Source organism: Enterococcus phoeniculicola ATCC BAA-412 (assembly GCF_000407505.1).
Classification (GTDB): domain Bacteria; phylum Bacillota; class Bacilli; order Lactobacillales; family Enterococcaceae; genus Enterococcus_K; species Enterococcus_K phoeniculicola.
Map to the genome: position 1 here is coordinate 57,672 of NZ_ASWE01000001.1, position 230,686 is coordinate 288,357.

Below are 230,686 nucleotides of genomic sequence, written 5' to 3' on the forward strand. Positions count from 1 at the left end.
GGGGCTTAATGGGGTACGTTTTAAAGAGGCTTCCCATGGGTATAGATTTGCGGCAGAGGAAACACGTGCAGAGACGGCCACGCTGACAGGAAAAATTAGCGGAAGAAATCATCCATTTGTCGAGCATTTTCAGTTTGTTCAAAAACATGCCTCAAATGAAGTAGAGGCTCGCCAAACAATTCCTGCACCTGCACAATTTTATAAGGAATTAATTCGACCTGAGAATAAAGAAGAGGTTGCAGCGGTTTATGAAACAAAAGAATTATTGATAGAGGCAATTATCAAGGCTTATAAAGAAGTGATTTCTGAACTATACGATTCAGGATGCCGCTCGCTGCAGTTAGATGATTGTACATGGGGAATGCTTGTAGGAGGTTTGCCAGAAGGAGTTATCTTGGATGGACAGTCAGAAGATGAGACACGAACTCAGCTAAAAGAGGAGCTTTTGAATATCAATAATCAGGTAATTAGCGGGCTACCGAGTGATTTAGTTGTAACTACTCATGTGTGTCGCGGAAATTATCATTCAACCTGGTCGGCAGAGGGCGGATATGAGAAAGTGGCGGATCCTTTATTTAATAGAGAGAATGTCTCTGCTTATTATTTAGAATACGATTCTGAGCGCTCAGGTGGATTTGCTCCTTTAAGAAACGTCAGTGAAGAAAAATTGGTCGTTTTAGGACTCATTACCTCAAAATCAGGAAAATTAGAGGATCGTCAAGCAGTGATCGACCGTATTTATGAAGCCTCAAACTATATTCCATTAGATAGACTTGCTTTGAGTCCCCAGTGTGGTTTTGCTTCTACAGAAGAAGGAAATGTGTTAACCGAGGAGGAGCAGTGGGCAAAAATAGCATTTATTCGCTCTATCGCTGAAGAGGTGTGGTCTTGTTAAAAAAAGCAGTTTCTAATTAAAAAGAAAATTACTAGTAATCATATGATAAGTAAACGAGAAGATGGTCAGAGTCTCTCGTTTTTTTGTTAATGACTTTAGTCGGTTTCAATCGCTAAAGTGATTGAAACAAAAAAACCACGCGTACTGCGCGTGGAAGAAGTAGCTTTAGCGATAAAACTCCTTTCGATATACTAGATAAAGGCTACCAACCGTTATCAAATCGAAAGGAGTTTTTTTATGTCAAATGGCGATAAAAGTTTAGCACATACTCGATGGAATTGTAAGTATCATATTGTGTTTACGCCAAAATACAGACGAAAAGTCATTTATGGAAAGTTAAGACAAGATATTGGGAAAATATTGAGAAAACTGTGTGAAATGAAAGAGGTAGAGATTATCGAAGCCCATGCGATGCCAGATCATATTCATATGTTAGTAAGAATCCCGCCTAAACTGAGTGTATCAGGTTTTATGGGCTATTTAAAAGGGAGAAGTGCTGTAATTATCCATGAGCGTCATGGGAATCTGAAATATAACTATGGGAATCGATCGTTTTGGGCCAAAGGATATTACGTGAGTATTGTAGGATTAAATCAAAAAACAATTGCAAAATATATACGAGAACAAGAAGCAGAAGATCGAGTAAGAGATAGTATAAGTAAAAGAGAGTACAACGACCCATTTAGCAAATAAAGACTAGAAAAAAATAGAGAGATAGCGGTTGGCGGTCTCTTAAAAAAGCTCCCTTGAAGGGAGCAGCAAGTAGTGAGCCCTTCTAGGGCTATTTACTGATTTTATAATGAATATACGAACAAATTTTCGTATTTTTAGTGACGAGTTTTTTTTAAAATGGTATGATAAGGAGTAAAGTAGGGAGGATTCCATTTATGGTAAAGTTTATTCACGCAGCAGATTTACATTTAGATCGTTCATTTGAAGGTTTAGCAGGAATGAGTGTTGACAGCCAAATGGAATTTTTGGAAGTAAATCAAAAAGTCTTAGAAAATATTGTCGATGCAGCGATTCAACAGGAAGTCGATTGTCTGCTTTTTTCTGGAGACACCTTTCATCAGAGTCGTCCGTCATTGCGCACACAAAAACATTTCTTCGAGCAGATGTCTCGACTATCTGACAGGCAGATTCCTGTTTTTTTAATTTTTGGAAATCATGACTACTATCAAAGTGAACGATATTGGTTTGAATTTCCTGAAAATGTTTATTTATTTACCTCAGAAAAAGTTGAAACCCTCCAGTGGAAAACTCGTTTAGGTGAAACAATCGCAATCAGCGGATTTAGTTATACGAGTCCATGGATACAAACAGAAAAAATCAGGGAATTTCCCAATCGACATCAGGTAGATGTCCACCTAGGTATGTATCATGGTGAACTAGGTAAAACCGGGAATTATGCCCCGTTTCAATTATCTGAAATGAGACAAAAAGGCTATGAATACTGGGCATTAGGGCATATTCATGTACCTGTTGAGTTGAGTAATCAGCCGATGGTTATTTACCCAGGGACTCCCCAGGGACATACACAAAAGGAAGAACAGGTGGAAGGGGTTCTACTGATTGATATTCATCAAGGAACCATTGAAAAAAAAGTGATTTCAGTGGATGAAATTCAGTGGGTAACTAAAGAAGTCTCCCTAGCAAATAGCAGAACCAGACAAGAAGCATTAAAAGAAATAGAGAACGTTCAGCAGAATACAGTTGAGAAGCGACAATTAATTCGATTACGACTAACTAACTTCGAGCACTTAGGGAAAGATTTTCAGACAAGTGTTGAAAATCAGGAAATTGTTCACTATCTATTGGAAAATGTTCGACAAGAAACCTCAATTAAAGGAAGTATTTGGACGATTGAATTAACCTATGAACAAGAGAACGATAAAATAAAAATAGAAGCAAGTAAAGAATTAGCCGAGCAACTCTTTACATCTTACGAGGATACGGAAGAATTTCAGCAGATCTTATCTGAAATTTATGGTCATCCGATTGCACATCGACTGCTGTCTGAGACTCATGCGTTTCATCAAGAAGTCCTTCAAAAAGGACAGCAGCTAATCCATTCAGAGTTTACGATAGGAGGCACAGAGGAATGAAGCTTTTAAAAGCAGAAATTACAGCTTTTGGAAAATGGCGAAATCAAGTGTTTGATTTTGAACAGTCCAATCAGCTACTTTATGGAACGAATGAAGCTGGAAAATCGACGCTTTATCAGTTTATTCAAGCAATGTTATTTGGGTTTCCTACAAAAAATAAAAGAAAAAAAGATTATACCCCAAAAGATGGCGCTGCATTTGGCGGAAAGCTGTGGCTGGAAATACCTGTTCATGGCGTTATTGTCATTGAACGATTTCGTCAACAAAATAGAGGACAAGCAAAAGTGATGTTAGGAACACAGGTTGGAGATGAAAAGCTGCTTAAAAAGTTACTCTCACCGCTAAATCAGGAATTATTTCAGCAAGTGTTTACCTTTCAGCAAGAACAATTAACCGAACTCGATGCTTTAAAGGAAGAGGAGCTTCATGATTCACTCATCTCTTTAGGTATTTCAGGAAGTACAAGCTTATTTCAAAAAAAGCAGGAATATCTTACACAGGCACAGCGTATTTTTAAAAAGAAAGGACAAAAGCTCCCTTTAAATCACTTGCTGACAGAATGGCAACAGCTACAACAACAAATACAAAGAAAACAAGAACAAGAAGCAGAGTTTAGTGAATTAATACGGCAACAGCAGCAATTAGAAAAAGAATACGCAGAGATAAAAAAACTACTTGAAAAGGGCGAAGGAAAGCTAAGTAAGTTAAGACAACAACAATTAAATCTTCCCCTTTATAAGGAATGGAATCAGTTAAAAGCTTCATGGCAAGAGCCAACATTAACAGCCACACAAAAAGAACAGCTACGAGCCGTTTATCAACATCATCAACAATTAGCTAGTCAGTTAGAAGAGGTTGAACAGCAATTAGAAAAACACAGTGGAATGGATCAGCAGTCAGCGCGTTATTACTTTTATTTAGAAAATGAAGAAAAAATCAAAGAATTGCTGGAACAGCAGGTATCTGTTCACTTGTTAAGCGAAGAAAAAGTGCGACTAGCAAATGAATATCAAGAAAAAGAACTTCAACTGACTAGAATGGAGCAGCAGTGGCACTGGGATAGAAAGAGCCCGCCCATTGCTGTGGAACAAGATGTAGTGGATGCGTACATCCAGCAAATGAATCAAATAGAAGAATCTCGAATGCAAGGGCTTGTACGAAAAGAAATGCTTCAAGAACAACGAAATCAGGTGGAGAATGAAGTAAATCAGCTAGAAATGAATCATCCAGAAATGTTTCAAAAAGAGAAAGCGAAAAAAACTATCTCGCCTATTCCTTGGCTTATTTCACTTATTGGATTGATTGCAGGACTATTTTTTTCAGGACCTCTACGTTTTATATTTTTTATTCTCATGATTTTGGGTATTGGAGGAGGTCTGTATACTTTATTTGGAAGAAACAGACAGTCTCCGCAAAATGCAAAAGAGCAGTGGCAAGAAAAACTGAATCAATTGGATATTTATGAAGAAAAATTAGTGCAAGAGAATTCTCAGGAGCGGCTACTTGATGAACAACTTGAAAAACAAAATGAGCAAATTTCAGCGTATCTTAAAGCACATCGGCTCGGAAAACTGAATGACATCCAACTTATTAAAGAAAATGCGTATCAAATTACGCACTATGTGGAAATGATTCAGGTACAACAAAGAATCCACAAACGGGCATTAGCGCATCAGACGCAGTTAGATGAATTAGAAGCAGATTGTCAATTTTTAAAAGAATGGGTCCCTATTCAAGATAAATCATTAGCTGAAAAGATGCAGTTAATCAATCAGTTTGCTAAAGAGATGGAGCAGCTAAAATTTGCTCAGAGCTATCAGCAAAACACACTGCTACAGCAACAGATGAATCAATTACGTAGAAAACAAAAAGAAGTGTTGGCTGATCAAACGGATTTATTTAAAGCAACAGGAATTGCTTATTTATCTGAAATTCCTCCACGTTTGCAGCAAGAAGAAGAGAATCAGGCAAAGCAGAGGCGAATAGAAGAGCTGTCTCAAACAATTGGTCAGCTATTTGAAGAAGAGGGAACAGAAGAGACACTTATTGAGCAGCTAACAGCGATAACCGCATCACAAGAACAATTAAATGAAAGAAAAAATCAGCTTTCAGAGAAGCTGCAACGAAACAAGCTTCAAGTAGAAACGCTGCAAGCTGATGGAACGTTAGATCAGCTTTACCAATTAGAAAGTCAACAAAAGGCAACCCTTCTTTCTTTAGCTAGACAGTGGGGCGCACTAGAAGTAGCAGCCGCTTTTTTGGGGGATTTATCGACAGAGCTTTCAGAACGCCAACTGCCGCAATTACTGAAGCGCGCAGGTGAATATTTAGCCATTCTAACGAATAACCGATATCATCAATTAACCTTGGAGTCTGGAGTATTAGCTGTTGTGAGCCAACAACAGTCATTTTCTCTGTATGAACTATCTACAGGAACAAAAGATCAATTAATGATGGCTATTCGGTTTGCGTATCTATCTTTAGAAGGAGATCGGGCATTGTCACCAGTAATCATTGATGACGGCTGGTTACATTATGATCATCAAAGAAAGTATTGTTTGGCAAAGCTCTTATATGAATTTAGCAAAAAATATCAGGTGATTTGTTTTTCTTCCGACCAAGAAATGGTAAGCTATTATCAAGAGCTGAATCAACCAGTGATAAGAATAGGAGACTAACTATGAAAAAAATTCGTGAATTATCTGTGGATGATCAATTTGAAATGCTTGTACTAATAAAAAATGCAGATGTTCGTCTTGCAAAAAACAATAAGAAATTTATTGCTTTTACTTTCCAAGATACATCTGGGACTATTGACGGGAAATATTGGGGGGCTTCTGAAGAGGATATTGAGGCGTTTACAGCAGGAAAAGTAGTGTCACTTATTGGGAAAAGAGAAGTCTATCAAGGAAATCCGCAAGTGAAAATTTTGAATCTGCGCTTGCCTAATCCCGGAGAACCTGCTGAACCTACGTTATTTATGGAACGTGCCCCACTAAAAAAAGAAGAGATGGAAGAAGAAATCAGCAAAACGTTATTTGAAATAACGAATGCACACTGGAATCGAATTGTGCGCTATCTACTAACAAAATATCAAAAACAATTTTTTGATTACCCAGCAGCAAAAAGAAATCATCATGCGTTTGCTAGCGGACTTGCCTATCATACAATTACGATGCTCCGTTTAGGAAAAGCAATTGCGAAAGAATATCCTGAAATAAATCATTCTCTTCTTTATGCAGGAATTATTCTCCATGATTTAGGGAAAGTCATTGAGTTAACAGGACCAATGTCTACAGAGTATACGCTAGCTGGAAATTTAGTTGGGCATTTGGTGTTAGTGGATGAAGAAATCACAAAGGCATGTCTTGAACTGAAAATTGATGAGACCGCTGAGGATGTTGTTGTCTTGCGCCACATGGTACTTGCTCATCACGGATTGCTGGAGTATGGTTCACCTGTCCGACCAAGAATTATGGAAGCAGAAATTCTCCATCAAATTGACAACATGGACGCTTCTATGCAAATGATGTTGACGTCGATTCGTCAAACAACCCCTGGAGAATATACAGATCGAATTTTTGGAATGGACAATCGAAGTTTCTATGTGCCAAAAGAAATTTGAAAATAATTTTTTGCTCAAAAAGTGAAAGAAGCTAAAAATGGGCTTGGAAGGTTTAGTCTTTGAAAGTAAAATGGTTCTCAGCCTTCATTTTGACTAAAAGTCTGGTAGAAGCTGAACACTTTTCTTTCCAAATTTTATTGAGTAAAGAGATGAAGGTGGGACATAACTAATTAAGTTATTCCACACCTTTGTAAACTCTTAATAAACGGCGGGAACAGAAGCAACTCCTTCGAAAATAAGCTGAAATTCCCAAAGATTTGAGGAACAATCTTCGTGAATTCCTTCTTATTTCTCGGAGCTAAACACTTCTGTCCCGACCTTATTTTTTTGTAGAAATCTTTCTAAAGATGTTACTCAGAGTGCCACAAAAAATCTGAATTTCATCAATATCCCATGACGAAAAGCCTCAAAAAAGACCATCAAGCCGTAATTGCTTGATGGTCTTAGCTGTTTGTTGTGATTATTCAGCTGAAGAGCTTTCTTCAGTTTTGCTTGAATCAGTTGATTTTTCAGTTTCTGATTCTTTTGTACTACTTGATTCTTTAGTTTTTGATGAGCTTTCAGTTGTCTTACTTGAAGATTCGGTTGTGCTTGATTCTTTTGTTTCAGCAGCAGCTGTAAATTGTGACAAGATATCTTTAAATGCATCATCTTTGATTTTCACATTTGCTTTGATTAATTCTTCACCGATAGATTTTAAAACGAATTGTTGATCAGAAATTTGGGTTTTTGTTGCGATTTCTTTAATTTCTTTTTCATAAGGCTTCATGTCGTTGCCTTTTGCTTTGTTTTTAGTCATTTTTACAATGTAATAAGTTGATTGTCCAGTTGAGCTGTTTGTATACGTAAGAACATCAGAAACTTCACCATCTTTTAATTTGAAGGCTTCAGCAGCAACTGTTTGCGGAATATTTGTTGATTGAGAATCAAATTTGATTTTTCCGCCATCTTCTTTTGTCTTTGTATCAATTGATTTTTCTTTAGCAATTTTTGTGAAATCACCTTTATTATCTAATTCCTTTTTAATTGCATTTGCATCTTCTTCAGTAGAGGAAACAATCACTTGTGCTTCTACTTCTGGATGGAAAGATTCCCATGCTGCTTTTTTATCAGCATCCGTTAGTTTTACATGTGCACGTAGCGCAACATCAACGAGTTGTTGTTGTTTTAATAACGCACGGTAAGTTTTCTTTGTGTAACCAGATTGTGCTAGAGCAGATTCAAAGTTATCACCATATGTTTTTTCTTCTGCTTTGAATAATTCATCTACTTTTTTGTCCGTTACTTTCTCACCGTAAGACTTTTCTAACACTTCATTTAGAATTAAGTTTGTAAGAACAGTTTTACTTGATGCTTCTGGTTGAGATTTTGCTTCATTGTAAAAGTCTTCTACAGTAATAGTAGAACCTTTCATTGTTGCGATATCTTTGTTTGATCCATTTGAACATGCTGCTAGCATAAATACGCTTAATGCAGCTGCTATAGCTAAGGTTATTTTTTTCTTCATCTTGTTTTAGCACTCCTACTTATTTATATATTTATTTGCGATAATCACAAGTAATACTATACCACACTCTTTTTTATAAAAGAAATAGTGTGAGGGATAGTTTCAAATAAAATTCATAGTAAAAACATATTTTTTAAGGAAAACTTGCTTTTTTATAAATAAATGATTGAAAATGGACGAAATATATGCAAAAAGACATATCTTAAAAGTTGTAAAAAATTTCTCGAAAAGAGCTTTTAGAGGATTCTCACAGGAAATTTAAAAAATTGAGTACACGGAATAGTTAAAAAGAAAACTGAGTGGATAGCTACCTAAATATGGTAACTATCCCTCAGTTTTTCTTTTGATATTGGTTCCAAAAATACGATGTAATTCTTTTATTTTGGACGATTTAAATGAAATCGTTGGGTAGGGTTGTCTGATTCCTGAGTCTCAGAGAATTCGTCTGTAAGTTGAGTAAGTTCATCACTCAGCTTATCAATTTGCTCCTGAATTTTAGCAATTCGTGGTTCTGCTTGAAACTGGAAATTTTCAATGTCTTTTTCGATACCGCTTTGGAAAACAGGAAGTAGCTCTGCAGCAGTTTCCTTTGTTACAATCAACGCTTCCTTGAATTGAGCAAGACTTTCATTCACATCTAATGTTAAGTTTGTTGTTTCATCAATTTCAGAAATAATTTTTTCACGCGTTTTTTTCCCACTGTTAGGCGCAAATAAAAGACCTGCAGCAGCTCCAGTAAGACTACCAAAAAGGAGTCCCTTCATAAAGTTTTTAATCATTTGTTTCCACCTGCTTTGCAATAGTTTCCGCAATTTGTTTTAACTCATCACTTTGGTAATCTGCTTGGTGGTTACCAAAATGCATCGAGAAATCATCATTTTTGCTGTAACGCGGAATAAGATGTACATGTGAGTGGAATACAGACTGGTAAGCTAGTGCTTTATTGTTGTTCACCATATTCAATCCTTCCATTTCAGGAAAGGCCTTTTCGATTGCTTTGGCAATTTTAGGGATACGGGAAAAAAGATCAGAAGCAAGCTGTGCATCATAGTCAAATAAATCAGTTACGTGTGTTTTAGGAATCACAAGAGTATGCCCTTTTGTGACTTGTGAAATGTCTAAAAATGCATAAACAAGCTCATCCTCATATACTTTGTAGCTTGGAATTTCTTGATTAATAATCTTACAAAAAATACAATTTTCCATGAAGAACATCCTTTCGTAAATGACGCAAGTCAAAATTTCTTAATAAGGTAACTTTACCACAACTTGGAAAACTTGTAAGCGAAATGGACAGGGAAGTTAAAAAAGTATGAGATGATGGTAAAACAAGTGCATAGGTGGAAGGAAGAAATTTATTTTTGCTCAGAAAGCGCCAAAAAAATAGTAAGAAAGTCGATACGTAAGATGTTATAATAATCTTAATGAAAAACTGGAGGAACGAAAATGAGTTTGAAAATAGAACAGGTGACCGGTGGATATGGTCATATCCCAGTCTTAAAAGATATAAGCTTTGATGTAAACAATGGCGAAATGGTAGGTTTGATTGGATTAAATGGTGCTGGTAAGAGTACAACAATTAAAAATGTGATTGGTTTGCTAACACCTCAAAAAGGGAAAATTACTATTGATGGGCTTGGGCTAAAGACACAGCCTGAGGAGTATCGTAAAAAAATCGGGTATATTCCAGAAACTCCTTCCTTGTATGAAGAGTTGACGTTGAAGGAACATATTGAAGTAACAGCGATGGCTTATGATATTCCAATTGAAGTAGCATTTCAACGGGCAGAAAAATTGTTAAAAACATTTCGGTTAGAAAATAAGCTGGAGTGGTTTCCAGCCAATTTTTCTAAAGGAATGAAACAAAAAGTAATGGTTCTTTGTGCTTTTTTGATTGAGCCTAGCTTGTATATTATTGATGAACCATTTTTAGGTCTTGACCCGTTAGCAATCCATGCCTTGCTAGAATTAATGGATGAGATGCGTCGCGAAGGGGCCGCAATTCTTATGTCTACACATATTTTGGCGACGGCAGAGAAGTACTGTAATCGATTTGTTGTGTTGCACAATGGAGAAGTACGTGCACAAGGAACAATGGCTGAACTTCGCCAAGAATTTCAATTGCCTGATTCTTCGTTAGATGAAATCTATGTGGCATTAACAAAGGAGCAAGATGATGAGTGAGTTTTTTCAAAAACGCTTAGCACGTCATCAAAAGCACATGATGCGCTACATGCGATATGTTTTTAATGATCACTTTGTCTTAGTGTGTCTCTTCTTATTTGGTGGTGTCGGTTTTTACTACTCGAACCTTTTAAAAACTTTGCCTGAAGATTTTTTCTGGGGAAGTGGCATTGTTGCGTTTGTGTGGTTGCTAAGTCTGTACAGTGGCAGCTTTGTTACATTAGCTGAACCTGCAGATATGGTCTTTTTGCTTCCAAAAGAGAATAAAATGACAGACTATTTTAAACGCAGCTTTACTTATTCTTGTATTTTCCCGTTTGTGCTACTAGTCCTTGTCTGTGGTTTTTTAATGCCCCTGTTAGTGGTAGCGGGAGGCTTCCAATTTAGTGAATTCATCTGGTTTTTGTTGATGCTCTGGAGCTTAAAAATTAGTCAGCTTCATGTACAGCGTTATGGAATTTATCAAGTAACCAATGCAAAGAAAAAACAGAGTCAGATTCTTTGGCTACTGACAACTATTGTGATTCTTTTGGTGAGTGTCTATACGTTTTCTTGGGTAGGAACAGGGCTTGGGCTCCTTCAGGCAGTTTGTTTTTATATACTTTATTGGAAACGACTTTCTGTGGGACTAGACTGGGAAGAAATGGTGAAAAAAGAGCAAAATAGACTTCATCGTTTGTATCAGTTTATCAATTTATTTACAGATGTTCCTGAAATTACTGCAACGGTAAAACGAAGAAAGTATTTAGATGGTTTATTAAATAAACTCTCTATTCAACAAAAAAACACCTATTTATATTTGTATGTTCGGCGAATGGTACGTGGCTCAGAGTTTAGCGGGTTATATTTGAGACTGGTTTTTATTGGTAGTTTATTCTTATATTTTCTAAATTCATTCTGGTTTAGCGTAGGGCTGGGTAGTGTATTTCTTTATTTAATTGGTTTTCAGTTGATTCCTTTATACAATCAGTTTCACTACATGGTACTTACCCAGCTTTATCCAGTTCCAAAAGAGCAAAAAGGGCGAGCAATTCAATCGTTAATTGGTTTATTGCTTCTTGTAGCAGCAGTTATTTTTGGCTTATTTGCATGGATTGGTTTAAAAAACGTTCAACAGGCGGGAATGGCTGCGGGAATCTATCTTCTTGTTACACTTGCTTTTACAAAACTTTACGTTTCTTCTCGAATAAAAAAGATGGAAAACTAATATCTAGTGGCTCTTAGGTGGATTTCTTATTGGTTTCGGTGGAAATGGCAGGATATAGGCTTGACGGTGATGTTTTAGGACGATAGAATAGTAGATACTGCGAAAACTAGAAGACAGGAGACAGTACCGATGGAGTTTCAGTTGGACCAAGAGTGGCGAGTCCGCCCAATCAAAGGGGACACAGGAAAAACATATATAGGTATTCGCGACAATGACCGTGTGTTCATTAAACGCAATACGACCCCCATGCTGGCTGCTCTTTCTAGAGAAGGCATTACGCCAAAGCTTGTTTGGACGAAACGAACAGGCAATGGGGATACGTTAACCGCACAGGAGTGGATGGAAGGTAGAATTCTGACTCCTGATGAAATCGGTCGTCGAAATGATGTGATTGATGTGCTGTATCACCTTCACCATTCAGCGACATTAAAGACGATGATGGGACGAATTGGCGGGAAGATTGTTACGCCAGAGCTGATGTTGAAGGAGTATCAACAGCAAATGCCTGACGGGATTAAACAAAATAAATTTTTGGCATTAGTTTTACGCTACTTGATGAGGCAAATGCCTACGTATAAACAAGAGCTATATACAGTGGTTCATGGTGATGTGAATCACAGAAATTGGATGGTTTGTCAAAATTATCTTTACCTTGTTGACTGGGATTCGATTATGTTTGCAGATCCAGCAGTAGATATAGGTACGATTTTAGGTCACTATGTCCCTTTATCTAACTGGAGTCAATGGCTAGTGAGCTATGGTATTCGTTCTACTGATGAGACACTTGAGCGTATGCACTGGTATGCGGTGATGAATCTTTTACAGGAAGTTTCTCGTTTATACAAGAGAAATGACTTCAAGCGAATGAACGCTGAAATTCTGCAGCTGAAGCGAATTTTTAGTGGATAAATGGTTAAAGAAAACGAAATTTGGTTCATTGTGAAGGCAATAAATTGAAAAAAATAATAAAAATGAATGATGAGTATTCAGATAAGGCATTGCAGGCTTGGGGGAGTATTTGGTTCCCAAGCTTGTTCGCCTTTTACTGTAGAAAAATGAATAATTTTGAAAAGCGAGGAATAGAAATATGCGTGTAAGATATCGTCAAGGAGCAGATGAATTATTAGCTGCTTATCCCAATTATGTGGCACAAAATCCTGAAGAATGGAAAGGGCGCTGGCATGAACGATTTGGCAATCAAAATCCGATTCATATAGAAATAGGAACCGGAAAAGGACAATTTATTACGGAGATGGCAAAGGCTCATCCAGAAATTAATTATATTGGTGTAGAGATGCAAGTGAGTGTCGTTTCTATGGCACTTGACCGGCTGGTTGAAGCCAACATCTCTAATTTACAATTACTTCATGTGGATGGTTCAGCGTTAACCAATTATTTTGCCGATAATGAAGTGGATCAAATCTATTTAAACTTTTCTGATCCATGGCCTAAAACAAGACATGAGAAACGTCGCTTAACGTTTAAAACATTTTTAGCTACAGATGAACAGATTCTAAAGCCAAATGGAGAAATTCATTTTAAAACAGATAATCAAGGACTGTTTGAATATTCCCTAGCTAGCTTTTCTCAGTATGGAATGATTATACAAAAAGTCTGGTTAGACCTCCATCACAGCGATTACGAAGGAAATATTATGACAGAATATGAAGAAAAATTTTCTTCGCGTGGACAGCGAATCTACCGTGTAGAAGCACGTTTTCAGGATAAAACAAAAAAATAGATAATGAATCGATAAAGGGAAATAAGAAGAGGCTTGTTTTGTGACTAGATGTCTGGTGAATGAAACCAGACGTATATTGAAATTTATTTTTCTCTAATGACTGTGAATGTGGGCAATAATGGAGAAAATAAACAAAGAGAAGACTCTGAAGAATCAAAAATAGAAGACTGAAAATCGTAAAAGGATTTTTGGTCTTCTATTTTGTGCGTCTCAGAACGCAAGTCCCACACATTTTTTCTCTCATTAGTCCATTTGGTGCTTCTGTCTTCTGTACTGGAGCTTCTGTACGTGTCACTTTGTGTGTGAATAGCGTAGGTTCCTTTAATTGAATTGCTTCTACAATCTCGAGTGAAGCGATTTATTTCGTGGGAAGAAGATATAAGGATTCTTCTCCTACTAGTTGATAAATTGTTTTAAACTGTTCTTTATCGACAGCGCGATGTTTAAAGCCAAAGGGATCATTCACATAGACAAATTTTGAATCTACCCCAGTAATAACGACAGTATGGCAAAGAGGAGTCACTTGAACTTCTCCACTTGAAGTGTTCCATATGCGAAAATCGGAAGCTTGCGGAATCTGAAATTCAACGGTGGTTTGTACCCAGACCGGAATTTTTTTCTGGATGAGTTTTTCTAAATCCTTAAAAGATAAATGTTTCTCTGTCATTACAGTATACTCATCTTGAACAATTGTCTGCGCTACTTTAGCAATAGGCTCAACCGCAACGCCCATAGCATCAAACCCTCCTGAAATATCTCCAACAAATCCATCATGTGGATTCCCATATAGCTCGTTTGTAACCTTAACAGGAACATACTCTAGTAATTCAGCTAACTGGTTTTTGTTCGTTGCATAGCCATAATATCGCAGTAGCATTGATAAAGAAGTTATTTCACACCCATTACCAAGTGGCTGTCCTTCGTTTTGATTTTCTAAAGGCACATCAATAAACGCAGTTGCTACTTCTTTTGTTGGAGCTGCTACTTTCTTTGTTGAAGTTGTAAACGTTAGTGTATTGAATAAGGAGAGTGTTAGAATACTGCATAAAATTAGAGTAATAAAAAAAGAAAGAATTTTTTTATTTGCCAAACGATCGACTCCTTTCCATGAAATCTATCAAGTAAGCTTCAAATTTGTTATCTTGAAGCTTACTTGTCACATTCATTCTTTTATCATTTGGATAGAAGAATGATTTGGGCAACTATTGTCTAATATCATAAAAATTTAGATTAGGTTGGTTTAGATTCAAAAAGTTATCATAATAAAATACAGGTAAGAATAGTTTTGACAATTGATCTTGATCAACGAAGAAACCATAATGAATGGTTAATTTTTCTTTTGCTGAAATAGTTGGTAGATGATAAAAATGCGAGCCTTCTCCATGAGCATCTAAATAATCTACTTCACCTGTGTAAGCTGTCACTTCTTTATTTTCTGATACAGGGAACCAATTGCCATCTTTGTTCTCTAAAAGTTGTGGTGCATTCTGTAGCATTAGGTCAGAGATTGGTTGATTGCTGGGATTTTCAATTTCCGCTGTCACAAAAACAAATTTTGGTGTCATTTGTTGAGTGCTTTCTACTTTATCTATGGTGGTTTCTCCATTACCACGGGAGATTATTCGCTGATTAAAGGGAAGTAATTGCCCCTCTTTATTAACAAGCTGATTTTCTTTCAGAATTTCCAATGAGAAATCCTGAAACTTCTCTGTTTGGTAATCATGAATGGAATCAAAAACCTCCACAGAATTAATGGTATAGTTTATTTTTGTTTTAAATTCAGGATCATTTGGAATATTTATTGATACAGTATCTCCAATATGATGAATATTGGAACTATTAGCAGGTAGTCCTTCAACTTCAGGAGTAACTATTCCTGGTTCGTTCAGACGCTCTTTATAATCATTAAAATCAACTGTTGTTGAAGCCTCTTCTTTTGAGCTTTCTTTTAAGGATAAGTGACTTAAAATATTTGTTAAGTCCTCTTCTGGTACATCATTTCCGACATAAGCTTGCAGTACATACCCTTCTTTTTCAAATAGGACGAATACCTCTTTTGTAAAGCCCTCATTTTTTAGACTCGTTTTATTAACAATCAAAGTTCGATGATTATTAAAGGTTGCTTCTTGCGTATCTTCAGAATAGAGAACATCAAAATCAGCTGATGTTTGAACTTTCCATAAAAGAAAGGATAAACCACCTTTACTTAAGTTGTCTTTGTAAGAATATTTATCATCTGCATTTTTATCAGGAACCATATCATCGGGCAGGTAGTCTAACTTTAATTTGTAATAATTGTTGTTTGTTTCATTTGTTGACTGATTATCTACGGATAAGGTCACTTTATAGTCGTTTTGTTTCACAATCCATTGGTACAATTCGTTTGCAGCGTAAACAGTTGATGGAATAATAAACAATGCGGCAGCTGCGGCAAGAAACAGTTTCTTAGTAGAATATTTTTTTGTTTTTTTAGAAGATTTTTTCACTTTTTTTAATAACTCCTCTTTTCGTTTATTATAAGTATCTGAAAATTCATGTGTTTCTGTAGGCTCATCAAATGTTTTTAGTGCAATTCGCTCGGATATTTGTTTCAATTTTTTTTCTTCATTTGTTTGTTTAACCATCTTTAAGTTCTCCTTCCAAAATTTCTTTCACTTTTTTTTTCGCTCGTTCTAATTGTTTTTTTACAGTGTCTACTCGGATATTCATTAATTCTGCAGTTTCTTTACCAGATAGGCCATAATAAATTCGATACATAAAAACATTAAGATAGGAGTCTTTTAAGTTTGCTGTTACACGATTGAACTGCTCTTCTGAAATTAAGCTGTCAAAATAAATTTCTACGTTATTTACAGGCTCTTCATTTTTTGGAAATAAATTTTCTTTGTAATTCAGCTCTACTTTATTTTTTCTGTAATAATCAATTGCTCTATTTTTAGAGATGCGCAATATATACTTTTTACGTGTGAGAGAATCATAGGTTTTTAAAGTGGAAAGCTGTTCAAAAAGCTGCTCAAATACATCTTGGGTAATATCTTCAGCTTGCTGTTCATTATTTATGATTGAATAAGCTAAAAAATAAATTTTTTGTTCATATTCAAGATAAAGCTCTTCAAAAAAGTGTTCATTTGAAACATCTTTTATCATGGGAATATCCCTCCTTTCTATGTAGGTACACTCTATATGACGTTTCAGACAAGAAAAAGGTGACAGAATTTCAAAAAAAATTTGATTAATTGAAAAAAAGATTGTTGATCCAGGGAAGGAGCTATTTATGTTTTACCCTCTTCTATTGCTGATTTTTTTGTTCTGTTCTTGCTCGAAAGATAAGAATAGCAAAAAAATTTTTATAAATATATAGCTCCCAGTTAGTTGATTCCCTCTTTGCTTTACTGTGAATCTTGTTTCTATTAAAAAAGTTTTCATTGGAGAATAAAGGGTCGGGACAAACCCTTCTCAAAAATGAATAAGCATCTGCACTTTTTACGTAGAAGTTGAAAAGAGTTTTTCTATTTTTCCGAGATAACTGATTTTTTGCGTATGTAAAGAATGAGGAGGGAAACTATGGTTCAACAACTATCAGACGAAATCGTAGCTAGGGGAAAGAAAAAAAGAATTCAAGATGTGTATCTATTACCTAAAGGAGGGCAGTATCAAGTTATTTTTCGGAAAAATAACTATCGTAATGTTTATCAAATACTGGAGATAGAAATCGCGGAGCAGTTGATTAGCCGATTTAAGTATTTAGGTCAAATGGATGTTGGCGAAAAAAGGAAAGCGCAGCTAGGCGCATGTACGTATCTATTAAATGAAGAAATGCAACGAATAAGAATTTCTACTGTAGGAAATTATCAACAGCAAGAAAGTATGGTTCTTCGGTTCTTGTATCCATTTGAAAAGAATACGCTACTCTATTTTTTTCCTGAAGTTGTACAAGGCTTACAAATTAAAACAAATCGTAGAGGTCTTTATCTATTTGGGGGACCGGTAGGATCAGGAAAAACAACACTCATGTACACCTTAGCTAGAAAGCTGGGAATACAAGTGATTACAATTGAAGATCCTGTTGAGATTGAGGAGACGCAGTTTTTACAGCTGCAAATTAATCAAAAAATTAAACAGGACTATGAAACACTGATAAAGCTTTCTTTAAGGCATCATCCAGATATTCTCATTATTGGCGAGATTCGAGATCAGCAGACAGCGAAGGCTGCTATTCGTGCAGCACTGACCGGACATCGGGTTTACGCCACCATCCATGCTAAAAGTCTATTGGGTGTGAGAGAGCGCTTAGTGGAATTAGTCCAGTCTACAGAAGAAATTCAAAACAGTTTACAAGGGATTATTTATCAGCGTCTACTTACAGATGAGGCAGATGAATGTGTCAAAGGACTAGTCGCTTATCAGCTGGTTTCTAAAGAGTCAAAATCAGCATTTGATTGGAACACACAACTAAAGCGTCTATTTGAAGAAGGGAGAATTCATGAGGAGATATACGAACTGGAAAAAGAATAAGAAAAGTCAACAGCAGTTGTTTTTATTATTTTTTTCTGAGCTTCTTCAAAATGGGTTTAGTGTTCAAGAGGCATTAGGCTTTATAAAAAAAATGAATCAGTTTTCGGAATCTATGCTGACGAAATTCGAACAGCACCTTGTTGGAGGATGGAGTCTAGCAGATTGCTTTTTTGCTGCAGAGTTTAGTCCGCAGCAGGTGGTGCAGATTCAGCTTGCTCAAGTCCATGGAAATTTTACAGGAACACTCTATTCAATGGCGCAACAGATGAAATTGTTGGAAACACAGCGAAAAAATTTCTTTAAGCTATGTAGTTACCCCATACTTTTGCTTTTATTTATGGCGGGTGTACTTGTGGGAATGCGGCAGGTTCTTCTTCCTCAGCTGCTTTTATCTGGGATGGTGGATAAGCAACATCCAGGTATTCAATTTATTGAAAAAGGACCGACCTATTTTTTCCTTTTGCTATTAGGGGGTGGAGTCATCGTTATAGGATTTCGCGGATTCATGAGTCAACGAACCGCTCTTCAAAAAGCAATGGTCTATAGTCAAATCTGGGGAGTAGGAAGATTCTATAGAGCCTACCTCTCAGCCTACATTTCATTGGAATGGGGCAAGCTCTTTCAAGAAGGACTAGAACTAAAACAAATTATTGAATGTATGGCAGTAACTAAGAAGGGGAGTCTTATGCAGGAGCTAGCAATGGATCTTCAATCAGCACTTCAATTGGGGAAATCACTCTCTGGTCAATTAGAAGGTTATTCATTTTTCACAAAAGAAATGAGCCGGATTGTTTTACAAGGAGAGGTCAAAGGACGGCTAGGAGAAGAACTGCTTTTTTACAGTGAGTTTATGTGGAAAGAATTTTTCAAGAAAGTGGAGCGCGCCCTGCAATGGATTCAACCGCTTATTTTCTTATTCATTGCGCTATTAATCATTAGTATCTACGCTGCCATGCTGTTACCAATTTATGGAAATATGGAAGGAGTTTTATAAAATGAAAAATAAGAAAGCTTACTCAGGATTCACGTTAATAGAGATGCTGATTGTTTTGCTTATCATTAGTGTGCTGATTCTCTTGTTTGTCCCTAACTTATCAAAACATAAGGAAACAGTGAATGAAGAGAGCAATCAGGCAATTGTAAAGGTCGTAGAGACGCAGATGGAACTGTATTCTATTGAAAAGGACAGTGCGCTGCCTAATACGGAAACATTAGTAAAAGAAGGGTATATTACAGAAGATCAAAAAGAAAAATATGATGCTCTTCAAGGAGTAGCTCCGTGAGAAAGAAGGAAGCAAGGGGATTTACGTTGGTAGAATCACTTATTACTCTTTTCGTTGTCACAAGTTTCACCTTACTGCCTACATTATCGACTATTCGATTACAGGATAAGATTGAAATCGAACAATTCTTTGCCAGCTTAGAGAAGAGAATACTGGCTAGTCAACAGGCGGCTATTACAGGGATGCTTCCAAGTGAAATGCAGATAACGGATTCTTCCATTTATTTTCGGACGCTAGTTTCAACGGGAATTGATTGGTCGCTGTTAATAATTCCTAAAGAGTTGGTCTATACAGGGACAAGTAAGCTTGTTTTTTCAATGAATTCAGGAAATAACAGCAGCCTAAGTAAAATGAGTTTTTATTGGAAAGAAAAAAAGGAAACGATTAGCTATCAGTTTCAACTCGGGAGTGGTAGATATATTAAAAAAATCGAATAGAGGATACATTCTTTTGGAAGCATTACTTTCTTTTTTCTTATTTACAACGATTATTCTTTCTTTTTTATACACGCAGAGCATACTCGTACAAAGAGGGAAAGACCAAATGCGTATAATCGAAATGAATCGAGTGTTATATGAAGAAACACGTGATTATCGATTCTATAAAGGCGAAACCAACAGAGAAAAGACATTTTCTAGGAAGTATCAGATTAGTTTGACAGCTCAACCACATCAGGCAGCGCAAATCATTTCTGGAAAGGACCAAGTGAGCATTGAATCAACGAACGTATAAATCATTTTCTGGATTTACTCTTTTGGAATGTCTGATTGCTTTAATGATTTTAAGTACACTTTTTCTTTTTATTGGACAGTTTGTTCATATTACCCAAGTCATTCAGCAACAATTACAACGAACTAAGGAAAAAGAGTGGGAGGTTTTTTTGATTCAGTTGGAGTACGAGTTAAAGGATGATTACTTTGTAAAAGTCGCAGACAATACGCTTTATTTGAAAAGTGAGAGAGGAGAAGAGGTATTGATCCAGCCTTATCAAACGATGGTTAGAAAAAGAAAAAATGGCGGACATCAGCCAATGTTAACAGACGTTTCCTCATTTACATTGCGTAAAGAAAAAAAGCAGATTCAATTGGAGGTGGTATTTTTAAATGGCTATAAGCGGTGGGGACAATGGGAGATTCAGACAACAGCATAGGCATAGAGGAGGGATTTTTCTTTCTGTACTCTTGTTTTTTAGCCTGACGAGCTGTTTACTTCTTCTTGTCCTAGAGGATGAACGTTTGACAAGCGACTTTACGATACGAACAACGAATCTTTATCAGGCAAAGATTATGAAGGAACTATTTTTGATGGACTATTATTCAAAAGACAGTGAGCTTGCCTCAACGGGAAAACGCACGTACAACAAAGGGACATTGAGCTATGAAGAGTCAAATGAAAAAGTCATCATTATTGTGAAGATGAAAAATGGGTATTATCGTTTTGAAGAAAAAGTGATGGACAAAAAAGAATGAGCTTCGGAAATAGTCGAAATAGGCTAATCAACTTATAATTTCTGCTCTTTTTTGTAAAAAGATGTTATTGATCTTAGTAAGAGCACCCGATTTTCATAAAAGAGTTTCTCAATCATTTTTACTAGTGAAAGGGAATGATTTTTCCCACAGAACCTTCGTAAAATCTAGTATTTTTTGCTAGAATGATATATAGTAATGGTCATGTAGTCGTTACAGAAAACGGGGGAGAGAACATGGGTTTCTTTGGAAATATTGATTTTAATTCATTATCTGATACGGATCAGGCAATCTATCACTATATGAGTAGTAATGTAGAGAAAGTTCCTTATATGCGATTGAGGGATATTGCAAAAGAATCCCACACGTCTGCTTCTTCAGTGATGCGATTAATCCGTAAATTAGGTTATGAAAGCTATACTGAATTTCGCAGTCAGTTTAGTGTAGAATCTGTTGAAAGTGACCGATTTGATGATGCGTTAAATATATTAAGCAGAAATCATTTTCCTAGAAACATTGAAAGTAAGCTAAATCAGATTATTGAGAAGATTCAATATTGTGAGAATATCGTCTTTTTTGGGATTGGTGCCTCAGGTTCTATTTGTGAATATGCTGCTCGAAGGTTTGCATCGATTGGCTATAATAGTTATGCTCTGATTGATCCTACGTATCCAATTCTGTCAAAATTAAAAAATACAAGCGATAATATTTTGGTAACTTTATCTGTTTCCGGAATGACAAATGAGGTTGTTGAGATTGTGAATGGTTTTCGGAATAAGGATGATTTTACGACAGTTGCTATTACGGCTGATATTAATTCTACGCTTGCTAAAATGTCCGATTTTGTTTTAGATTATCACGTAGATATAAAGCGTGTAAAAAAACATGAAGACTTGACGAGTCAGATTCCATGCATCTTTTTAATTGAGCAGTTAGCGAATAGACTACAAGAGTGAAAACCTAAAAGAAAAAATATTTTAGCACCACGCTGGTACGACATGTACCAACGTGGTGTTTTTTTCTATTTGCTTACTGTTTAACCAGAGTGGCTGTAGAATATTGAAACCAAAAAAATCAGCCCCTATACTGTGAGTAACAACTAAACGAGGTGAACATGTAATGACTAAACAATTTCCAAAAGAGTTTTTATGGGACGGTGCAGTGGCAGCTCATCAAGTCGAAGGAGCATGGAATGAAGACGGAAAGGGCGTAAGCATTGCTGATGTGATGACTGCGGGAGCCAATGGTGTTGCTCGCAAAATTACAGAAGGGGTTCTTGAAGGAGAAAATTATCCGAATCATGAGGCGATAGATTTTTATCATCACTATAAAGAGGATATTCAACTATTTAAAGAACTAGGATTGAAAGCGTTTCGAACATCGATTAACTGGACAAGAATTTTTCCATTGGGCGATGAGAGTGAGCCAAATGAAGCAGGTCTTCAATTTTACGATGATTTGTTTGATGAATTATTAGCTAATGGAATCCAACCTGTTATTACGTTATCTCATTTTGAAATTCCTTATCATTTGTATGAAACATATGGAGGATTTAGAAATAAGCAAGTGATTGATTTCTTTGTTCATTATGCCCAAACGGTGATGACGAGATATAAAGACAAAGTGAAGTATTGGATGACCTTTAATGAAATAAATAATCAAGCGGACGGTCAGCATGACCTACACACATGGACAAATTCAGCTATTCGTTTTGAAGAAGGAGAGAATAAGGAAGAAATTACTTTCCAAGCAGGACTAAATGAATTAATAGCTAGTGCAAAAGTCGTGAAGCTAGGACATGAAATAAATCCAGATTTCCAAATCGGCTGTATGATGGCATACGTTCCTGTTTATCCGTATTCTTGCCGTCCTGAGGATTTAATGGCTTCTGTAAAAGTAATGAATCGTCGCTTCTTTTACTCTGATATTCATGTTCGTGGGAAAATTCCTTCTTATGCACGCAAGTATTGGCAGCAAAAAGGCTATACCATCGAAATATCTGAGAAAGAAGAGAGCGCATTACTAGAAGGAAAGGTTGATTACGTTGGGTTTAGTTACTATATGTCAGGTGCAGTGACTACATTAGAGGATGTTCAGGGAGAGCCTGTTCAAGAATACCCTGGTGCGAAAATGGTAAATAACCCATATGTAACCGCAAGTGATTGGGGCTGGCAGATTGATCCTGTGGGCTTACGTTATACCTTAAATATCATTTATGAACGTTACAATTTACCTATGTTTATCGTTGAAAATGGATTTGGCGCCTATGATAAGTTAGAGGATGGAAAAATTCATGATCCGTATCGAGTAGAGTATCTACAAAAACATATTGACCAAATGGCTTTAGCAGTGAATGTTGATGGTGTTGAATTATTAGGGTATACACCATGGGGAATTATTGATATTGTCAGTTTTGGAACAGGCGAAATGGAAAAACGTTACGGATTTATCTATGTGGATAAAGATAATCAAGGAAACGGGACATTAGCACGTAGAAAGAAAGATTCTTTTGAGTGGTATAAACAACTGATTAAGAATCAAACTGAGGAATAAAGATGAAAACTGAAGAACTGAAAAAATTATTATCAAGTTTAACCTTGGAAGAAAAAGTCGGCCAACTGGTGCAAGTGACTCCAGATTTTTTTGGGAATCAAGGCGAAGTGACCGGTCCTATGACTCAGTGGTCAATGGACGAAGAACAATTATATCAATTAGGTTCTGTTTTAGGGACGCATCGAGCAACAGAGGTGAGAAAGATTCAAGAGAATTATCTTGCTCACAGCAGGCATAAAATTCCGTTGTTGTTTATGGCAGATGTAATTCATGGGTATGAAACAATTTTTCCTATTCCTCTAGCTTTAGCCTCTTCTTTTGATTCAGAATTAATAGAAACTGTTGCACGGCATGCCGCAAAAGAAGCAGCGAAAGAAGGAGTTCATGTAACTTTCTCTCCAATGGCAGACTATGTAAAAGATCCACGCTGGGGGAGAGTCTTGGAAAGTAACGGTGAAGATCCGCGCCTATCAACTGCGTTAACGAAAGCGTATGTTCGTGGCTATCAAGGCGAGAACTTAAAAAATGAGTCACACGTAGCTGCGTGTGTAAAACATTTTATTGGTTATGGTGCAGCAGAGGGCGGCAGAGATTATAATACAGTAGATGTTTCAGACGTTGAGCTCTATCAAAATTACTTGCCAGCTTTTGAAGGCGCAATTTCAGAAGGCGTAAAAATGGTGATGACCTCCTTTAATAGTGTACATGGGGTACCTGTTACCGCAAATACTTCTTTAGTGCAAAATGTTTTGAGAGGAAAATTGGGCTTTCAAGGGCTTTTAATTTCTGACTGGGCGGCAATTGCGGAATTGAAGGCGCATCGAATAGCTGAAACATCAAAACAAGCAGCACAAAAAGCGTTTGAAACGTCGGTAGATATGGATATGATGACGGATTGCTATCTGAAAGAACTGGCAGCGATTGTAGAAGAAACGCAAGCAACAGAGGCGTTAGATGCGGCTGTTTGGCGTGTTTTATCCTTAAAAAATGAGTTAGGTTTGTTTGAAAATCCTTATCGTGGCTTGGATACGACTGTTGATTTGGAAGAGTTGACGAAAGCGTCCTATGAAGCGGCAGTTCGTTGCGCGGTTCTTTTGAAAAATGAAGGGGTTCTTCCCTTAAAAAAAGAAGAAAAAATTCTATTGGTAGGAACAAAAGCGGTGACAAGGGATGTATTAGGTGCTTGGTCATGGATTGGTGAGATGGAGGCTGCGAGTTCTTTATCAGAAGGTATGGGAAAAATCGTTTCAACACTTGAAATCCTTCCGATTACCGATGAAGTGCCAGACTGGCAGGCAATCGAAGAAGCAGCCAGCCGTGCAGATAAAGTGGTGATTGCTGTAGGAGAAACAAGTGAAGAAGCTGGAGAGGCAGCTAGCCGAACTGACTTGACGCTTCGTGAAATAGAACGAACAGTTATTCAAACCATTTATAAAAAGAATACAGAGAGTATTTTAGTGACGTTTAGCGGCAGACCGCTTGTATTAACAGACGTAGAACCAAAAGTAAAAGCAATTGTCTCTGCTTGGTTTTTAGGAAGTCAAACAGGAACAGCGTTAGCCTCATTGTTGAGTGGTGCGAGAAATTTCAGCGGGCATTTACCAATGAGTTATCCAAGAAGTGTCGGTCAGCTTCCTTATTCTTATCAAGAAATGTCTACCGGACGTCCAAAGACTGCAGAAAATGCAGATCAAAAGTATATTTCTCGCTATTTAGATGAAGAAAATGGTCCACTCTATCCATTTGGTCATGGACTTAGCTATAGTGAATTTGTTTATTCTGATTTAAGGCTTTCAAATAAGCAATTAACTAGAAATGAACAACTTACTTTATCGTTTACTGTCTCAAATCTATCTAATCAAGCAGGCTATACGTTGCCGCAAATTTATTTCCAAGATGCATTTACGCAAATCATTCGTCCGAAAAAAGAATTGCTTGCATGGCAGCCAGTATCTCTAGAGCCAGGTGAAACAAGGCAAGTCCAGTTTGTTGTTGAGGCAAAAGATTTTGCTTATGTGCATAGTGATTTGGCTCGAACAACAGATAAAGGTACATTTCATTTATTTTTAGGTACTAGTGCGGAAAAAGAACTTTCAACAGCTACCTTTGAGTACGTAGGATAGGTGTATCGGTGGTACAGGCTGTACCACCGTGACTGTTTTTTCAAAACGAAGAGTTGAGCAACCAGACTTGCTGTTAGATATTGTTTTTGAAAACGTTTTTATCTATACTTTGTCTATAAATTAAAAAGAATTCTTTTTTATTAACTGAAAATAAAAACGTTTTTATTTGGAGGGATTTCATGAAAGAGCGAGTAACGATCCGAGAGGTTGCACGAGAAGCCAATGTTTCCATTGCGACTGTCTCCAAAGCACTCAACGGGCTGGATGTAGTAACACCGAAAACCATAGAACGAGTGACGGAAGCCGCGAAAAAACTTCATTACACCCCAAATTTAATGGGAAAACAATTGAAAACAAAAACAACAAAGATGATTGGGCTTTATACTCATACCATAACGGGTCCGTACTTCAATACGTTGATTGAAGCAATTGTTGAAGAAGCTGGTAACTATCAATATGGGGTGAACGTACTTATTTCCTCGGATAAACAGATTCTTAGCTCTCACTTATTAGGAAATATGGTAGATGGATTTATCGGATTTGAAGAATTAATCGATGAAGAGTCATTGAGTACGATTCGTGCAGAGGGTGTGAAGGCTGTATTTGTTGATCGGAAAATCAATGACGGAAGCATTAGCAGTGTGGTCTTTGATTCTCAGAAAGCAGGTCGAATTGCTGCACAACATCTAATTGAAAATGGTCACACAAAAATTGGCTTTTTACCTGGACACCCTAATGTTTATGACAGTGATGAACGTTATCTAGGTTTTCAGGAAGTGATGGCTGAGCATCAACTGCCCATAAATCCCGACTGGACGATTACAGGCTTGTTTGAAGAAAAAGAGAGCTATGAAAATATCAAGAATTACTTATTGACGACCCCACGAGATAAATGGCCAACTGCATGGATTGCAGGAAATGATTTATCTGCTATTGGCGTCATAAAGGCAATTGATGAGCTAGGACTGAGCGTGCCAGAGGATTTCAGTGTAATAGGATTTGATGATATTGAACTGCTAGGTTATTTTAAGCCAAGTGTGACAACGATTCAAAATCCGATACAAGAACAAGGAAAACAAGCAGTAATTGAGTTGATGAAATTAATTAACAATCAAAAAAAAGGAGAAAGTAAGACCTTGGATTGTCAATTAGTGGTACGAGAAACAACTAAACGATTGAGTCGTTAGATATAAGTAAAGAAGGAAGCGAAAAGAAGGAGGAAAAAGGGTGGAAGCAAAGAACGCAAAAGCAGCCTCAACCAGTCGTTTTTCAAAATGGTGGAAAGACTTTGGTCATCAATGGCAGCTGCAAACCATGGCCATTCCCGGCATTATTTACATGATTATTTTTAGTTTTATCCCCATTTATGGCTTAGTGATTGCCTTTAAAAATTACACAGTCATAGACACAATAGATGGTGCACAGTGGGTTGGTTTAGAGAATTTTCGGATTATCATGGAGGATAAATATTTTTGGGAGTCCGTAATTAACACATTAGGCATTAGTGGATTGAAACTAGCCTTTGGATTTGTTCTGCCAATTATTATTGCGGTTATGATTTATGAACTAAGAGACAGCGTATTTAAACGAGTAATACAAACTATCTCTTATCTGCCCCATTTTTTATCTTGGATTATCTTAGGCGGAATGATCATTACCTGGTTTTCTTCTAATGGAATGATTAATGAATTATTGAATTTTATTGGAATTCAAACAAAACAAAATCATATGTTAGATGTCAGCAAGTACTGGTGGATTGCTTCACTGTCAGATGTGTGGAAAGAAGCAGGATGGGGAACAATTTTGTATCTGGCAACGATGTCTAAAATTGATCCTACCTATTATGAAGCAGCAAAAATGGATGGAGCCAGCAGACTTCGTCAAATCTGGAGTATCACTATTCCAATGATTCGAAACATTATTTCATTAAATCTGATTCTAAGTGTCAGCGGGTTGTTTAACTCAAATCTGGATCAAACATTAGTCTTAATGAATTCGCAAAATCAGCCAAAAGCAGAAGTCATCAACTCTTATGTTTATCGAGTAGGGTTAATGCAAGGTGATTTTTCTTATGCAACAGCTGTAGGATTGGGAATCTCGATTATCTCGGTGATTTTATTGGTCTTAACAAATATTATCACGAAAAAACTGAATGATAATCAATCAGTACTTTAAGGAGGGACACGATGAAAAAGAGCAGCTTATCATTAGCAAAACCAAAGAGTAATGTCGTTCAAGATAAAGACAGCAAGATTTTTAACTTTGTCAATATTTTATTATTGTTAGTATTTACCATTGTTATCATCGTCCCTGTTTGGAATATTGTTGCTTCTTCTTTTGCATCCAGTGATGCGCTAGCAAAAGGAGACTTTGTATTTTGGCCTTCAGAGATTGCAACAGATAATTATAGAAAAGTATTAGGTGATGCATCAATGTGGCAAGCATTACTTATCTCGATAGGAAAAACAGTGATTGGCGTTTTCGCACATACAGCCTTTTGTGCGATTATGGCTTACGCTTTATCTAAACGGAATTTGAAAGGTCGCGGACTGTATTCCACCATGGGAATTATTACAATGTTCTTTTCTGGGGGAATGATTCCTACTTATCTATTGATTAAATCATTAAATTTGTTAAATACGTTTTGGGTATATATTATCCCAGCCTTATTAAGTTACTATGATGTCATTATTTTGATGAATTTCTTTAGAGATGTTCCTACGTCTTTAGAGGAATCTGCCAAGATTGATGGTGCAAGTGATTGGGGCGTCTTTCTAAAAATATTTGTGCCATTATCTAAACCTGCTTTAGCAACGATTGCCCTATTTCATGGAGTGTGGCAATGGAATGATTTTATGACAACCAAGCTATATGTGACAGACAGAGCGCTTTATCCATTGCAGATGAAACTCTACGAAATTATCACGCAATCTCAGGCAGCATCTCAACAAGGCTTAAATGCAGCGGTCGAAATCAGCACAACATCTAAGGGGGTACAACTGGCAACAATTGTTGTCACGACCGTTCCAATTTTAATTATCTATCCATTGCTACAAAGACATTTTATCTCAGGTATGATGCTTGGGGCAGTAAAAGAATAGGAGGAGAAGGAAATGTTTAAGTTATCAAAAAAGAAAATTGTAGGGACACTCGCTTTGGCAAGTGTGATGTTATTAGGTGCTTGTGGAAATAACAAAGAGGCGTCAAAAGATAAAGAGGTAAGTTTACCATCTATTGAAGATCGCTATACACCAGATGCAAAAACGCCAGCTTGGCAATTAGATACGAAAAAGGAAACGACTAAATTAAAATGGTATGTTAATGCAGACTGGTGGAACACCGAATATGGAAAAGATATGGTAACAAAGAAAATCAAAGAAGATCTGAACATCGATATTGAATTTATTACAGGAGATGACACAAAGTTAAATACCTATTTTGCAGGGGGAGATATGCCGGACATCGTAACGATTTTTGATTCAAATTCTCAAGTTGCCCGTAAAGCAGACTCTTGGGCATTGCCACTACAAGATTTAGCAAAAACTTACGATCCTTATTTCAATGAAGTAACTCGTGAAGAAACGTTGAACTGGTATAAATTATCAGATGGAAAATCTTATGGCTACCCTGATTATTCAAATACACAAAGTGATTTTGATAGTGGGGACATCTTTGCACGAGATGCCTTCGTAATCAGAAAAGATGTGTATGAAGCAATTGGAAAACCAGACTTCACTACACCAGAAGGCTTTGCAGATGGCATGAGTAAAATTAAAGAGAAATATCCGGATTTAATTCCGTTTGGCTTCAATGATTTTGCAAAAGACGGCTCATCTAATGGCTCTATGGATGGTGTTGTACAAGATATGTTAGGTGTTCCTTATACAAAAGATGGAAAATATTATGACCGTAATTTAGACGAAGACTATATCAACTGGGTGAAGGCATTCCGTCAAGTACATGAAGATGGTAATATCTCTGATGACACGTTTACAGATGATGGGGATAAATTTAAAGAAAAACTTCAAACAGGTAAATATGCAACGGTCATGCTGGGTTCTTTTGTTAACCAGGGAATCCCATTGCAAACATTTAAAGCAAGCAATCCAGATGCTGAATATATTGCTATAGATGGAATTCAAAGTACTGTAGGAAACAAGCCAACGTTAACACAAGCAGGAATTTCAGGATGGATGATTAACTATATCGGTAAAGACTGTGCGGACCCTGCAAAAGCGATTCAACTATTCACGTATCTATTGAGTGATGAAGGAGAAATGCTGACAAACTTTGGTATTGAAGGGGAAACATATACTGTTGAAGCTGACAATAAAGTACAATGGACAGAGCAAGCAAGAAAAATTCAACAAGATGATCCTGAAAAATGGCAATTAGAGTATCGTATGGGTGAATTCATCCAGTTTGGTCATGACCGTTTCAAAGCGATGAATGACGCTTCTTATGTAGATGCTGTGAAACAAATGCAAGAATGGGGAGATGGTAAACTTACATCACAATTCCCAACAGAAAATATTGGTCCGGATGCTGGAACACAAGAAGCGCGTGCATTGAGCGCCATTCAAACGAATTGGAGTACAACCTTAGTGGGCATGCTTAGAGCAAAGGATGAAAAAGAATTAGATAGCTTGCTGGAAGACTACAAGAATTTCCAAAAAGATAATAAAATTGATGATGTAAACAAGGTTCGTAATGAAAAAATTGAAGAAAATAAGAAAAAATTAGGTTTGTAAGACGATTGAGTAGATAATAAAGGACAACAAATGAGGAGGCAGGAGTATGTCGAAAATTTTTAGTACAGAAGGAAAAATTTATAGTGGAATGGAAAGAATTTATCAAATTTTACTTTTGAATAGTATTTTTATCATCTCCTGCTTGCCTGTGGTGACGATTGGTGCGGCTTTGGCGAGCGCATATGGAACCGCCTATAAGATGATAGATCATAGTGAAGGTGTGCTGTATAAAGAATATTTACGGCAGCTAAAGCTAAATATGCTTCCGGCAACAAAACTATGGGTGTTGATACTAGCTGTTATCGGAGCAGGTTTTTGGACTTTTCCATACGTACAAAGCTTTATGGTGGGAAATAAAATTGCCTACTACCTTACAATGGTATTTATCACTTTTTTAGTACTGATGAGTCTCTATCTATTTCCATTGATTGCTCGATTTGATAATTCGTTGTCTGGAACGGTTGTAAATGCAATGATTTTGTCGCTTAAACATTTACCACAAAGCATTATTGTGTTTTTTATTACTATCGGAGGAGTCGTTATTGTACCAATCTATTTACCTAAATTATTATTTGTTTGGCTATTCACTGGTATCGGAACCGTTATTTTTATTAATGCCAACATTTTAATGAACGTTTTTAAGAAGTATGATATTACCGAAGAGAGAAGTTGAGAATATGTACGTAGGGTTTGATATAGGTGGAACAAATGTAAAATATGGGGTATTAGATGAAACAGGGACGATTTTAGAAAAAAAATCAATGCCCACAAATTATGACTTCTCTACGTTTGTCAGTGAATTACACGAGATTGTAGAGGGCTTCAAACAAACCTATTCAACAATTAAGGGAATTGGTATTAGCGCACCAGGAATTATTCAAAAAGATGGATTTATGTTAACGGCAGGAGCCATCAAACCATTTTATGGAATGAATATGAAGGTGGAGCTGGAAAGACTTACCGGTTTACCTGTAAGTATAGAAAATGATGCAAATGCAGCCGCAATTGCTGAACGCTGGATTGGAAACGCTAAAGGCATGGATAATTACCTTTGCATTGTTTTAGGAACGGGAATAGGTGGGGGAATAATCATTAATGGCGAGGTATTTCGTGGAAGTCATGGAATGGCAGGCGAATTTGGCTGGTGCCTTATTGATGAGATTCCTGTGACAGGAGATATTGAAGAAGTCTCCTTGAACAAAAAAGCTGCAACAGTAGGTGGTTTATGCTATCAATACAATTTAGCACAGAAAAAAAGAAATTCAGCGTCTGAAGATGTCTGGGATGCCAGAGAAATTATAAAAAGAGAAGCATCAGGTGAAGCGTTAGCCACCGAGATACTCTCTCGTTTTTTTACTGATTTATCTGTGGGACTGCTAAATTTAATTAGCTGCTTTGATCCTGAGGTTGTATTAATCGGAGGCGGAATTAGTTCTAATGAAACCTTCAACAAGCGACTTCAGGAACGTCTTTTTGAGTTGATTCAGCGACATGAATCCATTAATTATTTAAAAGAACAAACCATTGCGAAAGTGAGACCTGCGAAGCTTCAAAATGATGCAGGAATGATTGGGGCAGTCTACCAAATTCATCAACAGCTATTAAAGGAAAACTGACGCAAAAATGTGACAAGCTAGTAAAAGAAAAGATTTAACTTATTTGCGTAGCTTTCATTTTTAACATATTTCATGTGTAGCAGTTGTTGAGAACGAAGTGGAGACCTTCAATTCTTAAAGCGTTCCGCTTTTAGAGATTGATGAGAGCGAAACGAAGTGGAGATGAGTTTCTCCCTTACTGTTCAATAAAATTATAAGAGTGTGTGATATAACTTGGATAGTTATGTCCCACTCTTTTCTTTTTTTAGAACGTTAAAACAAACTTCTTTGTTCTTTGATTCACAAAGAAAAACACTGAAAAACAGCGAAATGGATTGAAATTTCTTGAAATATTCGTTAGAATTAAACAGGTATAAAAATTGTTATAGTTTGCTTTCTGAAATGAGGTGCAGGATGTTTCCTGAAAAAATTGAACAAGTCTTTACATTGAACGTGGAAGCTATCCAACTGCTTCAAAATGCACTGGATACTTCTTTTTTAGACGCGTATATTGAAAACGCTGAGAATTTGATTGACAATCATCAAGTGCGAGTAATTGATGGGCAGCCAGATAAACAGACGACCCAAAGATTGATGGAGATTTATCAGCAAATAAAAGAAACGCATCTAGAACCAGAAGAATGGCGAAAGTTAAGTCAGCTTTTACTCCTAAAAGGAAGTAAAGAAGAGCATTTGCAGCCGAATCATCAGTTAACACCCGATAGCATTGGTTATCTGTTTGTCTATCTGATTGAACAGTTATTTCCCGACAAAAAAGAACCTGTTGCATTATTAGATATTGCTTCTGGTATGGGGAATTTATTGCTGACGAGTGTCTTGAACTTACAGCTTGCCGAGTATGAAGCGTCAGGCATAGGTGTAGATATTGATGAGACATTACTATCTATTGCAGCTTCAACAAGTGAATTGGCTGAGGCAAAAGTTCAGTTCTTCCATCAAGATGGTTTGCAGGATTTATTGATTGAGCCAGTAGATGTAGCGATGAGCGACTTGCCTATTGGGTATTATCCAAATGATCAAAAAGCCGCTGAGTTTTTAACTGGTGCAAAAGAAGGACACAGCTACGCTCATCATTTATTAATGGAGCAAGCAATGAAATACGTGAAAGAATCAGGCTTTGGGCTATTTTTATTACCAACGAACTTTTTAGAAACAGAGCAAAGTGCGTATGTAAAAAAATGGATTACGAGTCAAGTCTATCTTCAAGGCATTATTCAATTGCCAGATGACCTCTTCAAAACCAAAGACTCACGAAAAAGTATCATCCTTCTTCAGAAAAAAGGAGAAGATGCAAAGCAAGTAGACGAAGTGCTACTGGCAAAAGTTGCCTCTTTAAAAGATACCGAAACAATAAAAGAATTCTTTAAGCAATTTGAAAACTGGAAAAACAAAAATTTGTAAATATAAATAAAGGGAGATTATTATGTCGAAAACAATTGCAATCAATGCAGGAAGTTCAAGTTTGAAATGGCAGCTATATCAAATGCCAGCTGAGGATGTTATCGCAAAAGGAATCGTTGAACGTATTGGTTTGAAGGATTCTATTTTTACAATCAAATATGGAGATGATCAAAAATTTGAACAAATTATTGACATTGATGACCATGAAATTGCTGTAAAAATGTTGCTAGATCAATTAATTGATTTAAAAATTCTAGGCTCTTATGATGAAATTACAGGTGTTGGTCACCGTGTAGTTGCAGGGGGAGAATACTTCAAGGATTCAACAGTTATTGAAGGCGATGTTTTAGAAAAAATTGAAGAATTAGCGGACTTAGCACCACTACACAATCCTGCAAATGCAATGGGAATCAAAGCATTCAAGAAAATTTTACCAGATATTATCAGCGTAGCTGTGTTTGATACAGCATTCCACACAACTATGCCAAAACATAATTTCTTATACAGCATTCCAACTGAATATTATGAAAAATTCTCTGCACGTAAATATGGTGCACATGGAACAAGCCATCAATATGTTTCACAACGTGCCGCGCAATTACTTGGACGTCCAATTGAAGAACTAAAAATCATCACTTGCCACTTAGGAAACGGTGCGTCAATTACAGCCGTTGATGGCGGAAAATCTGTGGATACATCAATGGGCTTCACACCATTAGCTGGTGTAACCATGGGGACTCGTTCTGGTGATATTGACCCTTCATTATTACCTTATTTAATGAAAAAATTGGGCCTAACTGATATTCAAGATATGATTAACATTCTAAACAAAGAATCTGGATTATTGGGTCTAACAGGTTTATCAAGTGATATGCGTGACCTTGAAGCAAATCTAGATAAACCAGAAGTTCAAACTGCATATGATGTATTTACTGACCGTATCCGTAAATATATCGGAAGTTACGTTACAGTAATGAATGGCGTAGATGCAATCGTCTTTACTGCTGGTATTGGTGAAAATGACGCACATGTACGTAGCGAAGTAATCAATAACATGTCTTGGTTTGGTTGTGAAATCGATCCTGAGAAAAATACTATACGTGGACAAGAAGTTGAGATTTCAACAGCTGACTCAAAAGTAAAAGTATTATTAATTCCTACAGATGAAGAGTTGGTTATCGCACGTGACGTAGAACGTTTACGTAAATAAAAAATTGATAAGGTTATATCACATGAAAAAAGAGAGCTTTAAGGCTGTCTTTTTTCTTTTACAAAAGTTTTTTGTCAGATGGTATTTTTTTAGATGATAGAGAGGAGAGATATTATGCAAGATTTATCTATTTTAATGGAACAGGGACTACTAAATGTCCGAACAAGTGCACTAGTAAAATGTGGAGAACACTATCTCATTCATAAAGAAGTGCAGGATGATTTTTGGTGTCTTGTTGGTGGACGAGTAAAATTTGGTGAGGACAGCTGGTTAGCTGTAAAACGAGAGTTTTTAGAAGAGCTGGACTATGAAATCGTGCAACCCCAAAATCTGATTTTTCACGTTGAACAATTTTTCTCTCATGAAAATATAAACTATCACGAATTAAACTATGGATACTTTATTGAACTCGACACACAGGAAATTGAGAGCCAAATACGACAGGAAGAAGGAAAAACATTTATTTACGAATGGAAGACAGCCGAAGAAATCCAAGAATTAACTTTATATCCTGAAATTGCAGCTGAGATGATTCACAACCAGAAATTTGAATTTCAGCATGTGATTTAAGTAAGAGAATAGGGCTGAATAAGATAAAAAGACGAAGGTGGGACATAACTAATGAAGTTATGTCCCACCTTCGTAAAATCTTAATAAAGGTTGGAGAAGCAACTCATCTCCGCTACGTTTCGCTCTCAACAATCTCTAAAAGCGGAACGTTTTAAGAATTGAAGGTCTCCACTGCGTTTGTCTCTCAACAACTTCTATAATAAGAAATTTCCCCACACATTATTCATTACCCATTGAATTAGATACCACAGGATAAATAATTATTTCTTAATTGAGTCTTTTCCATTACAAGATATGGCTAAAGTAGACCATCGAATAGATATTTGTATACCAGTAGTGAACTATTTTCTCGAGAACAATGGTTCATTACTGGTATTATTATGAAACAAGGTTCTATTAAAATAGAGCTTATAAAGTCATTATGCTATGGAGCGACTTTGTTCTATACTATTTTTTTAAGAAAGAATGAACCATCCCACTAAAAAATAGACTCCTAATAGTAAAAAATTAAGGATTAAAAACCATTTTACGAAGACTATTTTTATTTTTGGGTAATAAAGAGAAAAAATATTAAATCCTATTAAATTTGCTAAAGATGCAATCAAAGTGCCCAAGCCGCCTATATTGGTTCCCAATAATAGAGGATCTCCATTTCTGGAAAACGGAGCAAGCAAAATACTCGCCGGAACATTGCTGATCAGCTGACTGATTAATGCTGAACTTACATATGTGCTCATCTTAGTTTGGACAAGTTGCTCAATAAATGATTTTATCCATTGCGAATTAATTAAGTCTCCAACTATCAAAAAGAAACCTATAAAGGTTGCAAGTAAAGGGTAGTCTACTTCTGTTAATGTTTTTTTATCTATAAATAACAAGCAAGTTATACCAAATAAAACTAGTAATGGACTAGTAATAATATGTAAAACATAAGCAATCATAATTAAAAAAACGGTTGTGGTAATTATCAATTTTCCTGTTGAGCTATTCTTATGACTAGTTAATGTATCGTCAATGGACAATTCTTGATTACTAATAAATAAACATAAAATTGTCAGAAAAAGTAGAGATGGAATAAGTAAAGGAAATAATATTGAAAAAAATTCAATCAAAGTATATTTATAATATGAGAACAAGTAAATATTTTGTGGGTTTCCAAAAGGCATCATGGTGCTACCTAAATTGGCTGCGACTATCAATAAGATGGATCCAAGAATAGGGGAGGTCTTTTTTGGTATTCTTCTTATAATAGAAAGATAGATTGGCATTAATGTAATGATTGCTACGTCATTTGTGAGAAACATAGCTGAGAAAAAGGATAACAAGACCATATTAAGTGTAAGTTTTCTAACAGTTGAAGAATGTTTTGCTAGAAAATTGGCTACTCCATTGAGGACACCTAGATGTTCAAAACTTTTTATTGTACTCATTAGCCCAAACAGTGATAAAATCACTTTCATATCAATAAATTCGAATGTCCATCCCCAAATTATTCCGCAAAAAAAAGTAAGAATAGCTACTACTAAAAATACTTTGTCTTCAACAAATTTTTTTAAAATAGGCAAATATATTTCCTCTTTTCAATTAATCTTTTTTAACAAGTGTCCGTGATAATTTATTTTAAGTTAAACAGATCTAAAAAGATAGTTTTACTTTATGAATGCACATTTTTTTAACTACATTCGTGAGTTTAAAAAATTTTATATGAATGTAAGAGGTTGGTCTAACTAAAGGGGCTTTCTGTTGTAATTGACCGATTTCATTTAAACTAGTTAGTTAGAAGCTCATTGAACGTTACTAGAATTAGAACAGTGAATTACATTGAGGCCAAACAAATAAGCAACGAAAACCAACTGGATTTCGTTGCTTAAAGGCGCTAAATTTTACGCATCCACATCATTTTACTTAGAGCCATTATTCCTTGGTATCTTCGGGAATTTTATTTTCTAAATCTGTACGAACGACTAACACATCACAACTTGCATTTCGGATGACATATTCAGAGACAGATCCAATGAATAACCGTTCTACTGCGTTAAGCCCTGTTGCACCTAACATAATTAAGTCTACTTTATGATCTTCAGGAATTTCTTTTGCAATAATCGGTTTTGGTGAACCATATTCAATAACCTGTGTTAAATGTTTAACCCCATGATCTTTTGCGTATGTTTCATAGTCAGCTAAAGTTTGTTTGGCCATTTCGGTGGCTTGTTCAGCGAGCATTCCGTCAAAAGAAGAAACTGTTTGAAAAGCTCGAGTATCGATTACGTGAGCAAGCACCAATTCTGCATCATTTCGGTTTGCAACGTTTACGGCCTTTTTAAATGCCAATTCTGCTTCACTTGAACCATCTACGGCTACCATAATCTTTGTATATTGTTGTAACATACTACCCACTCCTTCTCAAATACCTGCTTATTTGTTTACACCTTAATTGTAAAGCAAAACGCAAAAAAAGAAAATCATTTCGCTAATTTGAAGAAGACATTTTTTGAGCGAATAAAATACTAAAAACTGCGGCAAGACTTAAAAGGGCAATTAAAAAAAGGAGTGCATAAACTCGGTCGTTTAGACTAGCAACAACAATGCCAACCACTCCGAGAAATAGATAAATATAACCAAATTGGGATAAAAAGGATTTGTTTTCTTCTTCATCAGGAATTAAAACTAAAAATACCTCTTGTTTTTTTAATAAATAAAATCCAACGATTAATAATAATAATGCCACAAGTCCAATTAAAATTTGAATCATTAAAGCTCCTCCATTTAATAGAAAAAAGCAACTTGCCCAAAAGCAAATTGCTTCATTCAAAAGAATGGGTAATATCCGTTAATGCCGTTACTCGTCCTGTAGTATTGATCCCGCAAATTCAAGCAGGTGGGTTCCACGGTCTAAGTATTGAACTACCAAATGAAAAGGCGTGTTACCAACTTTGACACAAGACAGATCCCAATATATCAATAAAAATGTTCGGTCAACACACAAAGAGGACAACTCGCACATCACAGATTTCCCATCTCTATAGTAGCACATGAAAATAAAAAGAGCAACGAGATTACCTCATAAAAAGAAAGCGTAATCATTAAAAATAAGAAATAGAAAAATTTTAAAAAACTAAAAAAATGAAAATAATTCGTTAGTTATCTGACTCAGTAAGTGGTGCAGTTTGTCGATTTTTCTTCTTCCATTCTTGAATTCGCTGATATTGCTGGCCAAGCGCCTGTTCATATTTTCCTGTCGATTTAGGTTTGTAGTAATGGGCATTTTTCAGTTTGTTTGGTAAATATTGCTGATTGACCCATGCATCTTCATACCCATGTGGATAGAGATAGCCAACCCCGCGATTTAACTCCTTTGCCCCTTTGTAATGGCTGTCACGTAAATGATCAGGTACATCTCCGGCTTTACCTATACGAATATCTGAGATGGCTTCATCTAGTGCGACATAAGCCGCATTCGATTTTGGTGATAAGCACAAATCGACGACAGTATCTGCCAGAGGAATTCTTGCCTCAGGGAGACCTAAGCGTTCGGCAGCAAGAACTGCATTCACCGTGCGTGCTGCAGCAGCAGGATTTGCAAGTCCAATATCTTCATAGCCGATGACCATGAGTCGGCGACAAATGATAGCCAAATCGCCTGCTTCAACTAGACGACCTAAATAATGAAGCGCTGCATCTACATCGCTTCCGCGAATCGATTTTTGAAAGGCAGAAATGACGTCGTAGTGAGCATCGCCATCTTTATCATGTGTGAGCGCTTTTCTTTGTACACATTCTTCAATTACTGAAAGAGTCAATAAAATGGTTCCTTCATCGTTTGCTGGTGTTGATTTGACTGCAAGCTCCAATCCGTTCAAAGCACTCCGCAAATCTCCATTGGTTGCTCGGGATAAATGAAGCAGTGCCTTTTCTTCTAATTGAACGGGGTACGTACCTAACCCTCTTTCTTTATCATGAAGGGCAGATTCGACTGCTTTTTTTATATCTTCTTCTGTTAAAGGCTTTACTTCAAAAATTTGTGTTCGACTTCTTATGGCTGGATTAATCGTAATGTAAGGATTTTCGGTTGTTGCACCAATCATGATAATCCGACCACTTTCTAAGTGCGGCAGTAAAAAATCTTGTTTTGTTTTATCGAGTCTGTGGACTTCATCTAATAGTAAAATTACTGTCCCGCTCATTTTTGCTTCTTCAGCAACAATTTGTAAATCTTTTTTTGTATCAGTTGCCGCATTTAACATGCGAAAGGCATATTGAGTAGAGCCAGCAATAGCACTAGCTATACTGGTTTTTCCAGTACCTGGAGGCCCATATAAAATCATAGATGAAAGCATGGAGGCTTCAACCATTCGGCGGATAATTTTTCCTTCTCCAACAAGATGCTGTTGGCCTACGACTTCGTCTAAGTTTCTAGGTCGCATACGGTAGGCTAAAGGCTGTTGCATAAAATCCCTCCCTTAATAAAAATCATTAGACTAAGTATAGCATGTTTCGTTAAAAAAAGAGGAAGTTTCAGCCTTACAACTAGAGTTTTCATGGCGTCTCTGTCAATAATTGTGTATGATAAGAGGGGTGAAGAATATGGAAGAAATGATTCAGTTTTTTGAAACAAAAACAACAGAAGAAATTGCAGAATACTTGTTAGGCATGTATTTAGTTCATGAAACATCTGATGGTCTTCTCGCGGGCTATATTGTTGATGCAGAGGCGTATCTAGGGCCAGATGATGAAGCTGCCCATAGCTTTGGGCTAAGAAAAACTCCTCGATTAGCAGCGATGTATCAGAAACCAGGAACGATTTATTTATACACGATGCACACACACTTACTGTTGAATATTGTGACCCAGCCTGAGGGCGTGCCACAAGGAGTGATGATTCGGGGGCTGCAGCCTGTTGAAGGAATAGAAAAAATGCAAGAAAACCGTGGAGGAAAAACGACAGCAGACATTAGTAATGGGCCAGGAAAATTAGTTGCTGCGTTAGGAATTACAAAGGATTCATATGGTCAATCTATTTTTGACAGCACACTGCATTTAGCGCCGGAAAAAAGAATTTATCCCAAGAAAATCGAGAGACTGCCTAGAATCGGTATCCCTAATAAAGGGATTTGGACGCAAAAACCATTACGCTATGTTGTCGCAGGAAATCCCTATATCTCTTTACAACGAAAAAATAAAATTGATGAAGTCAACTTTGGCTGGAGGACAGATAAATGAAAAAGCAAACAATGTTAACCTATTTAGATGAACGAATTAGTAAAAAAATAACGGAGTATGATGTTGCTATCGACTGGGATAAAGCAAACCATACAATTGAAGTCATTGTTCGTTTATTCGGAGAGAATAAGAGTCTGGTGGAAATTGATGATGCACAAGGAGTGGCATCTGAAGAAGAGATTATTGAATTTGAAGATGGCATTTTATTCTACAACCCGCAAAAATCAACAATTTCAGAGGAAGATTTTCTAGCAGTAATTCCTTACGAAGGAAAAAAAGGAATCAGCCGCGCAATGGTAGACGGATTCGTGGACTATTTAAATGAAGTATTGGACCAAGGACAAAGTGATTTGCTAGATTTTTTAGCAGATGACAGTGAAGAAGCAATTTTTGAATTAGTGTGGAAAAATGAAGACTTGCTGAAACATATGGAAGCTTATCAAGAAAAAGATGGGGACGAGTATTTATCATACCCCAGCTATTAAAGGAGAAAACAGATGAAGTGGAATGAAGTAAAAGTAGAGACTGCTAGTGAAGCAGTTGAAGCTGTTTCCAATATTATGATGGAAGCAGGAGCAAGCGGCGTTGCTATTGAAGATGCGCTGGATGTAGAGAATTTTAAAAGTGATGCATATGGTGAACTTCTCGACAAGGAGAATTTCACATATATAGAAGAAGGTGCCCTTGTTATGGCTTACTTTCCAGAAACTACCTTTTTACCAGAAATTTTACCTTTTATTAAAGACAGCATTTCGGCACTCCCAGAATTTGGGTTGGCAATTGGGAAAAATGAACTGACGGTAAGTGAAGTAGCAGAGAGTGATTGGGCGACAGCTTGGAAAAAATATTATCATCCAGTAAGAATTACTCGCTTTTTAACGATTGTTCCTAGTTGGGAAGCCTACGAACAACGTGATGAATTAGAAAAAATTATTACTTTGGATCCAGGGATGGCTTTTGGAACAGGGACACATCCAACCACTCGTTTAACGCTGCAAGCATTAGAAACCGTCTTGCGTGGCGGAGAAACTGTAGTAGATGTTGGAACAGGTTCAGGCGTGTTAAGTATCGCTAGCAAACATTTTGGGGCAAAAGATGTCTTTGCTTATGATTTAGATGAGGTTGCTGTAAGGGCAGCCAAAGAAAATATGGATATGAATCCTGTCGCAGCAGATGTAAATGTCGCTGCTAATGATTTATTACAAGGCATTGATTTGCAGGCGGATGTAATTGTTGCTAATATTTTGGCAGACATTATTTTATTGATGATACCAGACGCATGGCGCGTGTTAAAGCCAGAGGGAACACTAATTGTTTCTGGGATTATTGAAGAGAAAAAACAACTAGTCATTGATGCGATGGAACAACAAGGATTTGTCGTAGATCAAGTTTTCCAGCAAAAAGACTGGTATGCCATTGTGTTGAAAAAGTCTGAGGAAGTGTAATATGCAGCGATACTTTGTAGAGACAGACTATTCTGGAGAAACACTATTTGAAATTCAAGGAGAAAATTATCATCACATGGTTCGGGTGATGCGTATGAAGTCCGAGGACCAAGTATACCTTGTTTTTAAAAATCAGATAGCCGTGATTGCGGAAATCGCAGAAATTACAGAGGACACCGTTTTTTTAAACGAACGTCAAAAGGAAATCGGACAAAAAGAGCTGCCTAGTCATTTAACGATTGCAAGTGGCTATCCTAAAGGGGATAAGCTGGAGTGGATTGTGCAAAAAGGAACAGAATTAGGTGCCCATGAATTTATTGGTTTCCCAGCAGATGCCTCTGTAGTGAAATGGGACGGAAAAAAACTCAGTAAGAAACAGCAACGGCTGGAAAAGATTGCTAAAGAAGCTGCCGAACAATCCCATAGACACGTTGCGCCAACGATTCAATTATTTGAACAAAAACAAGACTTTTATCACTATATAAAAGAATTCGATGTTCTGCTGGTTGCTTATGAAGAATCAGCAAAAAAAGGGGAACAATCCAACTTGTCAAAAGCACTTCAAGAAATACCAAAAGGAAGCCGAGTACTGGCTATTTTTGGACCAGAAGGAGGACTTTCTCCAAAGGAAATTTCAATATTTGAGCAAAGAGATGCGATTGTCTGTGGGCTGGGACCAAGAATTTTGCGAACAGAAACAGCGCCGTTATATTTACTAAGTGCAGCAAGCTACCAGTGGGAAATGCTGTAAGTAAAAAATAAGAAAAAACATACTAAGATTAGTGGGGAATGTATTTCATCGAATACATTCCCCACTAATTTCTATTTCTATTGGACAGAAGCAGTTGGCTCTGAGAATGTGCATCATCGAAAGTGAAACGATTTTAGAATTGAAGGCTTCGGAAATAGGCTAAACACTTCTTTCCCAATCTCAATCTTTTTTGTTACAGTTTGAAGGATGTGCTCGAGAAAAAAAGTGACATAGAGGACAAGGAGTTGATTGATTTTTCTTTTTTACTTTTTAAATTTTTTCTCCTGATATAGAATGGATGGATTTAATAGAGAAATCAATTTTTTTATTTATCTTAAAAGAATCGTTGAACTTCTTCATATTTAGGTTTGATAGAATTGAAAAATCATGTAATTCTTTGTATAATGAGAACAATCATCATTTAATAAAGAAACTGAAAATTGACTGTTTCAATTTTTAGAGTGGACATAAACTGGGACATGAAATTCAAGGAATGATGTCTCAGCTTATTTCGTTTATAAGGAGGGATGTAAGCCATGCCGAAAGAAAAAATATTAACAGGACCGGGTGTTATGGGGATTGTTGCTCAATATATGGGCCCAACCCACGTAGCTTTTGTCCAAAAAGCTTGTGATTATGCGACTCAGGCTCATGAAGGGCAAGTCCGTAAATCGGGGGAGCCATATATTATTCATCCTATCCAAGTTGCAGGGATTCTTGCTGAATTGAGAATGGATCCTCATACAGTGGCTACAGGATTTTTACATGATGTAGTTGAAGATACTGATGTTACCCTAGAAGACTTGGCAGAAGTCTTTGGAAAAGATGTTGCCATGCTAGTAGATGGCGTGACAAAACTAGGGAAAATTAAATACAAATCTCACGAAGAGCAATTAGCAGAGAATCATCGTAAAATGCTGTTAGCTATGGCACAGGATTTACGGGTCATCATGGTGAAACTTGCTGACCGTCTACACAACATGCGTACGTTAAAACATTTACGTGAGGATAAACAGCGTAGAATTGCTCAGGAAACCATGGAAATCTATGCACCGCTGGCTCATCGTTTAGGGATTAGCCGTATTAAATGGGAGCTTGAGGATACCGCTTTACGTTATCTCAATCCAAAACAGTATTATCGAATTGTTCACCTAATGCAGACCAAGCGTGAAGAACGGGTTGCTTATGTCTCAGAGACGGTAGAAGAAATTCGACTAGCAACCGAAGAGCTTGAAATTTATGCTGAAATTTATGGACGTCCGAAACATATCTATTCTATTTATCGAAAAATGAAGGATCAAAAAAAGCAATTTGATGAAATCTATGATTTATTAGCTATTCGTGTGATTGTGGATTCAATCAAAGATTGTTATGCAGTTTTAGGCGCGATTCATACGAAATGGAAGCCAATGCCAGGACGTTTTAAAGACTATATTGCAATGCCAAAAGCCAATATGTATCAATCCTTGCATACGACAGTGATTGGACCGAAGGGAAATCCTGTAGAAATCCAAATTCGAACGCACGAAATGCATCAAATAGCTGAGTTTGGGGTGGCTGCACATTGGGCGTATAAAGAAGGAAAAACAGAAAAAACTGAACCAGATGGTATGACCAAGCAGTTAAGCTGGTTCCATGAAATTATCGAGTTACAAGATGAGAGCTATGATGCTTCTGAGTTTATGGAAGGAGTAAAAGGCGACATCTTTAGTGACAAGGTTTATGTGTTTACGCCAAAAGGGGATGTAACGGAGCTTCCGAAAGGATCAGGACCTCTTGATTTTGCCTACAGTATTCATACGGATGTGGGGAATAAAACAACCGGGGCAAAAGTAAACGGAAAAATGGTTCAGCTGGATTATAAACTGAAGAATGGTGACATTATTGTTATCTTAACTTCACCGAATTCCTTTGGTCCAAGTCGTGACTGGTTAAAAATGGTTGCAACTAGTAAGGCAAAAAATAAAATTAAGCGTTTCTTCAAGGTTCAGGATAGGGAAGAAAATATTGTTCGAGGGCATGATGCAGTAACTAAGTGTCTGAATGAACTAGGATTTATGCCAAAAGAATTTTTAAGCAAAGCCAAAATTAATGAAGCACTGGAGCGATTCAATTATCAAACCGAAGATGACTTATATGCCGCAGTCGGCTACGGTGAGATGAGCGCGTTGACATTAACCAATCGTTTAACTGAAAAAGAACGACGTGAACGTGAAAAAGAAAAGCAAAAACAGGAAGCTGATGATATTTTAAATCAATCAGTGAAAAAAGAGCCTGAAAAAATGAAAGTTCGTCATGAAGGCGGAATCGTCATTCAAGGGGTAGAAAACTTATTGATTCGAATTAGCCGGTGCTGTAACCCAGTTCCTGGCGATGAGATTGTTGGGTATATTACAAAAGGGCGTGGGATTTCTATTCACCGTGCAGACTGTACGAATGTTCAAAGCAAGGAAGATTTAGCTGAACGTCTCATAGAAGTAGAATGGGAAGATTCGAGTAATACAAAAAAAGAGTATGACGCAGATTTGGAAATTTACGGCTACAATCGATCAGGTTTATTAAATGATGTGCTGCAAACCATTAATTCAATGACGAAAAATTTGGTTAGTGTAGAGGCTAAAACAACAAAAAATAAAATGGCTACGATTCATGTAACATTAGGTATCCAAAATTTGACGCATCTAAAGACAATTGTCGATAAAATCAAAATGGTGCCAGATGTATATAGCGTTCGTAGAACAAATGGATAGGAGCGAAAACAAATGCGTGCAGTTATTCAACGTGTAAGTCAAGCTGAGGTTCAAGTAAATGGACATTCTATTGGGAAAATTGGCAAAGGATTTATGATTCTATTAGGTATTCATGAAACAGATACGACAGAGGACGTTGAATATCTTGTTCGAAAAATTTCTCTGCTGCGTGTATTTGAAGATAAGGAAGGGAAGATGAACTTAAGTATTTCCGATATAGGTGGAAGTATCTTGAGTGTGTCTCAATTCACTCTATTTGCAGATACACGAAAAGGAAATCGTCCTAGTTTCATTCAGGCAGCACGTCCAGAACAAGCCATTCCTTTATATGAAGCCTTTAATAATGGGCTGAAGCGAAAAGGAATTCCTGTTTCTACAGGCGAATTTGGAGCAGATATGGATGTTGTATTAACCAACGATGGACCAGTTACTATTATTATTGACTCTAAAGAAAAATAAAAATAAAGGACTGAGGAGCAAAAGACAGCCTCAGTCCTTTTTTTGAAAAGGAGTGCCTATGAACTATATTCGATCAATCCAGCTTTCTTCTGAAACAGTGGGGAATCCTAATCTCTATCCTTACAATGTTTTTAGAGGGAAAACAGGGGAACATTTTCTTTTAGACACGATTACTATGTTTTACGGAGGCAATGGTTCTGGAAAGTCGACGCTACTGAATCTTTTAGCTTTAAAGCTAGGGATAAAAGGCGCTGAAATGCCACATTTTTCTAAGTTTGTTAATCAGTATCTTTTAGAATTGAAGGTTTTTTTTGAAGAAGTAGAAGAGGGACCTTATTTACGAACACTTTCTGAAGATTCCTATTATATAAAGAGTGAAGATATCTTATACGAAATCAAGAAAATCCAGCAAGAAGCTATTTTAGCTGAGGGATATCTTTATAAGAAAAAGCAGTTGGGGATGACAAACGAGCAAATAAAAAAACATAAAAATTCCTACCAGATGAAACAGCAGATAGAAAGAATCTTATTTGCTCAGGAAAAATATTCAAACGGTGAGACCGCCATGCAGGTGTTTGAAGAGTATATTGTACCGGGTGGGCTCTATTTACTTGATGAGCCAGAAGCGTCTCTTTCACCGAAAAAACAACTAGAACTGGCAGCAAAAATTACCGAGGCAGCCCGATTTTTTGATTGTCAATTTTTAATTTCAACACATTCACCTCTTCTTCTTGGTGAATTAGAAGGGACCATTTATGATATGGATCAGAAAAATATGCTACCTAAAAAATGGACCGAGTTAGAAAATATACGAGTAATGGCGGAGTTTTTTTCTGAAAATTGGAAAGCTTTTTAACCTGCAAAGAAGAAAAAGTGAACGTTTGAATGAAGAGCAAGTACCAGTGAATCGAGTACTAATGGAAAGATAAGGCTGCTAAGTTGTTGATAAGTATTTATTCAAAAGGGATTATTAAACAGGAAAAATAGTTACTTGTATTAAAAAATTTTAAAGATAAATGCTCTTTTTTTTGTTATGATGGATAAACAAGAATGGGGGGATAAGATGAGTGAGTCAAAGCTGACGAAAAAAGTAATAGGGGATGCATTAATGGATTTCTGCGAAGAAAAAAGTTTTACAAAAATCAGCATCCAAGATTTGACGAAAAAAGTGGGATTAAATCGCCAGACCTTCTATTATCATTTTTCTGATAAACATGATTTATTACGTTGGGTATATTTTGAGCATTCATTGTGCTATTTAAAATCCGAAAACTTATCTCTAGAAAACTGGGAAGAACAAGCCTTGAAAATGTTAAAGGCCATGAAAGAAAAAAGCACTTTCTACTTAAATACAGTGACTGCTGATCCTGAAATTTTAATGAATGAGTTTTCAGAAATTACGCAGGAATTATTTATCTCTTTATTTAATCAGATGGATGAGGAAAAACAACTGTCGGAAAAGGATAAATATTTTTATGCACGATTTTTCTCTTATGGGTGTAGCGGCGTGCTAACAAATTGGATTTTAGAAGGTTATCAAGAGAGCCCATTAGAAATTGCAACACAGCTCTTTCGTTTAGCACAGGATATAGAATTCTTTTCTTATCGATTGTATTCACAAAATGAAACCTAAATCGTTTTATATTTTTAGGGATAACAACTATGGGAGGGTTCGACATGAAAAAGGTGTTATTTGTTTGTTTGGGAAATATCTGTCGGTCACCAATGGCTGAGGCAATAATGAGACATGAGTTGAGTATCCGTCATCTAGAGACTAGTTTTTTAGTAGATTCTGCTGCAACAAGTCACTGGGAAGTTGGAAGTAAGCCGCATAGAGGTACGCAAAAAATATTAAGCGAGCATGGAATTGATTGTTCGACAATACGCGCAAGACAAATCACGCAGCAAGACTTCCTAGATTCAGACATTATTATAGGCATGGATAAAAATAATATAAAGGATTTGCTTGCAATAGCACCAAATGAAACGAAGGATAAAATTCACTTATTTATGAGCGCTGTCCCTGAAAAAGAAACACTCGAGGTACCTGATCCTTATTATACGGGAGATTTTGAAGAGACTTATCGACTTGTTTCTGAAGGAGTTAATGAATGGTTACGATTGTTATTTTAAAAAGAAATTCATAACTGAATTCTATGAAAATGCTGTTAGAAATGATTGGTTGGGAACATGTTTTCTTGTATTTTTCTTAAAAATTAGGTAGAATGGTAATTATCAGAACATCTGTTTTTACTACTTAAGGAGGCGATTACAATGGAGAAAAAGAAAGCTTCAACAATGAAGAAACTTACCAAGTTGGTCTCGACGACTTCTCAAAGCTTTTTGGATGCTTTTATCAATGACTCTGGTGATCAGCGTGTACAAAAACAGATAACGGCAGATATCGTCAAGAAGCTACAAAAAGCGGCCGCACAAAAAAGTTTGGTTGTTCTTCAAATTCAGGAGGAACCAAGCAATCCAAAAACAAAGGTAATTTCTGGCTGGATTGCGACAAAAACTGTTGGAAAAGATACAGTTGTATTAAAAGACCAGTCGCAAGAACAACAAATGCATATGGTTTCAATTTCACAGATAAAAAAAGTGAGTGTTCTGTCACCAAAAGGGTCACAAGAACGCATGACAAAATAGAGAAGAAAAGTTGAGGTGAGGACAGAAGTGTACAGCTACGAGAAATAAGATGGAGTTACTTCTGTTCCCGCCTTTTATTAAGCTTTTACGAGGGTGGACTATAACTTAAATAGCTATAGTCCACCCTCACTTTTTTTATAGGAATAATTAATAGAAGATAAAGGGAGAACTTCTTTCATTTCACTAAACTTCGGTGCCTTCTTTTTCTGTTTGACGATATCTATCCCATCCCCACCAATGAGGTGTGAGATCAATTAAACGGATGGTTTTTCGTTTTTTATAATCTAGCATGATTTCCGTTTCTTTGTTCTCAGGAGAGAGCTGTAAAAGCAATTCTCTGCATCCTCCGCAAGGCATGCCAGAAATCCCCTCAGGAACGTCCTCTCGAAAAGTAATAATTCGCTTGATAACTGTTTGGCCACTTGCTGCATACATATTTAATGCAGCAACCCTCTCAGCACACAAATCTAATACACCACAACAACTTTCAAAACAAAAACCGGTATAAATTTGTCCATCCAAAGCTTCTAAAGCACAAACAACATGGTGGGCATGTATAAACGGACTCACATCTGTTGGATGATATTCGACTTTTGCTTGCTCATATAATTTTGTCCAAATATCCATAAGTTTCATTTTCCTTTCCAATGCTTCATTTTCGCTTAGTATAACAAAGAGAAGGATAAAATTGAACAAGAAAAAAGATCTGTTAGAAGGTGGAAGAATTAAACATAAAAATTTTTTCATAATCAATAGAAATTTTAAAAGATAGAACTAACATACTGTCTTTATTATTTATAATGAGTGTGATAAAGGGGTGTTAAATTTAAAGTTTTATAGAAGGAAACGTAAGTACAGGTAGTACATAACTAGGGAAAAGCAAAGAGGAAATAGAATATTGAATACTCTTTCAAGTGCCTCTGAAACTTTGGATGCTTTTGGGGAATGAGAGCGCTATTTTTGTAGTGAAGAAATGGGAGAGCTAAATACATATTAAAAAATAGTAATAAAGGAGGAAAAAGATGAGCATTGATATGTATGTTTCTTCTTCGCAGAATCAAGCAACGAGTGTCAGTAAAAAGTGTAGGGAACAGATCCAAAGCTATCAGTCCTTACAAAAAGCAATTTCACAATTTACGTTGACGACAAATTTAAAAGGAGCAGCGTATGATTCTGCGAAAGCGTACTTTGCCAATGTATTGTATCCATTGGCAGCTTCTATCAGAAACGGTTGAAAAGGCAGTCAGCGCATTCCCTGAAGAGTACCTATCACAAGTAGACAGTATAGATTTAAAGCAGTCAGAATTAGAAGAACAAATTCGTAAAGTCAATCGATTACTAAATGAAGCTAGAGAGATTCGGACACAACTAATGTCTACCACAACGGGAGAGACCCCACTGTTTCAGCTAGCATACAACCTGATGGTCATCGGCATGTACACGGACGTTAAGAAAAAGTTAGAAGAAAAGTTACGAAAATTATTGTTATTTGATGCGCGCTCTACACTGATATTCTTAGAAATAGATAGTTTAAGAAAAGCAGTAGCCAAAGGAATAGCACAGACAAAGACCACCTGGAATGGGGCAACAGGCACGTTCACCGTTCCTAATGATTTATCGTGGAAAACGACGATTCAGGAAAAATGGGTTCAATATGATAATCATCAAAAAGGAATAAACCCAGAAAAAAACGAAGAATTAGCTAACTACAATGTCTATGTGATTATCTATCCAGATATGGATGGAAATCCTAAGATTTTATGGCAGATAGAAGACAAAGAAACCGGATATGGTGTGACTAATCCTGAACTGTATCGCTATTTATCGGAAGTGGGTCCCGCTTTAGATTCTAATTTAGTACAAATAATGACCTATGAGGCATTTGAAAAAAAAGTCAAAGACGGTTGGCGTAATAGAACGAATTACATCACAGGGGAAAGCTATGATGGTATTTTAGGCGGGGTGGTTTATACATCACAACAGGTAGAAGATATCTCTACATGGCTAGACGAATCCGAAATGGGAGGTGCTCTTCAAACGCTAGGCTTTGCCTATGCGTCTTATCGATTGACAACGACGAGTGACATAAAACAAGTGGAAAATGATACAATGAGGGAGAATTATGAGTCTAGCGAGGTGTTCTCGGGCAATAAGAATGGAAAAAATTATATACTAGATAAAAGTAAGAATACAGGAAATGCAAGTTATAAGAAGGACAGTGGGGCAGGTGGATTGGGTCCGGGAAATATTGGGAACTTTAGTAATTTACAAGGTTCTAGTGTAGATGATAGTCTAATCTAGTATCTGGAGAATTTCAATCTACCCGGAATATAGAGATATAATAGTATTCATATTCTGATTCAACTACAAAAAATAGAAGCAAGGAGAATCTAAATGGATTGGCTAAGTATTTTAAAAGATTCAAAAAAAGTAAGAATGAAAAATTAGAAGCAGTAGGTTATATAAGAGATGTTTTAGATTATGGTGACGAACCAGATGATAAGGCTATAGAAATCATTAACAATTTAGCTGTTCAAGTTACATTACAAGATGATAATGAGATTAATGAATCAATACTAAATGCAATGCTAGAAGGTTCGAAGGCTCCAGATGTTGAAAAATCAATTAATTTAACCCCACTCATTAACCACTTAAATAAGTTTAATGATGAATGTTTGAGTTATATATTAAGCATGCTTGGATATTCAGGAAATGTGAAATACAAAAAAATTATTGAATCATACAAAGATAATTTTAAGTTAGAAGAAGATGTTGAAGAAGCATTGTTAGAACTGGATTATAGAATAAAAAAAGGCTCTATCACTCGACAGGAGTGGAGAAAATAGAACCTTGATAGTAAGGAATAATCTCACGAATCAAGTTGCTAATAGCAAACAAAAAGCTAGCTGTATTTATTGGGAAAATTCAATATTGAAAAAAGAAACGATTAAATTTTGTCGTTTCTTTTTTACTTTTGTAGTTAATTTCTTCCAAAGCTTAAGGGGGATGATGTTCTAAAGATAAGAGTCACAAAAAGTGTGTTTTATATAGTGGACTAAGAAGTTATCCCCTCAAATATTTTAATGGAAACAGTAGAAACAAAAAGCCCGCCAGAGGGTAGCTGGCGGGTAAGGAGTAAAAAAATGAAAAAGTGTTTTGTTAGGGTTGTTTGTTGGTATGTGTATACTATACCGAGAAAAAGTGAAAAAATTGTGATGAAAGTGTAGTAAAAAAAGAAAGAAACGCATAGTTTTTATTACGCAAAAAAAGTATCCGCACGTACATAAAAAAAGGAGCCCGCCAGAGGGTAGCTGGCAGGCAAGGAGTAAAAAAATGAAAAAGTGTTTTGTTAGGGTTGTTTGTTGGTATGTGTATACTATACCGAGAAAAAGTGAAAAAATTGTGATGAAAGTGTAGTAAAAAAAGGAAAGAAACGCATAGTTTTTATTACACAAAAAAGAGAAATATCCGCATGTACATAAAAAAAGGAGCCCACCAGAGGGTAGCTGGCGGGCAAGGAGTAAAAAAATGAAAAAGTGTTTTGTTAGGGTTGTTTGTTGGTATGTGTATACTATACCGAGAAAAAGTGAAAAAATTGTGATGAAAGTGTAGTAAAAAAAGGAAAGAAACGCATAGTTTTTATTACGCAAAAAAGAGAAATATCCGCATGTACATAAAAAAAGGAGCCTGTCAGAGGGTAGCTGACAGGCAAGGAGTTAAAAATGAAAAAGTGTTTTGTTAGGGTTGTTTGTTGGTATGTGTATACAATACCGAGAAAAAGTGAAAAAATTGTGATGAAAGTGTAGTGAAAAAAGGAAAGAAACGCATAGTTTTTATTACGCAAAAAAGAGAAGTATCCCAACGTACATAAAAAAGAGCCTGTCAGAGGGTAGCTGACAGGCAAGGAGTTAAAAATGAAAAAGTGTTTTGTTAGGGTTGTTTGTTGGTATGCTTATATAATACTCATGATGTGTGAAGATTTTGTGATGAAAGTTCTCTAAAGCTGTAAAGAATAGTTAAGAGATTCTTATGATAATAAAAGGGTCAAAAGAGCTCAGTTTATTTACGAAGCCATCAACTCCAACTTATTACAGATTCAATAAATATTTTTTTCAGTATATAAGTTACGTAGTTTCTGATATAGAGAAATTAATTCACTTTCGCTTGATGAATGATCCCAAAAATAGACAGGTAGTTCAGGGTGCTCTTGCTTTAATAAAAGAGAAGAGCTAATAACTAAATCATAATCATCATTCTTACTTGTGTTGTAGGGCTCAGCTTGAACAAATTTTAAATCATCCAAAAACTGATATAATCCTTTCACTAGAAGAAAATTATGTTCCATAGCTAAACTAACCTGAAGTTTTTTAGAGTATTTGACACGATCATAATAAGGAAGTAAAACATTTGCATACGTTTTTGAAATTTCTGGAAGCACTTCATCTGTGATAAATTGAAATTCAGGATCTTTTCGAACGAAGCTGAAAAACTGGTCGATTTTATCTTGAAACTCTTGATTAGAGTGTGCTTGCATCTGTGGCTGAACGACAAGTCCATGAATTGATGGATAAACTTGACGAAATACGTAAAAGCTGAATCCAACATTTAAAAGGTTCCCTAAGATAAGAGGACTATCTAATAATTCAGGCTCTGCTTTAAAAAATTGTTTTCGCACATAATCAAGAAATTCACGCGTCAAGCTGTAGACTGGATTTAGTCGAGTAGAAAAGTCTAAAAGTGTTTGTTGTAAGCTTTCATCATCTTCTAATGTATAAAAAGGAGCAAAATGTGCGAGAAAGAAAATAAAACTACTTTCACCTTTTATTTGTTTAGGTGTCAAGGGAATATCTAGTAAGGCTTCGATCTCATGAAAATCATAATAAGAATTCTTTTGTAAAAGAAAATCGTAATGTTTATCATACTTTGCAAATTTATTTCTAGGAAGGCGTGAAAGAATAATTCCAGCAAAAAACTTAAGTTCTAGTCGTCCCAAATAAGTCCGACTTAAGGGGAAATATTTTGCGCAGGCATCTGCGAATTGTTCTGCTTTTTCTTCTGACACTTTGAGTGGCCAATACATACCACGTGTTCCCAACCAAACTAAAATAAACAAAGCGATGCGAATAATTCGTTCGTCTCCTACCAAACCTGCGTCTGTATATGTAAGTCGAAGATGGAATTGGTGCAAATAAGCTTTAAACTTAGCTATTTTTCTTGAAACAGTGGAGCGGCTAACATAATATTTTTCACAAAATTTGTCCACATTAGGTTCAGGTTCATTTAAAAAATAGAGCATAAACTGAAAAGGAACCGAATGGGTTAATAAAAAGTAGCGATATTCATCAATGGTGCTACTGATGTTGAATGAGTTTATTTTTCCAGCGCCTATTAAGATAGAGACATGGTTTTCGTGCAATTCTTCTAAATCCCTGTCAATTTCAGCCAAATCAATCATTGTCTGTTGATAATTTAAATCCATTTCTTCAGCAAGGTGAGTGACAGGATAGTGATCATTATTTAGACGAGTTAGCGTTTTAAATAAATTAAATTTAATTAATGTAGATGAATCCATGATTAATTCTTCGTATAACATGCTTTATGTCCCTCCTTAGTTGCATTGTACCTTTTTTCACGTAGAATGTCAGTTTATAACGTAATTCTAAAAGAGCTTTCTCATGCTCTACCAGAGAAAAATTCCTTTTAAACAAAGAATTATTTAATAAAAAAACGACAGAAACTCATTTAAGAATTTCTGCCATTGAATAATTTATTCGATAGTTGACTCTCTAAAAGCATTAGGTTGGAAAAGTGACCAGATAATTCCTACAACAAAGCCGATGATGGCTGGAAGAATCCATCCCATCCCCATTGTGAAGAAAGGAAGATAATCAGTCGCAAATTTTAAGATTCCTTTAACCAAAAATGTGTCCTTCAAAAACGCAGGAGAGGCAAGTAATGCATCCGCAATTGCCGCGATTAATGTGAAGTAAGTCGTCATTTTATATACATGAGGACGATGTTTAAACAAAGGTCCTATCAGTACCAGTAAAATCAATGTCATTGCTAGCGGATAAATAAACATCAGAACAGGTGTTGAAAATTGAATGATTTTTGTCAATCCTACATTTGCAAAAATACAAGGTAAGATACTAGCAACTGCTACATAAAAACCATAAGAACGTGAAGGAAACAGCTTAACAAAGGTTTCTGAGCAAGCAGTTATCAGTCCAATCCCTGTTTTTAAACAAGCAATAATAACAATTCCCGCAAGTAAAATACTTCCAGCGGTTCCTAGATAGTAATTAGCAATTTGTGCTAATGCAATTCCACCATTGGCACTTAACGGAAATTCACCTAAGCTCATAGCACCCAAGAAAGAAAGTAATGTATAAATAATTCCCATCAATAAAATACTAATAGAACCAGATTTGATAGTATCTTTTGCAATTTCTGAAGGCTCAGTTATTCCCATATTTCGAATTGTCGTGACAATAATAATTCCAAATGCAAGAGCTGCCAATGCATCCAAGGTGTTGTAGCCTTGGGTAAATCCATTAATAAAGGTATTTGTTTGATAGCTTGGCTGTACAGCCATGTCGGAAATAGTTCCTAAAGGTTTTAGAAATCCTAACAGTAGCAATATCCCCAATAAAATTAGAAATAATGGATTTAAAAATTTTCCTACATAGTCTAAAATCTTTGAAGGTTTACGTGAAAAGAACCAAGCTGCTAAAAAGAACAGCACACTGAATAAAGCTAAAAAAGCAGGATGAATGGCTGGATCAATAAATGGCGCTAACCCTACTTCAAAGGAGGTCGTTGCTAAACGAGGCAAGGCAAAAAATGGACCAATAACTAAGTATAAAAGAACTGTGAAGATAAGTGCATATCGCTTATTTACACGTTTAGCTAAATCAAAAACGCCCTCACTTTTGGAAACGCCTATAGCAATAACTCCCAGAAAAGGCAGGCCGATACCTGTAACTAAAAAGCCCAAATTTGCCATAGAAATGGCTGATCCAGCTTCTTGTCCCATATGTACAGGGAAAATTAAGTTTCCTGCACCAAAAAATAATCCAAAGAGCATAGAGCCAATATAAAGATACTCTCGCCACCCTAATGTTTTTTTCAAAAAATTCAACTCCTAACATTTTTTATTTCTAATAAAAGTACCATGCTTACAGCTCTTTATCAATAAAATTCTGAAAATTTCAATAATAATCTCTGGAAAATTTCCAGAATAAGAAAAAATTCAAACGAACGATAAGAACGTTTGAATTCTCATTTGAACTTTTTAATCTAATACACGATGTAAAAACTCTTTTGTACGGGCTTCTTTTGGATGAACAAAGATATCCTCAGGTGTTCCTTCTTCAGCGATAACCCCTTTATCCATAAAAATCACACGATCAGAAACTTCTTTTGCAAACGCCATTTCATGAGTAACAACAATCATTGTTAATCCTGTATGAGCTAAGTTTTTCATTGTCGCCAGAACTTCTCCAACCATCTCAGGATCAAGTGCTGAGGTTGGTTCATCAAACAACATCACATCGGGATTCATAGAAAGCGCACGAGCAATAGCGACCCGCTGTTTTTGTCCGCCAGAAAGCTGAGAAGGTTTGGCATCAATATAACGAGCCATTCCAACATTTTCTAAATTTTTTATCGCGATTTCACGAGCTTCTTCTTTTGAACGTTTGAGTACAGTTAATTGTCCTGACAGGCAATTTTCTAGAACATTCATATTGTTAAATAGATTAAATTGCTGGAAAACCATACCTAAATGTGTTCGATAATTTGGAAGGCTATAGCCTTTTTCTAGTACATTTTCTTCTTTATAAAGAATTTTTCCATCCGTTGGTTTTTCTAGCAAATTGATACAGCGAAGCAAAGTAGATTTACCAGAACCAGAAGAGCCAATGATTGTTACAACCTCACCTTTGTCTACAGTTAAATTAATATCCTTTAATACTTCATTTTTTCCAAAGCTTTTTTTCAAATGCTGTACATCAATAATTGTATTCATGGGAACCCTCCTTATTTTTCTTCCAGATTTGCTATTTCTTCTATTTCGTCAATTTGAACATATGCAGATGGACCATCCATTTTTCTTTCAACGACACGTAAAATACGTGTGATTGTATAGGTCATAATAAGATACATAATGGCAACAATTGTGAAAGTTTGGAAGAACTTGTAGTTTCCGCCAGCAGTTGAGTTTCCTTGGAAGAATAGATCAGCAACTCCAATAACACTTAATACGGCAGTGTCTTTGATATTAATGACAAATTCGTTTCCTGTTGCAGGTAAAATATTTCTTAAAACTTGTGGAATCACCACTTTACGCATGGTTTGACCATGTGTCATACCAATTGCTTGAGCAGCTTCAAATTGTCCTTTGTCTACGGCGAAAATTCCTCCACGGACTATTTCTGACATATATGCACCGGTATTAATTGAAACAATGAATAAAGCGGCAGCTGTTTTATCGAGAGAAATCCCAAAGGCAAGCGCTAATCCATAGAAGATAACCATCGCTTGAACCATCATAGGTGTTCCACGAAAGACTTCAATATAGACAGAAAGTAACCAGTTTGCAAACTTTTGTAAATAATAAACAGCTTTATGCTCAGATTCTGGAATGGTACGGAAGACGCCGATTAAAAGTCCTAAAGCAGTCCCAACAACTGTCCCAAACAAAGCAATTAAAAGAGTGAGACCAGCCCCTCGTAAAAAGAGAGTTCCTGATTGGTCCCAGATAGATTTTATGTCGCTAAAGACTCCTGTCTTTTCAGTAGAGGCTGTATCATCTGTTGTTTCCTCTTCTACAGCAGCAGGCTGGTCAACTATTGCCTGATCCATAATCTGTGTGCGTTCATCAGGGGTGATAGTCGCTAAAATTGCATTGACTTTTTCTTGATCGGTATCTCCTTTACGCATGCCAATGGCTACTTGAACATCTTCTGGTGTTGTTTGGAAGCCATTTTCATCTGAAAATTCAAGCATGGTCATATTTTTATCAACACTTGTTGCCGTCACACCTTCTGGACGTTCACTGACATAGCCATCGATGATACCAGAAGCAAGTGCTGTTCTCATTGCAGAAAAATTATCCATCGCTTGTTCTTTTTTTACACCAGGAATTTGATCAATAACGGAATAATGGAAGGTATTTAATTGACCAGTAATTTTAGCACCGGATAGGTCTTTAAGACTCTTTGCTTTTGCATAGGGGCTGTCTTTTTTAGTGACAACCACAAGTTGTGATTCATAATAAGCATCTGTAAAATCGACTTCTTTTCTACGTTCAGCAGTAGGGGACATTCCTGCAATAATGGCATCAATTTTTCCCGATTGCAAAGCAGGTGCAAGACCATCCCATTTCGTTTGGACAATGACTAGTTTTTTTCCTAAGCCATCTGCGACTTTTTTAGCAATCTGAACATCGTATCCGCCAGCATAAGCCCCATTATCAAGAGCAACAGCCCCATGTTCATCATTTTTTTGTGACCAGTTAAACGGTGCATAGCCAGCCTCCATCCCTACACGAAATTCATCGGCAGGTGTTTTTTCATCTGCTTGGGCAAGAGGTGCACCAAAACAGATAAGTGATAAGATAAAGCTTAGTACCATCGTAATTGAACATAATTTTTTCTTCATATTCTTCTCCTTTTTGATTGTCGTAACATGCACGAGTTTTTGGCTAGGTGAATAATGAATCGTTTTGTTCATCTTCCAGAAAAACAAAAAAAGCCGCCATTACTTAAATAAGGCCGCTGGTTTTATATAGGATGACAAACCTCTCACAAAACATAGCGCAACTTAGTATCACTACTAAGACAGTCCACAAGCTATTAACTTGTGTCCCAACATAAAGTTCAAGAGAGAACAGTACATTTCGGCGATTCTTCCTAGGCCTGTTTCAACGTGTCTTCTTCACTCCACAGGATTAATAAGTCTCGCGACCTCTACCTCATTGATTGAGGCATCTCGTATTCAGTTCATTTATACAGTTACTGAGTCTACGATAAATTGGTAAAAATGTCAATAAAAGATTCGCTCATCATGAAAAATTGAATCAAAAAATACGTGTGATGAATAAAACGTTCGTTTGCAGTTTCTGATGACTAAAAATTTCAGCAATGGACATTTTGGGAGTTGAAAAGGATAGGATAGTCAAAAGGTTCCTCACAGCCTGTCAGAGAGAATCTGAAGAATCTTTTCTAATTATGTAAAAAATTCAGCGTTCGTGAAGATGACGGATTATCTGTTGAATTTTATAAAATTAGTCATAGAGGGCAGACGCTTGTTTTATATAATTGAGAACGGTCTTTATAAGAAAAGATAGCAGAAAGAATGGTTAGAAGCATATAGGCACAAGAAGATAGAAAGAGAGCGAAGCGTAACTATCTGAGTTATGCTTCACTCTCTTTGTTGGTTTTATGCAGCTGCTGGTTTTGGTTCGCGGCCTAGTACGGCTTGAACAACAGTTAGTACGCCGTAGCCTGCTAAAATTAAGTAAATCAAGCTTGAGTATTGAGTAACGTCCCAACCCCAAGTTCTATAAACTACTAGCATAATAGCTAAAACAATAGCAGCAAGTACGTTGAAAAAGGCAAACGCCCAAAGATTTCCATTTTCTTTGCGAGATAAATAGAAAACTGAAAAGAAAATGCTTAGAGCAAACCAAGCAATACAAGCTAAAATAATTCCCCAATAAATGAACACTGGTAACATGTTAATTCACCTCACTTTATACAGCTAGTATTTTATCATGTTTCCAGTCATTTGTCATGAAATCTTGTGAGAAATGCAACAATAAACAAGAAAATACCAATAGAGAGGTCAGCTTGGATAAGTTTAGGAGAACGTGGCGTTGATTTAAAGAATGAAGGGGAGAGGAGTGCAAAAAAATAGTCTGATTATTTTTATTAATTAAGCTCCTTTTTTTATAAAAACAGCTTTCTTTTTCTAAAAAGAGTAGCAAAGATGGTGAGATTCGATATGCTGTCTTTAACATATTCTTGAGGAGGAGCCAGAACAATGACTATTAGATTTGGAATTATTGGGTTAGGGAATCGAGGGTACAAATATGCCTTAAAAACAATTCAGCAATCACCAGATTGCGAGATTGAAATGGTATGTGATGTAGCAGGAAAAAATTTTCATCAGTTTGAAGGGGTTTCTACTACACGCATCTATCAAGAGGTGTTGGACAATCCCAATGTAGATGCTGTATTTATCGCAACACCTGATGGAACACATGCAGAAATAATTGCAGCGTGCATAAGAGCAGATAAGCATATTCTTTGTGAGAAACCAGTAGAGATTACAGAGGAGAAACTAAAGCAAATTTATCAGCAGGCAAAGGATTATTCAAAAGTAATTGAAATTGGCTATGTATTGCGTTATGCACGATTATTTAAAAAAGTAAAAGAGTTCTTAGAGAATGGAGTTATTGGCGAACTCGTCATGGTAAGAGCAACCGATCACATTCCGTATGGCGGATATGCCTACTTTCATGACTGGCATCGTCAAAGAAGCCTGTCTGGAAGCCTACTTTTACAAAAAGCGACGCACACATTGGATTTAGTAAATTGGTATGCAGATAGTCAGCCAAGTGAAATTATGGGCTTTGGCGGTTTAGCAGTTATGGGAGAGCCGGGCGCACAAAAGAAATTTGGCAAACCTGTGGACAAAGCATTACGATGCCGAGATTGTTTAATAAAAGAGACCTGTGAAGAAAGTATCGTCTATTTGGCAAAAGAAAAAGGACTGACATGGGGGGAAGAGTGGCCAGATAGTTGTGTATTCAGCAGTGAAGTAGATGTGGAGGATCATCAGTCCATTATGATTCGCTATAAAAACGACGTAAAGCTATCCTATCAGCTCTGTCAATTTAGCGGATTTTATCAAAGAGAATTTCAATTTTATGGAACAATGGGGGAACTTCATTTTGATGACCAAACGAATGAAATAACCATCTATTCTCGAACGAAACAAGAAATCGTCACGTATAAATCCAGTTATGTTGAAAAAAATATGGAGCCTGGTGACGCAGAACAGCTGGAAGATTTTGTTCAGGCAATTCAAACGGGAACTCCCCCTCTATCTACTCTCAAATCAGGTGTGATTGCAGGTTTAACTGCTATAGCGGCTCAAAAGTCAATTGATACAATGGAAATACAAACGTTGCCGGTATTCTAGGAGAAAAAAAGAGTATAAAGTAATAAAAAAACAACGAGTGAGGGCTTAGAAACATAGTTTCTAGCGGAGAGTAGAACAGGTTTGTTCTGAGCTCTTTATTCACTCGTTGTTTTTACATAGTTGGTGTTCTCTACAAATAAAATGGGGTACGCAAGATTTCTTCAAATTCATGCTGATAAATCGTTCGGTTTTGCTGGATAGATGCGTAGGCAAGATTTGCGATTTTGACTGTGTAGAGTGCATCTTCACCAGTTACTGGAAGAGGCTCATTTTTATCGATACAGCGGATAAAGGTCTGAATCATTTCTACATCAGGATCTTTTTCAAAAAGCTTATAGTCGTAGTGTGAATCATGGTGATAAAGTTCTGCTTTCCTGCCAAATCCATCAACGTAGAGCTGACCTCTATCCGTAATAATTTCTAAGGCAGCATCTCCCCAGACAGGATAGTTAAGGGGCCTGTTCCAAGAAGTATCTAAACTCATAAAGCTACCGTTAGTAAATTCGATATGAATTAAGCCAGCATCCTCAATATCAGAGACCAAATTTCCTTTTTTTCGAGCGTAAATGGATTGAATTTTGAAATGAAAAAGCCAGTTAGATAAATCAATTAGATGAATCATGTGGTCAATGATTGCTCCACCACCGGACAATTCACGGTTTAAGAACCACCCTCCAGGATTTTTCCCATGATTCGTTCCATTTAGTGCAAGAATCTGACCGAGTTTTCCTGAATCAAAAACAGTCTTTAAATCGATAATTGTTTTTGAAAAGCGCATAGGATGAGCAACTAGAAGTTTTACCCGGAATTCCTCACAGGTCAACATCATGCGAAGCGCATCATCTACTTTTAAGGCCAAGGGTTTTTCTATAATCACATGTTTGTTGTGAAAAGCTGCAGCTAATGTGTAGTCATAATGTAAGGAGTTTTCTGAACAAATTAACACGGTGTCTATATCCGTGTTTAAGATATTCTCCATACTTTGAAAAAATGGGATGGCTAATTTTTTCGCAAATTGTGTTCCTCGCAAGGTGTTTCGATCGTAAACACCTACAACCGAGACTTTTTCGTTTGCAAATACTTTTGTATAGGACTCCGCCTGCATATGTGCAACACCTAATATACCAACTTTCATAATAAGGCTCCTTTAAAATGGACTTCTTTTTTTTCGTTAATTGACCAGTAAATTTTTTTTAAAATATCTGTGATGCCGTCCTGTTCTTCAGCAGATAAAGTGAGTTCAACCTGGTAAGGATCATCCAAAATAAAATTAGAATAAAAAGAATTTTTTTGAATAGAATCATATTGATACATCGCCTTACTTCCAGCTAGCTCGAATTTTTTTAAAAAGGAGGGGGTCTCTTGGCGATGAGTAAAGTTCAGCAATAAATTTGCAAGTGATTGGTTGTCGAATTGCAAGGTAACGAGTAAGACATTGCCCAAGGAATCAGATGAAGCTTTTAAAGAAGACAGCTGAGCTTTATGCGAATAGAGAATAAAAGCAAGCGTCTCTATCAAGATACGTTCTTTTTTTTCCTTTTTCTGCTCATTTACTGAAAGACTATATCGGGTGAATTCAATAATACCTAGTTTACCTTCATCTATTAAAGATAATGGATAAGCTAACTCTGTTCTCATGATGAACGCTCCTTTACAGTAATAAATCTAATTTTTCTTCAATCGACTGAATCGATTTGCGATAAGAGGAGGGACTAAACCCTGTGGCTCGTTTAAATGAATTGGAAAAATGATGGATGCTGTCGTAACCTAGCATATTTGAAATCGTGGTTAAGCTTACTTGATTTTCACGTATCAATCGTTTCGCCTCCTCAATTTTGAGCGTACGAAAATAGTTGATAATGCTGTAGCCTGTGTCCATCTTAAATATTTTTTTTAAATAAGAGGGACTAACAAAAAATTGAGAAGCAAAGGAATCAATAGACATATTTTTACTGAGGGTTTGCTCCATGTAAGTAATCACCTCATTGGTAAGTTTATGTGTGTATTGTCTTCTCAAAGGTGGTGTTGCAGGAGTTAGCTCCATTTTCTGCTCAAGAGTTGTCTCTTGAAGTAGGAGAAGAATGAGCTCAGACAGATACACATAAAGTAACCATTCGTCCAAAGGATTCACAGAATATAGACGCCTATTCACTTGATAGATTCTTGTATCCATTTCAGGATAAATAGATTCGGAAAGCTTAAAAATAGTTCCTAAAAGCTGCTGAAGATGTTTTGTCAGAAGCATTTTTTGATTTGAAAACTCTGAATGTAGCTCAGCACGCATTGAAAAACCAACTAAAAACATGGTGGCTGATTGGTTGGCCAGTGTTTTGATAATTCTGGGTGTCTGTTTTTCTATGAACAAACAAGTTCCTTGTTCAAGTAAAAAAGTTTCGTTTGAACGTTCAATGACAATCGCCCCTTGATCTACGAAATAAATAGCAGAGTAAGGAAGTGATTGAAGAGGGTAGACGTTATCCGCTGCAAATTCATAATAGGCAAGACTATCAAGTGTCTCAAGTGGTAAAAACTGGGAAGAAAGGTTCTGATTTTCCATCAATTATTTACTCCTAACTTAGAAACTGCGTTGAGGTTAGTATGACATAAGTGATTCAGAAATAGGAGACGTTTTCATTTTGAAATCTTTATGTGTAAATAATAGATACTTTTTTCTAAATAACTTTAAAGTAAATAAAATTATGCTTATACATGAAAAAGAAAGCGTATACAAAAAAGGAGCTGGATCTATGAGATTTTCAGAGGAGTTAATGGCGGCTTGTCAAAAAGGACAAATTGGAGAGCCTCAGTTTATTCGACTTTCATACTACACGAATAAAGAGGAACTATTTGACGATATGTTGGAACAGGTCATCCATTTATTACTCGTTGTAAAGAAAGCTGAACTGCAAATCTTATCTATGAAGATCAATCAAATGGCACGTCTTCTTATAGGAAAATTTAGGGATGACAGTTTATTAAATTGTTCAATTGCACAAATTGATCAGGCGGCATCCCCACTTTTAAAAGTGGAAATTGTGGGTACTCAAGGAATGATTCAATATGACACAAGTGCTGATAATGCTTTTTCAGGCGACTACCAGTTATGTTTATTGCAAGAAACACTGACAGTTGAGGAGAAGAAAAGAATTCAAGCGCTTATGAAACGATTTCAATTAAGCGAGAATAGGGTGGAGGAATGAAGGTGAAAGTCGGGATTCTTGGTGCAGCCCATATGCATGTACACAGCTATATTAAAGAATTAAAAAAACAGGGAATAATGATTACAGGAGTTTATGATCGAACGAGAGAACAAGCTGAAGAAATAGCTCATCTTTACCAGTTAAAGGTTAGTGAATCTATTGAAGAATTATTAGCGTCTGATTGTAATACCGTATTTATTTGTTCAGAAAATAGCTTTCATAAAGAGCTAGCTGAACGAGCTTTTTTAAAGAAAAAACATGTCATTGTTGAAAAACCCATGGCGCTTACGACTAAAGATGCGAGACAAATGATTGAATCAGCAGTTAAAGCTGAAGTCAAATTAATGGTCGCCCATCCTGTTCGTTTTTCTACGACTGCCCAAGAGCTTAAGCAAATTATAGATGAGCAGGCACTAGGAAATCTAGTAGCTGTAAATGCTTCAAATCATGGGAAAAATCCCGGAGGATGGTTTATTGAACCAACACTTTCGGGTGGAGGAGCGCTGATAGATCATACCGTGCATATTTCTGATTTGATTTATTACTATTTTGATTTAACGCCTAAAAGTGTTCGTGCATTCATAAGAAAAACAAAAGAAACGTTGAAAGTAGAAGATACCGGACTTCTTCAAGTGACGTTTACTAACGGGGTGATTATGTCTTTAGACACTTCATGGAATCGTCCAGCTACTTACCCAATTTGGGGAGATGCAATGGTAGAGCTTATTTTTGAAAAAGGGTATCTGACGATGGATGGTTTTGGTAGAAAAATGAAGATTTACAGCGACTCTCTTAATCAAATAGAAGATTACTACTATGGAAATGATATGGATGGTGCAATGATTCAAGCGTTTATCCAAGCAATTGATCATGGGCTGCCTGCACCTGTTTCTGGAGAAGCAGGTTTATATACAGTAGCAATTACAGAAAAAGCATTTCTTGCAGCAATTCAAGAGCGTGAAGTCAATTTTGAAGAGGAGGAAACTGAATGAAAAAAGGGATGAATGTTTGGTCTTTGCCAGCAAACCTCTCGTTAAGAGAACAATTTCGCCTAACGAAAGAGGCAGGATTTGACACCATCGAATTAAATGTAAGTGAAGAAAAAACCAAGACGAATATGGTGAGTAACGAATTAGGACTGAATGAAACACTGGATTTATTAGTAACTGCGACAGAGAGGGAGTTAGAGCAGATAAAAAAATTAAGTGAAGAATTTGAGCTGCCAATTTCCAGTCTTTCCACTTCACTACATTGGAGTTATCCTCTGACCTCAGAGGATGAGGAAACTCAAAAAAAAGGCAGGTGGATTGTCGAGCGGATGATTGATATTTGCCGATATTTAGGCGGAGACACTGTATTGATTGTTCCTGGGTTGGTAACTGAGAGTCAAGACTATGAAATCTGTTATGAACGGGCAAAGCAAGCATTTATCCACCTTTCTAAACGAGCTGAGGCACAAAAAATTGTTATTGGTGTTGAGAATGTTTGGAATAAATTTTTATTGAGTCCCTTGGAGTTTCGACAATTTTTAGATGAAATAAATAGTCCTTATGTAGGTGCTTATTTTGATGTGGGAAATGTCTTACAATTTGGCTTTCCTGAGCAATGGATACAAATACTTGCTCATCGAATTGTGAAAGTTCATGTCAAAGATTTTAAAAGAGATATTGGGAATATCTATGGGTTCACAAACTTACTTTTGGGAGACGTCAACTGGGCTCGTGTGATGAATGCTTTAAGAAAAGTTGGGTATACGGGGCCGCTTACGTGTGAGTTAGCTCCTTATTCTGAGTGTGGGGAACAATTAGCAGAGGATACAAGTGCAGCATTGAGTCATATTTTTAAATTATAAACTGGAGGGAAGAATATGTTAAAAGTTGGTTTAATCGGTTTAGGATATATGGGAAGCGCTCATGTTAGTCAGTATATGCGTTTAATGAAAGAAGGATTCCCAATCAAACTTGTTGCCATTTGTGATGTGAATGAAGAGAAGAAAATGGGCAAGCTGACACAAGGAAATATAGATATTAGTGACAAATCCATTGATTTTTCTCAATTCCATTTTTACACAAAAATGGAAGAAATGTTGGAAAAAGAAGAGTTAGATTATGTAGATATTTGTCTACCTACGTATCTGCATGCACCTTATGCAATACAAGCAATGGAAAAAGGACTACATGTTTTTTGTGAAAAACCGATGGCAATTTCTACAGAGGCTTGTCAGGAAATGATTGATGCCAGCGAAAAATATAATCGCTCATTGATGATTGGACAAACATTACGCTTTTTCCCTTCCTATCTGTATGTGAAAGAAACCATTGAAAGTGGTCGCTATGGGAAATGTACTGAAGCAAATCTTTTTCGTGGGGGAGAGACGCCTAAATGGTCATGGGAAAATTGGCTTTTAACGAAAGAAAAATCTGGAGGGTGTTTATTAGACCAGCATATTCACGATGTAGATACAATTAACTGGTTATTTGGTTCACCAAAACAAGTTCAAACTGCAGGAAAGACGGTATTTGAAGGAAGTGGCTATGACATAGTTTCAACGAATTATTTATTTGATGATAAGGTAGTGAATGCACAGGACAACTGGACATTCAATAGTCCGCAGTTTCGTTTTGAAATGCGCTTTCGGTTTGTTTTTGAAAAAGGCGCAATTATCTTAGAAAATGGGACTCTTACAGACTATCCATTTGGCGAAGAGGCCTTTACGCCAGCTATTGATCCAGAAAATGGTTATTATTTGGAAATTAAATATTTCGCAGAATGTGTTTTGGAAGGAACGAATCCAAATGAACGAGTTCCTGTACAGAGCACGAAAGAAACAATTCGGATAGCAGAAGCAGAGGTACAATCGGCAGATACCTCGAAACCTGTGAGACTTTCATAAAAAGGGGAGATTCAGCATGAAAAAAAGGGTGATGAGTTTCATACTGTTGCTTAGTTTAGTAGCCATGGGCGCTTGTTCATCTGGAGAGACGAGTAAACAAGAGAATGTAAAAGACACAACCATTCGCTACGGTTTATGGGATAAAGCACAAGCACCAGTGTACGAAGAGCTTGCCAAAAAGTTTGAGAAAGAATCAGGTATTAAGGTAGAGTTTGAAATTACTCCATGGGCTCAATATTGGACGAAGCTGGAGACCGCAGTTACCGGGCAAAATGCACCGGATGTATTTTGGATGAATATTCCGAGAATTACCGACTATATTGATAATGGCGTTGTTGAACCGTTGTCTGATGTCTCGTTTGATAAGGAAAAAATCCCTGTTCAATATTTGGATGCTTATAGTCGAGAGGGAGAACTTTATGGTGTACCAAAGGATTTTGATTCATCTGCTCTCTGGTATAACAAAAAATTATTTGATGAAGCGGGTGTCGCTTATCCAGATGAGACATGGACATGGGACACATGGAAAGCGGCTGCAAAAAAATTGACGAATGCTGATAAAGGGGTTTACGGTATGGCAGTTCCTCCTTCATGGCAAGGGGGATATTATGAAATGATTTATGAAAATGAGGGCAATCCATTTTCTGATGATGGGAAAAAATCAGGGTTTGATAATCCAGCAACAATTGAAGGTCTGGATTTTTGGTACAGCTTTGTTCGAGAAGGCTCTGGGACTCCGATAGAATTGATTACTAACACGAATCAGTCAGAGCTGCTACTTTCTGATAAAGTAGCAATGGGGATAGATGGTTCATGGTCTGTTCCTGTTATATTTGGTGATGAGTATGGCAAGAAAGGAATTGATGTTGCCCCTATTCCAAAAGGGAAAAAACGGGTAACTACTTCTAACTCGTTGGCAAATGTAGTGTATAAGGGATCAAAAAATAAAGAAGCGGCCAAAAAATGGATTGCTTATTTAACGACAGAGGAATCAATGAAATACGTGGCGGAATCAGGGGTGACAATCCCTGTTTATGATGGCTCACAAGATGCGTGGGTGCAGTCTTATCCAGATAAAAATCTTCAGGTTTTCGTTGATGCAAGAGAGTATGCAGTGCCACTTCCTAATTACAAAAACTCCGCAGCTGCCATAGCGATTGAACAAGATGAAGTAAACAAGATTTGGACGGGAGAAATCGATACAAAAACAGGTGCAGAAGCGATTGCTAAAAAAGCAAATGAACTTTTAGCACAATAGAAAAGGTGGAATTGGAGATGGAAAGCAGGAAAAAATTTATATCAAAAATGACCATCCCCGACAAACGGAAATTTCTTAAACGCTATAAAAAAGAAGAGGTTTTAACAGCGGGGTTATTTATAACCCCACTGTTTGTCGGAATAATTATTTTCTATTTTATCCCATTAATTCAAAGTGTTTTCTACTCGTTTACTGAATGGGGAATGTTTGGGGGATATAAATTTGTTGGCTTGAAAAATTATCAGCAGCTCTTTCAAGATAAAGAATTAATCGGGGCGTTGAAAAATACGTTTACCTATGCATTTTTTACCGTTCCTTGCGGGATGGTTATTGCTATTTTCATCGCTGTTTTGCTGAACTCAAAAATTAAGGGAAAAGGCGTGTATCGGGTGATTTATTTTTTGCCAGCTGTGACGATGACTTCGGCTGTAGCGATGATTTGGAAGTGGATGTTTAACTCAGAATATGGAATTTTAAATCAGTTTTTAGCTAGTCTAGGAATTACAGGACCAAACTGGCTGACTGATCCTAAGTGGGCGATGACTGCGTTGGTTATTGTTGGGATTTGGAGTTCTTTGGGGACGTCCATTGTCATCTACTTAGCAGGATTGCAAGGAATATCCTCTAATTTTTATGAAGCTGCAGAAATGGACGGTGCAGGGCCGATTAAAAAATTTTTTAGCATCACCGTTCCTTTGTTGACACCGACTATGTTTTTCACGTTAATTACTTCAATCATTGGGGCACTACAAATTTATGACCTTATCTTCTTAATGTATTCTGAAACGAATCCGGCACTAAAAAGTGTTCAGTCTGTGTCATATTTGTTTTATCGTAATGCATTTGTTTTCAATAATAAAGGATACGGGGCTGCGATTGTCGTTATCCTTTTGGTCATCACTTTACTTATTACGGTCATTAATTTTGTCTTACAGAAAAAGTGGGTACATTACTCAAGTTAGGAGAACAGAGAAATGAAAACAAAAAAAGCGGGGAAAGCAGTCGTTCATTTATTGTTGATTTTTGGTTCATTTACGATGATTTTTCCTTTTGTCTGGATGTTTTTAACCGCCTTAAAAACAAAAACTGAATCTATTCAAATCCCGCCCAAGATTTTTCCAGAAGTCTGGCATTGGGAGAACTTTATACGTATTTTTGATATTTTTCCTTTTGGAAATTTCTATATCAATACGATTTTATCAACAATTGCTATTACGGTAGGACAAGTATTTTTTTGCGCACTTGCGGCATACGCATTTGCTCGCTTAGAATTTCCATTTAAAAACCTTTTGTTCATCCTTCTGCTGTCGATATTAATGGTTCCAGGTCAGATATTTCTTATTCCACAATATTTAATTATTCAAAAATTAGGATTATTAAATAGTTTACCAGCATTATTTTTACCCGGATTATTTTCAGCGTTTGGGACTTTTTTATTACGCCAGTTCTTCATGACCATTCCAAAAGAAATTGAAGAAGCAGCAGTGATTGATGGTTGTTCAAGGATTCGTATCTTTTTCACTATTATTCTGCCTCTCTCAAAATCAGCTTTGATTTCTCTTTCTATTTTTACGTTGCTTTTTGGCTGGAATTCACTCTTATGGCCATTAATCGTGAATACCTCAACCACGAAAATGACGTTATCTGCTGGAATGGCTTCGTTAAGCGGACAGTATGGAACAGATTATCCACTAGTTATGGCAGGCTCACTACTAGCTTGTATTCCGCTTATTATCATCTTTTTAATTTTTCAGAAACAATTTATTGAAGGAATTGCATTATCAGGAGGAAAATAAAAAATTTCTCATCTCTCTTTCAAATGGCTGACGGCATCTATTGAAAGCGCTATAATTACTGTGAGTAAACGGATGAACTGAAAAAAAGAAGTGGAGGTTAGCGAGATGGAACCCCTTTTAGATAATTTACAGGAAAAGAGGATGAAAGAGACGTATCACCGGTTGAAGCCTGTCGTTATTCATACCCCTTTGATGCCCAGTAATACCATGAATGCCTTAGTTGATGGCGAAGTCTACTTAAAGCTGGAGAATCTTCAGAGAACAGGAGCATTTAAGTTTCGAGGCGCCTACAACAAATTAGCGCAATTAACAACAAAACAAAGAGCTTGTGGTGTAATTGCTTGCTCTGCGGGGAATCATGCCCAAGGAGTGGCACTTGCCGCGTCTATTTTACAAATAAAAGCACGGATATTTATGCCGGTTACAGCTCCTTTGACTAAAATTGAGGCGACGAAAGCTTATGGGGCTGAAGTGGTATTAGCTGGAGAGACATTTGATGAAACAAAAGAGTTAACTATTTCAGAGGCACAAACCTCAGGAGAAGTTTTTGTTTCGCCCTTTGATGACGAATCAATTATTTATGGGCAAGGAACGATTGGAATAGAAATTTTTGAAGATTTAGCCGATGTAGATAATATTATTGTCCCAATTGGCGGAGGCGGACTTATTGCTGGAATTGCGCTGGCAATAAAGCAGCTCAACCCAGGGGTAAAGATTATTGGTGTTCAGTCCTATCAAGTGCATGGGATGATTCGTTCTATCTGGTCACATCGACTTATTGAAAATAGAACCTCACGGACCTTGGCAGATGGCTGCGATGTAGCCTTGGCAGGCGCGCTGACCTATGATCTTTTGAAAGATCGAATTGATGAAACCATATTAGTAGAAGAAAAAGAAATTGAAGAGGCGATTTTCTTTTTAGCGCTGAAAGAAAAAGTGGTGGCAGAAGGGGCTGGTGCATTGAGTACAGCAGCGATTTTAAGTGGTAGAGTGAATCATTTAATGAAAGGAAAGAAAACTGTTGCTGTCGTTTCAGGCGGGAATATAGATTTTACAGTCTTTAAAGAATTTTTATAATGTGAATAAGCTGATTCTTACAGAAGGAACTAGGTTCATTCATGTAAAGCTTAGGCAAAAAAAGAAGGAGTCCAATGGAATAAAGGCTTCTTCTTTTTTCTATACATAATGATTTTTAAACACCAATGACTTCGAGTATAATGGAGGCGAGGTGAGTATCGTGGAAAAAATAGGCATGAAGGAAGCAGCCGAAAGAATCAAAAAAGCACAAAAAATCACTTTCTTAACGGGGGCAGGTGTGTCCACTCCTTCTGGTATCCCGGATTATCGTTCCTTAAAAGGAATCTATCAAGGGCATGAACAACCTGAGTATTTGTTGAGTCACGAAGCAATGGTTCAGGAACCAGAGAAATTTTATCAATTTGTACAACAGCTATATCATCCTGACGCGCAGCCTAATGTTATACACAAAGTAATCGCTGGATTGGAGAAAGAAAAAGCGGTTTGGCTTGTCACGCAGAACATTGATGGACTTCATGAGAAAGCTGGAAGTAAAAATAGAATTAATTTCCATGGCAGCTTGTATTCATGTAGCTGTCGTAAATGCGGATGTCCGGTTCCATGGACTTCTTATGTGGTCAGTGACCGTCACGAAGACTGTGGTGGGCAAATCCGACCAAATATTGTATTATATGGGGAAGGATTTCAAGAAAAAGTCTTGGAGGATGCCGTTTCAGCCGTGGAACAAGCAGAAACAATCGTCATTGTTGGAACGAGTTTTCAAGTTCATCCATTTTGCGATTTATTAGCATATAAACAGCCTCAGGCAGAAATCATCGTAGTTAATCAAACGCCCATTTCGCTCTTTGAACCGTATGCGTTTGTTGAAGCAGATGGAGTGAATGTTTTTCAACAAATAGAAGAAATAAAGGAGTAATCAAATGACTGAATATCGAAGTGAAAAAGAAAAAATGATTGCAGGAGAACTTTATTTTTCTGCTGATCCTGAATTAATTGCAAACCGTAAATTTGCGCGTGAACAAATGGCGCTGATAAATAAGGAACAGCTCAAGGATATACGAAGTCAGCTTTTAAAAGAGACACTAGGAACCACAGGGGAGCACATCTATATTGAGCCTACGTTTAGTTTTGACTATGGCTTTAATATCCATGTTGGTGAAAATTTTTATGCGAACTTTAATTGCACCTTTTTGGATGTATGTCCCATCCTTATCGGTGATAATTGTATGTTTGGACCAAATGTTCAATTGTATACAGCCACCCATCCGTTACATCCTGTAAAAAGAAATAGCGGCTTAGAAAATGGAAAGCCGATAAAAATAGGCGATAATGTCTGGATAGGTGGAGGAGCCATTCTAGCGCCAGGGGTAACTTTGGGTGATAATGTTGTTGTGGGAGCAGGAGCGGTAGTGACAAAATCATTTCCTGATAATGTGGTTGTTGGAGGAAATCCTGCACGAATAATTAAAGAAATTGAGTTAGAAGAAACCGTAGATGCACTAACGAAACAACGTCAGACGATTGATGCAATTGATAGCCAGCTAGTTCAACTGTTGGAAAAACGGATGTCTGCTGTTTCAAAAATAGCGGAGATTAAGGAAACGAGTAACAAACAAGTCTTAGATGCTACACGTGAACAGCAAGTAATCGAACGGGTTTCAAATAAAGTAGAAGAGCCGAAGTATAAAAAAACAATAGCAGAAACATTCAAAGATATTATGAAACATTCTCGTACGTATCAGCAAAGTCAATTAGACAAGGGGGACACGGAGTGATTGAAGGAAGTGCGCGCCGCAGTGAGATTATTCGTCAATTGTCAGTCAGTGAAAAGCCAATTAGTGCAAGTAATTTTGCAAAGCAATTTGGTGTAAGCCGACAAATTGTTGTGGGAGATATTGCTCTTATGCGTGCAAGTGGAGAAGAAATTATTGCCACTGCACGAGGATATTTGCTGGAAGAATCAAAGAGCAAAGAAGGTTTGCTTAGTAAAATTGCCGTTCAGCATGGACCAGAGGGTACGAGAAAAGAGTTGGAATTAATTGTACAGCACGGCGGAGAAATTGTTGATGTCATTGTGGACCATCCTATTTACGGAGAATTAGTCGGAGGACTTCACCTGAAAACATCAAAGGATATTGATGCCTTTATAAAGACCTATGAAGGAAGTCAGGTGGCTTTACTTTCACAGCTGACAGGTGGCATTCATTTGCACACCATTCGCTATGAGAAAGAAACGCAGCTAGAAGAAATAAAACAGGCATTGCTAGAAGCAGGAATTTTATACCAATCAGAATAAAAAAGAACGTGTCATTTCTAATAGAGAGTAGAGCGCCAAAATCTAGGGTTTTGGGCAGTTACTTTCATTAGATAGACACGTTTTTTCTTAATCAATCACCAAGACACCGTCTTTTAGTGCAAATGGATTTTCTTTACTGATGTGATCATAGAACATGACACCATTTAAATGGTCAATTTCATGTTGAACAACAATCGCTTCATAGTTCTTTAAACGAATTTTTTGTTTATTTCCTTCACTATCATAGTAAGAAAGAGTGATTTTTGCGTGACGAACGACATAGCCTGGAACTTCTCGGTCAACGGAAAGACAGCCTTCCCCTTCCCCTAAGCAAGCATCTTGAACGGAATGACTTAAAATTTTAGGGTTGTACATAACGGCACTTAATATAGGTTCTTCATTTTCAGGATCACCACTTGGAACATGAACAGCGATGATTCGTTTAGAAATATTTAATTGAGGTGCGGCTAAACCAACACCACCGCGTAAGTTCATTTCTTCAGACTTTACGGGATCTTGACTGTTTTTTAAAAATTCCATCATCTCTTGTCCCAATGCCACCTCTTCAGGTGTTGGTGGAACAGGTACTTCTTGTGCTACTTCACGAAGGGTTGGATGTCCTTCACGAATGATATCATCCATTGTAATCATCAGATTATAAATACTCCTTTCCAGTCGTCAATAAATAAAATAGCCTATATGTAAGTTGTTTATTGACTATGTGAAACTTTCTGCCTATCTAGTTTAACATAAATCAGAAAAAGTAGGGAAAAAATTGTTTGAAATCGCAAGAGAATGCGAAAAGATTTCTTGCAATTTTGCTTTATTTCGGGTAAAGTATACCTGTGCGTAATGCACCGCCTGTCACTTGGTTGAGCGAATCACCAACGTTTTACTCAGTCGCAGGATGAATCTGAAGAAAGAGGTGAAAGACATGGCAATGTCAAAAGAACAAAAAAATCAAATTATTAGCGAATATGCACGTCACGAAGGAGATACTGGTTCACCAGAAGTACAAATCGCTGTACTTACTGCAGAAATCAATCACCTAAATGAACATGCTCGTTTCCACAAAAAAGACCACCATTCTTACCGTGGACTAATGAAAAAAGTTGGTCACCGTCGTAACTTGTTAGCTTACTTACGTAAAACTGACGTTCAACGTTACCGTGAACTAATCAAACGCTTAGAACTACGTCGTTAATTAAAATGGAAAAAGTGAGGTTCAAAGCGAATCTCACTTTTTTGTTATTGACTATCTAACAGACAGTCAAGGTGAGCAATCACGTAAAAATCAAGGTCAGAAGCACCTTACGCTTCAAAAAAACCGCCTATGAAAAGTTTGTCGGGCTTCTACTAACCAAATGAAAGAGTCTAAGTTCATTTAGGAGTTTTCATTTGTTTAGTAGCGTCTTACTTTTCACAAGGCAAAAAGGAGCTATACATGTCAGAAAAACAAGTATTTAAAACAAATTGGGGCGGACGTCCTCTACAAGTCGAAATTGGTCAGCTAGCAAAACAAGCAAATGGAGCGGTACTTGTGCGTTATGGAGATACAGTTGTTTTAACAGCTGCTGTAGCATCTAAGGATGCAAGAGATTTTGACTTTTTCCCATTAACTGTAAACTATGAAGAAAAAATGTATGCGGTCGGAAAAATTCCAGGAGGCTTCATTAAACGTGAAGGACGCCCAAGTGAAAATGCAACACTAACCGCTCGCTTAATTGACCGTCCAATTCGTCCGATGTTTGCAGAAGGATTCCGTAACGAAGTTCAAATTACAAATACAGTGATGAGTGTGGAACAAGATTGTACACCAGAAATGGCTGCAATGTTTGGTTCTTCTCTAGCGCTTGCGATTTCAGATATTCCGTTTGACGGACCAATTGCAGGGGTAGATGTGGGTCGTGTAGATGGTGAATATGTACTGAATCCAACAGTGGAGCAAGCAGAAAAAACAGACATTGAATTAACTGTTGCTGGAACAAAAAAAGCAATCAACATGGTTGAAAGCGGCGCAAAAGAAGTCTCAGAAGAAGACATGCTTGGGGCATTGTTATTTGGTTTTGAAGCAATCAAAGAATTAGTTGCATTCCAAGAAGAAATCGTTGCTGCAGTTGGCAAGCCTAAAATGGAAATTAAACTTTTGGAAGTTGACGCAGACTTGAAAAAAGAAGCGTTTGACCAGTATTACGGCACAATGAAGGAAGCTGTAATGACAGAAGAAAAATTAGCACGCGAAGATAATATTGATGCAGTAAAAGACCAAGTGAAAGAAGCCTATGCTGAAAAATTCGCAGGTCAAGAAGACGAAGAACGTCTTCTTAAAGAAGTAAAACAAATTGCTGAAGATTTAGAAAAAGATGTCGTTCGTGAATTGATTACCATCGATAAAATTCGCCCTGATGGACGTAAGCTAGATGAAATCCGTCCACTAGCATCAGAAGTTAAATTGTTACCGCGTGTTCACGGTTCTGGGTTATTTACTCGTGGACAAACGCAAGCACTTTCTGCTTGTACGCTTGCTCCATTAGGTGAGCATCAAATTATTGATGGCTTAGGTATTCAAGAAAATAAACGTTTTATCCATCATTATAATTTCCCTCAATATTCTGTAGGGTCAACAGGCCGTGCAGGATCACCTGGACGTCGTGAAATCGGACATGGTGCGTTGGGTGAACGTGCATTAGCACAAATTATTCCAAGTGAAGAGGATTTCCCTTACACAATTCGTCTAGTAGCAGAAGTATTAGAATCAAATGGTTCTTCTTCTCAAGCAAGTATTTGTGCTGGAACCTTAGCATTGATGGATGCAGGTGTACCAATCAAAGCGCCAGTAGCAGGGATTGCTATGGGACTTGTCAGTGATGGCGAAAACTATACAATTTTAACAGATATCCAAGGATTAGAAGATCATTTAGGGGATATGGACTTTAAAGTTGCTGGAACAAAAGATGGAATTACTGCTTTACAAATGGATATTAAAATCCAAGGAATTACGGAACAAATTTTAACAGAAGCATTGACACAAGCGAAAAAAGCACGCTTAGAAATATTGGAAGAATTAACATCCACTATCGCAGAACCACGTGCTGAACTAAGCGAATACGCTCCGAAAATTGAAATGATTAAAATTGACCCTGCTAAAATCAAAGATGTCATCGGTAAAGGTGGCGATACAATTAACGGTATTATTGATGAAACAGGTGTGAAAATTGATATTGATCAAGACGGAAATGTAAGTATTGCTTCTGCTGATGCAGACATGATCCAAAAAGCAATTAAGATTATTGAAGAGTTAACCAAAGAAGTTAAAGTTGGCGAAGTTTATCTAGGAAAAGTTGTCCGTATTGAAAAATTTGGCGCCTTCATCAACTTGATTAAAGGCAAAGATGGACTCGTTCATATTTCTCAATTAGCAAACGAACGCGTAAACAACGTAGAGGATGTAATCAAGCTAGGTGATGAAGTCCTTGTAAAAGTAACAGAAATCGACAAGCAAGGCCGCGTGAATCTATCACGTAAAGCACTGTTAAGTGATGAAAACGGCGAGAAGAAGTAAGCAATAAAACAGGCATTATACCTTATGGTCTCACGAGTAGTTGCGACAAAAGGTGTAATGCTTTTTTTGTCATCTAGATTTTTAGTTAAAACTTATGTCCCAAGCTTTTTTTACCCAAAAGTTGGATCCTAAAAAATTCTGTAACATCCTCGTTTCTATATTTGATAGAAGCTCTATTTTTCTGGAAGCATTCAGGCGAGAACGATTTTTTTAAGTCTCTCTTTTTCATAAAAACTTAATCATGATATAATACAGATAATATCAAATAGAATCCTAATAAAGCAGGTGAGAAGAGAATGCGATTAAAAGATATTGCAGAAATGGCGAATATCTCTGTTGCGGCAGTTTCCAGAGTGCTAAATGACAAGCCCATTCGAATTTCGGATAAGAAAAAGGCAGAAATTAAAAAAATTGCAAGAGAAAACAATTATTCACCTAATCTTGTAGCAAAGGGATTAGCTACCAATAAGACCAATACGATTGGACTGATTATCCCTGATATAAACAACCCTTTTTTCTCAACATTAGCTAAAATTTTAGAAGATGAGCTACGAAAAAGTGGCTATTTGTTAATATTGGTAAATACAGATGACGTGTATGAAAATGAACGAACGTTAATACGATTATTATTAAACCGTGGTGTAGATGGCTTAATTTTAGCTATCTCAAATGAGTCTTACAATCGGCTTGACCAGTTGAAAAAAGAACTTTCTGACATTACAATTCCCTATGTTCTGGTTGACCGTGGAATTGACAACTTTTCTTGTAATCAAGTCTTTTTCAATAATCGATTGGGCGGTTATTTAGCGACAAGCTATTTATTAGAGATGGGGCACCGCTGCATTGGCACCATGATGTCTCCAAAAACTATTATTAATAGTCAATTTCGATATGAAGGCTATTTAGATGCAATGAATGAATACCAAGTGACAATTCATGACGAATGGAGTGTGACGACGGAATTTAGATATGAGGATGCCTATGAGAAGGCAGATAAACTACTCAATAATAAAGAAATTACCGCAATTGTTGCAGGAAACGATATGATTGCCTTGGGAATTAAGCAAAAAGCAAAAGAGCTTGGACTACGTGTGCCAGAAGATATCTCTATCGTGGGCTATGATAATCTGGAGCTTATCCAAATGTTAGATGTCCCTTTGACCACGGTTGATCAGGATATTCATCAGCTAGGTAAAAAAACGGTTGAGGTACTTTTGACCGCCCTGACAGCGAAAACAGCGAACCGATTGATTCAGCTTAATCCAAGTTTAATCATAAAAGATAGTGTTCAAAAAATAAACGTTGACAGCGGTTTCCATTGATGATAATATGTGGGTGTAGAAATGATAAAGCGTTTTATCATAAAAAGAAGTTCTTGAGAATTTCTTTTTTTTAACCATTTGATAAACCGCTTTATCAAAAAAGGAGGAGAACAGATTTTGGTAAAAAGTAGAAAAGTAATCATTGATACAGATCCCGGGATTGATGATGCAATTGCAATTGCAATCGCTTTGTTTGACTCAAAGTTGGATGTTCAATTGTTTACAACGGTTGCAGGTAATGTGAGTGTAGAGAAAGTGACAAAAAATCTTTTGAAGCTACTATCTTTCTGGGGAAAGGACGTTCCAGTAGCAGTAGGAGCAGGAAGACCGTTACTACGTGAGGCAGTTGATGCAAGTGATGTCCATGGAAGCACAGGGATGGATGGCTATGATTTTCCAGAACCAAATTCCAGTCTTTTGTCAGAAGAGCACGCGGTAAATTTAATGTACAAAACACTGATGGCATCAGATGAAAAGATAACATTAATAGGGATTGGTCCATTAACAAATATTGCCTTACTGTTGAGAATGTATCCAGAATGTAGTGCCAAAATTGATGAAATCGTTATTATGGGTGGTTCATTAGCAAGAGGTAACAAAGGGGTATTATCTGAGTTTAATATTGCTGTTGATCCAGAGGCTGCAAAAATTGTTTTTGAAAGCGGTATTCCAATGGCGATGGCGGGACTTGATGTTGGGCTAAAAGCACTTGTTTATCCAGAAGACAGTGAAAAAATTAAAGATATGAATCCTACAGGGAACATGATGTATCATTTGTTTAAAAAATATCGTGGAGGTAGTTTTAATACTGGCTTAAAGATGTACGATAGTTGTGCAATTGCCTATCTTTTAGCACCTGAGGTTTTTGAAATTGAAGAAACCTATGTGACTGTGGAAACACAAAGTACACTTACAGCCGGGGCAACATTAGTCGATCTTAAAGGGTACTTAGGCCAGCCTGCAAACTGCAAGGTTTGTGTGGATGTGGATGAAGCGAAATTTAAAGCTTGGTTTTTAGATTCAATAAAAAATTGTAAATAAAAAGGAGTAACGAAATGTTAGAAGCAATTTTAGTTTTACTTGTACTTGGTATTGTCGGCTATTTTATTATTAAGAGTTACAATCCTGCACTTGTTTTGATTATTGGCGCACTAGTGTTATTAACTTGTTCAGTATTTCTTGGTCATGAGCTGTATGCAGCTGGCGAAGGAACCGGATTAGCTGTTTTTGATGTCTTTTTAAAGCTTAAAGATACCATAATTGCTCAAATTAGTTCTGCTGGTTTAGTTATTATGATTCTGTTTGGTTACTCAGGTTATATGAATCTGATTGGTGCCAACCAAAAAGCGGTAAACATCTTAGTGAAACCTATGACAAAGATTAAGTCAAAAGCATTATTTATTCCGATAGTTTTCTTACTAGGAAATCTAATGTCTCTAGTTGTACCAAGTGCTTCAAGCTTAGCAATTATCTTAATGGCTATTTTATATCCACTGTTACAAGGAATAGGGATTTCCTCTTTAACAGCGGCTGGCGTAATAGCGATGACTGCTACTATCATGCCTACACCATTAGGGGCTGATAATGTTATTGCAGCAGAAACATTAAACTACAACATTTTGGACTACGTTTTGTATCATGCCAAAATTTCGATTCCAACATTATTAATCTTGGCGGTGGTTCAGTACTTCTGGCAAACGTATTGTGATAAAAAAGAAGGGGATGCAGCGTTTGTTACAATTGAGGATGATAGCTTAAAAACATCTGATGATGCGCCATCTGTTCCCCTGTATTATGCAATTTTGCCATTGTTACCATTACTATTAATTGTTGCAGTAGGAATTGCAGGTATCTTCATGGAAGGTATCACTATGGATATCTTCGTGTTAACCATGATTTCATTCTTTATTGCTTTAATCATTGAAACGATTCGTAAACGCTCTTTCAAAGTGGCACAAGACAGTGCACTTGAAATGTTCAAAGGAATGGGACAAGGATTTAGTCAAGTTGTTATGCTGGTTGTAGGGGGATCATTATTTACAACAGCGATTCAAAATCTAGGAGTGATTGATTCATTAATGTCTGCTGTGGAAAATTCACAATCTGCTGGGGTTCTAACCACGCTAATCTTTAGTGGTGCAACTGCTTTATTTGGTATTTTAAGCGGTGGTGGATTAGCAATGTTCTATGCGGTTATCGATATGATTCCAAATATTGCAGAGCGTGCAGGGATTGACGGAATTGTGATTGCTCTTCCTATGCAAATGATTGCAAATCTGGCAAGAACCATTTCACCAGTTGCGGCAGTAGTGATGATTGTTTCTTCTTCAATTGGCGTAAGCCCAGTTAAATTATTGAAGAGAACCAGTGTACCTACCATTATCGGAATTATTTTAGTCGTTGTACTTTCTTTAGTCTTATTACCTTATTAATTTAAGAAAGAAGTTTTTCAATATGATGATATTTGAACCGGCTGTAGAAACTGATTTATCTGAATTGGAACAACTTTTGGCATCTGCTAAACAATCTATGACAAAACAAGGCATTTATCAGTGGACACAAGAGTATCCAAATTCATCAGATATTTTAACAGATATTCGACAAGAAGAACTCTTTCTAATCAAGGAAGTGGGACGGATTGTCTGTATGGGAACATTTACCAGAAAACCGATGAGTGGAAAAGGCTTTAACAAAGAGGACCTAAATTGGTTTATTAAAAGACTCGTGACTCATAGTGATGAAACTGGGAAAGGAATTGGCAAATGCTGGCTAGATTTTTGTATTAGCCACTTTTGCCAAGTAGGCGAACATGTATATTCCTGTACCAATCATACAAACTTTCCGATGCAGCGCCTCTTTCAAAAGAATCAATTTGAAAAGATTGCAGAAATGACGGTGGAGAAAAGGGAAAGAATGGGGAGTTTTTATGTTTATGAAAGGGAAATAGGTAAGATTGATGAATAGAGTAGTTGTTTTAGGTAGTTTAAATACAGATATCGTCATTACGACGAATCGGCTGCCAGAAATAGGTGAAACCATTATCGGTGAAAATATCAATTATATGATTGGCGGTAAAGGAGCAAATCAGGCAGTTGCCGCTTCACGTTTCGGTGGGGAAGTCACGATGCTAGGAAAGCTTGGTGATGATACATTTGGACAGAAGGTTTTGAAGCATCTAGCAGAGGAAAATTTAGATTTAACGTATTTAGATGTGGAAAAGAATATGTTTACGGGCATTGCAAGTATCTTTAAATTGCCAACAGATAATTGTATTACGGTGGTTCCAGGCGCAAATGAGTTAGTGAGTGAAGACTATATTGATTCTGTTGCCTCCATCATTGAAGAAAGTCAAGTTTTGTTAACACAGTTGGAAATTCCAGTTAAATCTGTCAAAAAGGGTTTAATTTTGGCGAAAGAAAAAGGAGTGAAGACGATTTTAAATCCAGCTCCTTTTGTACCTGAGGTCGTGGAATTAATTCAGTGGGTAGACTATATTACGCCAAATGAAACGGAGTTCATGTCAATTTGCGGACAAAAATTTGCAGATGATAGCGAACTTGAACAAGCAATGGTAAGTTGGAGTCAAGCACATAAAGAAACACAGCTCATCGTAACAAGAGGTGAGCTAGGGACGTCATTTGTTCACTCAGGAGAAGTTGTGACCGTGAAGTCAATTTCAGTTGAGGTTGTAGATACAACGGGTGCAGGGGATACCTTTAATGGTATTTTAGCAGTGGAGCTAAGTAAAGGAACTCGACTAGATTTAGCAATAAAAAGAGCTGGTATAGGCGCTTCTTTATCTGTTCAAAAGCTAGGTGCACAGACTGGAATGCCATCTGAAACAGAAATCAATCAGCGGATGAATCAAAAATAAAAAAGCATCTGATTGGATAAACGCTCCTGCAAGACAAAGGTATCAGACTGTGTCTTACAGGAGCGTTTATCCATGAGTTAGAAGTTCTTTATCAAATTTGGAAAAAATAAACAGTTCTTTTATTCATGGAAACTAGATGAAACGTATATCAAAATTAAAGGAAATCGGCACTACTTGTATCGAGCAATTGATGCAGGTGGTGCCACTTTAGATATTTGATTACAATACACAAGTTGCGTACGTATTTCTAAAATGATTGAAAAAACAGTTCAGAGAGCAGCAGGTTCTAGTCACCGATAAAGCGTCTTCTATTAGCGGTGCTTTCAAGAAGTTGAAAAGATATGATCTATATACTAGGAAAAAGCATCGACTAGTCAAGTATCTACTTAATTGAGCAAGAACATCGTCCAATTAAATAGCAAAAAAATTTTATCAAAGTCTTCGGACAGCTTCTGCTACGATTAAGGGCATGGAAACGATTCGAGTTACAAGAAAAGCCGAAAAGAGGGAACTCTCTTCGGCTTTTCTATTTGCAATGAAATAAGGGACTATTAGGAATTCTTGCTTAGATAGCTCATTAATTAGAAGTCAGATATTCTCCATTTAAACTTTGCAACAGAACCTCATAGGGTCATCCTTTTTAAAGTAGTCGTAAATAGTAAAAAAATTATTATTGTCTAATTTGGATAGGTGGTTCATCTAAATATATGTATCGTTGCAAATAAATAGTTCGATATGGATAATATACCAAAATAAAAGAGAATAAGATGCCGAAAAAGAACTCTACCCAATATCTATGGAGAGAGTTCATACTTGCTAAAACTATCTAGTTTTCCTTTACGCGAGTTACGTCAATAACCGTGCCTGTATAAGCATCAGCAATAAATTCATATTGGACAAGTTGACCATCCTCTACACGAGAAATACCGCCTAGATACCCCTGCGAGCGAATCGCAAATTTTCTTAAGGGATGTTTTTCAAACGAAATCCAAGAGCCATCAATAGGTCCTTCTTTTAGAAAAGCAGATTTCACTGTTTCTAAGACTTGATCTGGGGCTAATGTCCGCTTTTTATGGTACCAAATGGTGGAAGCAATCCCTCCAACTAAACCAAAGCTCATTCCTAGTGCTAGGCCACCTTTAAAGTAGTTAATTTGATTGTCTTCATTCATTAGGAATTCCTCCTCCTTTGCGCCATACGGCAAACAAGCTCATATTGTATTACATTATCTATATTTTACCATACTCTATGAAAAATCTTAGAAAGAAATACCTTAAAATGTTAAAAAAATGAGGTATAATAAAAAACGAATCGATAAGTATGCTTCAAATAAATGTAAGCTGCCTATCAAATTTTATTGCAAGGAAGGGGTATTGTCTGGCAATTGTCAGATGAGCTGTGAATGGAAGAAAAAACATTTCAACGAATCAAAGAATTAACGGAATTGCAAGGAACAAGCGGATTTGAACATGAGATTCGCGCGTACATGGAACAACATATGGAACCTCTTGTAGATGAGCTTCAGTATGATGGATTAGGTGGCGTATTTGGTCTTAGAAATCATGAAGAGGCAGATGCTCCTCGTGTCATGGTTGCGGCACATATGGATGAAGTAGGCTTTATGCTAACACAAATTCAAGAGAATGGATTATTCAAAGTCGTTCCTCTTGGGGGATGGAATCCATACGTCGTTTCTGCTCAACGATTCACCTTGAAAACACGTAAAGGCAACTATCCATGTATCTCTTCTTCTGTACCACCACATTTATTACGTGGAACAAGTGGTCAAAAACAACTGGAAGTAACAGATATTTTATTTGATGCAGGCTTTGAATCAAGAGCGGAAGCTGAAAGCTATGGAGTACTTCCGGGAGATACAATCGTTCCTCTAGTTGAAACAATCAAAACGGCGAATGGGAAAAACATCATTAGCAAATCTTGGGATAATCGTTATGGCTGTGCGGTTGTTTTAGAGGCACTAGAAGCATTAAAAGAAGAAAAATTGGGACATACATTAATTGCGGGAGCAAATGTACAAGAAGAAGTAGGCTTACGAGGAACAAAAGGATCTGTTCATAAGTTTAATCCAGATCTCTTCTTTGCAGTGGATTGTTCAGCTGCAGACGATACAGTGACAAAAAATGGGACATTTGGTCACTTAGGAGAAGGCACATTAATGCGTATTTATGATCCAGGTTTGATTACATTACCACGTTTACGTGAATACTTGTTAGATACTGCAGAAACAAATAATATTCCTTATCAATATTTTGTTTCAAAAGGTGGGACAGACGCAGGCGCAGCACACACCTCAAATGACGGAATTCCAAGTACAGTTATTGGAGTTGTAGGTCGTTACATCCACACGCATCAAACAATGTTCAGTATCAAAGATTATGAAGCGGCAAAAGAAATGCTTATTCACACATTAAAAGGATTAGACAAATCAACGGTTAATACAATCGTTTACGGAAAATAGAGAAAAGATGAAACGTACCGGGAGGCGAAAATGCTTCTCGGTTTTATTTTTCTAAAGAGAACATGTGAGGATAGGAACAAATTTTTAAAGAGTATTTGGGCACTTGCGTTTGTCCATTTTTAAGAAAAGTGTATAATTTACTTATAAGGGAAAAGAGGGTGAATGAATGATTATACCAAAGAGCCTTGAAGAACTGGCAACGTATGTTGAAAAAGGAAAGAATGTCTTCTTTTTTACTGCTGGCTGGTGTGGCGATTGTCACTTTATTAAACCAAAAATGCCTGAAATTGAAGCGGATTTTCCAGAATGGCAATTTGTTGAAGTCGATAGAGATGCATTTATGGATGTGGCTGTAGAGTGGAATATATTTGGGATTCCAAGTTTTGTTGTTATTGAGGACGGAAAAGAGCTTGGTCGTTTAGTGAATAAGAATCGTAAAACAAAAGAAGAAATTGAAGCGTTTATACAAAGTGTTCAAAAATAGAAGAATACTGGAGGGGTAAGAGATGAGCACACAAGAATATAAACATATTTTAGTGGGAATCGACGGTAGCGAACAAGCCAATGCCGCCTTTAAAAAAGCTGTAGAGGTTGCGCGAAGAAATCAAGGGACTGTCTATGTTGCGAATGTCATTGACCAGCAATATTACAATTTCATGGGCTATACACCTATGAATCAAACCTTAGTGGATCAAGAAACGGAAGAAGCAAAAAAATTGATTCAAGAGTGCAAGGATTACGGAAAATCAGTAAACTATGAAAAAATAGAAGGAATTGTCGCTTATGGCTCGGCGAAAGAAGCGATGTCCCATCAATTACCTGAAAAATATCAGATTGATTTAATTATGGTAGGTCAATCAGGTTTAAATGCAGTAGAACGCTTTATGATTGGGAGTGTTTCAAGTTATATCATTCGAGAAGCACTTTGTGACGTGTTAGTTGTATCAAGCACAGAGGATACAGAAGTAGCTAAATAAGTAAAGATAAAATAAAAAACTAGGGTTTCTCTTTTTAAGGAATAGATGAACAAAGTCTGTTTGTTTAAACCTACAATAAAAAAGGAGAGCTCTTTTTTCATGAAAAAATTCTCATGAAGCAAAATGAAAATTCTGCTAAACTTACTCTAGTGAGAAAAAAGAGACTTCAGGAGGTACGCACGTGATAACTGCATACAATAAAGAACATGTTGGCGATACACTTATGGTGATTATTGCTAATGATAAAGAAGTAGAAAACGTTGTTGAACGTAAAGGAAATGTTGCAAGAATACAAACCATTGAAGGAACAGTCGTTGCTTGGAATTTTTTCCACATCTCAGACTATTTGACTATTGAAGGAACGGGCCAAATCTCATTAGGGGAAGAACAAGTGGCTGAATTAAATCGTCTAGTGAAGCAAGCAGGCTTTGAAGATGAATTAGTGGTCGACTTGGAACCCAAAATCGTTGTGGGCTTTGTAAAAAGCTGTAAGAAACATCCAGACTCAGACCACTTATCTATTACACAAACTGAAGTGGCAGACGGCGAAGTTCTACAAATCGTTTGTGGCGCACCAAATGTGAAAGCAGGTCAAAAAGTAGTGGTGGCAAAACCTGGAGCGATGATGCCTGATGGATTAATTATCTGGCCGGGTGTATTACGCGGAGTGGAGAGTTTTGGAATGATTTGCTCAGCAAAAGAATTAAGACTGGCTAATGCACCTGAGAAAAAAGGAATTTTAGAATTGCCTTTTGATGCAGTGGTTGGAGAAGCATTTGAAGTAGGTGTGTAAAAAAGTGGAAAAAGGAAGCGTGAGAATTTCTCACGCTTCCTTTTTCCTGTTGTGTATCTATTCAAAATTGCTTAGTTTCCTGTTTCTGATTTTGATTCTGCTGATTGTAAAGCAGATTGGTCAATTGTTAAATCAACGGTTACAGTTTTTTCTGTTTCACCACGGTAGAAGGTAATTTTCACAGAATCACCGACTTTTTTCTTATAAAGAGCGGATTGCAATGCAACACCAGAGCTAACTTCTTTTCCATCTATTTTTGTAATCACATCATATTGTTTCAAACCAGCTTTTTCAGCAGGCGTTGCATTATTTACATCAATAACAACTACGCCGTTTGTCACAGAACTAGGAACTTTCAAGATTTCTTTTTGCTGTTGAGCAGAGATAGAAGAAAGATCACGCATAGAAATCCCTAGGGCTGGGCGTGTTACTTTTCCATCAGACTCTAATTGATTGATGACATTAACAACTTCATTACTTGGAATCGCAAAGCCAATTCCTTCCACGCTTACGCTAGAAGTGCTTTCTTGGGTTGAACCAATTTTACTAGAATTGATCCCAATAACTTGTCCTGCTGTGTTAATTAATGGCCCCCCTGAGTTCCCAGGATTAATCGCTGCATCTGTTTGAATAGCATTTGCATTGGCAACTGTTTCACCAGATTCACTTTGCATAACCACTTGGCGATTTAGAGAAGAAACAATCCCAGAGGTTACAGAGTTTGCATAAGTAGAGCCAAGAGGAGAACCGATTGCTATTGCGGGTTCGCCAACTTTAATTTTATCAGAATCACCAAACGTAGCAACTGTAGATACTTTGTCTGATTTGATTTTTAAAACGGCTAAGTCAGTATAAACATCTGTTCCAACTAATTCAGCAGAAACCTTTGTCCCATCTTTTAATAGAACTTCAAGTCCATCTTGTCCCTCAACTACGTGATTATTTGTAACGATATAAGCGGTGTCGCCTTCTTTTTTATAAATAACTCCACTTCCCTCGCTCGCTTCTTCTAAAGAACCAGAAGCATTTTTATTATTTGATTCACTTTGTTGACTGCCAAAAAGTCCGCCAAACCCACTGGATTGTTGTTGCTTTTGCAGGTTGATTACAGAAACAACGGCATCCTGAACTTTATCAACCGCCTCAGTAATGTCTGAATTCACATCTACTTTTACTGGACTTACGGTTGTTTCTCCACTTGAATTTTGAGAGCCACTGGAGTTTGTTGTCGTACTTGGGGATAAACTAGAGCCCATTGCTAAATAAGCAACACCAACGATGAACACACCGCCAATGACTCCTCCTGCAAGACCTGCACCAAATCGTTTCCAAAAGCCAGAAGATTTTTTTTCTGGTGTTAAATTATTATTATTATTATTTTCCATTATTCATTCCTCCTAAACATTCCATACTCACTGATATAAGTATAATCTCTTTCGATAGCTTTAGTCTACTATGGGACTTTGAACTTTTTATGAACAAGATTTGGAAAAAAATCTTACAAAAGGTGAAAAAATCAAAGTTATCCCCATAAAGTGTGGAAAAACTGGGAAGATTTTAGTGGAAAAATAAGAGGAAAGTTATGCACAAATTTGTGGATAACGTGGATAACTTGGTGGAAAACATACGTTTGCTTAACTATTCCTTAATAAATAAGGAGTTTCCACCACTATCTCTGTGGATAAACCTGTGGGTAATGTGCATAAGTCTGTTGGTAACTTTATATAGGAAGAAACAAAGAATTGGGGAAATCTTTCATTCATTCATGGTAAACTAGAGAAGGAAACGACGAAAGTAGGGAAAAGAATGCATATAAAAATTATTACTGTTGGAAAATTAAAAGAAAAATACCTTGTACAAGGGATTGCAGAATATACTAAACGATTATCAAAATACGCAAAAATCGATTTAATAGAAGTACCTGATGAAAAAGCACCTGAGAATTTGAGCCAAGCTGAAATGATTCAAGTGAAAGAAAAAGAAGGCGAGAGAATCCTCGCAAAAATTAAAGAGCAGGAATTCGTTTTTGTTTTAGCCATCAATGGAAAACAGCTTAGCAGTGAAGACTTTGCAAAACAAATCGACAATCTCGGCATTCAAGGAAAAAGCCAGCTCACTTTCGTCATTGGTGGCTCGCTTGGACTAAGTAAAGCCGTCATGAAAAGGAGCAACGAACAACTCTCCTTTGGAAAAATGACTTACCCACATCAATTGATGAAACTCATACTCGTCGAACAAATATATCGGGCGTATAGGATAATAAAGGGGGAGCCGTATCATAAATAGAAGATAAAAAATTACTATTAATAGAGATTCCAGAATAAGAGAGTGTCTCAGTTTTTACTGAAAAAATAATGTGTGAACACTAGAAGTGAAGAGGTACTCGATTATATTTTATTAGATAGTATCGACAAGAGTAAAATATAGGAGGTATATGAATAACCAAGATTGGCAAAAGCTCAAGCAATCGGCAAACGGAATTCCAACGAATGAATCACTGATTCCTTATGTATTAAATGCAGTGAAAGATGGAGAAATAGTGACAAATCGTGTTATCAGAAAGCGTGTCATTGATACTCTACAAATTCCGGATTCTATTTTAATGATTAAATACCCAAATTATCCTGATAGTGACGGCATTTTAGTAAATAGATTTAGTTTTGCTATCAGTAGCTTATATATAGCTGGATTGATAGAAAGACCTAGACGTGGTGTATACAAGATTACCGATAGTGGTCTATCGATACTAAACAAGTATGGAGATACACTGACTAAGAAAATTTTAGAAGAACTGCCAGCATTTAAAAAATATAAACAGGAGCTTGCCATTAGAAATGAACGGACGGGGAATAAGCTTTCAATTACTGAAATTGATCAAGAAAAAGTAGATATTGAAAGTTTAGTTACTAATCAAAATAATGAAATAGCTATCGAATTACTAAATAAAGTACGACAAGTAAATCCTTCTTTCTTTGAAAGCTTAGTAGTAGATTTACTTGTTTCAATGGGCTACAGTGGAAAGAATGGAGACGCTAAAATAACAAATCGAAGCAATGATGGTGGGATTGATGGAATTATAAACCAAGACCCTCTAGGAACAAGTACGGTTTATATTCAAGCAAAGCGATACATGGAAGGAAATACAGTTGGTCGACCAGCCATTCAGTCTTTTTATGGGGCGTTGGCAGGTGTGAATGCAGATAGAGGAGTATTTATTACAACTTCTAATTTTTCTGGTGGGGCACAGGAATTTGCTAAAAATCAGGGGATTGTTCTAATTGACGGAATCAAGTTAACTGAGCTGATGATGCAGTATGGTGTTGGAATTGAAGTAGCCAAAGTATACAGGCAGTTCCGTATAGATAATGATTACTTTGAAAATGAACTTTGAGAATACATGTTTACGAGGTCGGGACAGAAGTGTTTAGCTCCGAGAAATAAGAAGGAATTCACGAAGATTGTTCCTCAAATCTTTGGGAATTTCAGCTTATTTTCGAAGGAGTTGCTTCTGTTCCCGCCGTTTATTAAGATTTTACAAAGGTGTGGAATAACTTAATTAGTTATGTCCCACCTTCTTTTTTTGAAATGCATTTAAGTTTATGCGAGTTAATGATTCTTAGTCTACTACGAGAGTTTAAAAACTATAGCTATTTGCGATTTAGCTTAACTCAAATTGAAAACCTAAATAAAGAGAGTCATATTTAAAAGTAGATGCGTTTTTTGTTTATCCTTGAACTATGTGCTTACAAGTCAATGGCATGTACAAACTATTTTCATCAATCGGTCTTCTTCTATAAAGTATCACTTTTTTTCGGATAGAAATCATTTCATCATTGAAACAGTGATTAATTTATTTCTATTTTCAGAGCCTAGAAAATCCACTTTATGGTACCATAAATAGACAGACTACAGCTTTGAAAGAGAGGGAGAGCTCCATGGCATTCTGGAATCCTTGGAACGGCTGCAAACGAGTGAGTGAAGGCTGCCGTTATTGTTTTATTCATGAGGGGGCTAAAAAAAGAAAGCTTAAAATCGATAAAATTATAAAGGCACCTGGATTTGATGCACCAATTAAAAAGCGCAATGGAAGTTATATAATCAGCTCAGGCTCAACAATTTATACGTCTTTTAAAAGTGATTTTTTAATTGAAGAAGCGGATGTTTGGCGAGAGGAATGCTGGGCGATGATTCGTGAACGCTCCGATTGTCAGTTTGTTTTTCTAACAAAAAGGATCGAACGTTTGAATGATTGTTTACCGAGTGATTGGGGTAGAGGCTATGAAAATGTAACAATCGGTGTTTCTGTTGAAAATCAGAAAATGGCAGATAAGCGGCTACCTATTTTACATGCTTTACCTATTAGGCATAAAAATATTATTTGTCAGCCTCTATTGGGAGCAATTGACCTTTCTGATTATTTAGGAGATATTGAATTAGTCATGGCTGGGGGAGAATATCACAAGCAAGGGCGAGCGATGGATTACAAATGGGTTCTCGCTATTCGCCAACAGTGTATTGCGCAGAATATTCCTTTCGAGTTTCGCCAATGCAGCACACATTTTATAAAAGAAGGAGTCGCCTATCAGCTAAGTTATCGGCAACTATTTTCTCAGGCAAAAAAAGCAGCGATTAATTGGTATCCTGAATAAAATAGGAAGATTCTCACACGAAATTAGGAAAGTTGAAGTTTGTTTCGATTTAATTGGCTGAATTGGAAATGTAACTAATTGTACAAATGAAAAATAACGTGAGCTAATGATAGCACAAGCTCTTTTCTAGGAGGTTTTTAAACTGGTAACTTGGATAAAAAGGTATGAAGAAGCTGATAAACAAAGTGAAGATTACAATAAAAAAACATCAATAGAGAAAAAAGAAAATGAAGGAATAGTCAAAAAATTAATTGAGGAATGGCTAGTGGACTCTGGCTTGCAGTCCATTGCTTCAACGCCCCAAAAAATTGATTTACGTGAACTAAATGAAGCGGTGATTGAAAGAGATATAACAAAAAAGACAGAGGAAGCAATAAAAACAACGAATGCTGAAGTAAGAAAAATCGAAAGAAAAATATGGGCAAATGCTTTTGGAGGTACTAATGAGGCAGCGCGGCCAATACGTGAAATAAGAGATAACACAAAGCATTATCTGTGGGTGACATTTAGAAACGATGGGATGGTTGTTACCGTCGGAAAAACTAATATGGGAAATGGTGATTTATTAAAATACAAGGATGTGTATAACTCCGGAACGGGAGATACGCTGATTAAACTGCAACAGCTGTTGACACCAGCTGATAAGAAAGTATTGGATGAATTAAGCATTCGCATGCATCGTTATGTTGAATTTGCATTCGTCATAGGAATTAATCTGACTGTAAAAGATGAGAAAGATGGAACAACATACTTAGTGAAAATTAGTGACACAGAATCAGTCTCTGTTAAGCTTGATTGTGAAAATAATAAGAAACTGGATTCTTTTGTAAAAAAATTAGAAACTCAACTAGGGGAATTTCTAACTCATAATAAAATTCATATTTTAAACCGATATTCTCACAAACGATAACGGCGATAAAAGACTTTGATAGAAATATTTAAATTAGTAATTTTTTTCATTTGTAGTGTGAACATTTACAAATTGTATTTTGGGGGGAGTATGTGTTCAGCGGAAGAGTGATGGAATACTGTCTGTCATGGTAGTTTGAAATAGGCGAACGATAGAAAACTGTTGGGAAAGGACTACTGATGGATAAGCGGATATGCAAGACAATGGAGTATATTTCATTCCATGATATGACAATCACAGATGCTACGCTTCAAAGGAATATACTCACTCTTACACTTGACGGAGTATATTGCTTTTTGGAAAATAATAAGAAGAAGGGCGTTTAATGGTGAGCAAAAATTAGTTCTAGTTGTTCGAAAGGTTTTGAATTGGCATGATTGGGAGAATGATCTTCAAAGTGCGGATGATTTTTCCTTACTTAATGGGAAGGCCTTTTTAGATTTAAGTGAAGAAGAAACAAAGGTCAAGCTAATCTACAGTATAGGTGAAATTGGGTTGGAAATAGAAGAGCGGTTTGCAGAAATACTGCTTGCTGATTTGTATTGGTATCGAGGGTTAAATGATGAGGAGCAAAACACGATGAAGCTGCCAATTTCCTCGTCACCTGTTTCATTTTTTTGAAATGTGAGAAATAGAGAGACCTATACACTTATTAAAGTAGAAACGAGCTAATAAGCGTGTAGGAAAGACGATTTGAAAAAGAGATCGAAACAAACATCCATGAGGGCTACTACCCTCACCAAAGAGAATGAAAGTGAAAACGATTGACTTACAGTTTTTTCTGTCGCTCTTTAAAAGGACAAAAGTGGCTTGTAGTTCGATCGCTAATTGAGGTTCTTTTCCAAGTAACCTTGAGGGACAAACTAGATCATTCTACTTATTTGCATCAATCATTAGGTCAAAGAACCTGCGTATCGAATAGTTTAACTAGTATTTTTCGTATGATTATAGCCTTTGCTATTTTATCGGTAGGAGAATAAGAAAAATTAATATCAATGAAAAGTGTAGATTAGAAGAGTAAAAAATGAGAGTATAGAGTAAGCTTATTAAGCTATAAGAAAATCAGGACAGGACTTTCAGTGTTATGTTTCAGACTAAATCAATAAAAATCCTATGAAATCATTTATCGAACACTTGATTTCATAGGATTTTTTGGTTAGAGAATGTATAGCTGGATAAGTTGACAACAGGCGTACGGCAGCGAAAATCATAGTATAATATAAATAGGCGTACATTTTTGAAAAAATACATGATTTAGGCGCGTTTTCTAAAAGACAAATGGCATTTTGGACTAATAGAGATCTAAAATACCTGGTAAAAGCAACATTTAACACTGCTCTTATCAGAACGTGAAAAGTCCAAATAGAATTTTTTCAATGATTGAGTCAGGTCAAAACCAAAATAATTTTATGCTTTTTGGAAGCTTGATAAGCAGTGCCTCAGTAACAACTCATCTCTAGTGCTCTTTCTCATCTTTTTCCATACTGGGAGAATGAGCGGAAGATTCTCACTGCGTTGCATCCTCTGAAAATGAGACATTTTAAGGGTTGGATTTGCAAATAAGATGAAGTTATTTCTGATATGCACTAAAGATCACTTAGCATAATATTGATTAACGTACTCTATACTAGACTTATCTGTTACTAAATAGCTGATTTCTTTTTGATTGTTTTTTCCGCTATTCATCAGCCAATTTAATGAACCAATGAAAAGGTAAGTGTTGTCAATTAAAAGTAATTTTACATGTGAAGGTGGATTATGAACAAGATTGTTTTCTAATAATTTTTCTAAGGCTAAGATTGCTGTTCTAACGCCATCTGTGTTCCATGTCACATCTTGTTTTATAATCTTATCAATATCAGATCTAACAGATAATTTCTCTCCCTTATAACCAAAAAAGATTTGGATAGTGGTTCCTTGTTTAATCTGACTATCTATAATTTTCAAAAAGTGTTCATTTACTACATAGTTACTGATCCAGGGAGAAACAATCGTAATACTTTTTTCTGCTATAGTAATGAGCTTCATTAATAATTCATTGTGTTTCTCCCCACCGTAGATAATATTTTCTGGTATGAATTCATGCAAGTAGGTGGTAACCGGAGACTCTTTGTTTGTGAAGGAAGTACTGGATAAAATAGTCAGTATTTTTTGCAAGTCCTCTTTCTCTTCTGACATTTCAATGGACTCAAATAGACTATAACATTTTCCTTGTTCAGTAATTGATTGTAGTGCTTTACTTAGATAATTCTGCGATTCTCTGGCAGCTTCGAAGTTTCCAACGTAAATAAATTGTTTTTTTGCTCTTGAAAAGGCTACATTTAATAGATTTGCTTTATTCCCGATAAAATTTGTTAGTCCATTTGAATTCTTATTCAAATAATCAATTACACTTGAAAAAATAATGATTTGTTTTTCATCACCTTGAAAAGTATGAACAGTGCCTACCGCAATTTTTCCATCGAATAGCTTACTTAGTTTTTTTGCTTGTATTGAAAATGGGGTGATAATACCGATGTCCTTTTTGATATCTTCACCATGTTCTTTAACTAGTGTGGCCACGATTCTTTGACAGGCTTCGATTTCTGCTTGGTTAAAATGCTGAACCGACTTAATTCCTCGAATATCAAAAGCCAATAAGTTATTTTTGAGTAGTTTATTCTCAGTAGTATCTGTGTTCATAAATGTTAACACATCATCATAAACATAATGGTTTGAGAATTTCATAATTGATTTTTCACATCTCATATGCTTGTTAAGCACGATTGAACTTTGTACCTGATTTCTTTCTTCGTAAATATTACTAGCTTTAATAGCATAAGATTGTGCACTATTATTATTAATACAAAGAGAAGTGTAGGTTTCTTCTCCTAATAATTCAGTGTATTTCTCTTGTAAAATTTTTTCTGGAACAGAAATGATAGGTTCTATCTGATTCGTATCCCCAACGAATACAGTTTTTCTAGCTCGATATAGCGGAGTTGTAGCATAGTAAGATACAATCTGTCCACTTTCATCAAATAGAAGCAAATCAAACAGATTTTCAATCATGGGGAATGACTGTTTTCTAAAAGAATGAAGTGTGGTAGAAACAACCGGAAAACATAAGAAAAATGTTTCATAAAGAGTTCTTACTAGATCTGCACGGAATTCATCGTACGGCCTATTGCCATTGTAGAGACATTTAAACCACTTATAATCATCTGAAATGACTTTCTCAAGGTTCTTTAGTATATAGTGTTTATTTTTTATTATATAAACTTCCAGTAATTTAAGAGAGCAGTGGAAAAGTGTCTCTCTAAGAGCTAAGATATACGTTGAATTCTTTAATGCATGTGTTGTAGAACTCCACAATAATGTGCGGTCATAATTTTTTGAAAAATAGTCAAGAGTTTTGGAAATAGCAATTAGTCTTTTTTCATAGCTTTCTTTTTCTTGAGTGTCTTTTTGAAGCGTTTCTTTTGTCTGAAGTATTGAAGTAATAGTTTCTTTAACAGTAAGAAGTTGAGTATTCTTTTCGAGAAGACGCTCTTCAAATTGATTGTGTTGAGTAGTGATTTTTTCAAGTGTAGCATTTATATCTGTTATTAAATCAGAAATATATTCTAGGGAAGGATAGGTTGAAAGAAATTCTTTTGTAGAGCCAAGTATCAAAGGAAACTTGCTAAGAAATTTTTCTACAGCAGATATTTTTCTGAAAGATTCTTTTGCAATAAATAATTTCTTTTTTTCTTCATTACTTTTTTCTAGTTCATGATTATTTCGTGCAATACTTAATGTAATGATAGTCGTATCTTTTTCTAATTCTTCCAACTGTAGACGCGAGTTATTAAGCATTCGGTCGTTTTCTTGAATTTGGTCGAATATATGACTAAGTTCACGTTGAATGCGCAGTTTAGTTTCTTCTAGTTCTTTTTCACTTGCGATTGCTGTCTGATCTTTAAAAAATAAAAATTGATTGAGACACGTGTTATACTCTTCAATTTCTTTCTGTGTCTCCTTAAATGTGTCAATTGTTTCTTTTTCTATATCATCAGCTAATTTTGCATCAGTTAAATATCGTAAAAAAGGAGCAAAAAAAGTTTGATGAAAATTTTGCACATTCTTGTAGTTTCCTAATCGTGCGCAAAGTATACCATTAATATCTTCATCATTAAGTGAAGCAGTAAACTCAGAAAAAAAAGGTACCTCTTTAATCAGTTCTAGTCCAATATTATTAATTGCCTTGTTATTCGTGCTAGTGAGAATGATAGAATCAAGATTTTTCCCACCTAATGGCGGTCGATAGATATCTTTTGTGTTATCAACTGTCCATTTATTATTCCAAACATCTAACAGTTTACCTGCTTTCTTTACGACTGTATCTGCAATTATTTCTTTTAATAAGGTCGTTTTACCGGTACCTGGAGGGCCTTCAATTGTTAGAAAATCTGTTTCAGGCAATAGATTTACTAGCTCCCATTGTTTTGCGGTAACAGGATATTTGCTTTGATAACTTCCATAATGGTATTTTTCACTAAGTGAGAGGTCAGTTAGATTTTTCTTATTCTGATTATGGAAGAAATAATTATTCAATAGAGGTGGAAGTGGTTGCTCTTTTTCTACCAGATGAGTGTAAAGCGTTTTTAACTCATCTTCAAAGCAACTCCCAGAAACACTTTCTAAAGACTCACAAGAAATTTTTAGCTGCGCAACAACGCGCCAGTCACTGTCAGTGATATCCATAAAATTTAATTGGAATCCTAGCGCCTTTTGAAATTCATTAAGAAATAATTTAGTAAACTCTTCAACATCAGTGACATTTTCTATAGCAGCTGTTGAAATAATTAAGTCATTTAACTGATTCGTATACAAATTTCCCACATCAAGAGCATCTTGTTGTAGGTGAGCTGCTATAAGAATAATGAGTGCTTCTCTATTTACAATAAAATTTGTGATCTTATAAGCTTCATCGGTTATTTCACAGCTAAAAGAGAGTAGTGGACGCTCCGTTCCCTTTGTGTGAATCAAGATAGGATAAAATAAGTAAAATTCATTATTCTGTTTTATTTGTGTAATCAGCTCTTTATCATTTGGATAAAACGTTACACCCGTTAAGAAATTTTCAGTAAGTAATTGATCCAAGGAGATAGTATCAAGTAAATAATTTTTTAAAATCTCTTTTTTGATCTTTTTTCGAGGAATATGTTTGTTTTCAATTAGCCAATTTGAAAGTTTAACCAGTTTTTCTTTTCTAATGTACTTAGAGAATGTTTGAAAATGGCTTTCTTCTATAGTCAAACTTTTACACTCTAATTTATCGATCGAAGTAGTTAGCAAACTGTTGTAAAAATCAAACTCATAGAAATAATTAATAATATCTCTGACCTTATTCATAGTATGTACCTCTTTTGGATTTTTATTATAAAAAAAATATATATATTATATCTAAAAATATATTTCAATTAGGTGTGATTGTCAATGACAGTGGATAGTTTAGTCGAAGAATTTATTGACGGAATAATTATGTAGTGCTATTCTGTTTTGTAATTTAATGAAGGGGCGTCGAGGAAGATTGACTGAAGTTAGCGAAGTCTGAAAACAAGACTTGGGATGAAATCCCTTCACTGCAAGTGAGAGAAAGACGGAACGTTTAGTTTAAGGAGGAATTGTTAGCTAATTCAAATGGATTAATCATTGAGTAGGACTACTTTATCCTATAACTGAGAATAAAAAATAAACAGTTAATAAATTTTAGTTTCTAGTATGAAATAATAATTGGAGTTATTTTGGAGGATTTGAGCTATAAGGTGATAAAAGCAGCGATAAACTGACTGATTCAGCAGAACTTTAAAAAAAACGAGAGGGGGAGACTAAATGGAGCGACAGGTGGTTATAAAAAAGTTACGGCGTGAACTACGAAATGAGCAGCAGTTACTAGGAATTTCTACGAGTTCAGGAATGATTGCCAGACAAGCAACGCATGGAGGTGCTGATTTTGTGATGGCACTAAATTCGGGTTATTTTCGTCAAATGGGACGTAGCTCCTTAGCAGGGTTTTTACCTTTTGAGAACAGTAATGAGACTGTATTTAACTTTTCTTCTCGAGAATTACTCCCTCTGCTTAAAGGGATTCCTGTCATTTTTGGATTGAATGCAACAGACCCATCCATTGATGTATCGCAATTTATCCAAAAAATTAAATCAGGTGGGTTCTCAGGTGTAAACAACTATCCTACTGTCGGATTAATTGACGGGCAGTTTAAGGAGGCTCTTTTTGAAGAGGGGACGACCTATCAAATGGAGATTGATGCGATTGCAGAAGCTCATAGACAAAACTTATTTACTATTGCGTTTGTGTTTGATGAAAGACAGGCAAAAGAGATGACTCGCGTTGGAGCAGATGTCATTTGTTTTCACTGCGGTTTAACAAGTGGTGGGGAACTAGGAGCAAAGAAGGTACTATCGCTTGATGCGGTTATTGCAGAAGCTAAACGAATTTTTTCGAAAAGTCGTGAGGTTCGTAAAAATGTAATTACAATGATTTATGGTGGCCCGGTTAAAGATGTAATCGATATACGCTACGTGTATAATCATTTGCCAGAGCTGGATGGATACATTGGTGGTTCAACATTTGATCGGATTACGCCAGCAGAAGTAGTCATTGAAAAAGCAGAGAAATTTAAAAAACCGAAAGAAATTGTTGAAAATAATTTGATGGCAAAGATGTTAGATGGGATAGAAAAACATTACGATTACGTAGAATTTGTCAAAAAATATATCAAACAAAATTATAGCGCTGAGATTCAGTTAGAAGATTTGGCACAAGTTGCTCATATCTCTAGTAGTTATCTTAGTACTCTTTTTAAAGAAAAAACAGGAACTTCTTTTACTGATTACTTAATTAAGTATCGTTTAAATCAAGCTGTTCAATTATTAACGAGTCGTCCTTCATTAAAACTAAAAGAAATCGCAAGTTTTGTGGGGTATCAGGACTATGCGCAATTCAATAAAATTTTTAAAAAACATATGGGGATGTCTCCTAGCGAATACAAAGGGCAAAACACCTAATATAAACACTAGTGAAAACGATATAAAAACGTTTACACTTGGTGTTTATTTTTTATAATTAAGTATATAAATAAGAGAAGGAGGGAATTTTCAAGTGGAAACAAAGACAGTTGCATTGGTAGGAACTTTTGATACAAAGGGAGAAGAATACCTTTATATAAGGAATCTTTTTCATGAGGTAGGAATTCAAACGCTCACCATTCATACAGGTGTATTTGCCCCTCAGTTTAAACCGGATGTTAGTAATGAAGAAGTAGTTAAAGAAGCAAATGTTACAATAGAGGAATTAGTTGAAAAAAAAGATCGGGCATATGCAACAGAAGTGTTGGCAAAAGGCATGGAAAAGCTAATTCCCAAGCTATATAAAGACGGAAAGTTTGATGGAATTATTTCCTTTGGTGGCTCAGGTGGGACGTCACTTGCAGCAAAAGCGATGCAAGCATTACCGATAGGGGTTCCAAAGCTTATGGTTTCAACGATGGCTGGCGGAGATATTTCGCCTTATGTTGGTACAAGCGATATTATGATGATGCCATCAATCGTTGACGTAGCAGGCTTAAACTCTATCTCAATGCAAATCTTTAAGAATGCCGTATTTGCGATGTCGGGCATGCTGCATTTTGAAGTAGAAGAAAGAAAACATGAAAAAAAACCACTAATAGCGGCGACAATGTTTGGTGTGACCACGCCAGCTGTTAACTTTGCCAGAGAGTATCTGGAAGAAAGAGGATATGAGGTTCTTGTATTCCATGCTACAGGTAGCGGCGGGAAAACAATGGAAGCGCTTGTTTCATCTGGGTATATAGACGGGGTTCTCGATTTAACTACAACAGAATGGGCAGATGAACTTGTTGGCGGTGTATTGAAGGCTGGGGAGCATCGGTTAGAGGCCGCTGGATTGGCTGGCATTCCACAAGTAGTTTCTGTTGGTGCATTAGATATGGTGAATTTTGGTCCGATTGATACAGTCCCTGAAAAATTTAAGGACAGACTGCTGTATAAACATAATCCAACGGTCACATTAATGAGAACCACAAAAAAAGAAAATCAGTTACTTGGAAATAAACTTGCAGAAAAATTAAATATGGCAAAAGGCAAAACAACATTGCTTCTTCCTCTTAAAGGAATATCTGGCATTGACGTTGACGGAGAAATATTTTATGGGCCTGAAGAAGATGAACAGCTGTTTATTACGCTGAAAAAACAAGTGACTAATGATAAGGTGACAATTATCGAAAGAGAAGAAGCAATTAATGAAAAAGCATTTGCAGAATTTGCTGCACAGGAACTAATTGATTTACTAAAAAAATAAGAAAGCTGGAGAGAATATGAATAAACAAACAAGACAAGAAATTATGGCAGATTTTAGAGAAAGAAGAGCGAATGGCGAATATTTAGTTGGCGTTGGTGCTGGCACGGGTATTACAGCGAAAAGTAGTGAAGCTGGTGGCGCAGATATGTTAATTATTTACAATTCTGGCCGCTACCGTATGGCGGGACGTGGCTCTCTAGCAGGTTTGCTCTCTTACGGAGATGCCAATCAAATTGTTGTTGAAATGGGACAAGAAGTCTTACCAGTAGTGGAAAAAACACCAGTATTAGCAGGTGTTTGTGGAACAGATCCGTTTCGTGTAATGGACGTTTATTTACGCCAATTGAAAGACCAAGGCTTTAATGGAGTACAAAACTTTCCTACAGTCGGTTTAATTGACGGTAATTTTCGACAAAATTTAGAAGAAACAAATATGGGCTATGGTTTAGAAGTAGAGATGATTCGCACGGCTCATGAACTAAATCTATTAACAACCCCTTATGTATTTGATGCAGAGCAAGCAAAAGCAATGGCTGAAGCTGGCGCAGATATTCTAGTTGCTCATATGGGACTGACAACTAAAGGAACTATTGGTGCAAAAACGGCTTTGACGTTAGATGACTGCATTGAAAAAATTGAAGACATCATCAAAGCGGGAAAGGCAGTTAACCCAAACATATTAGTTATTTGCCATGGCGGACCAATCGCTGAACCAGAAGATGCTCAATACGTATTAGAAAAGACAGCAGATTTGGATGGATTCTTTGGGGCATCTAGCATTGAACGTTTTGCAGCAGAAAAAGGAATCCGTGAACAAACAGAAAAATTCAAAAAAATGAAATAGAGTCTGAGATGAGGGTGTTTGCCCCAAACTCGATTATCAAAAAATAGTGAATGAGTCTTGCCCATCATGTCTAGTGATTATGAGGAGCAAGGCTCTTCTATTTTCAGTAAATGAGAAAAACGTTGACAAGCTGTCTTTATCCCACCGTAGATTAGGTCATAAGAAAGAGTGACAACTAAGACGTAGCTGTATTTGCTTAACAAATCTAATGACTCCTACTCGGCTGTTTACTCAGACTTTTTTTTTCGATTTCTCAATAGTTCCTTTCAAAAAGAAAACAAGAATTTATTAACAAAAGGATTGTATTCTAACGACAAAAGATTTAGTATATACCATGTAGTATATACTGTTTAAAGTGAGTGATGAATGTGGCCGCGCAAGAAGATTTAATCGAAAATCTGAGTCCGTTTGAATTGAGTTTATTTTTGGAAAAAAGGCTTCAAAGTGAAACTGGAGCTAGGGAAAACCTATTGAACGCTGGTCGTGGAAATCCAAATTGGACGGCCCCTATCCCAAGAGAGGCTTTCTTTTTGCTTGGACAATTTGCGACGATGGAAACAATTGGAAATGAACAATCGCTTACTGCTGGGATGATTTATCCTAGTCAAAAACGTAGCGAGCGATTTCTGCAATTTCTTGAAGAAAAAGTGGGGGAAGGCGCCAGATTTCTCGAAAGAATTTGGTACTCTGAGGCAACGTATTTTGGGTTAGAGAAAGAAGCTTGGTTAAATGCGATGTTGGATTACATTATTGGGGATAACTATCCAGACCCTGTTCGATGTTTAACAGGTTGTGAAGAACCCATCAAAGCCTACTTAAATCATGAGTTGTTTTCTGGTCAGTCTGTGCCTTTTGACCTATTTGCTGTTGAAGGCGGAACGGCTGGAATTTGTTATCTATTTGATACGCTGATGAATAATTATCTGTTGAAAAAAGGAGATAGAATTGCTCTGCTTCTTCCGACATTTGCACCTTACTTAGAAATTCCTGAGCTGCCGCAATATGATTTTGAGGTTGTAAAAATACAGGCAAAGCAAACGGAGTTAGAGGGAAAAGTTGCGTATCAATATTCAGAAGCTGAGATTGATAAATTGAAGGATTCTACGATTAAAGCTGTTTTTGTCGTCAATCCAAGCAATCCAACGGCAAACGCTATGTGTCAGTCAACGATTGAGCAAATAAAGGATATTGTTCAAACTGTTCACCCTCGTCTCATGATTTTAACAGATGATGTGTATGGCACGTTTGTTCCTGAATTTCATTCCTTGTTTAAAGAACTCCCTTATAATACTGCCTGTATTTATTCTTATTCAAAATACTTTGGTGCAACTGGCTGGCGTATTGGAACGATTGTAACTGCACGGGAAAATATTTTTGATCAGTTAATAAACGAGTTAGCAGCAGAGAAACAGGAAAAGTTGGAGGCGAGGTATCATTCCTTAAATGCGCAGCCCAAACAAATGAAATTTATTGATCGACTGGTGGCAGATAGCCGGGATGTAGCATTAAATCATGCAGCCGGATTATCTTCTGTTCAGCAAGTGATGATGACCTTGTTTAGTTTGTATGCGCTATTAGATGAAGGAGCTGCCTATAAAAAAGAAGTAATGGCGATTTGTCACACAAGAGAGCAATTATTATTTCGTACGCTGGGATTAGAAGAACCATTTCCTTCATTGAACACGGCCTATTATTGTGAGTTGAATTTTAAAGACTGGACAGAAAAACGATATGGAAAAGAGTTTACAACGTATTTGAAAAAGCGCTGGACGATGACCAAAGTTCTTATATCATTAGCGGAAAAGGAACAATTAATGCTGTTAAAGGCGGATGCATTTGGCAGTGATGATTGGTCTGTGCGAGTTTCACTAGCCAATTTAGCTACAAACCAGTATAGTGAAGTTGGAAGAAGAATTATTCGTTTATCCGAACGATTAAAAGATGAATGGATAAAAAATAAGAACGAGCCAAGGTGATGAAATGGAAGATAAAAAGGTAAAAAAAGCAAAGTTTGATCAAGTCTCAGCAGAAATCGAACAACGGATTCGTGATGGAATATACGTTAGCGCGCAAAAATTACCTTCAGAATATGATTTAGCAAAAGAATTTGATTGCAGTCGCTTAACTGTCCGAAAAGCAATTGATGAGTTGATTAAAAAGAATATTTTAGTGAAGCGACCAGGCAAAGGAAGCTATGTCATGACTCAGCAAAAGATTCAAAGTGGACGAGCAGGGTTGCAGGGGTTTACAGAGGCTGCAAGAGCGTATGGAAAAACGAGTAAAACAGAGGTCATTTCTTTTGAACGCTTTGAAAAACCAAGCGAAGAAATTCTGCAAGCTTTACAGGTTGGACCAGAGCAGTCTATTTATGAATTGGTTCGAAGAAGAATGTTAGATGAAGAGCCAATGACAGTAGAAAAAATTTATTTAGGGGAAGAGTACGTTAAAGACTTTTCAAAGGAAGACTTTCAGGGATCGTTATTTCAACTAATTGAGCAGCAGGTAGAAATTGCTTATTCTCATCAGGAAGTAGAAGCTATTTTAGTAGAGCCTGAGATTTCATCTTTATTAGATGTTCCTGTAGGTAGTCCCCTACTGCAAGTTCATTCCATTACTTATGCTATTGATGCAACCCCTATTTTATATGATATTTCGTTTTATCGCGCAGATCGTTATACATTTAAGAATACATTGACTCGATACAATCATTAGGAGGGTAACAGAGATGAATGATTTCAAGCAGATAATTCAGGAAAATAAAGAGCAATTTTATCAAGACCTTACTCAGATAATGCAAATAAAAAGCGTAAAAGATCAGCCTTGTGAACATGCACCTTTTGGAAAAGGACCAAAAGAAGTGTTGATGAAAGCTTTGTCGATTGCTGACAGCTACGGATTTACAACAAGGATGGTTAATGACGCAGTAGGCTATGCCCAGCTAGGTGAAGGTAAAGATTATATTGGTGTAGTCGGACACTTAGATGTAGTGCCAGAAGGGGATGGCTGGTCATTTCCTCCGTTTGCGCTGAATGAAAAAGAAGGTCGACTTTATGGTCGAGGAATTCTTGATAATAAAGGGCCGATTATGTCCTGTTTATTTGGTTTGAAATTGTTAAAGGACTTGCATTTACCGATGAAACAGCCGGTTAGAATTGTTTTTGGTACAGATGAAGAAAGCGGCAGTGCAGATATCCCGCTATATTTAAGTGAAGAGCACCCGCCAAAGTTTGGTTTTACTCCAGATTGCAAGTACCCTGTAGTTTATGGTGAAAGAGGGATTGTCAATTATGAGCTCATTACAGCTTTTTCCGATGATGAGTTAAAAGAGTTTGGTGAGATTATTGGGGATCAAGCAAGAGATCATGTGCCGGATAAACTACAAGTGAAGATAAATGGAGCGCTCGTTGAGGTTAGTGGGAAACGAGCGCCATCAAATGCGCCAGAATTGGGAAAAAATGCAATTACTCTTTTAGCAGAAAAAATAGTTCAAGAGCGATTAGTGAGCGGACGTTTAGCTGATTATTTTTCGTGGCTTGTTGAGGGACTGGCGGATAAACATCATGGTGAGGGATTGAGGATTGATTTTGAGGATGAAGACAGTGGAAAATTGATGATTACGCCCTACGAATTACAAAAACAGGGGAACCGTCTAGTTCTTGGGCTTGCTATACGTTATCCCGTATCCATTTCAGAAGAACAGGTGACTAGTACATTGAGCCAACAAATTCCTTCTAAAAGTGAATTGACTATCGTTCGACGGATGAAAGGGACAAGTTACTCCAAAGAGGATAAAAATGTCCAAAAGCTAGCTGAAGTTTATGAAATGGTCACTGGACTGGATGGTACACCTGTGACAACTACAGGTGCTACCTATGCACGTTCTGTTCCGAATATTGTTGCTTTTGGCCCTTCTTTTCCAGGTCAAAAGGGAATTGCACACAATAAGGACGAGTATATGGACGAAGCGGATTTGTTATTGAATATGGAAATTTATATGCATGCAATGCTAGCGTTATCAAATGAATAAGCAGATTGAATTTTTAAGATAGCTAGTGAGCAGCTGAATGGTGCTGTAATCGTCATGTTCAGCTCTCATAAACGAATAATAAACGGTGAAAACGAGGTCGGGACAGAAGTGTTCAGCTTATTTTCGAAGCCTTCAACTCAAGCATGTCTCATGCGTAGAAGATGATGAGAGCGAAACGAAGTGGAGATGAGTTTCTTCTATTCCCCACCTTTATTAAGGTTTTACAAAGATGGGGAACAACTTAATTAGTTGTGTCCCACCTTCATTCTAATCGCGTCTTTTTTTAGACGAAAAAGTTGAAAAAGCGAGTTGGACATTTTGTCTGCTCGCTTTTTTTTACACCAAGTGAGAAGACAGGTCGTTTGGGCAGGCAGTTATGGGAATCCACTGTAGGTGCCGCATTTTTGCTTGAGAGTAGAGATTGTGAACGCTGATTAAAGGAAATGTTTTTGTTGGTCGTTAATCATGAAAGTTCATTAACCAGATGAAACGTCTGTATGTTTTTTGAGCGAATTCCTTTTAATACAGTTTTTATGGTTGTCAGATTTTTCCATAGGAAGAAATCATCAAGTAGGAAAATGAGCGAGCATTTGTGAAGGAAAATTGGATGAATAAAAAAATTTTCTTTTAGTATATACAAAACAGTATATACTATTTATAATGTAGATAGATTCGAAATGAAAACGGTAACGGGAGGAGAGATTTAATGGTTTGGGGGGCAATTGCAACTTGGCGAATGGCACACGAAGGTGTGGTCGAGGCGTTACGTCTGCTAGAAAAAAATGGCACATCAGGAGATGTAACCGAAAACTTAATCAAAACGGTAGAGGACTATCCGTACTATAAATCGGTTGGTTACGGAGGGCTACCCAATTCAGAAGGAATTCTGGAGATGGATGCAGCATATATGGATGGAGATACGTTCAAAATTGGTGCGGTTGCTGGGATAACGGATGTTAAGAATCCTATTTCTGTTGCAAGAAAACTTAGTGAGGACAAGTTCAACAGTTTTCGAGTGGGGGACGGAGCGACTAAATACTCGATAATTGAAGGATTTGAACGGAAAAATATGCTGACCAAACGAGCACATAAAATTTGGGAAAAGCGTCTGGAAGAAATCCGGGAAAATAATCTAAATCCGTATGATGGGCATGATACCGTTGGTGCTGTGACACTTGATCAAGAAGGATCAATGACCGTTGGAACATCTAGTTCAGGGCTATTTATGAAGAAACCAGGACGAGTGGGCGATTCACCCTTATCTGGTTCAGGTTTTTATGTAGACAGTGAAATTGGCGGAGCAGCTGCCACTGGATTAGGAGAAGATTTAATGAAAGGGTGCCTTTCTTATGAAATTGTTCGATTAATGGGCGAAGGAGAAACGCCGCAAGCTGCTTGTGATAAAGCAGTGTACAGCTTTCACGACAAGTTATCAAAACGTTATGGAAAAGCAGGCGCATTTTCATTAATTGCTATGAATAACAAGGGGGAATGGGGGGTGGCAACAAATGTTGAATTCACCTTCAGTGTTGGAAATTCTAAAGAGCCACCACAAATTTTTATTGCAAACAAAGGAAAAAATCATACAACGGATATTCAGCCAATTAGTCAGGAATGGTTATCTGCGTATGAAAAACGAATTAAAGCACCTATTGAATAAAGGAGAGAAGCGTTATGAAGAAAAAGGTTTATCTATTTTGTAGTCAAGGAATGTCTACAAGTATGCTGGCACAAAAGATGCAAAACGTAGCGGATCAACATAATCTACCCATGGAAGTGGCTGCGTATTCCCATGGACTGTTGAACAAAATTATTGAAGAAAAGAAGCCGGATGTTATTATGCTTGGCCCTCAAGTGAAATATTTGTATGAGGATACAGTTAAAAATTTTGGTTCCTATGGTGCGCCTATTCTCATGATTAGTTCGGAAGATTATGGTGTGATGAACGGAGAAAAAGTATTGAAGCAGGCTATTCTTGCGCTGAAAAAAAAGAAAATGGAACAATAAAAATATAGACCTAAGGAGGAGTATAGATGTTTGATGTGTTAGAAAAAGCAATGATGCCACTAGCAGAAAAATTGGGAAAAAACAAAGTTTTAGTGGCTATTCGTGATGGTTTCTTAATCACTACCCCGTTGATTATTGTAGGGTCACTATTTCTGCTATTCAGTAATTTTCCGATTCCAGGGTGGGAGGATTTTTGGACAGGAATTTTAGGAGATCAGTGGAGCTCATGGTTTGGTAATGTATCTGGAGCAGTATTTGACGTTGTTGGTTTTCTTTCTTGTTTTGGTACCGCCTATGCCTATGGGAGAGAGTTGGAGGTAGACTCAATCCAAGCAGCGGCTGTAGCGATTGTGGGCTTCTTGATCTTAACTCCAATGAGTATGCTGGTGGACGGTGTAGAGGGCTCTCTAGGTGCAATTGATTTACAGTATTTAGGAACGAATGGTATTTTTCTAGGTCTTGTTGTTGCACTTGTTTCTGTTCGAATTTATGCCTATGTATCTAAAAAAGGCTGGACAATAAAGATGCCGGATGGTGTGCCACCTGCAGTTTCAAAATCATTTGAAGCATTAATTCCAAGTGGAATTGTGATGGTTATTTTCTTCTTTGTTCGAATTGGTTTTGAGTTTACTTCTTACGAAACGGTTCATAATTTCATTTTTGAAATTTTACAGACGCCATTAAAAGGTGCGGGGAACACATTGTTGGCACAAATTATCTATTCTTTAGCTTGTACAATTTTTTGGTTTTTTGGGATTAATGGTCCAGCAGTTGCCAACTCTGTTTTTGCGCCAGTTACAAAAGTATTAACGATGGAAAATTTAAATGCGCTTCAAGCTGGGAAAGATTTGCCTAATATTTTTACAGACCCGTTTTCTAATTTTTTCACGAATTTTGGCGGTGGCGGGAGTACACTATCCTTAGTTATTGTGATGGTTCTATTCTGTAAGTCTCAACGAATTAAAAAATTAGGGAATTTGTCACTTATTCCGGGGGTTTTTGGTATTAATGAACCTATTATTTTTGGGCTGCCAATCGTTCTTAATCCGATTATCATTATCCCATTTATTTTAACGCCAACAATTAATTTATTGTTATCTACACTCGTAACAAAACTTGGTATTATTCCTTATACAACCGGTGTTGCTTTGCCATGGACGACACCTATTGGATTTTCAGGCTATCTGTCTACAGGAAGCTTGGTAGCGGCTGTTTGGCAATTTCTTCTATTAGCTTTAGGCTGTGTCATCTATTACCCATTTATCAAAACCTTAGATAAGCAGTACCTAAAAGAAGAAGCAGAAGCTAGTAATAAAACAGTAGAGGAAGAAGATATCTCTTTTGACGATATTTCTTTTGATGATTTATAGGAGAAAATAAAAAATGAAAATAATGATGATATTTGACCAAATTCAAGCAGGATTTGGTGGGAAAGAAAAAGGGCATTTAGCACTTGGCGGAAAGAAGATGGCGATTGGCTCTGCTGCCATGTTTGATAAGTATTTAAGTGAAGTAGACGGAGACATTATTGCAACACTTTATTGTGGCGATGATTATTATTTGGAAAATAGAGAAGAAGCAAGAAGAAAATTAGTAGCGATGACTAAAAAAATTGCGCCAGATGTCGTGATTTGTGGACCTGCATTCAATTATGAAAAATATGGGTTACTATGTGCAGAAGTGGGGCATGCAATTGAATCAGAGACAGCTATCCCTGTAGTTGCAGCGATGTCTGTTGAATGTGTAGAGGCTATTGATGAATATAAAGAAGTGTTGACCATTATTAGGATGCCTAAAAAAGGTGGAATTGGCTTAACCGATTCTTTAAAGAAAATCCTGCAGTTAGCTGACTTAAAAGTCAATAAGCGTCCTCTGGAAACATTTGTCGAAGAAAATTGTTACTAGTCCGTTAGAAGGGAAGTTTGTGCTTGATGGATAGAAAATTAGCAAATAAATTAAATCAGATAGATAGCGTTGCTGGAGATGAAAAGGAAATTTCTCTTGCTTTACGTGCAGAGTATGAAGGACTTGCCGATGACATTGTTTATGATAATTTAGGTTCTATTTTTGCAGTCAAAAAAAGTAAGCAAAAAAATGCACAGCGTGTGATGGTAGTCGGACATATGGATGAGCCGGGATTTATTGTGAAAAAAATAAATGAGAATGGAACACTTTGTGCGTTAGGGCTAGGAAATATACAAAAGACAGGTCTGTTAGGTATGCCTGTACGATTGAAAAAGCGCGATGGAAAAAAGATTTCAGGGACATTAGTTGCTTATGATGAAGCAGGCAATGTTTTAACTAAAACAAAAGAGGTACTCGTTGATTTAGGTTTTGAAAATAGTCAGGAAATCCATGCAGCAGGTATTCATTTAGGAGATAGAATTTCTTTTGGCCAATCGTTTTCAGTAGAAGAAGGCCAAACAAGACTTTTTTCGAAAAATTGGAATGGTCGCTACGCGCCGCTTCTAGGGATTGAGCTTCTGAGAGAATTGAAGGAGGTTGAGTTAACCTTTGATTTGTATGTAGGCTGTACGGTTCAGGAGCAAGTGGGATTTCGGGGTGTACAGACAGCAACGAATCTAGTTTCTCCTGATTTAGGAATTGTTTTAGATACAGATCAAGCCTTTGATTATCAACTTGATGTTCAAGAAAGAATTGGTGAGTTAGGAAAAGGTTTGCTTATCAATTTTTATGACACAACGGTTCTACCCAATCGTTTATTGCTGGATACGCTAAAAACAATTTGTAAGGAACATACAGTTAGTCATCAGTACTATTATTCATTTGAAGGCTCTGATGCAGCGTGGATAAATAAACTGAGAACGGGAACCCCCACGCTTTTTGTGAATGTTCCTGTAAGAAATATGGATACGCTATCCTCTGTTTTAGATGTTAGAGACTATGAATCAGCGAAAGCTGCGTTACTATTACTTTTAAAAAATCTCAAGCCAGAGAATATCCAAGCATTTAAAGAAGAAAATCGTTGAGGGGGGAAGCATAGATGGATCACTTCAATGAAATGGATATGACATTACTAAAACGTTTGTCAGAAGCTGACGGAATCGGTGGAATGGAACGAGAAGTGAGCAGAATTGTTACGTCATACGGAGAAAAATATAGTGATGAAATCCAATACGATCATTTAGGTTCAGTTATTTTAAAAAGAAGTGGCGAGCAAAAGGGTCCGAAAATTATGTTGTCCAGTCATATGGATGAAGTCGGATTTATGGTTCGAAGTATTACCGAAGAGGGCTATGTAAACCTGCTTCCTGTTGGTGGGTGGTGGGGACATGTAATGCCTGCTCAGGAAATGACAATTACTACTTCTAAAGGAAAGAAAATTATCGGTGTAGTGGGCTCCAGAGCTCCCCACGGATTACCTGAGGAAATAAAAGAAAAAGTAATGAAACCACTGGATCTATATTTAGATTTGGGTTGCCCATCAAAAAAAGTAGTTGAAGATTTAGGTGTCCAGATTGGCGATATGATTACACCCAATGTTCAATTCCGAGAGATGAATGATACCGATTATTTAATGGGAAAGGCGTGGGATGACCGCTGCTGTGTAGGTGTTGGACTCGAAGTATTAAAACAGTTAAGCAGAGGGACTCATGAAAGTACGGTGTATTTTGCTGCAACTACCCAAGAAGAAGTGGGGATAAGAGGAGCGAGAACGGCGGTTCATACGATTAAGCCTGATGTTGCGATTGCTTTAGATGTAACTACGGCAACAGATACACCTTTTGATCGTGCAGGAATGAATTTAGGAGAAGGTGTCGTTTTATCTATACTAGATTCGCTTACTATTGGAAATAGCGGACTCGTTGAAATGATGGAAGAAATAGTCAAGGATCTTAACTTGGATGTCCGTTATGACTTTATGACTGTTGGCGGAACAGATGCCTGCAATATTCACAAAATGTTAGATGGTGTAATCAGTATGACAATTTCTATACCTACACGCTATATGCATTCTCCAAGATTAATGATTCATAAAAAAGATTATATTCAAACGATTCAATTAGTGACAGAATTCTGCCGAAGATTAGACTGGATGAAAGTGGATCAGTTAAAAGCAGCTGTTGGTATCATACAGGAGTAACGATAGAATTTGTGAGGTGAAAACAGATGAATGATGAACAATTACAAATTATTATGGGCCTAATCATCAATGCTGGAAATGCAAAAGGAGAAGCGGTAGAAGCCTTAAAAGCAGCAAAAAAAGGTGACTTTCTACTTGCGGAAGAAAAAATGGCTGCAGGAAGAGCAGCATTAGTAGAGGCGCATAATACTCAGACTGGACTCTTGGTGGAAGAAGCAAGTGGAAATCATGCCACGATTACGTTACTTATGGTTCATAGTCAGGATCACCTGATGAATGCCATCTCTTATTTGGATTTAACGCAGGAATTAATTGATATTCACAAAAGACTATCTGAATAGAGACGAATTTTCATAGAAGAGACTGGATTCATAGAACAAGAAAGATGTCGGAACAAACACCTCTGAGGGCGAAATCCTCATGAGTGTTTGTCTCGACATCTTGTTTAGGTTTCTGGGAGATAAGAGAAGAAACTACTTCGTTATGGACATAATCATGGTATAATTGATGGGAAGTATATGGGAAATGTTCCTTGATAATCACATATTCAAGATAATATGAAGTATTCAAAACTGAAGTCTTGCTATGGACAAATGGCGCGATTACGGGATTTCGCAGAGAAAGAAAATGGCTGCGAGGTTTTAGAGCCATGTTGAATTGAATGCTTCCAAAACAATTTTTGCATTCGAACCTGTTGGATCCTTGTTTTAGAGCCATGTTGAATTGAATGCTTCCAAAACGAGTGCAAGCTGAAGACAGTCATTCTGATTGTTTTAGAGCCATGTTGAATTGAATGCTTCCAAAACACTAAACACTGACGAGCTTTTATACATTGAGTTTTAGAGCCATGTTGAATTGAATGCTTCCAAAACTATTAAGCTGGAATTTTGTACAGTGATAGAGTTTTAGAGCCATGTTGAATTGAATGCTTCCAAAACGACATTATCAATTTCTGTTTCGCTCATTTGGTTTTAGAGCCATGTTGGATTGAATATTTTCCATGTAACTAAGTTATCATTGTCAATAGATTCTGTGAATAGAAATTAAACAGTCTAGGATAGTTTAGGTAGTTATTGTTCACTGAGAACGTATAGAATTTCTTGAATATGCCCATATTGATGTCAATTTCATGGTTCTTTCTCTAAACTTACGAGATGAAACTGTAGACTTAACTTGATAGTCTTAAATGAGAGAGAGAATTATTCCACTTATTTGAAAACGTTTCCTTTTTTGTAGATGATTTTAAAGGTGATTACTTATGTCAATTAATTCAAAGAAAGCAATATTTCTCAGTGGATGGATATTCATATATTCCCTACTGTATTCTTCAACTGTATTCTTCCGTTTTGATAGTGATGTTATCAAACTTCTATTTGTAATATTCGGTTTTTTTCTATTTAGAAAAGATATATTCAAGCAAACTAAAAACACGAATCACATTAGATTAGGGTTTATTTCTGTTATTTCAGCAATTATTATCTTCATAGTTGTCTATTTATTTTATAAAAGTCTCTACAATGACGTACGTTTCCAAAATCCGGTTTTTTCGAATAATTTAATTGAAGTGGCTAAATATTTAATTTTAGCTCCTTTATTTGAAGAATTAGTGTATAGGTATTCTTTAATAGTTATTTCAGCTAATCATAAAATGCTGAATGGTGCCTCTATAATAATATCTTCTATTTTGTTTTCTTATGCCCATAGATTTGTAGTAAATGGACAAATTATGTTACTTCTCCAATTTACTATACTAGGACTAGGTTTAGGAATCCTATACTTGAAAGAAAAAAATCTATTGCTGCCAATGTATATTCATTTTTTTTACAATCTATTAATCATTCTCATTTCTAACTTCAAATAATAAATTTCATGTTACTTTTGTAATAAAAGGTACGATAATGACTCGGAATAAAATGGCAAAGAATAATCATTAGGGATTATGCGCGTGAGGGAGGAAAAATTCTTTGTAAATATTGGTTCTTTATCAATAAGAATGAATGACTGAGTTAAAAAATCCAGAATCAAGAGAGTATTCTTTTGATTCTGGATTTTTTTTATTTCAATTAACCTATGCATCAAAAAATTTTTAAATTTCATGTTCTCCAATTATTTAAATTCTTGATAAATATGAAAATGATCAATGACTTTGCTTGTGGGAATACGTTCTTGGCTAGTTGGAAATAAACAATATTCATATCTGTCATTAGAAAACTTCTAGGAGACGAATAATGGTGATTGATGAAACTTAGCAATCCTTCATAAAAAAGAGCAATACTTTTCAAATAACCAGTCGATATTTTAAAGGTCACATGCGTAGCGATTGAATAGTTTGGGTGTACAAAATAATAGTAATCCAGCCTTTTTTAGAATCCATAACTTTGAGTTGTCTATTGAATGTTAAAGAAACGGTCTATAGGAAATTCACTTTCTGAGGAAGTGAATCGTTGTTTTTGAGTGCCAATGTATGGACTTTAGTCCATTAAAGATGGATTGCCTTGCGTATAAGTATATTGCCATTTAAATTGAGGAGAGAAGGGAGGGGATACGATGTTTTTGAAAAAGAAGACAAAAATATATGCGCCGATTGAAGGAAAGCTTGTTGCTCTATCTTCTGTCGAGGATGAGGTGTTCTCTAGCGGAATGATGGGGCAAGGTTTTGCCATTGAACCTGTATCAGAGACGGTTGTTGCCCCAGCAGATGCTGAAATCGTCAGTGCAAATGAGAAGATGCGTCATGCCATTGGACTTCGTTTAAAAAATGGTTGCGAACTTTTGATTCATGTGGGGATTGATACGGTTTCTTTAAAGAATCAGGGGTTTTCAGTTTTGGTAAATGAGGGCGATAAAGTAAAAAAAGGCGAGCCACTGTTGACGTTTGATAGCCAATTAATTAAAGAAGCGGGATTGCAAAAGACGGTTCTGTTGATCGTGACCGATCCAAAAGAACTGTCTTTAGAAAATGGAATATCAAGTTTAGAGAGGGTAAAAGCTGGCGATTCTTTAGTAATGGTTCTGAAGTAAATAGAAATACGCCTCTTGTTCATATCAAACGTATCTACCTGTTAGAAATGAATCATCTTTTTATTTTTTGGTTTCTATCCGTGGACCTTGGTCCAAAGAGCTGAGAAAACATTGTAACTGTTTTCATAAGTTGCTAGTCTTAGGATAAGAGATACGTATACTCAATAAAATGAATGGAGAGAAATGATGAAAAATAAGTTTTCTCAGGTAATGCAGGATTTTTCTAGAGCAGTGATTGTTCCAGTTAAATTTATGGCAGTGATGGGGTTATTTTTAGCAGTATCTGTTATTTTACAGTTGGAATTTATGCCGAATGTTTTACAAACGTTTGGCGGATTAATCAAGACAATGATGGATAGTATGTTAAATAATTTAGCATTGATTTTTTGTGTAGGAATATCTGCTTCACTGGCGAAAAAGAAAAAAGTTGAAGCAGCGCTAATCTCATTAATTGGATTTTTATTCTTCTTAGCTGCAAATAATGCTTGGCTAACATTAACGAATCAATTAGCTGAGCCGGGTGAAATGGGTCTTTTTGGAACCGGTCAAGCGGTAGTCTTAGGATTTCAAGTTGTTGACATGAATGTTTTCTTAGGAATGCTGGTTGGGTGTATTGTCGCCTTTATTCATAATCGTTTTTCAGATAAAGAGTTTGTCGATTTTTTAAGTATTTATGGTGGATCACGGTTCTCTTTTATGATTTTAATTCCAGTAATCTTAGTGACAGCAATTGGCATGAGCTATATTTGGCCAGTGGTGAATAGTTGGATTTCATCATTATCTGGATTTATTTTAACAACGGGTCTTCTGGGCATTTTTATTTATTCATTTGGGAATCGGTTCTTGATTCCAACAGGTCTGCATCATTTATTGTGGATGCCATTTTGTTTCACGGCGTTAGGAGGAACGGCAGAAATTGGCGGTAAGGTCTATAACGGTGCAGCAAATATTTTCTATGCAGAAATGGCTAATGCTGGATCAATCACTCATTTAGATCCATCTTTACGTTTTGCGACGTTTGGATTTGTAAAAATATTTGGTTCTATTGCGGTTTCTTTAGCGTTGATTCATTGTGCGAAAAAGCATCGAAAAGAAGAGGTAAAAGGAATGATTTTACCTTCTATGTTTGTAGCGTCAGTGGCTGGAATTACCGAACCTTTAGATTTCTCATTCTTGTTTGCTTCGCCATTATTATGGTTTGTTCACAGCTTATTGACTGCTGTTTCAGAAATGCTTCTTTGGGGACTAGGGGCAAGAACCTATATGCTTTATGGGCTAATTGATACAGTCGTTTCAAATTCGGTTTTTAGTCCATCAGTTACCAAGTTTTATCTGGTTATCATTGTTGGTTTGATTATGACGGTAATCTGGTACTTCGTTTTTGTTTTATTGATTAATAAATTGAATATTAAAACACCTGGACGTGAGGATGATTTGGTAGAAGAAGCAGTTTTAGCCAATATTCCTAGCGGAGAGTTTGTGCCTGATGCCAATAATGATTTTGATTTGGTTGTCACAGGATTGGGTGGAAAAGAAAATATTGAGAATATTTCTAATTGTTTTACTAGACTTCGGGTGACCGTTAAAGACGAGACATTAGTTGATGCGACAAAATTAGAAAAAATCTCTCAGCAAAAAGGTGTCGTTTTAAATGGAACAAATGTACAAGTAATCATTGGTATGGGTGTTCAAGTATTTAAGGATGATATCTGTGAAAAATTGGGTATAAATGAGTCATAAAAAATGAAGTTTTTATAGTTGAAAGGAAGAAGAAAATGAAATTAGAAAAACAGTCAGTTGTAATTGCAGGTGGAGGAAGTACCTATACTGCAGGGATTGTCATGATGCTTATTGAAAATCAGGATAAATTTCCATTACGCAAGTTAAAATTTTACGATAATAATGAAGAGCGTCAGAGTATTGTTGCTAGAGCATGCGAAGTAATTGTTAAGGAACGTGCGCCTGAAATTGAATTTTTAGCGACAACTGACCCAGAAGAAGCGTTTACGGATGTTGATTTTGTGATGGCTCATATTCGTGTTGGGGGATTATCCATGCGCGAAAAGGATGAAAAAATCCCGTTAAAATATGGTGTTGTCGGTCAAGAAACCTGTGGACCGGGAGGGATGGCCTATGGAATGCGCTCAATTCCTGGTGTAATCGAATTGATTGATTATATGGAAAAATATTCACCAAATGCTTGGATGCTTAATTATTCTAATCCAGCGGCAATCGTGGCTGAAGCGACAAGAAGAATGCGTCCTAATGCAAAAATAATCAATATTTGTGACATGCCAGTTGCGATTAAAAAATCGATTGCAGATATTGTTGGACTAGAGAGTGAAAGTGAAATTGTTGACCGTTATTACGGGTTGAATCATTTTGGCTGGTGGACAGAAATGACGGACAAACAAGGAAATGATTTGGTGCCAAAATTGAAAGAACATGTTGCTAAATATGGCTATGCTGCAGCTGGAGATGAAGAAAATCCATTGTTAGAAGAAAGCAGCTGGATGGATACCTTTCAAAAAGCAAAAGACGTGTATGCCATTGATCCAACGACCGTTCCTAACACCTATCTGAAGTACTATTTATATCCTGATTACGTTGTTGCACATGCGAATCCTAATTATACGCGTGCTAATGAGGTTATGGACAATCGTGAGAAAAATGTGTTCGCTGAATGTGAAAGAATTGCTGCAGCACAAACTGCTGAGGATACAACCATTGAGGCTGGAGAGCATGCAGAATTTATTGTTCAATTAGCTGGAGCACTTGCGTACAATACGTATGAGCGGATGTTATTGATTGTCAAAAATGAAGGAGCTATTGCTAATCTTGATGATGATGCAATGGTAGAAGTTCCTTGTATTGTCAGCAAACGTGGGTATGAACCGTTATGTATGGGGAAAATTCCACATTTCCAAAAAGGAATGATTGAGCAGCAGGTTGCTGTTGAAAAATTAGTTGTTGATGCATTTGAAGAAAAATCTTATCAAAAATTATGGCAAGCTATGACTTTATCTAAGACAGTCCCTTCAGCTTCTGTAGCTAAGCAAATTTTAGATGAAATGATTGAAGCAAACACAGAGTGGTGGCCAGAATTAAATTAAATTTTGTGAAAAAAGTATTGATGGTTGGCAACAATCATTGATGCTTTTTTCCTTAAGCTTATTTTAGATGAGTTGAATTTGTTTTTTTATGGGGTAAAATAAAAAGAAACTGTAAGGAGGATGGCGATGCTTTTTTCTGATATTGTCAATCAACATTATGAAAATTTAAATGAAGTTGACCTTCAAATGGTGGCGTATATTCATGAACATCCTAAAGAAATGATTTCGATGAGCACGAATGATTTTGCGAAGGTTTGTCATTCTTCAAAATCATCAGTCATTCGTTTTACACAGAAGCTGGGTTTTACTGGTTTTAGTGAATTGCGAAATTTTTTAAAGTGGCAAAGTCGCCCCAATGATGTAACAAAAGAGGCAGCATTCAAGAAAAGAATTTTTTCTGATGCGGAGAAAACGATAAAGTACCTTGAAGATAATAAGTGGGAAAATATATATCAGGCGCTGAAAAAAAGCCGAAATGTGTACTTACTAGGAACCGGTGTTACGCAACAAAATCAAGCAGCAGAATTACAGCGGTTGTTGTTGTTAATCGGCAAACCTGCACAAATGATTCCAGCCTCTTCGCAATCCAATGAATTTAAACGAATTGTCGAGAATATTACAGAGGAGGATTTGATTTTTGTGTTGTCATTATCAGGTGAAAATCAGCATCTTTTGAATGTGCTAAATGTTCTTTCAACTCACCGCTCGACCATTGTTTCAATTACGAATATGCAAAATAATTTGTTATCTGGCAGAGCAGATTACTCCTTATATGCATCTAGTAGCCGAAGCCCAAATCCCACTGATTGGTGGTTGCAAACTTCCTCTTCTTTCTTCTTGCTGATAGAGGCTTTTGCTTTTGGATACGTCGATTATTGTCAAGAAAACTAGAGACTAGCTAACTGATTCACTAATCTAATGATTAGGCAGCCGCTACTTAAAAGAGCGTTCGTAAGAAATAGTGCTTAGGTGGAAAAATGAAGGATATATTTATCACTAAATAAGAAAATAAATTGATATTAATATTTTCGCGTGCTATTCTAAATTTAAATACTTTGTGAGTAAGAAACCGATTTTCTTGATTACTTTGTCTAAAAAAGGAGTGCTATGTATGAAACGTCTTTTAAACGGTGGAATGCTGCGGTTATCTTTTTCTTTTGTAAATGAGCGCTACTGTAATGCTAAACGCAATGGAAGACTCTGTATTATAGGACATACTAATGATTTCTGGAGTACATCTTTTCATTCACATGATATATCTGCCGATAATTTCTTTACTATGAGGGGGATATGATGAATAGAGTATCTAAAAATAAATATAAGTGGGTCTTACTATTTTCTCTTATTTTTCTAGTAACTTCCTTTTTCTTAATAAAACATTATTATGCAAAAAAAATTAATATTTCTGTCGGGCGTTCTGAAGAATTTACAGTTTCTGAGGTGAGAGAAGCGATAGACCAAACAATTTTTTATTTTAAAGAAAGTGAACCCGAGAGCACAATCACTGATATATCGTATGATGAAAAAGCTTCTAATGAGGTTCTAGTGACTGATACCCAATATGAAAAAGGGTTTAATTCAAAACCACGTAATGTGATGGTTCTTTACATAAATATCTATTCAAGTGTCCCCTTTTTAGAATCCCCCACCTCTTTAACAAATAGAGAGGACATGAGGGTCTATTTAGTTAGAAAAGATAAAACTAGTGATTGGAAAGTTGTAAATCACGGGTTTGGATAAAAACGAAACAATCAACAAATAAGGTATATGGATATACTCCCAACATAGTAAACATTGGAAAGCAAAAATTTCTAATCTTCTACGTTGGGAGTGTTTTATATATCCAAAAGAATAAAGTGTCCATAGAAACAACTGCTGGGGCATTGGAAGAAAATGAACTACTTGCAATGAAAGTAAGAGCTTTATGAAAAAAAGTATCTAAAACGAACCAGTATCTTTTCCTGTAGTTTTCCGAACTGATGGATTTAAGCCTATTTGATAGAAAAATGAGGAAGCTAGTACTGATTTTTTTATTTAAAATCTCCTTTTTTTGAATTATTCTACACATTTTCTAAAGAATAGTTTATGATGAATGAGAAGAAAGGGGGTTCTTGAGCCCCTTGGCGAGGGCTATTTTCCCTTTTGGCTAGTTGAAAATTTTCCCTAGTTGTACAAGGATTTGACATGTTTTTGAATATATAAACATTAAGGGGTGGGACATATGGAACTTTTGAAGACTTATAAAAGTGACGGAGCTGCGATAACATTTGATGAACTGATTTATAAAATTGGGAGTTATCACTACAACTGGCATTATGAATTAGAGTTAATTTGGTTATTGGAAGGGAAAATTGAAGTAAATGTGAATGGGGAAGTCTGTACTCTAGAAGAGGGCGATTTGTATCTTATTAATTCCAATTGCGGGCATGCAACGTTCGCGGTGATTCCTGAAAGCGTGGCAATGAGAGTCCATATCTCACCTGATTTTTTCTTGTCTCAAGGAATTGATTTGAGTAAAGGAAAATTCCATTTAAATTCAAGTGCTGAAAAGAAGAATCCTATTTATGATGAGCTTCGCTACGATTTAGCACAAATGCAGATATTTACTTTAGAAGGAGTGAGTCAGTTTAAAATGAATGCTCTTTTCTATAGAATTACGGAGAAAATTTTAGATTTTTTCGTCCTTTCCCAAAAAGAAAGTCGAGAGTTTTCTTTAGGACAAAAAAGAGCTTTTTTAGATTCTGCAATTGAATACATAGAGAACAATTTTAGAAATGAATTGACTTTAGAGCAGCTGGCAGCACAATGTAATTATTCCACTTCTTATTTATCAAAAATGTTTAAAACAGAGTTGGGCATTAATTTTTATGAATACTTGACCCGTTGTCGTTTGCAGCAGGCACTTCGCAGCCTCGCTATAACGGATAAAAAAATCGGAGAAATATCTTATGAGACAGGTTTTAATGACATAAAAGCATTTAATAAGATGTTCAAAAAACATTTTGGCACAACGCCCTCTGATTACCGCAAACAAATTAGTCCAGATCTTCTCATTACGGATCAAAATTTTAAAAATCAGCTGGATGAAGCAACCTTTAACAGTATTTTAGAAAAAATTCATGTGTTTGTTGAGCAAGAAAAAAATCAAGTTTATGATCAGAATCCTTGTGAAATCTGCAATTATAAAACGTATGAAAAACAATATATAAATTTGGTCAGCAATTTAAAGCATATTGTTTCAGATGCCTAGATTTGTATATAAATGATAGACGTTAGAATAGAATGAAAAAGATAGTTGATATTTAGAAATGATAAAAATTAGCTATCTTTTTTTTTGTTCCGAATTTATTTAGAAAACGGATACAAATTTGATGGGTAATGGATTTTCGTTACCCTATTTTTGTTTTTATTTTCAATATTTTTGCTGGATTTGAGAAAGTTTACACAAAAAAAGGATAAGGAATTTGGTAAGAATTGGCTAGAATTGGCTTCTTTGAAAATAGATAATAAAGAAAATTAATGAGGAGGAAAATCATGAAATACACTTACGAAGAAAAGGCACTATCTGAAGAAGCTATCAAAATGCGGGATATACTCATGGAATATATCGCGGTTGTTGGACGTCGTTTACCAGATGATGTGACAGAAAAATTAGATGAGCTATCAAAAATTGAGGTGGAACCATTACAGCAATTGGTCTATGACACAATGCGTGAAAATCAAATGTTAGCAGAAGAATTAAAACGTCCTAGCTGTCAAGATACGGGTGCGTTACAATTTTTTATCAAATGTGGTTCAAAATTCCCATTATTAGCTGAGTTAAATGACATTTTAAAAGATGCAGTTTACCTTGCAACAAAAAAAGCTCCATTGAGACACAATGCAGTAGAAACCTTTGATGAATATAACACAGGGTTAAATATTGGAACGGGTTTACCAAGCGTATTTATGGAAATAGATGGCGATGGTGATGGAGTGGAGATGTATGTTTATATGGCAGGTGGCGGGTGTAGCTTACCTGGTGCTGCAAAAGTGTTAATGCCAGGTGAAGGATATGAAGGGGTTGTCAAATTTGTGATGGATCAAATGACAAGCTACGGAATTAATGCATGCCCACCGTTATTAGTTGGGATTGGGATTGGGACCTCTGTAGAAGCTGCTGCAATGAATTCTAAGCTTGCATTAATGCGTGAAGTAAGCAGCGAAAGTCCAAATGAAAATGCAGCGAAGATGGAACATTTGTTAGAGGATGGAATCAATAATATTGGTTTAGGACCCCAAGGATTTGGTGGGAAAAAATCAGTTATGGGTGTAAATATTATCAATACTGGGCGCCATCCATCTGTAATTGGCGTGGCAATCAATACTGGCTGCTGGTCACATCGACGTGGAAAAATTGTTTTTGATAGTCAATTGAACTACACATTACCGCTACATAAAGGAGTAGAATTATGAGAGAATTTCGATTAAAGACACCAATTACAGATGAAGATATAAAAGACATTCGGATTGGGGATATTGTTTATTTAGAAGGGATTTTAGTAACCTGTCGTGATGTTGCTCACCGTCGTGTTGTAGAAGAAGGGCTGGAGTTACCCGTTGATGTTAGAGGAAAAGCAATTCTTCATGCAGGACCAATTATTAAAGATTTAGGCGATGATCAATATCAAATGATTTCAGTTGGTCCCACAACTAGTATGCGTATGGAAAAATTTGAAGAAGAATTCATCAAAAAAACAGGCGTAAAGCTAATTGTTGGAAAAGGTGGTATGGGTGCTGGAACACAAAAGGGTTGTAAAGAAAATAAAGCCTTACACCTTGTTTTTCCAGCTGGAAATGCAGTTTACGCAGCAGAAAAAGTAGAAAAAATTATTGATGCACAGTGGATGGATTTAGGAATGCCTGAAACATTATGGGTTTCTGAAGTAAAAGAATATGGTCCACTCATTGTCTCAATTGATACACTGGGAAATAACTTATTTGAAAATAACAAGATTGAGTTTAATAAAAGAAAAGAAGAGGAAATTGAGCGAATTTGTAAAGAAGTGCGCTTTATCAAATAAGGCTGCATAAAAGACACTCAATTAGGTGATAAGTATGCTATTAGTTTTAGCTTTATTAATGATTCTATCCTTTATTGTACTGTTGTCTAAGAACAAGCTATCCATTATTGGCGCATTAACTTTAGTTCCGTTATTCTTTGGGGTTTTAGTTATTTTACTAACAGATGCTACCTTCTCTGATTTATTTCAGTGGATAACAGATGCACTATTTTTCAAAGTTAATGAAGTAACTGGAAAAGTCAGTATGGGTGTTATTTCACCGGGTCTGCTTATCTTGTTTGCGGTAATGTATTTTGATTTAATGCTAAATGTAGGTCTCTTTGATCCTCTGTGTGAATTTTTCATAAAAAAAGCAAAAGGTGATCCTTTAAAAGTAACAATGGCAACGGTTTTAACTGCTACTGTTGTAACAATGAACGGAGATACTACAACGACGATTATTATCTGTGTAGCCGCTTTTTTAGAATTGTATAAGTCTTTAAATATGAAATTAGGGTATCTGGCGATTTTAATCGTGACGCCAATTGGTATTTTTAATCAGCTGCCGTGGGGTGGACCAACGATTGCTGCGAGTACGGCGATGGATGTGCCAATTAATGAATTATTTACAGCGTTACTGCCAGGAATGCTAGCTGCAGAGGTTTTTGCTATTTTTCTAGCTTATCGCTTAGGAAAGAAAGAACGCAAACGGCTAAGTTGGTGTACAGGTGCTGACTCAGAGATTGATGATTTAATGATGGAGCAAATGCTATCGTCCATTCGTGAAAAAGATCCTGAATTAAAACGACCAAAGCTGTTTTTATTTAATCTGGTTTTAACGTTTGGTATCTTATATTTGTTAATTCAAGGATTTGCTCATGGAGCGGTCTTGTTTATGATTGGAAGTGCGATTGTTTTAACGGTGAACTACCGAAAAGTATCTATTATTAATGAACGAATTGATGATATTGCAGCAGATGCGTTAGCACCAGCTCTGGCAACTTTTGCAGCAGGCGTATTTTCTGGTGTGTTATCTGGAAGCGGGATGGCAACAGCTTTAGCAGAAGGAATGACGATGATTATTCCAGATAGTCTTGGCTCACATGTTGCACCAATTTATGCAGTAATCTCCGCACCAGCAATTACTTTTTTACCACAAGATGCTTTTTACTTTGGGATTGCCAAAGTTGTAGCAGAAGTAATGGAGCAATATGGAATTACACCTATCCAAGCGGCAGTAGCTTCAATGGTAGGACAATCATTCCGCTTGATTTCTCCAGTTATTCCAGCATTATTCATGTTAACCGATTCAACGAATTTAAACTTTGTTGATTTTCAGAAAAAGTACATTCGTTACTGTTGGCCAATTTTAATTATTTATATTGTTGTATATGTCATAACTGGTTATTTACCTCTATAATCAGGTCCAATGGAAGATGGATACGTTATGCCTATGGTGTAACGGGTACAGCTTCCTATTTTATTGAGTCATTTCTAAAAGGAGAAATAATGAGTATCTTTAAAAATATGTTGAAAAAAAATAAGCAAGTAACTCCAGTTGTTGATGAAACGGGCGAAGAGTATTCGGCTGAAGCGTGCAACTATCAGCCACTTCCAGCCTATATTGAAGCGAGTCCAGAAGAGTATTCATTAGTGAGCTTGATTGCAGCCTCAGTCGCAGCCGAAGATAGACCAGACAGCCAGTTTGTTGTGAAAAAGATTTTCCAACGTAATCCTGAGGCAAAAGAAGTATCTTTACTTGCGGCAAGTATAGCGACAGGGATGAATGAGGACAGTCAGTTTATCGTCCGAAAAATTGCAAAGAAAAAATAGGAGGTAAGATGTATGTTACGTAAATTTAAAATCTCAATTGATGGGAAAGAGTATCTAGTGGAAATGGAAGAAATCGGTGGTGTACCGCAACCCGCAGCTTCTATTCCACCAGCAGCTCCTGCACCTACACAAGAAACAACGCCAGCACCAGTAGAAATAACACCTGCACCAGTAGAAACAACGCAAGCTGGAGCAGATGCAATGCCTTCACCGATGCCGGGCACAATCTTAAAAATTTTAGTAAACGTTGGCGATTCAGTTCAAGAAAACCAGCCGTTAATGATTTTAGAAGCGATGAAAATGGAAAATGAAATTGTGGCTGGAAAAGCCGGGACTATTTCAGGAATCCATGTAACACAAGGAGATATGGTTAACCCGGGCGATTCATTGATTACTATTCAATAAAAAGCTACTGCCTGATTTCTTATTAGACATCATGGATAGCAAGCATCATTTGTTTTAGTAAGATGAGTGAACTGATTTTGGTTTACTTTATAAAATAGTTAAAGCAATTAAAGAAAAACGTTAATTTTAGAAAGAGGAAGTGACATTTGTGGAAACATTGATTGAAGGGTTTGTAGGAATAGGACAAGAACCAGGCCGCATCGTAATGATGGTTATCGGCGGCGTCTTGATGTATTTGGGAATAAAAAAAGAATACGAACCAACATTATTGGTTCCAATGGGTTTAGGGACAATTCTAGTAAACTTCCCAAATTCTGGTGTATTAAGTGCAGGTGGAGAAGCAGGACCATTTCAAGTCTTATTTGATATGGGAATTTCAACTGAATTATTCCCTCTTCTCTTGTTTATTGGGATAGGGGCAATGATTGATTTTGGGCCATTATTACAAAATCCATTTCTGTTATTATTTGGAGCAGCAGCCCAATTTGGAATTTTCTTCACGATTATTGTAGCCATTTTACTAGGGTTTGATTTAAATGATGCTGCATCAATCGGAATTATTGGCGCAGCAGACGGTCCTACATCTATTTTTGTAGCGAACACATTGAATTCAAAATATATGGGAGCTATCATGGTCGCGGCTTATTCTTATATGGCACTCGTTCCAATTATTCAGCCAGTCGCAATTAAAGCTGTGACGACGAAAAAAGAACGTCGTATTCGCATGACTTACCGTGCAGGTGAAGTTTCACAAACTGCAAAAATTCTATTCCCTGTTGTAATCTCAGTAGTCGCAGGATTAATCGCACCTGTTTCATTACCATTAGTTGGGTTCTTAATGTTTGGTAACTTGTTAAGGGAATGCGGAGTGTTGGATCGTTTATCTATTACAGCGCAAAATGAATTAGTAAACATTATTAGTATTGTGTTAGGACTATCTATTTCAGTGAAGATGCAATATGAAGAATTTTTACAAGTAGATACATTAATGGTTATTGGACTAGGGTTAGTTGCCTTTATTATGGACTCAGTAGGGGGCGTACTATTTGCAAAACTATTGAATCTATTTAGAAAAGACAAAATCAACCCAATGATTGGTGCAGCTGGAATATCGGCGTTTCCAATGTCTAGTCGTGTAATTCAAAAAATGGCAACAGATGAAGATCCACAAAACTTTATTTTGATGCATGCGGCAGGAGCAAACGTATCTGGGCAAATCGCATCAGTTATCGCAGGAGGAATATTGCTTGCATTATTAGTCTAGGAGTCTACTGTTAGGCATAGTGTTGAAGCTGTTTCAGAAAGGAGCAAAACAATGACAAATGATTTAATGAAATCACTTGAACTCTTAGTTTTTGGCTGGGGTGGCGTTTTTGCCGTTATATTAATCATTTATCTGGCATCTGTACTGTTATGTAAATTATTTCCAATTAAAAAATAAGAAGAGAGTGTATTGCGTAATTATAAAAAGAAATACGCCATAACCATGTTAAAAGGAAAGGATGCAAGAAAATGACTAAAAAGATTCATTTTATGGAAACCGTCTTGCGAGATGGGCAACAAAGCTTAATCGCTACACGAATGCCTACAGCAGATATGTTACCGATTATTAAAACAATGGATGAGGCGGGCTACCATTCATTAGAAATGTGGGGAGGCGCAACCTTTGATTCTTGCATTCGTTTCTTGAATGAAGACCCATGGGAAAGACTTCGCCAAATTCGCAAAGAAGTAAAACAGACGAAATTACAAATGCTTCTTCGCGGACAAAATCTACTGGGCTATAAAAATTATGCAGATGATGTTGTGCGAGAATTTGTTGAAAAATCAATCAAAAATGGGATTGATGTCATTCGTGTTTTCGATGCACTAAATGATACACGAAATTTAAAAACGTCTATAGTTACTGCAAAAGAAGCAGGTGGACACTGTCAGACAGCGATTTCTTACACCACCAGTGAAATCCACACAGTTGATTATTTTGTGAAGCTAGCAAAAGAAATGGCAGATACTGGAGCGGATTCTATCTGTATTAAAGATATGGCAGGGGTTCTTACTCCTCAAACTGGATTTGAATTGGTTAGCCGCATAAAAGAGGCCGTTGACTTGCCATTAGAAGTACACACACATGCAACAAGCGGGATTTCAGAAATGACGTACCTAAAAGTGGCAGAAGCAGGAGCAGATATTATTGATACAGCGATTTCCTCTTTTGCAGGGGGAACAAGTCAGCCCGCAACGGAATCTGTTGCGATTGCTTTAGAAGAAATGGGCTACGATACGGGATTAAATATGTCGAAAGTTGCTGAGATTGCAGAGTATTTCAATCCTATTCGAGATCGTTTCCGCGAAGAAGGAATTCTAAATCCTAAAGTCAAAGACGTTGAACCAAAAACATTGATTTATCAAGTGCCTGGGGGCATGTTATCCAACCTATTGAGTCAATTAACCGAACAAGGTCTACAAGATAAATATGACGAAGTCTTGGCAGAAGTGCCAAAAGTTCGTGCAGACCTCGGATTTCCTCCTTTAGTTACCCCTTTATCTCAAATGGTGGGAACTCAGGCCTTGATGAATGTGATTTCTGGCGAACGCTATAAGCTGGTACCTACGGAGATTAAAGATTATGTACGTGGACTGTATGGCCGCCCTCCTGCCCCGATTGCAGAAGAAATTCAAAAAATGATTATTGGGGAAGAAGAGGTAATTACAGAACGCCCTGCAGATTTAATTGCACCTCAATTACCGGAATTTGAAGCGGAGATAAGTGAGTACGCAAAATCAGAGGAAGATGTACTGATGTACGCACTATTCCCACAACAAGCAAAAGACTTTTTAGGTCGTCGGGAAGATCCATTTTATGATGTGCCTGTTCAAACGGTAGATGTGAAGATTGATCTTTTCTAAAGGAAGGATTCTGCTGTAAAATTTAAAAATAAGGATTATTTCCAATTCTTTGACTGCAGAGTAAGCAGGAAGTACAAATGATATTTTGCTTTCGGTGAAGACTGGAAAGTGAAAAAGGCTAGCTGTTTGTCAAACATATCTGAATTTTCAGGTCTATTCACCTTGAGGGATGAAAGCAAAGTATTATAAAACTTTGTATGAACTAGAACTGACTGCGTTATAGAAAACATACTAAGATTCCTTCAATTTGTAATTCATCAAAAAGATTCTGACTGGATAATTTTTGATAGGACTAAAAAAGTTTATTTGTGTTTAATGACCTAGTATTTACACGTTCTTAAAAGCTTAATAAAGGATGAAAGAAAAGGGTCTTATGTTTAATATGGAGACTGCGGCGTATACAGAGGAGGGACAATTGAAAAATATTTATTTAGAGGGAGAATTTGGCGGATTTGCGATTCATATTCTAAATAAATAGCCTACTAATGATGTAAGTATTCAAAGGACGAAAGACTAAAAATCAAAAGAATACTGATCATAAGAAATGAGCAGTGAATGGCTGTCAGCGATTTTGGACAGTAGCAATAGTTTGGGACAGTTTTTTTCAGTCCGCTACTGATCCAGATGCAAAGAGTGTAGAAGATAACTATTTAGGTTATGGTCTACACTCTTTTTTGGAGCCATGGGAGGTAAAGAAGTATTCAAGTAATAGCTAATTTTGTTTCACAAATTGTAGTAAAGAGGAGTGAGTTCCATTAAGGAAAGAAGACATCCTTACATCGGATAAGGCATATTTTTTAAGTCTATATAGAAAGAATAGTTATAAGAAGATAAACCATGTTATAATAAATAAGGAGTGAATTCAAATAGCTTATTGAAAATTTTATAATAAATAGAAATGAGAAGCATTCAAAGCTGAAGTCTTGCTATGGACAAATGGCGCGATTACGGGATTTCGCAGGGAAAGAAAATGGCTGCGAGGTTTTAGAGCCATGTTGAATTGAATGCTTCCAAAACTCTTGTTGGAAAATAACTTCTTGATACCATGTTTTAGAGCCATGTTGAATTGAATGCTTCCAAAACACAATCACTATCACTAGAGATTGAACTTCTGTTTTAGAGCCATGTTGAATTGAATGCTTCCAAAACTTGTCCACCACCTTGCATAGTTGACAGAGTGTTTTAGAGCCATGTTGAATTGAATGCTTCCAAAACAAAAAGTAATAACATAGGATAGAGGAGCTTGTTTTAGAGCCATGTTGAATTGAATGCTTCCAAAACGTCCTCGCCTTCCGTCACTTCATCATCTGAGTTTTAGAGCCATGTTGAATTGAATGCTTCCAAAACTATGATGGCATCATCTGCTAGATCAATTTAGTTTTAGAGCCATGTTGAATTGAATGCTTCCAAAACTAGTCAACAAGTAAAGAGAACCATCCATGTGTTTTAGAGCCATGTTGAATTGAATGCTTCCAAAACGTTGATTGTCTTAGATTAGATAGCTGTGCTGTTTTAGAGCTATGCTGAATTGAATACTTTTAAAACATATTGCTATGGACGAATATCTTATTCAGAATCAACTAAAAGAGTACATTGAAGGTTTGATAGAATCATTTGAGATTTTTCAAGGAGTCGATACTAAGGGTTTGTTTAATAAGGTGGTAATTACAATCAAAAAACAAATATTTTTATTTTGTCTTATAGTAGCTGGATTGTTACTCGTTCTTTTTGGATTTATATTGTCTGTAAATTTAATACCAATTCAAGATTTTGATCCAAGCACTATGACAAAAATTGAAGAAGAAAAATTTTTAAATGAAATGGCACTTAATTATCCGTTGGGTAAACTACTAGTGAAAGTAGGACTTGTAATTTTTATTCCTTCGCTATTCGGGAGCGTGTATTTGCTATTAAAAAAATTAATAAAACAAGCGAACAAATAAAGAAGTAGCTAGACTTGTAGAAACAGGTGGTTACTTCTTTTTCTATATGTGAGTCATTTAAATTTATAGTAGCAGGGCGTAGAGATTAGTTAGTGATAGAGGATTCAAAGGAAGCAGATGCTCTAAAATTTACTATTGCGAGAGTAATAAACTTTAATAAGTGCCCAATAACAATTGCTGATTAACATTACCAGATAGTATAATTATTTGATTGAGAAGCAATGTTTTGAAATGAATGCGTAACAAAACGAAACAAATAAGTTCCATAAAAGATAGGATGTTGACAATGAAAAAAATGAAACGCCTCCCCCTTTTTGTCGTAAGTATTTTAGTAATTGCTGGAGTTATAATCTATTTTGTTTTTCTAAGAAATGATGGTCCTTATGCAGATATCGCAGGAGAATGGCAAAGAGATACTAGCTTACATACAGGAAACGAGACAACCAAGGCAGTTTGGGAAATAGAGAAAGAGATAGGAAAGTCTGAGTTACAGACTCTAAAAATTGATTCAAAGGGAAATTTGACATTACATAATAAATTGTTAGATATAAAAAAAGATGAGGATGACTTTCAGCTACCCAAAAAGCGAGAAAAAAAGGTCAAGGAAATTTCGCTAGAGGTTAAAAAAATGAAAAGAGAAGAATCCCCTATGTTTAGTGAATATTTAGATGCTATCCTTAGAGGACTGGCTACTTATGGGAGTGGTTCTGATTTTAAAAAGGAGTTTAACGTAGAGGAGTTAAAAGAAATAATCAAAGAATCGAATTATAGCAAAAAACAATTGTCAGAGCTTGCTAAACAAAGGCAGGAGCAATTAGAAGAAAATCCTGAAATGTATCAGAATATTGTTGTATCAGATAATCTGATTACTTATGAAGTTCATCCTGAGGGTGAGTATTTTATTCGATTGGTAGACGCAGATACGATTGAACTAGTAAATAAAGAAAAAGAGAATGAATATGTTTTAGGTATCTACAATAGAAAATAAGGGTTGTGAAATATCTGTTGTGTTAGAGAGTCTTTGTTCCGGCTAGTAATGAATAAACAAGAAATAAACGATACTCAAAAAATGAATGGAGACTATCCACACAAGCTAAATGTACATTTAGCTGTGTGAATACGATACGATGTATCCCACATGATATATAGAAAGAATAGTTATAAGAAGATAAACCATGTTATAATAAATAAGGAGTGAATTCAAATAGCTTATTGAAAATTTTATAATAAATAGAAATGAGAAGCATTCAAAGCTGAAGTCTTGCTATGGACAAATGGCGCGATTACGAGATTTCGCAGGGAAAGAAAATGACTGCGAGGTTTTAGAGCCATGTTGAATTGAATGCTTCCAAAACAAAAGATATTGATTTGAGATATACTAATTCGTTTTAGAGCCATGTTGAATTGAATGCTTCCAAAACTGTTTTAGTTTTTCATATTCGTCCATTCCTGTTTTAGAGCCATGTTGAATTGAATGCTTCCAAAACAGAAATAATGCCTGTATGACCATAATTGCCGTTTTAGAGCCATGTTGAATTGAATACCTAGCGCTTGTTACATTTAAAGGCTACTAGAATCCCGGAAATGAAAGCGTGTTCTTTTTCGTGGCGGAAGTGAGTGAAATCCACATCTTGCTTATTTTTACTGTATAAAATGGGATAAAAGAGTAGGTTTCTGACCCGTTAAAGGTGAAAAAGTAGGATAATATGGAAGGAAATCTTTCGTATTTAAACGCGTATGATATAATAAGTTATATATTTCTACTGTTTTATTTATAAAACGCAACAAAAAAAGCACCGAATCAGTGCTCTATAATTGGGTACGGACAAAGCCTTATTTTAACTCGCTATGTTGAATTGAATACTACCAATAAATTCATTATAGCATGGAAATCGAAATATTCAATTGTTTAATAAAAGATTATGAATAAAAAAATGAATAAAGGAGTTTGGTGATGAAAAAAGAGTATACGATTGGTTTAGATATTGGAACAAATTCCGTTGGATGGGCCGTATTGACTGAAAATTATGATCTTGTCAAAAAAAAGATGAAAGTATATGGAAATACGGAGACCAAATACCTGAAGAAAAATCTTTGGGGAGTTCGTTTATTTGACGAGGGGGAAACCGCAGCAGATAGACGTCTAAAAAGAACTACTCGACGAAGATATAGTAGACGACGTAATCGAATTTGTCGATTACAAGACCTATTTACCGAAGAAATGAACCAAGTAGATGCTAATTTTTTTCATCGACTACAAGAAAGTTTTCTTGTTCCAGATGAAAAAGAGTTTGAACGTCATGCGATTTTTGGAAAAATGGAGGAGGAAGTTTCCTATTATAGAGAGTTTCCAACAATTTATCACTTGAGAAAACATCTCGCGGATACAAGTGAACAGGCAGATTTACGACTGGTATATTTAGCATTAGCCCATATAGTTAAATATCGCGGGCACTTCTTGATTGAAGGAGAGTTAAATACTGAAAATTCATCAGTGTCAGAAACTTTCCGAACGTTTATTCAAGTGTATAACCAAATATTTAGAGAAAATGAAGTGCCTCTTGCTGTACCAGATAACATAGAAGAATTATTTTCAGAAAAGGTTTCTCGCGCTCGTAAGGTGGAAGCCATTTTAAGCGTATATTCTGAAGAAAAGTCAACAGGTACACTTGCTCAATTTTTGAAATTAATGGTAGGAAATCAAGGCAGATTCAAAAAAACATTTGATTTAGAAGAAGACGGCATAATTCAGATACCTAAAGAGGAGTATGAAGAAGAACTAGAAACCTTGTTGGCAATAATTGGAGATGAATACGCAGAGATTTTTTCTGCGACTAAATCAGTCTATGATGCGGTTGCATTATCTGGAATTTTATCTGTCACAGATGGGGATACGAAAGCAAAATTATCAGCTAGCATGGTCGAACGATATGAGGCACATCAAAAGGATTTGGTACAATTTAAACAATTTATCCGAAAAGAACTACCAGAAATGTACGCGCCCATCTTTAGAGATAACAGTGTTTCTGGTTATGCAGGCTATGTAGAAAACAGCAAAGTCGTCACTCAAGCAGAGTTCTATAAATATATAAAAAAAGCAATTGAAAAAGTCCCAGGAGCTGAATATTTTTTAGAGAAAATAGAACAAGAAACATTTTTAGATAAACAAAGAACGTTCAATAATGGGGTCATTCCACATCAAATTCATTTAGAAGAATTAGAGGCTATTATACAAAAGCAAGCAACTTATTATCCATTTTTAGCAGATAATAAAGAAGAAATGAAACAATTGGTAACCTTTAGAATCCCTTACTATGTAGGACCGTTAGCTGATGGGAACAGTCCGTTTGCATGGCTTGAGAGAATATCCTCTGAGCCTATTCGACCTGGAAATTTAGCTGAAGTAGTAGATATCAAAAAATCAGCGACTAAGTTTATTGAAAGAATGACGAATTTTGATACGTACTTACCTACAGAAAAAGTACTACCAAAGCATAGCATGATATATGAGAAGTATATGGTCTATAATGAGCTAACGAAAGTTTCATACGTAGATGAGCGTGGCATGAATCAGCGTTTTTCTGGCGAAGAAAAGAAGCAGATTGTTGAAGAACTCTTTAAACAGTCGCGTAAGGTGACAAAAAAACTATTAGAAAAATTTTTAAGTAACGAGTTCGGTTTAGTTGATGTTGCAATTAAAGGAATAGAGACGAGTTTTAATGCAGGTTATGGAACTTATCATGATTTTCTAAAAATAGGTATTACAAGAGAACAACTGGATAAGGAAGAAAATAGTGAAACACTAGAGGAAATCGTTAAAATACTAACCGTTTTTGAAGATCGGAAAATGATTCGAGAGCAGTTAAAAAAATATACGTATTTATTTGATGAAGAAGTCTTGAAAAAATTAGAACGCCGACACTATACTGGCTGGGGACGTCTATCCGCTAAGCTGTTGATAGGGATTAAAGAAAAACGAACGCATAAAACTATTTTAGATTATTTGATTGAGGATGATGGCGGAAAACAGCCGATTAATCGAAATTTAATGCAATTAATAAATGATTCGGATCTGTCCTTTAAATCGGAAATCGCAGAAGCCCAATCTGATATGAACACAGAGGATTTACATGAGGTAGTACAAAATCTTGCAGGAAGTCCAGCCATTAAAAAAGGGATTCTGCAAAGTTTAAAAATTGTTGATGAGCTAGTAGATATTATGGGAAGCTTGCCAAAAAATATTGTAGTTGAGATGGCAAGAGAAAATCAAACGACTTCAAGAGGGCGTACTAATTCCAATCCACGTATGAAAGCACTGGAAGAGGCGATGAGAAATCTTCGCAGTAATCTATTGAAAGAATATCCAACAGATAATCAGGCTCTACAAAATGATCGGCTATATCTGTATTATTTGCAAAATGGGAAAGATATGTATACTGGATTAGATTTATCTCTCCATAATCTTTCTAGTTATGACATTGATCATATCGTTCCTCAAAGCTTTACAACAGATAATTCCCTCGATAATCGTGTGTTAGTGAGCTCTAAGGAAAATAGAGGAAAGAAAGATGATGTACCAAGTAAGGAAGTTGTTCAAAAAAACATAACACTATGGGAGACGCTTAAAAACTCAAATTTAATAAGTCAAAAAAAATACGATAATTTAACTAAGGGATTACGTGGCGGACTGACAGAGGATGACAGGGCGCATTTTATTAAGCGTCAATTGGTGGAAACAAGACAAATTACTAAACATGTGGCAAGAATTCTAGATCAACGCTTTAATTCACAAAAAGATGAGGAAGGAAAAACGATTCGAGCAGTTCGTGTCGTGACATTGAAATCTTCCTTGACGAGTCAGTTCCGTAAACAATTTGCTATTCACAAGGTTCGGGAAATCAATGATTATCATCATGGGCATGATGCATATTTGAATGGGGTTGTCGCAAATTCGCTGTTGCGAGTGTATCCACAGCTACAGCCAGAATTTGTTTATGGGGATTATCCTAAGTTCAACGCCTATAAAGCAAATAAAGCGACCGCTAAAAAACAGCTATATACCAATATTATGAAATTTTTTGCTGAGGACGCAGTTATTATTGATGAGAATGGTGAAATTCTTTGGGACAAGAAAAATATAGCTACCGTGAAAAAAGTAATGTCTTATCCGCAAATGAACATTGTCAAAAAGCCTGAAATTCAAACGGGCAGTTTTTCAAAAGAGACGATTAAGCCTAAAGGTGACTCAGATAAGTTAATTTCTAGAAAGACTAATTGGAGTCCTAAGTTATACGGCGGATTTGACAGTCCTCAGGTGGCGTATTCTGTAATTATTACGTATGAAAAAGGCAAGAAAAAAGTTCGGGCAAAAGCTATTGTAGGAATTACAATAATGGAGCAGTCTTTATTTAAAAAAGATCCAGTTTCTCTGCTGGAGGAAAAGGGGTATGCAAATCCAGAAGTATTGATTCATTTACCAAAATATACGTTATATGAGCTGGAAAATGGTCGTCGTCGGCTTCTGGCAAGTGCAAATGAAGCACAAAAAGGCAATCAACTGGTTTTACCCGCTTCTTTAGTTACGCTACTCTATCATGCCAAACAAGTTGATGAGGATTCTGGTAAAAGTGAAGAATATGTACGTGAACATCGTGCAGAATTTGCAGAAATTTTAAATTATGTCCAAGCATTTTCTGAAACAAAAATTTTAGCGAACAAAAATCTACAAACGATTCTGAAATTGTATGAAGAAAATAAAGAAGCTGATATAAAAGAAATAGCAGAATCATTTGTGAATTTAATGAAGTTTAGCGCATACGGAGCACCAATGGACTTTAAATTTTTTGGCAAAACGATTCCACGCAGCCGTTACACGAGTGTTGGTGAGCTTTTAAGCGCTACTATTATTAATCAGTCAATTACGGGGTTATATGAGACACGTCGAAAGCTGGTTGACTAATGAGATGGAGAACAGTAATTGTTAATAAGCATGCTAAGTTATCCTATAAAAATAATCATTTGATTTTTCGAACAGCTATGGAGCAGGAAGTCATCCACTTATCAGAAATTGATGTTCTGTTACTTGAAACGACGGATATTACGATTACAACGATGCTGATTAAGCGGTTAGTAGATGAGAATGTTTTAGTTCTTTTTTGTGATGATAAGCGACTTCCGATTGCTAAGTTGCTTCCTTTTTATGGGAGACATGATAGCAGTTTGCAGTTATCCAGGCAGATGGAGTGGTCATCTGAGAGACAAGCCAATGTTTGGACAGAAATTATTTCTCAGAAGATTAAAAATCAAAGTAGACAGCTAAGCGTTTACGGGTACAACGAAAAATCGCAGACGCTACTGAATCTGCATGAAAAGTTAGAACTATTTGATCCAACAAACAGAGAAGGACATTCTGCAAGAATCTATTTTGCAACTTTATTTGGACAGAAATTTACACGAGAAGCAAGTAACGAGATAAATGCTGGACTAAATTATGGCTATTCCTTTTTGATGAGTATTTTTGCTCGAGAAATTGTAAAATCAGGGTGTATGACTCAGTTTGGTCTGAAGCATGCTAACCAGTTTAATGATTTTAATTTAGCAAGTGACTTAATGGAGCCTTTTCGCCCATTGGTGGATCAAATTGTTTATGAAAATAGGTCAAAAGACTTTAAAAAAATCAAGAGAGAGCTCTTTGAATTATTTAATCAAACGTATAGCTATGGGAATAAGCAAATGTATCTAACAAATATTGCAAGTGATTATACAAAAAAAGTCATTAAAGTATTAAATGGCGAAATAGAAAGGATTCCTGAGTTTAAGGTATGAGTTATCGATATATGAGATTATTATTAATGTTTGATATGCCAACAGAGACAACCTTAGATCGCAAAGTCTATCGACAATTTCGTAAATTTTTATTGAGTGAAGGATTTATTATGCATCAATTTTCTGTATATAGTAAATTGCTTTTGAACGGAACTGCAAGCCAAGCGATGATTGAGCGATTGAAAAAAAAGAACCCTAATAAAGGCCTGATTACCTTATTGACTGTTACAGAAAAACAATTTTCTCGAATGGTTTATCTCAGTGGGATAAAAGATACTAGCGTAGGAAATACGGATGCCAGAGTTGTTTTTTTGGGAGATGACTATGATGAAATTTAATTTTCCGCTATTAGAGAAATCATTGATGATTCAGCCGGCAACGTTCTTTTGCGTGGGTGACGTTACTGTCTTTGCTTCACTTGTGAAAGAATTTTATCAATATACAGAGGAAAGTCGGTTGAAGTTATTTGATGAAAAACAAAGCGTAGTAAAGAGTTCAGAGCTGATGATTATCACAGATATATTTGGCTATGATATTAATTCGCCCTCGACTTTAAAATTAATTTATGCGGATTTAGAAAGTCAACTGAACCAAAAACCAGAAGTGAAATCAATGATTGATAAGCTAGCTTCAACGATTAGTGATTTGATTGGTTATGAATTACTGGAACACGAACTTGATTTAGAGGAAGATGAAATTACAGTTCTCGAACTTTTTAAAGCGTTAGGTATACAGATTGAAACATCAAGTGATACTCTATTTGAAAAGATTATTGAAATCATACAAGTTTATAAATATCTTTCTAAGAAAAAGCTTTTAGTTTTCATTAATGTGTGCGCCTATCTGACAAAAGAGGAATTATTGGAAATTAAAAATTACATTGCGTTGTCTCAAGAACACGTTCTTTTCTTGGAGCCGAGAGAATTACCGGATTTTACAACCTATTATTTGGATGAAGATTATTTTTTACATCAAGAAGGCACGGTATAACTTAGGAGAATTATGTAGATCAGGTCATTGATAATTGAATCTAAAGGAAGAAAGGGAGTATTCAAAGCTGAAGTCTTGCTATGGACAAATGGCGCGATTACGGGATTTCGCAGAGAAAGAAAATGGCTGCGAGGTTTTAGAGCCATGTTGAATTGAATGCTTCCAAAACGAGTCAAAATCAATTTTATTCCCTCTGGACGTTTTAGAGCCATGTTGAATTGAATGCTTCCAAAACAGAGAAAATGATTGTTTGTACTCGGTGTAAGTTTTAGAGCCATGTTGAATTGAATGCTTCCAAAACTTTTTATCTCGCTCGTACACTGTCCAATCAGTTTTAGAGCCATGTTGAATTGAATGCTTCCAAAACCAATTTGACTTGCGCTTTTGTTACCCCATGAGTTTTAGAGCCATGTTGAATTGAATGCTTCCAAAACGGAAACATCTATGAGAATCCTGAACTCATAGTTTTAGAGCCATGTTGAATTGAATGCTTCCAAAACCGGAAAACAAAAGGAAGAGTCTGAAGGCGGGTTTTAGAGCCATGTTGAATTGAATGCTTTCAAAAACAACGTTTCATCACTAACGCTTACAAAAAATTATTTTAATAAATTAAAGGTATATCAATTTTCCTGAGGGGGTAAGCTATGAGAAAATTATTAATAACAGGTGGTACAGTATTTGTTAGTCGTTCTTTAGCAGAATATTTTGTTGCTAAAGGAGATGAAGTTTATGTTTTAAATAGGAATAATCGAGTACAGTCTGAAGGGGTTCACCTGATTGAAGCGGATCGTTATCAGTTAGGAGATGTCTTGTCGGAAAAGGTATTTGATGTGGTTATAGATGCAAATAGCTACACAAAAGAAGAAGTTTCTCTATTGGTGGATGCATTACCTTCTATAAAGGACTATATTTTTATTAGTACTAGTGCAGTTTATCCTGAAACCTTGTCCCAGCCTTTTTTAGAAACACAGTCTACCGGAGAAAATCATTATTGGAAATCCTATGGAACAAATAAAATAGAGGCAGAAGAATATTTAGAAACCCATGTTCCACAAGCTTATATTTTGCGTCCGGCTTATATTTATGGACCGTATAATAATGCTTATAGAGAAGCATTTGTCTTTGATTGTGCAAAACAAAAACGGCCGTTTTATTTACCCGGTGATGGGAAATTGCCCCTGCAGTTTATTCATATCAAAGATGTGTGTCGTCTTGTGGATAAACTATTAGAAACTCACCCAGAACAAAAAATATATAACGTAGGAAATGAAGAAGTGATTTCAGTCAGAGAATGGGTAGAGCTGTGTTATGAAGTAGTAGGCGAGAAGCCGGAATTTATTGAAATTCATTCTGATGTGAATCCGACAAACTACTTTAGCTTTACGGATTATGCCTATGTGCTTGATGTGTCCCGTCAGATGGCTTTACTAGGCGAAACACGGGAATTAGGGAAAGGAATCAAAGAGTCTTGGTTATGGTACAAGAATAATGAAGACAAGGTGAATAAAAGAAACTATATTCAATATATAGAAGAAAAATTATCTAATAGAAAGTAAAAAAGATAGACTGATTAATTTTTTGTCAGTCTATCTTTTTATTTTTTTTAATCTGTTTTCTTTTATTAAATTAGTGTGCGGAATTTTTCTTTTTTCGAATAAGAATAAATAGAACAATAACAAGAATGATACCACCAATTACTGTTAACCAGACTTTTCTTTGTTCGCCTGTTTTAGGTAAGAAGCCTGTTTTTTTAGTTGGTGTTGATTCACTTGTTGCAGGCACTTCTGCTTTTTCTTTTTCAGAAGAGCTAGTTACTTCTGAGCTAGATTCTTGGCTTGATGTTGTAGAGGTTGTAGATGTGGCAGTGCCACCAGCTAAAACAGATTGGTCTTCAGAAAATGTCATAATCCATGCGATGATTCCTGGGAAAAGGGTTCCATCTTTTTCAACAATTTCTTTTTGAATAGGAGAAATATGAGTAAGAATGTTTGTTAATTCTTCGTCACTAAGCTTTGGAATTGCAATAAATGAGCTGGTGCTAGGATACAAGGCATCTAAATAATTTTGTAGCTGACTAATCGTTGGAATCATATCTAGCGCGTTTTTGAAATCATTTGGGTTATAAGTCATCGCTTGTTCAATTTTATCCCATGAAAGTGTATGGTCTTTGTATAAAGCTTGTAAAGCATGGGCATAGCCACTGATATCTAAACTGTATACATCATAGTTAACTCTATTCACAAAGGTCATTGCATTTAGCAGCTGTTGATCGGTATAAGAATCTACTTCTTCAGGTGACAAAATCGTACTCATGTAGTCAGCTTTTAATGCTTCTCGAATTTGACTAGGATCTTCATCAGAAGTAAGAGCATCAGGTGTTTCGCTCTTTTCAATTGTTTCTTCTACTTTACTTTGGACGGATTCTTTCTCTTTTGAAGCATCTATTGCTTCGCTAGATGTTTCCTCAGTTACGTTTGTGGAAATCTCTGAGTCTGTATTTTCTGTGTTTTCAGATACAAGAGCCGATTGCTCCGTTGAATTGACAGTTAGACTTTCTGTGGTACTTCCAACTTCGGTGTCAGCAATTGCAGTTAGAGGGAATAATAAGATAAGAGTACTAGCTAATAAATATTTTTTCATTTTTGACATCTCCTTGATATGTTTGTAACACAAATGTAACACATATGAAATAAAAGTAAATAACAAAACGGGTTTATTTCTTTCATTTTTCAAAAAAAATAAAAAAGAGGGGGAAAGTTGATAGGAAAAATTAAGCGAAAGTTCAGCTGACGACTGGACTAATAAAAAGATTGAATGAACCAAAATCTCAATAAGGAGAAAAATAATAAAAGAGAATAGAGAATTATCAACAAAAAATTTTTAAGCCAGATTATTGAAAAGTGAATTTATCAACTTCCACGTATGAAATATGTGAGAATTGGAGGTTTTCCTTGCGTTTATCTCTTATCTGAAATGTACGTGCCAATTCCTCTTATTTTTACACTAGAGAGTGGGTAGAGATGTGGAAAAGGGTAAGTGGTATTTGCTAGAAGCTCTTTTTTATATAAAAAAGAAAGCTAACTATTTCTTTAGCCAGCTTTCTAATTCAGTCATTAAGGTGCGAACTTGTTCATTTTCTGTTTCTTTTAAGAAGTCATGGGGCAGATCGTATACTGCTCGAAATTGACTGTGCGGGATATTCTTTAAACGCTTGCTGTAACGGAATGGAACCTCCATGTCTGTGGTGCTTGCCGTACTAAAGGTAGGAGGAAATTGTGCAAGTATTTCGGGCGAGATAGCGAGCGCTTCTTTTTGATCTGCAGAAATTTGATAGTAGTCAGTTAATTTTTGGTTTTGTACACCATAAATATAGAGCAGGTAACGTTGAAAAAGAGGATCATCCCAAGTTTGTTCTTTAAGGTTGATTGACTGAATCATGTCAGGGGTAACAGAATAGTTAGAGATTTCTCTTTGTGTTTGAATGAACTCCAAGTCTGTATAACCATAAAAATTAATTAACTTTTCAGGCAATGCTTGTTTGTTTTCAATTAATTTTTTTGTTAAGGCGAGCATGAGATATCCTCCAGCAGAGCGTCCACAAAAGCTGAATGGAGAATCTTTGATGACCGTGTCTTTTAATTCCAAAAAATTATCAAAAGTTGATTGGATAATTTCAGACAATGAGGAATTTGGAGCAAGTAAATAATCCAGTGCAAGAATAGAAAATTTTTGTTTCTGAAAAATAGTAACGAGCGATTCAGGCAAATCATTTTTACTTCCATAGATAAATCCGCCACCATGAAAATAAAGTAAGTAACCGACATCTGATGGCTTAGAAATAAGAGTTCCCTTCGCTCCGGAGGATAGTTGTATAGCTGTTTTCATTTAGATTGACTCCTTTTCTTTAGTTCTAATAAATAGGTTCCCACTTCATAATTAACTAATTGAATTGGATTTGTCAAATCGATTTCTAGAAGCTGTTCAATTTTATTTAATCGATATCGAATGGTTTTGGAATGTAAAAACAGGGTTTCTGCGGTCTTTTTATAGTTACGATTACTAATAAAAAAAGTATAGAGTGTGAGAAATAAATCTTCTTCATTTTCCCAAAGATGATACAGACCTGTTGGAATAATCTGCTGAATGTTATCTAACTGATGCCCTTTTATAAACATGCTGAAAACACCTAAGTCACTGTAATTTAAAATAGGCGCTAAATAAAAGTGGCGATTAAATCGGATAGAATCCAAACATTCGGGAAGTATTTCTTTGATTGCTTGTTTTCTTTTTACTTCACTCAAAATAAGAGAGGCTTTTTCTTTTTCTAATATAGAGAAATCGAAAAGTTTACTAAGGGTTTGCTTGGTAATTTGTTGAGAAGCATGCTGAAAGTTGTAAAGAAAAATCAAATAATTATGATGTTCAAAAAAGATATGTTTTGCACGGAGTGAATGAAGTTTTTGCAAAACAAGATCTTTTCTTTGTTTATCCTCGAAATTAGTTGAAGAAAAAGCGATTGCCTGATAAAAATCATATTGCTCTATGTTTGCTTCTTCTAAAAGCAAAGTTAGCTCGTTTAAATCTGTAGGGGTATTCTGCAAGATAGCATCTGCTAAATTGTTCAAGCGCGTATACCGTTCCTTTTTCTGCAGATATTCCATTTGAAGGCGTTCATAAATGACATCAACAACGTTCTCAATAATCATCACTTTAGATTCAGGAATCTGAGCGTCTTTTTGATAAACTAGTAAAGTACATAAATCGTTAAATGGATTGAGGATATCTACTTTAACTGCGGTGATTGCTTGATTATTTTTATGAGAAAACAGATGAAGATATTCATAACGATTTTTTGTAAATTCAATATTTTTCATTGGATATTGCTGAATAACTACATAATCTTCAAAGGTTGTTCCTTTATTAATATGTATATCTAAGTGAGGAATAGATAAAAAACAAGGCTTCTCAATTAATTGGAAAAATTCTTGCATGATTTGATCAAAAGATGAACGGTTACGTTCAACCTTCATAAAACGTTGTCGTACTTCATAATAGGTACGAAGAAGGTGAGACTGATGATTTAATAAAGGCTCATAAACAGCGAGCATAATTGCTTCATAGCTGACATCTTGATGTACCTTAATTAAAGGAATGCAATATTCTACCCCTAACTCAATTACCCACTCAGGAATCATTGTGATAAGACGGTCAACCTTAATCACAAGTCCACTAACACCAATTTTCCGCATAGTTTTAAAAAAAAGGCGTACTTGATCCATAGAAGCGTCGGTCAAAGCGTAAAAGGACGTTAAAATTAGCTGATGCTGTTTACTCCATTTTTCTATGTCAATCGCTTCCAAGACCATGACTGATTCAAGTGGATTATCTAGTCCTATACTGCCGGTCAATGTCTTACTATTTTTTAAAATTGGTAATTCCAATAGTTGTTTTAATAACATAATAGTCTCCTTTTTCCTCTTTTGGATAATAATTATAGCTTTTTTTTAGACTTTTATCCAATGAAAACGCAAACAGCGGATATTACAATGAATTTGTAAGAGGAGGAGGAGAAATTTATGTTACACACAGTAATAATGAAAAATAACTATCAAGACTCGATTAACTTGATGCTATTAACCAATACAATTAATGCATTTAGTGAAGTGAATATGAGTCAAATTATGATGGGAACAGATGCAAATAAGGATATTTTAAAAAATACTAATTTACTCTCACCAGAGGCCGAGACGGCATCACCCAATGACATGATGATCGTAGTAGATAGCGATGAAGAAGAGGTTATGGATCGTGTCTTGCCTGCAATTGATGTATTTTTAGATGACTTGTCTGCTAAAGATAGCGGGAAAGAACAGCAAGCAGCAACTTCTTGGAAAGAAGCGTTGGAAATACTTCCAGATGCAAATGTTGCATTGTTTAGTATTCCAGGCGAGTATGGCGCAGCTGAGATGGAAAAAGCGTTAAAAAATGATTTACATGTCTTTTCATTTACCGATAACGTAGCTATTGAGGACGAAATCCGCTTAAAAAAATTAGCACATGAAAAGGGACTGTTAATGATGGGCCCCGACTGTGGAACAGGAATTATTTCAAGTATCCCTATTGCATTTACTAACGTCGTTTCTCCTGGAAATATCGGAGTGGTTGGTGCATCTGGAACTGGAATCCAAGAAGTAACAACAATCATTGATCGTCTTGGCGGAGGGGTTGTTCATGCAATTGGTACTGGAGGCCGTGATTTAAGTGATAAAGTGGGCGCAATTACAGTAAAAGATGCAATTGTTGCGTTAGAAAACCATGAACCTACAGACGTGATTTGTGTGATTTCTAAACCACCTGCAAAAGAGGTCCGCGATGAAGTTGTCCAATTACTTCAAAGCATTACAAAACCTGTCGTAGCAATCTTTTTAGGAGAAAAACCTAAAGCGCATGAAGGGAAAGTATACCTCGCACATACGCTAGAAGAAGCGGCACAAATTGCGGTTGATTTAGCAAATGACGAAACGGTTAAAAAGAATTATTTTGAAGCCGTTGAAAAACCGAATGTACCTACTCTAGCTACAGACAAAGTGGTAAAAGGACTTTATTCTGGCGGAACATTAGCTGCAGAAGCTGGAATGATGATTTCTGAAGCATTGAACTTGGAAGGGCTAGTGAAAAAAGAAGGATATATTTTACATTCTAATGGGTACGATGTAATTGATTTAGGAGACGATATTTATACTCAAGGAAAGCCACATCCTATGATTGATCCAGAGGTACGTATTCAAAAGATTCAAGAGTATGCCCAAGACAAAAATACAGGAATCATTTTGTTTGACGTTGTTTTAGGTTACGGTGCCCATGACGATATGGTGGGTGCGTTATTGCCAGCAATTGAAGAAGCACGTGCGATAGCAAAAGAAGATCACCGTGAGTTATATTTTGTTTCAACTGTATGTGGAACAACAAAAGATCCACAAAATTATGATGAATCCGTTCGAAGATTAAAAGAAGCTGGTGTTTTGGTAGCCGAAAGTAATGCGAAAGCTGTTCAAACGGCTCTATTACTGAAAGGAATTGAAATTAGCGAGAATGAGAAAACTGTTTTACCATACAACGGAAAAACAGTTGATGTCCCAAGTGTTAGTGAAAAGGTAATGGAATTGTTATCAACGAAGCCTCGAATCATTAATGTGGGTCTTCAAAGTTTCAACGAATCGATTTTACAGTATGGTGGTGAAACGGCTCAATTCAATTGGCGTCCTAGAGCTGGTGGTAACAAGAAGATGATAAAAATTCTTGATGCATTGGATGCGTACGAAGAAAAAATTTCTAAAGATAATCAAGTAGTAACAGATAAAATGAAAAACGCACAACCCTTCTTAACAGATGTTGTGCCTGCGAAATCTGTGATTCCTGAATTGAATGAAGCACAAAAAACATTACTTCATGCAGGTCCTCCGATTACATGGAAAGAGATGACGGGTCCTATGCAGGGTTCTTGTATAGGCGCAGTATTATTTGAACGTTGGGCAAATAACGAACAAGAGGCAATTCGCTTGTTAGAGTCTGGCGAGGTTCGTTTCATGCCTTGTCATCATGTGCAAGCGGTAGGTCCTATGGGCGGAATTACTTCAGCAAATATGCCAGTTTTCGTTGTTGAAAATCGTTTAGATGGAAACCAAGCGTATTGTATTTTGAATGAAGGTATCGGAAAAGTTCTTCGCTTTGGTGCATACTCACAAGAGGTTATTGATCGTTTAGACTGGATCAAAGATGTGTTAGGACCAACAATTGCCGAAGCACTGAAATTAACAGAAGAAGGTATTAATTTAAATGTGCTAATTGCGCGCTCCATTACGATGGGAGACGAGTTTCATCAACGGAATATAGCCGCTTCGTTAAACTTTTTGAAGGAAATTTCACCGTTAATCATTCAAACGAAAATAGACGAGTCAAAAAAATACGAAGTGATTAAATTCTTGGCAGATACAGATCAATTTTTCCTAAATATCATGATGGCAACAGGAAAAGCGATTGTTGATGGTGCACGTAAAGAAACAAATGGAACAGTTGTTACTACTATGACAAGAAATGGTGTGAATTTTGGCGTTCGAATTGCTGAAACTGGAGACGACTGGCATACAGCTCCTGTGAACACACCGAAAGGACTTTACTTCACAGGATTTACGGAAGAAGATGGAAATCCGGATATTGGAGATAGTGCCATTACGGAAACTGTCGGAGTGGGTGCAATGGCAATGGTTGCGGCTCCTGGCGTCACAAGATTTGTAGGTGCTGGTGGATTTGAGGATGCATTAGAAACTTCAAATGAAATGGCAAAAATTTGTTTAGGCCACAATTCAACATTTTCAATTCCAACATGGGATTTCCAGGGAACTTGTTTAGGGATTGATATTCGTAAGGTGGTCGAAACAGGGATTACACCTATTATCAATACAGGGATTGCACATAAACAAGCTGGAGTTGGTCAAGTAGGTGCTGGAACCGTTCGTGCACCGCTTGGATGTTTTGAAAATGCTTTAGAAGCATATGCCAAGAAATTAGGGATTCAAGTTGACTAATTCAATTGTTCTAAGTACGTATATCTTTCCTTTAACGAAATTCGGAAAATCCGGAAAAGTTCATAGCTTGTTTGAACGATCATTTAACATTCAGATAGGTAATCAGCTAGTCAATATCGCCAACTATAAGGAGTATCTTGCAAGCTTTGGTCTCTATTTACCGGATAACCAGTTTCAAGCGGTTCGCCCTCAATTAGAGAAGGGAAACTTTGTAAAAATTCGAGAGGATTATCTAAGTTTTTATACGCGTTTTGGAGTGCAAACAATTGAGTTGAAAAAGAAACAATTAGTTTCGCTAGATGTGAAGGACTTGTCCTTCACATTAGCTGAACTGAAATTACTAAAAGAAGTGTTAGAAGCGCTAGCGTTAGAGAAAAAGATTGGTTTGACAATGACGCCGCAACTCAGAGAACTGTTTGAAAAAATGAGACATAGCGATAATGACTGGCAAGCAATTATTCGTTTTTTAATCGGACGTGGAAAAGGACTTACCCCTAGTGGCGATGATATTTTACTGTCTTATCATATGTTGTTGAGAATAGTCAAACAGATTTCTCTTGAAAAATTAACAGAGGCGTTATTAGCAAAAAATCTATCGACTACAGATGTCAGTAAAGCTTATATGGCAAGCTCCATTGACGGTTATGTGAATTCACTTATCTATCAATTGTTCAAAGATGTAAAAAGTAAACAGAAGCAGCTGATTGAAAAGGATGTAAAGATGCTTTTAGGTGTAGGACACACTTCCGGGGCAGATTTATCTTTTGGAATGTTATTGGCACTGCAATCTATGAATCTATAAGAGAAAAGAGGAGAAAACATGGAAAACACCAAACAGAGTCAAGCGGTAAAAGTAAATCAAAATTATTGGAAAAAAGTTGTTGCAATTTTCTTTGTAGGCTGGATATTGATGTACGCAACAAGAACCATATTTAACCCATTGATGGGAGTAATTGGCGAAGAATTTAATTTAAGCAACACGCAGTTGGGATTAGCAAACAGTATTTTCTTTCTAACATATGCAGTTGCACAAATTCCATTTGGGATTGTAGGAGATAAAGTAGGGCGTAAATTAGTCATTGCAATCGGCTTTATCGTGTTGGCAGTAACGACTTATTTTAGTGGATTAGCTACAGGATTTGTGATGTTTCTAGTAATCCGTGCAATTGCAGGAATTGGCCAAGGTGCATACTATGGACCTCAATATGCCCTATCGACAGAATCAATTCCGGATAAGAAAAGAACGCTTGGAAATGCGATTATCAATAGCGGGATGGCATTTGGAACATCGGGAGGCTACTTACTATCTAGTAAATTAGTGCTAGATAATGGGGAACATTGGAGTAAACCATTCTTTATCATGGCGATTCCAACGCTAGTTTTAGGAATACTGTTCTATGTGGTATTGAAAGAAAAAGTCATTCGTCCTGAAGACGAAGGAAAAGAGCAGTTACATGAAGGACCAAAGGAAAAAATTTCATTAAAACAAATCTTTTCTAATCGCAACTTAGTAGCAGCATTTATATTATGTTTTACTAGTATCTATGCAAACTTTGTAATTATTACATGGTTGCCTCAATTTCTAATTACAGAACGCGGCTTTGAAGGTGCAAGTGTTGGATTTATCGCTTCTTTAGTACCTTGGGCTTCTATTCCTGGGGCACTTATCTTTGCTCGTTTAAATGATAAAACAGGCGCAACGAAAAAATTAGTGTATTTCCTAGTGCCAATTGCTACGTTATCAGTCTTTGCGATAGCATTTGTTACAAACAAAACATTGTTAATCCCTGTATTGGTAATTTATGGATTGACAGGAAAATTAGCATTAGATCCAATTGTGGTAACTTTTGTAACAAAGCATGCACCTGCAGGTTCATTAAGTACGACGTTGAGTGCGTATAATTTCATAGGAATGTCAGGATCTATTTTAGCACCGTATGTAACAGGTTATCTGGCAGATTCATTAGGGTCTATGCAAGTTGGTTTTTATCTATCATGTGTATTGCTATTGATTGGTCTTGGTGCGTTTGCCGTTTTAGCTAAAGAAGAAAAAGTATAAAAGGAGTTCATAAGATGAGTTTAAATGTAATTGCACTAGGTGGAAATGCAATCTTAGATAAAGATCCAAGTGATGAAGGACAAAAAAAGGTTATTCAACAAGCAGCAAAATATATTGCAGATTTTGTAGAAAAAGGAGAAAAAGTTATTCTCTGTCATGGAAATGGTCCTCAAGTAGGTAATCTTTTACTACAACAAAAAGCAGGAGAAAGTGAAAAAAATCCACAGCTTCATTTGGATACATGTGGAGCAATGACTCAAGGGAGTATTGGTTATTGGCTGCAAAATGCACTAGCAAATGAATTTTTACAGCGGGATATGAATCAGCCAGTTGTATCCATGATTACACAAGTGAGAGTGGACAAAGAGGATCCTTCATTTAAACAGCCGACTAAACCAATTGGTCCTTTTTACGAAGAAGCAGAGGCAAAAGAGCTGATGGAAAAAGAAGGGACGCTCTATAAAGAAGATGCTGGAAGAGGCTATCGAAAAGTAGTTGCTTCTCCAATGCCAAAAGAAATTGTCGAAAAAGAAGCTGTAAAAGCGCTTGTTGAAGCGAATGTTTTGACTATTTGCGCAGGTGGAGGAGGCGTTCCAGTTTATCAAGAAAATGGTCGTTACGTAGGGGTGGAAGCAGTAAATGATAAAGATTTTTCTGCAAAAGTACTTGCTGAAAATGTAAATGCCGATCGCTTGATTATCCTTACTGGCGTTGATAATATTTATATCAATTATAATCAGCCGAATCAGAAGACCTTAGAAAAAATCAGTGTAGAAGAAGCCAAAGCATATATTAAAGAAGGACATTTTGCTGCTGGAAGTATGCTGCCAAAGATTGAAGCCGCGGTGGATTTTGTAAAAGAGGCTAGTGGAAGAAAAGCAATCATCACATCTATTGAAAATTTAAGTAGGTTAGACCAAGAGGTAGGGACAATTATCCATTAGTAAAGTGGGGATTCAAATGAAAATAAAAAAAATTTCAATGATCACACAGATTGTCATTGCAGTCCTTCTGGGGGTTACAGTAGGACTGCTGTTTCCGAAAGTAGGAAATTCCTTAGAAATTATCGGGACACTCTTTTTACGTCTAATGCAGATGGCGATTCCCTTATTAATTTTGGGGCAAATCATCCAAGCGGTAGGGGGAATAAACCCCAAAGAACTCACTCGACTAGGTGGAAAAACCATTGCAGTATTCGGCGTTTCTTCCGTTTTAGCTGCAGTTTGGGGAGTCTTTATTGCCGTTCTTTTTCAGCCTGGTAAAGGGATTGATTTAACCGGGACAAAAGAGGCGGTTGTGCAGGGACAAGACATTTCTGTTACGGAAACACTGATTGGATTTTTCCCATCAAATATTTTTGAATCATTAGCGAAAGGATCAATTATTCAAATTATTGTATTTGCTCTTTTCTTTGGGATTGCACTAAATAGATTTATACAGAAGAAGCCAGAATCTCAATTATTTTCGCTGATTGTTGATTTCAATGAAATAATTATTGAAATCATTCGATATGTAATGTTTGCAGCACCATTAGGTATTTTTGCACTCATCTCTTCTACGATTAGTAAATTGGGGTTGAAAATCATTTTACCATTAATCAATTATTTGGTTGTGTATGGTGGAGCAACTGTTCTATTTTTGGGTATTTGGTTAGTGGTTATAGGCATTTATTGTAAAGTAAATCCGATAAAGGTGATACAAAATACACGAGAAATGTCTGTTATGGCTTTGGCGACTACTTCATCAGCTATTACTTTACCGACAGCCATGGAAGAATCGCAAGAAAAATTAGGGTTGAGTAAACGAATTACAAACTTAGTCTTACCTTTGGGGATGTCTTTAAACAGTAATGGTTCTGCGATGCATATGGCTATTACTGTAATGACGATTGCCCAAATGTACCAAATTGGTTTTGATTTTCCTAGGATGATGACGGTGGTGATTACCTCTACCTTTGTTTCTTTAGCAAATGCTGTTGTACCTGGAGCAGGTCTTGTTTCATTAGCTATTATTGTACCGCAATTGGGGTTACCTATTGAAGGGATTGCAATATTTGCTGGTGTCGAGTGGTTTGTAGGCATGTTTCGAACAATTTTAAATGTTAATTCTGATGTATATTCAGCGATTCTTGTTGCAAAATCAGCTGGAGAATTGGATTATGAGATATTTAATAGAAAATAAAAAATTGTAAATAAGCGTACAAGTGCTTTTTAAAATAAGAAACAATTGCTGATTGTTGCCTGTGTAGGCTCTGTTAAAAAGAATACTAGTAGAATAGAAGGATTTATTCGATTTGTAAATACTGTAAATGAATAGGAGAGAAATAAGTACCTAGACTTTTTACATATCGTAGTTGTTGGACATCAACAACAAGCAATATAAATTACGAATACGCGAAATAATTGGAAATTTGCTAGTATATAACTCTAAAAAATAGTTGTAGAGATAAACGAGCTTGGAATATAAGTTTTAACTAAAAATCCAGATACCAGTCAAATTGATTGGCATCTGAATTTTTTTTTGCATGAAAAATGGTCAGCTGAAAGCTGGCTACACCCTTCAAATCGCCACAAACAGTCAGTATATTTTAGGTTATGAGCGTTTCTCAAATCCCGCAGATACACGAACACTGCGACCCTTTTTAATTCCTTTAAAAGAGCATTTTTTTGCCCTAATGGACGGAAAATGAGGTTTCGCAACGATTCTATTCGTACAGATAAACCAGACTTTTCTTTGCTCGCCTGTTTTAGGTAAGAAGCCTGTTTTTTTAATTGGTGTTGATTCGCCTGTTGCAGGGACAGTTGTTTTTTCTTTTTCAGTGGAGCTAGTTGATTCTGAACTAGGCTTTTTGCTTGATGTATTTTGTTACGTAAAATGTAACAAAATACATCAAGCTTTTATTGAAATCAACTTTAATGAAAACGCTATTAAAACTGTTTTTTTCAGGCTATTCTTAATTTGTAAAAGGACTACTCGAGAATCCGATAACAAAAATACTAAAAATGAATAGGTGGAAATGAACATGAATAAAAGAGATTTTGTAGATACAAATAATTTTACAAAGGCTGAAATTAGTTACTTGATTGAACTAGCATTGAAATTAAAGAAATCAATAAAAAATGGGTACTATCCGCCCTTACTTAAAGATAAAACTTTAGGAATGATTTTTGAACAATCTTCTACTCGTACACGTGTATCGTTCGAAACGGCAATGACGCAATTAGGTGGGCATGCTCAGTACTTAGCACCTGGTCAGATTCAATTAGGTGGGCATGAATCATTAGGAGATACAGCTCGGGTTTTATCTAGATTAGTAGACATTTTAATGGCTCGTGTAGAAAGGCATCAAACAATCGTTGAGTTGGCAAATGATGCAACGATTCCAGTGATTAATGGAATGAGTGATTATAATCATCCTACACAAGAATTAGGAGATATTATCACTATGACTGAGCATTTACCTGCTGGAAAAAAATTAAGTGATTGTAAAATTGTTTTTGTTGGAGACGCAACACAGGTATGTGTGTCAACAATGTTTATGGCGACAAAAATGGGTATGAAGTTTGTTCAATTTGGACCAAAAGGTTTCCAAATTAAAGGAGATACATTGGAAATAGGCAGGAAGAATGCTGAACTTTCTGGAGGAAGTGTAGTAATCACAGAGGATGTTGATGAAGCCTTAAAAGATGCAGATTTCATTTATACAGATGTTTGGTATGGATTATATGAAGCAGAATTATCAGAGGAGGAAAGAATGGCAACTTTCTATCCTAAATACCAGGTAAATAAAGAACTTATTGAAAAGGCTGCTCCCCATGTGAAGTTTTTACATTGTCTTCCAGCCACTAGAGGAGAAGAGGTAACTGATGAAGTGTTAGATGCCCCTTATTCTATTGTTTTAGACGAAGCTGAAAATCGTTTAACAGCGATGCGTGCTTTATTGGTATATTTCTTGACACCGCATATTCATCCTGCGAGTGAGGCATTATCTACACAACTTCAAGGTGAACTGGATTTTCTTTTAGCAAATGTTGTCGATGATTCTAAAAATTAACTCTGTCATAGTTGTCTCCTTCAGAAAGAGAGGATGGAAGAATGGATGAAGCTACTGTAAATGGTGAAATATTAGATAGAGAATTGGGTACAAAAAATATAAAAAAACTGTTTCTTAAATATGGAGCAAGCACCCTTGTAGGGATGCTTGCTCAAGCAGTAATGGTTATGATTGAAGGAGTAATTATTGGAAATGGTTTAGGGGCTTTGGGATTAGCTACTGTAAGTATCATCATGCCATTAGAGCTACTTAGCTTGGCATTAGGCGGTGCCTTTGGAATAGGTGTTAGTACAATTTCAGCAATTAAACTTGGCGAAGAGAAAAAAGAAGAAGCACACCGTGTGTTTTCAGAGGGTTTTTGGCTTACAACAATCATTACGGTTGTTATATCTGTTTTGATTGGGATAAATGCACATAGTGTAGCTGGTTTATTGGGTGCTACACCTGACATTTTGAATGAATCGACAACATTTATACAAATTTTTATGATTGGTTTTCCGTTTTGTGTATTAGGTCAAGTGTTATGTTACATGGTTCGTGTGGATGAAAAGCCAGGAATTGCTACGTTCTTAATGACAATTTCTTCTGTCATTGCAATTGTGGAATTATATTACGGTGTCATGGTGGCAAAAATGGGTATTGTTGCAGTTGCTATTTACTATGCACTATCTATAGGTATTTGGTTCTTAGCGATTGTCTATTTTCTGTTTGGAAAAACAGAATTTCGAATTAAACTGCAATTAAAAATGACCACCTCAGATATGAAAAATATGATGATTATTGGCATGCCATTTTTCATCGTCCAAATTTCAAGTTTTATTTTCACTTGGGTAGTGAATGTGCTGCTTGGAAATCTTGGAACAAGTACAGATGTAGCTTCCTTTGGGATAATCAATGGGTATATATTTTATAATTTAAATCTGGTAACGACCGCATTAACAAACGGTATGCAGCCAATTGCTAGTTATAATTATGGAGCAAAATTTAAAAAACGTTTGTCAGAGTTAATTAATGTCAGTGTGATTAGTAATTTTGTGGTTATTGCAGGACTTACATTACTCTTTGCGCTCTTTTCAAAAAATATTATTGAGTTATTCGCTGGAGGCGATCAAAAACTAGTAGATGTTACATCAAGAAATGCGGTTATTATGGTTTGCTGTTCGGCATTTGGATTGACATCAAATATTATGTCTGGCTATTTCCAATCTATTGATAATATAAAAGTATCTGTTATTTTAGGTATTTCGAGATTCCTGTTTCTTGCAATTCCTTTAATGTTTTTATTTTCTAGTTTATTCGGTGTTGATGGTGTTTGGTATAGTCAACCAGTTGCAGATATGATTGTTTTCGGACTGTCAGTCATTTTCATAAAAAAAGAATTACAACAACTAAAAATAATAAAAGAAGGGGCGTTGTCGGATGAAGGCAGATAAACTTATTTTAAGTGAGGCGATTTGGACAGGTTTAGGAAATGAAACAATTTCAGGTGGTATAGCCATAAAACAGAACAAAATTCTATATATTGGTTCTGAATCTTTAGATGAATATAAGTCAGAACAAACAGAAATTCTAGATTATAAAGATCATCTGGTTATTCCTGGAATTCATGATTCGCATCTGCATTTCTTTATGTCCTCTGTATTAAATTCAGGCAAAGTAGTCTTATTGTATGAAACAAAATCAGAAGAAGAATGTATTGAACTTTTAAAGAAAGAAGCAGAAAAAATAACAAATAAAGAGCAATGGATCATGGGATTTGGTTGGTACAATTTACTCTGGGATAATCAAGAACTACCAAGCAAAGCTAGTTTAGATGAAGCTTTTCCAGACCAGCCTATGTTTGTCCAATCATCGGATGCACATACTGTCTGGATGAACAGTGCAGGATTTAAAAAATTAAATATCACAAAAGACACTCCTGATCCAGTAGGAGGACACTATAGTCGAGATGAGCAAGGGGAACTCACAGGTATTTTACATGAAACAGCAGGAATGAGTGCAGTGGCACAAGTTTATAAATTTAGTGAAGATGAATCTTCAGAAATGATTAAAACGTTCATCAAACACATCAATTCATTAGGGATTACAGCTGTATCTGACTTATCTATGATGGCGGTGCCTGGAGGGGATTTAATTCCTGATCACGTATATCACAAACTTTTAAAACAACAGGAGTTAAACGTTAGAATTCATATGTATCCAACTTTGGTGAAAGATATGACACGTCCAGATACGATGCGTAAAAATTATCAGTTTTCTAAGCTTCAAACATGTGGTGTGAAACAATTTTTTGATGGAGTATCTAGTACACATACTGCATTTTTGTCTGAACCGTACAGTAATGCAAAATCTAAAGATGACGTGGGGACACTAACCATTTCTAAAGAAGAGATGCGAGATTTAGTGTTACAGGCGATTGAAAATGATTATAGCGTGCGCATTCATACGATTGGTGATGGAGCAATTTCCATGGCGCTTGATATCTTTGAAGAGGCCGAGAAAAAATTTGGGAAAAACCCACATTTACAGCACTGTTTAGAGCACTTAGAAAATATTCAAGAGAAAGATATTCAACGTCTGAAAGATTTAAATATACTCGCCTCTTGTCAGCCTGCACACTCGATGATTGATCCAGAGGGAATTGAAGCTGATTTGGGACAAGACCGTATTCGTCTAATGTGGCCGTTTAGAGACTATTTGTCTAAGGGTGTGAAGCTTTCTTTTGGAACAGACTCACCTGTTTCTGATATTAATCCATTTGAGAGTATATACAATGCTGTGGTAAGAAAGCGGATTGATGGAACACCAGAAACTGGTTGGCAGCCACAACAAAGTATCTCTGTTCAAGAAGCATTGCGTGCTTACACTTGGGGTTCTTATCAAACCTGTCAACGAACAGAGGAATTAGGAACATTAGAAATAGGAAAACTAGCAGACTTAGCGATATTAGATACCAATATTTTCACTGAGAGACCTGAGAAGATGATTCGTACAACTTCTCTTTTAACTATGATTGATGGGGACATTGTCTATAAAAAATAATAATTTTAATCTGTAGAAGTGGAGTGTAGAAGATGAAAACAATAGATAGCTCACCAAAAAAAGATGGGTTTCGTATGCCAGGAGAGTTTGAGCCACATGACGGTGTATATATTTTATGGCCGGAAAGACCAGACAACTGGAGAAATGGAGGAAAACCTGCACAAAAAACCTTTGTGGATGTAGCAGTTGCTATCAACCAATTTGAACCTGTGACAGTAGGAGTCTCAGCTGAACAGTACGATAATGCCAGACATATGTTACCAGAAGAGATTCGAGTAGTAGAAGTCGCAAATGATGATGCGTGGGTGAGAGACTGCGGACCAACGTTCGTGAAAAATGAAGATGGAGAAGTTCGTGGTGTAGACTGGGCATTTAATTCATGGGGCGGATTAGTAGATGGGTTATATTTCCCATGGGATAAAGACGATCAAGTTGCACAAAAGATATGTGAAATAGAGAAGAAAGATCGCTACCGATTAAATGATTTTGTTCTTGAAGGAGGTTCCATTCATGTAGATGGCGAAGGAACGTTAATTACAACGGAAGAGTGCCTGCTTTCAGAGGGCCGCAATGCTCAATTATCAAAAGAACAAATAGAGCAAGTACTAAAAGAATATTTATCGGTAGAAAAAATTATTTGGTTAAAACGTGGAATATATTTAGATGAAACGAATGGGCATGTGGATAATATCATCAACATCGTGAAGCCGGGAGAAGTGGTACTTGCTTGGACAGATGACGAGACGGATCCTCAGTATGAAATTTCAAAAGAATGTTTAGAAATTTTAGAATCACAGACAGATGCAAAAGGACGGAAATTAAAAGTGCATAAGTTACTTGTACCTAATCCTGTATTAATAACAGAAGAGGAGAGCCTAGGAGTAGATGCAGTTGAGGGAACCCTTCCTCGTGAAAAAGGTGATCGCCTAGCAGCAAGCTATGCAAATTATTACACAGCTAATGGTGGTGTCATTGTTCCGTTATTCGACGATCCAAATGATCAAAAAGCATTGACATTACTTCAAGAGTTATATCCGGAAAGAAGTATTGTTGGGGTAGCTGCAAGAGAAATTTTACTTGGGGGTGGAAATATCCACTGCATTACTCAGCAAATACCGAAATGAGGGGAAATAATGACAAAAAGAATGGTTGTTGCATTAGGTGGAAATGCGATTTTAACAGATGATGCTAGTGCACAAGCACAGCAAAAAGTATTGACAAAAACAGCTTACTATTTAGCAGATTTTATTGAGGCTGGTTATGAGTTGATTATTTCACATGGAAATGGTCCACAGGTAGGAAATTTATTACTTCAGCAACAGATTGGAGCATCACTGCAGAATCCAGAGATGCCGTTGGATACAGCCGTGGCGATGACTCAGGGGAGTATTGGATATTGGCTGGAAAACGCTTTAACAAATGAGCTAAAGAAACGAAAACTAAATAAGCCAGTTGCTACCGTGTTGACTCAAGTTGTCGTTAGTGAGAACGACCCAGCCTTTCTAGAACCGAGTAAACCAATTGGCCCATTTCTTACTGCAGAAGAAGTTTCTGTTGAACGAAAAAAATCAACCAGTGTTTTTAAAGAAGATGCGGGTCGTGGATTTAGAAAAGTGGTTCCTTCACCCAAACCAATTGGTATCGTTGAACTTCCAATAATTCAGCAATTAGTAGAGAATGGAACAATAACAATTGCAGGGGGAGGGGGAGGAATTCCTGTTGTAGAAAAAGCTGACGGATATGAAGGTGTAGAAGCTGTTGTAGATAAGGATTTCGCTTCAGAAAAAATTGCTGCTTTAGTAAAAGCGGATATGTTAGTTATTTTGACGGGTGTGGATTATGTATCTATTCATTATAATCAACCAAACCAGGAAGAATTGACTAAAGTGACGGTTTCTGAAATGACCACCTATATACAACAAAATCAATTTGCAGCTGGAAGTATGCTGCCAAAAGTAGAAGCTGCAATTGCTTTTATTAACGAAAATAAAGAAGCTAAAGCGGTAATTACTTCATTGGAGAACATTAAAAATTTATTGAATAAAGAGACTGGAACAGTTATTACTAAATAACAAATTGTAAACGTTTGTTTTTAATAGCAAGCTAGTGATAATAGAAGATAAGAAAAAGGAGTAGGACTAGTTCTCACTCCTTCTTTCTGCTATATTTAAAAAGTATGACAACTTAAAAAGAGATGGATTTTTTCTAAGATAAGGAGTGTATCTGCCATGAAGATAACAGGAAGTAGTCCGCAAAAAGACGGGTTTTGGATGCCCGGAGAATTTGAACCACATCAGGAAACCTATATGATTTGGCCAGAACGGGCAGATAACTGGAGAAATGGTGGAAAGTCAGCACAAAAAGCTTATGCGGAAGTTGCGGAAAGAATTGCTGAATTTGAAAAAGTGACGATGTTAGTAACAAAAAAACAATACCGCCATGCTCGTACAGTCCTATCACCAGAAATTCGAGTGCTAGAAATGAGTAATAACGATGCTTGGATGAAAGATTATGGTCCAATGTATGTAGTGAATAGTGAAGGAGAAGTTCGTGGCGTTGATTGGCGTTTTAATGCATGGGGAGGACTTTTAGATGGGTTATACTTTCCATGGGATCAAGATGATTTAATTGCTGAAAAAATTTGTGAATTAAATCAAATAGACTATTATTCTTTAAAGAGTTTTGTATTGGAAGGCTGTTCTGTACATACAGATGGGGAGGGAACATTATTTGCAACAGAAGAGGTTCTCTTATCTGAAGGTAGGAATGGACATTTATCGAAAGATCAAATTGAACAAACCTTAAAAGAATATTGTAATATTGAAAAAATTATTTGGTTAAAGCATGGTTTTTTTCTAGATGAAACAAATGGCAACATAGACAATTTGATGAATGTTGTTCGACCTGGGGAAGTTGTTTTAACTTGGACAGAAGATCGAGAAGATCCACAGTATGACATTTCAAAAGCTGCTTATGAAAGTTTAAAGCAAGCAATTGATGCCAAAGGAAGAAAATTGATTATTCATAAAATGTTAATGCCAGAACCAATGTATCTTACAACAGAAGAAAGTCAGGGAGTAGACCCAATTAACGGTATGCTACCAAGATTTCCTGGCGATCGTTTGACAGCAACTTATGTAAGCTATTACACGGCGAATGGTGGAATCGTTTTTCCGCTTTTTGAGGATAGAAATGATTATCTAGCAGCTAAGTTACTGACAAAGTTATATCCTGAAAGAAAAATTATTGGTGTACCTGCGAGAGAAATATTACTTGGTGGTGGAAATATTCATTGTATTGCCCAGAGTATGCCTAAGAGAAAGTAGGGAGGAAAATGGATTTTTTTGAGGTGGTAAATCCCCGTGTACCAGAACTGAATAAAAATGAACATCTTCTCTTTGATTATGTTGTTAAGAACCTGAATATTATTAAAAATAAAAGTATCCGCGAAGTATCTGATGAATGTTATGTATCAACGACGACTTTTTTACGTTTTGTTCGTAAAATTGGTTTTTCTGGTTATAGTGAGTTTACTACTGTTATAAAATATACCCTTTTAAATCAGAATTTAGAAGAAAAAAGAAGTCCATTTGTTGTTTCTCAAAAAGATTATAAGGAAGAATACTTGAAAAATATTAATGAATCTGTTCGAGTGATAGATGCAAAAAAATTAGCAGAGGTGGCAAACTACTTAGCCCATCAACCAATCATTTATTTATTTGCTAAAGGGATGAATAAACAGTTGATGCATTATATTAAATATTTGTTTACTACAGCTGGTTTTCTTGTTGTTTTCCCGGAAGATCAGCCATTAAGGCGTGTTGTACAAAAACAAATTCGTGCGCAAGATATTGTTTTTATCTTAACCTATCAAGGAAAAGATGATGAGTGGGTTCAACTAATGCAACACTTGAAAAATAGTCCTAGTCCATTAATCGTGTCTCTTACAGGAGCTGATAATAACGTAGTTCAGAATATGAGTGATATTAATTTTTATGTTTTTACAGATGAACTCTTCTTAAATAAAATGGAGATTACATCACATATTTCGATGATTGCAATTATGGAACTCATTTTGTACCAATATTTGGATAGCGCAGATGAAGAAACCTATCATTTGGTATTTAAGTAACCTTGAATAAAACGCTAGCCAATTCTTGTTGATTGGTTTCTAAAAAAAAACGTAAGATTCTTTCTTCACTTTTCTGAGCTTTTACTTCATGGTATAATTTCCCTAATGGATACTTAGAAGAAAGTGGGATTTCATGATATATATTGTTGTATTAGGAGGACTCCTTTTAGTGGTTGGGGCCATACAGGGGAAGAGTCGATGGGGAAACAACAAAGCGTACAAAGAAAATATCCGGAAATATCAGACGAAACATGGATTAACGGATTCTGAACTGAACTTATTTAAAGATACGCTTGGTGAAGCAAAAGCACTTATTTTGCGTTGGGAAGAAGCAAATAAGGGAATGAAAGAATTAACGATTGTAGAGGCACAAGAATCTGGCTTAAAATCTTCAAAAGAAATTTTTCAGGAACTGATGGAACATCCTCAAAAGATTCATCAATTAAATGAGTTTCTTTACACAAAGCTGCCAGGGGTAGTTGAGGCTTCTGAACGAGTAAGGCAGATACGTGAAGCGAGCTTATCGACAAAGGAAATTGAAGCATCAGTGAAATCTATGGTACAGACGATTAGTGTGATCTCAGCAAGTATCACGGATGATTATGAAGCGATTATTCAAGAGGATTCTGAAGAAATTGCCTTGACGAAAAAAATTATTGGAGAAAAATAATGGGGAAAAAGAAACAATTTTATGAGGACTATGATGCGCTGTTTATCAAGCCGAAGTTAACTGCAAAAAAGGAAAAACCATCTGTAATATCACTATGGAAACAAGTCAATAAAGCGCCTGTTGTATCAGCAAAACAGCAAGCCCAAAAGCCTTCTACAAAAAATAATAGCGCTAAAAAAAGACAACATCAAAAGAAAAAGAAAAGCTGGGATTTTTTATGGCCAGCTGGGATCTTTTTGGCTATAATAGCTTTTGCAATTTATGGAAATAGTGATTCAAGTGATTCTTCAGATGACTATGGGGATGACTATGAGAGTGAATATGTAGATGTTCGCCCCTTACAAGAAGCTGGGATTAAGCGAACAGGCTCAATTGATGTTAGTCAGCCATTAGTAGCAACGCTTGATGACAAAATCGTTTATTTCAATAAGGGCTACAAAATCGAGATAAAAGGCGATGTGGATGTGGAACAGCAAAAAGATGAATTGTCTGTTTTGCCCACCAATAAAGACTATCCTAGTACGACCTCTATTGCCTCATTAACTTTTTATTCAGGCAGAGATTATCTGCGTTCCGTGAGTATGGGCATGTCAGGAAACTTAATTGTCAGCTTGAGTGATTATATAAAAACATCAAAAGGCGACGACATATTTACGAAAGCCTATCCTCAAGAGTCTGTAGAGGGTGTACAAACGGGCTATGTTGTTAAATATGAAAAAGAATCAGACTATATTTATTTGACGATTCAGAGATATTTCATTTTTTCTGATGGGACAGGTGTTTGGCTAGACACCTATTCAACCAGCACTAAGGAAACAGAATTGAAGCCTACAGACAGTTTTAAGGGAATTAAAAAAGCTTATTCGGAAGATTTTGAGTTTTTGGAAGAGAATTTTTTATTAACAAAAGACAGTGAAGAAGCCAAGTAAAGTATGACTACTGTACAAATATGCTTACTAACTGAAAAGTACGCATAATGTTTTGCTAAAGGTAATTAAATACGCGTGCTTAACATAGGAGGTACTTGTTTTTACAGGGGATAAATAAGCATAAGTAAAATCGATGGAGGGACTCTCCGGTTTTACTTATGCTTTTTTGTATTATTTTATTCGTTTTTTTTCGTGTCTATAAGAAGAAACTATGCTATCGTTAGGCTATAACAAAAGAAAATTTTAATCGTTTATTTACTTGATGGAGGAGAGTTCATGAAATACTACGATCAGCATCTTCATACGTATTTGTCGTTTGATTCTACGGAAACGTTTGAAAATTACTTAGAAAAGGGTGCAGAAACCTTTGTCTCAACGGATCATTTTGATTTAAACAATCCATATTCAAATTTTAAAGATGATATTCCTGATTATGAAGAATACACAAAGAAGCTGGCAGCATTGTCTAAAGTTTATGAAACAAAGCTATTGAAAGGAATCGAGATAGGTGTGGTTCCTGGACAGGAAGAAGCGATTGTCGATTTTTTAAACCAAAGAACTTATGATGTCAAAATTATGAGTATTCATCAAAATGGAAAATTTGATTATATGGATCCTATTGTTAAAAAGAAACCAAAGCTGGATGTGGCAAGAGAATATTTTGAACAGATGGACACAGTGTTAGATACCTTTTCACAGGGAAATATTTTAGCGCACTTTGATTATGGTTTGCGACAATTGGACTTATCAGCTAGTGAACTAGAAGAACATTTTGAGCCTATACTAACAAAGCTGTTTCGAAAAGTCATTACTCGTCAAATGGGCTTTGAATTAAACGCAAAAAGTTTTGTGAAATATCACAATGCTGAGTTGTATCGATATGCAGTCCCGTTATACACCAGCTTAGGTGGAAAGTTGTTTACACTAGGCTCAGATGCTCATGTAGCAGAAGATTATCAATTGGGCTTTTCTGAGATGAGCAGCTTATTAAAATCAAATGGGATCACACAGCTTGTGGTTTTTCAAGACAACGAACAATACATGACGGACATGCCAGAGGTGTAAAAGGGGATTTGTATCGTTAAAACAATTGGCAAAGGAAGTCTGTTAAATGAAAGTGAAAACACGAGTTCTTCATCTGATGGGAACGATTATTCAACTACAAGTAGAGCATGATACCCCAGAGATTCTTTTAGATGAGGCACAAAGAGCGTTGAGTGATTTTGAAAAGCGATTCAGCGCAAATGACAACTATTCAGAATTGATGCGGATTAATCACAATGCTGGAATTCAACCAGTAGAAGTTAGCAGAGATTTATTTGAGCTGATTTTTATTGGAACAGAGCAAAGTAAGGTGCCGGGAAGCTTTTTGAATATTGCAATCGGTCCTTTAATTCAAGCGTGGCGAGTGGGGTTTAGCGATGCAAAGTATCCTGAGCCAACGACTATTCAGTCTTTATTAAAAATTATTAATCCTGAAAAAATTGTGCTAGATAAATCCAAACAGACAGTATTTTTAGGTGAAAAGGGAATGGCGCTTGATTTAGGCGGATTAGCAAAAGGATATTTTGCAGATAAGGTGATTGCCTACTTCCAAAAGATGGAAGCAAAGTCTGGATTTATCGACTTGGGCGGGAATGTGCTTACCTTTGGAGCAGCACCAACGCATGAAGATGGCAAATGGCGAGTGGGCATTCAGAATCCTTTTTTACCAAGAGGAAATTTTGCGTTAGTATTAGCAACTGAGAACGTATCAATTGTCACATCAGGGATTTATGAAAGAAGTTTTGAATGGAATGGGAGAACTTATCATCATATATTTGACAGTCGTACAGGTTATCCGCTACAAACAGATTTATCCAGTTTAACTATTGTATCAAAAGAATCTTTGACTGGTGAAATTTGGACGACTCGTTTATTTGGAATGAACGCTAAAGAGGCACTTAGGCAAATTAACCAACTTCCAGAAATTGAAGGAATCGTAATAACAAATGAGGGAGAAATTGCATACAGCAGGGGAATAGGCGCAATGATTCAAAAGGTATAAGTAAACAAGTCAGTCTGAGCTGTTGGAAAAAGGCTGCCGTATCGTTATTTAAAATGAGATAAAAGAAGAGGCCGGGAAATCACTTCCTAGTCTCTTCGTCTTTTTTTATACTTTTCTCCACTGCATTTAAAAATAAATCAATAAATGCTTTTTCAATATCATTAATAGGCTTACTATTCAAATGTGCAATAAAGTAGTTTAAAGAAACATCCTGTAAAGAGAGTTTACAAATATTATAGTTTCCGCCATTTTCATGTATTTGAACGCTATCTGGAAGAAACGTTACACCTAGATTTTCCTGAGCTAACTTTCCAATCGTGAATATATTGTTGCTCTCTAAAATAATTTTAGGTTGTATTGCAAATTTTTGAATTAAATAATCAATTTGATGACGAATAGCAGATCCGTGTAAAGTTAGAATCAAATTCTCTTGAAGCAACTGATTTAAAGAAAGTGAAGAGCTATCGACAAATCGTACATTTCTTTTATAAAGTTTAGAAGATTCTGGGATAATTGCATAATAACCATGACTGCCACGTTCATAAGCAGTAAGCTGTGGTGGAAGGGTCTCAGGATTTTGACCAATAAAGAAATCTAAGCGGCTGTTTAAAATTCTTTTTTCATTTTTATGCGGGACATCCTCTATCAACTCTATTTGTACTTGGGGATAGAGTGTTAAAAATTCAGGTAAAAATAATGGGAGTAAATAAGTGCCTAGACTAGATAATATTCCTACTTTTAGAATAATTTTTTCAGGTGATGTATAAGCTTCTAGCCTTTTTTTAAACTGATTTTGTTCAGCAAGCAGAGTAGTTAAATAATGATAATAAATTCTTCCAGCATCCGTCAGCTGTAAAGGTGTTGCTTGCCGATCAATTAATTCAACACCAAGTTCCTTTTCTTTTTTCTTGATTACTTGGGTGAGATAAGGCTGAGAAATGTACAAGCTTTTGGCTGCTTTAGTATAATTTCCATGTTTTAAAAGCATTTCAATAAATTGAAGCATGGTGAGCGAATCTGTCTGAGTCACAAAAAAACCTCCAACGAATTTTTGGGTATAAGTAATTGGTTATAGAATGATAATTAAATAAATATTTCACAAGAAGCGTTTTCTATTTTAAACTGTCGATAGAATGAATCGTTTGATTATGTATATTCTAAACGTTTTTTTGGAAAAGTAAACGTTTATTTTTTTAAATCAAATTGTTCAATAAATCACAAAATCAGGGGTGCTTTTTATGAAATTAATTGGAATTGTTGGAACGAACTCAAATCAATCAACGAATCGTCAATTGTTAAAGTTTATTCAAAACCACTTTAGTGAACAAGCAGAAATTGAACTATGTGAAATAAAAGAAATTCCAGCATTTAATGAACCGGAGGATAAGCTTCCACCTACTGAAGTGAAACAACTATCAGATAAAATTATTCATGCAGACGGAGTCATCATCAGTACGCCTGAATATGATCATGCCATTCCAGCTGCGTTAAAGAGCGTCATTGAATGGTTGTCTTATACAACTCGTCCGTTAATTGATAAGCCAGTGATGATTGTCGGTGCCTCTCATGGGTCTCTTGGCTCATCTCGTGCACAAGCACATCTGCGTCAAATCCTTGATGCACCAGAGCTGAAAGCACGAATTATGCCAAGCGCTGAATTTTTATTAGGTCGTTCTTTAAATGCATTTGACGAAAGCGGTCAGCTTGTTTACCCAGAAAAAGTAACAGAATTAGAGGAATGTTTTGATGAATTTCTTTTATTTGTCGAAATCACAAATCAGTTAGTGAAAGATCATCGTTTCAAAACAGAACAAAATAAACAATTTACTTGGGAAGCAGCGAATGGAGGAGAGCAAGAATGAAATTTGTTGGAATTGTAGGAACAAACGCAAAAAAATCATATAACCGGATGTTATTGACATTTATGCAGACTCATTTTAGTGAACAAGCAGAAATTGAACTTCTAGAATTAACGGATGTACCAATGTTCAATGAATCAGATGACCAATCAGATACCCCCATTATTCAGTCATTTAATCAAAAAATTATGGAGGCAGATGGAGTTATTATTGCTACACCTGAACATAACCATTCTATCCCCTCAGCTCTGAAAAGCATTTTGGAGTGGTTGTCGTTTAACCTTCATCCATTTGATGGAAAACCAGTGATGATTGTTGGTGCCTCTTATGATGTTCAAGGCTCATCACGTGCGCAGCTACACCTGCGACAAATTTTAGATGCGCCTGGGGTAAATGCAACGGTTATGCCTGGCTCAGAGTTTCTTTTAGGAAGAGCGAATCATGCATTTGATGAAAATGGCAATCTGAAAGAAGAACGAACCATTGATTTTCTTGAAAGTTGTTTCTGGCGTTTTTTACGGTTTACTGAAGTAGCGAATCTTTTGAATAAACCAGAGGAGGTTCATTTTTCTCCAGGTGCATTCACAGTTACAGCTCCCGGACACAACGGTGATTTACCAATGGTAGTTACACTTTCTAAAGAACGGATTGAAGAAATTGAAATTGATACGTCTAGTGAATCAGAGGGAATCGCAGATGTGGTGTTTACACGTATTCCTAAACAGATTATTGAAGGACAAACGCTGAATATTGATGTGTTGTCTGGTGCATCTGTTACAAGTAACGGCGTAATTGATGGGGTAGCAAAAGCTGTCAAAATGGCGGGGGCAAACCCAGATGTTCTTAGAAAACGGCCAAAACCTGCAAGTGCGTTAAAAAAAGAGGATGAAGAATATACAACAGATGTTGTCGTTGTTGGAGCCGGTGGTGCTGGTTTAACGGCTGCTTCTAAAGTATTACAGGAAGGGAAAAAGACGATTGTTGTTGAAAAATTCCCTGCAGTTGGTGGAAATACAGTTCGTACAGGTGGTCCGATGAACGCTGCTGATCCAAATTGGCAACGTGGATTTTCAGCAATCCCTGGAGAAAGTCATACATTAAAAGAAATGATTGAAATGGATGAAGAACAAATTGATCCAGATTATCGTTCTGATTTCCGCGCATTAAAAGAAGAAATTACTGCATATTTGGCAGATAATTCAGCACATGAAGGGTACTTATTTGATTCTAAACTCTTTTATCGTATGCAAACGTATCTAGGTGGAAAGAGAAAGGATTTAAACGGTCAGCCAATTTATGGACAATATGATTTAGTTAAGTTATTAACAGATAAAGCGTTAGAATCGGTGGAATGGTTAGAAGAAATTGGCGTAGAATTTGATAAAAAAGATGTAACGATGCCAGTCGGAGCACTATGGAGACGTGGACACAAACCTTTAAAAAGTGAAGGATATGCCTATGTTTCTGCTCTAACGCAATTTGTTGAAGGAAATGGGGGAACCATTTTAACGGATACAGCAGTGAAAGAACTTATTGTTGAAGATGGAAAAATTTGCGGAGTCATTGGTGAAGGCATGAACGGTCAAAAGATTACCATTCATGCAGGAGCGGTTGTGCTTGCTTCAGGTGGTTTTGGAGCAAATACGAAGATGTTAAAACAATATAATACTTACTGGACAGAAATCGAGGATGACATTAAAACATCGAATTCTCCAGCCATTACAGGAGATGGGATTTTATTAGGTCAAAGCGTAGGCGCCGACTTAGTAGGTATGGGCTTTTCACAAATGATGCCTGTTTCAGATCCACAGACAGGTGCGCTGTTTAGCGGACTTCAAGTACCGCCGCAAAACTTTATTATGGTTAATCAAAAAGGAAAACGTTTTGTAAATGAATATGGTAGCCGAGACACATTAACTCAAGCAGCAATTGACAATGGCGGGTTATTCTACTTAATTGCTGATGATAAAATTAAAGCTACAGCATATAATACAACTCAAGAAAAAATTGATAAACAAGTAGAGGCTGGCACACTCTATCGGGCAAATACTTTAGAAGAATTAGCAGAGCAATTAGGGATGGATGCTTCAGTGTTTGTTGAAACAATCACAAATTATAACAGCTATGTTGATAGAGGCGAAGATCCGGAATTTGGAAAAGATGTGTTTGACTTGAAAGTGGAACAAGCACCGTTCTATGCAACGCCTAGAAAACCTGCTGTCCATCATACAATGGGCGGTTTGAAAATTGATGCAAATACACATGTATTGAATAAATCAGGTGAAGTAATCAGTGGCTTATATGCGGCAGGAGAAGTTGCAGGTGGTATCCATGCTGGAAATCGTTTAGGTGGAAATTCATTGACAGATATCTTTACTTTTGGACGTATCGCAGGAGTTATGGCAGTAAAAGAGTTAGGCTAAACGTGGAAGGATTCCTCAGTTATCTGGATTGAACGAGGACTTAAAAATAGAATCGTCTCTTCATGTGGAATGAAACGATAACAGGGGCTAATCGTATTAGATAAGGATTCAAGTAAGTCAAAGCAGAAAAAACAAAAGAAATAAACTAGAGCTGATAGATGAAGTCAGATGCAACAATTGGCGTGATTCATCTATCAGCAAAAGAAATAAACCTGTAGTGAAAGAAGGAAAATGAGTTACTAGGAGGAAAAAAATGAATAAACCAATCAATCGTTGGGTAGTATTGATTGCTTCGACAACCGTCTTGCTTTGTACCGGAGCAATTTATGCATTTAGTGTATTTGCAGGTCCATTGAGTGCGCTTAAAGGCTGGAGCATGGGAGAAATCATGATGGCTTTTACAATCAATTCGGCAGTAGGACCAATTCCTATGATTTTAGGTGGCTTTCTCACAGACAAAGGTTGGGCTAAATGGTCAATCATGGTCGGTGGACTCTTGTTTGGACTTGGATTTTATTTATCAGGTCTGGTTAATAGTCCAGAAATGCTTTATGTAACTTATGGAATTATTGGAGGAATCGGACAAGGACTAGCTTATTCTGGTTGCTTGAGTAATACAATTCGCTTATTTCCAGATAAAAGAGGATTGGCTTCGGGAATTATTACAGCAGGCATGGGTGGTGCCGCGATTATTGCAGCGCCTATCGTTAACTTGCTGATTGAAGCAGAGGATGCTCTTCATGCTTTTCGAGTGTTAGGAATTGCTTATATTGTAATTGTCGCAATTGCAAGTTTCTTTATTCAATCTGCTCCTGCAAATTATCAACCTGAAGGCTGGACACCACCAACACGTGGCACAGGAGGGGTAAATAGGAATTGGCTTAAGATGCTTCAAACGCCCCAGTTTTATTTAATTTTCTTTATGCTATTTACAGGGGCATTCTCAGGACTAATGATTGCATCAAATGCATCCAATATTGGTCAACAGATGTTTGGATTATCAGCGACTACAGCTGCATTTTATGTCAGTCTGTATTCTTTAAGTAACTGTATTGGAAGAGTTGTTTGGGGAACAGTATCGGATAGAATTGGAAGAAATAATACATTAAATATTATTTTTGGCGTGATTATTGTTGCGTTCCTTTTGCTTACTACTCTGTCTTCTCAGCTTGGTTTTGCTTTAGGAATTATTATTTTGGGACTTTGCTTTGGCGGTGTCATGGGCGTATTTCCACCAATTGTTATGGAAAATTATGGACCTAAAAACCAAGGAGTTAACTATGGAATTGTTTTCTGCGGTTATTCAGCAGCTGCATTCTTTGGTCCTCGAGTAGCAGTAAGCATGGCAGCATCAAACGCGGGGAACTTCACAAATGCATTTTATGTCGCTATCTTTATTGCCATTGTTGGATTGGCATTAAATGTCCTCTATGTGCAGATAAAAAACAGAAGTGAAAAGCAACTTGCGGTTAAGCAATAAATAATCATCAGTTTGAAGTAAGAAGAAAGTACCTTGTAAAATAAAGTCTGGAAGTTCTGTCTTCTATCTTATATATAGTTGAAAGATCGTGGATAGAACCATTTTGAACAGATTACTGGCAAGTAGATAGTGAAAAACAGATTGGCTCAGTGCTGCACGGACTGGCTTTAAGATGATTTATAGGGAATAAATTGTATACACGACAGCCTCATTTCTGATTTCTATTGGAGTGAGGTTGTCGTGTTTTAGTGTAATATTCAAGAGTATAGAAGTGGATATACTTTTGAATATTGGAAATCAGTCATCTCTTGCTACTTATTTATAGAAGTAATAGAGTCCTGTTTTGAGGGAGAAATCCAATAATTTTCTATCAATTGAGTCTCCAGACAATTTTACTACGCGGGATATATTGACCATGAACGTAAGCGTTTCTTGAAAGACAGTATAAGTTGAAATTCTAGATTCATATAGAGAAGCCCTTTTAATTGCCCCAAAAGTCTTTGCTAGTGTCTCAATGACGAGCATAGTATCATTTCTCCCAGTACATAAGTGATGATTGACTTATCCAAAAAATCAAAGTCTGCGCTATGCTTGAGTTTTTCTGAAGAACTTACGTTTCATTTCACCTGTTTACTATTGAGTCTCTTTTGTTGGAGGAAGTGCTCTAGTTTCAAGAATCATGTAGATTTCAGTCGAATGAGAAGAGGACGAAGGAGAACGATGTGTTCAGTGACTAAATTTAGAGAGAGCAGGTAAAAAATTTAGAATGAACTAGGGAATTAATTGTACTCATTTAGTGCAAAAAAACGTCATTCTTATTTGTGAAAATCTACTATTATTAATAGAACAACAAGAAAGAGGAACTGCAGGTAAAATGAGAAGTGGATTATCATATATACAGTGGTTTATTTTGGCTGCAATGGGTAGTTAAAGTTTTGGTGGTGCAACAGGCTTGCATTGAATGGAACGCTAAGATTGTCTGAAACACAAACACGAGAACGAGAGACAAAAACGTGTGAACATTTAACTGGGGTTATCACGGCCTTATGTATTTATAGGAGATGTAGAATAAGTGTACAATATGGATGATATTGAATTAACGGTGAAACAATCTGGCCACATATCAATGGATAAGGTATTAGAAAAAGTAAACGTAAGTCCATCAAATAAGGAAAAATTGATTTTAGCAAGTAAATTAAAGTATATGGAAACGATAGAAGTTAGTTATAGGCATTTCTCGAACAAAGTCGCAACGTATTTAGAGTATAAAGAAGAGTAACGACAATATTCTGTTGGAGACATGCTAGAAAAAAGAGCGCACTTTGGATGAATTTTCTAAATAGGAGAAGAGAAAAACGCTGAGGAATAGTCAAAATAAATAGATAAGTTGTTAGTTTTTTTTACTTCGTGGAAAATAAATAGAAAAATGTACTTTCTTAGTGCATTTTTTTGTACTTTTTTTCTGTTTTTTTTAGATAAGATATTTACTGTATGAAATAGGTGATTGTTACTTGAACAGTGACATAAAACTATTGAACGAATGCTTATGAATGAAAACAGGAGGAATTTATATGAATAAAAAGATGTTCACGAATCTTTGCTACGTGATGACTATTGTATTGATGATAATCGGTCAATTTGGTAGCGAAGCTATTGCGGAAACAATCACACCAACAGTCGCTGGGGATGATCCAGGGATAACAATAACTGCGACAAATCCGATTACCTCAAAACAACTTGTTCAAGTGGATGTATCCATTGCCTCAACAGCAGGGACCATCACAGAAGATGGTGTAGTGAAAGTAACGATACCGAAAGTTATTGTGAACAGCCAAAGTGATTTAGTAAATAAACTGGTCATTGGTGATCCTTTTTATTTAGATGATCCTGCAGTAACCTATGATGAAAATGGAGATTACGTGTTGAACCTTGCCTACGATCACACGAAATATGATCCAAATGATGCACAAGGAAACACCGTGAAAATTATTTTTGATGCACCTTACATGGATTCTACTAGTTCTGACTTCCCAGACTCCGTTGATTTTAGTGCCGATATGTATATGGGATCAGAGCTAATTAGCTCTGACAAGACCACATCTGAAGTGAAAGTAACCGTACCAGGAAACCCGTTGTTACAGAAATATGGGGTAAGAAGCTATGGAACAGTTGATGGAAAATATTCATCTATTATTGAGAAAGATGATCCATCACGGAATATTTTTGTCATTGTGGTTAATTACAACCAGCAATCCATTCAGAATGCAAAAATTGTGGATACCATTCCAGAAGGTACAGAATTATATGATCCCTATCGTCACATACCAGCGACTGGAGATGATTCAATTGTAAACCATTTTAGAATTGCAAAAGTGACCGAACGTAGAAGTGACGGGATTGCAACTGGGTGGGAATATGTTACAACCGATTTCTCAGATAAAATTCATATTACGGATACGGGATTTACAATTGACTTTGGCGATTTAACACCAGATGATAGTTATGTCATTATGTATGCCCAAAAAATTACTGGTGACCCTACGGCTGAAGAATTTGGTGCCCGTTATAATAAGGTCGTACTTACAAGTGATGATGCGGCAGTTATGGAGCAGGGCACCTATATGGCTTTACAAGAAGTGAAATATGACTCTGTTAATTTGAATAAAGAAGTATCCCAGGCAACCTTAGCTTCAAATTCAGGAGATTTAATTTACACACTAACCTTTAAAAATAATATTGGAGATACAAAGATTGGAACAACCTTAACTGATCCACTTCCTGACCATATTACCTTTATCGAAACAACGGAAAATACTAGCGGCTATTTGTCTGATGTGAATTATGATGCAGAAACAAATAGTATTTCTTATGACTTACTAAAAGAATTACCTGAGGGAGAACAAATTAGCGTCTCATTCAAGGTTCATTATGAAAATCCTGAGGCTCAACCTGGAGAAACAATTGTAAATAAAGCGTATTTCAATTATGCAGGAACAAATATTGGCAGTAAAGATGCCACTACAACACTAGACGGTAGTGCGTACCTTTATAAAACAGATGAAGAGACTCAGAATCCATTAAGTGGGGCAGAATTTAAAGTTATTGATAGTGAGGGAGCAACGGTTACTGAAGGTCTAGTATCTGATGAAAATGGCTTTATTAATTCAGGACTATTACAACCAGGAGAATACGAGTTTATTGAAGTAAAAGCGCCAGATGGTTATCAATTAGATTCGACACCAATCAAATTTACGGTTGTTGCAGGGCAAGATACGCCAATCAATTTAACTATGACAAATAAAGAAAAAGAAGCAGTAAAAGGCTCTGTCCAATTAACGAAGGTGGATAGCAAGAGTAAAAAAGTACTCTCAGGTGCAGAATTTACGTTAGTATCAAGTGACGGTGAACGAATACAAGAAGGATTAACCACAGATGAGCAAGGAAATATTGTCGTTTCTAATTTAGATTCAGGAGACTATCAATTTATTGAAACGAAAGCACCAAATGGCTATCAGCTTGATGCAACCCCTGTTCAGTTTACCATTAACGAAGACGATGACACGATTGTGCTAGTAACAAAAGAAAATACTTCTAATCCAGAAGAAACAGAATCAAGTACAACAACAGATGATTCAACAACAGAATCTAGCAAAGAAATAGTGAAAGAGACTACAGAAGAGACGACAAGCGAAACAAGCTCGGAAACAGAAAATACGAACCAAGAGAATGAAACGATTGTCAGCAAACTAAAAAAAGTTTTACCTAAAACAGGTGAACAGCTTTCTAGTGTATTAGTTGTAGGTGCTGGGGTATCCTTTGTCGGAATCGCTGTATATCTTTTCAAAAAAAATAGATAGTATCATTTAGGGTGATTGTAAAAATACGATGGCCGAATGAAAACAATAAATTATTCAATAAACTAAAACTATTTGTAAGAAGTTTTCTCTGATGCCCTCAAGAAAGTTAGATTTCATTCTGATTTTCTTGGGGGATTTTATTTTTAAGACTCTTTCTCACGAGGCTTATTTTTTTCGGAAAAACAGAGAAGACATATTAAAAAAGGAGAGAGTGATGTAAGAGACACTCTTTTTTAGCTCATTAAATAATTCCTTTTTTCAGGTTGAAAAATTGATAGTACGCTAGTATGAGGGAAAATAATCAGCGAGAAATTGAACTGAAAAAGTACAAAAAAATAGCGTTTTGCACTTTCTAAATACTATACGCTATACAAGGATAATGAATACAATGGAAGGAGAGAATCAAGAGGGAAATTATCCTGTTGACAGATGAATAGAAATAATTTTCTAATACCAAAGCTGTCTATTGAATGATTCTAACGAAACAGTACACAAGGAACTACTAACTACTGATTTTTTTATTCTTTAGAGGAATGGGGAACCAATAAAGAGACTGAGAAAAATGAAAGTAAAACTAGTAATTTAACAGGATGGATGTAAGAAACTGGTGGAATAATATATTTGCCGTGAAGAAAAAACGCTGACGAAAGTAATAGTATAGCTAGAGTTTGAGGAGTAGCTAGAACGATTGTATGAGCTTACTATTAAAAAAAGATAAAAATCAAAAGGATGATCATCCTAATTAGCAAAGATTTGGGCAAACGTATAGAGAGCGCAGCCGATAAAACGGAATAAGAGCAAGTACAGGAATCTGATTGCACGTAAAGAAACTAGTGTAAATAGACAGAACAAATTCTATGCAGCAGGTAATGCGTGTGTTGCTACTTAATTTCCATTCTTTTATAAAGTGAGATTGTCGGTAATAAGCTTTTAGTAAAAGATGACTACAGATTAAGGTGCAAATGATTGTGACTGTTAAAGATATTCATGCTAATTCAGAGAACAAAAATGGAAAAACATAGAAAAGCAGTAATGGTGTGCTAAAAAAGCAGGGTATTGGTAACCTAGATAAAGCAGCTGAATCATCACAAAGGAGAGCAGAATGAAGAAACAAATAATACTGCGTCTAGCAGTTTTAACAGCTATTACACTTGCCGGATGTGGGAGAACAGAAGAAAAGCCTGCAGTAAGTACAGAATTAAATAGTGAAACAACTTCAGAAACAAGTACAAAAGAAAGCGAAAGTACATCTACTATCTCTGCTTCAACGCAAGTGTCTGAAGAAGCAACGAGTCAGTCAGAAAAGCAATCAATTTCTGGAAACGTATCGGATGAATTAAAAAAAGTGACAGCCGATATTAAGGATGAGATGGATGCAGAAGAAGCACAAATAGTATTTACTTCTACAAATCCAACGACTGTTACACAGGGAAATGTGACAATTAGTATCGATGAATATTCACTTATTGAAGTAAAAGACTTCCACCAAGACTTTTCGATTCCGTTTGGTCGACAAACAGAAGATGGTGGGATATTCTTATCAAAAATTACGATTAAAAATAATGAAAATCAGGATATTTGGTATGCTCCATTATTTGGACTGAATTATCCAGGTGCAGTTTCTGCTTTCAGTAATACAAGAATTGTATTACCAGAATCTTATGCAAATATCGGAAATGACTTAACCACGAATAAAAATCTAATTAAAAAAGGCGAGTCAATTACAGGGTATTTTCCAATGGCACTAAGTTCAGATGAGCTATCGACTATTGATGATTTAGGCGTGGTTTCGTATGAAATTCCATCTGCATACAATAAAGCAGATTCTGTAAGCTCTTCTGATGCGATTGGAAAAACAGAGACTATCCAGTTATCTGTGAATAGAAGTGGAAAAGAGACAATAAGAGAAAATGAAAAATTCTATCAAGATAAAACAACAACGACAAATATGGGGACAAAAACGATGATAGAGGAAAAAGAAGGACTGAATGATTCTCAAACAATTAATAAAATTACAGCAACGTTGAATGGCTATCAATTTACTGAATTTGAGCCAAATAAAGTAGAAGCACCAAGGTTTAGCGAATTTAATGGGATTATTTTATTGACCGTAAGCTATGATATAAAAAATGAAGGCGATGCTGAAATTGATTTTTCAACAGTTACCTCTACCCTTCGCATAGATGATGGATCACTCATTGTTTTAGGTCAAGGGATGTTGGTCGATTATAAATCAACTGACGTAGTCAAAAAAGGAGAAGCAAAAGAGTTAATTCAAGTATTCGCAATGGATAAAGAGCAATATGATAAGTTATGGAAAGAGAAAACCTACAAAATACAGTTAGTTTTATATGATTCAAGTGCAAAAGAGTTACTGAAAGGAAATAAATTTGAATTTGATTTAAAATAAGTAATCGTATAAGTTCAGAATACTTTATGGAACGCATCTAAGGAGGCTGGAACGATTTTTTTGTTCTAGTCTCTTTTGTATAACTTGTGCCTAGATAAAAGGAAAAGTGCTTTGAGAGCACTGAATTAAATTTTGAATGCTACACTAAAGTAAAAGAGGTCAGCTTCATTTATTTATGAAAAATAAGGAGGTACATTATGGAAGTGTTTAATGAATTTTTAGGCAGACAAGCAGAAAAGGAACTGCAGCTTTTAAAGCTTCTCTATCTTGAAGCTCCCACGTTTTTATCAGTAAAAGAATTATCCATGGAACTACAAATAGATAGGCGAACGGTATACAAATATTACAATGCATTGACTAAGATTCCCTATCTTAATCAGGAAAAAAAGGGAGAAATTCTCGTTCAGAAGCATAACTTAGGGTATACTTTTAAAGGAACGAAAGCAGACTATAAGCTAATTAAGCAGCAACTGATTCAATCCAATCCCTTTTATGAAATGCTCGTGACTCTTTTTTTTTATAATGAAGTGAACATCACGAAATTTTCAATTGAAAATTTTGTTTCTGAATCCTCAATTAGAGATAGATTAGTGAAGCTAGAAACGGCATTAGCTACGTTTCATCTATCTATACAAAAAAAAGATAAAGTTATTTATTTAAATGGGGATGAAAAAAGAATTCGATATGTAATGGTTTTGTTTTTTTGGCGGATATACAATGGCTTGGATTGGCCTTTTCAAGGGATTGTACAGGGGAAAACTAAGTCAATTATCTCTACTTTAGCGGAAGTGACGGATTATAAAATAACAAAAGTTAATAATGAGTTACTAAGCTATATATTAGCTGTAAATGTTATTCGTAACCAAAAATTTTTCTTAGTGGATAATAATTTTATAGAGAAGACTGCGTTATCTAGACATATATTAAACGCAAATCAAGAATTAAAAAGAACGACTGAAAAGATTCTAAAGAAAAATTATTTTTTTAACTCGAATGAATCTGATTTTGTTTTACTGTGGCTTAGTATGGTTGCTAACTTCCACTCCAACTCAAATAACCTAACAAAAGAATATGCTCACTATATTTGTGAGAATATTGTGAGTTCATCAAACTCTGAATGGTATAAGAGACGGGTTACAGAGCTGACGGAACGAGAGCAAACTGCTTTTTGGGAAGTGTTAGTTTATGGGCATATGTGTACAGAGCTTTTTAAAGATATTGGCTTTACGATAACAGGCTACGATGTGAAAAGCTATCTGGAGGATACGTATCCTGCATATTTCCCTAAAGTACGAGCTATTTTATCTCAGTTTACACTAGGGATGTACACAGAAGAAGAAAGAGAAAGTTTACTTTACTATTACACACTAGCCTACTCATTAATTGAAGAGGTGTCTTTTTTTTCTAACTTAATCAAAGTAAAATTAGAAACAGATCTTCCTCAGGTTTTAGAAATTGGCGTAAAAAAAAGAATCGAAAAAACATTTGAAAATTTTTATAATTTAGATGTTGATACAACGAATAAATATGATAGTTACGATTTATGTATCAGTACGTCTCCTTTATCCATTCTCGATAAGGACTATGCTAGTCTATTGATTAATGCGCAGGTAACCTTAAATGATTTTGTGAAAATTAATGAACTATTAAAAAAAATCAGTGATCATAAGAAGTAAGATTTCGTCACTCTGAGAATCTATATAAAAGATAATCACTAGTGACAAGCATGTTCTAAGAAATTGGCGAGAATGCAATAAGAAACTGTTTGAGCAGGATATTCAAGAAATTAGAGGAATTGGTAATAAGGTTGCTTCCACAATGGCAGATTTATTAGACTTTTTTAGTTTGACAACTACTATTCTTTTTTGGATAGATGAAACGCATGTAGAAGGCATTCAAATGCTGGAGAATAGCATTGTTATTCATTCTGGTGCCAATATGAAAATAAATTTAAATGAAGCTGCAAAAAGAACCATTAAAAAAAAGTGATTTTTTACTTTCACAATTTGAAATCAATATAGAAGCGATTATTGAAGCATTTCAATTTGCACGAGATACAGGGGTAAAAACGTTGTTGAACCCGGTTCCTGCAAGTGCTGATATTTCTGAAGAATTATTGAATAATACAGACATTTTTATTCCAAATAAAAGCGAAGCTGAATTGATTACAGGTATAAAAATAGAATCAATAGAAACGTTAAAGAAGGCTGGAAAAGTAATCCAACAGTATGGCATTGAGCTAGTTATCATTACACTTGGAGAAAAAGGTTCCTATTTCTTATATGAAAATGGCAAGGGACAAATCCCAGCTCAAGTCGTAAGAGCAGTGGATACTACAGCAGCGGGAGATACGTTTATTGGTGCACTTTCGGCAGTTTTGCAAAAAGACTATAGTAATTTAGAAGAAGCAATTCAGTATGCATCACGAGCATCTGCAATGACTGTACAGCGCTTTGGTGCCCAGCCATCTATTCCATATGCAAAAGAGATTCTCTAAAGAAATGAGAAAAAGGATGAAATGATAAAAAATAAGAAACGTGAAAACCGATTGCAAGATAACGGTTTTCACGTTTTTTTAAGTAGTCAAATGATTCAAATAGAGGAGTGAATAAGAAATTGGAACAGAAAGTTTTCTTTAGCACCAGAAAGTAAATTTATTTCAACCGGTATCGAAATTTAATAAATAAGAATATCGACCAAAAAAGTTAGTCTTTTTGACTCTTTTCTTAGTTGATACACTCTCCCAATATAAATAGAATCGTCCTTTTTTACAGGGTTTGTCAACTGAAATACATTTTTAATTTTAGATAAAAAAAATAGGCGCAAATGATTTCCAAAATGAAAAATTATGATTTATGGTTGAAATAGAGAGGCAGGAGATTGATACCTAAAAATATTATTTTATGTAAGAAGAGTAAATCTGTTACTGTTTCAAAGCCATTCATTTATAAAAGAAAATAAAGCCAAACCAAATTTCTTACGCAGACTGTACAGAATAATGTGAAGTATTTTAATAAATCAGGTTAGTCTTATGGTTTGGAGAAGGAGGTGTACGATGAGTCGTGGATTAAAAGTAGTTGGAATTATTACTTCTCTAGTTTTATGTTCTGTTTTATTGATGGTTATGGCGATTACATCTCCATACGCTGAGTTTCCGTTTGGGATGAATCGTGGGAAATTTTTAGTAGATACTTTATCCAATGAATATGTTCAGCAATATTTATTTTGGGTAGCTGTTTTCTTTATCATTTTGTTACTCGTTTTAGTGTTAGGTCTGATTTTCTATCCTAAGTCAAAACAGACGTTTTATCTAAAAGAGAATGGAGGGAAAGTTTCATTAGAAAAAAAAGCAATAGAAGGATTTGTTCGCTCAAAACTCAATGAAACTGAATTTGTCGAGTCTCCAAAGGTTAGCGTACATGCTACTAAAAATAAGCTGAAAGTGATGATTAAAGGTGAGTTAAAACGAACGGCTTCTATTTTAAACAAAACAGAAGCGGTGATGTTGGAAATTCAAAATGAGCTTCAGCAGCTTCTAGGTAGCCAGGAGAAGGTGAAAGTGGAGATTGCTTATTCTGCCTATGAAAAGTCAAGTAAACCAACAGGAAACTACTCACGCGTAGAATAGGAGGGAGAGACTATGCACGACCTATTTAATCAATACAAACTCCCGATTATTTGTGGGGGAATAGGATTTATTTTAGCTTTGTTATTTGTATCATTAGGTTTTTTTAAGACGTTACTCTTCATTTTTTTAACGGCTTTGGGGACTGCCCTTGGTTTCTATTTAGAAAAAAGCGGTATTTTACAAGCATTTAAACAATAATTATAAATTAGGAGGAGTTTTATCATGGCAAATAATTTTGATGAAAAAACAATGAAAAACGAAGGCGTGACACCTACGCATACGGAAGTATTGTCACCAAATACACCAACTGCTGAAATTAAAGGTGAATTGACTTATGATGAAAAAGTCATCCAAAAAATTATTGGAACAGCAATTGATAAAATTGATGGACTATTGACCGTTGATGGAGGCTTTTTCTCTAATATTGCAGAAAAAATTGTGAATGTTGATAATGTGACTTCTGGTATTGAAACAGAGGTAGGAAAAAAACAAGTAGCAGTAGATATGGATGTTGTCATTGAGTATGGCAGAAGCATCCCAGAAATTGCTGATCGAATTAAACAGGTTATTCATGAAGAAGTATACAAAATGACACATTTAGAGGTCATTGAAGTAAATATCAATGTAGTTGATATTAAAACGCAGTCGGAATACGAAGAAGATAGCGAAACGATTCAAGATAAAGTAACAAACGCAGCGAAAACAACCGGCCATTTTGCTTCAAAACAAACAGAAAAAGCAAAAAATGCGGTTAGTGAGGGTGCAGATAAGTTACAAGAGGAAAAGGAACCTCGCGTAGAGTAAACAAAAGAATTAGAGAACGTTATTATATTAGGAGGAATACATTATGGGAATTATTTGGTCATTAATCGTTGGGGCAATCATTGGATTGATTGCAGGAGCTATTACAGGAAAAGGAAACAGCATGGGATGGATAGCAAATATCGTTGCGGGATTAGTAGGTTCTGCATTAGGTCAAACATTACTTGGTTCATGGGGACCTTCACTAGCAGGAATGGCACTAGTTCCTTCCATCATTGGTGCAGTTATTTTAGTCTTAATCGTCTCATTTTTCCTAGGTAGAAGTAAATAAAAATCTAGCGTGTAGTAAAACGCTCATAGACAAAAATGTGTTTTTTATAAACTATGAAGAGGTTGGGACGGAAGTGTTCAACTCAAGCATGTATCATGCGTAGAAGATGATGAGAGCGAAACGAAGTGGAGACCTTCAACTCAAGCAAGTACCATGCGTAGAAGATGATGAGAGCGAAACGAAGTGGAGATGAGTTCCCCAAAAACTCAACACGAAGTGGAGATGAGTTCCTCATCTTCCCAACCTTTATTAAGAGTTTACGAAGGTGGGACATAACTAAGTAAGTTATAGCCCACCCTCGTTATAGTTTGCTGTAAGGCATATCGCATGCGTTAAGCAAGGACAGTGTGAAGAATACGTGTGATGAAGAAAATAAATTTGTCTATAAAGACAGATTGAAAAGACATTTAGCTAGTAAATAAGCTTATGGAAAAGGGCAACCCCTTTTTCATAGGCTTTTTTTGAAAACAGATTCGCCATTAAGCCTGAAGAAAAATATGGTATGATGAGAAGAAGCATTGGATAATAGAGGAATAGAGAAGGTGGAGAGATGAACGAGCGACAAATTGCCGAACAATTAGCAATCACCTATCTTTCTGATTTTGCATATAACCCAGAGAAGTTTTTGCTGTGGAAAGGAAAACGATCCTACCATTTTCGGATGAATCTCTCTTATTATTACGTAGAGCCTGCCGAAAAAATTACGAAAGAAACACTGGAGAAAACGAACATATTTATGAGAGAAGTCCTGACGTCTATTTTTCAAGGGAGTTCAGAAGTTGTTCTTTTTTCGTACATTTATACACCTAAACAGCTAAATCGTTTTTTTCAAAAAACACAGCTACATAATGAGTATTTTTCATTTTGTGCAGAAGAAGATGTATTTTTGCGGAAAGTTAAGTTAACAATAAAGCAGCCAAATACCCTTTATAAGCTAGTAAAATCGCTAATCTATCATGACTTTCCAGAGTGGAACACAGCACCTAAGCTGAACAATAAGACAGCATTGCTGAATCCGCAAAAAGAAATTCTTATTCATGTATATGATGATAGAGGATGCGATATTTTCTGTCGAAATGAACAGGATTATCATGCATTAGCAGTATTGTGTAAAGAAAAGATAGAGAGTTATACTCAGGATATGGCAGCACGTGGCTATCAGGTCATTGACTCTCCTTATGGGGTACGATTTAAGAGAGAGTGAAGCTAAATTTGAATGAGTTTAAAAATAGATAAGAGAGTTGAGGAAAAAGAAACATGCGAAATATCAAATTAACGATTGAATATGATGGAAAACGATACTTAGGCTGGCAGCGTTTAGGCGATTCTGAGAAAACCATTCAAGGAAAAATAGAAGGCGTTATCGCCCAAATGACAGGTGAAACAATAGAAATTATCGGTTCTGGACGGACGGATGCTGGGACACATGCAAGAGGGCAAGTCGCCAATTTCAAAACAGCCTCGGAAATGACACCAGAAGAAATGCAGTCTTTTTTCAATCGCTATCTTCCACGTGATATTGTAATTAAAAAAGTGGAGACGGCTTCTGAACGGTTTCATGCAAGATATAACGCACAGGCAAAGCAATACAGCTATTATGTTTGGAACAGTGAAATCCCTTCTGCATTTAATCGAAATTACAGCTTTCATGTTCCACAAACACTTGATATAGAAAAAATGACTCAGGCCTGTGAAAAGTTAATCGGCACCCATGATTTTATTGGTTTTTCAGCATTGAAAAAAACAAAGAAGTCAACTACGCGGACGGTTCATCAAGTATCTATTCAAAAAGAAGGCGAAATGCTGCACTTCGTATTTGAAGGAGATGGTTTTTTGCATAAAATGGTTCGAATTTTAACTGGGACCCTTATTGAAATTGGGTTAGGCAAGAAGGATAGTACAATCATTGATGAGGTATTTCAAAGCAATACTCGAAAAGAAGCGGGCGAGACCGTTCCGGCGCATGGATTGTTTTTGGATGAGGTTATCTATTAATACTAGCAGCGAGATAGCTTGAATAAGTAAACAGAGTTATGTACAGTTTACTATATAGATAGTGGCTGAATAAATTTTATCTGAAAAGCGATTGATGAGAGAGACCAAAATAGATGAGTGATAGAAAATCCATCTGTTTGAAGATAGTGAAGAGCCTTTTTAGCCTAGCTTCCGATAGCTATATGAAATAAAAATTTGTCAGGACTAGGCGTAAGAAAGAGTGAATAAAATAAGGTAGTAAGCGAAGACCAGCGGGTTCAACAGTGAATCTGTAGGGTCTTTTTTTGTAGAACAAGACAATGAGTTGTTTAGTAACGGAACCTTCTGTAATTTCACTTGCACACTAATTATAAGCTTATCCAAAAAGGATTAATCCTCCAGCGTTGGTACTCAAAATAACAGTGGAAAAGTTTTTTATGTACTTCTAATTTATAGAGCTACAAGAACAATTATCTTGCTAGAAAAGCGGATAAGTTTTTGTCAAATGAAGGAAAACGTCAAAAACAGCAAGTCATCATGGCGAAGCGCTGTTTTTGACGTTTGTTTTAGGACAAACTTTTTATGTTTGACGAAGTGAATAGGCATCTAAAATGATTCGAGAGATTACTTGAAGAGGTAGCCTTGAGCGAACTTCATAGTCAGGGAAATAAGAGATAGGAGATTTGAAGCCTACAAAGTTGATATCGGCTAAATCATGTAAAAGCCCTTGTGCATTGGCGGTGATATTAATTGTTGTTACCTCATTTTTTTGACAGCTTTTACATGCCTCTATCAATTCGGCTGTTTCTGAATTTAAAGAAATAAAGATAACCAAATCTTCCTTTTTTATCTTTTTACTGATAGTTCTAATAATATTGGGATCATCGTGCATTTCACAATATTTATTAACTAATTGTAGTTTAATGGTCATTTCTTTTGCGATTAATTCCGAAAATCCTCTAGCAAAAATAAAAATTCGCTTAGCCGCTTTCATTTTTTGAATTGTATCCTCAATAGCTCCGACATTTAAACTCTCAATTGTTTTTGTTACCTCTTGTTCATTTTTTAAAATTGCCCCTTTGATTTCTTTATCCACTTTTTCCATAGCCTTGAGTGTTCCTGGGTTGGTTTCTTTTAATGAATACTTAAAAGAAGTAAAGCCGTCATACCCCATTTTTTTCATCGTACGGACAATGGTAGCGGTGGAGACATTTGCTTCTTCACTCAGTTTCACAATTGACATATCATGCATGTCTTGCTGATGTAAATTTATATAATTCAGTAGATGCTGTTCACTAGGACTAAATTTTTGTTCCATAGATGATATCTCCTTTGTAAATGTTTTCAAAAAAAGAAGGAAAAGCGGCTTGTATAGAAAACCTTTACATCATATTCTATGACATAATAAACACATAATCAATTAGAAAGAGAGGAGAGAAGAAATGATTTTAACATGTACAATGAATCCAGCAATCGATTTGTTTATTCGTACTGAATATTTAACCCCTAAAAAAGTAAATCGAACGAGTGAAAATGATATTCAGCCAAATGGCAAAGGAGTAAACGTCTCGTTTATTTTAAAAATGTTAGGACTTGATAATACTGCCACTGGGTTTATTGGAGGGTTTACAGGTGAATTTATCAAAGAAGAGCTAGAAAAAAAAGAAATAGAAACAGATTTTGTGTCAATTTCTGAGATCACTCGAATCAATGTATTCACAAATGTCCTAAATGAAAAAACGGAATATAAAATAGTAAATAAAGGACCGAATATAAAAAAAGAGTCGTTAAATGACTTAATGGATAAACTATCAAAATTAGAAAAAAATGATCTTTTGATTGTTTCTGGCAGCTCACCTGAAGGAGTTACAGATGAGGATCTTCTTGAGATAGCAAAGCTAGCAAAAAAGAAAGAGATTAGGCTGGCAATTGATACAAGTTCAAAAATATTATTAGATGTTTTACCTTTTGAACCCTATTGTATTAAACCCAACGATGAAGAATTAATGCAATTATTTAATTTAACGGAATTAACAACAGAAGATATCATTTACTATGGAAAGCAGCTTGTTGGACTAGGTGCAAAACAAGTCATCATTTCATTAGGGGAAAACGGAGCCTATCTATTTAATCAGAATGAAATTTTGGTGGGAAATGCCCCAAAAGGAGAATTAGTTAACTCAGCATGTGCAGGAGATACGATGTTAGCAACCTTTATAGGACTGCAAGAATTAGGTAAGACAACAGAAGAATCATTAAAAACTGCTATCGCAGCAGCAAGCTCAACTGCTTTTACGGAGGGGCTGACAGATTTTCTTAACGTTCCGTTATTAGAAAAAGAAATTACAATAAAAAAAGTGAGGGGATAATCATGAAAGAATTTTACATTATTGCAGCAACAGGATGTCCAACTGGGATTGCGCATACGTACATGGCTCAAGAGGCTTTGGAACAAGCAGCTAAAAAAGCAGGCGTAAAAATCAAAGTAGAAACACATGGTCAAATTGGTATCGAAAATGAGTTAACAGATGAAGATATAAAATTGGCAGATGCTGTTATTATTGCAGCGGACAAAGATGTCCATGCTGAAAGATTCATCAATAAAAAGATAATAGATGTGTCTGTGAGTCAGGGAATTAAAAATGCTGAAAAATTGATTGCAGATGCTATTGCGGGAAAAGGCGAAATACACTATTCTGCAGAGTCAGAAAAAGTAGAAGAAACAAAAACAGAGAAAAATGGCAACAAAATTGGTCATAAAATTTATAAAGATTTAATGAACGGCGTGTCTCATATGTTGCCTTTTGTTGTTGGGGGCGGAGTATTAGTTGCACTATCATTTTTATGGGGAATCTACTCTGCTGAACCAGGGAATGTAGAATATAACCAGTTTGCAGCTACATTAAAAGATATTGGCGGATTATCAATGGGTGCAATGGTTCCTATTTTGTCAGCTTATATTGCAGAAAGTATTGCCAAGCGTCCGGGGTTAGTTGCAGGGTTTGTTGGCGGCCTGATTGCATCTAATGGCGGGGCAGGCTTTTTAGGAGGGATTGTATCCGGTTTCTTAGCAGGGTACGTTATTGTACTCTTAGGAAAAGTGTTTGCAAAATTGCCTAAGGAATTAGATGGGTTAAAAGCAATCTTCTTATTTCCTGTTATAGGTGTATTCATTACGGGGCTGGCAATGCATTTCTTAGTCTCACCAATGAATGCAGTAAATGAGTCAATGATGGACTTCTTAGCTGGATTCCAAGGATCCAGTCCAATTGTTTTGGGAATTATTGTTGGTTGTATGTGTGCTTTTGATATGGGTGGACCAGTCAATAAGGCTGCATATGTAACAGGAACAGCACTTTTAGCTCAAGGAAACTTTTACTTTATGGCAGGTGTATCGGCAGCTTGTATTGCGCCACCACTTATCACAGGTGTAGCCTCTTTACTTTATGGAAAATACTTTGATCCAAATGATCGCAATGCTGGTTTGGTTAATATTATTTTAGGATCAACACATATTACTGAAGGAGCCATTCCATTTGCTGCAAAAGATCCATTAAGAGTATTACCGATTATGATGCTGGGCTCTTCAATTGCTGCGGTGTTAACGTATATCTTCAAAGTGCAAGTTCCAGCACCACATGGTGGTTTTCTTGTATTGCCAATTGTCACAGGAAAATTAGCTTGGTTAGGATCAATTTTAGCGGGTTCAGTAGTAGGGGGAATCTTACTAGGCGAATTACAAAAAAGAAAAAGTCGTAAATAAGGAGAACTGAAAAATGTCAATCATTTCAATAGATAACATAAAGTTAAACCAAGAGATATTCTCACAGCAAGAAGCTTTTTCAGTTATTGCAGAGCTTGCACAAACGCATGGATACAGCACTTCTATTAGTGAAGTTGTCAAAGGGTTAAATGAAAGAGAACTGGAAGGAACAACGGGGATGATGGATGGAATTGCCATCCCCCATTGTCAGTCAAAAAAAATTACTAAACCAGGAGTTTTCATTATTCGAACAAACGAAGGGATTGAGTGGCAGTCAATGGATGGGCAGCCAGTTCGACTAATTGTCAGCTTGTTAATTCCTGATGGTGAAGCTGGGACTACACATTTAAAAGTATTGTCAACCATCGCTCGTATGTTAATGAAAGATGAGATAAAAACAGAACTACTTCAAGCGGAAAATAAAGAAGCTATTTATACGATTTTAGAAGAGCATTTAAAAGGAGCGTAACTAGATACATGAAAAAAATAAGTGAAAACAAATTAAAATTTATGAATCAACTATCAACTAAGGAAGGGATTATTGCAGCTCTTGCAATTGATCAACGTGGGGCATTAAAAAAAATGCTTGCTTCTGAAGGATTTGAAGGGGATGTAGAGCAAGCAATTGTTGACTTTAAAAAGTTGGTGTCTGAAGAGCTAACGGCGTATTCATCTTCTATTTTATTAGATCCAGAATACGGATTGCCAGCTTCAAAAGTAAAAGTACCTGAATCGGGCTTGTTGTTGGCTTATGAACAAACAGGTTATGACGCAACGGAGGCTGGGCGTTTCCCAGATTTAATTCATGAATACTCTGCTTTAAGATTAAAAGAAGCTGGCGCAGATGCGGTCAAATTTTTACTTTACTATGATGTCGATGAGTCAGCAGAAATTAATGAACGTAAACATGCTTTTGTGGAACGTATTGGTTCTGAGTGTATAGCCGAGGATATTCCTTTTTACCTAGAGCTGTTGTCTTATGATGCTAAAAACTCAGATAATACTAGTAAAGAATTTGCAAAAGTTAAACCTCATAAAGTAAACGATATGATGGCTGAATTTTCAAAAGAACGCTACAATGTAGATGTATTAAAAATGGAAGTTCCGGTTAATATGAACTATGTCGAAGGATTTGCTAAATCGCTAGAGGATGTCGTTTATACAAAAGAAGAAGCAATGAAGCATTTTAAAGAACAAAGTGAGAAAACAGACCTGCCATATATTTTCTTAAGTGCAGGTGTCAGTGCCAAACTGTTTCAAGAGACACTATATTTTGCAAAGGAATCGGGCTCTCAATTCAATGGTGTTCTTTGTGGTCGTGCAACATGGAAAGACGGAGTAAGTGTATTTGTTAAAGAGGGAGAAACAGCGACTCGAAAATGGCTTCGTACAACTGGAAAACAAAATATGGATGCATTGAATGAAACGTTGGCTGATACCGCAACAACTTGGCATAAAAAATTAAATTAAAAGAAGAAACGACGGATAAAAAGAGTTGAGGGTGGGATATAACTAATTAAGTTCCACCCTCTAAATATTGGGAAGAGGTGTGACTCATCTTCACTGCATCTCGCTTTCATCAATCGCTAAAAGCGAGACGGAGAATTGAAGGATCGTTCTCAATAACTTTTATATATAGTACTTAATTGGTTCTTAGAACGATACACTGCTGTTTGCGACCTCGTTCTCTTCTTTCTTCTATTTTCTCAGTGATTTCTCTCTACTACTTTGTTAAAATAGTTAAAAATTTTATTCGAAAAGATAGAAGATTTATCAAATAATGAATGTGTCTCTTATTAAAAAATGTCAATTGTGGAAAAACTGGATTGACATCGGTTTCAGAAAGTGATACTATTTGACACAAGGCGAGATGTTATTACTTCGGGTAAGCAGGACGAGTCTTTCAAAAATGAAAAATGGATGTTATCGCAGAAATGTGAGCAGGACCTATTTACGTGGCACAGAAATGTCGTGCAGGTAAGTGGGCTTTTTTATTGCAATGATTAGCGGGGATAATTATGATCATAAAACGAGTGCTAAACAATAATACAGTGATATCTAGCAACAGCAAAGGGCTAGATGTTTTACTAATGGGTAAAGGGATTGCTTTTGGAAAGAAAAAAGGGGAAGACGTTGAGATAGAAACTGTCGAGAAAACCTTTATTTTGCATGATAAAGCAACCCAAAGTCGATTTACAGAACTGATGATTGATGTTCCTATGGAGCAAATTTTAGTTTCTGAAAAAATCATTAACTTTGGAAAAATTAAACTTGGGAAAAGTTTAAATGAAATTATTTACGTCAATTTGACGGACCATGTACATTCTACCATCGAGCGCTACAAAGAAGGGATTATCTTAAAAAATCCTTTGAGATGGGATATTGCCAGATTTTATCCCGATGAATACGCGGTTGGAGAAAAAGCAATTGAGATTATTCGAAATGAGTTAAACGTAAGCTTAGAAATTGATGAGGCAGCCTTTATAGCGACTCATTTTGTCAACGCGGAATTGACTCAAGGAAATGGGCTTGCCTATGATATCGCAGAAATCACCAAGCAAATCGAAAAAATTGTGAAGGACTATTATCGAACAGAATTTGATGAAACCTCACTAGATTATTATCGGTTTATCACACATGTGAAGTTCTTTTCACAACGCGTATTAATGGGAGATCATTATGATGATGCCGATGCAGAGCTTCTTGAAACACTTAAAAAAAAATATCACAATGAATATCAATGTGCATTGAAAATCAAAGCATTTGTAGAGGCTGAATATAGGTATGACCTAAGCTCGACAGAACTATTGTATTTAACAGCACATATCAGAAGAATTACGAAAAATTTATAACAGGATTGTTATCCAAACGGAGCATGACCTAAGATAAGACTGATGATTCAGTCTATTTTAGGTCCTTTTTTATTAGGAGGAGAAAAGATGAACTATTCAGAATCAGCAAAGACTATTTTGCATGAAATTGGCAATGAAGAAAATATACAATCAGTGACGCACTGTATGACGCGTCTTCGATTTGTCTTAAAAGATGAGAAGCTGGTAAACGATGAAAAAGTAAAGAAAATCCCTGGTGTGATGGGTGTTATGAAAAAGGGGGGACAGTATCAAATTGTCATGGGAAATGACGTCGCGAATTACTATAAGGCATTTACTAAATTAGGTAATTTTAATAATGAATCAGTGACAGAAACAGCAGAAAAGAAAAATCTTTTTGATGCGTTTGTTGATGTGATTTCGGGCTGTATGTCGCCATTGATTCCTGCACTTATCGGAGGTGGGATGATTAAAGTATTATTAATTTTACTTCCTTTATTAGGCTGGATGAGTGATACTTCTCAAACCTTCCAAGTGTTAACCTTTTTTGGGGATGCTCCATTTTATTTCATGCCAATTATGCTGGCGTATACAGCAGCACAAAAATTTGGTGTGACACCCATGCTGGCAGTAACCGTAGGAGGAATTATGTTACATCCCAACTTTACTGAAATGGTTGGAAAAGGGGATGCAGTGAGTATATTTGGCTTACCTATTACATTAGCAACGTACAGTTCATCTGTGATCCCTATTTTATTGATGGTTTGGCTGATGAAGTATATTGAAGGAGTCTTTGATCGTTTGATTCCGACTGTTCTAAAAAGCTTTTTAAAACCGCTATTGGTCATCGTTATTTCAGGAATCTTGGCTTTGGTAGTTGTTGGTCCTCTAGGCACGTATGCAGGTCAATTACTTTCAACGATTATTTTGTGGATTCAAGGTAAGGCTGGTTTCTTAGCACTAGGATTAATGGGTGCTTTTATGCCGCTAATTGTTATGACAGGGATGCATTGGGCGTTTGCTCCTATCTTTTTAATTGCTTCTGTTCAAGCACCAGATGTCTTAATTTTACCTGCAATGTTGGCTGCAAATTTAGCACAAGGAGCGGCATGTCTTGCGGTATCAATGAAAGCAAAAAATAAAAACTTAAAAACAGTTGCTTTAGCTTCAGGAATCTCTGCTTTGCTGGCGGGAGTAACAGAACCAGCTTTATATGGCGTGACGCTGAAATATAAAAAACCTCTTTATGCTGCAATGATTGCTGGCGGGATTTGCGGAGTGTACATGGGCTTCACTGGACTTTCTGCTTATGCATTTGCTGTCCCTTCTTTAGTCGCTCTTCCTCAATTCATTGGTGGAGATGGCAACGGGAATATTATTAATGCAATTATTGTTGCGATAGCATCGATTGTAATTACGTTTGTATTAACCATCGTTTTCGGCTTTGATGAAGAGAGTGAGCAAATGGAAGAAACAGTTGTCCCTTCAACGATTGAAGGCGGAAGTCATGATCCTAAAAAAGTATTTTCTCCAGTAAATGGAGAAGTTGTTCCCCTAGAAAAAGTAAACGATTCAGCATTCTCTACAAAAATGATGGGAGAAGGAATTGCAATTCTTCCAAAAGAAAATCAAATTGTGGCACCTTTTAGCGGAACGATTGCTGCTATATTCCCTACAAAACATGCGATTGGTCTGGTAAGTGATTCAGGTATTGAATTGTTGATTCATGTCGGAATTGATACGGTTGAATTGAATGGAAAATACTTTGAAAGCTTCGTTGAGGCTGGAGACCATGTTGAAAAAGGACAACTCTTATTAAAAGCAGATTTTGAAAAGATTAATGCGGCAGGCTACGATAGTATTACACCTGTTGTCGTAACAAATACAAACCAATATATTGATGTAGTAGCAAAAGATGAAATGACCAATACAACTGAAAATGAAGCAATTATATACGTGGTGTAAGGAGGAAAATAAATAATGAATACATTTCCAGAAAATTTTTTGTGGGGCGGCGCAATAGCAGCGAATCAGGCAGAGGGTGCCTACAATGAAGGCGGAAAAGGTTTAAGTGTGGAGGATGTTGCACCGAAAGGGTGGAAGGGCAGACCAACCAATGAACCTACAGAGGATAATCTTAAATTAGTAGGGATTGATTTTTATCATCGCTACAAAGAAGATATTCGTTTATTCGCAGAAATGGGCTTTAAGGTGTTTCGCTTATCGATTGCCTGGTCAAGAATTTTTCCTATGGGAGACGAAACGGAACCTAATGAAGCAGGACTAGCTTTTTATGATGATGTCTTTGATGAATGTGCCAAATATGGCATAGAACCTTTAGTCACGCTGTCACACTATGAAACGCCACTTCATTTGTCAAAAACATATGATGGCTGGCGTAGCCGAGAATTAATTGGTTTTTTTGAGCACTATGCGCGAACAGTTATTACCCGCTACAAGGACAAGGTAAACTATTGGCTAACCTTTAATGAAATTAATTCCATTACTCATGCACCATTTTTAAGTGGCGGAATTTATACTCCGTTAGCAGAGTTAAGTAAACAGGATATCTATCAAGCAATTCATCATGAGCTAGTAGCAAGCGCAAAAGCTGTAAAAGCTTGTCATGAAATTAGTCCGCAGGCTCAAATCGGCTGCATGGTTTTAGGTATGCCTGTTTATCCGTTAACCCCAGCACCCAAGGATGTCTGGAAGTCTTTAGAAGCAGAACGGGAAAATTATTATTTTTCAGATATTCAAGTGAGAGGCTATTATCCAACTTACACTAAGCGTTTCTTCCAAGAACAAAATATTCACTTAACCATTACCTCTGAAGATTTGGAGGATTTAAAAGAGACGGTTGATTTTATTTCTTTCAGCTATTATATGTCTACCTGTGAATCTACAGATCCAGCGATGGAAACTGGTGAAGGCAACATTTTAGGTGGCGTGCCGAATCCTTATTTAGAAGCAAGTGAATGGGGCTGGCAGATTGATCCAGAAGGGCTGCGTTACTACTTAAATAATCTATATGACCGCTACCAAAAACCACTATTTATTGTAGAAAATGGATTAGGTGCAGTTGATGAGCTAGTAACACTTGAAGATGGAACGAAAACAGTGATAGATGACTATCGCATTCAATATATGAATGACCATCTTGTTCAAGTAGGTGAAGCAATCAAAGATGGTGTAGAAATTATGGGTTATACCTCATGGGGCTGTATTGATTTAGTGAGTTTTACAACAGCAGAATTGAAAAAAAGATATGGCTTGATTTATGTTGATCGACAAGAGGATGGCAGCGGCACACTAAACCGCTACAAGAAAAAAAGCTTCTATTGGTACAAAGAAGTGATTGCTTCCAATGGAGAAAGCTTAATGGACAACTAAATAAACTTCGGAGGTTAGGTCAAAACAGCTACGACCTCCTACCTTACATTTTTGTAGTATTTCCTTCCTCTTTTGTGGGTATCCTAATGAGCACAACCTTGATAAGATAAAGACATCAAGTAATTAACTATTAGGAGGAAAAAAGATGAATATAGTGATTATTACAATGCTACTAATATATTTCGTTGAGTCAAAAAATCTAAAAGCAGAAATAGCAAAAAAGTTTTTGATTGGTCTTTCCATTGTATTTAGTGTATGGACAGTTAGTCAAAATATTATTCAAAATCCGAAACCTTTTTCTACAGAGATGCTGATTGCAGGAATTGCAGGAGTTGTAATATTAGCTTTATGTCTCTATGTTCCAAGTTTTTTGTTGTTTAAGTATGGAATGAAGAAGAAAAGGTAAGAAGAAAACAAGGAAATGCGGTAAAAAAGAAGAACTTAACGATTATACAAACATACAAAAATCCTTTCAAGAATATCAGGTGAGAAAAGCTCGCTGATTTCTGAAAGGATTTTTTGTTTAGGGAGATAGGATAAACTTCTGTCCCAACTTCACCCTCACTGAGCAGTTATCTTTGCCGTTTATTAGAGACAATTTATCAAGTAAACTCTTTGAGGAATAGCGTAAGTTTGTTTAAAAATAAGCAGCTGTTTTAAAAAGTGACAGTCTATTTTTAAGGTACGGGAAGTAAAAGAGTAATGGTTGTCCCTTTTCCTAGTTCAGAGTGTACATGAAGACCAAACTTGTAGCCATATAAAAGTTGCAGGCGCTCATTGATATTTTTTAAACCAATGCCTGAATAATGTTGTTTTAAATCATGATTTTGCGGTTTGTGGAGTCGTGGCTCAAATCCAATACCGTTATCAATAATCTCTATTTTTAGCTGCTGGTTACTGACACGAGAAAAGATATGAACGAATCCTTCTTGGCCATTTGGAAAAGCATGAAGATAAACATTTTCGATAATTGGCTGAAGAATCATTTTAGGAACAGGGATATTTTCACTTTCTTCATCAGAAAAAATATTGGTTTGGATTCCTTCGCCATAGCGGAGCTGTAAAATATTGATATAAGAATTCACAATTGCTAACTCGTCTTTTAAGGGAGCCATTTCTTCTTTATTACTAAGTGTATGACGAAGGAGCTGAATAAAGTTTTCTATTGCAGTGCTTGCCTTTTCCTGATCGTTTTGCCAAATTAAAAATTTGATAGCAGTCAAGGTATTATAAATAAAATGAGGCTGGATTTGCATTTGTAATGATTGAATTTCAATCAAACGTTTTTCTGACTCTGTTCGAATCAAATGATCGAAATAAGATTGCAGATCTTGGAGCATCAGATTATAAGCTCTGCCTAATTCTCTAGTTTCAAACGTTCCTTCTAGCTTCACTGTGTGGGAAAAATCTCCTTGTGTCACAGCAGGAAGTGCATCAATCAGATGATAAATAGGCTGTGTTGTTTTGCGAATGACGAAAAAAGCAGAGATGGTCACCAGCAGAATCCCAAGTACAGTAATTAAAATCGTGGGTTGAATTAGATTCATATTTTGAATTAATTTACTTTCATTAAAAATATCGTACAGCATAAAATTATAAGAATACAGAGGTTTTTGATTCACATTCTGTGCAGCCTTTTCAGAAGAGTCAGGGACATCAAAATGGGTGCCTAGCTGCTGTTTTTGATTGGAAGAAATGACATTATTATTTGCATCTAAAATAAATAGCTGATGGAGGTTAGCGTCTAATAAATCTTGATAGATAGATGAAAAATGCGCTTCGCTAATAAAGATGAGGGCATAACCAAAAACTGATTGTGCATCGGAAAGCTTTCGGATAAATAGGAGCCCAGGTTTTTCAAATGTAGAGGTAGTCAAGCCAGAATCCAAGTAAAAATATTGGCTGACAGCTGATTCTTCGTCTACTTTTTGAATGAGTGGGCCTGCTAAAAAGTCCTCAATGGATTGATTCCTTACGCCATCATTTTGGAAAAAAGTTTGTCCATTTTTTCCCAATAAAATAAGATTGGAGGGCGTGTCTTCAAAAACGGAACGGGTCATGCTCATTTCTTTTTTCAGGTCGACAATGGTTTGAGACCGATTATCAGATTCTTTTAAAAAATGTTCAACTACCTGACTATTATCGACTGTTTCAAAAATACGATTCATATTTTCGTTCAAAGTTTCATAGTCATCTTGAATCTTGTCTAGTAAAATCGTATTGGCTTGTAAATTCGCCTCAACGTAGGTGTTTTTTGAGCGTGTTAATACAACCATAACGGTGATAAGACAAACAGTAATCACGGACACAACAACAATTGCGAGTAAATAAGTAAAAAGCTGATTCTTTTTTATCCATAAGTGAAGCTTCGTCATAGCCGGTTATCCCTCCTGTATTGAGAAGGACTTAATTGAAATTCTTTTTTAAATGTCTTAGAAAAATAACTTAAATCTGAGTAGCCAGTTGCGTCACTAATCTCTGATAGATTTAACTCTGAATGTAAAAGTAATTCTTTAGCTTTTTCTAAACGCACTTTTTTTAAATAATCAGAGAAGCTCATGTGTAAACGACTAGAGATAAGGCTAGAGAGATACGTATAGCTAAAATGAAACATATCTGCTAGCTGAGTGAGAGAAATTGAATGCATGTAATGATCTTGAATGTAGCGCAAGAGCTCAGCTAGTTGTTCATCCTCTTGATCAGAATGTGCAGAAACAAGTTCTTTTTTTATAGATTCGGTCATAACCAGCAATAAAGAGGAAAAATCTTGTAAATAAGTACAGTTACTAATTTCAGTTAGAAAATCAGTTTTTAGCTGACTATATTGTGCATGGTTCGGATGATTTTCCTCTAATGTTGAAAGAAGTGTGTAAAAGATACTGCTTGCTTGCTGTTTTAAGAATGTAGGGCGAACAGAAGAGAGAATCATTTCATTAAAATACTCTTCAATTCTTTCTACACCTAGAATAAAATCATTGTCTAAAAGCGCTCTCAAAAATTTTCTTGTGTCAAATCGATCACCATTGTCTAATGAAAATAGCTCTGACTGTGAAGCAATCAGCTGTTTTTTAAAGAAAAAACGTTGCCCTTCACTTTGTGTTTTTAACTGGTTAAAAACTAAATTAAGCATATTCAAAGAAGAAAAAGGATCGCTTAAAATAAAAAATGCCTGTGGTTCTACATTTTTTAGTGATGAGAAGGAAGTAGCCAAAAACTCTTGGACGGGTGCCTGATTTTTTGAGGCAATGAGTAACCCAGCTGCAGTATTTCCTGTAGAAAACGGCAAAACATGAATGGAAAATTCTTCTAGGCAAAGCGTGTTCAGTACCGATGAAAGGTGAGAAAGTTCTTGGTACCAGCGCGCATTTGTATAGAGAAGATGATAGGTTTTCTCTTCTAAAAAATTTTCTATATCTGTAAACTCTTGATCGACATACCCAATAAGAGCGCGATTTAAGGATTGACTTAGTAATTCTTTTTGAGAAAGCAAATCATCAGTTGTCTTCAGTTTTTTTGCTACTTTTTTTAATGTAGTCAATAAGTTGCTAGGTGTTAACGTGGGCTTTAGCAGATAGTCGATGGCGCCGTTCTTATAGGAATCAGAAACATATGAAAACTCATCATAACTACTCAGCACTAAGAAATGGATATCTGGAAACTGCTGCTGAATGGTACGCGTTAGCTCTAGTCCATCTAGCTCGGGCATAATTAAATCAGTAATCACTATGTCGGGCTGAAGCTGCTTGATTTTTACCAGAGCCTCTCGACCATTACTTGCTTCTCCGATAATATGAAAGCCTTCTTTTTCCCAAACAACCAAATTTTTCAGCCCATCACGTATCGCTTCTTCATCATCAACCAGCAATATGGTTACCACTCTATTCAAAAATGCTTCCTCCTTTCCTGTTAGTTAAAGTATACCTGTTTCCATAAGGAAATGAAATTTGTAATAATTTCTTATTTTTGTAGAATTTTAGTCAGAGTCTGCAAATCTATTGAATGCGTTTGCAAAAAAAGATTATAGTACAAGTGTAAATAAAATAGAAACGAGGGGTTTTGATGAAAAAGGTTTTCTCAGTTTTTTTAATCACCGCGTTAGCCGTGGTGTTAGGGGCATGTGGTAGTTCAGGAGGCTCAGGCAATTCAGCAAAAGAAAAAGCAAATGAAAATAAAATTACTGTTTGGGCTTGGGATGAAACATTCAACATAAAAGCAGTAGAAGAAGCCAAAAAAGTCTATGAGAATTCAGATGTTGAGGTAGAAGTGGTAACCATGTCACAAGATGATATTGTTCAAAAACTAAATACCAGCTTGGCTTCAGGAAATACAGAGGGGCTACCCAATATTGTATTAATTGAAGATTATCGAATTCAAGGGTATCTATCTTCTTATCCAGATGCGTTTGCAGATTTAAGCGGAATTGTCAGCGAAAATGATTTTTCCCAATATAAATTTGCGGTAAACAAAGTAGAGGACAAAATTTATGGAGTTCCTTTCGACAGTGGGGTTGCTGGGCTGTTTTATCGTCAAGATTACCTGAAAGAAGCTGGATACAGCGAAGAAGACTTAAAAGATATTACTTGGGATGACTATATTACGATAGGAGAAAAAGTAAAAGAAAAGACAGGACATGCGCTTCTTTCTCTGAATCCTAGTGACTTGGGACTTGCACGAATCATTATGCAGTCAGCGGGGGATTGGTATACAGCCGAAGATGGAAAAACAGTCACTATTAAAGACAACGACTCTTTGAAATCAGGTTTAACAGTCTTTGCAAAATTGATTAATGATGGGTTAGCAGAGCAGGTATCCGATTGGGACGGCGGAGTGAATGCGGTACAATCTGGAAATGTGGCAAGCTCTCCTCTAGGAGCGTGGTACTCAAGCACTATTCAAGGTGGAAAAGACCAAAGCGGACAATGGCGCATTGCACCCATTCCAACAATTGCAGGAAATAAAGAATCAATTCATGCCTCAAGTATTGGCGGCGGTGGCTGGTATGTGATTAAAGGGGTGCCAGGTGAAAAAAATGCGATTGATTTCTTAGATAAGACCTTTGCTTCAAGTAAAGAATTAATGGAAACTTTAGCAAAAGAGATTGGGCTTGTTTCAACAATGAATGCTGCACAAGAGACAGATGTCTATAAAGCTGGCTTGGCTTTTTATGGGGACCAAAAAGTATTTGAAGACTTTTCTACATGGTCAGGTCAAGTTCCTGCGGTTAACTATGGAAATCATACGTATGCTATTGAATCTGTTTTGACAGAAAGCGTACAAGAAATTATTAGTGGAAAAGACATTGATCAAGTGCTAGCTAATGCGCAAGAGCAGGTAGAAGCACAGATTGCTAATTAACTAGGAGAGTTTTGTCAGAAGGCTAGAGCAAAGAGAACGAATCAAAACAGACCCGTTGTTTTTTGACTCTGCAACAGCTAGCTGCTGTGAAGAGGGCTCTTGTTCTAGCTTTATATTGTACTTATTACTTATATTGTATAACCACTCAAGGAGATGTTTCTATGGGAACGAAAAAGAGAAAAAACTGGATTGCAAATGGAAATATCTTTATTACATTACCCGTTATTCTTATCACGCTATTGGTTTTTGTACCGATGGCTTCAGCGTTGATTACCTCTTTTCAATCGGGTCCTCCATCGGCAATGACCTTTAATGGGTTTAGCAATTATCAGCGAATGCTTAGCGATACAACCTTTAAAAAAGCATTTGGCAACACTTTTTTATACTTAATCATTCAAGTTCCTATCATGTTATTTTTAGCATTACTCTTATCCAATGTCCTAAATGATAAAAAATTAAAGTTTAAGGGTCTTTTTCGGACGGCGTTATTCTTACCCTGTATTACGTCTCTCGTTTCGTATTCGCTGATTATGAAAAGTTTATTTTCTGCAAATGGACTGGTGAATAATATCTTAACAACCCTTCATCTGATTGATGCACCTATTCAATGGCTAACAGATCCGTTTTGGGCAAAGGTGTTGATTATTTTTGCTATTACTTGGCGATGGACGGGCTATAACATGATTTTTTTCCTATCAGGCATGCAAAATATTGAACCGAGTATTTATGAAGCAGCAGATATTGATGGGGCATCCAAATGGCAGCAGTTTTTCAAAATAACGATTCCGAATCTAAAACCGATTATTTTGTTTACAACGATTACTTCTACTATTGGCACACTTCAATTATTTGATGAGGTGCAAAATATTACAATGGGCGGTCCTGCCAACAGCACGACAACCTTGTCACAATATATTTATAATTTGAGCTATAAATTTACACCGAATTTTGGTTATGCGGCGGCGGTATCATTTGTCATTGTCATTGCGATTGTTGCTTTATCTATCATTCAAACAAAATTAGGAGGGAAAGAAAGCAAATGAAGAATCTCGGACTTACGGTTAAATATGGTTTATTGATTCTGATGTCCGTTCTTTCCATCTTCCCATTTGTCTGGATGATTTTAGGGATGACAAATGAAGCGGTGGATATAACGGCAGGGAAAATTATGGTTGGAAATCAGTTAATTATTAACTTTCAAAACCTGTTTCAGTCAGATTTGAATTTTATGCAAGCTCTTGGAAACTCTGCTTTTTTAGCAGTCGTTACAACAATATTAGCCTTGATTTTCTCTTCAATGGCAGGCTATGGATTTGAAATTTACCAGTCAAAGGCAAAGGATATACTTTTTACAATTCTTCTATTATCAATGATGGTTCCTTTTGCAGCGCTCATGATTCCGTTATATCGAATGTTTAGTCAGCTAAATGGGACTCCTTTGGGAATTAACAATATGACGGTGGTTATACTGCCGGCAATCTGTACGGCATTTCTTATCTTCTTCTTCCGGCAAAATATCAAATCATTCCCTAAAGAGCTTGTAGAAGCAGCAAGAATAGACGGTCTGGGAGAGTTGAACATATTTTTTAGAGTGTATATGCCCACTGCAAAAAATACCTATGCAGCGGCAGCAATTATTACCTTTATGAATAGCTGGAATAACTACTTATGGCCGTTAGTTGCGTTACAGTCTCCTGATAAGCGAACCGTCCCGTTAGTCTTGTCGGCGATGGGTGCCTCATACACGCCAGATTACGGGATGATGATGTGTGGTATTGTGATTGCCACCTTGCCAACAGCATTTATCTTTTTCCTCTTACAAAAACAATTTGTTCAGGGCATGATAGGTTCGGTAAAATAAGAAAAATGATTTTTCAATACACGTTAATAGAAACACCCTCTTTTTATTCGTTCGATAAAAAGAGGGGTGTTTGTCATTTTCAAGTAAAATCATTAAAAAATTAGCTTAATCTGCTTGAATTTCAATGACTCGATCAACGATGTCTTGGTAAAATTCTTGCTCGTGAGAAACAATAATGACTGTTCCAGCAAAGGAAGCTAAGCTGTTTTGCAGGCTGACTTTTGTTTCCTGATCGATATGGTTGGTCGGTTCATCAAGAATAAGAAAGTTTCCCTTTTGCATCGTCATTTGGCAAAGCTTTACTTTTGTTTGTTCTCCTCCACTTAAAGTTGAAAGGGGTTCTTGTGCAAGTTGATTAGGAAGACCCGCCCTTGAAAGGTGCTTTCTAAGCTCCTTAATAGTTGCCTTAGGGTACAAATCGCTAAGGTATTGTAAAGGTGTTTCAAAAGGATTACTCCAAACTAAATCCTGTGAAAAATAATTGATTTTGGTGTTTTCAGGAAAATGGAAGTCACCATCTAATTTCTCTATTTCTCCAATTAATGTTTTTAGTAACGTTGATTTTCCAATACCATTAAATCCTCGGATGGCTACTTTTTCTCCATAGCGAATCGTTAATTGAATCGGAGGCAAGAGTGGACGCTCATACCCGATTTCAAGTGAGGTTGTTTCCAATGCCAGTGTAGTGACAATTGGTGCATAAGGAAAATCGAAATTTGGTTTTGCCGTACTACCAGGAGGTGTTAGACGATCAATTTTATCTAATTGTTTTTGTCTGCTTTTTGCCATAGTGGAACGAGAGCCTGCTTTGTACTTCCGAATATAGCTTTCTGTTTTCTCTATATGTTTTTGTTGTGCGTGATACTGGCGCAGATAGGATTCACGATTTTGCTCTTTTTGTTTCAGGGCTTGCTCAAGATTCCCTGTGTATTTGATTAAACGACCAAATTCAATGTCCGCAATGTGTGTAGTAATCTGGTTTAAAAATGCTCGGTCGTGGGAAACAACTAAAAAGGCGCCGGAAAATGATTGGAGAAATTGTGTCAGCCAGCTAATATGTTCATCATCTAAGTGATTCGTCGGTTCATCTAGGATTAGAACATCAGGTTTTTCTAATAAGAGTTTTGCTAAAATAAGCTTTGAACGTTGCCCGCCACTGAGGTTTTTCAATGGTGTGTCCATTCCCAGAACATCAATTCCAAGCCCTGTACTCATTTCATTGACTAATGTGTCAATCTGATAAAAATCCCCTTGGTCCAGCTGTGTCTGTAACTGCCCAGCTTTTTCTAATAATCGATCATCAAGCGTTTCCCCGTACTCCGTGTATAAAGCGGCGATTTTTTCCTCTTTTTCATAAGAATCTTTAAAAGCAAGACGTAGAAATGCGCGAATGCTAAGATGTTCATCAACCTCTACATACTGATCTAGATAGCCAATACGGGCATTTTTTTGCCAGAGAATTCGTCCGTCATCTGGTAGAATTTCTCCCGTAATTATTTTGATAAGGGTACTTTTTCCTGCTCCGTTTTGTCCAATCAATCCAAGGTGTTCTCCGGCGTTTAATTGTAAATCAATTCCTTCATAAAGAATTTTTTCGCCAAATTGTTGGGTAATATTCGTTAAAGTTAACATGTGTGTTCCTTCTTTCTATCAATATAAATAAAAATAGCAGAGAAAGAGCGATGCTCTTTTCTGCTGAAATGAAAAAAGCTATCAACAAAGGCAATTGTTGATAGCGTAATATACAAGTACATAACTCGAAAAACGTGAATGACAAATAAACCCGTCAAAATTGACCGTTTTTCGATGAAGAAATGGATCGAAATCCTATTGTATATGCTTTTAACAATGCTTCATCGTATCCAGTTGTTAAAAGCTGCTTCTCTAATTAGAGGAAAACTAATATGACTATTCATGTTCATACACCTCGACTTGTTTGTTGTAATAGACTTTATCACTTGCTTTTTTTTCTGTCAAGCAAAGAAAGTGAAAAAAATTCTTGAATTGGATGAAAAAAATCAGAAATTATTCAAATTAGTCCAATTGTTCTTTTTATTATGAAACTCTTTTATTCATCTTTATTGATAATAAATAATGAAATAGACCAATTTTTCATTTAAAGAAATATGCATGAAAAACCACCTACTACGCGATTTATCAAGGAAAAAAGGAGCAATCTTCCTTGCGTTGGCTAATAAACGGTGCTATAATTGGACTATACCAAAAACGAACAATAAAGGGGTAATCATGATGGAAATCATTCGCGTAAAAAACGCCGAAGAAGGCGGAAAAAAAGCATTTGAAATTATTCAGTCAGGCATTGAAAATGGGGCAACAGTATTAGGGTTGGCAACAGGTAGCACGCCAGAAACATTATATAAAGAAATGAGAGAAAGTGATATTGACTTTAGTGGAATGGTTTCAATCAACCTTGATGAATATCTTGGATTAGGTGGAAATGATGCACAAAGTTACCGTCACTTCATGAATACACAATTATTTGATACAAAACCTTTTAAAGAAACATTTGTGCCAAATGGGAAAGCAGAAAATCCTGAAGCAGAATGTAAGCATTACGATGAAATTATTGATGCGCATCCAATCGATATCCAAATTTTGGGTATTGGGACTAACGGACATATCGGGTTTAACGAACCTGGAGCACCACTTGATGGCGGAACGGCTGTAGTTGATTTGACTGAATCAACGATTGAATCAAATAAACGTTATTTTGATAAAGTTGAAGATGTACCAACGAAAGCAATTTCCATGGGAATCGGCTCAATTTTAAAAGGAAAGAAAATGGTTCTTATGGCTTATGGAGAAAACAAAGCAGATGCGATTCAAGCAATGATTAATGGTGCAGTAACGACACATGTTCCAGCAAGTGCGTTACAAAATCATTCAGATGTTGTGGTTATCATTGATGATGCAGCAGGAAGTAAATTATAAATCAAAGAATCTATGTACAATTGAAAGAGGTTGGGATAGAAGTGTACCGATGTAATTTCAGCTTATTTTCAGAGTCTTCAACCCGAGCATATTCCATGCATAGAAGACGATGAGAGGTGAGTCGCTTCTGTTCCCAACCTTTATTAAGATTTTACGAGGGTAAGCATAACTTAGATAGTTATGGCTACCCTCTTTTTTGTTAGTTGACAGCCCTTGATTTATTCAGTAAATTTGCCGTGGAAAATGAGTATTCGGATGCGAATTTAACGCAAGAGTGGTATAGTTAAAGAAGTGAGGTGACCAAAAATGGTAAGTCCATTAACAATCCCGGAAATTGTTTTACGTCTTGTTCTGGCTATTTTAATGAGTGGAGTTATTGGTTTTGAACGACAGTACAAGAGTCGTCCGGCAGGAATGCGTACCCATATCTTGGTTTGTTTAGGAGCGACAATTGTTGCATTGATTCAGGTAGAAATTGCCAGTGGTGCGATTCAAGCAGCATTAGAAAATCCAAAATTGACAGGTGTTATTCGATCTGATGAAGCTCGTCTAATTGCACAAGTTGTAAGTGGGGTTGGTTTCTTAGGGGCAGGGACGATTATCGTCACAAAACGTTCGGTTACAGGTTTGACGACGGCTGCATCCTTGTGGGCAGTAGCAGGATTAGGAATTGCGATTGGTATGGGCTTTTACGCAATTGCTATTACCAGCTTTCTAGCCATCTTTTTTGCGCTGGCTATTGTCAAACGAATTATCCATATCCCAACAACTAAAAAGTTAGAGGTACAGTATATTCACCGCGAAGAAACCAAGAGCTTTATTTCTCAATATTTTGAAGAGCGGAAAATTGATATTGAAGATGTTAATTTTGATGTAAAATTTGTCGAGGATTATCGAATTTACACCAATATTTATACAATTGATTTGCCAAGAGGGCTCACGTATGCGGAGGTAATTGAAGAGCTATCTACATACAAGAACATTACAAAATTACGTTTAGTAACCATTTGACAGGAGGATATTCATGAATTTAGCAAATTTTAGAGAACTAGGTGGTTTGAAAAATAAAGAAGGAAGAAAAGTGAAGCATAATCGTCTTTTACGTTCAGGAGAAGTGTTTCAAATTGATGATGCAAGTCGTACAACATTGAAACAGCACGAGTTGAACAAGATTATTGATTTACGCGGAAAACAGGAAATCACTACGCGCCCAGATGATGAACTAGAATCTGTAAGCTATCATTGGATTGATATTATGAAAGAAGTCCATGATAACGGAAGTATGGAAGACTTGATGGATGTGAGTGATCTTCAGTTAGTCGATAGTCACATGAAAAAAATCTATTATAATCTAATTCTGAATGAAGGCGCACAACAAGGCTATCGTGAATATTTTGAGGAATTGCTAAAGACTGAAACGGGTAGTGTTCTTTTCCACTGCTTTGCAGGAAAAGATCGTACAGGGGTTGCAGCTGCTTTGACATTGGAGTTTCTAGAGGTACCAAGAGAAACGATTTATGAAGATTATCTAAAGACTAACAGTCAACGGAAAAAACCAAATGAGCAATTTTTAAAAGAAGCTGCCTCTAGAGGGTTATCAGAAGGACAGCTGGCAGGAATTAAAGTAGCGATGGAAGTAGAAAAGGACTATTTAGATTATGCTTACCAGTTGATCGATGAAAACTTTGGAGGCATTCAAGGATATGGCAAAGAAGTGTTACGCTTAAGTCCGTCTGATTACCAATTACTTCAAGAATTGTACCTAGATTAATCAATAAAAAAACAGGTTTCAGCCAAAGTTAGGGCTGTTGCCTGTTTTTTTGTATAAGAAAATCACTAGGGGTGAATAAAAAAATACAAGCCCCAAGAAGTGACGACCGTAAGGAACCCGCTAATAAGATTCACCCAGTCATTATCTAAAAAACGCAATCCTTTTATCAAAGTTGTTTGTTTGCCATGGTGCATTGTTTTTTCTGTCCATTGATGACAAACAGAACATTCATAGCGTGCTTGAAGCCCTGCACCTAGCAGACTATCAAAAATAGATGCTAAAGCTCCGCTAAAAAAGGGAACAAGAAAATAAGAAAATGAAACAAGAGAAAACCCGCTGGTTATACTAATTAAAAGCCAGAAACTCACTGAGAGAAGAAATGAAGCACTGAAAGAAGCAACTGTTCCTAAAATTGTTATTCCTCCAGATGTTCCAGGAGGAAGTTTTTTAAGAGTAAGAATAGAACGCGGAGATGAGGGACTCAATACGCCAATTTCTGATGCCCATGTATCTGATGCAGCTCCTGCTATTCCAGCGGCATAACCGATAAGAAACAGTTCATTGGCTGTAGAAAAATAAAAAACTAGACTAATTAATGCAGGAAAACTATTTGCCAACACTTGTTTGGCATCTCTAGTTGCACCTTTTTCAGCAATCGAGTCGCCAATTTGTGGAAATAATTGTTTCTTTACTAAATGAATCCCACCAGAGCTCAAGAAAAACAGAACAATCAGGACCCACGTGGGCCATGAGCCAATCGTTGTAAGAAGAACACCGATAAAAATCAGAGCAATCGTACCAGAACGTGTGAGTTGTTTTGTTAAATAAGCAAAAAAGCCAATGATCAGGCTTGTAAATACACCAAAAAGTGCTCGATAAAATAGAATTAACAGCATATGAACGCTCCTTTTTCAATAAGTGTAGCATAATTTTATCAAAAAGAAGAGTCGTAGAAAGGAATAACCAGTCCTATAAACTCTTTTTAAAAAGTGTGAGAAAGGCAATTTTTTACTGTTTGCAAAAAAGTGCTCACGTTACTGGAACGTGAGCACTGTCTTTGCTTATTTATAGGGTATGTTTAGTTAATTCAAAAAAATAATCAAGCACAGAAACAGTCGTCAATTGTGCTATTCGTACCATTTGTTCAACTGGTTTTTAATGGAAGCTGAACAAATGTTGTGTGATAAAAAACGATAGGAAGGTTCTGTAACCAGCAGAAAACGGGCTCATTAGACCTTCGTTTTTTTAAGTTATTGTTTCCTTTTCGATGAGCATTATATGTGTGAGGAACAAATGACCATTTCTATTACCCCAGGCTGTTTATTTTTCAATATCATCATGAAGGATTTCGTGAAGCTGAAACGCGCGGTTATAGAAGGTTAATCCTGTAATCATTATCCAAGCAGATAGTAAGCCTAATAGACTACCTAGAACAATTCCTAAAAATCGGTATTGAACGAGCGAAAAAACATATTGATGACGAACAAGCATGGAAAGCAAGAGCGTCATAGGGGTTGTAAAAAAGTTAGCAACGGCGTAATTTCGGCGAATGAAGAATTCAACGGTTAAATACAGCATTGTAATCACAATGATCGATTGAAAGGTTGATAAAGGTAAATTTAAAAGAAAAGAAGCAATGAGAATTCCGACGGTAGTTCCAAAAATACGTTGTACATTCCGATGCATCATTGCTCGAAGCGTATCTCCTTGTAAAATAGCGGCACATGAAACGACTAGCCAGTAAGGGTTCACAAGGTGCAAGGATTGGCTTAGGTAAACAGCAAAAAATAAAATACCACCATAAAATAATGCATCAACAATGGAAGCTGGATCTGTATATAGACGTTCTTGCAGGGTCACTTTTTTGACTGGTACAGGAGGAAGCTTCTCTGTTTTTTGAACGAGGCAAGCAACAATGATGGAAATAAGAATGCCAACTAAGAAAAAGAAACTCATTTTTGGAATTGATTCTAAGGGAATCTTTGTACTAGAGCCCATTCCCGTTACCAAGACAATAAAGAAGACACCAGGCTTGGCAATTTTGAATAGACGAAATAGTAATCGACCTAAAAATGCGACAAGACCTACAAGAATCGGTGCGGTCCAAGAAAGATGGGTGGAAAGCATACCTAAAAAATTTCCTAATAACAGAAAGAATCCAACTAGGCTTAAACGAGTAATCAGCTGTTTGATTGGAATATTTTGATAGTAGAGAAACGTAAAAATACCAAGTGAGCCAAAGCTTCCGATGGCTAAATCATGCAATGCATAACCAAGTAATAGGATAGAAAGCATACAGATTCCTGCGCCCACTAAACGAAAAGGATTATCCTTTGTTTTGTGAAATGTTGTTAATTCTTTTATAAATGATTGGTCCATTTTAACACTCCTTCTCTATTAACTGTAGCACAAAAAGAAAAGAAAAGGTAATCGTATTTTCAGAAAAAAGAAAAAGAAGGAATAATTGTATTGACTTTTTACAAAAATGCCTGTATACTGATAAAGTTGAGAAATAAAAGCAGAAGCCGCCGCTTCTCGCCTTAGTTGATTTTGTCACTGGGCCAGATAGTTTCACTTGCAGTAGTGTAAGTTGAATGACGCGCGGGTTCAGACGAAGAACTCGTTTTTTTATTGCCTAAAAAGGTAATCTTTTCTTTCTCTCAATAAACCTGGAGGTGAATGACCATAGCAAAGGATATGATGGTTAACGACGGCATACGTGCACGCGAATTACGATTAATCGGTTCAGACGGCGAGCAATTAGGTGTGAAAACAAAAGCTGAGGCGCTTCAAATTGCAGAACAATCCAATTTAGACCTTGTCTTAGTAGCACCCGGAGCAAAACCGCCCGTTGCGCGAATCATGGATCACGGAAAATTCCGTTTTGAACAGCAGAAAAAAGAACGTGAAGCACGTAAAAAGCAAAAAGTGATCAATGTTAAAGAAGTTCGTTTAAGTCCAACAATCGATGTCAATGACTTTAACACCAAACTTCGTAATGCCCGCAAGTTCTTGGAAAAAGGAGACAAAGTGAAAGCTTCTATCCGTTTCAAAGGCCGTGCCATTACCCATAAAGAGATTGGTCAGAAAGTTCTTGATCGTTTAGCTGAAGAGACAGCTGATATTGCAACTGTTGAACAAAAAGCGAAAATGGACGGACGCAGCATGTTTCTAACGCTGGCACCGAAAAACGAAAAGTAAGTTTTTATTGACTCACTGATTGTTAGACAGTCACAGTCGGATAATGAAAGATTTTGAGGAGGAAATTAGTCATGCCAAAACAAAAAACACACCGCGGATCAGCAAAACGTTTCAAACGTACTGGTAAAGGCGGATTGAAGAGATTCCGTGCGTTTACAAGTCACCGTTTCCACGGTAAAACTAAGAAACAACGCCGTCAATTGCGTAAAGCAAGTATGGTATCATCTGGCGATTACAAACGTATCCGTCAACAATTAGCAAAAATGAAATAAGCCATACATTAAGGCTTTACCAAATTTAAAATTCAAAGAGAAGATTTATTAGGAGGAATTAAACATGGCACGTGTTAAAGGTGGAACAGTAACTCGTAAACGTCGTAAAAAAGTGCTTAAATTAGCAAAAGGTTACTACGGTTCAAAACATACCCTATTTAAAACAGCAAAAGAACAAGTAATGAATTCATATAACTATGCATACCGCGATCGTCGTCAAAAGAAACGCGACTTCCGTAAATTATGGATTGCTCGTATCAATGCAGCAGCTCGTATGAATGGCTTAAGCTACTCAAAATTAATGCACGGTTTGAAATTGGCAGAAATTGATATCAACCGCAAAATGTTAGCAGACTTAGCTGTAAACGATGCATCAGCTTTCACAGCGTTAGCTGACCAAGCAAAAGATGCTTTAAGCAAATAAGCTTATAAACATTGACATAGAAACGTTATCCCCACTCGTTTGAGTGGGGATTTTTGGCTCTTTGTCAATAAGGACTGATGAGTTATACAAAATCAAATCTGGGTCAGAATGAACCTCATTCTGGCTCAGATTTTTTGTTATCTTACTTTGATTAATTGATTGATCAAAAAGATTCTAATTCTCATGTTCTCAAATGATTTAAATCCGTAGGATACTCGTTTCATTGTCTTTATGTGTGTGTTCTTTGCTTCTATTTTTCCATTGGAGTAAGGGTAGATCATTGCGTTGGTGATGCCTTCTTCATAATTCAGAAGGTTTTGAAGCTTCTTCCGAAAACCGTCATCTAGTGTTTCGGGAAGTTCTGCCAATAAGGAGAAAAATAAGTCAGGGTCTTTGTCTCGAAAGGCTTCAACTAATTCATGAAAAAAGGGATACGCCTCCTTCAGGGGCGCAGAAAAGCCAAGCAATCGATCAATCATCATTGCTTCAGTAAGAAACGGGTATTTTGGCGCTCGGAAACTTTTCCATGTTTTGTATTCATAATGGTTGATGTTTGCACGATTTTTTAGCAGAAAGCGCCAGTTCTTTCTCAGCTTTTCTGCCAGACTTTTCTGTCCTACTTTACGAAGCTCATTCATTTCACGGATACGTAACTCATTGAACGCCTGATTCATGTGTTTGACAATATGAAACCGATCAATCACTACTTTCGCATTTGGCAAAACACGCTTGGTGAGCTGGAAGTAGGCGGCGTTCATGTCTGTAACCAAGAATTCTACTTCTTCTGGATTGGTACAGCCTAAGAAATAGCTTGTTAATCGAGGTAACTTACGCGTAGGCAAGACATCAATTAATTTTCCTGTTTCGCCATCTGCGCAAATAAAGCTCATTTTATCTTCTATGGAAGCGTGCGAACGAAATTCATCAACCATCAATACTCTGGGGAGAATCTTCTTAGATTGCTTTGGTAAATAGCTTTTAAACTCTTTCAATGTACGAATAACGGTGGTCAAAGATACCTGACAGCTTTTCGCAATAAAAGATAAAGATACTTTTTCAGTCAGTAAAGAAGCAATTTTATATCTGACATGATTTGCGATTGAATGTCTAGGTTGGACAAAAGAACTTTGAGCAGTCCAATGAGTTCGACAATTTTTACAGGTATAGCGCTGCTTTTTTAAGCGCATAACCAAAGGCATATGATTGTATTGTTCAAAGCGGACAATCGTTTCCTTCTTCCCGTTTTTCACTACAATTGCTTTCCCATTTCCATCTACCACAGTAGAACCACAACTTCTACACGCACGAGGAGCAGGCGAGAGAACAGCATCGACGATCAACGTCTTTTCCTTCTGAAAGGTCTCGTAAGAGACCTCTGTAATCATCAAATCTTTCTCTATTATTCTCAGCATTTTTTTGATAGAATCATTCATATAGCATATCGTCCTCTCAGTTGTTTATTTTGTGGTGATTTAATCATACTAGAGAACGATATGTTTTTTAATACCTAAAGTGAAAATGGGACTGAAGAATCAATTATGATTCATCAGTCCCATAAATTATAGAGCCGGATTTTTTGGGCTCCAAATCAAATAAGTGAGGCGAGCCAAATTGTACAGCTCCCCCAAATAGAAGACCGAAAATCCTTTTTACGATTTTTGGTCTTCTATTTTTTTCTATAAGTGTGTTCAGATCCTTATTCTCTATCGCTGTTTATTAATTCTATTCTTTTGTCAGAGCACAGGCTGTTGATTTTTGCGAATAGATTTTCTCTCTCTGTATGTAAGAAAGGCTATCTAAGATTTGATTGATAAACTACTAGGCAAACGTATTGAATATGTGCCTATAGGTTTTATTTGTTTGTCCACTTATATGGACATTTTAATAAAGTAAACGTTACCAAATTAATGGTATTGTTTTATTAAGGAGTTGAGTGTTATGAAATTAAGTAAAAAAGAATCAGAACTGCTTGAACTTTTTGTCTTAAAAGATACTAAACTTACTGCAAAAGAAATAGCTGAGTCTTTAAATATATCTTCAAAAACGGTATATAGGCTAGTTCATAAAATTAATGAAGCCAGTGAATTTGGTATTTTGATTGAAACCTATATTGGTAAGGGAATGAAAATGAACTATCGTAATTATTTAAAATATCGGTCCATATTTAAGCAAAGCGGTTCAGAAACAGAGGAAAGAGTTAGTTCAGTACTAATGAATTTACTAAGTAGTTCTCCTCTATTTATTTCAATAGAAAACTTATTTAAACGGTACTTTATATCTTCAGAAACTCAGTATAAGGATCTTGAAAAAATAAAAAAGAAAATGAAACAGTTCGATTTACTTTTGGAAAGAAAAGAAAACAAAATACGGATTATCGGTAAGGAACAAAGTATTAGAAAAGCAATTTATCACATGTTGTTAAGAACAGCTATTGTCGATACAGATTTTTACGTAATTGACAATAAGAATATTAGTCAGTACGATATCGATTTTTTAACAGCTCAATTGGAATTAATTGAAAAAAAGATAAAAGGAAATATCCCTTATCCATATAACATTAATATATTTTCGCATCTGTATATTTTAGTTATGAGAATAAGAAATGGATTTATTCCTAAGAATAGAGAGGACAAGACGTTAGACGCGTATGAAGTGAGTCTGAAAGAATCAAATCAGGAAATTTATGGAATTTCTCAAAAAATAGTGGGAAATCTAAGCCATTATTTATCAGAAAAAATTGATCAAATAGAAGAATTTTATTTATTTCAGTACATCATATCTTCGGGAATAGAAGAACAGTCATTTGAACTCTACTCAGATGGTCAATTGAAATTAATATTTGAAGATGCGATTGATTTTGTAAGTCAACATATGGCTCTAGATTTTTCAAGCTTAAAAGAAGACAAAAGTTTTTTTAATCATTTTAGAGTGATGCTCTACAGAAATAAAAACAAGATAGTTATTGTTAATAATTTATTGGGGGAAATAAAAAAAGAATACCCAGAGTTATTCAAATCAGTGGAAAAGTTAAGCCACTACCTGTCAAGCGAGTATTCATTAGCGCCAATATCTGAAGATGAAAGTGGATTTACTATGTTATATTTCGCTAAAGATTTTGAAAAACTAAAAACTAAGAAACGAGTCATTATTATGTGTAGTAGTGGTGTGGGAACAAGTGAATTATTAAAGGTGAAGGTTCAGAGAAACTTTCCAACGTTAGATATAATCGATGTCGTCTCCGTTAACCAATTTAAAAAGAAATATATGGAAGAAAAAGTTATCGTAGATTTCATCATATCAACTATAAATATTACTTTGTATAACTTAATTTTAGAAGTACCAGTGGCTTTAGTAAGTGCGATGTTTACAGGGAAAGATCAGGAAACAATACGATTAATGATGGAGGGAATTTAAATGGAATTAATTGATATTAGAGAGGTAATTAATCAAGAGTTAATTATTGAAGAGTTGAATGTGGAAACAAAACTAGAGGCACTACAGGCATTGGTTAATTTATTGGATACCCAAGGCTATTTAATAGATCCAGAAGAATTTTTAAACGATGTGTTATTGAGAGAAGAGGAGGGAGTAACTGGATTAGGCGAGGGCATTGCTATCCCGCATGGCAAATCTGATGGAGTCAATAAAACGGTAATAGCTATTGGTAAAAATAAGAAGGGGATTGATTGGGGTTCAGTGGATGAAGAGTTAGTTGAAGTTATTATTTTATTTGCTGTGAAAAAAACAGATGAAACAACTTTACACATTAAAATGCTTCAAAAGGTAGCCATATTATTGTCAGATGAAGAGTTATTATACAAATTGAGAAATGCTGCAACTAATTTAGAGATATACGAATTATTAACGGAATAAAAATAGGAGGGGTTCATATGAAACTAGTAGCAGTAGTTGCCTGTACTTCGGGTATAGCACATACCTATATTGCAAAAGAAAAATTAATAAGTGCATCCAAAAAAAGAGGTCATACGATTAAAGTGGAAACACAAGGAACCATTGGCATTGAAAACGAGCTTACACGTGAGGATATAAAAAATGCAGACATCGTTATTATGGCTACTGATATTCAAACAACTGGGAACGATCGCTTTAATGGGAAAAAAACGATGAAAGTTCCAACAAATGTTGCTGTTAAAGCAGCAGGACAGCTTATTGAAAAGATTGAGGATGAATTTAATAAGGAGGATTAACATGAAAAAGGCGTTGAATGAATTAAAGAGACACGCATTGACAGCCATCAGCTATATGCTGCCATTAGTTGTAGCCTCTGGTTTGTTGATTGCTATAGGTAACTTGATGGGTGGACAAGTTATCGAGGATTATACTCAAAGTTTTACAATCGCAAGTGCATTGACTAGTTTGGGCGTAATGGGGATGGGCTTATTAGCACCATTTATTGGCGGATATATTTCGTATTCAATTGCTGAGAGACCGGGTATTGCTCCGGGATTCTTAATGGGAATGATAGCGAATGCATTAGGTGCTGGTTTTTTGGGAGGGATGATAGGAGGATACCTAGTAGGTTACTTTATTTTATGGATGAAGAAAACATGGAAAGTACCTAAATGGGCAGATGGTTTAATGCCAATGATGATTATTCCTACAGTTTCTTCAATTGTTATTGGACTGGTTATGTTCTTTGTTATCGGAGGACCTATTGCCTGGATAACAGAATTGCTGGTTGTATTTTTAAATAGTTTAGATGAGTCATCAAGATTTGTTTATGGGTTTATTTTCGGCGTTTTAGGCGCATTTGATTTTGGCGGCCCCATCAGTAAAGTCCCTAATTTAATGGCGGATGGTCTGTTGATGGAAGGGATTCTTGAACCAGAGGCAATTAAAGTAATTGGAGCGATGGTACCACCAATTGGCGTAACTTTTGCATGGCTATTTTCTAAATTTAGTAATAAGAGAGTATTCACAAAAGTAGAAGAAGATGCTATTAAAGTAGCGTTTCCTATGGGCTTAACAATGATTACAGAGGGTGTCATCCCGATTGCAATGAATGATTTATTACGTACAGTCTTTGCTTGTAGTATGGGGACTGGGATAGCAGGAGCAATTAACTTCTATTTCCAAAATGGTTCACCCGTGCCGTCTGGAGGCGTCTTTGTTATTCCAGTTATGACCAAGCCATTTGTTGGACTGCTAGCCTTAATAGCGGGATCAGTTGTTACAGGTATCATTTTGTTGGTGATTAAGAAAACTATCAGTGATGAAGAGTATGATTCTACTCAATTAGAAGAAGAGCAAGAAATGGATTTATCTGGATTTAGTTTAAATGATTAAAAATAATAAAAAAAGGTGGAAAAAAACATGTTAATTTCAATGGAAAAAATGTTAAAAGTAGCGAAAGAAAATAAATTTGCTGTAGGTGCGTATAATATATCAGATGCTAATATTTTTAAAGCAGTTGTAGAAAAAGCAGAAGAATTAAATGCACCAACTATTATTGCTATTCATCCTGATGAGCTAAGTTTTGTAACAGGTGAATTTATTGCGTATGTTAGAGAAAGATTATGGAATAGTCCGGTTCCTTTTGTACTTCATTTGGATCATGGCGGTTCGGTGAAAGACGTTATAACCGCAATTAATCATGGATTTACTTCTGTCATGATTGATGCGTCCTTACTTGCTTTTGAAGAAAATATAGCAATTACCAAAAAAGTAGTGGATCTTGCTCATACAGTAGGCGTTTCTGTAGAAGGAGAATTAGGAACAATCGGTGATACAGGAGCATCTATAGAAGGGGGTGTAACTGAGATTACGTATACTAAACCTAAAGAAGCGAAAGAGTTTGTTGAGCGTACAGGAGTGGATACACTTGCTATTGCAATTGGAACAGCGCATGGTATTTATCCAGAAGGGTTTGTTCCTAAATTAAAATTAGATTTATTAAGTGAAATAGCAGCAGAAGTGGATGTACCATTAGTGTTGCATGGTGGATCTTCAAACTCAGATGATGAATTACGAGTTGCAGTTGAAAAAGGAATTCAAAAAATCAACATTTCGAGTGACATTAAGAAGCCATATTTTGCTAAATTGCAAGACGTTTTAAACAACGATTTTTTCTGGGAGCCAAACACTGTATTTCCTCCATGTATTCTTGAATCCAAAGCAGTGGTAGAGGATAAAATGAATTTGTTTAATTCAGTTGATAAAGTAAAATATTTTAATTAAGAAGAGTGGACTCTTCAACGTAAGGCAAAAATAAAATGAAAAAGTTGATTGGAGATAGGAGTAGAAGCAGCTAATTCCGAGAACCAAGATAGTCTCCCTCTTTATCTGTTTTTGAAAGAAACAGATGAAGAGGGAGATTTTCAGTTTTATTGAAAAGCCTTCAATTCTATCATATATCATGTATAGAAGGCGATAAGAGCAAAAAAGGAGATGAATCGAATTTCATCAGTTGATAAGGTTGGATTATAGATTTTTTTGAAGAGTTAAAAAGGTTTTCGCTCAATGAGAACGCTTCCTTTTCGGATGGTAAAATTTCTTTAGAAGATAGTTTTTAATAAGAAAAATTAAATGAAAGTGAAGCGATATTGGACAAAAGATGGTATTCTATTGAGGAACTTGTTACTATTATTTTATAGAAAAATAGTAGTCATAAGCTTTGGTGAAGCACGGGTTACATCACAACAAAAACAAAAAGGAGAGAGTCGTAATAGATGGAGGATGTTTTTGAGCTTCGTATCACGTGGAAAAATAGCTTTCAACAGATAGGAATTGGTATCGTAATGAGTTTATTCGTTTTGGGAGTCGCTATTTGGTTTGTTTTCCCTTATTTACGTGAGCCCAACATGGAAAATGGTCTTTTTTCTTTATTAATTGTGGGAATAGCGCTGCTGACAGGAACAATTTTCTTTGCAGGATTTCTTTTATACTTTGCAGGTGCTCTTATTTATGTTGGGATACGAGATATTGATTTTATGAGAAAGAATAAGGGGATTCTTTATAGAATGGATAAGGAAGGGTTTGTTTATCACGAAAATTGGCAATTGTTGAAGAAAACATGGCAGGAAGTTTCAGATGTGGGGCTCTTTAAACAGGAATCTAAAAAAGTGAAAGTTCTCTATAAATATCAAGTGAAATTTTCTGATGGCACTTGTCACACCTTTGATTTACGAGGCAGCTATCCTACAAAAGAGTTTCTCTCCAAAATTGAAGAATACTGGTTAAAGTATATGTATGAATAATTATTTGCTAATGTGGTAGAGGGTGATAGTAGCCAGGAAGCAAGCAGAGTTGTAAATTGTTCGTCACTTAGAGTAGTCTGTCTAATCAATTAAACCAAATAAATAGATAAATAACTATCGCGAAAATAGAGACAAATGAAAGAGCAAGGATAATATAAGCTATTTTTTGATTTTTCCACGTAACTCTTTTTTTTCTAGTCATCATATAGAACACGAAAAGTAATATAGGAATACTAAACCAATAGTCCATAATATCCTCCTTATCTAAAGCTCTTATTTTTTATAGGTACAATGATCTAAATACATATATATTTTACCAGAATTGGGATGGCTTGCAATCAAATTAGCTCCTTCAGTAAAGCGCTTAGAAAAAGCTAAAGCCCCAAGTCCGGCAATCACTGCCAATATAGCTGCTATCGGTCCTGTTTCAATACCGGCCGCTGCAATTGCGGCAGTTATCCCTAGAATACCTTCCGCAGTAGCTGCTTTCCTGAAAGCATTTTTTAACTTTGTTCCATCAGCTTTTGAAGTATACGTCCACAAAATCCCGATACTAATTACACTGGCAGAAGAAAAAGGTTGCAGACGAGGATCAAAGGGACTTGATTGCACAATTATTTCACTTTCGGTAAAAACGTTTCCGTTTTCATCTTGATAAATAGTTTCAGATTCTAATAAATCAGAGGTAGCCGCTTTAGAACTAGTCATGATACTTGAGCTATTTTTAGATACTTCAGATGCGTGAACCACGGCTCCGGAGAATACAAAAGGACTTATTGCCATAATAACCGCTGTCATGTAGCAAAAAAAATTTGAAATTTTAAACCTTTTCATGATATTTCCCCTCCTAAATCAATATTGTGGACACCGACATTCTATTCTCTTTTGATACTTTTTATATTAGTTTATAATTATATATTGACGTATGTACGATTAAATAACTCTAATGAAGTATATATTTAATAGCCAGCGATGATATAAAAAATGTCTTATAATTTTTAAGTTATTTTTATTAAAGTATAGTAGTACTTTTTCTAATAGTTATTGAAGCTTGACCTTCAACAAAATACTTCAAGCTTTTAAAACTAGTATCTGAACAATATTTTCATCGATTTATAACGTATTTAAATACTTAAATAGAGGTAGCTGTAGAAGAAGTACTTGTTAAATCAAAAGGAACTGAATTAGTCGCTTCCTTAGAATCTAAAGGTAACGATTGATGCAATGAGATACTAATAATAATTGAGTAGGCAAGGCATCAGCAAAATAAGGCAACTACGCTGATAAACAATTAGCTATCCTCACCTGATGGAGTGGGGATTTTTTGTTCAAAAACTAAAGTAAACGGGCAATTGGTAATTAACCTGTCTGTCATAGTTCTGGAACAGAGAGAAGAACGGAAAAGAAAGTTCGCTCCGCACGCATATATTTTTTGAATTAAAAAAGTTTACTGTAAATTCAGTAAACTATTGATTGTTTTGGTTAAGTAGTCTATATTTTATAGTGATGAAACCGTATTTTTATTATTTGGAGGGGGTAAAGTGAAAAAAGCGCTAATAAGTAGTGAATTGGCAAATACAGAGATAAAAGCTGTTGGGAAAGTAATCATCGGAAATGTTTTTTTGGGACTTGCATATGCAAAATGGATGAAGCCAGATGGTATCATAAATGGTGGGGTAACAAGCATAGCAATGATTTTGGAAAAAGTTACGGGTATTCAAATTTTCTATCTTACTTCTGTAATTACCGCTTTTTTATTGTTGTTTTGCTTTCTTTTTTTAGGAAAAGGCAACTTTTTTAAATCAATTGTCAGTAGTGTCTGTTATAACCTGTTTTTTGCATTATTTTATTTGATGAACATAAACTTGCAAGTAAATATTGTAGTGGACTTTTTTTTAGCAAGTATCTTCATTGCAGTAGGGTATTACTGTTGTATTTCAGCAAATGCTTCAACTGTTGGAATGGATGTTATTGCGTTAGCTATTAATAAAAAAAATCCTGAATTTAGTGTGGCACGTGGTATTCGCTATATAAATTTTGGCGTACTTGCTTTGGGATTTCTAACTTATGGGGTAAAATCAGTAGTGATAGGCATTTTATTTAGTTTAGTAAATTCATACATGTTAGATTTTTTATTAAAAAAGGATAGTAAGAGATAAGAGAATAAAAAGAGGTGTGTATATGGCAACAATCAAAGATATAGCAGATTTAGCAGGAGTGTCTAAAACGACGGTTTCCAGAGTATTAAACTTTGACCAGGCGTTATCTGTGAGTGATGAGACCAAGAAAAGGATATTTGAATCTGCAGAAAAATTAGAATATACAAAGTATAAGCGAAACCGAGTCATTGATAAAGGGAAAGTAGCAATTGTTCAATGGATGACAGAAAAAGATGAACTAGATGATGTGTATTATCTTTCTTTAAGAATGAGTGCTGAAAAAAAAATATTGGATGAGGGATATGAGATTGTTCGCTATTTCAAAAATGATGAACTTTTTTTTGATGAGGAAGTTATCGGTATCATTTCTATCGGAGAATGCTCCCCTGAACAACAACAGTCATTAATCGATTTTACAGATAATTTAGTATTTGTTGGAATGGATATTTTATCTGCTAAACATGACTCCGTTTCACTTGATTTTGATCAGGCAGTGAACAGTGTTGTGGACTTTTTTTCTGAAGCTGGTCATAGTATTATTGGCTTTATTGGGGGGCTTGACTATGGAAAAACGCTGTCGACGCATCCAGTTGGCAAGGATAAACGAACAATTGCGTTTGAAAAATATGCAAGCTTGAAGGGTGTCTATACCTCGGAGTATGTATTTCAAGGAGGCTTTGATGTAGAGAGCGGGTATGAAATGATGAAACAAGCGATTCATACCTTCAAAGAGGATTTACCGACCGCCTTTTTTACTGCAAATGATCCCCTTGCTGTGGGTGCATTGCGGGCACTTCAAGAAGAAAGAATAGCTGTCCCGGAAAGAGTGTCATTAATCGGATTTAACGATACAAGTGTCGCAAAGTACGTGTTTCCAACCTTAAGTTCTGTTAGAATTCATACGGAATTAATGGGAGAATCTAGTGTTGAATTGTTGCTTGAAAGATTAGAAACTGAGCGGACAGTGGCGAAAAAACTAATTATTGCGACAGAGCTAAGTTTACGTGGAAGTACAGGAAATTAAAAAGAGAAATAAAAGAGAAGGAATCTAGACTGCGTAAGGGTCTGAGGCCTTCTTTTTTTCTTTTTTAAATAAAGTTCAGTAAATAAATGTAAAAAGTTCACTAAACTTATTGACCTGGCGATTACTTTCGTGTATTCTATGAAATGAATAAAGCGTTTACAATATAGGAGGGAAATTTATGAACCTGAAAAAAATGGTAAGTGGAGCTTTAGGAGTATTGTTGATTGTTGGTTTAGCGGCTTGTGGAGGAGGAGATTCTAAGGCAGAGTCTGCCAAGGAGCTTTCTAAAGAAGCACGTGTGGAAAAAGCAAGTATTGAGGTTTATGTACCACAAGGAAAGAATACAGATTACTTGCAAAAATCTATTGAGCTGTACAATAAAAAATACAACACCGAGTTAGAATTAAAACCGGTGGATGTTGCTCCCGCAATTCCAATGGTCCAAAAAGTGACACCTAAATTAGTTGCGAATGAAAAAATGCCGGATTTGATTTTCTTACAGGATAGTAATGCTGGTTCAGTTTTTGAAAAGTTTGAAGATTTGTTTTACTCTTCTGAAGATTTCGGATTTGTCAAAGAGTATGGCGATGACTTTTACAGTGCAAAAATGAACATGCTTGGAAATGTTGCTCCTTCTAAAAAAGTGTATGGTTTCCCGAATGACTGGGGAAATGCCTCTATGTTTTATAATGAAGCCGCTTTTAAAGAAGCTGGAGTGGATATGACAAAAGTGAAAAATTGGGATGAATTAATTGAAGCTGGGAAAAAACTGAAAGAAAAAACAGGTAAAAAACTATTATTCATGAGAGATACAGGCGAGTTAGACTTGGTAAAATATCTGACAGAGCAACAAGGCACTTCTTTATTTGATAAAGAAGGAAATCTGAACTTATTGGACGATTCAGTTAAAAAATCTTATGAAATCATTCAAAAACTCCAAGATGAAGATTTAGTTGCTTATGGAAACTCAAAAGACTATACAGTCATTGGACAAGATTGCGGTGTAATATTTGCAGGTGGTTGGTTAGCTTCATACCAAGCTGGTGATTACCCAGATGATGAAGGAAAATGGCGCATTGGAGCAATTCCAGCGGTAGATGAAGCGAAAAACTTTTCTCCTATGAGTGGAGGATCAAGCTACTATGTTCCAAAAAATTCGGATAATGCCCTAGCTGCCTTACAATTTATTACATTTGCACTGACTGACAAAGATGCTTTAGATGCGTATATGGAATTAAGCGGATTACCAGCAAATACGACTGCTTACCAAAGCGAAGCAGCGCAAAAAGAATTCCCTTATTACGGCAATCAAAAAATCTTACTCACATTAGATGAAATTAGCAAAAATAGTATTGAAGGATACGCATTCCCGTATTCAGCAGACTTAGACAATTATATTGAAGCTGCAAGTTACGATATCAAAAATAATGGTGTTTCTGTAGAAGAAGCGCTGAAAAAACAAGCAGATGATTTTGCATCAAAATATAATGTAAAAGTAAACAAGTAAATAGGTAAAGTGAGTGAGACAGTTGTCTCACTCACTTATTCACCTTAATCATTCATCCCGAAAACACAGAGGAATGATGAGAAAAGAGCACCTCTAAAAAGAGCGTTTCTTTTAGCAAAAAAGTGAGTATTGCATTTTCAACAGTCTCTAAAAGTGGGGTATCTTTCAAAGAACGTATTTTATCCTACTGCTTATTTCAAACCGAAGAGGGGTACAAACAATGGAACAACGAAAGAAGAAAAAAGGAATTACAAATTATTCGCGTGCAGCTTATATTATGCTAGTGCCTTTTTTAGCACTTTTTATCATTACTTTATTAATCCCTGCCGTTATGTCATTAGGATTTAGTTTTTCAAATGTCTCAACATCAATTGATTTTGTGGGCCTAGATAACTTTATTGCTATTTTTAAAGATCCATTATTCTTTAAATCTTATTTCAATGTGTTTATCTTTATGGTCTTTTCCATTCCGATTACTATTTTTTTAGCACTTATTTTTTCAGTTTTATTAAACAAACCGACGATTAAAGGGAGAGGCTTCTTTCGAACTGTGTATTACTTACCAGCAATCACTTCTATCGTCGCTGTATCCTCAGTATTTTTAACTTTTTATAATCCAACAGGACTATTTAACTCTGTTTTGGTTACTTTGGGGATGGAACCAGTTCCTTGGTTAACAGATCCTTTTTGGGCACGAGTATCAATTATCATTATTTCAGTTTGGCTGAATGTGGGGTATTATACGGTGTTGTTTTTAGCCGGACTACAAAATATTTCCTCCGAAATCTATGAAAGTGCGGATATTGATGGCGCAAACAGTATTCAAAAATTCTTTAAAATTACTATTCCGTTGTTAAAACCAGTTGTCTTGATGGGAATGATTTTATCAACAATCAACGGATTAGGTGCATTTGAAGTCCCTAATATTTTATTTAAAAATGGTTTTGGTCCTGAATCATCTGCAGTAACTGTAGGTGTGAATTTGTATAAAACAAGTTTTGAGATGGTTGATTTCGGAAAAGCGTCTGCAATTGCCTGGACAATGGTGATTATTGCAGCAATCTTATCTATCGTTCAATTCATAGTAGGAGGAAAAAATAATGAAGCGTAAATTAAACCCATTACTTATCTATTTTATTTTATTGGTAGGTCTAGTTATTTTTTCATTGCCGTATATTTATATGTTGATAGCCTCTACCCAATCAAATGACGTTATTTTAGGGGAAAAAATTAATTTTACAATTGGTCCTCACTTTTTAAAGAATATTAAAGAAGTGCAAGAAAAGTATGACTATATTCGTGTGTTAATTAATTCTGCTGTTATTACGATTATAGGAACAGCAGTTTCCACATTGGTGACCACTCTTGCAGGTTATGTAATGGCAAAATACCGGTTCAAAGGTAGTCAGCTGATTTTTAATCTAGTGATGATTTCCAGAATGATTCCCGGATTTGCAACACTTATCCCTACATTCTATATCTTAAGTAAGTTTGGGTTGACCAATACATTTGCCGGAGTGATTATTCCAAGCGTTGCATCTACTACTTCTGTCTTTATGATGCGGCAATACGCGCAGCAATTTCCTAATGAATTAATGGAGGCTTCTAGAATTGATGGAGCGAGTGAATGGACAATATTTTGGAAGATTGCTGTTCCTGTGTTGACGCCAAGTATTATTACCACTGCGCTGCTTACCTTTATGGGGTATTGGAATTCTTACTTAATTCCGTTGATTGTTCTATCAGATTCCAAAAAATTTACGATTCCTTTAGTCATTCAAAATATGACACAAAACAATTATGATCCGCTAAATTATGGCGCATTAATGGCAATTTTAGCAACATCGGTTCTTCCGATTGTTTTACTGTACATGTTTTTACAATCCAAGTTTAAATCAAATGGTCTAGATTCAGCAATCAAGTAGAGCAGGAGGAGCAGCAGGATGAATTTTGAGATAAAAGAAGAATTCTATATTGACAATCAGGCGGTAAAAATAATTTCGGGTGCCGTTCATTATTTTAGAATCCCGCCAACACAGTGGAAACAAACACTATATAATTTAAAGGCCATGGGGTGTAATTGCGTTGAAACTTACGTACCATGGAATCTACATGAGCCTCAAAAAGGAGTATTTGATTTTTCAGGATTAGCTGATATAACCAAATTTTTAGATAGTGCACAAGAGCTTGGATTATATGTCATTGTGCGGCCTAGCCCGTACATTTGTGCAGAATGGGATTTTGGCGGGTTACCAGCGTGGTTATTAGCGACTGACGGAATGAGAATTCGCAGTCAGCATCCAGACTATCTTGGGGCAGTTTCAGACTATTATGAAGTATTATTGCCTAAATTAATCCCTTATCAGTTCACGCAGGGCGGAAATCTTTTGATGGTTCAGGTGGAAAATGAATATGGCTCATATGGAGAAGATAAAACCTATTTAAAATTTTTGGTAAAAGAACTTCGCAAATATCTAGACATTCCATTATTCACCTCTGATGGCGGCTGGAAAGAAGTGTTAGATGCAGGCACTTTGCCAGAAGAAGGGATTTTTGCAACGGCTAATTTTGGTTCAGATGCAAAAGAAAACTTTAAGTGGCTGAAAGCCTATCAAGATAAGCATAATATACGCGCACCTTATATGTGTATGGAATTTTGGGACGGCTGGTTTAACTCTTGGCAAAAACCAATTATCAAAAGGGAGCCAAATGAAACAGCAGAAGAAGTGCGAAGCGTACTGAAAAAAGGAAGCATTAATTTTTATATGTTCCAAGGCGGAACAAATTACGGGTTTTACAATGGGTGTTCTGATGCGGGAGAAAAAAATGAACCTCAGATAACCTCGTATGATTATGATGCCTTATTAACAGAATGGGGTGCACCCACAGAAAAATATTTCGCGATTCAAAAGGTTATCAAAGAAGAGGTTCCTGCGGCAGAAATAAGTGTCCCTACCTATCCAAAAATGACTGCTTTAGGTACTTTTCCTGTTCAAGAAAGTGTAGGACTATTTTCAGTTTTAGAAGAGATAAGTGAACCATTCATGAATGATTATACTTTGCCGATGGAGAAAGTAAACCAAAATTATGGGTACACATTATATCGAAGTCAGCTACAAGAAAAGCGATTTATTCCTAAATTGAAAGTAGTAGATGCTTTGGATCGGATACAATTTTTTGTGAACCAAGAATTTATCGCTACGCAATATCAAGAAGATGTAGGTAAAGAGATTTCTGTAGAATTAACAAAAGAAGAAAATGAGCTAAGTCTCTTAGTTGAAAATATGGGCAGAAATAATTATGGGCCTAAGTTAGTCGCTGACACACAGAGAAAAGGAATTCGTGGAGGCGTAATGGAGGATATTCATTATCTCTCAGACTGGGCGCATTATCGCTTAGAATTTTTACCAGAACAGCTAGCTAAAATTGATTTTTCTAAGCCTTCAAATGAAGCTACGCCAAGCTTTTTCAAAGTGGAGATAGAGCTGGAGGAGACAATCAATACCTTTTTAGACTGTAGTAAGTTTGGAAAAGGGGTTGTATTTGTTAATGGTCAAAATATGGGGCGTTACTGGAAAGAAGGACCAGTAAAAACATTGTATATTGCTGATTATTTTTGGAAAAAAGGACGAAATGAATTGATTATTTTTGAAACAGAAGGAATAGCGATTCAGCAAATCGACTTGATAGAAGAACCAATAATGGAGTAAAGCCATGAAAAATGAGTATAAAGGATTCTTTAATTGTACAACCAAAGAAGAGCTACAAATCTTTAAAAGAGAGTTGTGGACAACGTATCCAGAAGATTGTAATGCGCTTATTAAGAGAAGTCAGCGGTTTGTTTCAGGCTGTTATTATTTTGATAATGATTGGGATATGGAGAAGACGCAGGTTCCTGTCTATTGGAATTTGGAAGAGATTCAGTGGGGAACGAGTCCAAATGACGATATGGAGTGGAACTACATGTTAAATCGTCATCGTTTTTTAGTAGATATTGCGATAGCTTATCTATTAACCGATGACGACAGCTATCAACAGTATTTAGAACAGTTTTTGCAAGCTTTTTGCAAAGCGAATCCTTTGACTGAAGAAACAAAAAGGTACAGTTGGCGAACAATTGATGTGGGCCTACGTTTAATTAATTGGCTGAAAATTTTTGAAATCCATCGTTTTCTTCCTCTCTTTTCTGAACAGCTGTCAGCAGTTCTTGTCACAGCGATTGAAAATCAAGCACGCTATATTTATGAAAACCTATCTGTCGAAAGAGGACAAAGCAACTGGCAGATATTAGAAATTGCAGGTTTATATGGGACGAGTATTGCTTTTTCATCATTTTCTGACAGTCAAAAATGGGAGAGCGAGAGTCTCATTTATCTGGAGAAATCATTAGCACTTCAAGTAGAAGAAGATGGCATGCAACGAGAACAGTCATTTACGTATCATAATGAAGTGCTGCTTTGTATGCTGGAAATCATTCAACTAGGTCAGCGTGAGGAAAGAAGAGTACCTGTGAGTATCATCCATTATGCGAAAAAGTTGGCAAAAGCTGCAAGTATATTTGTTCAACCGAATGGAAAACAACCTGCTTATGGAGACAGTGACATAGAAGATATGACGGGTATTCTTCAGTACGCAGAAGCAATGTTGACGCAGACAGCTGATGAAGCAGCAGAGCCTGTTTATTTTGCTAAGTTATCTTTAGGTAGAGGGCACTTTTCTGTGAGTAATCAATTTTTAGTCCAAGCGGCAACACACTATTTTCATCAAGCAGGCATCATGATTCATAAAAATCCTAGGGACTATCATCTATTTAAATGTGGACCATTAGGCGGCGGACATGGTCATGACGATTTACTTCATTTTTCTCTTTCTCATGAGGGGAAAGAGATATTAATTGATTCAGGTCGTTACAGCTACGTTGTAAGTAAAAATAGATTAGCATTTAAAGCAGCAAGTGCACATAATACAACGATTGTCGATCATCAGAATTTTCATCAACATCAAGATGCGTGGGATAGCACGAGAGTAGCAACACCTATCAATCAGCGTTTGATTGAGAAAAAAGGAATCCAACTTTTTGAAGGTGGACATTTAGGGTATTTTTATTTGCCAGATCCAGTCTATGTAAATCGAAAGCTCATTCATTTTCCAGAAGGATTCAGTATAATTAGTGATACGTATATTTGTCAAAAAGCTCATGAGATTGAGACATTTTTTCATTTTGATTCAACGGATTTATGCATGTGTGAGCAAGCGTTTAGTTCAACGGAGTTAGGCTATAACTTAATCAGTTTGGATAAAGAAGCTCAATTAGAAGTGAAAGAACAGTTAGTCTCTTCGGTATATAATGAGAAAAGAGCTATTAAATGTGGAATCATAAAAAGGTGCATCAGCAAATCTGCGGTAAGCACCTACATCCTTTCACCAAAAGAGGTTGTCAAAGAAGTTGAACGAATCCCAGTCTATTCTGATGGAATAAAGTTAGGTGAAGATGTGGTAGAGGCGGTAAAAATTCACCTGCAAAACGGCAAAAAAATAGTGGTCATTAACCAACATCAGGAACCAGACAATGGAAGAAGAGCCTACTTAGTTGAAGGAAACTATTACTATGGGCGAGTAATTGTTCTAACAGAGTCAGACCAAATTGTCTTATATTAACGAAGGAGAAGGATATGTTAACAAAATCAGAGATTCAGCAGGAAATAGAATACGTCTATAAAAAAATATTAGAAAATCTGACATTATTTGAAACAAAAGTACCAAGTGCAGTCTCTACAAATTACATCTATCCTGCGGTAGAAAATGAAGATTGGACAGATGGATTTTGGATTGGCATGTTACATTTAGCACAAAATTTCCGGCCAGATGAACGAATTCAAAGAGTTATTACGAAACAATTAGCTGTTTTTAAGCAACGGCTGGATGATGAAATTGTCTTAAATCACCATGATATTGGCTTTTTATATTCATTATCTGCGGTTGCTGATTATAGAGAAAACAAAACTGAATCCTCTAGAGAGCTAGCGATACGTGCAGCAGACGTTTTGATGCGTCGATATGATGAGACGGCTAAAATTTTTCAGGCATGGGGCGATGTCTCTGATAAAGAACAACAAGGCCGTATGATTATTGACTGCAACATGAATCTGCCGCTTTTATACTTTGCCTCTGATGAAACGGGGAATCCTATTTATCGGCAAGCCGCAGAAAATCATGTAAAACGTGCGCAGAATTATCTAATTCGAGAGGATTATTCTACTTTCCACACATTTTATATGGATATTGAAACAGGCAAGCCGCGTTATGGGGCAACTGCACAGGGATTTTCAGATGATTCTTGCTGGGCAAGGGGACAAGCATGGGGGATTTACGGTTTTCCTATCAGCTTCACCCATACAGGAGATTCTTCATTGCTGGAGTCTGCCGCTCATCTAGCTGATTATTATTTAACACATTTGCCTGCTGATAAGATTGCCTATTGGGATTTGATTTTTCAAGAAGGAACGACAGAGCAAAGAGACACCTCTGCTTCAGCGATAGCTGTTTGCGGACTGCTGGAGCTGGCAAAACATCTGCCGCTTACGGATAAACGAAGAACGCACTATGAGCAAGAAGCACAAGCTATTTTAAGTAGCTTACGAACATACACGACAAAGGACTATCCAGAATCAAATGGCTTATTAGTGCAAGGGGTATATTCAAAGCCGGGAGGTACTGGAATTGACGAATGTACGACATGGGGCGATTATTTTTATTTTGAAGCGTTAATACGAATGTATAAAAGCTGGGCCACTTACTGGTAGGAGGAAAAAATATGAAATTGCATTATTTAGGGACTGCAGCAGCAGAAAGAGTCCCTGGCATTTTTTGTAATTGCCGCGTTTGTAATTATGCGCGTGAAAAAGGTGGACGAGAGCTTCGGACACAGACGCAGACAATGATTGATGATGGCGATTTACTCATTGATTTTCCCGGAGATAGTTATCTACACCTGCGGGAACATAATTTGAACTTTAATGATATTGAACACTTACTGATTACCCATTGGCACAGTGATCATTTTTATGCAGAAGATTTAGCTTTTCGAATGGGACCTTATGCGAATGATTTAGAGAAAAAGCTGACGGTTTACGGGAATAAAACAGTACGACAATTTTTTGATCGTGCATTTGACCTTGAGGAGATGACAGATGTTGAGCGAATTGACTTTAAGGAATTGGCTCCTTTTGAAAGGTATCTGATTGGAAAGTATACAGTATATACGTTGCCGGCAGTTCATGGAAAACAAGAGAATGATTGCTTCATTTATGTGATTGAACGGGATGGAAAACGTTTGTTTTATACACATGATACGGGATTTCCTTCAGAAGAGGTTCTCGATTATTTGGAAGCAAATCAGTTAAAAATTGATGCGATTTCTCTTGATTGTACAGGGCAAGGATTAGACTATGTAGGTGGCGTTCATATGAATATCCATGAAAATCTGCGTTTAATTGAAGCGTTGAAAAAAAGATCTTTATGCGATGAAAAAACAATTAATATCATCAGCCATTTTTCACATAATGGCGGGATGACCTATGAAGAAATGAAGGATATGGCAGATGAGTATCAATTGATAACAGCCTATGATGGAATGACCATTGAGATTTAACAGGGGTGAAGGATATGGTAACTGTAAAAGAAATGTCTGAAGTTCGTCCAGAAAAAAGACAAGTAGCATGGCAAGCGCTAGAATTCTACGGTTTCATTCATTTTGGTATGAATACAATGACCGATAGAGAATGGGGTGCTGGGGATGAACCATTATCACTTTTTAATCCGGAAAGTTTAGATTGTCATCAATGGGTCAAGTCCCTAAAAAAATCTGGGATGAAGGGCATTATCCTCACTTGTAAACATCATGATGGTTTTTGTTTATGGCCCAGCGAAACAACCAAATACACCGTAGCTAATACCCCTTGGAAAGAGGGAAATGGGGACATAGTGAAGGAATTCTCTATAGCTTGCCAATCAGAAGGGCTAAAATTTGGTATCTATCTGTCTCCTTGGGATCGAAATGCTGCTTCTTATGGAACTGGACCAAGCTACGATGATTTATATGTAGCACAGCTTACGGAACTATTAACAAATTACGGAGATGTATTTGAGGTATGGTTTGACGGCGCAAATGGAGAAGCGCAAGGAAAACAGCAGCGCTATCAATGGGCGCGCTATTTTTCCTGTGTACGTCAGCTTCAACCTAATGCGGTAATGGCTATCTGTGGACCAGATGTACGTTGGATTGGAAATGAGGCAGGAGAAACGCGTCCAAATGAATGGAGTGTTGTACCAAAAAGCCTGACATTTGCTGAACGAACAATAGAAAAATCACAAAAAACAGAGGATGGGATTTTTGGGCAAGCAACTTCTTCAGATATGGATTTGGGAAGTCGAGAAGTACTGGAAAATACGAACGAATCTTTAATCTGGTATCCAGCAGAGGTCAACACCTCTATTCGACCGGGCTGGTTCTATCATGCGCACGAGGATGACCAAGTTAAGAGTAGTGAAGAATTATTTTCAATTTATAAAAAATCAGTAGGAGGAAATGCAACGTTTCTTTTAAATGTTCCGCCTATGAAAAAAGGGTTAATTTCTCCTGTTGACCAAAAGGTGTTGACAGAACTTGGAAAGAAGATTGATAAACTATCGGATACAACACTCCTCTGCTCAGCAACTATCCGTGTGAATGAATTTATACAAGAAGAAGAGACGTACAGATATGTGGAAAATCACCATGATTCAAAAAATCCTGCTGAGATAACCATAAGTTGGTCGGCAGAAGAAGAAGTGAGTGGGCTCATTTTACAAGAAGATATTACTCAAGGGCAACAGGTAGAAGGGTATGAAATTTTAGTGAATCAACAGGAAAAGGAACATTGTGTCTACAAAGGACAATTAATAGGCGCTAAAAAAATCCTAACTTTCCCTAAAATGATGACTAATAAGCTCACTATTCGAATAACGAAAGTGAGAGGAAACTATACAATAAAAGGATTGAATGTGATTAGCGAAGGATAGCTAGTTACAGAAAAAAACAATCAAACAAAAAGAGAGGTACTCAGTCAAGAATAGGCTGACTATCTCTCTTTTTTTGTATGGAAAGGATTTTTAATGAGAGGAAGTAGTTGTTTAAGTTGCATTTAAAAACGCGACAATTTGTTGATAAACCGCGAGTGTTTCACTAGTCACGGCTCTATCAAAATCGTGCAGATTTCCATTAATGGAAATCAGCTGGCTGTTTGGAATCAACTCGGATGCTTTTTTAGAGAGTCGATAGGGAACATCAGGATCATTCAACGAGTGGAGAAGCAAAGTTGGCGGAAACGTCATCAAGTCAGTATCAGTTAAAGAAAAGTACTCTCTTTTATCGTGAGTTGTTAAATAGTTCAGCCAGTTTCCACTTTGGCGACTAGACAAATAGATTGGGAAACGTTTATTCATATTTCCGTGAGTTAAAGGGGCTGTCCCAATAAAAGATTCTACCGCTGTTGAAGAAACAAACGGATAGCTTAAATAAAAAGGAGCGGGCAAAGAAAATTCAGGTAACGTTAATTGATAGTATCCATAGAAGGAAAGAAAAGACTGTGGTTCAAATCCTTGCCGAATGAGATAATAAGCTAAATAGGAGCCAGCAGAACGTCCCATGAAATGGTAGGTTTTGACTTGAAATTGTTTTAATAAATGGAACAAACTTTCAGTCAATACCTCTAAAATAGTTGTTAATTGGGACTCAGGTGCTAAAAGATAGTCAATCGCTAAAAAGTGGTAACCGCTGTTTACTAGTAAGGAAATGTAGTCATCAGGAAGATCGTCTCGTTGCCCAAAAAGTAAGCCGCCCCCATGAAAATAAATGATGATTGGCGCATCCGTCAGGTCTGAGGGATAGAAACTATAATTTATAGGAAGCTCTTTATACTTAGATATTTGTGAAATAATTTTTTTCATTTTTTTTAAAACCTCTCTATTCCAGTATTCTCTCTCTAGTATACGAATAAAAAAAATAAAATTATGTCACAAACTTACAAAAAATACCTAATTTTTGTTTATATTGTACAATGAAATATCTATTGGCAACCGCTTACAATAGATTTGTGAAAAAGAACGGAGGAATGAAGAAATGGACTTAGCAAATACATTAAAACGCAGAATTGAGGAACTGTCATCAATTGGGAACGATCCTACAGGTGGAATGACGCGCCTGCTTTATACAGATTCATGGAAAGCTGCACAAAATTGGGTAGTTGAAGAGCTGCAGTCATTTGGAATGGAGACAGCTTTTGATGAGGTCGGAAATTTATTTGGACGTAAAGAAGGTTCGGAAAGCAAAAAAACAATCCTGTCTGGTTCGCATATTGATACAGTGGTTAATGGTGGAACACTCGATGGTCAATTTGGTGTGATTGCTGCGATGACAGCGATGGAATATTTAATCGACACATATGGCCAGCCGAAAAAAGCATTGGAAGTGATTTCAATGGCAGAAGAAGAGGGCAGTCGTTTTCCTACCGTATTTTGGGGAAGTAAAAACTTTGTAGGAGAAGCGATAAACAAAGATGTTGAAGGAATTGTTGACTCTAATGGAGCCGAATTCGTTTCTGAAATGCGTCGACAAGGATTTGATTTTAAAGAAAAGCAAACGCGTCGGGAAGATATTGATGCATTTGTAGAAATCCATATTGAACAAGGAAATGTTTTAGAAAATGAAGGGTTACAAATTGGTGTGGTAAACAATATTGCAGGTCAACGTCGTTACACAGTAGTTTTAAAAGGACAAGCCAATCATGCAGGAACGACACCTATGGGCTATCGACATGATGCAGTTTATGGATTTGCAAAGATTTGTCATGAGTCAATTGAAAAGGCAAAAGCTGTAGGAGACCCACTGGTTTTAACTTTTGGAAAGGTTGAGCCAAAGCCAAATACAGTGAATGTCGTTCCAGGAGAAGTTCTATTTACCATAGATTGCCGTCATACTGATGCGGATGAATTAGTTCGTTTTACAACGGACTTGGAAAAGAGAATTGAAGAAATTTCTCAGGAGTTAGGACTGACTGCTGAAGTAGATTTATGGATGGATGAAGCACCAGTCCCAATGAATGATCAGATTGTTTCAACAATCGAAGCGCAGGCAAAAAAAGGAGACTACAGCTATAAAATGATGCACAGTGGTGCTGGGCATGATTCACAAGTGATTGCACCGCACTATCCAACAGCAATGATTTTCGTGCCAAGTATTAACGGGATTAGCCATAATCCAGCAGAAGAAACAAAATTTGAAGACTTAGTTGAGGGCGTGAAAATCTTAGCAGATACCCTCTATGAGCTAGCTTATTAATAAAATTAGAGAAGAAAATGTGAGGTAAGAGATATGGGCTATAAAAATGAACGAATGGGCTATTCAAACGACTTATTACAATCACGCGGAGTGATTAAAAAAGGGAATTTTGCATTAATTCCACATGATGGACTGGTAAAAAATACTGTTCCTGGGTTTGTGAACTGTGATTTATCGATTCTAGGTTCTCCACAGTTAGGTGCAGGCTTTGTTGATTATATTATTACATTTCATAAAGATGGCGGACAAGAAACAGGATTTGGCGGACAAGGGATTCAAACACTGGTTTATGTGATTTCTGGAAAGTTAGTGGTTACAGACGGAAAAGAAGAACATACTTTGGAAGCTGGCGGATATGCATATTACCCAGAAGGGGTAAAAATGTTTATGAAAAATGGACAAGCAGAAGATACAGAAGTCTTCTTATATAAGAAACGATATGAAGCACTTGAAGGTTATGAGGCACATAAAGTGGTCAATTCTATTCATCAGTTAGAGCCAATTGAATATGAAGGAATGAAAGATGTTCTGTTGTGGGATCTTTTACCAAAAGATTTAGGCTTTGATATGAACATGCATATTTTATCTTTTGAACCTGGAGCTAGTCACGGATACATCGAAACTCATGTA

The 230,686-nt window shown here is 36.3% G+C and carries 205 protein-coding genes, 1 other RNA gene, 3 pseudogenes, 3 CRISPR repeat arrays and 1 riboswitch (2 of these 213 only partly in view); of the genes and pseudogenes, 172 read left to right on the forward strand and 37 right to left on the reverse strand.

The genetic code is table 11. The annotated features are described in order from the left end of the window. From I589_RS00215 to I589_RS00235, 5 genes are all read left to right on the forward strand, one after another. Positions 1 to 895, forward strand: the 3' portion of a protein-coding gene (locus I589_RS00215; protein ID WP_010770163.1) for a 5-methyltetrahydropteroyltriglutamate--homocysteine S-methyltransferase. Its footprint begins 251 nt before the window's first position; 895 of the gene's 1,146 nt are visible here — the last part of the coding sequence; its start codon lies beyond the left edge, outside the window; its stop codon occupies positions 893 to 895. Between the two features lie 237 nt (positions 896 to 1,132). Continuing rightward, positions 1,133 to 1,588 (forward strand): IS200/IS605 family transposase, encoded by a 456-nt coding sequence (gene tnpA / locus I589_RS00220; protein WP_010770162.1) that lies wholly within the window; start codon positions 1,133 to 1,135, stop codon positions 1,586 to 1,588. Positions 1,589 to 1,782: 194 nt separating this feature from the next. Next, positions 1,783 to 3,000, forward strand: coding sequence for a metallophosphoesterase (locus I589_RS00225; protein ID WP_010770161.1), 1,218 nt, complete (start codon positions 1,783 to 1,785; stop codon positions 2,998 to 3,000). Further along, a complete protein-coding gene (locus I589_RS00230) occupies positions 2,997 to 5,678 on the forward strand; it encodes an AAA family ATPase (RefSeq protein WP_010770160.1) in 2,682 nt (893 codons plus the stop codon). Before I589_RS00225 ends, I589_RS00230 begins: the two co-directional genes overlap by 4 nt. A gap of 2 nt (positions 5,679 to 5,680) precedes the next feature. Then, entirely contained in the window at positions 5,681 to 6,625 is a 945-nt protein-coding gene (locus tag I589_RS00235) for a 3'-5' exoribonuclease YhaM family protein (protein ID WP_010770159.1), read from the forward strand. A gap of 460 nt (positions 6,626 to 7,085) precedes the next feature. Here I589_RS00235 and I589_RS00240 read toward each other — a convergent pair whose 3' ends face one another. The 3 genes from I589_RS00240 to I589_RS00250 form a co-directional block, all read right to left on the reverse strand. Continuing rightward, positions 7,086 to 8,132, reverse strand: coding sequence for a peptidylprolyl isomerase (locus I589_RS00240; protein ID WP_010770158.1), 1,047 nt, complete (start codon positions 8,130 to 8,132; stop codon positions 7,086 to 7,088). 377 nt (positions 8,133 to 8,509) lie between these two features. Further along, positions 8,510 to 8,911: a YtxH domain-containing protein gene (locus I589_RS00245; RefSeq protein WP_010770157.1), complete on the reverse strand. Its 402-nt coding sequence runs from the start codon at positions 8,909 to 8,911 to the stop codon at positions 8,510 to 8,512. Beyond that, positions 8,904 to 9,338 (reverse strand): HIT family protein, encoded by a 435-nt coding sequence (locus I589_RS00250; protein WP_010770156.1) that lies wholly within the window; start codon positions 9,336 to 9,338, stop codon positions 8,904 to 8,906. The genes I589_RS00245 and I589_RS00250 overlap by 8 nt, the downstream gene beginning before the upstream one ends. A 240-nt stretch (positions 9,339 to 9,578) precedes the next feature. On the opposite strand from I589_RS00250, the gene I589_RS00255 reads away from it, so the two are divergent. The 4 genes from I589_RS00255 (at position 9,579) to trmB (ending at position 13,264) form a co-directional block, all read left to right on the forward strand. Beyond that, positions 9,579 to 10,316 (forward strand): ABC transporter ATP-binding protein, encoded by a 738-nt coding sequence (locus I589_RS00255; protein ID WP_010770155.1) that lies wholly within the window; start codon positions 9,579 to 9,581, stop codon positions 10,314 to 10,316. Beyond that, positions 10,309 to 11,523: an ABC transporter permease gene (locus I589_RS00260; RefSeq protein ID WP_010770154.1), complete on the forward strand. Its 1,215-nt coding sequence runs from the start codon at positions 10,309 to 10,311 to the stop codon at positions 11,521 to 11,523. Before I589_RS00255 ends, I589_RS00260 begins: the two co-directional genes overlap by 8 nt. A 129-nt stretch (positions 11,524 to 11,652) precedes the next feature. After that, positions 11,653 to 12,432: a phosphotransferase family protein gene (locus tag I589_RS00265; RefSeq protein ID WP_010770153.1), complete on the forward strand. Its 780-nt coding sequence runs from the start codon at positions 11,653 to 11,655 to the stop codon at positions 12,430 to 12,432. A 178-nt stretch (positions 12,433 to 12,610) separates the two neighbouring features. Further along, positions 12,611 to 13,264 (forward strand): tRNA (guanosine(46)-N7)-methyltransferase TrmB, encoded by a 654-nt coding sequence (trmB, locus tag I589_RS00270; RefSeq protein ID WP_010770152.1) that lies wholly within the window; start codon positions 12,611 to 12,613, stop codon positions 13,262 to 13,264. 358 nt (positions 13,265 to 13,622) lie between these two features. On the opposite strand, the gene I589_RS00275 is transcribed toward trmB, so the two are convergent. The 3 genes from I589_RS00275 to I589_RS00285 all read right to left on the reverse strand — a co-directional run bounded on the left by I589_RS00275 (position 13,623) and on the right by I589_RS00285 (position 16,411). Next, the gene (locus tag I589_RS00275) at positions 13,623 to 14,354 is read right to left on the reverse strand and encodes a C39 family peptidase (RefSeq protein ID WP_010770151.1); all 732 of its coding nucleotides are present in this window, start codon (positions 14,352 to 14,354) and stop codon (positions 13,623 to 13,625) included. A gap of 112 nt (positions 14,355 to 14,466) precedes the next feature. After that, positions 14,467 to 15,888, reverse strand: a complete 1,422-nt coding sequence (locus I589_RS00280) for a hypothetical protein (protein WP_010770150.1) — start codon at positions 15,886 to 15,888, stop codon at positions 14,467 to 14,469. Further along, positions 15,881 to 16,411, reverse strand: a complete 531-nt coding sequence (locus tag I589_RS00285; RefSeq protein ID WP_010770149.1) for an RNA polymerase sigma factor — start codon at positions 16,409 to 16,411, stop codon at positions 15,881 to 15,883. Before I589_RS00285 ends, I589_RS00280 begins: the two co-directional genes overlap by 8 nt. 417 nt (positions 16,412 to 16,828) lie before the next feature. Between I589_RS00285 and comGA the strand changes: the two genes are divergently transcribed. The 19 genes from comGA (at position 16,829) to I589_RS00380 (ending at position 34,752) form a co-directional block, all read left to right on the forward strand. Then, entirely contained in the window at positions 16,829 to 17,779 is a 951-nt protein-coding gene (gene comGA, locus I589_RS00290; RefSeq protein WP_010770148.1) for a competence type IV pilus ATPase ComGA, read from the forward strand. Further along, positions 17,748 to 18,773, forward strand: coding sequence for a competence type IV pilus assembly protein ComGB (gene comGB, locus I589_RS00295; protein WP_010770147.1), 1,026 nt, complete (start codon positions 17,748 to 17,750; stop codon positions 18,771 to 18,773). Before comGA ends, comGB begins: the two co-directional genes overlap by 32 nt. A gap of 1 nt (position 18,774) precedes the next feature. Then, positions 18,775 to 19,062, forward strand: coding sequence for a competence type IV pilus major pilin ComGC (gene comGC / locus I589_RS00300; RefSeq protein ID WP_010770146.1), 288 nt, complete (start codon positions 18,775 to 18,777; stop codon positions 19,060 to 19,062). Next, positions 19,059 to 19,499: a competence type IV pilus minor pilin ComGD gene (comGD, locus tag I589_RS00305; RefSeq protein WP_010770145.1), complete on the forward strand. Its 441-nt coding sequence runs from the start codon at positions 19,059 to 19,061 to the stop codon at positions 19,497 to 19,499. Before comGC ends, comGD begins: the two co-directional genes overlap by 4 nt. A gap of 106 nt (positions 19,500 to 19,605) precedes the next feature. Next, entirely contained in the window at positions 19,606 to 19,794 is a 189-nt protein-coding gene (locus I589_RS00310; RefSeq protein WP_034684195.1) for a hypothetical protein, read from the forward strand. Then, positions 19,775 to 20,212 (forward strand): competence type IV pilus minor pilin ComGF, encoded by a 438-nt coding sequence (gene comGF / locus I589_RS00315; protein ID WP_010770143.1) that lies wholly within the window; start codon positions 19,775 to 19,777, stop codon positions 20,210 to 20,212. The genes I589_RS00310 and comGF overlap by 20 nt, the downstream gene beginning before the upstream one ends. Further along, positions 20,166 to 20,531, forward strand: coding sequence for a competence type IV pilus minor pilin ComGG (gene comGG, locus I589_RS18650; protein WP_010770142.1), 366 nt, complete (start codon positions 20,166 to 20,168; stop codon positions 20,529 to 20,531). The genes comGF and comGG overlap by 47 nt, the downstream gene beginning before the upstream one ends. A 233-nt stretch (positions 20,532 to 20,764) precedes the next feature. Next, positions 20,765 to 21,484: a MurR/RpiR family transcriptional regulator gene (locus I589_RS00325; RefSeq protein ID WP_010770141.1), complete on the forward strand. Its 720-nt coding sequence runs from the start codon at positions 20,765 to 20,767 to the stop codon at positions 21,482 to 21,484. 163 nt (positions 21,485 to 21,647) lie between these two features. Next, a complete protein-coding gene (locus I589_RS00330) occupies positions 21,648 to 23,081 on the forward strand; it encodes a 6-phospho-beta-glucosidase (RefSeq protein ID WP_010770140.1) in 1,434 nt (477 codons plus the stop codon). A gap of 2 nt (positions 23,082 to 23,083) precedes the next feature. Continuing rightward, positions 23,084 to 25,204: a glycoside hydrolase family 3 N-terminal domain-containing protein gene (locus I589_RS00335; protein WP_010770139.1), complete on the forward strand. Its 2,121-nt coding sequence runs from the start codon at positions 23,084 to 23,086 to the stop codon at positions 25,202 to 25,204. Between the two features lie 179 nt (positions 25,205 to 25,383). Beyond that, positions 25,384 to 26,391, forward strand: coding sequence for a LacI family DNA-binding transcriptional regulator (locus tag I589_RS00340; protein ID WP_010770138.1), 1,008 nt, complete (start codon positions 25,384 to 25,386; stop codon positions 26,389 to 26,391). 127 nt (positions 26,392 to 26,518) lie between these two features. After that, positions 26,519 to 27,379 carry an ABC transporter permease gene (locus I589_RS00345; RefSeq protein WP_211215212.1) on the forward strand — a complete coding sequence of 287 codons (861 nt, stop codon included), beginning with the start codon at positions 26,519 to 26,521 and terminating at the stop codon, positions 27,377 to 27,379. Positions 27,380 to 27,390: 11 nt separating this feature from the next. Continuing rightward, positions 27,391 to 28,305 carry a carbohydrate ABC transporter permease gene (locus tag I589_RS00350; RefSeq protein WP_010770136.1) on the forward strand — a complete coding sequence of 305 codons (915 nt, stop codon included), beginning with the start codon at positions 27,391 to 27,393 and terminating at the stop codon, positions 28,303 to 28,305. A gap of 12 nt (positions 28,306 to 28,317) precedes the next feature. Continuing rightward, positions 28,318 to 29,955 carry a type 2 periplasmic-binding domain-containing protein gene (locus I589_RS00355; protein ID WP_010770135.1) on the forward strand — a complete coding sequence of 546 codons (1,638 nt, stop codon included), beginning with the start codon at positions 28,318 to 28,320 and terminating at the stop codon, positions 29,953 to 29,955. Positions 29,956 to 30,001: 46 nt separating this feature from the next. Further along, positions 30,002 to 30,628 (forward strand): YesL family protein, encoded by a 627-nt coding sequence (locus I589_RS00360; protein ID WP_010770134.1) that lies wholly within the window; start codon positions 30,002 to 30,004, stop codon positions 30,626 to 30,628. Between the two features lie 4 nt (positions 30,629 to 30,632). Beyond that, positions 30,633 to 31,571, forward strand: coding sequence for an ROK family protein (locus tag I589_RS00365; RefSeq protein ID WP_010770133.1), 939 nt, complete (start codon positions 30,633 to 30,635; stop codon positions 31,569 to 31,571). A 393-nt stretch (positions 31,572 to 31,964) separates the two neighbouring features. Then, the gene (locus I589_RS00370; RefSeq protein ID WP_010770132.1) at positions 31,965 to 32,972 is read left to right on the forward strand and encodes a class I SAM-dependent methyltransferase; all 1,008 of its coding nucleotides are present in this window, start codon (positions 31,965 to 31,967) and stop codon (positions 32,970 to 32,972) included. A gap of 22 nt (positions 32,973 to 32,994) precedes the next feature. Next, positions 32,995 to 34,182, forward strand: coding sequence for an acetate/propionate family kinase (locus I589_RS00375; protein WP_010770131.1), 1,188 nt, complete (start codon positions 32,995 to 32,997; stop codon positions 34,180 to 34,182). Between the two features lie 114 nt (positions 34,183 to 34,296). Further along, positions 34,297 to 34,752, forward strand: coding sequence for an NUDIX hydrolase (locus I589_RS00380; protein ID WP_010770130.1), 456 nt, complete (start codon positions 34,297 to 34,299; stop codon positions 34,750 to 34,752). Between the two features lie 455 nt (positions 34,753 to 35,207). Here the strand turns inward: I589_RS00380 and I589_RS00385 are convergent, their stop codons facing one another. From I589_RS00385 to I589_RS00400, 5 genes are all read right to left on the reverse strand, one after another. After that, positions 35,208 to 36,317: an SLC13 family permease gene (locus I589_RS00385; protein WP_010770129.1), complete on the reverse strand. Its 1,110-nt coding sequence runs from the start codon at positions 36,315 to 36,317 to the stop codon at positions 35,208 to 35,210. A 349-nt stretch (positions 36,318 to 36,666) separates the two neighbouring features. Next, positions 36,667 to 37,140, reverse strand: coding sequence for a universal stress protein (locus I589_RS00390; protein ID WP_010770128.1), 474 nt, complete (start codon positions 37,138 to 37,140; stop codon positions 36,667 to 36,669). A gap of 82 nt (positions 37,141 to 37,222) precedes the next feature. Beyond that, entirely contained in the window at positions 37,223 to 37,504 is a 282-nt protein-coding gene (locus I589_RS00395; protein ID WP_010770127.1) for a hypothetical protein, read from the reverse strand. Positions 37,505 to 37,572: 68 nt separating this feature from the next. Next, positions 37,573 to 37,767: non-coding RNA, 6S RNA (ssrS, locus tag I589_RS17985), on the reverse strand. A gap of 122 nt (positions 37,768 to 37,889) precedes the next feature. Then, on the reverse strand, positions 37,890 to 39,200 hold the full coding sequence (locus tag I589_RS00400; RefSeq protein ID WP_010770126.1) for a replication-associated recombination protein A: 1,311 nt from the start codon (positions 39,198 to 39,200) through the stop codon (positions 37,890 to 37,892). Between the two features lie 136 nt (positions 39,201 to 39,336). Here I589_RS00400 and I589_RS00405 point away from each other — a divergent pair, with 136 nt between their 5' ends. The 10 genes from I589_RS00405 to I589_RS00450 all read left to right on the forward strand — a co-directional run bounded on the left by I589_RS00405 (position 39,337) and on the right by I589_RS00450 (position 48,026). Next, positions 39,337 to 39,972 (forward strand): DNA-3-methyladenine glycosylase, encoded by a 636-nt coding sequence (locus I589_RS00405; protein ID WP_010770125.1) that lies wholly within the window; start codon positions 39,337 to 39,339, stop codon positions 39,970 to 39,972. Next, a complete protein-coding gene (locus tag I589_RS00410; RefSeq protein ID WP_010770124.1) occupies positions 39,969 to 40,457 on the forward strand; it encodes a DUF3013 family protein in 489 nt (162 codons plus the stop codon). The genes I589_RS00405 and I589_RS00410 overlap by 4 nt, the downstream gene beginning before the upstream one ends. A gap of 12 nt (positions 40,458 to 40,469) precedes the next feature. Beyond that, on the forward strand, positions 40,470 to 41,417 hold the full coding sequence (gene prmA / locus I589_RS00415; RefSeq protein WP_010770123.1) for a 50S ribosomal protein L11 methyltransferase: 948 nt from the start codon (positions 40,470 to 40,472) through the stop codon (positions 41,415 to 41,417). Between the two features lies 1 nt (position 41,418). Continuing rightward, positions 41,419 to 42,168: a 16S rRNA (uracil(1498)-N(3))-methyltransferase gene (locus I589_RS00420; protein WP_010770122.1), complete on the forward strand. Its 750-nt coding sequence runs from the start codon at positions 41,419 to 41,421 to the stop codon at positions 42,166 to 42,168. 536 nt (positions 42,169 to 42,704) lie between these two features. Next, positions 42,705 to 44,918: a RelA/SpoT family protein gene (locus I589_RS00425; protein ID WP_010770121.1), complete on the forward strand. Its 2,214-nt coding sequence runs from the start codon at positions 42,705 to 42,707 to the stop codon at positions 44,916 to 44,918. A 12-nt stretch (positions 44,919 to 44,930) separates the two neighbouring features. After that, positions 44,931 to 45,377 (forward strand): D-aminoacyl-tRNA deacylase, encoded by a 447-nt coding sequence (dtd, locus tag I589_RS00430; RefSeq protein ID WP_010770120.1) that lies wholly within the window; start codon positions 44,931 to 44,933, stop codon positions 45,375 to 45,377. A 58-nt stretch (positions 45,378 to 45,435) separates the two neighbouring features. After that, positions 45,436 to 46,233: an AAA family ATPase gene (locus I589_RS00435; protein ID WP_010770119.1), complete on the forward strand. Its 798-nt coding sequence runs from the start codon at positions 45,436 to 45,438 to the stop codon at positions 46,231 to 46,233. A gap of 207 nt (positions 46,234 to 46,440) precedes the next feature. Then, positions 46,441 to 47,010, forward strand: a complete 570-nt coding sequence (locus I589_RS00440) for a TetR/AcrR family transcriptional regulator (RefSeq protein WP_010770118.1) — start codon at positions 46,441 to 46,443, stop codon at positions 47,008 to 47,010. Between the two features lie 44 nt (positions 47,011 to 47,054). Continuing rightward, positions 47,055 to 47,510: a low molecular weight protein-tyrosine-phosphatase gene (locus I589_RS00445; protein WP_010770117.1), complete on the forward strand. Its 456-nt coding sequence runs from the start codon at positions 47,055 to 47,057 to the stop codon at positions 47,508 to 47,510. Between the two features lie 141 nt (positions 47,511 to 47,651). Beyond that, positions 47,652 to 48,026 (forward strand): hypothetical protein, encoded by a 375-nt coding sequence (locus I589_RS00450; protein ID WP_010770116.1) that lies wholly within the window; start codon positions 47,652 to 47,654, stop codon positions 48,024 to 48,026. Positions 48,027 to 48,209: 183 nt separating this feature from the next. On the opposite strand, the gene I589_RS00455 is transcribed toward I589_RS00450, so the two are convergent. Continuing rightward, positions 48,210 to 48,653: a cytidine deaminase family protein gene (locus I589_RS00455; RefSeq protein ID WP_010770115.1), complete on the reverse strand. Its 444-nt coding sequence runs from the start codon at positions 48,651 to 48,653 to the stop codon at positions 48,210 to 48,212. A 395-nt stretch (positions 48,654 to 49,048) separates the two neighbouring features. Between I589_RS00455 and I589_RS17685 the strand changes: the two genes are divergently transcribed. From I589_RS17685 to I589_RS00465, 3 genes are all read left to right on the forward strand, one after another. After that, positions 49,049 to 49,261 carry a T7SS effector LXG polymorphic toxin gene (locus I589_RS17685; protein ID WP_051100934.1) on the forward strand — a complete coding sequence of 71 codons (213 nt, stop codon included), beginning with the start codon at positions 49,049 to 49,051 and terminating at the stop codon, positions 49,259 to 49,261. Further along, on the forward strand, positions 49,194 to 50,327 hold the full coding sequence (locus I589_RS17690; RefSeq protein WP_010770114.1) for a hypothetical protein: 1,134 nt from the start codon (positions 49,194 to 49,196) through the stop codon (positions 50,325 to 50,327). Before I589_RS17685 ends, I589_RS17690 begins: the two co-directional genes overlap by 68 nt. Positions 50,328 to 50,425: 98 nt before the next feature. Beyond that, positions 50,426 to 50,872, forward strand: coding sequence for a hypothetical protein (locus I589_RS00465; RefSeq protein WP_010770113.1), 447 nt, complete (start codon positions 50,426 to 50,428; stop codon positions 50,870 to 50,872). 1,250 nt (positions 50,873 to 52,122) lie between these two features. On the opposite strand, the gene I589_RS00470 is transcribed toward I589_RS00465, so the two are convergent. The 5 genes from I589_RS00470 to I589_RS00490 all read right to left on the reverse strand — a co-directional run bounded on the left by I589_RS00470 (position 52,123) and on the right by I589_RS00490 (position 58,766). Then, positions 52,123 to 53,619: a helix-turn-helix domain-containing protein gene (locus I589_RS00470; RefSeq protein WP_010770111.1), complete on the reverse strand. Its 1,497-nt coding sequence runs from the start codon at positions 53,617 to 53,619 to the stop codon at positions 52,123 to 52,125. Positions 53,620 to 53,793: 174 nt separating this feature from the next. Continuing rightward, the gene (gene brnQ, locus I589_RS00475; protein WP_010770110.1) at positions 53,794 to 55,158 is read right to left on the reverse strand and encodes a branched-chain amino acid transport system II carrier protein; all 1,365 of its coding nucleotides are present in this window, start codon (positions 55,156 to 55,158) and stop codon (positions 53,794 to 53,796) included. A gap of 162 nt (positions 55,159 to 55,320) precedes the next feature. Beyond that, on the reverse strand, positions 55,321 to 56,055 hold the full coding sequence (locus tag I589_RS00480) for an amino acid ABC transporter ATP-binding protein (protein ID WP_010770109.1): 735 nt from the start codon (positions 56,053 to 56,055) through the stop codon (positions 55,321 to 55,323). Positions 56,056 to 56,066: 11 nt separating this feature from the next. Next, positions 56,067 to 57,689: an ABC transporter substrate-binding protein/permease gene (locus tag I589_RS00485; RefSeq protein ID WP_010770108.1), complete on the reverse strand. Its 1,623-nt coding sequence runs from the start codon at positions 57,687 to 57,689 to the stop codon at positions 56,067 to 56,069. Between the two features lie 145 nt (positions 57,690 to 57,834). Continuing rightward, positions 57,835 to 58,008, reverse strand: a riboswitch (Lysine riboswitch). Between the two features lie 461 nt (positions 58,009 to 58,469). Continuing rightward, the gene (locus I589_RS00490) at positions 58,470 to 58,766 is read right to left on the reverse strand and encodes a hypothetical protein (RefSeq protein ID WP_010770107.1); all 297 of its coding nucleotides are present in this window, start codon (positions 58,764 to 58,766) and stop codon (positions 58,470 to 58,472) included. A gap of 306 nt (positions 58,767 to 59,072) precedes the next feature. On the opposite strand from I589_RS00490, the gene I589_RS00495 reads away from it, so the two are divergent. Then, complete coding sequence (locus I589_RS00495) at positions 59,073 to 60,236, forward strand: Gfo/Idh/MocA family protein (protein ID WP_010770106.1); 1,164 nt, start codon at positions 59,073 to 59,075, stop codon at positions 60,234 to 60,236. Between the two features lie 130 nt (positions 60,237 to 60,366). Here the strand turns inward: I589_RS00495 and I589_RS00500 are convergent, their stop codons facing one another. From I589_RS00500 to I589_RS17695, 3 genes are read right to left on the reverse strand one after another with little or no spacing between them, the layout of a single operon-like run. Continuing rightward, positions 60,367 to 61,371 (reverse strand): Gfo/Idh/MocA family protein, encoded by a 1,005-nt coding sequence (locus tag I589_RS00500; protein ID WP_010770105.1) that lies wholly within the window; start codon positions 61,369 to 61,371, stop codon positions 60,367 to 60,369. Beyond that, positions 61,368 to 61,874 (reverse strand): hypothetical protein, encoded by a 507-nt coding sequence (locus I589_RS00505; RefSeq protein WP_010770104.1) that lies wholly within the window; start codon positions 61,872 to 61,874, stop codon positions 61,368 to 61,370. The genes I589_RS00500 and I589_RS00505 overlap by 4 nt, the downstream gene beginning before the upstream one ends. A gap of 13 nt (positions 61,875 to 61,887) precedes the next feature. Continuing rightward, a complete protein-coding gene (locus I589_RS17695; RefSeq protein ID WP_010770103.1) occupies positions 61,888 to 62,793 on the reverse strand; it encodes a helix-turn-helix domain-containing protein in 906 nt (301 codons plus the stop codon). Between the two features lie 190 nt (positions 62,794 to 62,983). Here I589_RS17695 and I589_RS00515 point away from each other — a divergent pair, with 190 nt between their 5' ends. The 11 genes from I589_RS00515 to I589_RS00565 all read left to right on the forward strand — a co-directional run bounded on the left by I589_RS00515 (position 62,984) and on the right by I589_RS00565 (position 72,717). Next, positions 62,984 to 63,436, forward strand: a complete 453-nt coding sequence (locus I589_RS00515; RefSeq protein WP_010770102.1) for a hypothetical protein — start codon at positions 62,984 to 62,986, stop codon at positions 63,434 to 63,436. A 2-nt stretch (positions 63,437 to 63,438) separates the two neighbouring features. Further along, positions 63,439 to 64,428 (forward strand): Gfo/Idh/MocA family protein, encoded by a 990-nt coding sequence (locus I589_RS00520; protein ID WP_010770101.1) that lies wholly within the window; start codon positions 63,439 to 63,441, stop codon positions 64,426 to 64,428. Continuing rightward, entirely contained in the window at positions 64,425 to 65,288 is an 864-nt protein-coding gene (locus I589_RS00525) for a sugar phosphate isomerase/epimerase family protein (protein ID WP_010770100.1), read from the forward strand. The genes I589_RS00520 and I589_RS00525 overlap by 4 nt, the downstream gene beginning before the upstream one ends. 15 nt (positions 65,289 to 65,303) lie before the next feature. Next, a complete protein-coding gene (locus I589_RS00530; RefSeq protein WP_010770099.1) occupies positions 65,304 to 66,329 on the forward strand; it encodes a Gfo/Idh/MocA family protein in 1,026 nt (341 codons plus the stop codon). Positions 66,330 to 66,345: 16 nt separating this feature from the next. Beyond that, positions 66,346 to 67,587: a sugar ABC transporter substrate-binding protein gene (locus tag I589_RS00535; RefSeq protein ID WP_010770098.1), complete on the forward strand. Its 1,242-nt coding sequence runs from the start codon at positions 66,346 to 66,348 to the stop codon at positions 67,585 to 67,587. A gap of 17 nt (positions 67,588 to 67,604) precedes the next feature. Further along, positions 67,605 to 68,549, forward strand: coding sequence for a carbohydrate ABC transporter permease (locus I589_RS00540; protein WP_010770097.1), 945 nt, complete (start codon positions 67,605 to 67,607; stop codon positions 68,547 to 68,549). Positions 68,550 to 68,561: 12 nt separating this feature from the next. After that, positions 68,562 to 69,383, forward strand: coding sequence for a carbohydrate ABC transporter permease (locus tag I589_RS00545; RefSeq protein WP_010770096.1), 822 nt, complete (start codon positions 68,562 to 68,564; stop codon positions 69,381 to 69,383). 105 nt (positions 69,384 to 69,488) lie between these two features. Beyond that, positions 69,489 to 70,460, forward strand: a complete 972-nt coding sequence (locus tag I589_RS00550) for a pyridoxal-phosphate dependent enzyme (RefSeq protein WP_010770095.1) — start codon at positions 69,489 to 69,491, stop codon at positions 70,458 to 70,460. 160 nt (positions 70,461 to 70,620) lie between these two features. Beyond that, positions 70,621 to 71,337 (forward strand): NAD-dependent protein deacylase, encoded by a 717-nt coding sequence (locus tag I589_RS00555; RefSeq protein ID WP_034684205.1) that lies wholly within the window; start codon positions 70,621 to 70,623, stop codon positions 71,335 to 71,337. 4 nt (positions 71,338 to 71,341) lie between these two features. After that, on the forward strand, positions 71,342 to 72,196 hold the full coding sequence (locus tag I589_RS00560; protein WP_010770093.1) for a chorismate mutase: 855 nt from the start codon (positions 71,342 to 71,344) through the stop codon (positions 72,194 to 72,196). Continuing rightward, entirely contained in the window at positions 72,193 to 72,717 is a 525-nt protein-coding gene (locus I589_RS00565) for a transcription repressor NadR (RefSeq protein WP_010770092.1), read from the forward strand. Before I589_RS00560 ends, I589_RS00565 begins: the two co-directional genes overlap by 4 nt. Positions 72,718 to 72,804: 87 nt before the next feature. Here I589_RS00565 and def read toward each other — a convergent pair whose 3' ends face one another. After that, entirely contained in the window at positions 72,805 to 73,368 is a 564-nt protein-coding gene (gene def, locus I589_RS00570; protein ID WP_010770091.1) for a peptide deformylase, read from the reverse strand. A 283-nt stretch (positions 73,369 to 73,651) separates the two neighbouring features. Between def and rpsO the strand changes: the two genes are divergently transcribed. From rpsO to I589_RS18260, 8 genes and pseudogenes are all read left to right on the forward strand, one after another. Continuing rightward, a complete protein-coding gene (gene rpsO, locus I589_RS00575; RefSeq protein ID WP_010770090.1) occupies positions 73,652 to 73,921 on the forward strand; it encodes a 30S ribosomal protein S15 in 270 nt (89 codons plus the stop codon). A 240-nt stretch (positions 73,922 to 74,161) separates the two neighbouring features. Further along, entirely contained in the window at positions 74,162 to 76,279 is a 2,118-nt protein-coding gene (gene pnp / locus I589_RS00580) for a polyribonucleotide nucleotidyltransferase (protein WP_010770089.1), read from the forward strand. Positions 76,280 to 76,575: 296 nt separating this feature from the next. Further along, a complete protein-coding gene (locus tag I589_RS00585) occupies positions 76,576 to 77,601 on the forward strand; it encodes a LacI family DNA-binding transcriptional regulator (protein ID WP_010770088.1) in 1,026 nt (341 codons plus the stop codon). Positions 77,602 to 77,718: 117 nt separating this feature from the next. Continuing rightward, positions 77,719 to 78,642, forward strand: coding sequence for a ribonucleoside hydrolase RihC (gene rihC / locus I589_RS00590; protein ID WP_010770087.1), 924 nt, complete (start codon positions 77,719 to 77,721; stop codon positions 78,640 to 78,642). A 14-nt stretch (positions 78,643 to 78,656) separates the two neighbouring features. Next, complete coding sequence (gene dcuC / locus I589_RS00595) at positions 78,657 to 80,033, forward strand: C4-dicarboxylate transporter DcuC (RefSeq protein ID WP_010770086.1); 1,377 nt, start codon at positions 78,657 to 78,659, stop codon at positions 80,031 to 80,033. Between the two features lie 22 nt (positions 80,034 to 80,055). Then, the gene (locus I589_RS00600; protein WP_010770085.1) at positions 80,056 to 80,565 is read left to right on the forward strand and encodes a GNAT family N-acetyltransferase; all 510 of its coding nucleotides are present in this window, start codon (positions 80,056 to 80,058) and stop codon (positions 80,563 to 80,565) included. Continuing rightward, positions 80,558 to 81,475, forward strand: coding sequence for a ribokinase (gene rbsK / locus I589_RS00605; protein WP_010770084.1), 918 nt, complete (start codon positions 80,558 to 80,560; stop codon positions 81,473 to 81,475). The genes I589_RS00600 and rbsK overlap by 8 nt, the downstream gene beginning before the upstream one ends. Before the next feature lie 23 nt (positions 81,476 to 81,498). Further along, positions 81,499 to 82,044 (forward strand): annotated as a pseudogene (locus tag I589_RS18260) (DDE-type integrase/transposase/recombinase); the annotation flags it as partial. A gap of 257 nt (positions 82,045 to 82,301) precedes the next feature. On the opposite strand, the gene I589_RS00610 reads toward I589_RS18260, so the two are convergent. Then, a complete protein-coding gene (locus tag I589_RS00610) occupies positions 82,302 to 82,646 on the reverse strand; it encodes a hypothetical protein (RefSeq protein WP_010770083.1) in 345 nt (114 codons plus the stop codon). Between the two features lie 231 nt (positions 82,647 to 82,877). Here I589_RS00610 and pepA point away from each other — a divergent pair, with 231 nt between their 5' ends. The 4 genes from pepA (at position 82,878) to ytpR (ending at position 85,724) form a co-directional block, all read left to right on the forward strand. After that, positions 82,878 to 83,954, forward strand: coding sequence for a glutamyl aminopeptidase (pepA, locus tag I589_RS00615; RefSeq protein WP_010770082.1), 1,077 nt, complete (start codon positions 82,878 to 82,880; stop codon positions 83,952 to 83,954). Positions 83,955 to 84,120: 166 nt separating this feature from the next. Further along, complete coding sequence (locus I589_RS00620) at positions 84,121 to 84,438, forward strand: thioredoxin family protein (protein ID WP_010770081.1); 318 nt, start codon at positions 84,121 to 84,123, stop codon at positions 84,436 to 84,438. Positions 84,439 to 84,460: 22 nt separating this feature from the next. Further along, on the forward strand, positions 84,461 to 84,931 hold the full coding sequence (locus tag I589_RS00625; RefSeq protein WP_010770080.1) for a universal stress protein: 471 nt from the start codon (positions 84,461 to 84,463) through the stop codon (positions 84,929 to 84,931). Positions 84,932 to 85,112: 181 nt separating this feature from the next. Beyond that, entirely contained in the window at positions 85,113 to 85,724 is a 612-nt protein-coding gene (gene ytpR / locus I589_RS00630; RefSeq protein ID WP_010770079.1) for a YtpR family tRNA-binding protein, read from the forward strand. A 71-nt stretch (positions 85,725 to 85,795) separates the two neighbouring features. Here the strand turns inward: ytpR and I589_RS00635 are convergent, their stop codons facing one another. Then, on the reverse strand, positions 85,796 to 87,109 hold the full coding sequence (locus I589_RS00635) for a S1C family serine protease (RefSeq protein ID WP_010770078.1): 1,314 nt from the start codon (positions 87,107 to 87,109) through the stop codon (positions 85,796 to 85,798). Positions 87,110 to 87,530: 421 nt separating this feature from the next. On the opposite strand from I589_RS00635, the gene rlmH reads away from it, so the two are divergent. The 5 genes from rlmH to I589_RS00665 all read left to right on the forward strand — a co-directional run bounded on the left by rlmH (position 87,531) and on the right by I589_RS00665 (position 91,904). After that, positions 87,531 to 88,010, forward strand: a complete 480-nt coding sequence (rlmH, locus tag I589_RS00645; RefSeq protein WP_010770077.1) for a 23S rRNA (pseudouridine(1915)-N(3))-methyltransferase RlmH — start codon at positions 87,531 to 87,533, stop codon at positions 88,008 to 88,010. Between the two features lie 148 nt (positions 88,011 to 88,158). Next, positions 88,159 to 89,115, forward strand: coding sequence for a restriction endonuclease (locus I589_RS00650; RefSeq protein ID WP_010770076.1), 957 nt, complete (start codon positions 88,159 to 88,161; stop codon positions 89,113 to 89,115). 544 nt (positions 89,116 to 89,659) lie between these two features. Next, positions 89,660 to 90,373 (forward strand): DUF5131 family protein, encoded by a 714-nt coding sequence (locus I589_RS00655; protein WP_010770075.1) that lies wholly within the window; start codon positions 89,660 to 89,662, stop codon positions 90,371 to 90,373. Positions 90,374 to 90,638: 265 nt separating this feature from the next. Further along, positions 90,639 to 91,283, forward strand: a complete 645-nt coding sequence (locus I589_RS00660) for a hypothetical protein (RefSeq protein WP_010770074.1) — start codon at positions 90,639 to 90,641, stop codon at positions 91,281 to 91,283. 240 nt (positions 91,284 to 91,523) lie between these two features. Continuing rightward, complete coding sequence (locus I589_RS00665; protein WP_010770073.1) at positions 91,524 to 91,904, forward strand: hypothetical protein; 381 nt, start codon at positions 91,524 to 91,526, stop codon at positions 91,902 to 91,904. Between the two features lie 972 nt (positions 91,905 to 92,876). Here the strand turns inward: I589_RS00665 and I589_RS00670 are convergent. Then, complete coding sequence (locus tag I589_RS00670) at positions 92,877 to 96,659, reverse strand: AAA domain-containing protein (protein WP_010770072.1); 3,783 nt, start codon at positions 96,657 to 96,659, stop codon at positions 92,877 to 92,879. A gap of 480 nt (positions 96,660 to 97,139) precedes the next feature. Here I589_RS00670 and I589_RS00675 point away from each other — a divergent pair, with 480 nt between their 5' ends. From I589_RS00675 to I589_RS00850, 36 genes and pseudogenes are all read left to right on the forward strand, one after another. Next, positions 97,140 to 98,333, forward strand: coding sequence for a phosphoenolpyruvate hydrolase family protein (locus I589_RS00675; protein ID WP_010770071.1), 1,194 nt, complete (start codon positions 97,140 to 97,142; stop codon positions 98,331 to 98,333). A gap of 94 nt (positions 98,334 to 98,427) precedes the next feature. Beyond that, positions 98,428 to 99,645, forward strand: coding sequence for a Tm-1-like ATP-binding domain-containing protein (locus I589_RS00680; protein WP_010770070.1), 1,218 nt, complete (start codon positions 98,428 to 98,430; stop codon positions 99,643 to 99,645). Positions 99,646 to 99,661: 16 nt separating this feature from the next. Next, positions 99,662 to 100,489 (forward strand): phosphoenolpyruvate hydrolase family protein, encoded by an 828-nt coding sequence (locus I589_RS00685; protein ID WP_010770069.1) that lies wholly within the window; start codon positions 99,662 to 99,664, stop codon positions 100,487 to 100,489. Positions 100,490 to 100,851: 362 nt separating this feature from the next. After that, entirely contained in the window at positions 100,852 to 102,465 is a 1,614-nt protein-coding gene (gene aspD, locus I589_RS00690; RefSeq protein ID WP_034684212.1) for an aspartate 4-decarboxylase, read from the forward strand. 4 nt (positions 102,466 to 102,469) lie between these two features. After that, complete coding sequence (locus I589_RS00695; RefSeq protein ID WP_010770067.1) at positions 102,470 to 103,201, forward strand: GntR family transcriptional regulator, LSA1692 subfamily; 732 nt, start codon at positions 102,470 to 102,472, stop codon at positions 103,199 to 103,201. Positions 103,202 to 103,214: 13 nt separating this feature from the next. Continuing rightward, a complete protein-coding gene (locus I589_RS00700; protein ID WP_010770066.1) occupies positions 103,215 to 104,516 on the forward strand; it encodes a Sapep family Mn(2+)-dependent dipeptidase in 1,302 nt (433 codons plus the stop codon). A 706-nt stretch (positions 104,517 to 105,222) separates the two neighbouring features. After that, the gene (locus tag I589_RS00705) at positions 105,223 to 106,176 is read left to right on the forward strand and encodes a glycosylasparaginase (protein ID WP_010770065.1); all 954 of its coding nucleotides are present in this window, start codon (positions 105,223 to 105,225) and stop codon (positions 106,174 to 106,176) included. 14 nt (positions 106,177 to 106,190) lie between these two features. Then, positions 106,191 to 106,523 (forward strand): PTS sugar transporter subunit IIB, encoded by a 333-nt coding sequence (locus I589_RS00710; protein ID WP_010770064.1) that lies wholly within the window; start codon positions 106,191 to 106,193, stop codon positions 106,521 to 106,523. A 26-nt stretch (positions 106,524 to 106,549) separates the two neighbouring features. After that, complete coding sequence (locus I589_RS00715) at positions 106,550 to 107,893, forward strand: PTS sugar transporter subunit IIC (protein WP_010770063.1); 1,344 nt, start codon at positions 106,550 to 106,552, stop codon at positions 107,891 to 107,893. A 13-nt stretch (positions 107,894 to 107,906) separates the two neighbouring features. Further along, positions 107,907 to 108,428 (forward strand): GrdB-related putative oxidoreductase, encoded by a 522-nt coding sequence (locus I589_RS00720; RefSeq protein WP_010770062.1) that lies wholly within the window; start codon positions 107,907 to 107,909, stop codon positions 108,426 to 108,428. A 26-nt stretch (positions 108,429 to 108,454) separates the two neighbouring features. Next, entirely contained in the window at positions 108,455 to 109,513 is a 1,059-nt protein-coding gene (locus I589_RS00725; RefSeq protein ID WP_034684215.1) for a M42 family metallopeptidase, read from the forward strand. Between the two features lie 14 nt (positions 109,514 to 109,527). After that, positions 109,528 to 110,628: a M42 family metallopeptidase gene (locus I589_RS00730; protein WP_010770060.1), complete on the forward strand. Its 1,101-nt coding sequence runs from the start codon at positions 109,528 to 109,530 to the stop codon at positions 110,626 to 110,628. Positions 110,629 to 110,654: 26 nt separating this feature from the next. Beyond that, positions 110,655 to 110,969, forward strand: a complete 315-nt coding sequence (locus tag I589_RS00735) for a PTS lactose/cellobiose transporter subunit IIA (RefSeq protein ID WP_010770059.1) — start codon at positions 110,655 to 110,657, stop codon at positions 110,967 to 110,969. A 297-nt stretch (positions 110,970 to 111,266) separates the two neighbouring features. Then, positions 111,267 to 111,566: a CRISPR direct-repeat array (repeat unit 36 nt; unit sequence GTTTTAGAGCCATGTTGAATTGAATGCTTCCAAAAC). 320 nt (positions 111,567 to 111,886) lie between these two features. Beyond that, the gene (locus tag I589_RS18740) at positions 111,887 to 112,489 is read left to right on the forward strand and encodes a CPBP family glutamic-type intramembrane protease (protein WP_010770058.1); all 603 of its coding nucleotides are present in this window, start codon (positions 111,887 to 111,889) and stop codon (positions 112,487 to 112,489) included. Between the two features lie 686 nt (positions 112,490 to 113,175). Continuing rightward, entirely contained in the window at positions 113,176 to 113,649 is a 474-nt protein-coding gene (locus tag I589_RS00745; RefSeq protein WP_010770057.1) for a PTS sugar transporter subunit IIA, read from the forward strand. A 186-nt stretch (positions 113,650 to 113,835) separates the two neighbouring features. After that, positions 113,836 to 115,389 (forward strand): PTS transporter subunit EIIC, encoded by a 1,554-nt coding sequence (locus tag I589_RS00750; RefSeq protein WP_010770056.1) that lies wholly within the window; start codon positions 113,836 to 113,838, stop codon positions 115,387 to 115,389. Between the two features lie 35 nt (positions 115,390 to 115,424). Then, complete coding sequence (locus I589_RS00755; RefSeq protein WP_010770055.1) at positions 115,425 to 116,762, forward strand: 6-phospho-alpha-glucosidase; 1,338 nt, start codon at positions 115,425 to 115,427, stop codon at positions 116,760 to 116,762. 126 nt (positions 116,763 to 116,888) lie between these two features. Beyond that, complete coding sequence (locus tag I589_RS00760) at positions 116,889 to 117,653, forward strand: MurR/RpiR family transcriptional regulator (RefSeq protein WP_010770054.1); 765 nt, start codon at positions 116,889 to 116,891, stop codon at positions 117,651 to 117,653. Between the two features lie 399 nt (positions 117,654 to 118,052). Then, a complete protein-coding gene (locus tag I589_RS00770; RefSeq protein ID WP_010770053.1) occupies positions 118,053 to 118,502 on the forward strand; it encodes a hypothetical protein in 450 nt (149 codons plus the stop codon). Positions 118,503 to 118,983: 481 nt separating this feature from the next. Then, the gene (locus I589_RS00780) at positions 118,984 to 120,012 is read left to right on the forward strand and encodes an AraC family transcriptional regulator (RefSeq protein ID WP_010770052.1); all 1,029 of its coding nucleotides are present in this window, start codon (positions 118,984 to 118,986) and stop codon (positions 120,010 to 120,012) included. Between the two features lie 284 nt (positions 120,013 to 120,296). After that, complete coding sequence (ttdA, locus tag I589_RS00785; protein ID WP_010770051.1) at positions 120,297 to 121,217, forward strand: L(+)-tartrate dehydratase subunit alpha; 921 nt, start codon at positions 120,297 to 120,299, stop codon at positions 121,215 to 121,217. Continuing rightward, positions 121,214 to 121,825: a L(+)-tartrate dehydratase subunit beta gene (gene ttdB / locus I589_RS00790; protein ID WP_010770050.1), complete on the forward strand. Its 612-nt coding sequence runs from the start codon at positions 121,214 to 121,216 to the stop codon at positions 121,823 to 121,825. Before ttdA ends, ttdB begins: the two co-directional genes overlap by 4 nt. Before the next feature lie 34 nt (positions 121,826 to 121,859). After that, positions 121,860 to 123,224: a citrate:proton symporter gene (locus I589_RS00795; protein ID WP_010770049.1), complete on the forward strand. Its 1,365-nt coding sequence runs from the start codon at positions 121,860 to 121,862 to the stop codon at positions 123,222 to 123,224. Positions 123,225 to 123,313: 89 nt separating this feature from the next. Continuing rightward, positions 123,314 to 123,637 carry a hypothetical protein gene (locus I589_RS00800; RefSeq protein WP_010770048.1) on the forward strand — a complete coding sequence of 108 codons (324 nt, stop codon included), beginning with the start codon at positions 123,314 to 123,316 and terminating at the stop codon, positions 123,635 to 123,637. Between the two features lie 12 nt (positions 123,638 to 123,649). Further along, complete coding sequence (locus tag I589_RS00805) at positions 123,650 to 124,042, forward strand: acetyl-CoA carboxylase biotin carboxyl carrier protein subunit (protein WP_010770047.1); 393 nt, start codon at positions 123,650 to 123,652, stop codon at positions 124,040 to 124,042. A 148-nt stretch (positions 124,043 to 124,190) separates the two neighbouring features. Next, on the forward strand, positions 124,191 to 125,306 hold the full coding sequence (locus tag I589_RS00810; RefSeq protein WP_010770046.1) for a sodium ion-translocating decarboxylase subunit beta: 1,116 nt from the start codon (positions 124,191 to 124,193) through the stop codon (positions 125,304 to 125,306). 51 nt (positions 125,307 to 125,357) lie between these two features. Then, positions 125,358 to 125,483: an OadG-related small transporter subunit gene (locus tag I589_RS18655; RefSeq protein ID WP_010770045.1), complete on the forward strand. Its 126-nt coding sequence runs from the start codon at positions 125,358 to 125,360 to the stop codon at positions 125,481 to 125,483. Positions 125,484 to 125,554: 71 nt separating this feature from the next. Further along, positions 125,555 to 126,949 carry an oxaloacetate decarboxylase subunit alpha gene (locus tag I589_RS00815; RefSeq protein WP_010770044.1) on the forward strand — a complete coding sequence of 465 codons (1,395 nt, stop codon included), beginning with the start codon at positions 125,555 to 125,557 and terminating at the stop codon, positions 126,947 to 126,949. A gap of 355 nt (positions 126,950 to 127,304) precedes the next feature. Beyond that, positions 127,305 to 127,427: pseudogene (locus I589_RS18730) on the forward strand (2-dehydro-3-deoxyphosphogluconate aldolase); the annotation flags it as partial. Positions 127,428 to 127,930: 503 nt separating this feature from the next. Then, a CRISPR array of direct repeats spans positions 127,931 to 128,494; the repeat unit is 36 nt; unit sequence GTTTTAGAGCCATGTTGAATTGAATGCTTCCAAAAC. Between the two features lie 8 nt (positions 128,495 to 128,502). After that, the gene (locus tag I589_RS00820; RefSeq protein ID WP_010770042.1) at positions 128,503 to 128,892 is read left to right on the forward strand and encodes a hypothetical protein; all 390 of its coding nucleotides are present in this window, start codon (positions 128,503 to 128,505) and stop codon (positions 128,890 to 128,892) included. Between the two features lie 286 nt (positions 128,893 to 129,178). Further along, positions 129,179 to 129,880: a hypothetical protein gene (locus I589_RS00825; protein WP_010770041.1), complete on the forward strand. Its 702-nt coding sequence runs from the start codon at positions 129,179 to 129,181 to the stop codon at positions 129,878 to 129,880. Positions 129,881 to 130,846: 966 nt separating this feature from the next. Further along, positions 130,847 to 134,851 (forward strand): type II CRISPR RNA-guided endonuclease Cas9, encoded by a 4,005-nt coding sequence (gene cas9 / locus I589_RS00830; protein ID WP_010770040.1) that lies wholly within the window; start codon positions 130,847 to 130,849, stop codon positions 134,849 to 134,851. Beyond that, a complete protein-coding gene (cas1, locus tag I589_RS00835) occupies positions 134,851 to 135,717 on the forward strand; it encodes a type II CRISPR-associated endonuclease Cas1 (RefSeq protein ID WP_010770039.1) in 867 nt (288 codons plus the stop codon). Before cas9 ends, cas1 begins: the two co-directional genes overlap by 1 nt. Then, the gene (gene cas2 / locus I589_RS00840; protein WP_010770038.1) at positions 135,714 to 136,055 is read left to right on the forward strand and encodes a CRISPR-associated endonuclease Cas2; all 342 of its coding nucleotides are present in this window, start codon (positions 135,714 to 135,716) and stop codon (positions 136,053 to 136,055) included. Before cas1 ends, cas2 begins: the two co-directional genes overlap by 4 nt. After that, positions 136,045 to 136,707 (forward strand): type II-A CRISPR-associated protein Csn2, encoded by a 663-nt coding sequence (gene csn2, locus I589_RS00845; protein WP_034684231.1) that lies wholly within the window; start codon positions 136,045 to 136,047, stop codon positions 136,705 to 136,707. Before cas2 ends, csn2 begins: the two co-directional genes overlap by 11 nt. A gap of 133 nt (positions 136,708 to 136,840) precedes the next feature. Continuing rightward, a CRISPR array of direct repeats spans positions 136,841 to 137,273; the repeat unit is 36 nt; unit sequence GTTTTAGAGCCATGTTGAATTGAATGCTTCCAAAAC. Positions 137,274 to 137,351: 78 nt separating this feature from the next. Next, positions 137,352 to 138,263, forward strand: a complete 912-nt coding sequence (locus I589_RS00850) for an NAD-dependent epimerase/dehydratase family protein (RefSeq protein WP_010770036.1) — start codon at positions 137,352 to 137,354, stop codon at positions 138,261 to 138,263. A gap of 70 nt (positions 138,264 to 138,333) precedes the next feature. Here the strand turns inward: I589_RS00850 and I589_RS00855 are convergent, their stop codons facing one another. The 3 genes from I589_RS00855 to I589_RS00865 all read right to left on the reverse strand — a co-directional run bounded on the left by I589_RS00855 (position 138,334) and on the right by I589_RS00865 (position 142,166). After that, positions 138,334 to 139,347, reverse strand: coding sequence for an LPXTG cell wall anchor domain-containing protein (locus I589_RS00855; protein WP_010770035.1), 1,014 nt, complete (start codon positions 139,345 to 139,347; stop codon positions 138,334 to 138,336). A 441-nt stretch (positions 139,348 to 139,788) separates the two neighbouring features. Further along, positions 139,789 to 140,592, reverse strand: coding sequence for an alpha/beta hydrolase (locus tag I589_RS00860; protein WP_010770034.1), 804 nt, complete (start codon positions 140,590 to 140,592; stop codon positions 139,789 to 139,791). Continuing rightward, positions 140,589 to 142,166, reverse strand: a complete 1,578-nt coding sequence (locus I589_RS00865) for a PucR family transcriptional regulator (protein ID WP_010770033.1) — start codon at positions 142,164 to 142,166, stop codon at positions 140,589 to 140,591. The genes I589_RS00860 and I589_RS00865 overlap by 4 nt, the downstream gene beginning before the upstream one ends. A gap of 117 nt (positions 142,167 to 142,283) precedes the next feature. On the opposite strand from I589_RS00865, the gene I589_RS18000 reads away from it, so the two are divergent. The 16 genes from I589_RS18000 to I589_RS00955 all read left to right on the forward strand — a co-directional run bounded on the left by I589_RS18000 (position 142,284) and on the right by I589_RS00955 (position 162,225). Next, positions 142,284 to 145,292 (forward strand): bifunctional FdrA/YlbE family protein, encoded by a 3,009-nt coding sequence (locus I589_RS18000; protein ID WP_010770032.1) that lies wholly within the window; start codon positions 142,284 to 142,286, stop codon positions 145,290 to 145,292. After that, complete coding sequence (locus I589_RS00880; RefSeq protein ID WP_010770031.1) at positions 145,285 to 146,094, forward strand: oxamate carbamoyltransferase subunit AllH family protein; 810 nt, start codon at positions 145,285 to 145,287, stop codon at positions 146,092 to 146,094. Before I589_RS18000 ends, I589_RS00880 begins: the two co-directional genes overlap by 8 nt. An 18-nt stretch (positions 146,095 to 146,112) precedes the next feature. Continuing rightward, complete coding sequence (locus I589_RS00885; protein ID WP_010770030.1) at positions 146,113 to 147,351, forward strand: MFS transporter; 1,239 nt, start codon at positions 146,113 to 146,115, stop codon at positions 147,349 to 147,351. A gap of 14 nt (positions 147,352 to 147,365) precedes the next feature. Continuing rightward, complete coding sequence (gene arcC / locus I589_RS00890; protein ID WP_010770029.1) at positions 147,366 to 148,295, forward strand: carbamate kinase; 930 nt, start codon at positions 147,366 to 147,368, stop codon at positions 148,293 to 148,295. Between the two features lie 16 nt (positions 148,296 to 148,311). Next, a complete protein-coding gene (locus tag I589_RS00895; RefSeq protein WP_010770028.1) occupies positions 148,312 to 149,532 on the forward strand; it encodes a dicarboxylate/amino acid:cation symporter in 1,221 nt (406 codons plus the stop codon). A gap of 841 nt (positions 149,533 to 150,373) precedes the next feature. Continuing rightward, positions 150,374 to 151,405 carry a putrescine carbamoyltransferase gene (ptcA, locus tag I589_RS00905; protein WP_010770027.1) on the forward strand — a complete coding sequence of 344 codons (1,032 nt, stop codon included), beginning with the start codon at positions 150,374 to 150,376 and terminating at the stop codon, positions 151,403 to 151,405. A 41-nt stretch (positions 151,406 to 151,446) separates the two neighbouring features. After that, positions 151,447 to 152,838, forward strand: a complete 1,392-nt coding sequence (locus tag I589_RS00910) for an MATE family efflux transporter (RefSeq protein ID WP_010770026.1) — start codon at positions 151,447 to 151,449, stop codon at positions 152,836 to 152,838. Beyond that, positions 152,825 to 154,447 (forward strand): amidohydrolase, encoded by a 1,623-nt coding sequence (locus I589_RS00915; RefSeq protein ID WP_010770025.1) that lies wholly within the window; start codon positions 152,825 to 152,827, stop codon positions 154,445 to 154,447. Before I589_RS00910 ends, I589_RS00915 begins: the two co-directional genes overlap by 14 nt. A 32-nt stretch (positions 154,448 to 154,479) precedes the next feature. Beyond that, positions 154,480 to 155,571 carry an agmatine deiminase gene (gene aguA / locus I589_RS00920; RefSeq protein WP_010770024.1) on the forward strand — a complete coding sequence of 364 codons (1,092 nt, stop codon included), beginning with the start codon at positions 154,480 to 154,482 and terminating at the stop codon, positions 155,569 to 155,571. A gap of 9 nt (positions 155,572 to 155,580) precedes the next feature. Next, positions 155,581 to 156,519 carry a carbamate kinase gene (gene arcC / locus I589_RS00925; protein ID WP_010770023.1) on the forward strand — a complete coding sequence of 313 codons (939 nt, stop codon included), beginning with the start codon at positions 155,581 to 155,583 and terminating at the stop codon, positions 156,517 to 156,519. Between the two features lie 156 nt (positions 156,520 to 156,675). Beyond that, positions 156,676 to 157,773 carry an agmatine deiminase gene (gene aguA, locus I589_RS00930; RefSeq protein ID WP_010770022.1) on the forward strand — a complete coding sequence of 366 codons (1,098 nt, stop codon included), beginning with the start codon at positions 156,676 to 156,678 and terminating at the stop codon, positions 157,771 to 157,773. A gap of 8 nt (positions 157,774 to 157,781) precedes the next feature. Continuing rightward, on the forward strand, positions 157,782 to 158,579 hold the full coding sequence (locus I589_RS00935; RefSeq protein ID WP_010770021.1) for a MurR/RpiR family transcriptional regulator: 798 nt from the start codon (positions 157,782 to 157,784) through the stop codon (positions 158,577 to 158,579). Positions 158,580 to 158,712: 133 nt separating this feature from the next. After that, a complete protein-coding gene (locus I589_RS00940) occupies positions 158,713 to 159,249 on the forward strand; it encodes a 5-bromo-4-chloroindolyl phosphate hydrolysis family protein (RefSeq protein ID WP_034684235.1) in 537 nt (178 codons plus the stop codon). Further along, positions 159,249 to 160,178 (forward strand): hypothetical protein, encoded by a 930-nt coding sequence (locus tag I589_RS00945; RefSeq protein ID WP_010770019.1) that lies wholly within the window; start codon positions 159,249 to 159,251, stop codon positions 160,176 to 160,178. Before I589_RS00940 ends, I589_RS00945 begins: the two co-directional genes overlap by 1 nt. A 276-nt stretch (positions 160,179 to 160,454) precedes the next feature. Continuing rightward, positions 160,455 to 161,243: a PHP domain-containing protein gene (locus I589_RS00950; protein ID WP_010770018.1), complete on the forward strand. Its 789-nt coding sequence runs from the start codon at positions 160,455 to 160,457 to the stop codon at positions 161,241 to 161,243. Between the two features lie 46 nt (positions 161,244 to 161,289). Continuing rightward, the gene (locus tag I589_RS00955) at positions 161,290 to 162,225 is read left to right on the forward strand and encodes an FAD:protein FMN transferase (RefSeq protein ID WP_010770017.1); all 936 of its coding nucleotides are present in this window, start codon (positions 161,290 to 161,292) and stop codon (positions 162,223 to 162,225) included. A 79-nt stretch (positions 162,226 to 162,304) separates the two neighbouring features. On the opposite strand, the gene I589_RS00960 is transcribed toward I589_RS00955, so the two are convergent. Further along, a complete protein-coding gene (locus tag I589_RS00960) occupies positions 162,305 to 163,255 on the reverse strand; it encodes a LysR family transcriptional regulator (RefSeq protein WP_010770016.1) in 951 nt (316 codons plus the stop codon). A 208-nt stretch (positions 163,256 to 163,463) separates the two neighbouring features. Between I589_RS00960 and I589_RS00965 the strand changes: the two genes are divergently transcribed. The 15 genes from I589_RS00965 (at position 163,464) to truA (ending at position 180,970) form a co-directional block, all read left to right on the forward strand. Continuing rightward, entirely contained in the window at positions 163,464 to 164,087 is a 624-nt protein-coding gene (locus tag I589_RS00965) for an NADPH-dependent FMN reductase (RefSeq protein WP_010770015.1), read from the forward strand. Next, a complete protein-coding gene (locus I589_RS00970) occupies positions 164,084 to 166,507 on the forward strand; it encodes a flavocytochrome c (protein WP_010770014.1) in 2,424 nt (807 codons plus the stop codon). Before I589_RS00965 ends, I589_RS00970 begins: the two co-directional genes overlap by 4 nt. 253 nt (positions 166,508 to 166,760) lie before the next feature. Then, complete coding sequence (locus tag I589_RS00975; RefSeq protein WP_010770013.1) at positions 166,761 to 167,987, forward strand: L-lactate MFS transporter; 1,227 nt, start codon at positions 166,761 to 166,763, stop codon at positions 167,985 to 167,987. A 1,072-nt stretch (positions 167,988 to 169,059) separates the two neighbouring features. Beyond that, positions 169,060 to 169,266 (forward strand): hypothetical protein, encoded by a 207-nt coding sequence (locus tag I589_RS00985; RefSeq protein ID WP_010770011.1) that lies wholly within the window; start codon positions 169,060 to 169,062, stop codon positions 169,264 to 169,266. A 292-nt stretch (positions 169,267 to 169,558) separates the two neighbouring features. Continuing rightward, a complete protein-coding gene (locus I589_RS00990; RefSeq protein WP_010770010.1) occupies positions 169,559 to 171,844 on the forward strand; it encodes a SpaA isopeptide-forming pilin-related protein in 2,286 nt (761 codons plus the stop codon). Positions 171,845 to 172,946: 1,102 nt separating this feature from the next. Next, a complete protein-coding gene (locus I589_RS00995; RefSeq protein ID WP_010770009.1) occupies positions 172,947 to 174,254 on the forward strand; it encodes a DUF5068 domain-containing protein in 1,308 nt (435 codons plus the stop codon). Between the two features lie 197 nt (positions 174,255 to 174,451). Then, positions 174,452 to 175,930: a helix-turn-helix domain-containing protein gene (locus I589_RS01000; protein WP_010770008.1), complete on the forward strand. Its 1,479-nt coding sequence runs from the start codon at positions 174,452 to 174,454 to the stop codon at positions 175,928 to 175,930. A 142-nt stretch (positions 175,931 to 176,072) separates the two neighbouring features. Continuing rightward, positions 176,073 to 176,243 (forward strand): hypothetical protein, encoded by a 171-nt coding sequence (locus I589_RS18560; protein WP_010770007.1) that lies wholly within the window; start codon positions 176,073 to 176,075, stop codon positions 176,241 to 176,243. Next, positions 176,209 to 176,751 carry a PfkB family carbohydrate kinase gene (locus tag I589_RS01005; RefSeq protein ID WP_010770006.1) on the forward strand — a complete coding sequence of 181 codons (543 nt, stop codon included), beginning with the start codon at positions 176,209 to 176,211 and terminating at the stop codon, positions 176,749 to 176,751. Before I589_RS18560 ends, I589_RS01005 begins: the two co-directional genes overlap by 35 nt. Before the next feature lie 558 nt (positions 176,752 to 177,309). Beyond that, the gene (gene amaP, locus I589_RS01010; protein ID WP_010770005.1) at positions 177,310 to 177,882 is read left to right on the forward strand and encodes an alkaline shock response membrane anchor protein AmaP; all 573 of its coding nucleotides are present in this window, start codon (positions 177,310 to 177,312) and stop codon (positions 177,880 to 177,882) included. 12 nt (positions 177,883 to 177,894) lie between these two features. Continuing rightward, on the forward strand, positions 177,895 to 178,080 hold the full coding sequence (locus I589_RS01015) for a DUF2273 domain-containing protein (RefSeq protein WP_010770004.1): 186 nt from the start codon (positions 177,895 to 177,897) through the stop codon (positions 178,078 to 178,080). Between the two features lie 24 nt (positions 178,081 to 178,104). Further along, positions 178,105 to 178,686 carry an Asp23/Gls24 family envelope stress response protein gene (locus I589_RS01020; RefSeq protein ID WP_010770003.1) on the forward strand — a complete coding sequence of 194 codons (582 nt, stop codon included), beginning with the start codon at positions 178,105 to 178,107 and terminating at the stop codon, positions 178,684 to 178,686. A 43-nt stretch (positions 178,687 to 178,729) separates the two neighbouring features. Then, positions 178,730 to 178,975, forward strand: a complete 246-nt coding sequence (locus I589_RS01025) for a GlsB/YeaQ/YmgE family stress response membrane protein (RefSeq protein WP_010770002.1) — start codon at positions 178,730 to 178,732, stop codon at positions 178,973 to 178,975. Positions 178,976 to 179,525: 550 nt separating this feature from the next. Next, positions 179,526 to 180,179 carry a DUF3885 domain-containing protein gene (locus I589_RS01030; protein ID WP_010770001.1) on the forward strand — a complete coding sequence of 218 codons (654 nt, stop codon included), beginning with the start codon at positions 179,526 to 179,528 and terminating at the stop codon, positions 180,177 to 180,179. A 53-nt stretch (positions 180,180 to 180,232) separates the two neighbouring features. Further along, on the forward strand, positions 180,233 to 180,970 hold the full coding sequence (truA, locus tag I589_RS01035; protein ID WP_010770000.1) for a tRNA pseudouridine(38-40) synthase TruA: 738 nt from the start codon (positions 180,233 to 180,235) through the stop codon (positions 180,968 to 180,970). Between the two features lie 559 nt (positions 180,971 to 181,529). On the opposite strand, the gene I589_RS01040 is transcribed toward truA, so the two are convergent. Beyond that, positions 181,530 to 182,276: a MurR/RpiR family transcriptional regulator gene (locus I589_RS01040; protein WP_281169501.1), complete on the reverse strand. Its 747-nt coding sequence runs from the start codon at positions 182,274 to 182,276 to the stop codon at positions 181,530 to 181,532. Between the two features lie 115 nt (positions 182,277 to 182,391). Here I589_RS01040 and pfkB point away from each other — a divergent pair, with 115 nt between their 5' ends. From pfkB to I589_RS01080, 8 genes are all read left to right on the forward strand, one after another. Beyond that, on the forward strand, positions 182,392 to 183,318 hold the full coding sequence (gene pfkB / locus I589_RS01045) for a 1-phosphofructokinase (RefSeq protein ID WP_010769998.1): 927 nt from the start codon (positions 182,392 to 182,394) through the stop codon (positions 183,316 to 183,318). 2 nt (positions 183,319 to 183,320) lie between these two features. Beyond that, a complete protein-coding gene (locus I589_RS01050; protein ID WP_010769997.1) occupies positions 183,321 to 184,712 on the forward strand; it encodes a PTS fructose transporter subunit IIC in 1,392 nt (463 codons plus the stop codon). Positions 184,713 to 184,725: 13 nt separating this feature from the next. Then, complete coding sequence (locus tag I589_RS01055; protein WP_010769996.1) at positions 184,726 to 185,181, forward strand: PTS sugar transporter subunit IIA; 456 nt, start codon at positions 184,726 to 184,728, stop codon at positions 185,179 to 185,181. Between the two features lie 8 nt (positions 185,182 to 185,189). After that, a complete protein-coding gene (gene lacD, locus I589_RS01060; RefSeq protein WP_010769995.1) occupies positions 185,190 to 186,182 on the forward strand; it encodes a tagatose-bisphosphate aldolase in 993 nt (330 codons plus the stop codon). A gap of 548 nt (positions 186,183 to 186,730) precedes the next feature. Then, positions 186,731 to 187,564, forward strand: coding sequence for a BglG family transcription antiterminator LicT (gene licT, locus I589_RS01065; RefSeq protein WP_010769994.1), 834 nt, complete (start codon positions 186,731 to 186,733; stop codon positions 187,562 to 187,564). Between the two features lie 87 nt (positions 187,565 to 187,651). Next, positions 187,652 to 189,508 carry a beta-glucoside-specific PTS transporter subunit IIABC gene (locus tag I589_RS01070; RefSeq protein WP_010769993.1) on the forward strand — a complete coding sequence of 619 codons (1,857 nt, stop codon included), beginning with the start codon at positions 187,652 to 187,654 and terminating at the stop codon, positions 189,506 to 189,508. 15 nt (positions 189,509 to 189,523) lie between these two features. Continuing rightward, positions 189,524 to 190,936 (forward strand): glycoside hydrolase family 1 protein, encoded by a 1,413-nt coding sequence (locus I589_RS01075; RefSeq protein WP_010769992.1) that lies wholly within the window; start codon positions 189,524 to 189,526, stop codon positions 190,934 to 190,936. 145 nt (positions 190,937 to 191,081) lie between these two features. Continuing rightward, complete coding sequence (locus I589_RS01080) at positions 191,082 to 191,342, forward strand: hypothetical protein (RefSeq protein WP_010769991.1); 261 nt, start codon at positions 191,082 to 191,084, stop codon at positions 191,340 to 191,342. Between the two features lie 271 nt (positions 191,343 to 191,613). On the opposite strand, the gene I589_RS01085 is transcribed toward I589_RS01080, so the two are convergent. Both I589_RS01085 and I589_RS01090 read right to left on the reverse strand, forming a co-directional pair. Continuing rightward, positions 191,614 to 193,311: a sensor histidine kinase gene (locus I589_RS01085; RefSeq protein WP_010769990.1), complete on the reverse strand. Its 1,698-nt coding sequence runs from the start codon at positions 193,309 to 193,311 to the stop codon at positions 191,614 to 191,616. Continuing rightward, entirely contained in the window at positions 193,308 to 194,813 is a 1,506-nt protein-coding gene (locus tag I589_RS01090) for a response regulator transcription factor (protein ID WP_245561673.1), read from the reverse strand. Before I589_RS01090 ends, I589_RS01085 begins: the two co-directional genes overlap by 4 nt. A gap of 182 nt (positions 194,814 to 194,995) precedes the next feature. Here I589_RS01090 and I589_RS01095 point away from each other — a divergent pair, with 182 nt between their 5' ends. From I589_RS01095 to I589_RS01105, 3 genes and pseudogenes are all read left to right on the forward strand, one after another. Continuing rightward, on the forward strand, positions 194,996 to 196,291 hold the full coding sequence (locus I589_RS01095; RefSeq protein ID WP_010769988.1) for an ABC transporter substrate-binding protein: 1,296 nt from the start codon (positions 194,996 to 194,998) through the stop codon (positions 196,289 to 196,291). Positions 196,292 to 196,452: 161 nt separating this feature from the next. Next, positions 196,453 to 197,334: a carbohydrate ABC transporter permease gene (locus tag I589_RS01100; protein ID WP_010769987.1), complete on the forward strand. Its 882-nt coding sequence runs from the start codon at positions 196,453 to 196,455 to the stop codon at positions 197,332 to 197,334. A 44-nt stretch (positions 197,335 to 197,378) separates the two neighbouring features. After that, positions 197,379 to 198,152 (forward strand): annotated as a pseudogene (locus I589_RS01105) (carbohydrate ABC transporter permease); the annotation flags it as partial. A gap of 105 nt (positions 198,153 to 198,257) precedes the next feature. Here the strand turns inward: I589_RS01105 and I589_RS01110 are convergent. After that, complete coding sequence (locus I589_RS01110; RefSeq protein WP_010769985.1) at positions 198,258 to 199,784, reverse strand: ABC-F family ATP-binding cassette domain-containing protein; 1,527 nt, start codon at positions 199,782 to 199,784, stop codon at positions 198,258 to 198,260. Positions 199,785 to 200,402: 618 nt separating this feature from the next. On the opposite strand from I589_RS01110, the gene I589_RS01115 reads away from it, so the two are divergent. The 3 genes from I589_RS01115 (at position 200,403) to I589_RS01125 (ending at position 202,875) form a co-directional block, all read left to right on the forward strand. Further along, positions 200,403 to 201,104 carry a glucosamine-6-phosphate deaminase gene (locus I589_RS01115; RefSeq protein ID WP_010769984.1) on the forward strand — a complete coding sequence of 234 codons (702 nt, stop codon included), beginning with the start codon at positions 200,403 to 200,405 and terminating at the stop codon, positions 201,102 to 201,104. Between the two features lie 306 nt (positions 201,105 to 201,410). Continuing rightward, on the forward strand, positions 201,411 to 202,115 hold the full coding sequence (locus I589_RS01120; RefSeq protein WP_010769983.1) for an MgtC/SapB family protein: 705 nt from the start codon (positions 201,411 to 201,413) through the stop codon (positions 202,113 to 202,115). 13 nt (positions 202,116 to 202,128) lie between these two features. Next, complete coding sequence (locus I589_RS01125; RefSeq protein WP_010769982.1) at positions 202,129 to 202,875, forward strand: tyrosine-protein phosphatase; 747 nt, start codon at positions 202,129 to 202,131, stop codon at positions 202,873 to 202,875. A 65-nt stretch (positions 202,876 to 202,940) separates the two neighbouring features. Here I589_RS01125 and I589_RS01130 read toward each other — a convergent pair whose 3' ends face one another. Then, positions 202,941 to 203,771: a DUF92 domain-containing protein gene (locus I589_RS01130; protein WP_010769981.1), complete on the reverse strand. Its 831-nt coding sequence runs from the start codon at positions 203,769 to 203,771 to the stop codon at positions 202,941 to 202,943. A 424-nt stretch (positions 203,772 to 204,195) separates the two neighbouring features. Next, positions 204,196 to 205,254: an FUSC family protein gene (locus I589_RS01135; RefSeq protein ID WP_010769980.1), complete on the reverse strand. Its 1,059-nt coding sequence runs from the start codon at positions 205,252 to 205,254 to the stop codon at positions 204,196 to 204,198. 300 nt (positions 205,255 to 205,554) lie between these two features. Between I589_RS01135 and infC the strand changes: the two genes are divergently transcribed. From infC to rplT, 3 genes are all read left to right on the forward strand, one after another. After that, complete coding sequence (gene infC, locus I589_RS01140; protein WP_010769979.1) at positions 205,555 to 206,076, forward strand: translation initiation factor IF-3; 522 nt, start codon at positions 205,555 to 205,557, stop codon at positions 206,074 to 206,076. 71 nt (positions 206,077 to 206,147) lie between these two features. Then, positions 206,148 to 206,348, forward strand: a complete 201-nt coding sequence (gene rpmI / locus I589_RS01145) for a 50S ribosomal protein L35 (RefSeq protein WP_010769978.1) — start codon at positions 206,148 to 206,150, stop codon at positions 206,346 to 206,348. A 64-nt stretch (positions 206,349 to 206,412) separates the two neighbouring features. Further along, positions 206,413 to 206,772 carry a 50S ribosomal protein L20 gene (rplT, locus tag I589_RS01150; RefSeq protein ID WP_010769977.1) on the forward strand — a complete coding sequence of 120 codons (360 nt, stop codon included), beginning with the start codon at positions 206,413 to 206,415 and terminating at the stop codon, positions 206,770 to 206,772. Between the two features lie 137 nt (positions 206,773 to 206,909). Here the strand turns inward: rplT and I589_RS01155 are convergent, their stop codons facing one another. Next, a complete protein-coding gene (locus I589_RS01155) occupies positions 206,910 to 208,205 on the reverse strand; it encodes an ISL3 family transposase (RefSeq protein ID WP_010766954.1) in 1,296 nt (431 codons plus the stop codon). 505 nt (positions 208,206 to 208,710) lie between these two features. Between I589_RS01155 and I589_RS01160 the strand changes: the two genes are divergently transcribed. From I589_RS01160 to I589_RS01185, 6 genes are all read left to right on the forward strand, one after another. After that, positions 208,711 to 210,186: a BglG family transcription antiterminator gene (locus I589_RS01160; protein WP_010769976.1), complete on the forward strand. Its 1,476-nt coding sequence runs from the start codon at positions 208,711 to 208,713 to the stop codon at positions 210,184 to 210,186. Further along, positions 210,187 to 210,645, forward strand: a complete 459-nt coding sequence (locus tag I589_RS01165) for a PTS sugar transporter subunit IIA (protein ID WP_010769975.1) — start codon at positions 210,187 to 210,189, stop codon at positions 210,643 to 210,645. Between the two features lie 17 nt (positions 210,646 to 210,662). Next, complete coding sequence (locus tag I589_RS01170) at positions 210,663 to 210,980, forward strand: PTS fructose transporter subunit IIB (RefSeq protein ID WP_010769974.1); 318 nt, start codon at positions 210,663 to 210,665, stop codon at positions 210,978 to 210,980. A 1-nt stretch (position 210,981) separates the two neighbouring features. Further along, positions 210,982 to 212,079, forward strand: coding sequence for a PTS fructose transporter subunit IIC (locus I589_RS01175; protein ID WP_010769973.1), 1,098 nt, complete (start codon positions 210,982 to 210,984; stop codon positions 212,077 to 212,079). Between the two features lie 27 nt (positions 212,080 to 212,106). After that, on the forward strand, positions 212,107 to 212,970 hold the full coding sequence (locus I589_RS01180; protein ID WP_010769972.1) for a ketose-bisphosphate aldolase: 864 nt from the start codon (positions 212,107 to 212,109) through the stop codon (positions 212,968 to 212,970). Between the two features lie 491 nt (positions 212,971 to 213,461). Continuing rightward, positions 213,462 to 213,989 (forward strand): potassium/proton antiporter family protein, encoded by a 528-nt coding sequence (locus tag I589_RS01185; protein ID WP_010769971.1) that lies wholly within the window; start codon positions 213,462 to 213,464, stop codon positions 213,987 to 213,989. Between the two features lie 273 nt (positions 213,990 to 214,262). On the opposite strand, the gene I589_RS01190 is transcribed toward I589_RS01185, so the two are convergent. Continuing rightward, positions 214,263 to 214,823: a hypothetical protein gene (locus I589_RS01190; protein WP_010769969.1), complete on the reverse strand. Its 561-nt coding sequence runs from the start codon at positions 214,821 to 214,823 to the stop codon at positions 214,263 to 214,265. A gap of 707 nt (positions 214,824 to 215,530) precedes the next feature. On the opposite strand from I589_RS01190, the gene I589_RS01195 reads away from it, so the two are divergent. The 10 genes from I589_RS01195 (at position 215,531) to I589_RS01240 (ending at position 227,739) form a co-directional block, all read left to right on the forward strand. Then, entirely contained in the window at positions 215,531 to 216,148 is a 618-nt protein-coding gene (locus tag I589_RS01195; RefSeq protein WP_010769968.1) for a YitT family protein, read from the forward strand. Between the two features lie 22 nt (positions 216,149 to 216,170). Further along, complete coding sequence (locus I589_RS01200) at positions 216,171 to 217,172, forward strand: LacI family DNA-binding transcriptional regulator (RefSeq protein ID WP_010769967.1); 1,002 nt, start codon at positions 216,171 to 216,173, stop codon at positions 217,170 to 217,172. 178 nt (positions 217,173 to 217,350) lie between these two features. Then, a complete protein-coding gene (locus tag I589_RS01205) occupies positions 217,351 to 218,679 on the forward strand; it encodes an ABC transporter substrate-binding protein (RefSeq protein ID WP_010769966.1) in 1,329 nt (442 codons plus the stop codon). A 220-nt stretch (positions 218,680 to 218,899) separates the two neighbouring features. After that, positions 218,900 to 219,790 (forward strand): carbohydrate ABC transporter permease, encoded by an 891-nt coding sequence (locus I589_RS01210; RefSeq protein ID WP_010769965.1) that lies wholly within the window; start codon positions 218,900 to 218,902, stop codon positions 219,788 to 219,790. Then, entirely contained in the window at positions 219,780 to 220,604 is an 825-nt protein-coding gene (locus I589_RS01215; protein WP_010769964.1) for a carbohydrate ABC transporter permease, read from the forward strand. The genes I589_RS01210 and I589_RS01215 overlap by 11 nt, the downstream gene beginning before the upstream one ends. An 18-nt stretch (positions 220,605 to 220,622) precedes the next feature. Next, entirely contained in the window at positions 220,623 to 222,389 is a 1,767-nt protein-coding gene (locus I589_RS01220; RefSeq protein ID WP_010769963.1) for a glycoside hydrolase family 35 protein, read from the forward strand. A 4-nt stretch (positions 222,390 to 222,393) separates the two neighbouring features. Beyond that, positions 222,394 to 224,337, forward strand: a complete 1,944-nt coding sequence (locus I589_RS01225) for an alginate lyase family protein (protein WP_010769962.1) — start codon at positions 222,394 to 222,396, stop codon at positions 224,335 to 224,337. 14 nt (positions 224,338 to 224,351) lie between these two features. Then, positions 224,352 to 225,482 carry a glycoside hydrolase family 88 protein gene (locus I589_RS01230; protein ID WP_010769961.1) on the forward strand — a complete coding sequence of 377 codons (1,131 nt, stop codon included), beginning with the start codon at positions 224,352 to 224,354 and terminating at the stop codon, positions 225,480 to 225,482. 11 nt (positions 225,483 to 225,493) lie between these two features. Further along, positions 225,494 to 226,330: an MBL fold metallo-hydrolase gene (locus tag I589_RS01235; RefSeq protein ID WP_010769960.1), complete on the forward strand. Its 837-nt coding sequence runs from the start codon at positions 225,494 to 225,496 to the stop codon at positions 226,328 to 226,330. Positions 226,331 to 226,344: 14 nt separating this feature from the next. Continuing rightward, complete coding sequence (locus I589_RS01240) at positions 226,345 to 227,739, forward strand: alpha-L-fucosidase (RefSeq protein WP_010769959.1); 1,395 nt, start codon at positions 226,345 to 226,347, stop codon at positions 227,737 to 227,739. A gap of 111 nt (positions 227,740 to 227,850) precedes the next feature. Here the strand turns inward: I589_RS01240 and I589_RS01245 are convergent, their stop codons facing one another. Next, a complete protein-coding gene (locus I589_RS01245; RefSeq protein ID WP_010769958.1) occupies positions 227,851 to 228,666 on the reverse strand; it encodes an alpha/beta hydrolase in 816 nt (271 codons plus the stop codon). 172 nt (positions 228,667 to 228,838) lie between these two features. Between I589_RS01245 and allC the strand changes: the two genes are divergently transcribed. Beyond that, positions 228,839 to 230,056, forward strand: coding sequence for an allantoate deiminase (gene allC, locus I589_RS01250; protein ID WP_010769957.1), 1,218 nt, complete (start codon positions 228,839 to 228,841; stop codon positions 230,054 to 230,056). Between the two features lie 33 nt (positions 230,057 to 230,089). Further along, a protein-coding gene (gene allE / locus I589_RS01255) for a (S)-ureidoglycine aminohydrolase (protein ID WP_010769956.1) crosses the window boundary here: on the forward strand, positions 230,090 to 230,686 show its 5' portion. 189 nt of this gene lie beyond the right edge of the window; only the first 597 of its 786 coding nucleotides appear in the window; its start codon is at positions 230,090 to 230,092; its stop codon lies off the right edge, out of view.

Coding starts and splice junctions, on each gene's coding strand:
- I589_RS00285 (WP_010770149.1), bottom strand. CDS start 16,411: ATGATAAAAGATGTTTCAAATGAACACTTTTTTGAAGAGCTTTATCTT.
- I589_RS00715 (WP_010770063.1), top strand. CDS start 106,550: ATGTTTGATGTGTTAGAAAAAGCAATGATGCCACTAGCAGAAAAATTG.
- I589_RS01055 (WP_010769996.1), top strand. CDS start 184,726: ATGTCAATCATTTCAATAGATAACATAAAGTTAAACCAAGAGATATTC.
- I589_RS00550 (WP_010770095.1), top strand. CDS start 69,489: ATGGAACCCCTTTTAGATAATTTACAGGAAAAGAGGATGAAAGAGACG.
- I589_RS00780 (WP_010770052.1), top strand. CDS start 118,984: ATGGAACTTTTGAAGACTTATAAAAGTGACGGAGCTGCGATAACATTT.
- I589_RS00635 (WP_010770078.1), bottom strand. CDS start 87,109: ATGGAAAATAATAATAATAATAATTTAACACCAGAAAAAAAATCTTCT.
- I589_RS18740 (WP_010770058.1), top strand. CDS start 111,887: ATGTCAATTAATTCAAAGAAAGCAATATTTCTCAGTGGATGGATATTC.
- I589_RS01080 (WP_010769991.1), top strand. CDS start 191,082: ATGAATATAGTGATTATTACAATGCTACTAATATATTTCGTTGAGTCA.
- I589_RS00310 (WP_034684195.1), top strand. CDS start 19,606: ATGCGTATAATCGAAATGAATCGAGTGTTATATGAAGAAACACGTGAT.
- I589_RS00410 (WP_010770124.1), top strand. CDS start 39,969: ATGAAAAAGCAAACAATGTTAACCTATTTAGATGAACGAATTAGTAAA.
- I589_RS00585 (WP_010770088.1), top strand. CDS start 76,576: ATGCGATTAAAAGATATTGCAGAAATGGCGAATATCTCTGTTGCGGCA.
- I589_RS00735 (WP_010770059.1), top strand. CDS start 110,655: ATGAATGATGAACAATTACAAATTATTATGGGCCTAATCATCAATGCT.
- I589_RS01110 (WP_010769985.1), bottom strand. CDS start 199,784: ATGTTAACTTTAACGAATATTACCCAACAATTTGGCGAAAAAATTCTT.
- I589_RS00445 (WP_010770117.1), top strand. CDS start 47,055: ATGAAAAAGGTGTTATTTGTTTGTTTGGGAAATATCTGTCGGTCACCA.
- I589_RS17685 (WP_051100934.1), top strand. CDS start 49,049: ATGAGCATTGATATGTATGTTTCTTCTTCGCAGAATCAAGCAACGAGT.
- I589_RS01020 (WP_010770003.1), top strand. CDS start 178,105: ATGGCAAATAATTTTGATGAAAAAACAATGAAAAACGAAGGCGTGACA.
- I589_RS00365 (WP_010770133.1), top strand. CDS start 30,633: ATGTACGTAGGGTTTGATATAGGTGGAACAAATGTAAAATATGGGGTA.
- I589_RS00675 (WP_010770071.1), top strand. CDS start 97,140: ATGGAGCGACAGGTGGTTATAAAAAAGTTACGGCGTGAACTACGAAAT.
- I589_RS00710 (WP_010770064.1), top strand. CDS start 106,191: ATGAAGAAAAAGGTTTATCTATTTTGTAGTCAAGGAATGTCTACAAGT.
- I589_RS00910 (WP_010770026.1), top strand. CDS start 151,447: ATGGATGAAGCTACTGTAAATGGTGAAATATTAGATAGAGAATTGGGT.
- I589_RS00650 (WP_010770076.1), top strand. CDS start 88,159: ATGAATAACCAAGATTGGCAAAAGCTCAAGCAATCGGCAAACGGAATT.
- I589_RS00670 (WP_010770072.1), bottom strand. CDS start 96,659: ATGAATAAGGTCAGAGATATTATTAATTATTTCTATGAGTTTGATTTT.
- rbsK (WP_010770084.1), top strand. CDS start 80,558: ATGAATAGAGTAGTTGTTTTAGGTAGTTTAAATACAGATATCGTCATT.
- I589_RS01225 (WP_010769962.1), top strand. CDS start 222,394: ATGAAAAATGAGTATAAAGGATTCTTTAATTGTACAACCAAAGAAGAG.
- I589_RS00440 (WP_010770118.1), top strand. CDS start 46,441: ATGAGTGAGTCAAAGCTGACGAAAAAAGTAATAGGGGATGCATTAATG.
- I589_RS00625 (WP_010770080.1), top strand. CDS start 84,461: ATGAGCACACAAGAATATAAACATATTTTAGTGGGAATCGACGGTAGC.
- I589_RS00425 (WP_010770121.1), top strand. CDS start 42,705: ATGCCGAAAGAAAAAATATTAACAGGACCGGGTGTTATGGGGATTGTT.
- rlmH (WP_010770077.1), top strand. CDS start 87,531: ATGCATATAAAAATTATTACTGTTGGAAAATTAAAAGAAAAATACCTT.
- I589_RS00380 (WP_010770130.1), top strand. CDS start 34,297: ATGCAAGATTTATCTATTTTAATGGAACAGGGACTACTAAATGTCCGA.
- I589_RS00240 (WP_010770158.1), bottom strand. CDS start 8,132: ATGAAGAAAAAAATAACCTTAGCTATAGCAGCTGCATTAAGCGTATTT.
- I589_RS00470 (WP_010770111.1), bottom strand. CDS start 53,619: ATGTTATACGAAGAATTAATCATGGATTCATCTACATTAATTAAATTT.
- I589_RS00325 (WP_010770141.1), top strand. CDS start 20,765: ATGGGTTTCTTTGGAAATATTGATTTTAATTCATTATCTGATACGGAT.
- I589_RS01180 (WP_010769972.1), top strand. CDS start 212,107: ATGTTAATTTCAATGGAAAAAATGTTAAAAGTAGCGAAAGAAAATAAA.
- I589_RS00505 (WP_010770104.1), bottom strand. CDS start 61,874: ATGAGAACAGAGTTAGCTTATCCATTATCTTTAATAGATGAAGGTAAA.
- I589_RS00855 (WP_010770035.1), bottom strand. CDS start 139,347: ATGAAAAAATATTTATTAGCTAGTACTCTTATCTTATTATTCCCTCTA.
- amaP (WP_010770005.1), top strand. CDS start 177,310: ATGAGTCGTGGATTAAAAGTAGTTGGAATTATTACTTCTCTAGTTTTA.
- I589_RS01175 (WP_010769973.1), top strand. CDS start 210,982: ATGAAAAAGGCGTTGAATGAATTAAAGAGACACGCATTGACAGCCATC.
- I589_RS01205 (WP_010769966.1), top strand. CDS start 217,351: ATGAACCTGAAAAAAATGGTAAGTGGAGCTTTAGGAGTATTGTTGATT.
- ttdB (WP_010770050.1), top strand. CDS start 121,214: ATGAGAGAATTTCGATTAAAGACACCAATTACAGATGAAGATATAAAA.
- trmB (WP_010770152.1), top strand. CDS start 12,611: ATGCGTGTAAGATATCGTCAAGGAGCAGATGAATTATTAGCTGCTTAT.
- I589_RS00995 (WP_010770009.1), top strand. CDS start 172,947: ATGAAGAAACAAATAATACTGCGTCTAGCAGTTTTAACAGCTATTACA.
- I589_RS00665 (WP_010770073.1), top strand. CDS start 91,524: ATGCTACGCTTCAAAGGAATATACTCACTCTTACACTTGACGGAGTAT.
- I589_RS17690 (WP_010770114.1), top strand. CDS start 49,194: ATGATTCTGCGAAAGCGTACTTTGCCAATGTATTGTATCCATTGGCAG.
- I589_RS01095 (WP_010769988.1), top strand. CDS start 194,996: ATGAAAAAGGTTTTCTCAGTTTTTTTAATCACCGCGTTAGCCGTGGTG.
- I589_RS00950 (WP_010770018.1), top strand. CDS start 160,455: ATGAAATACTACGATCAGCATCTTCATACGTATTTGTCGTTTGATTCT.
- I589_RS00860 (WP_010770034.1), bottom strand. CDS start 140,592: ATGAAAACAGCTATACAACTATCCTCCGGAGCGAAGGGAACTCTTATT.
- I589_RS01000 (WP_010770008.1), top strand. CDS start 174,452: ATGGAAGTGTTTAATGAATTTTTAGGCAGACAAGCAGAAAAGGAACTG.
- truA (WP_010770000.1), top strand. CDS start 180,233: ATGCGAAATATCAAATTAACGATTGAATATGATGGAAAACGATACTTA.
- I589_RS01170 (WP_010769974.1), top strand. CDS start 210,663: ATGAAACTAGTAGCAGTAGTTGCCTGTACTTCGGGTATAGCACATACC.
- prmA (WP_010770123.1), top strand. CDS start 40,470: ATGAAGTGGAATGAAGTAAAAGTAGAGACTGCTAGTGAAGCAGTTGAA.
- cas1 (WP_010770039.1), top strand. CDS start 134,851: ATGAGATGGAGAACAGTAATTGTTAATAAGCATGCTAAGTTATCCTAT.
- I589_RS00720 (WP_010770062.1), top strand. CDS start 107,907: ATGAAAATAATGATGATATTTGACCAAATTCAAGCAGGATTTGGTGGG.
- I589_RS00345 (WP_211215212.1), top strand. CDS start 26,519: ATGGCCATTCCCGGCATTATTTACATGATTATTTTTAGTTTTATCCCC.
- comGC (WP_010770146.1), top strand. CDS start 18,775: ATGAAAAATAAGAAAGCTTACTCAGGATTCACGTTAATAGAGATGCTG.
- I589_RS00435 (WP_010770119.1), top strand. CDS start 45,436: ATGAACTATATTCGATCAATCCAGCTTTCTTCTGAAACAGTGGGGAAT.
- I589_RS00390 (WP_010770128.1), bottom strand. CDS start 37,140: ATGTTACAACAATATACAAAGATTATGGTAGCCGTAGATGGTTCAAGT.
- I589_RS01220 (WP_010769963.1), top strand. CDS start 220,623: ATGAATTTTGAGATAAAAGAAGAATTCTATATTGACAATCAGGCGGTA.
- I589_RS00805 (WP_010770047.1), top strand. CDS start 123,650: ATGTTACGTAAATTTAAAATCTCAATTGATGGGAAAGAGTATCTAGTG.
- def (WP_010770091.1), bottom strand. CDS start 73,368: ATGATTACAATGGATGATATCATTCGTGAAGGACATCCAACCCTTCGT.
- comGA (WP_010770148.1), top strand. CDS start 16,829: ATGGTTCAACAACTATCAGACGAAATCGTAGCTAGGGGAAAGAAAAAA.
- I589_RS00770 (WP_010770053.1), top strand. CDS start 118,053: ATGATGAATAGAGTATCTAAAAATAAATATAAGTGGGTCTTACTATTT.
- I589_RS00255 (WP_010770155.1), top strand. CDS start 9,579: ATGAGTTTGAAAATAGAACAGGTGACCGGTGGATATGGTCATATCCCA.
- I589_RS00600 (WP_010770085.1), top strand. CDS start 80,056: ATGATGATATTTGAACCGGCTGTAGAAACTGATTTATCTGAATTGGAA.
- I589_RS18560 (WP_010770007.1), top strand. CDS start 176,073: ATGGCAGATTTATTAGACTTTTTTAGTTTGACAACTACTATTCTTTTT.
- I589_RS00265 (WP_010770153.1), top strand. CDS start 11,653: ATGGAGTTTCAGTTGGACCAAGAGTGGCGAGTCCGCCCAATCAAAGGG.
- I589_RS01050 (WP_010769997.1), top strand. CDS start 183,321: ATGAAAGAATTTTACATTATTGCAGCAACAGGATGTCCAACTGGGATT.
- I589_RS01075 (WP_010769992.1), top strand. CDS start 189,524: ATGAATACATTTCCAGAAAATTTTTTGTGGGGCGGCGCAATAGCAGCG.
- I589_RS00685 (WP_010770069.1), top strand. CDS start 99,662: ATGAATAAACAAACAAGACAAGAAATTATGGCAGATTTTAGAGAAAGA.
- I589_RS00545 (WP_010770096.1), top strand. CDS start 68,562: ATGAAAACAAAAAAAGCGGGGAAAGCAGTCGTTCATTTATTGTTGATT.
- I589_RS00280 (WP_010770150.1), bottom strand. CDS start 15,888: ATGGTTAAACAAACAAATGAAGAAAAAAAATTGAAACAAATATCCGAG.
- I589_RS01235 (WP_010769960.1), top strand. CDS start 225,494: ATGAAATTGCATTATTTAGGGACTGCAGCAGCAGAAAGAGTCCCTGGC.
- dtd (WP_010770120.1), top strand. CDS start 44,931: ATGCGTGCAGTTATTCAACGTGTAAGTCAAGCTGAGGTTCAAGTAAAT.
- dcuC (WP_010770086.1), top strand. CDS start 78,657: ATGTTAGAAGCAATTTTAGTTTTACTTGTACTTGGTATTGTCGGCTAT.
- I589_RS00610 (WP_010770083.1), bottom strand. CDS start 82,646: ATGAATGAAGACAATCAAATTAACTACTTTAAAGGTGGCCTAGCACTA.
- I589_RS00530 (WP_010770099.1), top strand. CDS start 65,304: ATGTTAAAAGTTGGTTTAATCGGTTTAGGATATATGGGAAGCGCTCAT.
- I589_RS00825 (WP_010770041.1), top strand. CDS start 129,179: ATGAAAAAAATGAAACGCCTCCCCCTTTTTGTCGTAAGTATTTTAGTA.
- I589_RS00820 (WP_010770042.1), top strand. CDS start 128,503: ATGGACGAATATCTTATTCAGAATCAACTAAAAGAGTACATTGAAGGT.
- I589_RS00450 (WP_010770116.1), top strand. CDS start 47,652: ATGGAGAAAAAGAAAGCTTCAACAATGAAGAAACTTACCAAGTTGGTC.
- I589_RS01030 (WP_010770001.1), top strand. CDS start 179,526: ATGAACGAGCGACAAATTGCCGAACAATTAGCAATCACCTATCTTTCT.
- I589_RS00975 (WP_010770013.1), top strand. CDS start 166,761: ATGAATAAACCAATCAATCGTTGGGTAGTATTGATTGCTTCGACAACC.
- I589_RS01165 (WP_010769975.1), top strand. CDS start 210,187: ATGGAATTAATTGATATTAGAGAGGTAATTAATCAAGAGTTAATTATT.
- I589_RS00990 (WP_010770010.1), top strand. CDS start 169,559: ATGAATAAAAAGATGTTCACGAATCTTTGCTACGTGATGACTATTGTA.
- I589_RS00760 (WP_010770054.1), top strand. CDS start 116,889: ATGCTTTTTTCTGATATTGTCAATCAACATTATGAAAATTTAAATGAA.
- ptcA (WP_010770027.1), top strand. CDS start 150,374: ATGAATAAAAGAGATTTTGTAGATACAAATAATTTTACAAAGGCTGAA.
- I589_RS00235 (WP_010770159.1), top strand. CDS start 5,681: ATGAAAAAAATTCGTGAATTATCTGTGGATGATCAATTTGAAATGCTT.
- I589_RS00695 (WP_010770067.1), top strand. CDS start 102,470: ATGGAAGATAAAAAGGTAAAAAAAGCAAAGTTTGATCAAGTCTCAGCA.
- I589_RS01245 (WP_010769958.1), bottom strand. CDS start 228,666: ATGAAAAAAATTATTTCACAAATATCTAAGTATAAAGAGCTTCCTATA.
- infC (WP_010769979.1), top strand. CDS start 205,555: ATGACCATAGCAAAGGATATGATGGTTAACGACGGCATACGTGCACGC.
- I589_RS00400 (WP_010770126.1), bottom strand. CDS start 39,200: ATGCAACAGCCTTTAGCCTACCGTATGCGACCTAGAAACTTAGACGAA.
- I589_RS17695 (WP_010770103.1), bottom strand. CDS start 62,793: ATGGAAAATCAGAACCTTTCTTCCCAGTTTTTACCACTTGAGACACTT.
- aguA (WP_010770022.1), top strand. CDS start 156,676: ATGAAGATAACAGGAAGTAGTCCGCAAAAAGACGGGTTTTGGATGCCC.
- I589_RS00350 (WP_010770136.1), top strand. CDS start 27,391: ATGAAAAAGAGCAGCTTATCATTAGCAAAACCAAAGAGTAATGTCGTT.
- pnp (WP_010770089.1), top strand. CDS start 74,162: ATGTCAGAAAAACAAGTATTTAAAACAAATTGGGGCGGACGTCCTCTA.
- I589_RS01160 (WP_010769976.1), top strand. CDS start 208,711: ATGAAATTAAGTAAAAAAGAATCAGAACTGCTTGAACTTTTTGTCTTA.
- I589_RS00355 (WP_010770135.1), top strand. CDS start 28,318: ATGTTTAAGTTATCAAAAAAGAAAATTGTAGGGACACTCGCTTTGGCA.
- I589_RS00895 (WP_010770028.1), top strand. CDS start 148,312: ATGAAAATAAAAAAAATTTCAATGATCACACAGATTGTCATTGCAGTC.
- cas9 (WP_010770040.1), top strand. CDS start 130,847: ATGAAAAAAGAGTATACGATTGGTTTAGATATTGGAACAAATTCCGTT.
- allC (WP_010769957.1), top strand. CDS start 228,839: ATGGACTTAGCAAATACATTAAAACGCAGAATTGAGGAACTGTCATCA.
- I589_RS00250 (WP_010770156.1), bottom strand. CDS start 9,338: ATGGAAAATTGTATTTTTTGTAAGATTATTAATCAAGAAATTCCAAGC.
- I589_RS00245 (WP_010770157.1), bottom strand. CDS start 8,911: ATGATTAAAAACTTTATGAAGGGACTCCTTTTTGGTAGTCTTACTGGA.
- I589_RS01240 (WP_010769959.1), top strand. CDS start 226,345: ATGGTAACTGTAAAAGAAATGTCTGAAGTTCGTCCAGAAAAAAGACAA.
- csn2 (WP_034684231.1), top strand. CDS start 136,045: ATGAAATTTAATTTTCCGCTATTAGAGAAATCATTGATGATTCAGCCG.
- I589_RS00620 (WP_010770081.1), top strand. CDS start 84,121: ATGATTATACCAAAGAGCCTTGAAGAACTGGCAACGTATGTTGAAAAA.
- I589_RS01190 (WP_010769969.1), bottom strand. CDS start 214,823: ATGAAAAGGTTTAAAATTTCAAATTTTTTTTGCTACATGACAGCGGTT.
- I589_RS00730 (WP_010770060.1), top strand. CDS start 109,528: ATGGATCACTTCAATGAAATGGATATGACATTACTAAAACGTTTGTCA.
- I589_RS00395 (WP_010770127.1), bottom strand. CDS start 37,504: ATGATTCAAATTTTAATTGGACTTGTGGCATTATTATTATTAATCGTT.
- I589_RS01130 (WP_010769981.1), bottom strand. CDS start 203,771: ATGCTGTTAATTCTATTTTATCGAGCACTTTTTGGTGTATTTACAAGC.
- I589_RS01100 (WP_010769987.1), top strand. CDS start 196,453: ATGGGAACGAAAAAGAGAAAAAACTGGATTGCAAATGGAAATATCTTT.
- I589_RS00750 (WP_010770056.1), top strand. CDS start 113,836: ATGAAAAATAAGTTTTCTCAGGTAATGCAGGATTTTTCTAGAGCAGTG.
- I589_RS00970 (WP_010770014.1), top strand. CDS start 164,084: ATGAAATTTGTTGGAATTGTAGGAACAAACGCAAAAAAATCATATAAC.
- I589_RS00795 (WP_010770049.1), top strand. CDS start 121,860: ATGCTATTAGTTTTAGCTTTATTAATGATTCTATCCTTTATTGTACTG.
- I589_RS00935 (WP_010770021.1), top strand. CDS start 157,782: ATGGATTTTTTTGAGGTGGTAAATCCCCGTGTACCAGAACTGAATAAA.
- I589_RS00360 (WP_010770134.1), top strand. CDS start 30,002: ATGTCGAAAATTTTTAGTACAGAAGGAAAAATTTATAGTGGAATGGAA.
- I589_RS01230 (WP_010769961.1), top strand. CDS start 224,352: ATGTTAACAAAATCAGAGATTCAGCAGGAAATAGAATACGTCTATAAA.
- I589_RS00705 (WP_010770065.1), top strand. CDS start 105,223: ATGGTTTGGGGGGCAATTGCAACTTGGCGAATGGCACACGAAGGTGTG.
- I589_RS00700 (WP_010770066.1), top strand. CDS start 103,215: ATGAATGATTTCAAGCAGATAATTCAGGAAAATAAAGAGCAATTTTAT.
- ttdA (WP_010770051.1), top strand. CDS start 120,297: ATGAAATACACTTACGAAGAAAAGGCACTATCTGAAGAAGCTATCAAA.
- I589_RS00480 (WP_010770109.1), bottom strand. CDS start 56,055: ATGAATACAATTATTGATGTACAGCATTTGAAAAAAAGCTTTGGAAAA.
- I589_RS01115 (WP_010769984.1), top strand. CDS start 200,403: ATGGAAATCATTCGCGTAAAAAACGCCGAAGAAGGCGGAAAAAAAGCA.
- arcC (WP_010770023.1), top strand. CDS start 155,581: ATGACAAAAAGAATGGTTGTTGCATTAGGTGGAAATGCGATTTTAACA.
- arcC (WP_010770029.1), top strand. CDS start 147,366: ATGAGTTTAAATGTAATTGCACTAGGTGGAAATGCAATCTTAGATAAA.
- I589_RS00370 (WP_010770132.1), top strand. CDS start 31,965: ATGTTTCCTGAAAAAATTGAACAAGTCTTTACATTGAACGTGGAAGCT.
- I589_RS01185 (WP_010769971.1), top strand. CDS start 213,462: ATGGAGGATGTTTTTGAGCTTCGTATCACGTGGAAAAATAGCTTTCAA.
- I589_RS01125 (WP_010769982.1), top strand. CDS start 202,129: ATGAATTTAGCAAATTTTAGAGAACTAGGTGGTTTGAAAAATAAAGAA.
- comGB (WP_010770147.1), top strand. CDS start 17,748: ATGAGGAGATATACGAACTGGAAAAAGAATAAGAAAAGTCAACAGCAG.
- I589_RS01210 (WP_010769965.1), top strand. CDS start 218,900: ATGGAACAACGAAAGAAGAAAAAAGGAATTACAAATTATTCGCGTGCA.
- I589_RS01215 (WP_010769964.1), top strand. CDS start 219,780: ATGAAGCGTAAATTAAACCCATTACTTATCTATTTTATTTTATTGGTA.
- rpmI (WP_010769978.1), top strand. CDS start 206,148: ATGCCAAAACAAAAAACACACCGCGGATCAGCAAAACGTTTCAAACGT.
- I589_RS00655 (WP_010770075.1), top strand. CDS start 89,660: ATGGCATTCTGGAATCCTTGGAACGGCTGCAAACGAGTGAGTGAAGGC.
- I589_RS00375 (WP_010770131.1), top strand. CDS start 32,995: ATGTCGAAAACAATTGCAATCAATGCAGGAAGTTCAAGTTTGAAATGG.
- I589_RS00755 (WP_010770055.1), top strand. CDS start 115,425: ATGAAATTAGAAAAACAGTCAGTTGTAATTGCAGGTGGAGGAAGTACC.
- I589_RS00495 (WP_010770106.1), top strand. CDS start 59,073: ATGACTATTAGATTTGGAATTATTGGGTTAGGGAATCGAGGGTACAAA.
- I589_RS01005 (WP_010770006.1), top strand. CDS start 176,209: ATGAAGCTGCAAAAAGAACCATTAAAAAAAAGTGATTTTTTACTTTCA.
- I589_RS00490 (WP_010770107.1), bottom strand. CDS start 58,766: ATGTTACCAGTGTTCATTTATTGGGGAATTATTTTAGCTTGTATTGCT.
- I589_RS00405 (WP_010770125.1), top strand. CDS start 39,337: ATGGAAGAAATGATTCAGTTTTTTGAAACAAAAACAACAGAAGAAATT.
- I589_RS01135 (WP_010769980.1), bottom strand. CDS start 205,254: ATGGACCAATCATTTATAAAAGAATTAACAACATTTCACAAAACAAAG.
- I589_RS00485 (WP_010770108.1), bottom strand. CDS start 57,689: ATGAAGAAAAAATTATGTTCAATTACGATGGTACTAAGCTTTATCTTA.
- I589_RS00230 (WP_010770160.1), top strand. CDS start 2,997: ATGAAGCTTTTAAAAGCAGAAATTACAGCTTTTGGAAAATGGCGAAAT.
- I589_RS01015 (WP_010770004.1), top strand. CDS start 177,895: ATGCACGACCTATTTAATCAATACAAACTCCCGATTATTTGTGGGGGA.
- I589_RS00525 (WP_010770100.1), top strand. CDS start 64,425: ATGAAAAAAGGGATGAATGTTTGGTCTTTGCCAGCAAACCTCTCGTTA.
- aguA (WP_010770024.1), top strand. CDS start 154,480: ATGAAAACAATAGATAGCTCACCAAAAAAAGATGGGTTTCGTATGCCA.
- I589_RS01200 (WP_010769967.1), top strand. CDS start 216,171: ATGGCAACAATCAAAGATATAGCAGATTTAGCAGGAGTGTCTAAAACG.
- comGG (WP_010770142.1), top strand. CDS start 20,166: ATGGCTATAAGCGGTGGGGACAATGGGAGATTCAGACAACAGCATAGG.
- I589_RS00535 (WP_010770098.1), top strand. CDS start 66,346: ATGAAAAAAAGGGTGATGAGTTTCATACTGTTGCTTAGTTTAGTAGCC.
- I589_RS00330 (WP_010770140.1), top strand. CDS start 21,648: ATGACTAAACAATTTCCAAAAGAGTTTTTATGGGACGGTGCAGTGGCA.
- I589_RS01120 (WP_010769983.1), top strand. CDS start 201,411: ATGGTAAGTCCATTAACAATCCCGGAAATTGTTTTACGTCTTGTTCTG.
- I589_RS00955 (WP_010770017.1), top strand. CDS start 161,290: ATGAAAGTGAAAACACGAGTTCTTCATCTGATGGGAACGATTATTCAA.
- I589_RS00340 (WP_010770138.1), top strand. CDS start 25,384: ATGAAAGAGCGAGTAACGATCCGAGAGGTTGCACGAGAAGCCAATGTT.
- I589_RS18655 (WP_010770045.1), top strand. CDS start 125,358: ATGACAAATGATTTAATGAAATCACTTGAACTCTTAGTTTTTGGCTGG.
- I589_RS00885 (WP_010770030.1), top strand. CDS start 146,113: ATGGAAAACACCAAACAGAGTCAAGCGGTAAAAGTAAATCAAAATTAT.
- I589_RS00915 (WP_010770025.1), top strand. CDS start 152,825: ATGAAGGCAGATAAACTTATTTTAAGTGAGGCGATTTGGACAGGTTTA.
- I589_RS18000 (WP_010770032.1), top strand. CDS start 142,284: ATGTTACACACAGTAATAATGAAAAATAACTATCAAGACTCGATTAAC.
- I589_RS00945 (WP_010770019.1), top strand. CDS start 159,249: ATGGGGAAAAAGAAACAATTTTATGAGGACTATGATGCGCTGTTTATC.
- I589_RS00865 (WP_010770033.1), bottom strand. CDS start 142,166: ATGTTATTAAAACAACTATTGGAATTACCAATTTTAAAAAATAGTAAG.
- I589_RS00260 (WP_010770154.1), top strand. CDS start 10,309: ATGAGTGAGTTTTTTCAAAAACGCTTAGCACGTCATCAAAAGCACATG.
- I589_RS00335 (WP_010770139.1), top strand. CDS start 23,084: ATGAAAACTGAAGAACTGAAAAAATTATTATCAAGTTTAACCTTGGAA.
- I589_RS00815 (WP_010770044.1), top strand. CDS start 125,555: ATGACTAAAAAGATTCATTTTATGGAAACCGTCTTGCGAGATGGGCAA.
- I589_RS01155 (WP_010766954.1), bottom strand. CDS start 208,205: ATGAATGATTCTATCAAAAAAATGCTGAGAATAATAGAGAAAGATTTG.
- tnpA (WP_010770162.1), top strand. CDS start 1,133: ATGTCAAATGGCGATAAAAGTTTAGCACATACTCGATGGAATTGTAAG.
- I589_RS00800 (WP_010770048.1), top strand. CDS start 123,314: ATGAGTATCTTTAAAAATATGTTGAAAAAAAATAAGCAAGTAACTCCA.
- I589_RS00515 (WP_010770102.1), top strand. CDS start 62,984: ATGAGATTTTCAGAGGAGTTAATGGCGGCTTGTCAAAAAGGACAAATT.
- I589_RS01025 (WP_010770002.1), top strand. CDS start 178,730: ATGGGAATTATTTGGTCATTAATCGTTGGGGCAATCATTGGATTGATT.
- I589_RS00725 (WP_034684215.1), top strand. CDS start 108,455: ATGGATAGAAAATTAGCAAATAAATTAAATCAGATAGATAGCGTTGCT.
- I589_RS00225 (WP_010770161.1), top strand. CDS start 1,783: ATGGTAAAGTTTATTCACGCAGCAGATTTACATTTAGATCGTTCATTT.
- rplT (WP_010769977.1), top strand. CDS start 206,413: ATGGCACGTGTTAAAGGTGGAACAGTAACTCGTAAACGTCGTAAAAAA.
- rpsO (WP_010770090.1), top strand. CDS start 73,652: ATGGCAATGTCAAAAGAACAAAAAAATCAAATTATTAGCGAATATGCA.
- I589_RS00940 (WP_034684235.1), top strand. CDS start 158,713: ATGATATATATTGTTGTATTAGGAGGACTCCTTTTAGTGGTTGGGGCC.
- I589_RS01085 (WP_010769990.1), bottom strand. CDS start 193,311: ATGACGAAGCTTCACTTATGGATAAAAAAGAATCAGCTTTTTACTTAT.
- I589_RS01070 (WP_010769993.1), top strand. CDS start 187,652: ATGAACTATTCAGAATCAGCAAAGACTATTTTGCATGAAATTGGCAAT.
- lacD (WP_010769995.1), top strand. CDS start 185,190: ATGAAAAAAATAAGTGAAAACAAATTAAAATTTATGAATCAACTATCA.
- I589_RS00500 (WP_010770105.1), bottom strand. CDS start 61,371: ATGAAAGTTGGTATATTAGGTGTTGCACATATGCAGGCGGAGTCCTAT.
- licT (WP_010769994.1), top strand. CDS start 186,731: ATGATCATAAAACGAGTGCTAAACAATAATACAGTGATATCTAGCAAC.
- I589_RS00850 (WP_010770036.1), top strand. CDS start 137,352: ATGAGAAAATTATTAATAACAGGTGGTACAGTATTTGTTAGTCGTTCT.
- cas2 (WP_010770038.1), top strand. CDS start 135,714: ATGAGTTATCGATATATGAGATTATTATTAATGTTTGATATGCCAACA.
- pepA (WP_010770082.1), top strand. CDS start 82,878: ATGGAAGAAAAAACATTTCAACGAATCAAAGAATTAACGGAATTGCAA.
- I589_RS00540 (WP_010770097.1), top strand. CDS start 67,605: ATGGAAAGCAGGAAAAAATTTATATCAAAAATGACCATCCCCGACAAA.
- I589_RS00420 (WP_010770122.1), top strand. CDS start 41,419: ATGCAGCGATACTTTGTAGAGACAGACTATTCTGGAGAAACACTATTT.
- aspD (WP_034684212.1), top strand. CDS start 100,852: ATGAATGTGGCCGCGCAAGAAGATTTAATCGAAAATCTGAGTCCGTTT.
- I589_RS00560 (WP_010770093.1), top strand. CDS start 71,342: ATGACTGAATATCGAAGTGAAAAAGAAAAAATGATTGCAGGAGAACTT.
- I589_RS00745 (WP_010770057.1), top strand. CDS start 113,176: ATGTTTTTGAAAAAGAAGACAAAAATATATGCGCCGATTGAAGGAAAG.
- pfkB (WP_010769998.1), top strand. CDS start 182,392: ATGATTTTAACATGTACAATGAATCCAGCAATCGATTTGTTTATTCGT.
- I589_RS00455 (WP_010770115.1), bottom strand. CDS start 48,653: ATGGATATTTGGACAAAATTATATGAGCAAGCAAAAGTCGAATATCAT.
- I589_RS00965 (WP_010770015.1), top strand. CDS start 163,464: ATGAAATTAATTGGAATTGTTGGAACGAACTCAAATCAATCAACGAAT.